At 59.2% G+C, this 230,686-nt stretch carries 195 protein-coding genes and 8 pseudogenes (2 of these 203 only partly in view); 83 read left to right on the top strand and 120 right to left on the bottom strand.

Features of this window, described 5'->3' with window-relative positions; all coding sequences use genetic code 11:
- Positions 1-2,372, top strand: the 3' portion of a protein-coding gene (locus ACK83U_RS27735) for an alpha-mannosidase (protein ID WP_112611142.1). Its footprint begins 655 nt before the window's first position; 2,372 of the gene's 3,027 nt are visible here — the last part of the coding sequence; its start codon lies off the left edge, out of view; its stop codon occupies positions 2,370-2,372.
- Positions 2,373-2,425: 53 nt separating this feature from the next.
- Here ACK83U_RS27735 and ACK83U_RS27730 read toward each other — a convergent pair whose 3' ends face one another.
- The 3 genes from ACK83U_RS27730 to ACK83U_RS27720 form a co-directional block, all read right to left on the bottom strand.
- Positions 2,426-3,448, bottom strand: a complete 1,023-nt coding sequence (locus tag ACK83U_RS27730) for an ABC transporter permease (RefSeq protein ID WP_112611144.1) — start codon at positions 3,446-3,448, stop codon at positions 2,426-2,428.
- Positions 3,432-4,958, bottom strand: coding sequence for a sugar ABC transporter ATP-binding protein (locus ACK83U_RS27725; RefSeq protein ID WP_412474950.1), 1,527 nt, complete (start codon positions 4,956-4,958; stop codon positions 3,432-3,434). The genes ACK83U_RS27730 and ACK83U_RS27725 overlap by 17 nt, the downstream gene beginning before the upstream one ends.
- A 161-nt stretch (positions 4,959-5,119) precedes the next feature.
- Positions 5,120-6,106 (bottom strand): sugar ABC transporter substrate-binding protein, encoded by a 987-nt coding sequence (locus ACK83U_RS27720; protein WP_112611146.1) that lies wholly within the window; start codon positions 6,104-6,106, stop codon positions 5,120-5,122.
- A 319-nt stretch (positions 6,107-6,425) separates the two neighbouring features.
- Here ACK83U_RS27720 and ACK83U_RS27715 point away from each other — a divergent pair, with 319 nt between their 5' ends.
- The gene (locus ACK83U_RS27715; RefSeq protein WP_112611148.1) at positions 6,426-7,433 is read left to right on the top strand and encodes a LacI family DNA-binding transcriptional regulator; all 1,008 of its coding nucleotides are present in this window, start codon (positions 6,426-6,428) and stop codon (positions 7,431-7,433) included.
- A gap of 134 nt (positions 7,434-7,567) precedes the next feature.
- Here the strand turns inward: ACK83U_RS27715 and ACK83U_RS27710 are convergent, their stop codons facing one another.
- The gene (locus tag ACK83U_RS27710) at positions 7,568-8,698 is read right to left on the bottom strand and encodes a helix-turn-helix domain-containing protein (RefSeq protein WP_112611150.1); all 1,131 of its coding nucleotides are present in this window, start codon (positions 8,696-8,698) and stop codon (positions 7,568-7,570) included.
- Positions 8,685-9,158 (bottom strand): hypothetical protein, encoded by a 474-nt coding sequence (locus ACK83U_RS27705; RefSeq protein ID WP_162708108.1) that lies wholly within the window; start codon positions 9,156-9,158, stop codon positions 8,685-8,687. Before ACK83U_RS27705 ends, ACK83U_RS27710 begins: the two co-directional genes overlap by 14 nt.
- Positions 9,159-9,187: 29 nt before the next feature.
- On the opposite strand from ACK83U_RS27705, the gene ACK83U_RS27700 reads away from it, so the two are divergent.
- Positions 9,188-9,508, top strand: coding sequence for a hypothetical protein (locus ACK83U_RS27700; RefSeq protein WP_112611152.1), 321 nt, complete (start codon positions 9,188-9,190; stop codon positions 9,506-9,508).
- Positions 9,509-9,639: 131 nt separating this feature from the next.
- On the opposite strand, the gene ACK83U_RS27695 is transcribed toward ACK83U_RS27700, so the two are convergent.
- The 12 genes from ACK83U_RS27695 to ACK83U_RS27640 form a co-directional block, all read right to left on the bottom strand.
- Positions 9,640-10,137 carry a DUF995 domain-containing protein gene (locus tag ACK83U_RS27695; RefSeq protein ID WP_112611154.1) on the bottom strand — a complete coding sequence of 166 codons (498 nt, stop codon included), beginning with the start codon at positions 10,135-10,137 and terminating at the stop codon, positions 9,640-9,642.
- 27 nt (positions 10,138-10,164) lie between these two features.
- Positions 10,165-11,112: a glycoside hydrolase family 26 protein gene (locus ACK83U_RS27690; protein WP_112611156.1), complete on the bottom strand. Its 948-nt coding sequence runs from the start codon at positions 11,110-11,112 to the stop codon at positions 10,165-10,167.
- Between the two features lie 17 nt (positions 11,113-11,129).
- Entirely contained in the window at positions 11,130-11,669 is a 540-nt protein-coding gene (locus ACK83U_RS27685) for a DUF995 domain-containing protein (RefSeq protein WP_183711925.1), read from the bottom strand.
- 242 nt (positions 11,670-11,911) lie between these two features.
- Positions 11,912-13,744: a glycosyltransferase family 2 protein gene (locus tag ACK83U_RS27680; protein ID WP_112611158.1), complete on the bottom strand. Its 1,833-nt coding sequence runs from the start codon at positions 13,742-13,744 to the stop codon at positions 11,912-11,914.
- On the bottom strand, positions 13,741-14,727 hold the full coding sequence (gene galE / locus ACK83U_RS27675; protein WP_112611160.1) for a UDP-glucose 4-epimerase GalE: 987 nt from the start codon (positions 14,725-14,727) through the stop codon (positions 13,741-13,743). Before galE ends, ACK83U_RS27680 begins: the two co-directional genes overlap by 4 nt.
- Positions 14,727-15,740 carry a UDP-glucuronic acid decarboxylase family protein gene (locus tag ACK83U_RS27670; protein ID WP_112611162.1) on the bottom strand — a complete coding sequence of 338 codons (1,014 nt, stop codon included), beginning with the start codon at positions 15,738-15,740 and terminating at the stop codon, positions 14,727-14,729. The genes galE and ACK83U_RS27670 overlap by 1 nt, the downstream gene beginning before the upstream one ends.
- A 554-nt stretch (positions 15,741-16,294) precedes the next feature.
- On the bottom strand, positions 16,295-16,633 hold the full coding sequence (locus tag ACK83U_RS27665) for a slr1659 superfamily regulator (RefSeq protein WP_112338070.1): 339 nt from the start codon (positions 16,631-16,633) through the stop codon (positions 16,295-16,297).
- An 18-nt stretch (positions 16,634-16,651) separates the two neighbouring features.
- Complete coding sequence (locus tag ACK83U_RS27660; protein ID WP_112338071.1) at positions 16,652-17,206, bottom strand: slr1658 superfamily regulator; 555 nt, start codon at positions 17,204-17,206, stop codon at positions 16,652-16,654.
- A 4-nt stretch (positions 17,207-17,210) separates the two neighbouring features.
- Positions 17,211-19,571 (bottom strand): SpoIIE family protein phosphatase, encoded by a 2,361-nt coding sequence (locus ACK83U_RS27655; RefSeq protein ID WP_112611164.1) that lies wholly within the window; start codon positions 19,569-19,571, stop codon positions 17,211-17,213.
- Positions 19,568-20,743, bottom strand: coding sequence for a class I SAM-dependent methyltransferase (locus ACK83U_RS27650; RefSeq protein ID WP_112611166.1), 1,176 nt, complete (start codon positions 20,741-20,743; stop codon positions 19,568-19,570). The genes ACK83U_RS27655 and ACK83U_RS27650 overlap by 4 nt, the downstream gene beginning before the upstream one ends.
- Positions 20,740-21,246 (bottom strand): ubiquinone biosynthesis methyltransferase UbiE, encoded by a 507-nt coding sequence (locus ACK83U_RS27645; RefSeq protein ID WP_112611168.1) that lies wholly within the window; start codon positions 21,244-21,246, stop codon positions 20,740-20,742. The genes ACK83U_RS27650 and ACK83U_RS27645 overlap by 4 nt, the downstream gene beginning before the upstream one ends.
- 44 nt (positions 21,247-21,290) lie before the next feature.
- Positions 21,291-22,988: an EAL domain-containing protein gene (locus tag ACK83U_RS27640; protein WP_112611170.1), complete on the bottom strand. Its 1,698-nt coding sequence runs from the start codon at positions 22,986-22,988 to the stop codon at positions 21,291-21,293.
- Between the two features lie 560 nt (positions 22,989-23,548).
- Between ACK83U_RS27640 and ACK83U_RS27635 the strand changes: the two genes are divergently transcribed.
- The 4 genes from ACK83U_RS27635 (at position 23,549) to ACK83U_RS27620 (ending at position 25,965) form a co-directional block, all read left to right on the top strand.
- Complete coding sequence (locus tag ACK83U_RS27635) at positions 23,549-24,223, top strand: hypothetical protein (RefSeq protein ID WP_412474949.1); 675 nt, start codon at positions 23,549-23,551, stop codon at positions 24,221-24,223.
- Between the two features lie 239 nt (positions 24,224-24,462).
- The gene (locus tag ACK83U_RS27630) at positions 24,463-25,191 is read left to right on the top strand and encodes an MgtC/SapB family protein (protein WP_112611174.1); all 729 of its coding nucleotides are present in this window, start codon (positions 24,463-24,465) and stop codon (positions 25,189-25,191) included.
- Between the two features lie 131 nt (positions 25,192-25,322).
- The gene (locus tag ACK83U_RS27625; protein WP_412474948.1) at positions 25,323-25,808 is read left to right on the top strand and encodes a BON domain-containing protein; all 486 of its coding nucleotides are present in this window, start codon (positions 25,323-25,325) and stop codon (positions 25,806-25,808) included.
- A gap of 10 nt (positions 25,809-25,818) precedes the next feature.
- Positions 25,819-25,965 carry a hypothetical protein gene (locus tag ACK83U_RS27620; protein ID WP_165915298.1) on the top strand — a complete coding sequence of 49 codons (147 nt, stop codon included), beginning with the start codon at positions 25,819-25,821 and terminating at the stop codon, positions 25,963-25,965.
- A 10-nt stretch (positions 25,966-25,975) separates the two neighbouring features.
- On the opposite strand, the gene ACK83U_RS27615 is transcribed toward ACK83U_RS27620, so the two are convergent.
- Positions 25,976-26,404, bottom strand: coding sequence for a hypothetical protein (locus ACK83U_RS27615; RefSeq protein WP_348648136.1), 429 nt, complete (start codon positions 26,402-26,404; stop codon positions 25,976-25,978).
- A 268-nt stretch (positions 26,405-26,672) separates the two neighbouring features.
- Between ACK83U_RS27615 and ACK83U_RS27610 the strand changes: the two genes are divergently transcribed.
- The gene (locus ACK83U_RS27610) at positions 26,673-27,029 is read left to right on the top strand and encodes a hypothetical protein (protein WP_112611178.1); all 357 of its coding nucleotides are present in this window, start codon (positions 26,673-26,675) and stop codon (positions 27,027-27,029) included.
- 108 nt (positions 27,030-27,137) lie between these two features.
- Here ACK83U_RS27610 and ACK83U_RS27605 read toward each other — a convergent pair whose 3' ends face one another.
- Complete coding sequence (locus tag ACK83U_RS27605) at positions 27,138-27,395, bottom strand: DUF2934 domain-containing protein (RefSeq protein WP_112611180.1); 258 nt, start codon at positions 27,393-27,395, stop codon at positions 27,138-27,140.
- Between the two features lie 138 nt (positions 27,396-27,533).
- Between ACK83U_RS27605 and ACK83U_RS27600 the strand changes: the two genes are divergently transcribed.
- Both ACK83U_RS27600 and ACK83U_RS27595 read left to right on the top strand, forming a co-directional pair.
- Complete coding sequence (locus ACK83U_RS27600; RefSeq protein WP_112611182.1) at positions 27,534-27,995, top strand: YbhB/YbcL family Raf kinase inhibitor-like protein; 462 nt, start codon at positions 27,534-27,536, stop codon at positions 27,993-27,995.
- 67 nt (positions 27,996-28,062) lie between these two features.
- A complete protein-coding gene (locus ACK83U_RS27595) occupies positions 28,063-28,251 on the top strand; it encodes a DUF3008 family protein (protein ID WP_112411051.1) in 189 nt (62 codons plus the stop codon).
- A 323-nt stretch (positions 28,252-28,574) separates the two neighbouring features.
- On the opposite strand, the gene ACK83U_RS27590 is transcribed toward ACK83U_RS27595, so the two are convergent.
- Together ACK83U_RS27590 and ACK83U_RS27585 are read right to left on the bottom strand one after the other, a co-directional pair.
- A complete protein-coding gene (locus ACK83U_RS27590; RefSeq protein WP_112611184.1) occupies positions 28,575-28,952 on the bottom strand; it encodes a hypothetical protein in 378 nt (125 codons plus the stop codon).
- Positions 28,953-29,137: 185 nt separating this feature from the next.
- On the bottom strand, positions 29,138-29,362 hold the full coding sequence (locus tag ACK83U_RS27585; protein WP_112611186.1) for a hypothetical protein: 225 nt from the start codon (positions 29,360-29,362) through the stop codon (positions 29,138-29,140).
- Positions 29,363-29,653: 291 nt separating this feature from the next.
- Between ACK83U_RS27585 and ACK83U_RS27580 the strand changes: the two genes are divergently transcribed.
- Positions 29,654-31,294, top strand: a complete 1,641-nt coding sequence (locus ACK83U_RS27580; RefSeq protein ID WP_112611188.1) for an FAD-binding dehydrogenase — start codon at positions 29,654-29,656, stop codon at positions 31,292-31,294.
- A 760-nt stretch (positions 31,295-32,054) separates the two neighbouring features.
- On the opposite strand, the gene ACK83U_RS27575 is transcribed toward ACK83U_RS27580, so the two are convergent.
- Positions 32,055-33,788, bottom strand: coding sequence for a phospholipase D-like domain-containing protein (locus ACK83U_RS27575; protein WP_112611190.1), 1,734 nt, complete (start codon positions 33,786-33,788; stop codon positions 32,055-32,057).
- A gap of 361 nt (positions 33,789-34,149) precedes the next feature.
- Here ACK83U_RS27575 and ACK83U_RS27570 point away from each other — a divergent pair, with 361 nt between their 5' ends.
- From ACK83U_RS27570 to ACK83U_RS27525, 10 genes are all read left to right on the top strand, one after another.
- The gene (locus ACK83U_RS27570) at positions 34,150-35,196 is read left to right on the top strand and encodes a LacI family DNA-binding transcriptional regulator (RefSeq protein ID WP_183711943.1); all 1,047 of its coding nucleotides are present in this window, start codon (positions 34,150-34,152) and stop codon (positions 35,194-35,196) included.
- Positions 35,197-35,292: 96 nt separating this feature from the next.
- The gene (locus ACK83U_RS27565) at positions 35,293-36,900 is read left to right on the top strand and encodes an ABC transporter substrate-binding protein (RefSeq protein WP_112611192.1); all 1,608 of its coding nucleotides are present in this window, start codon (positions 35,293-35,295) and stop codon (positions 36,898-36,900) included.
- 11 nt (positions 36,901-36,911) lie between these two features.
- Positions 36,912-37,880: an ABC transporter ATP-binding protein gene (locus ACK83U_RS27560; RefSeq protein ID WP_112611194.1), complete on the top strand. Its 969-nt coding sequence runs from the start codon at positions 36,912-36,914 to the stop codon at positions 37,878-37,880.
- Positions 37,873-38,739, top strand: coding sequence for an ABC transporter ATP-binding protein (locus tag ACK83U_RS27555; RefSeq protein ID WP_112611230.1), 867 nt, complete (start codon positions 37,873-37,875; stop codon positions 38,737-38,739). The genes ACK83U_RS27560 and ACK83U_RS27555 overlap by 8 nt, the downstream gene beginning before the upstream one ends.
- Positions 38,740-38,750: 11 nt before the next feature.
- Complete coding sequence (locus tag ACK83U_RS27550) at positions 38,751-39,677, top strand: ABC transporter permease (RefSeq protein WP_112411044.1); 927 nt, start codon at positions 38,751-38,753, stop codon at positions 39,675-39,677.
- A 24-nt stretch (positions 39,678-39,701) separates the two neighbouring features.
- Complete coding sequence (locus ACK83U_RS27545; RefSeq protein ID WP_112611196.1) at positions 39,702-40,592, top strand: ABC transporter permease; 891 nt, start codon at positions 39,702-39,704, stop codon at positions 40,590-40,592.
- Between the two features lie 37 nt (positions 40,593-40,629).
- Positions 40,630-41,427 (top strand): glycerophosphodiester phosphodiesterase family protein, encoded by a 798-nt coding sequence (locus tag ACK83U_RS27540; RefSeq protein ID WP_112611198.1) that lies wholly within the window; start codon positions 40,630-40,632, stop codon positions 41,425-41,427.
- Between the two features lie 727 nt (positions 41,428-42,154).
- Positions 42,155-43,129 carry a mannonate dehydratase gene (locus ACK83U_RS27535; protein WP_112611202.1) on the top strand — a complete coding sequence of 325 codons (975 nt, stop codon included), beginning with the start codon at positions 42,155-42,157 and terminating at the stop codon, positions 43,127-43,129.
- Positions 43,130-43,166: 37 nt separating this feature from the next.
- Positions 43,167-44,075, top strand: coding sequence for a 5-dehydro-4-deoxyglucarate dehydratase (gene kdgD / locus ACK83U_RS27530; protein ID WP_112338097.1), 909 nt, complete (start codon positions 43,167-43,169; stop codon positions 44,073-44,075).
- Positions 44,076-44,533: 458 nt separating this feature from the next.
- Positions 44,534-44,959, top strand: a complete 426-nt coding sequence (locus tag ACK83U_RS27525) for a DUF4168 domain-containing protein (RefSeq protein ID WP_112611204.1) — start codon at positions 44,534-44,536, stop codon at positions 44,957-44,959.
- A 220-nt stretch (positions 44,960-45,179) separates the two neighbouring features.
- Here ACK83U_RS27525 and ACK83U_RS27520 read toward each other — a convergent pair whose 3' ends face one another.
- Positions 45,180-46,049 (bottom strand): NmrA/HSCARG family protein, encoded by an 870-nt coding sequence (locus ACK83U_RS27520; protein ID WP_112611206.1) that lies wholly within the window; start codon positions 46,047-46,049, stop codon positions 45,180-45,182.
- Between the two features lie 106 nt (positions 46,050-46,155).
- On the opposite strand from ACK83U_RS27520, the gene ACK83U_RS27515 reads away from it, so the two are divergent.
- Positions 46,156-47,046 (top strand): LysR substrate-binding domain-containing protein, encoded by an 891-nt coding sequence (locus tag ACK83U_RS27515; RefSeq protein ID WP_112611208.1) that lies wholly within the window; start codon positions 46,156-46,158, stop codon positions 47,044-47,046.
- 233 nt (positions 47,047-47,279) lie between these two features.
- Here the strand turns inward: ACK83U_RS27515 and ACK83U_RS27510 are convergent, their stop codons facing one another.
- Positions 47,280-48,503: an MFS transporter gene (locus ACK83U_RS27510; RefSeq protein ID WP_112611210.1), complete on the bottom strand. Its 1,224-nt coding sequence runs from the start codon at positions 48,501-48,503 to the stop codon at positions 47,280-47,282.
- A 98-nt stretch (positions 48,504-48,601) separates the two neighbouring features.
- Between ACK83U_RS27510 and ACK83U_RS27505 the strand changes: the two genes are divergently transcribed.
- Positions 48,602-49,582 carry an AraC family transcriptional regulator gene (locus ACK83U_RS27505; RefSeq protein ID WP_112611212.1) on the top strand — a complete coding sequence of 327 codons (981 nt, stop codon included), beginning with the start codon at positions 48,602-48,604 and terminating at the stop codon, positions 49,580-49,582.
- A 44-nt stretch (positions 49,583-49,626) separates the two neighbouring features.
- Here the strand turns inward: ACK83U_RS27505 and ACK83U_RS27500 are convergent, their stop codons facing one another.
- The gene (locus tag ACK83U_RS27500; protein WP_112611214.1) at positions 49,627-50,241 is read right to left on the bottom strand and encodes a TetR/AcrR family transcriptional regulator; all 615 of its coding nucleotides are present in this window, start codon (positions 50,239-50,241) and stop codon (positions 49,627-49,629) included.
- A gap of 101 nt (positions 50,242-50,342) precedes the next feature.
- On the opposite strand from ACK83U_RS27500, the gene ACK83U_RS27495 reads away from it, so the two are divergent.
- Entirely contained in the window at positions 50,343-51,776 is a 1,434-nt protein-coding gene (locus tag ACK83U_RS27495) for an MFS transporter (protein ID WP_412474947.1), read from the top strand.
- A 174-nt stretch (positions 51,777-51,950) separates the two neighbouring features.
- On the opposite strand, the gene ACK83U_RS27490 is transcribed toward ACK83U_RS27495, so the two are convergent.
- Positions 51,951-52,529, bottom strand: a complete 579-nt coding sequence (locus ACK83U_RS27490) for a TetR/AcrR family transcriptional regulator (RefSeq protein ID WP_112610023.1) — start codon at positions 52,527-52,529, stop codon at positions 51,951-51,953.
- 142 nt (positions 52,530-52,671) lie between these two features.
- Between ACK83U_RS27490 and ACK83U_RS27485 the strand changes: the two genes are divergently transcribed.
- The 3 genes from ACK83U_RS27485 (at position 52,672) to ACK83U_RS27475 (ending at position 54,757) form a co-directional block, all read left to right on the top strand.
- Positions 52,672-53,031, top strand: coding sequence for a DoxX family protein (locus ACK83U_RS27485; protein ID WP_112609873.1), 360 nt, complete (start codon positions 52,672-52,674; stop codon positions 53,029-53,031).
- A 184-nt stretch (positions 53,032-53,215) separates the two neighbouring features.
- On the top strand, positions 53,216-53,794 hold the full coding sequence (locus ACK83U_RS27480; protein WP_162700971.1) for a flavodoxin family protein: 579 nt from the start codon (positions 53,216-53,218) through the stop codon (positions 53,792-53,794).
- 318 nt (positions 53,795-54,112) lie between these two features.
- Positions 54,113-54,757, top strand: a complete 645-nt coding sequence (locus ACK83U_RS27475; RefSeq protein WP_412474946.1) for a glutathione S-transferase family protein — start codon at positions 54,113-54,115, stop codon at positions 54,755-54,757.
- A gap of 125 nt (positions 54,758-54,882) precedes the next feature.
- Here ACK83U_RS27475 and ACK83U_RS27470 read toward each other — a convergent pair whose 3' ends face one another.
- Positions 54,883-55,776: a LysR family transcriptional regulator gene (locus tag ACK83U_RS27470; protein ID WP_112338115.1), complete on the bottom strand. Its 894-nt coding sequence runs from the start codon at positions 55,774-55,776 to the stop codon at positions 54,883-54,885.
- A gap of 110 nt (positions 55,777-55,886) precedes the next feature.
- On the opposite strand from ACK83U_RS27470, the gene ACK83U_RS27465 reads away from it, so the two are divergent.
- The 4 genes from ACK83U_RS27465 to ACK83U_RS27450 all read left to right on the top strand — a co-directional run bounded on the left by ACK83U_RS27465 (position 55,887) and on the right by ACK83U_RS27450 (position 59,620).
- A complete protein-coding gene (locus ACK83U_RS27465; RefSeq protein ID WP_112609875.1) occupies positions 55,887-56,969 on the top strand; it encodes a 4-oxalomesaconate tautomerase in 1,083 nt (360 codons plus the stop codon).
- 47 nt (positions 56,970-57,016) lie between these two features.
- Positions 57,017-58,018 carry an ABC transporter substrate-binding protein gene (locus ACK83U_RS27460; protein ID WP_112609877.1) on the top strand — a complete coding sequence of 334 codons (1,002 nt, stop codon included), beginning with the start codon at positions 57,017-57,019 and terminating at the stop codon, positions 58,016-58,018.
- 74 nt (positions 58,019-58,092) lie between these two features.
- Positions 58,093-58,863, top strand: coding sequence for an ABC transporter ATP-binding protein (locus ACK83U_RS27455; RefSeq protein ID WP_412475038.1), 771 nt, complete (start codon positions 58,093-58,095; stop codon positions 58,861-58,863).
- Entirely contained in the window at positions 58,847-59,620 is a 774-nt protein-coding gene (locus ACK83U_RS27450) for an ABC transporter permease (RefSeq protein ID WP_112609881.1), read from the top strand. Before ACK83U_RS27455 ends, ACK83U_RS27450 begins: the two co-directional genes overlap by 17 nt.
- A 110-nt stretch (positions 59,621-59,730) precedes the next feature.
- On the opposite strand, the pseudogene ACK83U_RS27445 reads toward ACK83U_RS27450, so the two are convergent.
- From ACK83U_RS27445 to ACK83U_RS27380, 14 genes and pseudogenes are all read right to left on the bottom strand, one after another.
- Positions 59,731-60,641, bottom strand: a pseudogene (locus ACK83U_RS27445) (ABC transporter permease).
- Positions 60,638-61,738: an ABC transporter permease gene (locus ACK83U_RS27440; protein ID WP_112609885.1), complete on the bottom strand. Its 1,101-nt coding sequence runs from the start codon at positions 61,736-61,738 to the stop codon at positions 60,638-60,640. The pseudogene ACK83U_RS27445 and the gene ACK83U_RS27440 overlap by 4 nt, the downstream one beginning before the upstream one ends.
- Positions 61,735-63,258 (bottom strand): ABC transporter ATP-binding protein, encoded by a 1,524-nt coding sequence (locus tag ACK83U_RS27435; protein WP_112609887.1) that lies wholly within the window; start codon positions 63,256-63,258, stop codon positions 61,735-61,737. Before ACK83U_RS27435 ends, ACK83U_RS27440 begins: the two co-directional genes overlap by 4 nt.
- Before the next feature lie 7 nt (positions 63,259-63,265).
- Positions 63,266-64,366: a BMP family ABC transporter substrate-binding protein gene (locus tag ACK83U_RS27430; RefSeq protein WP_112338127.1), complete on the bottom strand. Its 1,101-nt coding sequence runs from the start codon at positions 64,364-64,366 to the stop codon at positions 63,266-63,268.
- Between the two features lie 21 nt (positions 64,367-64,387).
- Positions 64,388-65,767 carry an amidohydrolase gene (locus ACK83U_RS27425; protein WP_112609889.1) on the bottom strand — a complete coding sequence of 460 codons (1,380 nt, stop codon included), beginning with the start codon at positions 65,765-65,767 and terminating at the stop codon, positions 64,388-64,390.
- Positions 65,768-65,771: 4 nt separating this feature from the next.
- The gene (locus tag ACK83U_RS27420; protein ID WP_112609891.1) at positions 65,772-66,428 is read right to left on the bottom strand and encodes a glutathione S-transferase family protein; all 657 of its coding nucleotides are present in this window, start codon (positions 66,426-66,428) and stop codon (positions 65,772-65,774) included.
- A complete protein-coding gene (locus ACK83U_RS27415; RefSeq protein ID WP_112609893.1) occupies positions 66,425-67,270 on the bottom strand; it encodes an aromatic ring-hydroxylating oxygenase subunit alpha in 846 nt (281 codons plus the stop codon). The genes ACK83U_RS27420 and ACK83U_RS27415 overlap by 4 nt, the downstream gene beginning before the upstream one ends.
- Positions 67,267-67,911, bottom strand: coding sequence for a Rieske 2Fe-2S domain-containing protein (locus ACK83U_RS27410; RefSeq protein WP_112609895.1), 645 nt, complete (start codon positions 67,909-67,911; stop codon positions 67,267-67,269). Before ACK83U_RS27410 ends, ACK83U_RS27415 begins: the two co-directional genes overlap by 4 nt.
- A gap of 138 nt (positions 67,912-68,049) precedes the next feature.
- A complete protein-coding gene (locus tag ACK83U_RS27405) occupies positions 68,050-68,334 on the bottom strand; it encodes an acylphosphatase (protein WP_112609897.1) in 285 nt (94 codons plus the stop codon).
- A 130-nt stretch (positions 68,335-68,464) separates the two neighbouring features.
- Entirely contained in the window at positions 68,465-69,979 is a 1,515-nt protein-coding gene (locus ACK83U_RS27400) for an ABC transporter substrate-binding protein (RefSeq protein WP_112609899.1), read from the bottom strand.
- 19 nt (positions 69,980-69,998) lie between these two features.
- Positions 69,999-71,702 (bottom strand): ABC transporter ATP-binding protein, encoded by a 1,704-nt coding sequence (locus tag ACK83U_RS27395; protein ID WP_112609901.1) that lies wholly within the window; start codon positions 71,700-71,702, stop codon positions 69,999-70,001.
- Complete coding sequence (locus ACK83U_RS27390) at positions 71,699-72,550, bottom strand: ABC transporter permease (protein ID WP_112609903.1); 852 nt, start codon at positions 72,548-72,550, stop codon at positions 71,699-71,701. Before ACK83U_RS27390 ends, ACK83U_RS27395 begins: the two co-directional genes overlap by 4 nt.
- The gene (locus ACK83U_RS27385; RefSeq protein ID WP_112609905.1) at positions 72,547-73,485 is read right to left on the bottom strand and encodes an ABC transporter permease; all 939 of its coding nucleotides are present in this window, start codon (positions 73,483-73,485) and stop codon (positions 72,547-72,549) included. The genes ACK83U_RS27390 and ACK83U_RS27385 overlap by 4 nt, the downstream gene beginning before the upstream one ends.
- A gap of 51 nt (positions 73,486-73,536) precedes the next feature.
- The gene (locus ACK83U_RS27380) at positions 73,537-74,427 is read right to left on the bottom strand and encodes a proline iminopeptidase-family hydrolase (RefSeq protein ID WP_112609907.1); all 891 of its coding nucleotides are present in this window, start codon (positions 74,425-74,427) and stop codon (positions 73,537-73,539) included.
- Positions 74,428-74,558: 131 nt separating this feature from the next.
- Between ACK83U_RS27380 and ACK83U_RS27375 the strand changes: the two genes are divergently transcribed.
- Positions 74,559-75,341, top strand: a complete 783-nt coding sequence (locus ACK83U_RS27375) for a LuxR family transcriptional regulator (RefSeq protein ID WP_112609909.1) — start codon at positions 74,559-74,561, stop codon at positions 75,339-75,341.
- Between the two features lie 54 nt (positions 75,342-75,395).
- Complete coding sequence (locus tag ACK83U_RS27370) at positions 75,396-76,310, top strand: proline iminopeptidase-family hydrolase (RefSeq protein WP_162708073.1); 915 nt, start codon at positions 75,396-75,398, stop codon at positions 76,308-76,310.
- A gap of 92 nt (positions 76,311-76,402) precedes the next feature.
- On the opposite strand, the gene ACK83U_RS27365 is transcribed toward ACK83U_RS27370, so the two are convergent.
- The 4 genes from ACK83U_RS27365 to ACK83U_RS27350 form a co-directional block, all read right to left on the bottom strand.
- Complete coding sequence (locus ACK83U_RS27365) at positions 76,403-77,647, bottom strand: amidohydrolase family protein (RefSeq protein ID WP_112609913.1); 1,245 nt, start codon at positions 77,645-77,647, stop codon at positions 76,403-76,405.
- Positions 77,644-79,218, bottom strand: coding sequence for a gamma-glutamyltransferase family protein (locus ACK83U_RS27360; protein ID WP_112609915.1), 1,575 nt, complete (start codon positions 79,216-79,218; stop codon positions 77,644-77,646). The genes ACK83U_RS27365 and ACK83U_RS27360 overlap by 4 nt, the downstream gene beginning before the upstream one ends.
- Before the next feature lie 440 nt (positions 79,219-79,658).
- Complete coding sequence (locus ACK83U_RS27355; protein WP_112609917.1) at positions 79,659-82,817, bottom strand: multidrug efflux RND transporter permease subunit; 3,159 nt, start codon at positions 82,815-82,817, stop codon at positions 79,659-79,661.
- A 7-nt stretch (positions 82,818-82,824) separates the two neighbouring features.
- Positions 82,825-84,009: an efflux RND transporter periplasmic adaptor subunit gene (locus tag ACK83U_RS27350; protein ID WP_112609919.1), complete on the bottom strand. Its 1,185-nt coding sequence runs from the start codon at positions 84,007-84,009 to the stop codon at positions 82,825-82,827.
- Positions 84,010-84,248: 239 nt separating this feature from the next.
- Between ACK83U_RS27350 and ACK83U_RS27345 the strand changes: the two genes are divergently transcribed.
- Together ACK83U_RS27345 and ACK83U_RS27340 are read left to right on the top strand one after the other, a co-directional pair.
- On the top strand, positions 84,249-84,941 hold the full coding sequence (locus ACK83U_RS27345; RefSeq protein ID WP_112609921.1) for a response regulator: 693 nt from the start codon (positions 84,249-84,251) through the stop codon (positions 84,939-84,941).
- Positions 84,898-85,983, top strand: coding sequence for a sensor histidine kinase (locus ACK83U_RS27340; RefSeq protein ID WP_246698954.1), 1,086 nt, complete (start codon positions 84,898-84,900; stop codon positions 85,981-85,983). Before ACK83U_RS27345 ends, ACK83U_RS27340 begins: the two co-directional genes overlap by 44 nt.
- 48 nt (positions 85,984-86,031) lie before the next feature.
- Here ACK83U_RS27340 and ACK83U_RS27335 read toward each other — a convergent pair whose 3' ends face one another.
- The 8 genes and pseudogenes from ACK83U_RS27335 to gcl form a co-directional block, all read right to left on the bottom strand.
- Positions 86,032-86,907: an NAD(P)H-binding protein gene (locus tag ACK83U_RS27335; protein ID WP_112609925.1), complete on the bottom strand. Its 876-nt coding sequence runs from the start codon at positions 86,905-86,907 to the stop codon at positions 86,032-86,034.
- Between the two features lie 99 nt (positions 86,908-87,006).
- On the bottom strand, positions 87,007-87,864 hold the full coding sequence (locus ACK83U_RS27330) for a helix-turn-helix domain-containing protein (protein WP_112609927.1): 858 nt from the start codon (positions 87,862-87,864) through the stop codon (positions 87,007-87,009).
- 217 nt (positions 87,865-88,081) lie between these two features.
- Entirely contained in the window at positions 88,082-89,137 is a 1,056-nt protein-coding gene (locus tag ACK83U_RS27325; protein ID WP_412474945.1) for a hypothetical protein, read from the bottom strand.
- Positions 89,138-89,503: 366 nt separating this feature from the next.
- A complete protein-coding gene (locus tag ACK83U_RS27320) occupies positions 89,504-91,132 on the bottom strand; it encodes an MFS transporter (RefSeq protein WP_112609931.1) in 1,629 nt (542 codons plus the stop codon).
- Between the two features lie 280 nt (positions 91,133-91,412).
- Positions 91,413-92,690: a glycerate kinase gene (locus ACK83U_RS27315; protein WP_112609933.1), complete on the bottom strand. Its 1,278-nt coding sequence runs from the start codon at positions 92,688-92,690 to the stop codon at positions 91,413-91,415.
- Positions 92,691-92,705: 15 nt separating this feature from the next.
- Positions 92,706-93,589, bottom strand: a pseudogene (gene glxR, locus ACK83U_RS27310) (2-hydroxy-3-oxopropionate reductase).
- A 5-nt stretch (positions 93,590-93,594) separates the two neighbouring features.
- Positions 93,595-94,410 carry a hydroxypyruvate isomerase gene (hyi, locus tag ACK83U_RS27305; RefSeq protein ID WP_112609937.1) on the bottom strand — a complete coding sequence of 272 codons (816 nt, stop codon included), beginning with the start codon at positions 94,408-94,410 and terminating at the stop codon, positions 93,595-93,597.
- A 13-nt stretch (positions 94,411-94,423) separates the two neighbouring features.
- Entirely contained in the window at positions 94,424-96,208 is a 1,785-nt protein-coding gene (gene gcl, locus ACK83U_RS27300; protein ID WP_112609939.1) for a glyoxylate carboligase, read from the bottom strand.
- Between the two features lie 195 nt (positions 96,209-96,403).
- Between gcl and bhcR the strand changes: the two genes are divergently transcribed.
- Positions 96,404-97,231, top strand: coding sequence for an HTH-type transcriptional regulator BhcR (gene bhcR / locus ACK83U_RS27295; RefSeq protein ID WP_112609941.1), 828 nt, complete (start codon positions 96,404-96,406; stop codon positions 97,229-97,231).
- A gap of 60 nt (positions 97,232-97,291) precedes the next feature.
- Here bhcR and guaD read toward each other — a convergent pair whose 3' ends face one another.
- Together guaD and ACK83U_RS27285 are read right to left on the bottom strand one after the other, a co-directional pair.
- Positions 97,292-98,635 carry a guanine deaminase gene (gene guaD / locus ACK83U_RS27290; RefSeq protein WP_112609943.1) on the bottom strand — a complete coding sequence of 448 codons (1,344 nt, stop codon included), beginning with the start codon at positions 98,633-98,635 and terminating at the stop codon, positions 97,292-97,294.
- Positions 98,632-99,870 (bottom strand): urate hydroxylase PuuD, encoded by a 1,239-nt coding sequence (locus ACK83U_RS27285; RefSeq protein ID WP_112609945.1) that lies wholly within the window; start codon positions 99,868-99,870, stop codon positions 98,632-98,634. The genes guaD and ACK83U_RS27285 overlap by 4 nt, the downstream gene beginning before the upstream one ends.
- Positions 99,871-100,026: 156 nt before the next feature.
- Here ACK83U_RS27285 and ACK83U_RS27280 point away from each other — a divergent pair, with 156 nt between their 5' ends.
- Positions 100,027-100,971, top strand: coding sequence for a LysR family transcriptional regulator (locus tag ACK83U_RS27280; protein ID WP_112609947.1), 945 nt, complete (start codon positions 100,027-100,029; stop codon positions 100,969-100,971).
- On the opposite strand, the gene xdhC is transcribed toward ACK83U_RS27280, so the two are convergent.
- From xdhC to uraH, 4 genes are read right to left on the bottom strand one after another with little or no spacing between them, the layout of a single operon-like run.
- The gene (gene xdhC, locus ACK83U_RS27275) at positions 100,958-101,809 is read right to left on the bottom strand and encodes a xanthine dehydrogenase accessory protein XdhC (protein WP_112609949.1); all 852 of its coding nucleotides are present in this window, start codon (positions 101,807-101,809) and stop codon (positions 100,958-100,960) included. The genes ACK83U_RS27280 and xdhC overlap by 14 nt on opposite strands.
- A 4-nt stretch (positions 101,810-101,813) precedes the next feature.
- A complete protein-coding gene (gene xdhB, locus ACK83U_RS27270) occupies positions 101,814-104,168 on the bottom strand; it encodes a xanthine dehydrogenase molybdopterin binding subunit (RefSeq protein WP_112609951.1) in 2,355 nt (784 codons plus the stop codon).
- Between the two features lie 3 nt (positions 104,169-104,171).
- A complete protein-coding gene (gene xdhA / locus ACK83U_RS27265) occupies positions 104,172-105,656 on the bottom strand; it encodes a xanthine dehydrogenase small subunit (protein ID WP_112609953.1) in 1,485 nt (494 codons plus the stop codon).
- 3 nt (positions 105,657-105,659) lie between these two features.
- On the bottom strand, positions 105,660-106,025 hold the full coding sequence (uraH, locus tag ACK83U_RS27260) for a hydroxyisourate hydrolase (RefSeq protein ID WP_112609955.1): 366 nt from the start codon (positions 106,023-106,025) through the stop codon (positions 105,660-105,662).
- Positions 106,026-106,600: 575 nt separating this feature from the next.
- Between uraH and ACK83U_RS27255 the strand changes: the two genes are divergently transcribed.
- Positions 106,601-107,086 (top strand): ureidoglycolate lyase, encoded by a 486-nt coding sequence (locus tag ACK83U_RS27255; RefSeq protein WP_112609957.1) that lies wholly within the window; start codon positions 106,601-106,603, stop codon positions 107,084-107,086.
- Positions 107,087-107,165: 79 nt separating this feature from the next.
- Here ACK83U_RS27255 and ACK83U_RS27250 read toward each other — a convergent pair whose 3' ends face one another.
- Positions 107,166-107,948 carry an SDR family oxidoreductase gene (locus ACK83U_RS27250; protein WP_112609959.1) on the bottom strand — a complete coding sequence of 261 codons (783 nt, stop codon included), beginning with the start codon at positions 107,946-107,948 and terminating at the stop codon, positions 107,166-107,168.
- The gene (locus ACK83U_RS27245; protein ID WP_112609961.1) at positions 107,945-108,271 is read right to left on the bottom strand and encodes a nuclear transport factor 2 family protein; all 327 of its coding nucleotides are present in this window, start codon (positions 108,269-108,271) and stop codon (positions 107,945-107,947) included. Before ACK83U_RS27245 ends, ACK83U_RS27250 begins: the two co-directional genes overlap by 4 nt.
- A gap of 97 nt (positions 108,272-108,368) precedes the next feature.
- Here ACK83U_RS27245 and ACK83U_RS27240 point away from each other — a divergent pair, with 97 nt between their 5' ends.
- Entirely contained in the window at positions 108,369-108,740 is a 372-nt protein-coding gene (locus tag ACK83U_RS27240; RefSeq protein WP_162708074.1) for a winged helix-turn-helix transcriptional regulator, read from the top strand.
- On the top strand, positions 108,737-110,158 hold the full coding sequence (locus ACK83U_RS27235; RefSeq protein ID WP_112609965.1) for an IS1182 family transposase: 1,422 nt from the start codon (positions 108,737-108,739) through the stop codon (positions 110,156-110,158). Before ACK83U_RS27240 ends, ACK83U_RS27235 begins: the two co-directional genes overlap by 4 nt.
- A 171-nt stretch (positions 110,159-110,329) precedes the next feature.
- Here the strand turns inward: ACK83U_RS27235 and ACK83U_RS27230 are convergent, their stop codons facing one another.
- From ACK83U_RS27230 to ACK83U_RS27200, 7 genes are all read right to left on the bottom strand, one after another.
- A complete protein-coding gene (locus tag ACK83U_RS27230; RefSeq protein WP_112609967.1) occupies positions 110,330-111,622 on the bottom strand; it encodes an NCS2 family permease in 1,293 nt (430 codons plus the stop codon).
- Between the two features lie 451 nt (positions 111,623-112,073).
- On the bottom strand, positions 112,074-113,726 hold the full coding sequence (locus ACK83U_RS27225; RefSeq protein WP_112609969.1) for a GMC family oxidoreductase: 1,653 nt from the start codon (positions 113,724-113,726) through the stop codon (positions 112,074-112,076).
- Between the two features lie 31 nt (positions 113,727-113,757).
- Entirely contained in the window at positions 113,758-114,840 is a 1,083-nt protein-coding gene (locus tag ACK83U_RS27220) for an ATP-binding cassette domain-containing protein (RefSeq protein WP_112609971.1), read from the bottom strand.
- A gap of 4 nt (positions 114,841-114,844) precedes the next feature.
- Positions 114,845-115,729, bottom strand: a complete 885-nt coding sequence (locus ACK83U_RS27215) for a carbohydrate ABC transporter permease (RefSeq protein WP_112609973.1) — start codon at positions 115,727-115,729, stop codon at positions 114,845-114,847.
- Complete coding sequence (locus ACK83U_RS27210) at positions 115,729-116,616, bottom strand: carbohydrate ABC transporter permease (RefSeq protein WP_112399907.1); 888 nt, start codon at positions 116,614-116,616, stop codon at positions 115,729-115,731. The genes ACK83U_RS27215 and ACK83U_RS27210 overlap by 1 nt, the downstream gene beginning before the upstream one ends.
- A gap of 70 nt (positions 116,617-116,686) precedes the next feature.
- Positions 116,687-117,919, bottom strand: coding sequence for an ABC transporter substrate-binding protein (locus ACK83U_RS27205; protein ID WP_112609975.1), 1,233 nt, complete (start codon positions 117,917-117,919; stop codon positions 116,687-116,689).
- Between the two features lie 59 nt (positions 117,920-117,978).
- A complete protein-coding gene (locus ACK83U_RS27200; protein ID WP_112609977.1) occupies positions 117,979-118,932 on the bottom strand; it encodes a sugar phosphate isomerase/epimerase family protein in 954 nt (317 codons plus the stop codon).
- 220 nt (positions 118,933-119,152) lie between these two features.
- Between ACK83U_RS27200 and ACK83U_RS27195 the strand changes: the two genes are divergently transcribed.
- Entirely contained in the window at positions 119,153-120,229 is a 1,077-nt protein-coding gene (locus ACK83U_RS27195; RefSeq protein ID WP_112610027.1) for a LacI family DNA-binding transcriptional regulator, read from the top strand.
- A 97-nt stretch (positions 120,230-120,326) separates the two neighbouring features.
- Here ACK83U_RS27195 and ACK83U_RS27190 read toward each other — a convergent pair whose 3' ends face one another.
- Both ACK83U_RS27190 and ACK83U_RS27185 read right to left on the bottom strand, forming a co-directional pair.
- Positions 120,327-120,869, bottom strand: coding sequence for a hypothetical protein (locus tag ACK83U_RS27190; RefSeq protein WP_246712103.1), 543 nt, complete (start codon positions 120,867-120,869; stop codon positions 120,327-120,329).
- Between the two features lie 271 nt (positions 120,870-121,140).
- The gene (locus tag ACK83U_RS27185; protein WP_112609981.1) at positions 121,141-122,085 is read right to left on the bottom strand and encodes a LysR family transcriptional regulator; all 945 of its coding nucleotides are present in this window, start codon (positions 122,083-122,085) and stop codon (positions 121,141-121,143) included.
- A gap of 129 nt (positions 122,086-122,214) precedes the next feature.
- On the opposite strand from ACK83U_RS27185, the gene ACK83U_RS27180 reads away from it, so the two are divergent.
- The 7 genes from ACK83U_RS27180 (at position 122,215) to ACK83U_RS27150 (ending at position 127,696) form a co-directional block, all read left to right on the top strand.
- A complete protein-coding gene (locus ACK83U_RS27180; RefSeq protein ID WP_112609983.1) occupies positions 122,215-122,928 on the top strand; it encodes a phosphoribosyltransferase family protein in 714 nt (237 codons plus the stop codon).
- 439 nt (positions 122,929-123,367) lie between these two features.
- A complete protein-coding gene (locus ACK83U_RS27175) occupies positions 123,368-123,940 on the top strand; it encodes an aminotriazole resistance protein (protein WP_112609985.1) in 573 nt (190 codons plus the stop codon).
- A gap of 19 nt (positions 123,941-123,959) precedes the next feature.
- Positions 123,960-125,483 (top strand): ATP-binding cassette domain-containing protein, encoded by a 1,524-nt coding sequence (locus tag ACK83U_RS27170; RefSeq protein WP_112610029.1) that lies wholly within the window; start codon positions 123,960-123,962, stop codon positions 125,481-125,483.
- Entirely contained in the window at positions 125,480-125,764 is a 285-nt protein-coding gene (locus ACK83U_RS27165) for a hypothetical protein (RefSeq protein WP_412474944.1), read from the top strand. The genes ACK83U_RS27170 and ACK83U_RS27165 overlap by 4 nt, the downstream gene beginning before the upstream one ends.
- Entirely contained in the window at positions 125,746-126,159 is a 414-nt protein-coding gene (locus ACK83U_RS27160) for an energy-coupling factor transporter transmembrane component T (RefSeq protein WP_412474943.1), read from the top strand. Before ACK83U_RS27165 ends, ACK83U_RS27160 begins: the two co-directional genes overlap by 19 nt.
- The gene (locus ACK83U_RS27155; protein WP_112609989.1) at positions 126,149-126,781 is read left to right on the top strand and encodes a phosphoribosyltransferase family protein; all 633 of its coding nucleotides are present in this window, start codon (positions 126,149-126,151) and stop codon (positions 126,779-126,781) included. The genes ACK83U_RS27160 and ACK83U_RS27155 overlap by 11 nt, the downstream gene beginning before the upstream one ends.
- A 294-nt stretch (positions 126,782-127,075) precedes the next feature.
- The gene (locus tag ACK83U_RS27150) at positions 127,076-127,696 is read left to right on the top strand and encodes a YdeI/OmpD-associated family protein (protein WP_112609991.1); all 621 of its coding nucleotides are present in this window, start codon (positions 127,076-127,078) and stop codon (positions 127,694-127,696) included.
- Between the two features lie 66 nt (positions 127,697-127,762).
- On the opposite strand, the gene ACK83U_RS27145 is transcribed toward ACK83U_RS27150, so the two are convergent.
- A complete protein-coding gene (locus tag ACK83U_RS27145) occupies positions 127,763-129,322 on the bottom strand; it encodes a glycosyltransferase family 39 protein (RefSeq protein ID WP_112609993.1) in 1,560 nt (519 codons plus the stop codon).
- Between the two features lie 1,016 nt (positions 129,323-130,338).
- Between ACK83U_RS27145 and ACK83U_RS27140 the strand changes: the two are divergent.
- A pseudogene (locus ACK83U_RS27140) lies at positions 130,339-131,556 on the top strand (MFS transporter).
- A 69-nt stretch (positions 131,557-131,625) separates the two neighbouring features.
- Here the strand turns inward: ACK83U_RS27140 and ACK83U_RS27135 are convergent.
- From ACK83U_RS27135 to ACK83U_RS27120, 4 genes are all read right to left on the bottom strand, one after another.
- Positions 131,626-132,210 (bottom strand): IMPACT family protein, encoded by a 585-nt coding sequence (locus ACK83U_RS27135; RefSeq protein ID WP_112609997.1) that lies wholly within the window; start codon positions 132,208-132,210, stop codon positions 131,626-131,628.
- 509 nt (positions 132,211-132,719) lie between these two features.
- Positions 132,720-134,816 carry a carboxy terminal-processing peptidase gene (locus tag ACK83U_RS27130; RefSeq protein WP_112609999.1) on the bottom strand — a complete coding sequence of 699 codons (2,097 nt, stop codon included), beginning with the start codon at positions 134,814-134,816 and terminating at the stop codon, positions 132,720-132,722.
- Between the two features lie 549 nt (positions 134,817-135,365).
- The gene (locus tag ACK83U_RS27125) at positions 135,366-136,415 is read right to left on the bottom strand and encodes a porin (protein ID WP_412474942.1); all 1,050 of its coding nucleotides are present in this window, start codon (positions 136,413-136,415) and stop codon (positions 135,366-135,368) included.
- 622 nt (positions 136,416-137,037) lie between these two features.
- Positions 137,038-138,522 carry a nucleobase:cation symporter-2 family protein gene (locus ACK83U_RS27120; protein ID WP_112610001.1) on the bottom strand — a complete coding sequence of 495 codons (1,485 nt, stop codon included), beginning with the start codon at positions 138,520-138,522 and terminating at the stop codon, positions 137,038-137,040.
- Between the two features lie 317 nt (positions 138,523-138,839).
- On the opposite strand from ACK83U_RS27120, the gene ACK83U_RS27115 reads away from it, so the two are divergent.
- The 3 genes from ACK83U_RS27115 (at position 138,840) to ACK83U_RS27105 (ending at position 142,121) form a co-directional block, all read left to right on the top strand.
- Positions 138,840-139,136, top strand: coding sequence for a hypothetical protein (locus tag ACK83U_RS27115; RefSeq protein ID WP_412474941.1), 297 nt, complete (start codon positions 138,840-138,842; stop codon positions 139,134-139,136).
- 387 nt (positions 139,137-139,523) lie between these two features.
- Positions 139,524-141,152 (top strand): thiamine pyrophosphate-binding protein, encoded by a 1,629-nt coding sequence (locus ACK83U_RS27110; protein WP_112610003.1) that lies wholly within the window; start codon positions 139,524-139,526, stop codon positions 141,150-141,152.
- 327 nt (positions 141,153-141,479) lie between these two features.
- The gene (locus ACK83U_RS27105) at positions 141,480-142,121 is read left to right on the top strand and encodes a Pr6Pr family membrane protein (protein ID WP_412474940.1); all 642 of its coding nucleotides are present in this window, start codon (positions 141,480-141,482) and stop codon (positions 142,119-142,121) included.
- 79 nt (positions 142,122-142,200) lie between these two features.
- On the opposite strand, the pseudogene ACK83U_RS27100 reads toward ACK83U_RS27105, so the two are convergent.
- Positions 142,201-143,424: pseudogene (locus ACK83U_RS27100) on the bottom strand (MFS transporter).
- Positions 143,425-143,557: 133 nt separating this feature from the next.
- Between ACK83U_RS27100 and ACK83U_RS27095 the strand changes: the two are divergent.
- Complete coding sequence (locus ACK83U_RS27095) at positions 143,558-144,151, top strand: TetR/AcrR family transcriptional regulator (RefSeq protein ID WP_162708075.1); 594 nt, start codon at positions 143,558-143,560, stop codon at positions 144,149-144,151.
- 68 nt (positions 144,152-144,219) lie between these two features.
- Here the strand turns inward: ACK83U_RS27095 and ACK83U_RS27090 are convergent, their stop codons facing one another.
- The 4 genes from ACK83U_RS27090 to ACK83U_RS27075 form a co-directional block, all read right to left on the bottom strand.
- Positions 144,220-145,251, bottom strand: a complete 1,032-nt coding sequence (locus ACK83U_RS27090) for an ABC transporter substrate-binding protein (protein ID WP_112610007.1) — start codon at positions 145,249-145,251, stop codon at positions 144,220-144,222.
- A gap of 34 nt (positions 145,252-145,285) precedes the next feature.
- On the bottom strand, positions 145,286-146,056 hold the full coding sequence (locus tag ACK83U_RS27085; protein WP_112338221.1) for an ABC transporter permease: 771 nt from the start codon (positions 146,054-146,056) through the stop codon (positions 145,286-145,288).
- Positions 146,053-146,871 carry an ABC transporter ATP-binding protein gene (locus ACK83U_RS27080; RefSeq protein WP_112610009.1) on the bottom strand — a complete coding sequence of 273 codons (819 nt, stop codon included), beginning with the start codon at positions 146,869-146,871 and terminating at the stop codon, positions 146,053-146,055. Before ACK83U_RS27080 ends, ACK83U_RS27085 begins: the two co-directional genes overlap by 4 nt.
- Before the next feature lie 191 nt (positions 146,872-147,062).
- Entirely contained in the window at positions 147,063-147,623 is a 561-nt protein-coding gene (locus ACK83U_RS27075) for a type 1 glutamine amidotransferase domain-containing protein (RefSeq protein WP_112610011.1), read from the bottom strand.
- A gap of 133 nt (positions 147,624-147,756) precedes the next feature.
- Here ACK83U_RS27075 and ACK83U_RS27070 point away from each other — a divergent pair, with 133 nt between their 5' ends.
- Positions 147,757-148,254: a cupin domain-containing protein gene (locus ACK83U_RS27070; RefSeq protein WP_112610013.1), complete on the top strand. Its 498-nt coding sequence runs from the start codon at positions 147,757-147,759 to the stop codon at positions 148,252-148,254.
- Between the two features lie 18 nt (positions 148,255-148,272).
- On the opposite strand, the gene ACK83U_RS27065 is transcribed toward ACK83U_RS27070, so the two are convergent.
- Complete coding sequence (locus ACK83U_RS27065; protein WP_412474939.1) at positions 148,273-148,971, bottom strand: methyltransferase family protein; 699 nt, start codon at positions 148,969-148,971, stop codon at positions 148,273-148,275.
- Between the two features lie 158 nt (positions 148,972-149,129).
- Between ACK83U_RS27065 and ACK83U_RS27060 the strand changes: the two genes are divergently transcribed.
- Positions 149,130-150,077 (top strand): bile acid:sodium symporter family protein, encoded by a 948-nt coding sequence (locus ACK83U_RS27060; RefSeq protein ID WP_112610015.1) that lies wholly within the window; start codon positions 149,130-149,132, stop codon positions 150,075-150,077.
- An 81-nt stretch (positions 150,078-150,158) separates the two neighbouring features.
- On the opposite strand, the gene ACK83U_RS27055 is transcribed toward ACK83U_RS27060, so the two are convergent.
- Together ACK83U_RS27055 and ACK83U_RS27050 are read right to left on the bottom strand one after the other, a co-directional pair.
- Positions 150,159-150,776, bottom strand: coding sequence for a 4'-phosphopantetheinyl transferase superfamily protein (locus tag ACK83U_RS27055; protein WP_112610017.1), 618 nt, complete (start codon positions 150,774-150,776; stop codon positions 150,159-150,161).
- 7 nt (positions 150,777-150,783) lie between these two features.
- Entirely contained in the window at positions 150,784-154,827 is a 4,044-nt protein-coding gene (locus ACK83U_RS27050) for a Pls/PosA family non-ribosomal peptide synthetase (protein WP_112610019.1), read from the bottom strand.
- A 259-nt stretch (positions 154,828-155,086) separates the two neighbouring features.
- Here ACK83U_RS27050 and ACK83U_RS27045 point away from each other — a divergent pair, with 259 nt between their 5' ends.
- From ACK83U_RS27045 to ACK83U_RS27035, 3 genes are read left to right on the top strand one after another with little or no spacing between them, the layout of a single operon-like run.
- Complete coding sequence (locus tag ACK83U_RS27045) at positions 155,087-155,323, top strand: PepSY domain-containing protein (RefSeq protein WP_015342374.1); 237 nt, start codon at positions 155,087-155,089, stop codon at positions 155,321-155,323.
- A 2-nt stretch (positions 155,324-155,325) separates the two neighbouring features.
- Complete coding sequence (locus ACK83U_RS27040) at positions 155,326-155,997, top strand: response regulator transcription factor (protein WP_015342375.1); 672 nt, start codon at positions 155,326-155,328, stop codon at positions 155,995-155,997.
- Positions 155,994-157,385 carry a sensor histidine kinase gene (locus tag ACK83U_RS27035; RefSeq protein ID WP_112399883.1) on the top strand — a complete coding sequence of 464 codons (1,392 nt, stop codon included), beginning with the start codon at positions 155,994-155,996 and terminating at the stop codon, positions 157,383-157,385. The genes ACK83U_RS27040 and ACK83U_RS27035 overlap by 4 nt, the downstream gene beginning before the upstream one ends.
- Before the next feature lie 27 nt (positions 157,386-157,412).
- Here the strand turns inward: ACK83U_RS27035 and ACK83U_RS27030 are convergent, their stop codons facing one another.
- Positions 157,413-158,219, bottom strand: coding sequence for an MBL fold metallo-hydrolase (locus tag ACK83U_RS27030; protein ID WP_112610021.1), 807 nt, complete (start codon positions 158,217-158,219; stop codon positions 157,413-157,415).
- A gap of 379 nt (positions 158,220-158,598) precedes the next feature.
- On the opposite strand from ACK83U_RS27030, the gene ACK83U_RS27025 reads away from it, so the two are divergent.
- Positions 158,599-160,284, top strand: a complete 1,686-nt coding sequence (locus ACK83U_RS27025; protein ID WP_412474938.1) for a Na/Pi cotransporter family protein — start codon at positions 158,599-158,601, stop codon at positions 160,282-160,284.
- Between the two features lie 63 nt (positions 160,285-160,347).
- Here ACK83U_RS27025 and ACK83U_RS27020 read toward each other — a convergent pair whose 3' ends face one another.
- The 5 genes from ACK83U_RS27020 to ACK83U_RS27000 all read right to left on the bottom strand — a co-directional run bounded on the left by ACK83U_RS27020 (position 160,348) and on the right by ACK83U_RS27000 (position 164,363).
- The gene (locus ACK83U_RS27020; RefSeq protein ID WP_112603062.1) at positions 160,348-161,265 is read right to left on the bottom strand and encodes a homocysteine S-methyltransferase family protein; all 918 of its coding nucleotides are present in this window, start codon (positions 161,263-161,265) and stop codon (positions 160,348-160,350) included.
- Positions 161,266-161,328: 63 nt separating this feature from the next.
- Complete coding sequence (locus ACK83U_RS27015; RefSeq protein WP_112603064.1) at positions 161,329-162,018, bottom strand: ABC transporter permease; 690 nt, start codon at positions 162,016-162,018, stop codon at positions 161,329-161,331.
- Between the two features lie 11 nt (positions 162,019-162,029).
- Positions 162,030-162,755 (bottom strand): ABC transporter permease, encoded by a 726-nt coding sequence (locus ACK83U_RS27010; RefSeq protein WP_112603066.1) that lies wholly within the window; start codon positions 162,753-162,755, stop codon positions 162,030-162,032.
- A gap of 12 nt (positions 162,756-162,767) precedes the next feature.
- Positions 162,768-163,541 (bottom strand): transporter substrate-binding domain-containing protein, encoded by a 774-nt coding sequence (locus ACK83U_RS27005; protein WP_112603068.1) that lies wholly within the window; start codon positions 163,539-163,541, stop codon positions 162,768-162,770.
- 42 nt (positions 163,542-163,583) lie between these two features.
- The gene (locus ACK83U_RS27000) at positions 163,584-164,363 is read right to left on the bottom strand and encodes an ATP-binding cassette domain-containing protein (protein WP_112603070.1); all 780 of its coding nucleotides are present in this window, start codon (positions 164,361-164,363) and stop codon (positions 163,584-163,586) included.
- Between the two features lie 172 nt (positions 164,364-164,535).
- Between ACK83U_RS27000 and ACK83U_RS26995 the strand changes: the two genes are divergently transcribed.
- Complete coding sequence (locus ACK83U_RS26995) at positions 164,536-165,018, top strand: Lrp/AsnC family transcriptional regulator (protein WP_112337115.1); 483 nt, start codon at positions 164,536-164,538, stop codon at positions 165,016-165,018.
- A 58-nt stretch (positions 165,019-165,076) separates the two neighbouring features.
- Here the strand turns inward: ACK83U_RS26995 and ACK83U_RS26990 are convergent, their stop codons facing one another.
- The 5 genes from ACK83U_RS26990 to ACK83U_RS26970 form a co-directional block, all read right to left on the bottom strand.
- Positions 165,077-167,218 carry a beta-galactosidase gene (locus ACK83U_RS26990; RefSeq protein ID WP_112603072.1) on the bottom strand — a complete coding sequence of 714 codons (2,142 nt, stop codon included), beginning with the start codon at positions 167,216-167,218 and terminating at the stop codon, positions 165,077-165,079.
- Between the two features lie 17 nt (positions 167,219-167,235).
- Positions 167,236-168,387: an ABC transporter ATP-binding protein gene (locus ACK83U_RS26985; protein WP_112603074.1), complete on the bottom strand. Its 1,152-nt coding sequence runs from the start codon at positions 168,385-168,387 to the stop codon at positions 167,236-167,238.
- 39 nt (positions 168,388-168,426) lie between these two features.
- The gene (locus tag ACK83U_RS26980) at positions 168,427-169,278 is read right to left on the bottom strand and encodes a carbohydrate ABC transporter permease (protein ID WP_112337112.1); all 852 of its coding nucleotides are present in this window, start codon (positions 169,276-169,278) and stop codon (positions 168,427-168,429) included.
- On the bottom strand, positions 169,278-170,153 hold the full coding sequence (locus tag ACK83U_RS26975; RefSeq protein WP_112603076.1) for a carbohydrate ABC transporter permease: 876 nt from the start codon (positions 170,151-170,153) through the stop codon (positions 169,278-169,280). Before ACK83U_RS26975 ends, ACK83U_RS26980 begins: the two co-directional genes overlap by 1 nt.
- Before the next feature lie 115 nt (positions 170,154-170,268).
- On the bottom strand, positions 170,269-171,546 hold the full coding sequence (locus tag ACK83U_RS26970; protein WP_112603078.1) for an ABC transporter substrate-binding protein: 1,278 nt from the start codon (positions 171,544-171,546) through the stop codon (positions 170,269-170,271).
- A 199-nt stretch (positions 171,547-171,745) separates the two neighbouring features.
- Between ACK83U_RS26970 and ACK83U_RS26965 the strand changes: the two genes are divergently transcribed.
- Positions 171,746-172,891 carry an ROK family transcriptional regulator gene (locus ACK83U_RS26965; protein ID WP_112603080.1) on the top strand — a complete coding sequence of 382 codons (1,146 nt, stop codon included), beginning with the start codon at positions 171,746-171,748 and terminating at the stop codon, positions 172,889-172,891.
- Positions 172,892-172,949: 58 nt separating this feature from the next.
- On the opposite strand, the gene ACK83U_RS26960 is transcribed toward ACK83U_RS26965, so the two are convergent.
- A complete protein-coding gene (locus ACK83U_RS26960; protein WP_112603082.1) occupies positions 172,950-173,633 on the bottom strand; it encodes a 5-formyltetrahydrofolate cyclo-ligase in 684 nt (227 codons plus the stop codon).
- Positions 173,634-173,740: 107 nt separating this feature from the next.
- Between ACK83U_RS26960 and ACK83U_RS26955 the strand changes: the two genes are divergently transcribed.
- Positions 173,741-174,646 carry a LysR family transcriptional regulator gene (locus ACK83U_RS26955; protein ID WP_112603084.1) on the top strand — a complete coding sequence of 302 codons (906 nt, stop codon included), beginning with the start codon at positions 173,741-173,743 and terminating at the stop codon, positions 174,644-174,646.
- Positions 174,647-174,698: 52 nt separating this feature from the next.
- Positions 174,699-175,820 (top strand): HPP family protein, encoded by a 1,122-nt coding sequence (locus tag ACK83U_RS26950; protein ID WP_412474937.1) that lies wholly within the window; start codon positions 174,699-174,701, stop codon positions 175,818-175,820.
- A 70-nt stretch (positions 175,821-175,890) separates the two neighbouring features.
- On the opposite strand, the pseudogene ACK83U_RS26945 reads toward ACK83U_RS26950, so the two are convergent.
- Positions 175,891-175,986: pseudogene (locus tag ACK83U_RS26945) on the bottom strand (DUF488 family protein); the annotation flags it as partial.
- Between the two features lie 546 nt (positions 175,987-176,532).
- Here ACK83U_RS26945 and ACK83U_RS26940 point away from each other — a divergent pair.
- From ACK83U_RS26940 to ACK83U_RS26905, 8 genes are all read left to right on the top strand, one after another.
- Entirely contained in the window at positions 176,533-176,730 is a 198-nt protein-coding gene (locus ACK83U_RS26940; RefSeq protein ID WP_112603088.1) for a hypothetical protein, read from the top strand.
- A gap of 308 nt (positions 176,731-177,038) precedes the next feature.
- Positions 177,039-177,923 (top strand): helix-turn-helix domain-containing protein, encoded by an 885-nt coding sequence (locus ACK83U_RS26935; RefSeq protein WP_112337104.1) that lies wholly within the window; start codon positions 177,039-177,041, stop codon positions 177,921-177,923.
- 341 nt (positions 177,924-178,264) lie between these two features.
- A complete protein-coding gene (locus tag ACK83U_RS26930) occupies positions 178,265-178,684 on the top strand; it encodes a hypothetical protein (protein ID WP_112603090.1) in 420 nt (139 codons plus the stop codon).
- A gap of 137 nt (positions 178,685-178,821) precedes the next feature.
- A complete protein-coding gene (locus ACK83U_RS26925) occupies positions 178,822-184,563 on the top strand; it encodes a beta strand repeat-containing protein (RefSeq protein WP_412474936.1) in 5,742 nt (1,913 codons plus the stop codon).
- Positions 184,564-184,570: 7 nt separating this feature from the next.
- Complete coding sequence (locus ACK83U_RS26920) at positions 184,571-185,146, top strand: invasion associated locus B family protein (RefSeq protein WP_112603094.1); 576 nt, start codon at positions 184,571-184,573, stop codon at positions 185,144-185,146.
- 13 nt (positions 185,147-185,159) lie between these two features.
- Positions 185,160-185,849 carry a hypothetical protein gene (locus ACK83U_RS26915; RefSeq protein WP_112603096.1) on the top strand — a complete coding sequence of 230 codons (690 nt, stop codon included), beginning with the start codon at positions 185,160-185,162 and terminating at the stop codon, positions 185,847-185,849.
- Between the two features lie 2 nt (positions 185,850-185,851).
- Positions 185,852-186,325 carry a DUF4189 domain-containing protein gene (locus ACK83U_RS26910; protein WP_112337099.1) on the top strand — a complete coding sequence of 158 codons (474 nt, stop codon included), beginning with the start codon at positions 185,852-185,854 and terminating at the stop codon, positions 186,323-186,325.
- A gap of 219 nt (positions 186,326-186,544) precedes the next feature.
- The gene (locus ACK83U_RS26905) at positions 186,545-187,024 is read left to right on the top strand and encodes an invasion associated locus B family protein (RefSeq protein WP_412474935.1); all 480 of its coding nucleotides are present in this window, start codon (positions 186,545-186,547) and stop codon (positions 187,022-187,024) included.
- Positions 187,025-187,240: 216 nt separating this feature from the next.
- On the opposite strand, the gene ACK83U_RS26900 is transcribed toward ACK83U_RS26905, so the two are convergent.
- The 11 genes and pseudogenes from ACK83U_RS26900 to ACK83U_RS26850 form a co-directional block, all read right to left on the bottom strand.
- A complete protein-coding gene (locus ACK83U_RS26900) occupies positions 187,241-188,101 on the bottom strand; it encodes a hypothetical protein (RefSeq protein WP_112603098.1) in 861 nt (286 codons plus the stop codon).
- A 69-nt stretch (positions 188,102-188,170) separates the two neighbouring features.
- Positions 188,171-189,166 (bottom strand): alginate lyase family protein, encoded by a 996-nt coding sequence (locus ACK83U_RS26895; protein WP_412474934.1) that lies wholly within the window; start codon positions 189,164-189,166, stop codon positions 188,171-188,173.
- 358 nt (positions 189,167-189,524) lie between these two features.
- Positions 189,525-190,496 carry an ROK family protein gene (locus tag ACK83U_RS26890; RefSeq protein ID WP_112603100.1) on the bottom strand — a complete coding sequence of 324 codons (972 nt, stop codon included), beginning with the start codon at positions 190,494-190,496 and terminating at the stop codon, positions 189,525-189,527.
- Positions 190,493-191,218 (bottom strand): ribulose-phosphate 3-epimerase, encoded by a 726-nt coding sequence (locus tag ACK83U_RS26885; RefSeq protein ID WP_112603102.1) that lies wholly within the window; start codon positions 191,216-191,218, stop codon positions 190,493-190,495. Before ACK83U_RS26885 ends, ACK83U_RS26890 begins: the two co-directional genes overlap by 4 nt.
- Before the next feature lie 25 nt (positions 191,219-191,243).
- Positions 191,244-192,041: pseudogene (locus tag ACK83U_RS26880) on the bottom strand (alpha/beta fold hydrolase); the annotation flags it as partial.
- Complete coding sequence (locus tag ACK83U_RS26875; RefSeq protein ID WP_112603106.1) at positions 192,041-192,859, bottom strand: sugar phosphate isomerase/epimerase family protein; 819 nt, start codon at positions 192,857-192,859, stop codon at positions 192,041-192,043. The pseudogene ACK83U_RS26880 and the gene ACK83U_RS26875, both read right to left, overlap by 1 nt.
- Positions 192,859-193,935, bottom strand: coding sequence for a Gfo/Idh/MocA family protein (locus ACK83U_RS26870; protein ID WP_112603107.1), 1,077 nt, complete (start codon positions 193,933-193,935; stop codon positions 192,859-192,861). Before ACK83U_RS26870 ends, ACK83U_RS26875 begins: the two co-directional genes overlap by 1 nt.
- 11 nt (positions 193,936-193,946) lie before the next feature.
- A complete protein-coding gene (locus tag ACK83U_RS26865; protein WP_112603109.1) occupies positions 193,947-194,765 on the bottom strand; it encodes a sugar phosphate isomerase/epimerase family protein in 819 nt (272 codons plus the stop codon).
- Between the two features lie 5 nt (positions 194,766-194,770).
- On the bottom strand, positions 194,771-195,607 hold the full coding sequence (locus ACK83U_RS26860; protein ID WP_112603111.1) for a carbohydrate ABC transporter permease: 837 nt from the start codon (positions 195,605-195,607) through the stop codon (positions 194,771-194,773).
- Entirely contained in the window at positions 195,604-196,536 is a 933-nt protein-coding gene (locus ACK83U_RS26855) for a carbohydrate ABC transporter permease (RefSeq protein ID WP_246712109.1), read from the bottom strand. Before ACK83U_RS26855 ends, ACK83U_RS26860 begins: the two co-directional genes overlap by 4 nt.
- A 1-nt stretch (position 196,537) precedes the next feature.
- On the bottom strand, positions 196,538-197,884 hold the full coding sequence (locus ACK83U_RS26850) for an ABC transporter substrate-binding protein (protein ID WP_112603115.1): 1,347 nt from the start codon (positions 197,882-197,884) through the stop codon (positions 196,538-196,540).
- Positions 197,885-198,059: 175 nt separating this feature from the next.
- On the opposite strand from ACK83U_RS26850, the gene ACK83U_RS26845 reads away from it, so the two are divergent.
- The gene (locus ACK83U_RS26845; RefSeq protein WP_112603117.1) at positions 198,060-199,208 is read left to right on the top strand and encodes a Gfo/Idh/MocA family protein; all 1,149 of its coding nucleotides are present in this window, start codon (positions 198,060-198,062) and stop codon (positions 199,206-199,208) included.
- Positions 199,209-199,231: 23 nt separating this feature from the next.
- A complete protein-coding gene (locus tag ACK83U_RS26840) occupies positions 199,232-200,185 on the top strand; it encodes an alpha/beta hydrolase (protein WP_112603119.1) in 954 nt (317 codons plus the stop codon).
- Positions 200,186-200,205: 20 nt separating this feature from the next.
- Here the strand turns inward: ACK83U_RS26840 and ACK83U_RS26835 are convergent, their stop codons facing one another.
- Entirely contained in the window at positions 200,206-201,240 is a 1,035-nt protein-coding gene (locus ACK83U_RS26835) for a LacI family DNA-binding transcriptional regulator (protein ID WP_112337088.1), read from the bottom strand.
- 256 nt (positions 201,241-201,496) lie between these two features.
- Positions 201,497-202,120 (bottom strand): TetR/AcrR family transcriptional regulator, encoded by a 624-nt coding sequence (locus ACK83U_RS26830; RefSeq protein ID WP_112603121.1) that lies wholly within the window; start codon positions 202,118-202,120, stop codon positions 201,497-201,499.
- Positions 202,121-202,226: 106 nt separating this feature from the next.
- Here ACK83U_RS26830 and ACK83U_RS26825 point away from each other — a divergent pair, with 106 nt between their 5' ends.
- The 4 genes from ACK83U_RS26825 to ACK83U_RS26810 are packed head-to-tail and all read left to right on the top strand — an operon-like array spanning position 202,227 to position 208,736.
- Complete coding sequence (locus ACK83U_RS26825; RefSeq protein WP_112603123.1) at positions 202,227-203,303, top strand: efflux RND transporter periplasmic adaptor subunit; 1,077 nt, start codon at positions 202,227-202,229, stop codon at positions 203,301-203,303.
- Complete coding sequence (locus ACK83U_RS26820; protein WP_112603125.1) at positions 203,300-204,370, top strand: efflux RND transporter periplasmic adaptor subunit; 1,071 nt, start codon at positions 203,300-203,302, stop codon at positions 204,368-204,370. Before ACK83U_RS26825 ends, ACK83U_RS26820 begins: the two co-directional genes overlap by 4 nt.
- A gap of 11 nt (positions 204,371-204,381) precedes the next feature.
- Positions 204,382-207,432, top strand: a complete 3,051-nt coding sequence (locus ACK83U_RS26815; protein WP_112603127.1) for an efflux RND transporter permease subunit — start codon at positions 204,382-204,384, stop codon at positions 207,430-207,432.
- Positions 207,433-207,443: 11 nt separating this feature from the next.
- Positions 207,444-208,736, top strand: coding sequence for an alpha/beta hydrolase (locus ACK83U_RS26810; protein ID WP_412474933.1), 1,293 nt, complete (start codon positions 207,444-207,446; stop codon positions 208,734-208,736).
- Between the two features lie 105 nt (positions 208,737-208,841).
- Here the strand turns inward: ACK83U_RS26810 and ACK83U_RS26805 are convergent.
- A pseudogene (locus tag ACK83U_RS26805) lies at positions 208,842-209,042 on the bottom strand (hypothetical protein); the annotation flags it as partial.
- 27 nt (positions 209,043-209,069) lie between these two features.
- Positions 209,070-209,501 (bottom strand): CBS domain-containing protein, encoded by a 432-nt coding sequence (locus tag ACK83U_RS26800; RefSeq protein WP_112603497.1) that lies wholly within the window; start codon positions 209,499-209,501, stop codon positions 209,070-209,072.
- A 378-nt stretch (positions 209,502-209,879) separates the two neighbouring features.
- Here ACK83U_RS26800 and ACK83U_RS26795 point away from each other — a divergent pair, with 378 nt between their 5' ends.
- Positions 209,880-211,232: an FAD/NAD(P)-binding protein gene (locus ACK83U_RS26795; protein ID WP_112603129.1), complete on the top strand. Its 1,353-nt coding sequence runs from the start codon at positions 209,880-209,882 to the stop codon at positions 211,230-211,232.
- Positions 211,233-211,499: 267 nt separating this feature from the next.
- Positions 211,500-212,657: a glycosyltransferase gene (locus tag ACK83U_RS26790; protein ID WP_112603131.1), complete on the top strand. Its 1,158-nt coding sequence runs from the start codon at positions 211,500-211,502 to the stop codon at positions 212,655-212,657.
- A 47-nt stretch (positions 212,658-212,704) separates the two neighbouring features.
- Here ACK83U_RS26790 and ACK83U_RS26785 read toward each other — a convergent pair whose 3' ends face one another.
- The 3 genes from ACK83U_RS26785 to ACK83U_RS26775 form a co-directional block, all read right to left on the bottom strand.
- Positions 212,705-213,637 (bottom strand): 1,3-beta-glucanase, encoded by a 933-nt coding sequence (locus tag ACK83U_RS26785; RefSeq protein WP_112603133.1) that lies wholly within the window; start codon positions 213,635-213,637, stop codon positions 212,705-212,707.
- A gap of 46 nt (positions 213,638-213,683) precedes the next feature.
- Positions 213,684-214,766: a glycosyltransferase family 4 protein gene (locus ACK83U_RS26780; RefSeq protein WP_112603135.1), complete on the bottom strand. Its 1,083-nt coding sequence runs from the start codon at positions 214,764-214,766 to the stop codon at positions 213,684-213,686.
- A 171-nt stretch (positions 214,767-214,937) separates the two neighbouring features.
- On the bottom strand, positions 214,938-216,275 hold the full coding sequence (locus ACK83U_RS26775; protein WP_112603137.1) for an NAD(P)/FAD-dependent oxidoreductase: 1,338 nt from the start codon (positions 216,273-216,275) through the stop codon (positions 214,938-214,940).
- A gap of 305 nt (positions 216,276-216,580) precedes the next feature.
- On the opposite strand from ACK83U_RS26775, the gene ACK83U_RS26770 reads away from it, so the two are divergent.
- Both ACK83U_RS26770 and ACK83U_RS26765 read left to right on the top strand, forming a co-directional pair.
- The gene (locus tag ACK83U_RS26770) at positions 216,581-218,548 is read left to right on the top strand and encodes a hydrolase (protein ID WP_112603139.1); all 1,968 of its coding nucleotides are present in this window, start codon (positions 216,581-216,583) and stop codon (positions 218,546-218,548) included.
- Positions 218,549-218,761: 213 nt separating this feature from the next.
- Positions 218,762-220,201, top strand: a complete 1,440-nt coding sequence (locus ACK83U_RS26765; RefSeq protein WP_112603141.1) for a lipopolysaccharide biosynthesis protein — start codon at positions 218,762-218,764, stop codon at positions 220,199-220,201.
- Positions 220,202-220,236: 35 nt separating this feature from the next.
- On the opposite strand, the gene ACK83U_RS26760 is transcribed toward ACK83U_RS26765, so the two are convergent.
- The 6 genes and pseudogenes from ACK83U_RS26760 to ACK83U_RS26735 all read right to left on the bottom strand — a co-directional run bounded on the left by ACK83U_RS26760 (position 220,237) and on the right by ACK83U_RS26735 (position 228,160).
- A complete protein-coding gene (locus ACK83U_RS26760; RefSeq protein ID WP_112603143.1) occupies positions 220,237-221,238 on the bottom strand; it encodes a glycosyltransferase family 2 protein in 1,002 nt (333 codons plus the stop codon).
- Between the two features lie 65 nt (positions 221,239-221,303).
- The gene (locus ACK83U_RS26755) at positions 221,304-223,022 is read right to left on the bottom strand and encodes a Wzz/FepE/Etk N-terminal domain-containing protein (protein WP_112603145.1); all 1,719 of its coding nucleotides are present in this window, start codon (positions 223,020-223,022) and stop codon (positions 221,304-221,306) included.
- A pseudogene (locus ACK83U_RS26750) lies at positions 223,019-225,057 on the bottom strand (glycosyltransferase). The gene ACK83U_RS26755 and the pseudogene ACK83U_RS26750 overlap by 4 nt, the downstream one beginning before the upstream one ends.
- Positions 225,054-226,457, bottom strand: a complete 1,404-nt coding sequence (locus tag ACK83U_RS26745; RefSeq protein WP_112603149.1) for a hypothetical protein — start codon at positions 226,455-226,457, stop codon at positions 225,054-225,056. Before ACK83U_RS26745 ends, ACK83U_RS26750 begins: the two are co-directional and overlap by 4 nt.
- A gap of 140 nt (positions 226,458-226,597) precedes the next feature.
- The gene (locus ACK83U_RS26740) at positions 226,598-227,290 is read right to left on the bottom strand and encodes a class I SAM-dependent methyltransferase (protein WP_112337055.1); all 693 of its coding nucleotides are present in this window, start codon (positions 227,288-227,290) and stop codon (positions 226,598-226,600) included.
- Between the two features lie 156 nt (positions 227,291-227,446).
- The gene (locus ACK83U_RS26735) at positions 227,447-228,160 is read right to left on the bottom strand and encodes a sugar transferase (RefSeq protein ID WP_112603151.1); all 714 of its coding nucleotides are present in this window, start codon (positions 228,158-228,160) and stop codon (positions 227,447-227,449) included.
- Positions 228,161-228,462: 302 nt separating this feature from the next.
- On the opposite strand from ACK83U_RS26735, the gene ACK83U_RS26730 reads away from it, so the two are divergent.
- Both ACK83U_RS26730 and ACK83U_RS26725 read left to right on the top strand, forming a co-directional pair.
- The gene (locus ACK83U_RS26730; protein ID WP_112603153.1) at positions 228,463-229,596 is read left to right on the top strand and encodes an IS630 family transposase; all 1,134 of its coding nucleotides are present in this window, start codon (positions 228,463-228,465) and stop codon (positions 229,594-229,596) included.
- Between the two features lie 52 nt (positions 229,597-229,648).
- Positions 229,649-230,686: the 5' portion of a glycosyltransferase gene (locus ACK83U_RS26725; protein ID WP_412474932.1), read on the top strand. Its footprint extends 72 nt past the window's final position; the window shows 1,038 of its 1,110 coding nt (coding positions 1-1,038); its start codon is at positions 229,649-229,651; its stop codon lies beyond the right edge, outside the window.

Here is a 230,686-nt window from a genome sequence, read left to right as displayed (position 1 = left end):
AGAGTGCTTCGGCAGCTGCTGCCTATGATGAATTGCTTGCGCAACTGAAGGCGCTTCAAAAGCGCTTCCCACAGAATGGCGAACTGCTGCTGACCGGTCATGCCCATATCGACCTGGCATGGCTTTGGCCCTATGACGAAACGCGCCGCAAGATGCGTCGCACCTTCAACACCGCGCTTTCGCTGATGGAACGCTCCGACGACTTCCGCTTCAACCAATCGACCGCCCAATACTATGCGCAGATGGAAGAGGATGATCCGGAACTGCTCGAGCGGATCAAGAAGAAGGTTGCCGAAGGAAAATGGGAAACCGTTGGCGGCATGTGGGTCGAGCCTGATACCAACATGCCCACAGGCGAGAGCCTCGTACGCCAGGTGCTTTATGGCCAGCGTTATTTCGAAAAGCATTTTGGCCTGCGTCACAGCGTCTGCTGGCTGCCCGACTGCTTCGGCTTTTCAGGTGCCTTGCCGCAGATCCTGCGGCTTGGAGGCATCGACAGCTTCTTCACGATCAAGGTGAACTGGAGCGAAACCAATCACATTCCGTCCGACCTGTTCTGGTGGAAGGGGCTCGATGGCAGCAAGGTGTTGACCCATACGTTCGATAACCCCATGCAAGGTTACAACGGCTTCGTGCAGCCGGATTGCTTCGTGCCGACCTGGAAGAATTTCCGCGGCAAGACGCAGCATGACACCTCGCTGCTGGCCGTCGGCTATGGCGATGGCGGCGGCGGCGTCACGCCGGAAATGGTCGAGCGCGAGGTACAGCTCCGCGACTTCCCGGCGATCCCGAAGGCACGCTGGGGCACGGTGAAGGGTTTTTATGAAAAGGCGCACCGTACCGCGGCAGAAAAGGAGCTTCCGGTCTGGGACGGGGAAATCTACCTCGAGCTGCATCGCGCGACGCTGACATCGCAAAGCGGGGTCAAGCGCAAGCATCGCCAGGCCGAACGCGCCCTGATCACGGCGGAGACGCTGGCCTCGCTTGCCCGTATGCTGGGCGCTGCCAAACCTCTGAGCCTGGAGGCTGATTGGCGCGTCGTTCTGAAGAACGAGTTTCACGATATCCTGCCTGGATCGAGCATTCGCGAGGTCTATGCCGATGCCGAGCGCGAGCTTGACGGCGTGATCGACAATGCCAAGGCGGAGCAGGCCAAGGCCCTGAAGACGTTGTCGGCTCATCTTCCGGCGGGTGGGGTGACCGATGCACTTGTTGTCGTCAACCCATCCCTTTCGCCGCGCCCGCTGACCGCAACCTTATCGGACGGAACGGTCCTTGCATCTGCCGATCCCATCGCACCTCTTTCCGTCGCGGTCTTCGATCGCAAAGCGCTGAAGCCTGCCGCGGGGCTCAAAGCCGATCCCCATCATCTCGAAAACCAGCATCTGTCCGTGATCATCGGCAAGGATGGCGCCGTATCGAGCCTTATTCACAAGGCGACGGGACGAGAAGCGATTGAAGGAAGTGCCAACCAGCTCTGGGTCTATCCAGTCGACAAGCCGCGCAACTGGGATGCCTGGGACGTCGACGCCGACTATACCGAGAAAGGCATCCGGCTCGATCGGCCGGAGAGCATCACTCTGGTCGAGGAGGGACCGCATCGCGCCGCGATCCGTGTCATCAATCGGTACCGCAACTCGACCGTGACCCAGCTTTATGTTCTGACGGCCAATGCCCGCAGGCTGGATATCGAGACGACGATCGATTGGCACGACCGGCGCACCCTGCTTCGGACGCTGAACCCGGTTGCCGTGCGGTCGCGCACCGCGACTTTCGAATGCGCCTTCGGCATCGTCGAGCGGCAAACGCATACCAACACCTCCTGGGAGCAGGCAATGTTCGAGGCGGCTGCACATCGCTTCGTCGATCTGAGCGAACCCGGCTTCGGCGTCGCCCTGCTCAACAATGCCAAATACGGCCACAGCGCTCGCGGCAATGTCATCGGCATGAGCCTCGTGCGCTCGCCGATCTATCCCGATCCGCTGGCCGACGAAGGCGAGCAGAGCTTTACCTATGCGCTGATGCCGCATGAAGGCGCCTGGTATGAAGGCGGCGTTCTAGCTGAGGCGATCGATCTCAACCAGCCGCTGGTCAGCATGGAGGCAAGCGGTCTTGCGACCTGCACCTTGTCGCCGCTCGCTATCGAAGGCATACCTGTCGCCTTCTCCGGCCTGAAGCCGGCCGAGGAGGGGGAGGGACTTATCCTGCGACTTTATGAACCAGCCGGCCGGCGCGGCCGCTTGTCGCTGACCCTGCCGTCAGGATGGCAGGCTTCGGGGCCGCTGAACATTCTGGAGGAGCCGATCGAACGCACCGGCCCTGCCGACATCATGCCGTTTGAAATCCGGACCTGGAAATTGCAGCGGACCTGACGGCAAAGCTCGATTTTGTCGGGCCATAGCCTTTGCTCCGGAGAGCCGCCTTGTCAGCGGCTCTCCAATATGCGCATCAACCGGCCGCGATAGCTGTCGAGAATGACGGCGAGCACGATGACGGCACCGATGACGATCGGCTTGATATTGTCGTCGGCGCCCAAGAGCTGCAGACCCGTGGACAGCACCTGCAGAATGCAGGCTCCGACAAGCGTTCCGATGATCGAGCCCTTGCCGCCTGAGAGGCTGGTGCCGCCGATGATGACGGCCGCGATCGCGTTCAATTCATAGCCGATGCCCGCAACCGGACTGCCGACATTGAGGCGCAGCAGGTAGACCATGGCGGCAATGCCGGCGGTCAGCCCGGAAATGGTGAAGACCGCGATCTTGTATTTCTTCGGCTCGTGGCCTGACAGGCGGACGGCCTCCTCATTCGTCCCGATTGCGAAGACGAAACGCCCGAACACCGTGTAGCGCAGCACGAACCAGCCGATGAGGACGACGACGATCGCGATCAGGAAGATCGATGGAAGGACGCCCCAGAAAATCAGATTACCGAAATCGACGAAGGGCTGCGGCAGGCCGGTGATGGTGGAGTTGTCACTGACGACGCGGGCAAGGCCGCTTGCGACGTTGAGCATGCCGAGGGTGACGATGAAGGATGGAAGTTTCCACTTCTCGCAGATCCATCCGTTGATGGCACCCAGGATCGCGCCGGCACCCATGGAGGCGAGCGATGCGAGAGCGATCGCCTGCCAGGGAGAAAATCTTGGATCGATCATGATCGTCGCGCCGATGACCGTACAAAGCGCCAGCAGCGATCCGACGGAAAGATCGATGCCGCCCGTGAGGATGACGAAGGTCATGCCGGCGGCAAGCACCGTATTGATGGCGATCTGCACGAAGATCTTCAGGAAGTTCTCCGGCGTCGCGAAATAGGGCGCCGTCAGCGAGAAGAAGATCAAAATCAGGACGAGGGCGATGGCGACACCGGCCTCTTTCATCGAGATCCGGATGAGCTTGTCCCAGACGTTGGCTTCTTTTGCCTCGGTCGCCTTTTCAATGTTTCCGGACACGACTGTACTCCTTGTAAGCGAGCGAGAGGATCCTGCTCTCGTCAAATTGGGCTCGGGGGATTTCCCCGGCTATCTTGCCGTCCGAGAAGACGATGATGCGATGGCAAATGCTCATGAGTTCCGGCAGATCCGAAGACACGACGAGAACGCCTTTTCCCTCGGCGGCAAATTTCCCAAGAAGCTCGTAGATTTCCGCCTTGGCACCGACATCGATGCCGCGCGTCGGCTCGTCGAAGATCAGCACCTTGGGGCCGCGAAACAGCCATTTGGCGATGACAACTTTTTGCTGGTTGCCGCCGGAGAATGTCCTGACGGCCTGATGGATGGACGGTGTCTTTATCCGCAATTCACGCACAAGGCGCTGCGAGGACTCGTCTTCGACTTTGCGGATGATCAGCCCCTTGCGGGAGACTTTGGCGAGATTGGTGATGGTGGTGTTTTGCGCACAGCTCATGTCGAGCATGAGCCCTTGTATCTTGCGATCCTCGGTCGCCAGGCACAGTCCGGCGGTTACGGCGTGCTTGGGCGAGGCAATCTCGACCGGTTCGCCATCTATGCGGATTTCGCCTGCAGCCTTGGCGTCGGCGCCGAATATGGCCCGGACCGCCTCGGTGCGGCCGCTGCCGACAAGCCCGGCAATGCCGACGATTTCTCCCTTGGCGACGGAAAATGACAGTTCGGGGCTATGGCTCGTCACTTTAAGGCCAGAGACGCCAAGCGCCTCGCCGGAGATGGTGCTGTCGCCGCGGAAGGCGTCGTGCTGCGCAAGTTCGCGCCCGACCATGAGTTCGACGATTTTCGGAATTCCGAGCCCTTCGAGCGGCCGCGTGATCACATGCTGCCCGTCGCGCAGGATGGTGACGTCATCGCCCACCTCGAAGATCTCTTCGAGCCTATGCGATATATAGAGCGTGGTAACGCCCCGCGCCTTCAGCCGCTTGAGAATCTCAAAAAGCCGATCAACTTCCTTGGAGGTCAGGGTTGCCGTCGGTTCATCGAGAACCAGAAGCTTGCTTTCGTTGGAGAGCGCCTTGGCGATCTCGAGAAGCTGAAGCTGAGCGACGCTCAAGCTGCTGGCAAGCGTCGTCGGCGCCACGTTGAGGCCGACTTCCGCCAGCAGTTCCGCCGCCCTGGCGTTCATCTGCTTATAGTTCACCAGGCCATATCGGCGCGGCAGGTGTTCAAAGAGCAGGTTTTCGGCGACGGTAAGATTGGAAAGCGGATGCAGCTCCTGGTGAATGACCCGGATGCCCGCCTTGAACGCCTCGAGCGGAGAGGACGGATGATAGGCTTTGCCGTCAAACAGGATGCGGCCATCGTCCGGCTTGAAGACGCCGCCAAGCAGATTGATCAAGGTCGATTTGCCGGCACCGTTTTCACCAAGAAGAATGTGGCCCTTGCCGCGACCGATCTCTATTGAGACATCCTTCAGCGCCACGACGCCCGGGAAGCGCTTGCCTATTCCTTCCAGCTTCAGGATGGCATCATCTACTGTCTCAGGCACGTCCACCTCCTCAGCGTTTCCATTTCGAATTGGAGATAACGATCTTCCTCGCGGCGCCTTCCACTGGGGCTAACGCCTCACGCTAAACGGCCGGTCAGAAGATCGATCGAAAAGCGGATGCGCCGGCGAATGCCGACGCATCCCTGCCCGCAAGGCGGGTTTATCGGCTATTTGAGGTCCTTGGCGGTGACGAGCGTCACGTCGGTCTTCACCCAGCCGGTGAATTTTTCGCCGGCATATTCGCGAAGGCCGTACTTGATGCCCATGGCCGCCATTTCCGCGCCATACTGCTCGACGGTGGCAAGCATCTTGCCGTCTTTGATCAACGGCTTGACCGACGGGATGTTGTCGAAGCCGACAACCTTGATCTTGCCTGCCTGGCCGGATGCATCGAGCGCCTTGACGACACCGAGGGCCATGGAATCGTTTGCAGCCATGACGCCTTGAATATCCTTATATTTCGTCAGGAAATTCGTCATGACGGTATTGGCTTCTTCGGTTTCCCAATGTGCGGTCTTACTGTCGAGAAGCTCGAGCTTGCCGTTCTTGATGGAATCCATGAAGCCAGCCTTGCGCTCCTTGGCGTTGTCGGCCTCGGGATTGCCTTCCAGGATCACGACCTTTGCGCCGGGTTCAAGATCCTTGGCCAGCGCATCACCGGCAAGCTTGGCGCCGGCAGCGTTGTCAGGGCCGAAGAAGGCGAGATCGATACCGGCTGCCTTCTTGGCGTCGGCGTCAAGCGGCACATCGATATTGATGACTTTCACGCCGGCCTTCACTGCCTTGGCAAGCGGCGTTGCCATGGCTTTGGAATCGGCCGGTGCGACGACGATGATGTCGTATTTCTGCGTCACGAAATTCTCGACGGCGTCGACCTGCGAGGCAAAGTCACGTTCGTCCTTCATGCCGACGGCCTTGAAGTCGAACTTGTCCTTGTTTTCAGCCGCATACTTGTCCGCGCCGGCCTTCATCTGCTTGAAGAACTCGTTGGACAGAGATTTCATGATCAGCCCGACCTTGGGCTTGCCGGCCGCAAAGGCAGGCGACACGCCGCAGGACAGCGCAAGCACCAGAGTGCCCGCAAGTCCGAGCTTCAGCGCCGCGCGCCGGGGTGCGTTGATCAAGACGGATTCACGCTTTGTAGAATTGGACATTTCTTTCCTCCCGAACGGTCCTGAGCTCAGCTCCAACTGAGTTGTCTGCGACAATGAACCGTTTCCACGTATATTGGGTAGCATGCCGCTAAGAATTGTCAAGGCGCTATAAACTCCGGCTGAAACCTGGCTAAAATTTCAACTTTACCAATGCTGGAAGAGAGGTATGATGAACCGTTTCCATTGTGCGGAGCGTTTATGTGGAAGCAATGGAAGATCAGCTTGACATGAAGCCTTTGACTAAGATTGCAGAGACCATTAGCTGAGAGCCCGGATCAGGGCGCGCCGGAAGGTGAGATGAAGGGATATTGGTATCCATATGCCAAAGGTCGGAATTCGTGACGTTGCCAAGCTGGCAGGAGTTTCCACCGGGACCGTTTCGCGGGTTTTGAATGATCATCCCTCCGTGACCGGCGAATTGAGAGTGCGGGTCAGAGGCATTATCGAGCAGCTCGGCTATATGCCAGACCCATCTGCCAGAAGCATGCGCGGCAAGGTCAGCCGGCTCATCGGCATCGTCATTCCCGATCTTACCAACCCCTTCTTTTCGGAACTTGTGCAATCCGCAGAGCAGGCGGCGGCAAGGCATGGCTATAACATCATCGTCATGACCTCCTTTGATCAAGCAGCCAAGGAGGCGGATCGGATCGGCCAGCTGACGAGCCGAAAGGTGGATGGCATCATCCTTGTTCCCAGCAATGATTTCCATACGCTCAAGCCGCCGAAGGGGTTGCCGATCGTCATCGTCGATCGCCTCCTTCCGGGATATTCCGGCATTGCCGCCGATCATCGAAGCGGCGTGCGCCTCGGTGTCGAGCATCTTGTGAAGCTGGGCCATCGCCGTATCGGCTTCATTTCCGGTCCAAAAGACTCAGTTCCTGCGAATGATCGTCTCAAGGGCTATATCGATGCGATGGAGCTGATCAGCGAGGGCAAGCAGAATGCGGCGCCACTGATCGCCGAAGCCGCCTTCGACTATGAAAGCGGCCGGTCTGCCGGAAACTATCTTCTAGCGCGCGCGCGCCACGAGCGCCCAACCGCGATATTCGCAAGTTCCGACCAACAGGCGATCGGCTGCATGAGGGCAGCTCATGATTTGGGAATTCCAATCCCGGCTGCCCTTTCCATCGTCGGCTTTGACGGTATTCCGCTTGCAAGCATGACAATCCCACGCCTGACCACCGTCAAGCAGCCAATTCAGGACATAGCGGCGGCAGCGGTCGCTGTTTTATTGAGCAAGCAGGGTGCCCCCGAGCTCGGCAAACCACTCTTGTTGCCCTGCGCGATTTCCGCGGGGGAAACAACCTCTTCACCGCAGCCGGATTGAAAGCGGGCGATGTCGGTGACCTAGCAGGCGCTACACCGCATATCGACTGCATATATTACTCGCCGCATTTATCTGTAGCAATATCTGAACTACTGCCGTCGGAACTGCCATACCGATATGTAGCTTTATACCGCTCAAATACCGAGCGTGTTAAGCCAGTCGCCTAAGGTGGATGTCTCCGTCATCTGCGGTAGATGATCGACCTTGCATTCGCCTGTATGCCTGCGGACTTCGCTTGGGCTATAGCCGAATTCGTGTGTGAAGGCCCGGCTGAAGTTAGCTGCTGATTCAAAGCCGAGATTACCTGCTATATCTGCAATTTTCTGACCGTTGCTCAGGTCGGCAAGTGCTGCGCGTGCAGCCAGAAGTCTTCGTCTTCTCACATAGTTCAACACACCACCCGATGTCTGGAACAGTTCATAAAGCCGGGTTCGGGAGATTGCCAATTCACGGCTCAATGCTTCAGGGGTTAGATCCGCCGATCCGAGATTGTTCTGAATAAAGCGACGAGCTTTCGTCATAAGGCCGATCTCGGAGCTGCGATCGCCGGTCGTGTGGCCGTTCACCAGCGGTGCGACACTATGAAATATCATTTCCTGCAGTTGGTTGCGTACACTGTGCAGGTCGTCTTTTGTCAAACGGTCGAGGTTTGCTTCAAGAAAAGCAATGTAGTCAGCCAGCAACTTGACGCGCTCACCCCCCAGGACGATGTTGTTGCTTGCTCTAGGCAGTCCGCCGTGATCGGCAAACAGATCGCAAGGCAGGATAAGGGAGACAGATTGCGCGCTTATGGTGCGGCCGTAGAACGGGCAGCCAAGTGCCCGGATTTCCATCATGCCAGGCTCATTTTCGACCACATGTCCGTTGACGCTGGTCCATGTTCTGCCCGTGCGCAAAAAGGTGATCTGCCAATGATCTATGGCGCTGAAGCGTACTTTTTCTGCAGGGCGCTCATAACGGAAAGCCGGCGTTTGCTGCTGAACGAGAAGTGCCCCTTCCAGATTCCATACGGTTTGGCTCGCAGCAAAGCCATCAGCGGCCTCGGCGCTTTCGGGAAGATAAGCATCGATCAAAGGCGCCATATGCTTCCGCCAAGCCGGGAATTGCCGGTTGGGAGCCTCATTGGACGTGGAAAACGGCAGCGACACGAGTACCGGCAGGTCTGTGGCGTTGCCGCAAAGGGGAGCATCGGAAATGCGGGGCCAGCGGCGCCTTTCGACAAGGGTCGGTTGTTCGGAGCTAGTCTCCGTTTTATCCCACATCATCGTAATAGCCTTTCGACGAAGCATTCCAACTCGACTGGCGGTTCTCGCGCTGTTCTGGCAACGGGCGGATGAAAGGGAGTGATGGACGGCCAAAATAGATCGCGCGGGGATAGTATAGATCTTGCATATCCAAGATCTTCCCCGGTCGTCGCAAAACAGCCCGAATTTCAGTCCATCCGAGCGTCCGCCGGTTGGCGGACTGACTGAAGGGACGTGATTGGATCACGTCTTGAGAAAATGATTCTGCCCTGCGATGCGCCTTGGCCAGCGAACCAAAGAAGTCTGTGGATGTCTGAGTCAAGGCTCTGTGCATCCATCGAATATCGCGCCAAGCTATATTCATCGCAGGCAGCATTGTTGCAGTTCCCCGCCGGAAGGCCGTAGGGAAAATTAAGCAGATTTCATTAATCTTTTCAAGATATTTATAGAAGTTGCTTAAATGTTTTCCGCTGTAATACACGAACGAAACTTGCAAAGGAGAGTAAATTTATGAGTTTTTGGAAAAACTCTTGTAATCTGACTAACGTTAATCGAAAAATTGGTGTCTTCACGCCAGCGATACTTGTGATTGCATTTTCGGCAGGTATGGCTGCAACCGCAAATGCAGCGGAGAGCCAGCACGTAAAGAGCAAGACCGTTCAGCTGTATATGAAAAAGTATCAGAAGAACGATGTCGTCTTCTATAGTGGAAGATCGCTTGCCAAGACGACTTCGGTTTCCGCCGAGGACTACTTCAAGGGCTCTCCCTATATCTGCACACCAAGCGGATTTGGAAGAACGTCGCATTGCTACAATCGCGGTGTGTTCTAAGGTGAGCCAGCGACTGTCGCGCTGTGCGTGCGGCAAAGAATAGGGGTATTCCCTGGATGGCGATTCGGCGGAACAAGTGGGGACGCGTGCCGCCTGCTATCCAAGAAAAGCCCCTATGTGAGTATTCGACTTCAACCGGGCAGATGCTTGCGAACATAGTCGCCCGGTCGCAGTTTCAGAACTTCGTCATCATGTTTGATCGGATTATGACGGAACACATACCATTTGCCGCCTGATGCTCGTTTCTGATAGATGATCCCAGCCTTCTCGCGATGCAGGAAGCAGGACACATTGGATGCTGCACTTTTCTTGCTGTGCCAGACCGCGCTCATGCAGAGTCTACCGCGATCGGTCGCATACCAGGTGCCCTTTGCATAGGATTTTCGAGCGCCCGTGTGCGACCAGGCCGTAAATCGGCGGTGATGGCGGGAGAAGAAGCCGGCCCCGTCTTTCCATATCCAGGAGCGTCCTGCGTAGAGCTTTTTGAGTTCCCTCGCACTCATCGGCATGGCTTGGTGGGCCGCATGCGCCGTCATTCGATCGATATGACGATGCGTCGCCGCGTTCGCGGTGCCGGCCAGCAGCATCGCGAACATGGTATTCAGGATGATGAAACGGAACCAGGACATATACTTATCCTCCACCTTTCATCGCGGTCAGTTCAGCAGGGGCGGTGTGGCGACCCGCCAGTCCGGCCTGCCCAGACCGTCCGGCCAGGGGTAGACTTCACGATCGTTGAAATAAACTACTGCCTGCAGGTTAGGGAATTCGGAGTGCGGCTTGTTGGCTTCCTCGGCCCATCCATGAACATAGGCCTCGTTGCCCTGATAGCCCAATTCCGCGATCACGATCGGCTTCTTGAAGCGCTTCACACGGTCATAGCCGGGCTTGGTTGCTTCCACGAAGGTCGAATCCCGCCCGAGCTTGCGTAGATCGAACGGTTGGTAACCGAACACCGACAATCCGACGACGTCGACGAATGAATCACCGGGGTAGTAGGCTTCGAGCCCATCCTTGCCCATCGGCGACCACATGTACTTTGCCGTGGGAAGGCTCTTGCGGCAGACGGTGACCGCGTGCTTATAAGCTTTCACGTAGTCGTCCGCCTTCCAATAGGCCCAGGTGAACTGTCCGTTCTTCTCGTCCATTTCCTGAGCCCAGCGAATGGTGACGGGCGTATTGAGCTTGGCGGCCGCGGAGCAGATCGCCGTCATGTTGGAATCGTAGTGACCCGCCAGAATTCCACTGAGGAGATCGGCTGGTGTGACCCGCCAGTTGCGGGCCCATGACCAGGGCTCGACCGTGATCAGCAGCGAGCGCCCGCGCTTGCGGGCATATTCGTCTGCCGTGCTCAGCGTCGACAGATCGACATCTTCCCAAGGCAGGAAGAGGTGCTCGATCTTTGGATTGGGGTCATTGGAAAAATCCCCGTTGGGATCATAGGCACCCCCCGGTAGCGATTGGGGAGTGATAATCGGCCTCTTGTCATTGAAGAGCGGCCGGGTCTCGGCCCTTGCATCCAAGCCGTTGCTGGCAGCATATACGCCCCCGCAGAGGGCGCCAGCCGCAAGCAAAGCCGTCGTTAGTTTCGATAGGGTTTTCATCGCATTGCCTCCTTCCTCTATTCGGTCTTGCGGACGGTTAAAGAGGTCTTCAAGGCCTCCAGTCGTTGTGAGACCAGATCATCGGCGATGAGGTTTGTCGCCTCATCGGTTTTCTCGGTAGTGGGATGGCGAAACACAATCCATGCTCCGCCAGTCTCGCGTTTCTGATAGATCGTTCCATCGAAGATGCGATGAACGAAGCAGGTCTTGGCCGGAAACTGGCCGCTTGCGGCATGCCAGGTTGCCTCCAAACACAGCCGGCCGGTGTCTGTTATAGCCCAGCGGCCTTCAGCCCAGGATTGTCCACCGGTTCCGTCAACCCAGGCTGAGAACCGACGGTCGGTATTCTGCATTCGGCCGGCGCCATCGGGCCAGCGCCAGCTCTTGTCGTGATAGAGCATGTAGAGTTCAGCCGCCGTCATGGGCCTTGCGCCGTCCGGCACCTTGGTGGTAGTCGCGGCTACGGCCGCATTGCTCGCCGTCGCAAGCCCGAGAACGATCGCGCATGCCAGCGATGCTGCGGCGAGGAGGGAGGTCTGTTTCCTTGATGGTTTCATATTATTTCTCCCGTGTTCGTGATTGGCGAGCCTTGGCGCTGCTGCCCTCAAGGCTCGCTGCCGGTTTCGTCGGCTGGCAATGTCTCGCAGGTTACCTTGCGTGCTTGCCGACTTACCTATGGCGCAGATGCGAGCGCCGATCCGGCGGGCATGGCTTTGTTCCGCCAGCGCGCTGAGATCCTGCTCGGTTTCCATAACAGCCATCTTCATCTGCGTTCCGCCATAGTGTCCCTGTATGAAACTCAATCGTCCGTGTCGCTCACGTGCCAGTGCGGATTGAGCACCATTCTGTGCAGTCCGCGGCCGCCAATTCCAGCACCTGCCACCGAAAAGCGCGTATCGAACAATACGTAGCCGTCGGTGTCCCAAATCAATGATTGTGCTCCGGCGCGGCCGTGCTCCATGATGCCAAAAAATGGCAGGGCAGTCAGAGCAATCAGACCGCTGGCGAGCGCCGGCCGGTAAAAGCGCCTGCTCGCGCTGAGCGTATTTTCACGCGCATGCTGAACGATGATGACCAGCAGCAGTAAAGTGTAGATGGTTGCATTCATCGTCGCGAAGATATAGAAGCCGCTGCTCTCCTCCGTAGCACTGACAAATAGAACCGGCAGGATGGAGACAAAAGAGAGCATGGCATAGGGTGCAAGAACTCTGAATGGCAGAGGATCGACGTCCGATGTACCCTTCGGAGTGACGCGGAAATCCACAAATGTTCCAGTCGTCCAATCGCGAATGGCAGCGAGAGAACCCATAAGCGCCCATGGCCAGCGAGCAAACAGGAACAACGTCATCTCCCAACTCAGAATACTCGCATCGACCGGTCTGAACGTATACGTACTGCGCCAGTGGTAGGCGAACAGGATCAGCAGAACGGACTGCGGCACGAAATGCAGCAAAAAGTCAGGATATGACACATCGACGAAGGTCTTTCCTATAGTAAGCGCGATGATCGGCATAATGAACATAAGCGCCATGAAGAGAGAAAAGAGGGAATACCAGAGCTGCGAAAACAGGAACTGTATTCTGAAGCGTAGCGGCAGCCGTTTGATCAAGCTTGGCGAATATTGCAGCAGGATCATCATCAGGCTGCGCGACCATTGAAACTCCTGGGTGATGAGATCGGCGAAAGTGCGCGGACCGTCGCCATGAGCAATGGCATCGAGCGCGTGAATGCCGCGCCAGCCATACGCATTCATCATCAATGTGGTGGAGTGATCTTCCGCCAGTTCAGGTCCCAGCCCGCCAATGCTCTTGAGGGCCTTGGTGCGGACGGCATAGTGCGAGCCGATGCAAAGTGGCGACAGCCCATGATTGAACCCCGCCTGAAGCGATCCATGCATGCTGGCTTCCGCATAGAGGCGGCCGCGAGCCGCCCAGCTCTCATGGGCATTCTGGTCGCAAATGCTCGGCGCGGACACATAGCCGACTGCCGGGTCGGCAAAGGGCCGAAGCATCTGGAAAAGATAGCCTTGTTCGGGCACATGGTCGGCATCGAGCTGCACGACGAAATCATAGCCTTCATAGCCATAGTGATCGTAAAAGAAGGCAAGATTGCCTTCCTTGCAGCGTGTGCGCCGCGGCCATGTCTGGCGGTGATAATCTTCCCGCCCTTTCCGGGTGGAAATCTGGACGCCATATTTGCGGCACCAATCCCGCGTCGAGGGCGATGGATCTTCATCTGCCAGCCAGGTGTCGTGGGTCACTGCCTGTGCCAGCATGGCATCCAACGTGCGGGCTACCACCGAAAAGGGCTCCGATGGTGCTTTGGTCACCACCATGGCGATGCGACTGCCGGCGGGAAGCCGCAATTCACCCGTCGGCTTTTCGGCCCGGAAGAAGACGATGATGAAATAGGCCGGAATGATCGTCACCCAGGCGAGCACCAGGGTCACCAATATCGACCCGAGAGCGTCGACATGGTGCGCGGGCGCGAACCACCAGCTCCAGAAATAGCCGAGTGCCGCGAGCCACAACGCGGCGCACACAACATATTCTACGCGCTTGCGACCTTGCAGCACCGGCGTCATCAACGCCCGGTCCTTCATTGCTTGAGCTCGTGTCCGGATCGATGTCATCCTCGCATCTCCAGCCCGAAGAAGGGAGCTGCAGTCCGGATGATAGTGTCGATATCCGAATGCAGAGCGCGGAAGCCGAGCTTCTCGGCAGCAAGATCCGAAGCGGCATAAAGTGTAGGCGGATCGCCCGGCCGCCGCCTGTGCATGGCGACAGGAACCTGGCGCCCGCAAACGCGCTCGATCGCGCCGACAATTTCCTTGATTGACGTGCCGCGGCCGCTTCCCAGATTGACGGCAAGATTGCTTCCGCCAGCCAGCAGATATTCGACCGCCAGGACATGCGCCTTGGCGAGATCCAGCACATGGATATAGTCGCGCACACACGTGCCGTCCGGCGTGTCGTAATCGTCGCCGTAGACTTCCAAGGTTTCGGTCGTGCCGGCCGCCGCCAGCAATGCACGGGGAATGAGATGCGTTTCGGGATCATGCCACTCGCCGAGTTCCTGTTCCGGATCGGCGCCGGAGGCGTTGAAGTAACGCAGCGCCACATAGGAAAGCCCATAGGCCGCCGAGTAGTCGGCAAGCATATGTTCGGCAATCAGCTTGGTTCTGCCGTAGGGATTTATCGGCTGAGGCGTCTCGCATTCGCGGATAGGCAGATGGGCGGGAATTCCGTAGATCGCACAGCTCGATGAAAAGATCAGTTTGTCCGCTTCCGTGCGGCGGCATGCCTCCAGAACCGACAGTGTGCCACTGACATTGTTGGCATAGTATTTTGCGGGATTTTCAACGGACTCGCCGACATAGGCGGAGGCGGCGAAATGGATGATTGCCGCAGGTCTATGCTCCTCCATTGTCGCGGCAAGATGGAATGTGTCGAGAATATCTCCTTCTACAAAAGGTCCCCAGCGCACGGAGGTCAGATGGCCCGTCGAGAGGTTGTCATAGACGACCGGCTCGAAGCCTTGTCGATGCAGGAGCTTCGCGGTGTGGCTGCCGATGAAGCCGGCGCCACCCACGACGAGTATTTTTTTCTTGCCCATCACGCAACCTCGAAAAGTTCGCTGCTCGCACGTACCAACTGACGTTCGAAATACGCGATGGTGGACTTCAATCCATCCGCCAGCGCGATGGATGGTTCCCATCCCAACTCGCGCTGCGCCACGGTGATATCGGGCCGCCGCTGGCGGGGATCGTCGATTGGCAAGGGCTTATGGACTATCTTCGACTTGGAGCCGGTAATCGCGATGACCTGTTCGGCAAGATCGCGCACGGTAAATTCCGCCGGATTGCCGAGATTGACGGGCGTATGGATGGTCGTTTGGTCGGCCATCAGGCGAATGAAGCCCTCGATCAGGTCGGCGACATAGCAGAAGGAGCGCGTCTGGGAGCCGTCGCCATAGACGGTGATATCCTCACCCTTGAGCGCCTGCACGATGAAATTGGAAACAACGCGGCCATCGTCGGGACGCATGCGCGGTCCATAGGTGTTGAAGATGCGCGCGATCCTGATGTCTACGCCGTGGCGAGCGTGAAAGTCACGGAAAAGCGTTTCAGCGGAGCGTTTGCCTTCATCGTAGCACGAGCGAGGGCCGAAGGAATTGACGTTACCCCAATAGTTTTCCGGCTGCGGATGCACTTGGGGGTCGCCGTAGATTTCCGAGGTCGAGGCCTGGAAAATGCGCGCTTGATGATATGTGGCCAGCTCCAGCAAGTTGAGCGAGCCGAAAACGCATGTTTTCATCGTACGGATCGGATCGGCCTGATAGTGCGGCGGAGATGCCGGGCAGGCCAGATTGTAGATTTCGTCGACAGGTAGATCGAGTGATGCGATGACGTCGTGGCGGATGAAACTGAACGTCTCGTAACGAAGCAGATGCCATAGATTGTCCATCCGCCCGGTTGAAAAATCATCCGCGCATATGACTTCATGACCATCCTGCAAAAGTCGATCGCAAAGATGTGAGCCAAGGAAGCCCGCACCTCCTGCAACGAGAATTGTACGTCTTTTAGTGTTGTTGAGTGTTATATTTGTAGATTTGAACGCTATGCCCATCAAACCCTCCCGATAATTTAGACACGACACAGTATTCAGGGAGAGGAGAACTTTCCTCCGTCCTGTGAAAGACTTTTTACAACAAGTAATTATTGTTGCAATTTCTGGTTATCTTTTACAAAAAATTAATAATTCTGTCGTTATCAGGGAATGCGGAAGCTTTACATTCTGTCCATTTTTATCACATGGAACAAAAATAATAGGCCCAAGTAATGTGTGGCAAGCATAACGCATATTTTACCATTTTAACTAAGGTTTGCTGTAATATATGCCCATGATGCCGGTAGGTCGGCGTTTTTAACTAGCCAAATCAAGAAATCAATAAGAGTAAGTAGTAGCTAACCGAGATTGGTCGAGACAGACGCAGACAGCAGCTTGTTTCACGACGCGGCTCGGCATCGAGCTTTCGACAGTGGCGATGGCCCACCTAAATAAGAGGGGTGGCTGTTCGATTGCCAAGGAGCGTCGCGATCTTTCAGACTGGCCTTCCGCTTGGGTCTTTGATTTAACGCATGTCGTGATCGCAAAACCGCTGCCCACTTGTGCGACCTGGTTCAGGTCAGTCGCAGATCCAGGCGCGGATGCAGCTTCTTCAGGTTTGGTAATGATTTCATCTGCCAGGGAATTTGCGAGGAGCCACATACTGTGAGGTGAATATCCGGATGCTTGCGTGCCTCTATCGTCAGTTTGGCAAGCAGGTTGATGCCCGAAGAATTCAAGAATTGCAGACCTGTCAGATCGAAAGTCGCTTTGCCCCCACTTCCATGAAGGACTGACCTGGCCAGCTCATAGACAGGTGCATAGGCATCGGGACCGGCCAGGCGCATGGTGCCGTCAAAATATAGGGTACTGCCTTCGGACCAGATGCGAAATGCTTCTTCTTTGATTTCCATAAAGGGCCTCTCACGGGTTCACGCCGATGATATCGCCATGGCGGCATAGGTTTGGAGTTTGACCCGCTTGTGCGGACCATCCTCGTCGAAATGCCAGGCCAACTGAACCTGGTAGTCGCTCATCAATGTCAAAAGTCCTAGCCCCGACGCGTTGCCGCCGGCAAGAACGCTTGTTTCAATCTGTTCTATGAGGAGATCGCCGGGATCGCCAGTGGTAACCCTCAATAATAATTGTTGGAAGCGCGCCATCGCTTCGCGGTCGATCAAGTTCATAATCCGCATCCGGAAACAATGGCCATCCCTCAATGCCTCGATAAGGATCTCGCCCGAGGCGCGGAATTTGATCGAATTTTCGATGAGTTCGTTGGTCACATAACCAATGTCGTGCCGCACCGACTTATATTGTCGCTCGGAAGAGCGGAAGCCGAGCGCTATCGTCTCCGCGATAAAGTCGGATGTCATGGCCGAATGGCGCCATGCCAGATGCAGCGGCCCGTCGAATAGTCGTATGCGAAGAGCGTTGGTGGCATCGAACGAAGCCAGGCGTTCCTCGCCGAAAATTGCTGTCGTCATTTCCTCACCTGTGCCGCATCACCACAAGGGTAATATCGTCATGGATCTTGTGGGTCCCGATATAAGCCATCAAGTCGTCGAGTATGCCTGCGACGACTTCCTGCGCAGTCCCGCCATGCAGGCGGCGGGCGTCCTCCAAAAGCCTATCGAAGCCAAACAGCTCTCCTTTCGAATTCTCCGCTTCCGTGACGCCATCGGTATGCAGCACAACCATGTCGCCCTTCTCGAAGGGCACTTGCCGCGTATCGATAAAGGGAGCGATATCAGGCTCAAGACCGACCGGAAGGCCGAGATCGCCCGTATCTATCCGCTCCACCTTGCCATCCTGGCGAATGATGATCATGTCTTCGTGCTGACCGGATATCGTCAATCTCTCGCCGTCGTAATCGAGGAACGACAAGGTAATATGCTTGTCGGTCCGGGTCCGTTCGATGTTCTTGAAGATCGTCCGATTGAGATCGGTCAGGAATTTTGCCGGGTCCATCTCACCCGCCTCCTGCAGGGCGCGGGCAATCGACTGGACCATCAGCATCAGCACCCCGCTTTCCAGCCCATGGCCGGTCACGTCACCGATGCCGATTTTCAGGTTCTTTCCGTTCTGCAGAACATCATAGTAGTCGCCGCCGACTTCATCTGCCGGGCGCATGTAGGCGGCGATCTCCAGATTGTTGATTGCCGTCAGTTCCTTGGCCCGCGGCAAGACCATGAGCTGGATCTGCCTGGCGACGTTGAGTTCCGCACCCAGCCGCAGGTTTTCGTTCTTGAGTTGGTTATTGAGGGTTGAGATCTCTTCCTTGGCCGCCTCGATCTCGCTGGTCCGATCCGAAACGAGCTTTTCGAGGTTTTCGGTGTGGAAGCTGATATCCTCCGCCATCCTGTTGAAAGCGATACCGGCATCCCCAACTTCATCCCTGGTCGAAATATCGACCCTAACCGAATAATCCTTCGCCTGTATGCGCTTTGCGGCGCTCGCCAGCGCGCTGATGCCGCTGGTGACGCGTTTCGAGGCCGCAAAGACCGCCGCCGTGACGATCATCAGAGACACGAGAACGGCCATGATCTGATAGAGCAGAATGCGGTTGGTCGCCCGCGAGATTTCATCCTTGGCGGCGATGAGCGAGGCGTAGATCTCGCGCTCGGGCACCACGATCCCGAGCGACATGACCTCGCTCTTGACCGGTCCGTCCACCCAGAGATTGGTCGGGCGCAATTGCTTGACGACCGCGAGATAAGGAACGTCCTCTCCCTGTTCGCGGAGGCTGATGTGCTGGATCACGCCGTCGGCGTCGAGCGGAAGCTTGGTAATGGCCGCTTGCGTGCTGTTGCGCAAGGATCGGTCGAGGCCGGTAACCCCCTTGGCGGCGGCATCGTTGGCGGCGCGCAAGCCGATGACCTTTTCGCCTACGGGATTGATTGCAACCACATTCCCATTCGACATGGCAAGAAAGCCGAAGCCGGTTTGAGCGACTTTCACATGTTCGACGATCTCGGCAAGCTGTGTGAGTGTAATATCTGCGCCGGCCGCACCGGCCACCTGATGCCTATCGGGCGTCCAGAGCGGATGGAAAAAGCTGACGATCAGCTTGCCGGTGATAGCGTCGGTATAGGGAGCCGTCTGGGTGATGTAATCGGCAACGGGGCGGGATGAGGGGTTGGAGGCCCATTGCTGCCAGGATTCGTATAGGCCTGGAAAGAAGAATGTCCAAAAATCGGAGCTGTTGTGACCGGGATAGAGCCGGTCAAAGGTCTGCGCTTGCGTCGTATAGGGAGCAGTCCGGAAAATCGGACGCTCCCTCGGGCCGATATAATACATCTGCAGCTTCGACGCGCCGTTGTGCAGCAAGGAAGGAGCAACCAGATCGAGCACCGCGCTCCATTCTATGTCTGCCTGAACCTGAGGCAGGGGATGGTGATCCTTATCAAGCAGGTAACCCCAGACGCTGACGACCGAGGGTGTGCCGGGCAGGTTTTGTGACCACTGGCCGGCTTGGTCGTAGGTCACAGTTACAGCGCCTGGCGACGCTCTGCTCATAGCAGCACCGACATCGAGACTCCGCGCCGGATTGTCGATCTGTCCCTGCAGCACGCCCGCCAGCGCCTTCACATCGGAATGGACCTGGTCGATCAGCAAACCGACCTCTGCGGCGGTCGAATCCGCATAGGAGCCGATATAATCCTGGCTCGCTTTCTCGAGACCTTGTCCCACTTCCATCGTGGCGTTGCGCGATAGGCGCTGGACGTTCCATAAAGCAAGGCCGCCGCTGACGAGCAGGTCGAAGAGAACGGCTCCCCCGACGACGAGGAGAAACTTGGCGCGAAATGAGCGCAATCCGAGCCGTTGCTTGGCGATTGGCGCGTCCGTCATAGCGGTTTCTGTCCCGAAGAAGCCCAGATCGGCCAGCCCGCATAGCCTCTTGGGTGGAGCGCGGCAAAAATATGATCGGCGAAGCCTTGCTTGAATCGCTCGATAAATGCGGCCGAATCCCCTCTTCTGACCGCCATTTCATCGGCATAGACATTCTGCCATGCCGTGATGATGTCAGCGAAATCCTGGGGATCGCCATCGAGATTCGTGACCATGAAGCTTTCCATGCGCACATCCTTGAAGCCGGCATCCAGTAGCATGCGGCGGCCCTTAGGCCCCATCTCGACATCCATATCGAAATACGCGAACAGTTTCGCGACCTCGTTATAGGTCCATTGAATGCTCTCGGCTCTGGGCTCACCAAGACAATGGGAGTTCTTCTCGTTGGTGATGTAGACCCTGCCGCCTGGCTTGCATATGCGATAGAGTTCGCGAAGCAGAACATCCGGGCGGTCGAAGATCTGCAACGAGTGCCTGCAGGTCACGAAATCGAACTGGTCGCTCTCGAACAGCATCTGGGATGCATCGCCATAGGTATATTCGATGTCGTGGACATTGAAATCCTCCGCCACCTTGCGGGCATATTCCAGGCTGGGGATCGAATGGTCGAGGGCAACGATCCGCGCGGGTTTGAAATCCTTCCGCAGCAGCATGGCGAAATCGCCGATGCCGCAGCAGATGTCGGCGATATGCAAACCCTCTCGAAGGCCGTGCCGCGGCAATATCTCGCGCTCGTGACGCCAGGTCATCTTCGTCTGGGTTCGCAGGATCGGGATGAAGCTCTGATTCTCCACGAATGTCTGCCCGGGATAGAAGGCGGAATCATAGATCTCGACGATAATGTTGGGTGACAGATCGCTCAAATGGCGAAACAGTCGCGATGCCCATGCAACGACACTGGAAGCTACGACCGTCAGTTTGAGATCCGGCCTCGATCGCGTGGCATCGAGTAGGACACGCGTCAGGGCACGGAACGCCGTATTGTTCATGTGGATGACGCGTTTCAGATTGACGTAGCAGACGCCGTTCACCGTTTCGATGCCGTTGCGCAACAGGGCGAGATCATCGGCAAGCTCGGCAACTGAATGTGGCCTCAGAACTCCGGATAGAGAGAATTCTTGATTGTTGGCATCGAATTGCGCTGTGAAACGGCCAGAGGAGCGGTTGTTCAATTGAGTAGCCTTTCGAGAGCGAGGTCTACCACGAAAGTCGTTGTTCCCTTATCCCGAATGGACAGCTCGATGTCGGCATCGTAATTGACGGCAAGGCCGAGGAGGATCGCCTGCTCGGCACCCGCGGTGTCGTCGGTGATGACATCGAGATAGTTTGCGAGCGCCTGGCCGCTTCTAATGCGCTGGACGATGGTTTCATACAAATTGCGCTGCTCGGCCGAGCAGGGAAAGGCCAGTTCGATCCGCTCGATCGAGCCATTCCGGTAGACGCGAAAGGTAAGGGTACCGGTGCTTTCTCTGGTGTGGAACGACATTTCGAAAAGCTCGTTCAGGGCTGCCGAAAGCAGGTTCGCATGACGGATGGGATCGTGCCGATCGTGGCTGACCATGCGAGCCACGTAAGAGGCACATTGATCGCAATTCGACCAGTCTGCCACAAGGGTCGCCATCTCCATTTCCAGTTCAAGCAATGGCTCGAAAGCCGCGTCCACCTGCACCCGCATGGTATCCTCTCGAAAAATTCCCGAATGAAATGCGCTTCAAAAACTCATGGACTTGCGTGGAATTCGTCGAATGTCGCGGCCGACTGATCGCGTGCACCCTGCCTTATGAAATCACCAAGCTTGTCGGCGCTCAGCGGAGGGCTGATGCTATAGCCTTGCAGGCGGTCGCAGCCCTCCTGCTGGAGCCAGGCCGCCTGTTGCCGCGTCTCGACACCCTCTGCCGTCACCCGCATGCCCAGGCCATGTGCAAGGCCGATGACGGAGCGCACAATGGCTTGGCTTTTGCCGTCCTGCAAAAGATCCCTGATGAAATAGCGATCGATCTTGATCGTATCGAAGGGGAAATTCTTGAGATAGCTGAGCGAGGAATATTCCGTGCCAAAATCATCGAGGGAAATCTGAATGCCGAGCACGTTTAGCGTGTTCAGCGTGTCGAGATTGTTGATGGTCCGCTCCAGAAGCACGCCTTCGGTGATTTCCAGTTCCAGGCGTTCGGCTGGAAATCCGACGATATCCAGCGTTTGAGAAACGCGATCGGTGAGGCCCGGCGTCAGGAACTCCGCCGGAGAAAGATTGACGGCAAGCGTATAGTGCTCCGGCCATGCCAAGGCCTCGCGGCAGGCTTCCTCCAGCATCCACTGGCCGATTTCACGCATGAGACCATCGGCTTCGGCCATTGGAATGAAAGCTGCCGGCGGAATGACCCCGAGGGTCGGGTGCCGCCAGCGTAGGAGCGCCTCGAAGCCGACCACGTTGGACGGAGGCTCCACCAGCGGCTGATATTCGATGAAGAACTCATCGCGCTGCAGCGCCACGCGAAGGCTGCGCCGCAGCAGCTCCCTTTGTTCGACCACGATTAGCATGGCCGGATCGAAAGTCCGCGCCCGCCGTCGCCCTTCCTTCTTAGCGGCATAAAGGGCGACATCGGCAGCCTTCATCAGCTGTTCTCCCTCGTTGCCGTCGCGCGGCGCGATTGCGATCCCCACGCTGACGCCGACGAAGAGAGAGATGCCGTTGACCGTGAACGGCTTTTTGAATTCGGCCACCAGCGCGTCTGCCAACCGTTCCGCCTCCAGGGCCCGCTGCGGACCGATCTGGATGATGGCGAATTCATCGCCAGCGAGACGGTAGGCCGTTCCGCCGCGGCCGAGTGCTTTCGTAATCCTCTCGGCGGCGAGTTTCAGTACGATATCGCCGGCTCCGTGGCCAAGTGTGTCGTTGACGGGCTTGAAATCATCGAGGTCGAGCTGCATCAGCGCCGGCCCAACCTTGCCGGTAACCGGAAGCAGTTGCGTCAGAGCCGCGCTGAATTGGCGGCGATTGGGCAGTCCGGTGAGGACATCGTGCGTTGCCTGATGGATGAGCTGTGCTTTTTCATTGTCTTCGGACGATGGGCTTTCATGTGCTCCATTGGTTTCGACGATCAGAAGCCCCACTCGAATACGGGAGGCGAGCAAGCGGCGCTTTCCCTGCGTCGGATCGTCGAACTGGATCGTGCAAGGTTCGCCTGTGTCTATGACTTTATTAATAAGCTCGGCAAGCGTCGGCTTCGCAAGCGCGGGATAGGCTTCCCACAAGGATACCTCGCTCCGGGGCGCAAGACCGATATGCTCTTTGAATCGCTTCGAGCAATCGAGTAGTTTGAAATCCAGATCCCAAAGCGAGACCGTCGCCTCTAAACCGTTGTCGGATTCGGACCCGTAGAGAGTTTGCTGCGACCGATCCACTCGGTTCTCGGGCATATGGCCTCGTCCTCCCCAAGCCGGCCGCGCAAAATCCGGGCATTGTGCAGTTTGAACTGGTCCGTTGGCATCGGAGCACGCCTATCAATGATCGCAATCTCATCGAGCGTACGCGCGCAAGTGATAACTTACCAGAAGGCGGCAGCCGCTTTAAGCGAATATATTACGAGACCTTCATATTTAGCAATGATTGCTAAGACATATGCAGTTTAAACTGACTGCCACGACCTCGTTTGTTTCATTTTGAATGCACTGAGATTGTATTGTCGCGGTAGAGGCATTGCAGTGGTTGTGGTGCGTATCGGATGGTCCGATTACAAGATCGTTGATTCGCAGACATGAGTGCCGTTAAAGCGGCCTCCCTGATGATCGTCCCGACTTATGCCATACGCCCGTGACGCAGATCAGGTCGCAATGCATTGATGCCCATTTGGGATGAGGCGGCGGCGGAGATTGCCTCATCAAGCGGTTTGGTGTAGGGCCTAGACCTTCAATATCCGCGGACGATCGCCCTGCTGCGGTGTTGCTCCCAGAGAATGCCAGCCTCTTATTCATAGTGATTGTCCATCAACTGCGCTCCATCATCGGGCACATATCGAAGCATCATGGTTAAACAGACAAAGCCCTTTATCATCGAAGTCAAAACCTCCCGCCGGATGAAAGCAAGATCGGCTGAATCATCGAGATCCATCTGGGGAGAGCTTGCCGCCGATCTCAAGCAGACCTTGGCTTTGCAGCAGGAGATACAAGCAGGTTCGCCCGTGGATGAGGCCCAGCACAAGGAGGGCGCGGAGCGCCTGGATATTGATTCCGCGGCTCTGATGGAGCGCGATGAAGCGAAAGCGCCGCAGCCCAGCTCTCAGCTTCTTGAAAAATGGCTGGCAAGGAAGGCGGAAAGGCCGAAGGCCGGCTCACAGGATGTGGTTGAAACATTCCTTGCGCGGCTTGATCAGCAAAAGATGCTGCTCGCAGAGTTTCAGTCGGACCCCGATGGTTTCAAGCGCTGGCGCTCGGCATGGTTTCGCAAGGTAGCCAACGGCTTCGGCGTCAGCATCGGCCACGATCTGATCGATGCCGGCGGTGGTCTGCGATATGTCGTCGTCGATACGCTCGAAGATATCTCTTGTTTTCTCGACGACCTCCGTCACCATGCGAGAACCGACCTCGATTTTCGACGGGCGCTGGATGCCAACCGAAGACAGCGTGCCGCTCGCCTGTCCTCAAGGGCATTGTGATATATTTCGCGATGCGGCTGGAAAAAGCAAAGGCCTGACGCGCGAGAGGCGGCTCGCGGCGCAATCCGGCAGGCGGCCCACGGGCTCAAGCGCTTTTCCGGAGGTGACAATGAAGCGGTAGAGCATCATGCTGCTTCTATTATGTTTTTCATGCGCACCTTCCATCGAAGATGGAACGAAATGTCGTTTGCGATGTTCCCCACTGAAATTTGCTGGTGACGCCCCCTTGGGAGGACATCGTGCCTGACCTGACCGACACTATGCCAATAGACGCGGACTGGCTGGATATCGCTCTCCGTCTGCTGCTGGTCGTTGCAGCCGGAGGGCTGATCGGGATTAATCGGGAAATGGGTGGTCATGCCGCCGGGTTTCGCACGACGATCCTGGTCGGGCTCGCCGCATGCCTGTCGATGATCCAGGCCAATCTGCTTCTATCCACTCTGGGCAAGACGTCGCAATCATTCGCTTCGATGGATGTGCTGCGCTTTCCGCTCGGCGTGCTGACGGGTGTCGGCTTCATCGGGGGTGGGGCCATTCTCAAGCGGGGCGACCTGATCACCGGCGTAACGACGGCGGCGACCTTGTGGATCATGACGGCAGTCGGCCTGTGCATCGGCGGCGGTCAAGTGATCGTGGGTTCCGCCGGGGCCATTATCGCCTTTATCGTGCTATCGCCTTTCAAACAGTTCGACAGGCTGATGCCACGCAAGCAGAAGGCGCGCCTCGTGATCGAATTGCCTCGCGATGCAGGCGTTGCGATCGCCGATGCGCAAGCAGCGCTGGAACCGCTCGGATATGCTTTCTCCTTCATCGGCTGCAGGACAGGACCGAGCGACGCGACAACGCATATTTCCTACGAGGTGCGATGGCGGCAGGCGGGGCCGGATGGCGGTGGTGCGCAATTGCTTGCGTCCGTTGAGGAACATTACAGGGTGGTATCCTTCGAAATGCTGACGACAGGGGCGTGACGCAAGCTCTGAGACCGGAACATTCCGGAGCGGCAAAGGTTAAGCCCTCATCGAACAGGGAGAAAACCATGGCTAGAATCAGCGATAGGACAAACGCAAGGGGTTCTCCGCATGGTGGCGATACGCGCACCGTGCAGGCACTCGACCAGGCAGCCGGTGGGTCCGGGGATATCGAGTCCGAACAGCGGGCAGAAAAAGCCTCGCCAATAGAGCTACGTCCCGAAAATGGTACCGACGATGCGCGCTGCGAAGATTCGGCTACGCGTGATCTATTGCGCAGGCAGATGGCCGAAGACATTTCCGGCAAAATCTCGGACGTGAGGGCAGCTTCCGGATCAGAAGAGATCAACGGAGGTACACGACCCGAACCCCCTTACGCATCGACGCCGGAGAGAACAGACGTTGAAATACGAACGGAAATCGAGAGCAGGCTGAAAGCCGATCAACTGCTCGACGAGACCAGTATCTTCGTGACCGTCAGTCACGGGCGCGTCGTTATTGAAGGTTCCGTTGAAAATCACGAGGCCAAGCAGCGTGCGGAAGCGCTATCCCGGCAGGCCGGCGGCATTATCGGGCACGACAGCAACCTTGCCGTCCGCAAATCGCAGCGGGCGTAAGGCATTTCAGATGCGGATGCTATTGCTCGTCATCTTCGGCCTCATGGTCGCGTCCGTTCTGGCGATTCTCGTCATCAAGCCGTTTACGTCAAGCGACGGCCGAGATAGCGGCGCCGTTAAGAACGGCCCCATCGAGCAGCCAGAACCCAAACCCTGACGGATCAGTCTCATTTGCCCGGCTGTTGATTGTCCTGCTGTTCTGTGTTGCCAGGCTTGATGACGGGAGTGTTGCCCACCTGCGGCGCGGGCTTTTCCATCTTGCTGTCGCCGACTGACGGCGGTTTCAGCACACCGCCACAGTCGGACAGTTTGCGGCTGGGATTATGCGTAGCCGGCGGCGTCTGTTCGCCTTGCGCCTGCTGGCCATCAGTCTGCCGGTTGGTTTCTCCCGCTTTGCAGCGATCATCGTTCGATTGCTGCGCGACGGCAAAATTCCAGGACATGGCAGCCGTTACCGTTGCGATCAACAGCAGGCGGCCGCTTTCAGTCAGGTCCCAACCGTTCCACTGGCGCGGTCGACCAGCCCTCAGGCGAGCGCGCGCCGACAGGGTCGACAATTTCTGCGGCGTCACCGCGTTGACGGTATTCATGGGCATTGTTCACCCTCCGTAAATGTTGGAGGGGCTGCAGATCGGATGGATAGGAAGCTCGACTGCCGTTTCGTTGGCTATGGAGAGAAAGCGGAAAAATCTCCATATTCTTCAGCACCATCGAGTCCGCTTGGCACGATCTGCAACCTTATTGGGCTAACGCTGGGCTCTCCCTGTTGTTCCGCTTCGACCCAATTCCTTGGCGCCCCTCTGGAACCATCGCCGGGTGTTTTGGTTAGGTCGATATGAAATTTGCAATAGATGGAGGCTTGCTATGACGTTCGACGAACAGAAGAAGCCCCGGGAACAGACGAAACCACTATCCGCGACGGAAGCCCGGCAGGGCGTGCGGGGAACACATCTGTTCACCGTGCTGGTGACAGCGCTGGTTCTCGCGGCCATCGTATGGGCTGGCGTGGAAATCTGGGGTCGCTATATCGAGCCAGGCACACCTCAGAATCCGTCGCCGACGATCAGCTCCTCCAGCGGGCAGCCGCAGGCTGGTACGATAGACAATACGCCACCCGCCGGCCAAACGGCCCAGCCAGCTCCTACCGATCGCACGGAAAACAATCAGCAGGGCACGAAGAGCACGCCGGCCCAGCCGAACCGTGACGGAACGCAGAATTAGGGGCGGCTTTTGAATTGCGGATGAAATCGCAGGTCAATGAGTCCGTCGGGAGGTCAGCTCCTGGCGCATCTGATTGTTGGCCTTATCCAGCAAAAAAGCGGACGTCTATTATCCGGCGCGCCGGGCGCCGGACTGCGTTTTTCCCTCGGGTTCCTGACCGTCGCCGTCGGGCTGGTGCTTCGCGGGGGCTTTTCTGAATCTTGCGAGTATTTCTTCGCCATCTGCCGATGCGCGCGTTCTCTCCATGATCTCGCGTTCCTTCGCTGCCTGCTCCCAATGATGCTGGCTGCAGCCCCAAGGGCGCCCGGCCGCTTCCCAAATCGCATAGGCCCGTCTGCTGATCCACTCGAACCGTTCATCCGCCATCTTTTCCTCCTTCGTGGATGTTCTAAACAACGGGGCGAGCGATGGTTCCATGGGGGAACAATAGTGATTCTGATGTGTTCCACCTTAGATTCAGAGGTTCACAGGCTCATGAATCTGCGATGATAAAAGGAGGATCGAATGGCTTTGACATTGATCAGCAAGGCCTTTGCCGAGGGTACGCCCATACCGCGCAAATATGTCCTGGAAGGGGAAAATATATTCCCGCCTCTTGCCTGGGGCGGCGCGCCGGAGAAAACCCAAAGCTTCGCGCTGATCGTCGAGGATCCGGATGCGCCGAGCGGAACATTCCGTCACTGTGGTATCGCCAATATCCCCGCGCAATGGACTGGCCTGGTTGAAAGTCTAGACACGATGCAGGAACAGGCGCTGCGTTTCTACAGGAACGATTTCGGCAATGCCCGCTATGATGGTCCACGACCGCCTGCGGGCGATCCGCCCCATCGGTATATTTTCCGGCCTGCCGCGCTTGATGTACCGAGGGTGACCCTTCCTGAGGCCGCTGGCGCAGAAGCCATGTGGCAGAAGGTGAAGAAACACACGCTTGCAGAAGCAAGCCTTACCGGCAACTACCAAGCGTAAGTCGCGCCTTGTAAGCGGACACGATCGGCGGCGGCAAATTTCAACCTAATCCAAAGGAGATGTTATCATGCCAGCAAAGTCGAAATCACAGCAAATGGCTGCCGGTGCGGCACTCGCCGCCAAACGCGGCGAAAGAAAGAAGAGCGAACTGAAGGGGGCGTCGAAGAGCATGGTCGACTCCATGAGCGAGAAGGAGCTTCGCGACATGGCCTCCACAAAGCAAAAGGGAAAGCCGGAACACGCGTCCAAATCGTAAGGTTTGGCCGCTGCACGGCGGTGTTCTCGGCTTGTTGTCGAAGTCAGGCCAGTTCTATCGTTTCCGCCGCCAGTCGCGAACTTCCGGCATATCCTCGCCGTGCTGCCGGACGTAATCGTGATGCGTGACGAGCTTTGCCTTCAGGCCATTCACATCGTCGGGCATGTCAGCCTCAAATGAAGAGTGTCGACCACCGTAAGTTCGCGCGCTTCAGTCCAGAGGCAACCGGGCATAGGGCCGCATGCCATCCTTATCGACATGGCTCCGCGGCGCGGTACTTCCGTAGCTGCCCGTTCGGGAGGGCTGCGCGCTTCCGCGTGGCGTCAGATCTCCATCACATCTTCGAATGCTTCGGGGAAGCTTTCGCGCGCCACTTTCTCGTTGATGACGAGCATGGCTTCATAGGAGAGCGGATCGAAATCCTTGTTTGCGGGTAGCACCTCGCGCCCGAAGAGCAGGTTGAGCCGAGCAGCGTCGAGATTGCCGCGCTCGAAAGGTTCTGCTCCGAAATAGTGCCAGAGCGCATGCAGGAATGCGGCGTCGATCCGGTGTTCCTGCGTTCCCGGCCGCGCGCGGCGTGGCAGTTTCTTGATCGGCGTCACGCCCTTGGGGTTTGCGCGGCGAATGGTGAATTGCACGCCTGTACCCGGCATGCCGGAAGGAAAGCCGCGATGTTTCGTCATGTCGGGAAGCTTGCCCATGGCTGCTGCTCCTCTCCTGTTAAGCAATCGGGTATTGCCTTTTCCGATGTCAGGCAAGCCGATGCGGTGGAGAAGGCCGTGTGGGCATCTACTCTGTCGTGATTTCCCTTTGCCAGTCAATTGCGGGGACGAGGCTTTCGTTATGCCGAAGGGGCGCCATTTGGTTCGACCTCCCAAGGAGAAGATTACCGCTCGCGAGTAACTGGAGCCACTTGTGGATAAGAGTCGTGCACCGAAAAGTTCGGTTCCACGTCAACCAAATGATACATCAGCGCGGCGAGCGCGACAAAAAAGACAGTGCCTAGAATGAAACGAAGGAATGTCGGCCACAGGTAAACCATGATGATCGGTGCCAGACGCGCCAACATGAAAAGCCAATCGATAAGCGTGGGCGTCTTCTGCTTGTACATGATGTTTCATGTTTCCCTTGAGGGGCTTCCGATGTCGTTCCTCACTCCCTCGGAGGCCCATGCCTGCTGAGGGTTCCTTTCGTGTCGACAGTGGCAACCGCATCAACAAAAACGGCGATTGATCGCTGTCAGTGTCGGAAGACAACATGAACACCGTGCAGGTTTCGTGGAGACGAAATGCAGGCTTGGTGGATCGATTCTGGATGGTCGTCAGCTCTGACATTCGTTTTACTTTTACGTAAGCTTCATTAAGCTCTCCAATTAATATGCTATTCGCGGAGGGGGAAACGAATGAGCAGTCATGCTGATGTGGTGATCGTTGGAACAGGCCTGTCAGGCCTTGTTGCGGCTTGCGAGCTGCTAGAGCGCGGGAAACGGGTGATCCTTGTCGATCAGGAGCCTCGGGCAAGTCTCGGCGGACAGGCCTTCTGGTCGCTTGGCGGGCTGTTCATGATCGATACGCCGGAACAACGGCGGATGCGCATTCGCGACAGTCTCGATCTCGCCCGTCAGGATTGGTTGGGCGCTGCGGCCTTCGACCGACCGGAGGACTTCTGGCCGCGTGCCTGGGCAGAGGCCTACCTCAATTTCGCCGCCGGCGAGATGCGCAGCTGGCTGCATGGGCTTGGCATGCGCTGGTTTCCGATTGTCGGCTGGGCAGAACGCGGCGGAGGCCTTGCCGACGGGCACGGCAATTCCGTGCCGCGCTTCCATGTCACCTGGGGTACGGGTCCTGGCGTTCTCGATCCATTCGTAAAAAGGGTTTTGGCGGCGGAGAAGGACGGCAAGATCGAGCTCTTGTTCCGGCGGCGCGTGACACGATTGGTCGGTGATGAAGACGGCATTTTCGGCGTGGAGGGCGAGATCCTCGCCGAGGACAATATCCGCCGCGGTCAGCAATCGAACCGTGATGTTGTCGGCGACTTCCGCATCGAGGGCGCCGTGATCGTGGCAAGCGGCGGCATCGGCGGCAATCCGGAACTGGTTCGCCGCGCCTGGCCCGTCGAACGCCTTGGCGCACCCCCGGAGCGGATGCTGAGCGGCGTGCCCCATCACGTGGATGGCTTGATGATCAGTCATGCCGAGGCAGCCGGCGCGCGGCCGATCAACGGCGACCGCATGTGGCACTATACCGAAGGCATTGCCAACTGGGACCCGATCTGGCCGAACCACGGCATTCGCATCCTGCCGGGGCCGTCCTCGCTCTGGTTCGACGCCAATGGCAATCGCATGCCGGCACCTTGCCTGCCGGGCTTCGACAGCCTTGCGACGCTGCAGCACATCTGCAAGCTCGGGCATAGCTACAGCTGGTTCGTGACCACGCAGAAAATCGTCAAGAAGGAATTTGCCCTTTCAGGCTCCGAGCAGAACCCGGATCTTACCGGGCGCGATATCGGGCTTCTTCTGCGCAGCCGCCTTGGGCGATCGGCGCCTCCGCCGGTGGAAGCCTTCAAGGCGATGGGCAGGGATTTCGTCGTTGCCGAAACGCTGGAAGAGCTGGTGGCCGGCATGAACCGTATCGGCGATCGTCCGCTCGATCTTGCCCATCTGCGCAGGCAGATCGAAGCCCGCGACCGCGAATTGGATAACCCCTTTGCCAAGGATGCCCAGATCGTCGCCTTGCGACAGGCGCGCGGCTATCTCGGTGATCGCTTCATGCGCACGGCCCCTCCGCATCGCATATTGGATGCGAAGGCAGGTCCATTGATCGCCGTGCGCCTCCATATTCTGACGCGGAAATCTCTTGGCGGTCTCGAAACCGATCTGAATAGCCAGGCGCTCGGGCGGAGCGGCGCACTCATCCCGGGATTGTATGTCTGCGGCGAGGCCGCAGGCTTCGGCGGCGGCGGATATCACGGCAACAATGCGTTGGAGGGCACATTCCTGGGAGGATGTATCTTTTCCGGCCGCAATGCGGGGCGGGCGGCATAAGCCGGTCGAAATGGGCGCGGTTTTAGGGGAGGGTGTCCGACGACACTGCGAGGGCATGCAGTCTCGTCGGACGCTGCGGTAGTCGGCTCGGGGGTGGCATCCAAGCCGATAGTGAATATCATATCAGCTACCAGAGGTTTATTTAACCTGCCCGAATGGATGGCTGGAGGCTTCGGTGGGCGGGGAGGGTCCGGCAACTGATGCTGCAGCGGCGGGATCATTCATGCCTCGTATTCGTTTGCGTAGCCTCATGGCCGGCCTATTTTCGCCGGTGGCGCGTCCGCAGAAGGTATAGAAGCATCCTGGCCCGTTCGAAATAGCCGGGTGGCGAAGGCGCGTTACTGTCACCACACGATGGAGCCTGACGATACTCGCCGCCGGAACCAGTCGGTACGGCATCGCCGGCAATCCTATACCCTGCAGGATCCTGTCGTTCGGACGTGAGATGACGCATGTCGGCAAACGCCACGGGATATGGCGTGGCCATCTCGTCTGGCCGGGCGGTATGGCTTTTGAGAATAGGGAAAGCCCACCCCGTGAGTGCCAAAGCGCCGATAAAAATAGGAACGGGAAAAGCATAGCGGAGCAACATCGGGGAATCCAGATTGTTGCTAAGCCACTAGAAGCCGAAGATTGCGTCGGCATTACAAATGCTCGACCGGACCGAGCTACACGGGCAAGGGGATCGCAACTTCATTCATCCCGAAGCAATAATCGGTTGCGATCCCGGATTAGCCTCTACGCGATGTCAGGCCGGGCATCAGGCGGTGTCATTCTTGCCGAACCAGAAGTCGAGTTCGCGTATGCGGCGTTTGTCATAGGGCTGCTCCGGCGATTTGATCTGCCAGCTGTCATCATTGGCAAGACCGGTCCACTTGGGCGCGCCGCCCTGTTTCTGAACGGATTGCCGCCAGCGATACTGGGCATAGATTTCCATGATCTTGCCGGCATATTGGCTGGCGAGATCGCCGTTGCCGGTGATGATCACCAGGTTCTCGTCGTTCACGCCGCTCGCCTTCGGGCCCATATTGTGGGAGCCGGTCATGACGACGGGATTGGGACCATATGGATCGACGATGACCACCTTGCTGTGGACCATGGCATGGGCCGTTGGCAGCTTCAGAACTTCCTTCTGCCAATAGGCAAACCGGCCGGGGATAGCGGCGGGCAGCACGACGTCGGCATTGGCATCGATCCTCTCGCCTCTGTTGAACAGCACGACAGGGTTCTTTGCTGTGCCGGGATTCTGGTTGACCACGCCCTGAATGTAGAGATCGGGTTTGAACGAAGGGCTCGACGGCGAGGCAAGCTCGATGATGTCGTTGAGAAGCGTGCCGCGAGGCCCGGGATTGAACATGGCGAACAGGATGCCCTGCTGGGCACCGCGGATCAGCTCGCTTGCCTGTTCGAGATCAAGCCCTTCGCGCATGGGCGTGAACCAGACCGTCGTATTCTTGGCCTTGGGCGTTGTTCTGGGCCCGGCATTGCTTTGATAGAGGGCGGGCGGCGATTCATTGCCGTCGGCGGCAAGTGTCTTCCACTGGTCGAGATAGAATTGCGCGACGGCCGGGTTATCGATCAGAAGCGCATTGTTCGCCTGCGTGCAAAGGCCGGTCATCGTCCAGTTCGTGCTGCCGGTCCATACGGCCTGCGGCGATTTGTCGGCGTCGCAGATGACCAGGAATTTATTGTGCGCCAGCGCCCGCGGCGCGCTCATGCGATCCCTGACGTCGCAGGAAGATAGGTCGGACCGGGCATCTTCGTTTTCGTCCTCTCCCTTTTTCTTGACGCTGCCATTGCCAAGCACGATATGAGCGCGTTTCTTGAAGCCCTGCAGCAGGGGAATAAGCTCCGGATCATCCAGCTCGAACAGGGCCGCATAGATATGCCCGCCGCTCGCCCGAGCATCATTGAGGAGCGATACAAGCTTGTCGCGGATCGGCCCTGCAAGGAACTGGCGGATCGGGTCCTCGGGGTTGGCAATCGCCTTCTTGAGCTTGGTGGTGGGAGCCTCTTCGGGCAATAGGCGTGCAAGCCACTGGCTGGCGACGATGCCGCGATTGAAATAGCAGCTGACATGGCCGCTCGTTTCGGCCCCGATCTGCATGGCCTCGCTCCAGTCCGATACGTGATCGGCCGATTCCTGCAACGCCGTCTCGGGTCCGATCATGGCGGAGACCCGGTAGGCGACGATATCGCCCGGATTGACGGCGAAATCGGACCAGAGATATTTCTGAATCGGCCATTCCGTCGTCGGCTTGCGCGTGCCTTCCTCTACGGCCGGCCCGTCGGCGAAGCCGACCCAGCTTGCGACGATCTCCTCATGATAGCCATCGGCGTCGACATCGGAGACCGTGTTGGGGCTTTGCGGGCTTCCAGCCGCCCGCTTGATCTTCCGCCGCAGGGCAAAGCCACGGCACTGGTCGATGAAGTCGCTGCGCCAGGCGATAAGAGCACTATCGACACCGGGATGCACGATCAGATTTATGTTCATTATCCCTCTCCCTGGATGGTTGCTTCTGTTCCTCTTACTGCGGCGTATCGGATTTGCGCCGATACCTGACCGCGAAGCCTTAATCGGGCGCGTCTGGTGGTTTGGCCGGTTGAGTGGCTCTATCCTACTTTGCGTCACGGCCGTGACGGTCTCATGAATTGCTCTGGGCATCTTAAGGACGGCGCAATGCCATCCTGATTTAGCAGTCTTTGGAGCAGCTGTGAAATTCGCGATCCATAGTCGCCTATGAAAATTCCACTCGAAGTCGAAATGTGATCTTGCGTCTCGAAGCAAGTGTGGCAAGACTTCTGGGACCCCCTTGCGCCGGCGCGGCGCGGCGCGAAAAATTTCGGCAGACTGTATGAAAGCACCCAAAAGAATCGGCATTCTGGACGTCGCCCGGTTGGCCGGCGTGTCGGCTACGACCGTATCGCGCGTCCTGAATGGTCAGGTCGACAGCCGCATCCGCCTGGAGACGCAGGATCGTGTCAGGGAGGCGGCGAGCAGCCTCGGCTACGTTGTCAACCGTCTTGCAACATCGCTGAGAACACATAGGACCGGTGTATTCGGGGCGATCGTCAACAGCCTGTCGGGTCATTATCAACCGCATCTGACAAGCCGTCTTCAGGCTGTGGCGCAGCGTCGGGGTGTGGAACTCCTGGTCGCGCAAGCCAAGACGGAGGCCGGCGAAATCGCCGGCCAGCTGCGCTTGTTTCAACAGGATTTCTTCGACGGCGTCATCATGGTGAGCGACCTTCCTGGCCAGCAGGCGCTTTGCGATCACCTTGATCTCATAGGTAAGGCGCATGTGACGCTCGGTGCGGGGCTGACGGGTCCGCTTCCTGCGGTTCTAACCGATGATCGGCTTGGCATTAGACTGCTGCTTGATCACCTTGTGAAGCTCGGCCACCGCCGCATTTCCTTCGTCTACCGCGTCAGTCGTAGCGCGCTTCGCGATCGGATGTCGATTTTCCAGGACTTTGTTGCCGCCAGCGCCGACCTGGTCGCCGGTGATATCATTTCCTTTGAGAGGGGCGAGCACGACCGCACGCTCTTTGCCGGCCTGCTGCAATCGCCGGAACGCCCGACGGCTCTGATCTGCGGCAGTGACGGCCTTGCCATCGAGGTTGTCGCCTTCCTGCGCGATCTCGGCCTGCAGATCCCCGCAGATATTTCCGTCGTCGGCTATGACAACGTGCCCGATACCGCCTATTGGGCTCCGCCGCTGACGACGGTCGCGCAGCCGACGGATGCGCTATGCGAAGCCTCGCTCGATCTTCTGGTTGAGCTTTCGAACCTTCCGATGGACGCACGCGTTGCAAAGCGTCCGATGCGGTTCGTCACCCCCGAACTTGTCATACGTGCGTCATCGAGCTCGCCTAGCTTGCGGCCACTTTCCCTTGCGTAAAAGAAAAGACGATCTTGAGCGCAAGTGGTCGTATTTCATATGCGCAAACGTTTGTGCAGCGATTTATAAATTGCTTTAACAGGAAAGTGTGTGCCGATGTCCGATTATCTGCCCAGCGGCTTCAACAGCCCGGTTACCCGCCGCACAACCCTTCTGATGGGAGCCGCGGCCGGCCTCAGCGCTTTTGTCCCGGCGTTGTCGGCCTCGGCCGATGCCGGCACCGACAAGAGGCCTGAACTGCGCATCGCCGTTCAGATGAATCCGGTGTCGCAGGAGCCCGTCGATGCCGCCAGCAACGTCGCCTTCCGCAATAACTTTTCCATCCACGAGACAGTGCTTGCGCTCGACATGCGCGGCGACTTCTCGGTGAAGCCCAATCTCGCGACGTCCTGGACCTGGATTTCGCCGACCGTACTCGAAATGAAGCTGCGCCCTGGCGTGATCTTCCATGACGGCCGCGAGATGACCGCCGAGGACGTCGCCTTCTCCTTCGGGCCTGAGCGGCTCCTGAACAAGGACGCACCGGGTTATCCGACCTATCGCACCAATTTCACCAGTCTCGACCATGTCGAAGTGGTCGATCCGCTGACGGTCCGCTTCGTCACCAAGTTCCAGGACCCGATCTTCCTGCAGCGCCTTGCATCTTACGCGGCCGTGGTCATCAGCAAGGACGCCTGGCAGAAGAATGGCGGTAACTGGACGACCTGGCGGCAGAAGCCGGTCGGCGCCGGCCCCTACAAGGTCGAAAGCTATACGGCCAATGAGAGCGTCGTTCTCGCCGCGCACGATCAGGCCTATCGCGGCAAGCCGGCCGCCAAGCGCGTGACCTTGCGCATCGTGCCCGAGGTTTCCTCGCGCATCGCCGGTCTGCTGGCCGGCGACTACGACATTGCGACGGACCTGCCGCCGGATCAGCTCTCGGTCGTCACAGCGAGCACCGATCACGAAATCGTCGGCGGGCCGGTGCCGAACAACCGCATCCTGTTCTTCGACAAGAACAATCCGGCGCTGAAGGACCCGCGCGTTCGCCAGGCACTCATCCTCGCCATCGATCGTCAGGCGATCGTGGACACGATCTGGAACGGTCGCACCAGGGTGCCGAACGGCCTGCAGTTCGAGCTCTACGGTCCGGTCTATCTCAAGGATTATCCTGCCTACAAATATGATCCGGACCAGGCCATGCAGCTCCTGAAGGATGCCGGCTATAATGGCGAGGAGATCGAGATCCGCTCGCAGAACAATTACTACACGGCGGAAAACCCGGTCACGCAGGCCGTTGTCGCCATGTGGCAGGCTGTCGGCGTCAATGCTAAGATGAAGTTCGTGGAATCAGGCAAACTGTTTGAGGCCTCGTCGACCCGCGCGACCGGCAACTGGTCGAGCACTGGCCAGGTACCGGACCCCTATATCTCCTTCTTCACGCAGTTCAGCTCGGCAGGTAATCTGAGCTCGTTCAAGATCTGGCAGAATGCCGATTTCGATGCCCTCGGCGCCAAGATGGAACAGGCCGTCGATCCGGCCGATCGCGCCAAGATATTCCGCGACATGCTGCATCTGATCGAATGGGAAGACCCGGGCGAGACGGTCCTGCATCAGAATGCCGTCTTCTTCGGCATCCGCAAGGGCATCAAGTGGCAGCCTCTGCCGGCCTTCCAGATGGATCTCGGCGCCGGCAGCCTTTCCTTCGAAGAGCAGAAGAGCTGAGCCGCTTCGCGATGGGCGTTCCCGTTCTTTCCGTCGACAATCTGAGTGTCTCGTTCAGAACGGGCATCGGGCGGTTTCATCCGGTCAACAACGTGTCTTTCGACCTTGCCGAGGGCGAAATCCTCGGCATCGTCGGCGAGAGCGGATCGGGAAAGAGCCTCACCTGCCTGACGCTTGCCGGTCTTCTCGGGCCGAGCGCCAGCGCCACGGGCTATATCTCCTTTCAGGATGCGATGTATGACGCAGCCGAGCTCGGCCCGCGGTCGCGGGTAAAGCTGCCGCCCATCGGGCTGATCTTTCAGGAGCCCGTCTCCTGCCTCGATCCGGTGCGCACGATCGGCTCACAGATAGCCGAGGCGGCGGTCAGCGCCGGCATGTCCGCAAGGGAAGCCAGGGACGAAGCGCTCCGGCTTCTGGCGGAGGTCGCGATTCCCCAGCCGGAGACGCGCTACAATGCCTATCCCGCGCAATTTTCCGGCGGCATGTGCCAACGCGTTATGATTGCCACAGCGCTTGCCATGCAGCCGCGATTGATCATTGCCGACGAGCCGACCACGGCGCTTGATGTGACCGTGCAGGCGCAGGTCATCGCTCTTCTGGTCAAGGCGGTGCGAGAGCGCGGGATTCCCATGATCTTCATCAGCCACGATCTCGATCTCGTCGCCGAAGTCTGCGACCGCATCGCAGTCATGTACGCGGGGTCGCTGGTCGAGATCAACCGCACCGACGATCTCTACGATAATCCGCGCCATCCCTATACAAGGCTGCTGCTGGAGGCCATGCCCGGACGCGGCAGGCCGCTGGAAAGGCTTGCGGACATTCCCGGCGAGCTGAAGCTGCATGACGACCCGCCGCAGGCCTGCGCCTTTGCGCCCCGTTGTCCGCGTGCAGAGACGAATTGCGCGACAATGGTCCCGCCATTGATTGCGGGTACGGCAGCGCTTGCCTGCTTCAATCCGTGGAGTTCCCATGATGCCTGAGAAGCAAATCGCCTCCGATGCAAAGGAGGCTGGCGTCGCACTCGCGGCCCGTGATCTGCAATTTTCCTATGCGCCCGGCTTTTCCCTTTGGCCAGGACGGACCAAGGGGTTTCATGCGATCAAGGATGTGAGCCTGGAATTGAGACCCGGCGAAACACTCGGTCTCGTCGGCGAGTCCGGTTGCGGCAAGTCCACGCTTGCCTCGCTGCTCTGCGGCGATCGTATGCCAACCTCAGGCGAAATCACGTTGTTCGATCAGCCCTTCAAAAGCCTGATGAAGCCGAACCGGCGCGGGCTGGCAAAACATCTGCAGGTTATTTCGCAGGATACGATGGGCGCGCTCGATCCGCGCCGGAGCGTCGGTCATCAGATGGTGGAGACGCTCACGATTCACGGCATCGGCTATCCGGCAAGCAGGCTCGATCGGGCGGCGGAAGTTTTCAAGGCTGTCAGTCTGCCGGTTTCCGCCTTGCAGAAATTTCCCCATCAGCTCTCCGGCGGCCAGCGCCAGCGCGTCGCCATCGCCCGTGCCCTCGTGGTCGAACCGCAAATTCTGCTTTGCGACGAGCCAGTCTCGGCGCTCGACGTTTCCGTGCAGGCGCAGGTACTCAACCTCCTGCTCGAATTGCAGCGGGCACGCGGTCTGTCGCTGCTCTTCATCAGCCATGACGTGCGGGTGGTTCGGCATGTCTCGCACCGCGTCGCGATCATGGAGGCGGGACAGATCGTTGAAACCGGTTCCACGGAGGACGTCTTCGCAAACCCGGCCCATCCCTATACCGCAAAACTCCTCGCCGCCGTCCCCCGCGGACGGCGGAGCCGGGTACCGCAGGCGGCGGACGTGCTCGAAACGCTCTGAAGGAACAGGCAATGCTTCAATCCATCCTGCGGGCGTTTCTAAGGGCGCTCGTGACGCTATTCCTGGCGATGACCTTCACCTTCGTCATCCTGCGCGTCAGCGGCGACCCGCTGCATTCCCTGTTGCCCATCGAGACGCCGCCGGAAGTGGTGGCGCTGATGCGGCAGCAATGGGGTCTCGATCAGCCGCTCTACATCCAGTATTTCGCCTATCTCGGCCACCTTCTGCGCGGTGACTTCGGAACGTCGCTACTGAACGGGCAGGATGCTCTGACGCTGGTTCTGTCGAAAGTCCCGGCGACGCTGGAATTGATGGGCGCCGCGCTGATATTGGCGTTCGGCGCCGGTGTGCCCTTCGGCATTCTGGCTGCACGCAACCGCGGCGGCCTGATCGACCGCTTTGTCATGGCGCTTGCGGTGCTGATGCATTCGCTGCCGAATTTTCTGATCGCCATCCTCCTCATTCAGCTTTTCGCCGTCTCCTTGCGGATCCTGCCGAGCGGCGGGGGATCGACGATGGCGCATCTCGTCATGCCCGTTCTGGTCATTGGCCTTTACAATGCCGGCATTATCGCCCGCTTCGTCCGCTCGAGCGTGCTGGAAGTGCTGGGCCAGCGCTTCATATTGGCGGCGCGCGCCAAGCGCATCGGCGAAAGTGCTCTTCTGTGGCGGCATATCATGCCGAACGCAGCCCTGCCGCTTCTGACCATGCTGGGTTTTCTCGTTGGCGGCATGATCGGCGGCGCCGCCGTGGTCGAGAGCGTCTACGCCTGGCCCGGCGTCGGCCGCTTTCTCGTCTCCTCCGTCGCCCAGCGTGATCTGAACATCGTGCAGACCATCGTGCTGCTCATCACGGCGACGATGGTGACGGCCAATCTCATGATCGATTGTCTCTACATTCTCGCCGATCCGCGTCTGCGGCATCGCGCATCGGCCTGATCGGCCGCTCGAAAGGTAAAAGCCATGGCGAATGCAGCGACGGGTGCCGATGCTATCCCTAAGAAAAGATCGGAGCGAGCATTTCTGCCCCGCCTCCGGTTCGATTTGATGACGGCCATTTGCGTCATTGTGCTCGTGACCTTCATCGTGGTCGCGATCTTTGCCAATGTGCTTGCGCCTCATGGGTTTGCACAGATCGATCTTCATGCCCGCAAGGCGCCGCCGATCCTGTTTGGAGGCTCCTTCAAGCATATTCTCGGCACCGACGAGCTTGGTCGCGATATTCTGAGCCGCATCTTCTATGGCTTGCGCACCAGCCTGCTGATCGCGCTCGGCGCTTCGGCGATCAGCCTGACGCTTGGTACCGTGCTTGGCCTGCTTGCCGCTTTCGGCCGTGGATTTGCCGATATGCTGATCCGCGTCGCCGTCGATTTTCAGGCATCGATGCCGTTCCTCATCATCGCGCTCGCCGTCCTCGCCTTCTTTGGCGACAATCTCTGGCTGTTCATGGCATTGCTCGGCCTCTACGGCTGGGAGCGTTACGCGCGATTGGTGCGGGCCATGGCCGGGCTGGAACTAGAGCGCGGCTATGTCGCGGCGCTGAGGCGAAATGGTGCAGGAACAGCGCGCATCGCCTTCCTGCACGTGCTGCCCAATATCCTCTCCGTCGTCCTCGTCAATCTGACGATCGTCCTGCCGGAAATCCTGCTGCAGGAATCGGCGCTGAGCTTTCTCGGCCTCGGCATCCAGCCGCCGCTCGTCAGCCTCGGCAGCATGGTCGGTGCAGGCCGCGACTATGTGATGACAGAATGGTGGATCGCGATCCTGCCGGGCATCGTGATCTTCATCCTGTCACTGTCGATCAGCTTGATCGGCGATTATCTGCGCGACGTTCTCGACCCCACACTTCACTAGGCTGCCCCGTAAAGAACCGACTCCAAGGAGACTTGCATTGCCTTTGCCCCTTCACGCCGCTCGTCATGGTTCGCTCCGTATTGCCGCTCATCGCGGCTTCAGCCGGCGCTTCCCGGAAAATACTATTCTCGCCTTCCAGGCGGGTGTGAACGCAGGCGCCAACGAGTGCGAAATCGATCTTATGCTGACGCGCGACGATCAGATCGTCGTGATGCACGACAGAACCCTTGATCGCACGACCAACGGCTTCGGCTTTGTTGCCGATCACGATCTCCAGCATATTCTTTCCCTTGATGCCGGCGCGAAATTCGATCCCCGTTTCGCCGGGACGCGTGTGCCGACGCTTGCCGATACGCTGCTGTGGGCAAAGCAAACGGATACCCGTCTCGCAATCGAGATGAAGGAGCCCGAACGTCCCGATCGCCTCATCGATCTCGTGATCGGTACGCTGCGGGAGCTCGATGCTTTTGAGCATGTCGCCATATCCTCCTTCGACCATCTTGACCTGTTGCGCGTGAAGGAATTCGAGCCGCGCCTGCAGACGGAAGCGATCCTCCACCATCGTCCGGTAGACATCGTCGCCTCGATGCGCGCCGGCCGCATTGACGGCGTCTCACTGGAACTGAACCGCTTTCATCGCACTGACGCCGAGGCGCTGCAGGAGGCCGGCATTGCCGTGCGTCTGAGCCTTCCATTGCCGGAAAAGCTTGCCCTGTTCTGGCAGGGCGGCCGCGACCTGCTTCCCATGATCCGCAGCTGCATTCGGGATCGGCTGGTCGATGCCCTTATCGGCGACGATGTGGATTTCCTCCGCATGCTGGGCGCGAGCGCCTGAGAAGAGAGCATCAAAGGACGGCTATCGTCGCAGGGGGGTAGTTCTCTATTGCTTCCTGATCCGGCATATCACGGTGGCATTCCCCGTTTGGGCTTTTTTGTTAGGGTCTATGCAGGTCAACGCACCCGGCTCGCAATCCTCCCGGAATTCGTAGGGTCCGTTGGAGCCCCGCGCCACAAGGTTGGGACTTTGGTTCGGGCAATCCACAGCCTCCGTGCCGCGTTGCTCGCATGCCCAAAGGGTAAGGCCGATCAAAAGAAGACCAGGAAATTTGTTCATCATCTACTTTCGATTGCAGGATCGTATGATGAATACAAACCCATGAGCCCCTTGGGTCATGGGGAAACTAGGTAACTAGGCGATATGTCAAGGAGCATTGGAGCGTAAGACCAAGTTCAACCTCCCTGATTTTCATAGCGCATATGGAGTGCGCGCTGATATCATATTATGACTTCGGAAAATCCGCGACGTTTGAAAGTCATTGGGACGACTTTGGTACGAATATAAAGACCAGACCCACGACAAAAGTCGCTAGGCGCGCTGCAGGCTGCCGATAGAGCATATTCGCCATTCAGGCGACCTTTTATGCGCTAAACAATGCATACAAGGCGGCAAGCCAGCGCGTCTGCCACACCTCCTGGCCGAACCGAGCAATAATGCTCGACACGTTACAAAATTCATATTATGTCATATGATATAGATCAATCTCGTATGGAAGAGATGCTCCGTGTATGTAGGAACGCAGGTCGAGGCGCGGGATGATGACGACTATCGCGTTTTCGCTCAATTGGGGGTGAAACATATTTGCGCGGACCCGCCGGGAAAGCCGGAAAGCTGGACCCTTTCCGATCTTGAGCGCCTGCGCGACAAGGTCGAGAGTTTTGGGCTGATTCTGGACATGATCCAGCTTCCCTTGCCGTCTCAGCCGATTGAGAAGGCGACCTATCCCGATATTCTGCTTGCCGGACCGGATCGTGATCGCCAGATCGATGCAGTCTGCAAGCTCATCGAAGATGTGGCGGCCGCGGGAATTCCTGCAGCAAAATACAACCTCAACCTCATCGGCATTCCACGCACGCCGGAAGAACCTGGCCGTGGTGGTTCGCTGAATGCGAGCTTCCGCTGGGACAAGGCGGACCACAAGGCTGCCCCGGGCCTTGCCGGCATCCTGTCGGAAGACGAAAACTGGGAGCGCATCGACTATTTCCTCGAGCGCGTCGTCCCCGTGGCGGAGAGCAGTCGCGTCCGTCTCGCCTGCCATCCGCACGATCCCTATACACCGCCGGGCTACCGCGGCGTCACCCGCGTCCTTGGCTCTGTCGAAGGTTTGAAGAAATTCGTGCTCATGCGCGAAAGCCCCTATCACGGGCTGAACTTCTGCCAGGGATCGGTCGGCGAGATGCTCGACAATCCGAGGGAGGAGATCGACGACATCATTCGCTGGTTCGGCACGCGCGGCAAACTTTTCAACGTCCATTTCCGCAACATTCGCGGCGGCAAGCTCTCCTTCATGGAGACCTTTCCGGATGAGGGTGACATGGACATGGTTCGTTCCGCGAAGGTCTACAAGGAGGTCGGCTATCAATACATGCTGATGCCTGATCATGTGCCGACCATCAGTGGCCGGGACCCGACCGGCGTCGCTTTCGCCTTCTGCTACGGCTACATCGCCGCCCTCGTCCAGTCGCTCGAAGGCGCCTAAGAACCGTTGTCATACCAATCGACGATAGGATTCCAAGATGGACCCGATTGAACTGAAAAAGGCGGTTGGCAGCGGTCTGCTGTCCTTCCCGGTCACCCATTTCGACAGCGATCTCAAATTCGACGAGGCGAAATACCGCCGCCATGTCGAATGGCTGGCAGGCTATGATGCTGCAGCCCTTTTTGCAGCCGGCGGAACAGGTGAATTCTTCTCCCTCAATCCTGCCGAAATTCCGCAGGTTGTCCGCGCCGCAAAGGCATCCGCCGGCAATACGCCGATCATCTCCGGAACAGGCTACGGCACGTCGCTCGCCGTCGAGATCGCCAAGTCGGCCGAAAAAGCCGGAGCCGATGGGGTGCTGCTTTTGCCGCCTTACCTCATGTCTTCGGAGCAGGCCGGCCTGATCGCCCATGTCAAGGCGGTCTGCCAATCCGTGGGGATCGGGGTCATCATCTACAATCGGGACAATGCGGTGCTTAGCGCCGACAGCATCGCGCGGCTTGCCGACGAGTGCCCCAACCTCGTCGGCTGCAAGGATGGGGTCGGCGATGTCGACAAGGTGATCGAGATCACCACGACCCTCAAGGACCGTCTCGTCTATGTCGGCGGCATGCCGACCCATGAAGTTTATGCTCAGGCCTATTTCGCTGCCGGTGTCACGACCTATTCCTCCGCCGTCTTCAACTTCATCCCCGCGCTGGCCCAGCGTTTTTACAGTGCGTTGCGGAGCGCAGACCAGGCAACGGTGGACGAAATCCTCACGGGCTTCTTCTTCCCCTTCGTCGCCCTGCGCAATCGGAAGAAAGGCTATGCGGTCTCGATCATCAAGGCCGGCTTGCACGTTCTCGGCAAAGATCCCGGCCCGGTGCGGCCACCATTGACCGATCTGACGCCGGAGGAGCTGTCAGCACTCGCCAAGATTATCGAGATGGCCAAGGCAGCTTGAACCGATAGCGCAATTCCAGGAAAAGTGCGCAGCGGTTTTCCGTCGGCAGTTGCGGGAAAGGAGAGAGCGGTTCAGAATTTCGGTGAGCTGCATCCCCCGGGCGAACAGCACGCTCCGGGCTGTTCGATCGTTATTCCGTCGCCCTCGCCGGCGAGATGGTCACAGAATAACTATGGCCAAGGCTCAGTCACCATCGTGAACTTCACTGGCTTTCACATCCCGTAACGATGCCTGTCACCTTGGCAAGAAACCCGCGCCGAAGCGGAACTGCTGCCATAAAGCTGCCATTCTATCGTCAACACGTCGCCGCGCTATGACCCCGTAGAAACCGTTTGAGGACCACATTGTCGCCGGATCGTTCCTGAAACCTAACCGGCGGTGATATCGAAACGATATGTCACCCCTAGCTCTACGCCGTCAAAGAGGTGTTCCCCCCGCACGACTGAAGAGGAATTGAGATGATTGTTCGTCATATCCCCGCTGCATCGCTGACCGCCGCAATCTTGAGCTTGATGGTTCTCGGCAACCAGGCCTTTGCGCAGCAAGCAACACAAGGGCAGCCACCTGCGCAAGCGCAGCAGCCCGACAGCAATGCTGCGGCTGCACCCGTCAGCGACCAGAAGATAGAGGCCTTTGCCGTCGCCTATCTCCAGGTGGACAAGATCAGGCAGGAATACTCGGCCAAGATCGGCGCAACGCAGGATCCAACCGCGAAGCAACAGCTCCAGACCGAGGCAAGCAAGCAGATGGTGCAGGCCGTCCAAACCTCGCCGGGCATGTCGGTGAACGAATACAACGCAATTCTGACGGCCGCAAAGAGTGATCCGGCGCTTGTAAAGAAAGTCCAGGACAAGATCCAGAAAGCCGAGCCCGCACAGCAATAGGCGTCGCACGATCTCCAGGTAAGTTGATCTCATGCCGCCGCCGCGCCAGGAGCTTCGATCTTGGCGCGGCGGCGGCATTTTTTACACAATCGTTTGAAAGCGGTCGTTGCGGCTTACCGGGCCGTGCTTTCAGCACGATTTCGCCGAGAAATTCACCAGCATAGCAGCAGCTGAATAATCATGAGGGATCTTCAGGCAAAGTTGAGGTGAGCAGCCAGGGCTATGCCGCGTTCGCAATCGCGGCTGCGAAATCACGGTAGCTGTGCAGCGGACGGCCGAGGATGGTGGTCAGCCGTTCGATGTCGCCGATCTCGGGGATCATGCCGTCGCTGACATAGCGTTCCGCCATCAGGCGCATCTCATAAGCGGTCCACTTCGGCATGAAGCTCGCCATGTTCTGCTCGAACCCACTGGGATCATCGCCGCCGTAAACAACCGACCGGCCGAGCAGGTCCGACCAGATCTTGGCTATTTCCGGGCCGGTCAGCGTGTCGGGGCCGACCAGATTGATCGTCTCGATCGGCAGCTTGCCGGGAGCCTGGTCGCGGCGGATCAGCTCGATGGCGGCGACCTCGGCGATATCGCGGGCGTCCACCATGGCAACACCCTTGCTGCCGATCGGCATCGGATAGACGCCGTGATTGAGGATCACGTCCTTGATCATCAGCTCATTGTCGATGAAGTAGGTCGCGCGCAGGATGGTGGCACTGAAGCCCATCTGCACGAGCATGCGCTCGGCGCCGAACTTGACGGCGAAATGCGGCACATTCACCGCGCGATCGGCTTCGAACACAGAGAGATAGACGACGCGTTCGATGCCTGCCTCGCGGGCGATGTTGAGCGTGATGATTGCCTGGGCGAATTCATCGCCGGTAACGGCATTCAGCAGGAAGAGCGTGCTGACGCCATGGAAGGCGCTGCGCAGGGCATCGATGTCGAGCAGGTCGCCTTGGGCAACTTCGACGCCGGCCGGGACATTGGCCTTCGAGGGGTCGCGGGTCAGCACGCGGACCTTTGCGCCGCGCTTGACGAGTTGATCGACGACGTGGTGGCCGACACGGCCGGTGGCGCCTGTAACGAGAATGGTCATTGTGGTTACTCCGGTTGGGGTGTTCAGTTGACAGTCATCAATTTAATGATCCACATTGATCCCAATAGACGCTCTATTTGGACTTGCTGTCTCACTGGTGAAACACATGGATCTGCTCGCTCTCGCCGATTTCAATCTAGTCGCCCGCCACGGCGGGTTCGGAAGGGCCGCTCGTGCAACCGGTCGTCCGAAGGCAACCTTGTCACGGCGCGTGGCCGAGCTGGAGGCAAGTCTCGACCTGCGCCTGTTCGAGCGCGGTGCACGGATGCTGAAGCTGACGGAGGAGGGGCGTGCGCTCTTTGAGCGAACGGGCGCGCTGCTGACCGAGCTCGACGAAACGGCGAAGGCGATCGCATCGGGCGGACATAGTCCCCGCGGTCGGTTGAGGATCAGCGCACCTTTGCTATTCTCGCAGACGGCGTTGGGAAAGCTTGCAGCAGGATTCGTCCGGAAATATCCCGAAGTTCAGCTCGAGATCACGACGGAAGACCGGGCCGTCGACATGATCGAGGAAGCTTACGATGTGGTCATTCGCGTGAATCCGGAGCCGGATGAAAGTCTTGTCGGCCGCGTCTTCCTGCATGATCGGCTTGTTGTCGTGGCAAGTCCCGACCTGCCGCGTCCAGCAGGCCGCAATGCCGTTCCCGCCGTCAGCCGTGGAGCGATGAACCAGGTTGAATCGTGGGATGTCACGACTTCAGCGGGAAAATTCCGCCTTATGGCAAGGCCGGTTCTGAGCGTCTCCTCCTTCGTCATGGTTCGCGACGCCGTCCGCGCCGGCGTGGGCGCGGCGCGTTTACCCCTATCGCTCGCTATTCCGGATCTGGCCACTGGCAGGCTGGTGAGTTGGGGTGAGGTGGAAGGATTTCAGACTGCCCTTTGGGCGCTATACCCGACGCGGCGGCTGCTCAGCGCCCGCGTGTCTGCATTTCTGGATTATCTTAAGGAAGCTTTTCCCCGGGGAGCGCCCGAGGAGCTTGCGGCCTATATGGAATGACGGTGCATTGTCGAACCATAAAGCGGGTGCATGGCCCGGTGTCTGTCTGGCTGAGCGCCGATAACGCCGGGCGAAAGGCCGTTGGTCCAGACTGGAGCTATCTCGATCGCTGCAGCGCGAACGAATGCTTCGATTGCTCTCTGCTTTGGAAACCGAGGGTGCTTCCGATCACTGCCGTATCTGCAGCTCGAAGCTATCCTCGATAATCGGAGCAAACGCTGTGATCTCGCCCGTCAGCTTTGAGCGAGCGCGGTCTGTTTGCCGCCGCGTGCTGCCATCACGATGGTTCCCGCAAGGCATGCGGCCCCAAGGAACGACATGACGCCCAGCGGCCCCTGCAGATCGATCAGTACGCCGCCCAGGACCGCTCCGCTGGAAATAGCGACCTGGAAAGCGGTCAGAAGCAATGCTCCTGCGCTTTCAGCTTCGTCGGGAGCGGCCCGCGTGATGTAGCTCTGGATGGAGACGGGAAATGCGCCGAAGGCGAAACCCCAAATAGCAACTCCGACAATCGCCGCCAGCTCGGACGCGCCTACGGTTACGAAGATAGCGCCGGCAACGGCGATCAGGCTCGACGAGAAGACGGTGCCAACAGCAGCACTGCGCTCCGCGATCATGCCACCGACAATATTGCCGAAGAAACCACTGACGCCGTAGGCGAGGAGCACCAGCGACACCATCTCGACCTTGAGGTGGGCGATACCTTCCAGATACGGGCGAATATAAGTGAAGCCGGCAAAATGGCCTGCAACGATGAGAAGTGTGGTGATCAGACCCACCCGGATCTTGGGGCGCGTCAGAACGGCGCCGAGCGTTGACAAACCGGCGTGACCGGCTGGTGGCAACGACGGCACGGTGACAGCCTGGGCAATAAATGCAAGCACGCCGACGGCTCCGGCCAGGACGAAGGAAGCTCTCCATCCAAGGGTCGATCCCACATAGGAGCCAAGCGGGGCTGCCGTGACGGTGGCGAGGGAGACGCCGGTAAAGATCATCGCCATTGCTCGGGGGAGATGTTCAATCGGGACTAGCCGCATCGCGAGCGCACCGGCCATTGCCCAGAAACCGCCGAGCCCGACACCAAGCAGAACTCGCGATACGAGGAGCGAAATCAAATTGTTGGCGGTTGCCGCCAGAACGCAGGAAAGAATCAGAAGAGCAGTCAGGCTAAAGAGCACACGGCGTCGGTCGAAGCTTCGAGTGGCTATGACGATACCGGGGCCTGCAAATGCAGCGACGACAGCCGTTGCCGTGACTGTTTGGCCAGTTTCCCCGGCAGAGAGACCTAGGTCGGAAGAGATTGGGGTTAGCAGGCTGGCAGGCAGAAATTCCGCCGTAACGAGACCGAACACGCCGAGAGCCAGGGCGACGACGGCATCCCATCTCAGTCGGTGGGATGTCTCTGCCGTCGGTTGATTGTGAGGAGATGAAATGGGCTTGAAATTGCTCTCTGCCATGGGGGCGGTCCTATATTAAGATGTCTTGGCGCGCGTTGATACCATTGAGCAAGAAGGTAGTCGTGACAGTCTGTACTTTCCATGCTAGGAAATCCGAGATGCTTGACTATTCGTCCAAAGATAATGCTGGCGAGACTCATGATGCCCTGAGCGAGATGCTGAGGGGCTTGCGGCTTGATGGCGTTGAATATGGGCGCTGTCGGCTCTCGGAGCCGTGGGCGACCTATTTTGCGCCGCAGTCGTCGGCGAGATTGCATTTCATTTCGTCCGGCTCCGCCTGGCTTCAGGCGCCGTCAGGCGATTGGCTTCCGTTGGGACCCGGTGACGCCGCGCTTCTGCCGCGTGGCAACGCGCATGTTATCGCAAGCAAGCCAGGCATTCGGCCGGTGCCTTTCGAGCAATTTGACCGCAAGGAAGTCTGCCGGGATGTCTTCGATCTCCAGTGCCAGGATGCGTGTGGGGGAACGGTGGCTTTGACCGCGGCGATGCGCTTCAATATCGACAACCTTCATCCGCTGCTGCGGTTGATGCCCGACACCATGCTCACCAGCGATCTGGCCAAGAACGAGCCGGCGATTCCGCATTTGCTCGACGCCATGACGCGTGAAGTGCAGATGGATCGGGTCGGCGCGGGAGGCATACTGGCAAGGCTTGCCGATGTCTTGACCGCAACATTGATCAGGACGTGGGTCGAACATGGCTGCGGCGATACCACCGGCTGGATTGCCGCGGTGCGCAACCCCGAAATCGGCCGGGTGCTGGCTGCAATTCACCTCGAGCCGGATCGTGACTGGAGCTTGGCGGCGCTTGCGAACCTGATGGGCATCTCACGCTCGGGCTTTGCGGAGCGATTCCTAAAGGTCGTGGGTGAAACGCCGGCGCGCTACGTGGCGAGGGTGCGCATGTATCAAGCTCTTCAATGGCTGCGCAATGGAATGCGCGTGTCCGTAGTCGCGCAGAGATTGGGCTACGACGCCGAAGCATCGTTCAGCCGTGCCTTCAAGCGCATTATCGGTGCGCCACCGAGCCAGTTCCGCAAGGGCAGCGGAGCTGAAACGAATTCGCTCCCTGTGGATTGAAGCTCTCACCATCGCGAGAATGTGCAACGCCGGCGGCAATCGGTTCAGAGATCGTCAGCCTTGGCCAATAACGCGTTCTTCAACGGCGATAGCGCGTGAGACAATGTAGACAGAAGCATGTCTCTTGGCACGCCGTCGGCCGCCTGCACTGATAGACCGTGAAGAAAAGCGGCGTAGAATTCCGCCAGCGCGCGCGGGTCGGCATCAGGTTTCAACTCGCCGGCCTCCGATGCCATTTTCAGACGCTCGTGTAGGGAGGCAGCGCGGTCCCGCCGGTATCGGCCGAGCCGCGTGCGAACGGCCTGGTTATTGATCGTATAGTTGGTGGCCGCCATCACGATCATGCAGCCGTGTGGGCGATTGGGGCGCGAATAGAGCAAAATCGCATCCCGCAGAAGTCGCTCGAAGGCATCGAGAATAGTCGATTCTTCAGCCAGTGCTCGAGTGGCAAATTCGCCCTCACCGGAGGCGTACAGCATCACCGCTTCCTGGAACAGTGCCTCTTTCGATTCGAAAGCGGCGTAGATGCGCGCCGACGCTATGCCCATGGCGTCGACGAGGTCGGCCATCGAGACACCTTCGTAGCCTCGCTCCCAGAAGAGGTCGCGGGCTTTGGCCAGCGCCTCATCACGATCAAATTCCCGCGGCCGTCCTGCCATGCTTAACCTCAATCTTTGTCATTCAACAAATAATCACCTTGACTCGGCTACGCAAGCTTCACATTATTTGTTGATCGACAAAGAATTGCCGGAGAGGATAAATGGACCACATTGCAGAAAGACCATCAGTCGGGGCAGGCGCGGCGAATTTCAACCGGCCGGCTGCGCTGGCGCTCCTCGCATTCGCACAGTTGATCATCTCGCTCGATATCAACATCGTCTTCGTCGCCCTGCCCAAAATCGGCGAGGGTCTCAACTTTTCCGGTCAGACGCTGCAATGGGTCGTCAGCGCCTACACAGTCTTCTGCGGCGGTTTTCTGCTCTTCGGCGGGCGTGCGGCGGACCTCATCGGCCAACGCCGATTGTTCATCACGGCGCTCGGGCTCTATGCGATATCCTCACTGGTGGGGGGATTGGCCTGGGAGCCCGCAGTCATCATCGCAGCACGAGCCGTCCAAGGCATCGGCGGCGCTTTTCTATTTCCGGCCACGCTTTCGCTCGTCAACCGCTTGTTTGCGGAGGGGGCAGCGCGCAACCGGGCTCTGGCAGTCTGGGGAGGGGCGGGTGCCAGCGGTCTTACGATCGGATCGCTTGCCGGCGGTTTTCTAACGAGCGCTTTTGGCTGGCCATCGGTGTTTTTCGTCAATGTCTTCCTCGCCTTGATTGCGATCATCGCAGCCTTTTTCGTCATCCCGCGAGATCCTCGTGTGTCTCATGGCCGCTCCTTCGACTTGTCGGGGGCGCTGACGGTTACGGGAGGCGCCACTCTGCTGGTGTTCGCACTCGTCCAGGGGCCGGTGTTCGGCTGGAATGCCGCACCTATTCTCTGGGCCTTCGGTCTATCGGCACTTCTGCTGCTGGCGTTCATGATCATCGAATCGCAACGTCGCGATCCATTGATGCCTCTCAGGCTGTTGGGCAACCGCATGCTTGTGACGAGCATGGCCATCACCTTTCTCTACATGGGTACGTTTGGAGCCTTGCCGTATTTTCTGACGGTGCTGTTTCAGGATATCCATCACTTCACGGCCTCGGAGACGGGTCTTGCCTTCCTCGTTCCCTCGCTTGCCATTGCTGCCGGTACTCAGATCGGCGAGCGGTACGCGTCACGCTTTTCGGCGCGATTGACATTGATCGCGGGAATGCTGGTAGGGGCGGCGGGCACCGTTATCATGGTGGCCGGGGCGTGGCCCGAAAGCAGCTATGCAGCCATCGTTCCGGGTCTGCTGGTCTCGGGGATCGGTCAGGGCGTCGTGTGGACCGCAATGTGGATCATCGCCGGTTCCGGAGTGCCGGATCGCGAACAGGGTGTTGCATCGGGAATGGCGTCGACCACGATGAACATCGGCAACGCCGTTGGCCTTGCTGTCCTTGTTGGTTTTGCCAATGCTTATGCCGGTTTCGCAGGAGGCAAGGTGTCGGCCAGCGACCTGGCGAGCGGTGTTCGTCTCGCCTTTTGGCTTTGCGCGGCGGGTGGCATCATCACCACGGCTATTGCCGTAGCAACGTTGTTCCGACCGCGGCAGTCGCAGTAACGACTAATAGATGACGGAGCTATCCATCTTCGATTTAGATATCGATACGCCCAAGGAATAAAGCCGTGGAATTTCAGTAATTCGCGCCCCTATCGGCAGTGAACAAATTCCGAAGATTGAGGCCCTTCGTCCAACTCCTGCTCCCCTGCTGCGGCATCCCATCACTCGCAACATTTATCGTTGGAGCTGGCCCGACACCATCTGCATGATGAGTGTGATCCGGTGGGACCGGAAAGCGGGCCTTATTCTGCCGTGGCGCTCAAGCTCCGCCAATCCGTGGAGCGCCGCCCAGAAAGTTTCTGTTGCGGTATCCACATCCTGGGCGAAGGGCGCGATCACCATCGCCATGGCTCCGAAGCCCTCACGGAGCTGCGTTGGTGTATCGGATCTGGCGAAGCGCAGACCGGTGGGAAGGATAAACATCGCCTCGTACATTGCCGGTCGGGCAAAGGCGAAATCGAGATAGGCGGTCGCGACGCCTTCTATTGCCTCCTCGGGCGTGGACGACGGCCGGATCGCGGCGCGGAGTATCCCGGCCAGCTCGCCGAATCCTTCGAGTGCGACTGCGCCGACGATTTCATCGCGATTTTGGAAATGCGAGTAGAGAACGGGCTGGCTGTATTCGATCTCGTCGGCGAGACGCCGGATGGTGACCGAGGCCCAGCCGTCGCGTTCCGCGATCGTCCTGGCAGCGACAACGATCCTGCGGCCTCGTTCCTCCCTTTCCCGGGCTTTGCGTTCGCTGATACCCACCTTGGCTCCCGTCTTCATTCGCACGAATTCCCTTATCCTGAAGCTATCAAAAAGAACGTCGATTGACAAACTAGCACTGCTAGAATATATGATGACGCTATAAGAGCTGGTCGCGACGCGGCGTATCGGAGAAGAGATAGCAATGGATTCAGTTCAAATTTTCACGGGCACAACGGTGTTCAATACCGTCCTCGTTTGGCTGTCTGCCGCCGCGTTTCTCGTCGGGGCCATGGTCAACATGAGCGGCCATTCAAAAGTCCGCGCGGGCTTCGTGCAGCTCGGATTTCCGTTCTGGTGGTGCTGGATCACGGGCGCACTCGAACTCCTAACCGCAGTGCTGCTGGTCACAGCCGGCAGCCGATATATCGGGGTCGCCTTGGGCACCTGCATCATGCTCGCAGCGATCACGGCCATTGTCCGTATCCGGAACTATCGCGAGCTACCGCCGCCAATGCTGTTCCTGCTGTTGCTGATGTTGGCCGGTGTCAGCGGTCATGCTTGAGCGTCTCGCGGCACATAAGTTCATCACCCTGAGAACCTCCGCATAACCGGCTGGCTAAAGCTATCCATCGCCAGACGTTGGACGTCATCCGCCCCCCATCAACCTCTTTTGAAAGAAGGCACCGTACGGAGCGAAATCGCCTCCGGACTGCGCAAAGCCACGGCCCCAAGGAGGCCAGATCATCATGTCACATCGCAAAACCAATACAGCCGTCGTCTATCATTCCGGCTACGGTCACACTCAGCGAATGGCGGAAGCCGTGGCGGAAGGGGCGGGTGGTACACTCTACGCCATTGACGCTGACGGCAACCTTTCAGACGAGGCCTGGGCCGCATTGGATGCCGCTGACGCCATCATCTTCGGATCGCCGACCTACATGGGTGGTCCGAGCTGGCAGTTTAAAAAATTTGCCGACACGTCCTCGAAGGCCTGGTTTGCCAACAAATGGCAGGACAAGGTCTTCGGAGGCTTTACCAACAGCGCCAGCCTGAACGGTGACAAGCTCAACACCCTCGAATATTTCGTTCTTCTGGCGGGACAGCATGGCGGTCTGTGGGTCAGCCTGGGTATGAAGCCAGCAAACGTGAAGGCATCGAAGCGTGACGATGCCAACAGGATGGGATCGTACATCGCGCCCATGGCTCAGTCCGACGCCGATGCAGCCCCGAGCGAAATGTCGGTCGGCGATCTGGAAACAGCCCGCGCTTACGGCGAGCGCGTCGCATGGGTTGCGCTGCGGCTCGCGTTGGCTCAGGCGGCCTGATATCGGCACCGGTTCTCAAGGCGTAAACGGCTGCTGACTCCCGTGGGCAAGCGGCCGCTTACTGCGTGACCGGCTCTTGGCGTGGCGGCGTGAAGATCGACTGTGCATGTTCAATCCGGTTGGTTTCCCCGGTCCTTTTCTACCTACGGATCGCGGATTCTCGCATTGATCGTCCGTCAGCCTCTTTCATACGGACGTGGCTCGGCTATGTCCCGGGAAGTTGTACTCCCGTCCGTGGTGGAAAAATCCTGCCAGCCATTGTCGGGCTGCCCCCGTTTCAATCGTCCCTAAGATAACACGCCATAAATGGAGAGGACGATGAGCAACAAGATATCGACCATCATTACCGTCTTTGAACGATCGCCCGACCGCGGTCGGGGACTGGCGCGGGATATGCCGGTTCGCTGGGCGCTCGAAGAAGTGGGAGAGCCTTACCAGGTCCGCCTTGTGTCGTTCGAAGCGATGAAGGAGCCCGCACATCGCGCGCGTCAGCCCTTCGGGCAAATCCCGACCTATGAGCGAGGCGATCTCATTCTCTTCGAGTCGGGGGCGATCGTGTTCCATATCGCAGAACATCACCAGGGCTTGCTGCCGGACGACGCCAACGGCCGTGCCCGCGCGATCGCCTGGATGTTCTCTGCGCTTAACACGGTGGAACCGCCGATCATCAACCGCGGTGTCCACGAGCCCTGGTACGAGCAGCGCCGTCCGCTCGTTGAAGAAGCCATCCGCGATCGACTGGGTGACCTGTCCGCTCGCCTTGGCGATGCCGACTGGCTCGAGGGCGCATTCAGCGCCGGCGACCTGATGATGGTGTCGGTGCTGCGCAGGTTGCACGCATCGGGAATTCTGAACGAATACCCGAACCTTCACGCCTATGTCAGTCGCGGTGAAGCGCGGCCTGCCTTCAAACGTGCTTTCGATGCCCAGTTGGCGGTTTTCACCGCCGCATCGGGCGACTAAGTGCGATTTGCAGAAAGGCTGGCTGTCGTCGCAGGTTCGCCCGCTCAGTTAATTGAGCGCTCCGAACGATTTTGAGCTGGCGCTGCCTGTCAGAGCGTGTTGTCGGCTGTGCCTGCCGATTAGTTTTATGTCCACGCCCCGATCAGCATGCGCATGAAATGCTCGGCAGCGGGCGACAGCGTTCCTCCCCGGCGGCGGACAACGCCGATAGTGCGCGAGATTTCGGGGTTTCGGATCGGACGTGTGATCAGGAAGGGATGCTCTCCCTGCGGGGTCGCCATTTTCGGCAGCACGGAAATCCCGAGCCCTGCCTCCACCAGACCGAGCGATGTGGACAGATGGGTCACTTCGTAAAACCAGTTGAGCTTGATGTTCGATCTGGCCAGAGCAGCGTCGAGCAACGTCCTGTTTGCGCTGGAGCGATGAACCGTGATCAGCGGGTAGGGTTCAAGATCCTGCCATCGGACCTCTTTCTTTTCCGCCAGCGGATGGTCGCGCTTGGCTGCCAGAACAAACGGATCCTCGGCCAGTCTCTCGAAGATCAGATCGCTGTCGGAGCTCCCCATGATATTGATTCCGAATTCGACCTCGCCGCGTGCCACCGCCTGCAGTGCGTCAGTCGCGGTCAGATCGAGAATCCGAAGCCGAATATTCGGATATTCCTGGTTGAACTGGCGAATGACGGACGGCAGGAAATAAAAGGCTGCCGTCGGCAGGCATGCAATTGTTACCAGGCCTCCACGCTTGGTTCCCAGTTCCCGCATCGAAAACAGCGAACCGTCGAACTCTTCGAGCATACGCTGCACCAGAGGCACGAGCTCGGTTCCGAGAGCTGTGGCCGCGACATGGCGCGTCGTTCTTTCCAGCAGAGGCGCGCCGATTGCCTGCTCCAGCTTTTGGATGCGCCGGCTGAGCGCCGGTTGCGACATGTTCAGCTGATCGGCCGCGCGATGAAAGCCCTGCAGTTCGACCACGGCAAGGAAGGCTCTAAGGTCAAGGATTTCGCAATTGATGTTCATTCTGTATCAATGCCCTCGATTTTAGCATTTCACATATCAATCATTAATTCCATAATAGCAATAACAAGGCTGATTGATACGCCAATCACATTATACGGCGAGAAAAACGCATGAATGATTTGCTCTCCATACCGTGCGTGCTGATGCGGGGCGGCACCTCGAAGGGCCCGTTCTTTCTGGCGTCGGACCTGCCTAAGGACCCGGCCGAGCGGGATCAGGTGCTTTTGTCGGTGATGGGTTCTGGGCACCCGCTTCAGATCGATGGTATCGGAGGGGGAAATCCGGTCACTAGCAAAGTTGCCATTTGCGGCCCGGGAACGGTGCCTGGCGCCGACGTGGATTATCTGTTTGCGCAGGTTCGCGTCGACAGGCAGATCGTCGATACCTCACCCAATTGTGGGAATATGCTGGCGGCTGTTGGGCCGTTCGCAATAGAGGCGGGGCTTGTGCCGGTCACCGGAGAGACCACTCTCGTCAAAATCTTCAACGTCAATACCGGCAAGATGATTGAAGCCGAGGTTCCGACACCGAACGGCGCGGTAGCCTATCTCGGCGACGCGAAGATCGATGGCGTACCCGGCCAGGCCGCTCCGATCGCGCTTACGTTCAAGGATGCGGCAGGTGCCCGAACGGGACAGCTCTTCCCAAGCGGCAAATCGATAGAGACGATCGACGGCATCGACGTGACCTGTATCGATTGCGCGATGCCGATGCTCCTGATCGAGGCCGCCTCGCTTGGCGTGACCGGATACGAGAGCGCTGCTGAACTGAACGGCAATCAGTCGCTGATCGAGCGGCTGGAAGATCTTCGTATCCTTGCTGGCGAGAAAATGGGAATGGGCGACGTTCGCAGTCAAGTCACTCCGAAACCGGTCCTCATCTCTCCCGCCAGACAAGGCGGCGCATTGAGCGTACGGTATTTCATGCCGAATGAATGCCATCCGTCACTGGCGACAACAGGCGCTGTCGGGATTGCAACGGCCTGCGTAAGCGAAAACACCGTGGCATCCCGCCTTATTGGCGTTCAAACACCGCCCATCGTGCTTTCCATTGAACATCCGAGCGGCCATCTGGACGTGAAGCTGCAGTTGCGAGATGGGAAGCTCGTCGCCGGAATTCTTCGCACGGCACGCCGGCTGTTCGAAGGCCATGTCTTTGCGAAACCCGCCAAAGCGCTGGTTTGTGCAGCATAATCAATCAACCTATGGTGCCGGGAGGGTGCCAAAATGGAGGAGATCGAATGAAAAAGCTTATTCTCGCACTCGCTGCGGCGGTCGCGCTATCCGGAACGGCTTTCGCGGAACCTGTGCGCATCAGCGTTGGTTCCTACAACCTCAACAACCTGCCTTTCCCGGTCGCGCAGGGGTTGGGTCTTTATGAGAAAGAGGGCCTGGAGGTCACCGTCGAAAACTTTGCGTCGGGCGGATCGAAGACCCTGCAGGCGCTGGTCGCCGGCTCGACGGATGTTGCTGTCGGCTTTTACGACCATACGATTCAGATGCAGTCGCAGAACAAGCATGTTGTCGCCTTCGTAGAGCTCGGACGCAATTCCGGGCTGGTGCTGGCCGGCGGCAAGGACGCGAAATTCGACCCGAAAAATCCGGAGACCATTAAGGGCGCCAAGATCGGGATCACCGCTCCGGGATCGTCCTCGGACTTCTTCATTCGCTACTATCTTCAGCGGCATAAGCTGTCGGCGAACGACGTTTCGATCATCGGCGTCGGATCGGGCGCCGCGGCAGTGGCAGCGCTTCAGCAGGGCAAGATCGATCTGCTCGTAAATTACGATCCTGCGGCGACATTCGTGGTCGAGAAGGGTGTCGGAAAGATCCTGATCGATGCTCGCAACGACGATGGCGCTAAGGAAATCTATGGTGGCATCTATCCGACATCGGTGCTCTACGCCACCCAGGACTACATTTCCAAAAATCCGGAGACCATTCAGAAGGTCACCAATGCAACGGTAAAAGCGCTTCAATGGATGAAGACGCACAGCGCCGCAGAGATTGTCGAAAAGCTCCCGCCTGAATTCATTTCGGGCGACAAGGAGACATATATCAAGGCAGTTGAAAACGCCCGGCAGATCTTTTCCACGGATGGGCTGCTGGACGAAAAAGATATCAAGACGCCTCTCGATGTCCTGACGTCGTTCAACGACAAGGTCAAGGCTGCTAAGATCGACCTTTCCAAAACCTATACCAACGAATTTGTAGCTAAGGTGCCGGCGACGGCATCGAACTGAGGGAGGTTAAGATGTCCGTGACAGCCTTAAAGCCGGCAGCACAGACACCGCATGAGGCGGCGTCACCCAAAGCGATGGTGGCAATCGAAAATGTCACCATGGCCTTTGGCTCCTTCGTCGCGGTCCAGGATGTGAATCTGGCGGTGGCCGATGGCGAATTCGTCGCTATCGTCGGGCCGACGGGCTGTGGCAAAAGTACGATCCTGAATGCGATCGCAGGTCTTTTGAAGCCGGCAAAGGGCTCGGTCTCCATCGATGGCAGCGTGGTCTCCGGCATCCAGAATAATATCGGCTATCTGTTTCAGCAGGATGCTCTGCTTCCCTGGAAAACCGCGATCGAAAATGTGGAACTTGGGCCGATGTTCCAAGGCGTCGGCGCGGGCGAGCGCCGGGAGCGAGCCCTTAAATGGCTGGCGAAGGTCGGGCTTAAGGGCTTCGAGGACCGCTATCCGCACCAGCTTTCGGGCGGCCAGCGTAAGCGTGTGCAAATGGCGCAGGCGCTGATAACCGGGCCGAAGGTTATCCTCATGGACGAACCTTTCTCCGCGCTCGACATTCATACCCGGCATTTGATGCAGAATGAGCTGCTTCGGCTATGGCAGGAAGAGCAGCGGGCAGTGGTTCTGATAACCCATGATCTTGAGGAAGCGATTGCTCTGGGGGATCGCGTTGTGGTTCTGGCCTCGGGTCCCCGGTCGCGTGTCATCGACAGTTTCCCTGTCGATCTGGAACGGCCTCGCGATGTCGCGGAGATCAAGCTCGATCCCCGCTTTACCGAACTCTATCGCAATATCTGGGCTTCCCTGCGCGGTGAAGTGGAGAAAAGCTATGAACGCCATGACTGAGAGACTTACCCAACTGGCATTGCTGCTGGTCATTGTCGGCGGTTGGGAGATCGGCGTGAACTTGGGCGTGATCGACGTCTTCTTCTTTCCCTCGCCTGTCGATATCCTGAAACAGGTATTCACGTGGGTGACCGATCCAGGCTTCTTCAAGCATGTGACCATCACCCTGACAGAAACGGTGCTCGGCTACGTCATCGGCACGGCTCTTGGCGTTGCGGCAGGCGTATGGCTCGGACTGTCCCGCTCCGCTGCCCGAATCCTCGATCCGTTCATCAAAGGCCTGAACGCCATTCCGCGTGTGGTCCTTGCCCCGATCTTTGTCCTTTGGCTCGGCTTGGGCCTGTGGTCCAAGGTGGCTCTCGCCGTCACGCTCGTGTTCTTTGTAACCTTTTTCAACGCGATGCAGGGCGTGCGGGAAGTCAACCCGGTGGTGCTGTCCAATGCGCGCATTCTCGGGGCGAAGAAATCCGAACTGCTGCGCCATGTCTATTTCCCGGCTGCGGCGAGCTGGATCCTTTCATCGCTTCGGACATCCGTCGGTTTTGCGGTTGTTGGTGCCATCATCGGTGAATATCTGGGTGCATCGGCCGGTCTCGGTTACCTCATCGCGCAGGCTGAAGGGAACTTCGATGCCGTCGGCGTTTTTGCGGGGATCTTTATCCTGGCAGTGTTCGTCCTGCTGATCGATCTCATCCTGGATTTCGTCGAGGCTCGTCTGATCAAATGGCGTCCCCGCGCGGCAGAGCGAACCACCTGATTGCGCAAAGATAGTCGGAGCGTTCACGCATTTCTTCGAATTGCTTGAACGCTCTTTGGTTCTATGCGCATCCGGCCGGAAAGCCGGTGCGCATTTTTTCTGGAATTGCTTTAACGCTCAAACGGCTCGCCGAGGGAGGCGACACCGTTGAGCTTGAGCAGGCGACGGTCGGCTGAGATAATGCCGAGGACGATGATCGTCACGAGATAAGGAAGGCACGCCAGGAGTTGGGAGGGGACGGCAAATCCGGTCGCCTGGGCGGCAAGTCCCATAAGCGATACCGCACCAAACAGGCAGGCGCCCAGGAAGATCCTCCCCGTCAGCCAGGTTCCGAATACGACGAGAGCAATGGCAATCCAGCCGCGCCCGGCGATCATGCCGTCCGCCCAGAGCGGTGTATAGATCGTGGACGCGTAAGCGCCGGCGAAGCCTGCCATCATGCCGCCGAATGCAACCGCGGCGAAACGGATCGCAATAATGGGATAGCCGATCGCATGCGCGGCTTTCGGGTTTTCACCGACCGCGCGCAGCACCAGGCCAACCTTGCCGTAGGCAAACAGCGCCCTATGGCGATCGTCGCGACAAGCGAGATCCAGACGACGATATCCTGGTTGAAGAGGCCACCGATAACCGGGATGTCCGACAGCCCGGGGATCGCGATCTTTGGCAGCGTCGTGATGGTCAGGCTCTCATAGCTCTTGCCGAACAGCGCCGAGAGGCCCTGGCCGAAAATCCCGAGAGCAAGGCCGGCCGCAACCTGGTTCGCGTTGAAACCCAGGATGATCCCGGCAAAGATCATCGAAAGGAGAGCGCTTCCGAGACCCGCGGCGAGGAAGGCGAGAAAATGGCCGCCGCCGTGATAGACGACAATGAAGGCGATGGCGGCACCAAGCGCCATCAGCCCCTCGACACCGAGGTTGAGGACACCGGCACGCTCTGCGATAAGCTCGCCCAGGGCTGCCAGCAGAAACGGTGTTGCGGCTGCCAGCATGCCCGCAAGAATGAACTCGACAGCACTCATGATGTGCTCCGTCCGGATGTGGGGTGCCATACGATACGGTAGCGCACGAAGGCCATGGCGATCAGATAGATGAGGAGCAGGCTGCCCTGGAATACGCGGACGGCGGCAATCGGCAGATTAGCGGAAACCATGGCGTTGTCGCCGCCGATATAGAGCGCTGCCATGACGATCGAGGAAATGACGATGCCGATGGGATTGAGACCGCCGAGGTAAGCGACGATGATTGCGGCGTAGCCATATCCGGTCGAGATCGAACGCTGCAGCTGGCCAAGCGGGCCGGCAACCTCGGCAGCACCGGCAAGACCGGCCGCCGCTCCGCCAATGATCAGCGAGAGCCAGATTGCCCAACTCTCCTTGAAGCCGGCATAGCTCGCCGCGCGGGGCGCCAGTCCGCCGACCTGCAATTTATAGCCGGCGAAGCTCTTCTGCATGAAGATCCATGCGGCAATCGACAGAGCAAGGGCAAACACGAACGAAACATTGACCCGCGTTCCCTCAAATAGGATTGGCACCATGGCATCGTATTGGAACATGACCGACTGCGGGAAGTTGAAGCCGTTCGGATCTTTCCATGGCCCGAGAAGCAGATAATTGAGCAATTGCGCGGCGACGAAGCTCAGCATCAGCGAGACGAGGATCTCGTTGGCATTGAGCCTGACACGCCAGAAGGCGGTGAGAGACGCCCAGAGCGCGCCGCCGAGGGTGCCGAGCAACAGCATCGCCGGCCAGATCCATTGGCCCGTTGCCTGCGGCATCCAGATGGGTATGGCGGAGGCGAAGATTGCCCCGAGAATGAACTGGCCCTCGGCACCGATGTTGAAAATCTTCGTTCGAAAGCCGATCGCCAGACCCTGTGCGATCAGAAGCAGCGGACCGGTCTTCAGCAATACCTCTGAGAATGATGCCCACGAGACGAACGGCTCGATCAGCATGGCGTAGATCACCGCTGCCGGGTCGCGACCCATCGCAATGTAGAGGCCAAGATTGAGGGCGATTGTCACGATGAGGGCAATCGGTGGCGCGAGCAATTTCGCAGTCAGCGAGGCTCGTTCCCGTCGAACCAGGGTGGGCAGGACGGCGGAGAAGGAACTGCTCATGCGGGCGCTTTCTCGCGTTGGGGCTGTACGCCGATCATGTATCGACCGATCTCTTCCGGGTGGGTATCGCGCGTGACGAGCGGCGGGCTCAGCCTGCCGTGATAAAGGACCTGGATAAAATCGCTGAGTTCGAACAGCTCCTCGAGTTCTTCCGATATGACGAGAATGGCCATGCCCTGATTGCGCAGCTCAATCAGCCGCTTGCGAATGGCGGAGGCCGCGCCCACATCGACGCCCCAGGTTGGTTGCGCGAGAAACAGCAGTTTCGGCGCCAGCATGATTTCGCGCCCGACAATGAACTTCTGCAGGTTTCCGCCGGAAAGCGAGCCTGCTTCCGCATCCGGGCCGGGCGTGCGCACGTCGTAGTTCCGGATACATTCGGTTGCGAAGGCGGTCGCCTTGCCGCTGTCGAGGAGGCCATGTCTCACGAGCCTCAAGGGATGAGCCGTTAGCAGACCATTGAGCGTCAGCGAGATTTCGGGGACGGCGCCATGGCCCAGCCGGTCTTCCGGGACAAAAGCAAAGCCGAGCTTCCGGCGGCTCGCTGCGTCGAGGCTACCCACGTCGTGCCCCATCATGAAGATCTGGTCGCGCTTGTCCCGCGGCAGGGTCGTTTCCCCCGAAATCAGGGCTGCCAGTTCCTTTTGTCCATTGCCGGAAATGCCGGCAATGCCCAGAATCTCGCCGCTGCGCACCGTCAGGCTGATGGTGGAGAGCGGCATGCCAAAAGGATCGTCGGGTCGGTAATCGAGGCCAATGAGTTCCAGGCGCTTTTCGCCTTCGGCCATAGGCAATGCAGGGATTGCTTCCGGCATGTCGCGGCCGATCATCATGCGGGCGAGATCATGGGCGTCATGCTCGCGGGGATCCACATGCCCGGTCACATGTCCAGCGCGCAGGATGGTGGCGCGGTCACACAGGGACTGGATCTCCTCCAGTTTGTGCGAGATGAAGAGGATCGAGACGCCGCCATCTCGCAGCCGGCGCAGCGTCTCGAACAGCTTCCCGACGGCCTGCGGCGGCAGCACCGATGTCGGCTCGTCGAGGATCAGCAGCTTCGGATCGGTCATCAGGCATCGGATGATTTCCACCCGCTGCCGCTCGCCAACAGACAGTTCGTGCACATGGGCGAGCGGATCGACTTCGAGACCGAATTCATCCCCCAATGTGCGGATGCGCCGCGCAAGTTCGGCCCTGCGGCCAGCCACGATCAAGCGAATGTTCTCGACGACCGTCAGGTTCTCGAACAGCGAGAAATGCTGAAAGACCATCCCGATGCCGGTACGCCTCGCCTCCGCAGGGGAGGCAAGGCTGAGAGGCTGCCCATGCCAGGCGATAGTCCCTTCGTCCGGTTGTTCGACGCCGTAGATTAGCTTCATCAGGGTCGATTTGCCGGCGCCGTTTTCTCCGAGGATGGCATGGATCGAGCCCTTGGCCACGTCCAGGTCGATATGCTTGTTAGCATGGACCTGGCCGTAGCTTTTGGAGATGCCGCGCAGCGACAGCAGCGGAATGGTCATGACGTGATTACTTCGGCAAAGGCGTCTTCACACCTTTGACATGCCAGTCCATCGCGACGATCTGGGCATCCGTCAATGTCGCGCCCGAAGCCGCTCCCTCGCTGCCGTCGGCCTTGGTGATCGGGCCGGTAAACGGCGAGAAGCTGCCGCTTGCGATCTTGCCTTCGGTTTCTTTGATCTTTGCCATGGTATCGGCGGGGATTGCCGTGCTCCAGTCAACGACCTGGACGACCTTCTCCGCGACGCCGAGAAACGCGTTGGCGCCTTTGAACGTGCCGGCGAGATGGGCATCGACCGATGCCTTGAAGAACGGCGACCAATCTGTGGACACGCAGCCGAGATAGGTTTTCGGCGCATATTTCTTCATCGAGGAGTTCAGGTTGAAGGCGTAGACACCGGCTTCCTCGCAGGCCGATATGACCGAGGGCGTATCCTGCGCGTTCGAGAAGATCACGTCGCAGCCTTGCGAGATCAAGGCCTTGGCCGCTTCCTGCTCTTTGGCGGGATCGAACCACGAATTGACCCAGACGACCGATACTTCGATGTCTGGCTTCACCGCTTGTGCGCCGAGCGTGAAGGCGTTTACCGACGTGATCAGTTCGGGAATCGCGAAGGCGGAGACCGAACCGAGCTTGCCCGTCTTGGAGACGGCGGCAGCCGCCATGCCAAGCAGGTAAGTTCCTTGAAAATACTTGGCGGCGAAGGGGGAGAAATTCGGCGCGACCTGGAAGCCGGAGGCATGCAGGACGCTGACCTTCGGATTGCGACGGGCAACCTGAAGCGCGCCGTTCTGATAGCCGAACGAGCCGGCGATCAGGAAATGGTTTCCATCGGCGACCGTCTTGTTCATGATGCGGTCCGCATCCGGACCTTCGGCAATGTTCTCGATCACCGTCACCTTGACCTTGTCGCCATAGGCGGCCTTGATCGGATCAAGGCCCGCGGCTAGCGCATGGCCCCAGCCGACATCGCCGATCGGCGAGGGCACGACGAGCGTGATGCCGAGCGGTTCGTTTGCGGCAAAGGCAGAGCGGCCGGTAAAGGCCGTTGCGAGGCCTGCAACAGCCGCGCTCTTCATCAATGTTCTGCGGGTCAGATTCTTCTGCATCCCAGTTCCCCTTTTGGTTTTTCAGAATTCTACTGTTGCAAGTGCTGCCTCGGCCGCGGCAAACAGCGCAGCCTCGTCCAGTCCGGTAAATTCACCGCCCTGCCAGACGATGCGTCCGTTGATCATGGTCAGATCGGTGGGCATGCCGATCCCGACCTTGGCAATCAGGCTCAGCGGGTCATGCCGAGTCCCGACATAGTCCATCCGTCGCGTATCGATCGCGAAGAGGTCGGCTGCCATGCCCGGGGCGAGACGGCCGATATCGGTGCGCCCGAGCAGGCTTGCGCCTCCGCTTGTCGCATAGCGCAGAAAATCGAGCGGGGCAGGGACCGAGTGCTGACGCGTCGAGGCCGTCAGGCACTGCAGCATGTAGGCGGAATGGATGCAGTGCATGAGGTTCGAGTTGTCGTTCGATGCGGCTCCATCGCAGCCGAGGCCGATGCGCAGGCCGAAAGCCTGCATCGCCGGGATATCGGTCACTTCGGCGCCGACGAGGTAGACCGGCTCCGGACAATGGGAGACGCCAGTGCCGCTGGCCGCCATCTTGCGCAACTCGTCATGCGTCAGTTCCCAGCAATGGGCGTAGAATGCATCAGGGCCGGCAAAGCCCAATTCGGTGCAGTAGTCGACCGTGCGCATGCCATGCCGCGCCTCGATGACCGGGCTTTCGCCTTCGCCGACATGTGTGTGCATCTGCACGCCGCGATCGCGCGCCAGCGCAACCGACTCGACGAAGGTTTCGCGATAGCAATTGACCGGCTGGCAAGGTGCGACCACCACCTGGCGCATGCTGAAGGGGCCGGCATCGTGATAGCTGTCGATCAGCCGCGCGCAATCAGCGATGAACTCATCCGTGGTTTCGAGCATGGCATCCGGGATCGTCGACCCCTCGGACTTCGGCAGGGTGTTGCCGCCGCGGCCTGCGTGAAAGCGCATTCCGAGCAATTTCGCCGCTTCGAACTGGCGATCGATCAGGCGCTTTCCGGCATGGCGGGGAAAGCAATATTGATGATCGAAGGCGGTGGTGCAGCCATGCTTGATCATCTCGGCCATGGCGGTGACCGAGGAATGATAGAAGCAATCCTCTGTCAGTCGCGAGAAGATCGGATAGATGCGGTCGAGCCATTCGATGACGGAAAGTTTCGTCCAGTCGAGATCCGCCCGGTTGCGCACGAAGCATTGAAAGAAGTGGTGATGGGTGTTGACGAGCCCCGGATAGACGAACCAGCCGGTAGCATCCTGAATGATCGTGCCCTCAGGCAGGACATTCAGCGACAGGTTTTCGCCGATCGCCTGGATCGCCGGACCCTTGGTAAGCAGGTCGACGTTTCGGCGTACGCTCGGTCCCTTGCCCTCATCGACGATCACAGCGGCGCAATTTTTCAGGAGGTAGCCGGTCATTTCATCACGCCTCCCCCGCCGGGTGCGGATCGGGTTTCAGCTCGTGCAGGCGGTGAATGCCGGGCATTTCGATGAAACCGGGCAGGCTGCGGATGGCGCGCATCCAGAGCCGGATCAATGGGTAGGGGTCAAGCGAGATGCCGCCGTCAGGCGCAAGCGCGACATAGGGAAAGCAGGCGATATCGGCGATCGTCGCCCGGCTTCCTGCGAGGAATTGCATGCCGCGCTCGCCCTGCTCGAAGAGGCCAGCTTCGAGCTCGCGCAGGGCAGCAATCCCCTGAGCCTGTAGAACCTTAATGTCACCCGGTCGCAGGAGCATTTCGTGGAGCCGCGCGCCACCAAGATTGGCTGTCAGGCGATGGGAGAAGGAGAGCCATTGCTCCACGCGCGCCGTCCCCTGCGGCGAAGCCTGCCCCAGCCATTCCGGCGCAGAATTGGCAGCGAGATAGGCAAGCATGGCGGAGGATTCGGTGAGCACAAGATCGCCATCTTCGAGGATCGGGATGGAGCCTGCCGGATTGAGCGCCAGAAGCTCCGGCCCGCGATGCTCCGCGCCGGGATGGAAGTCGACGGGCCGGATGTCGAGCTTGATGCCGAGGATCGCGGCCATCAGCCGGATCTTGTAGCAACTCGGCGATAAGATGTAGTCATAGAGTTTCATTGTGCGACCAACTGTGCGCCGTAGGTATAGTTATGGCGCTTGAGCCATCGCCGGTAGGCGACCGAGGTGAGGTCGGCCCTTGTCGGAATTTCCATGCCGGGATCGAGCGGAAGAAGCGCGGGTATCTGGTTTTCGAGGATCGAGCGGTCCTGCAGGAAGATCGTCTGCTGAAAGTGGATGAGGTCCGTCATCGGCGTTTCATCATCGAAGAGCGCCATCCACGGCCATACGTCGCATAGGTCTTCAGCGAGCGGCTGGACGAACAAGGTTATGACGTCCCATTCGCTAGGGCGCGGAGGGCATGTCTTGTAGAGGACGGAACAGGTCGGGGCTGGCACGCGATACATGTATTCAGTGGTAATGCCGCCGGTCGCGGATTTTGCAGCCTGCGGCTGGTAGAATTTTACTTGCGTTGCCCAGACTTCATCGACACCCTCGCGGATCTCGACCTTATAGTTTTCGACTTCCGTATGCGGTTCCGCACCGAGGATGTCGGTGTGGACAAAGGGAAAATGCGCGATGTCGAGAAAGTTCTCTACGGCGCGAAGCGGCGAGCAGCGCACACGGACCACGCCGACATCGACGAAGCGCCGGCCCGGCTGATCAGCCTCCGGAATGGCGAAAAGCTCCTTCTCCGGGTTCCCGAGGGAAGACCAGACATGGCCATACCGCACCCGGACGGGGAGGGCCCTTCCCTCGGCAGTAATCACCTGCGCATTGCCATGCCGATCGCGCGCGACCTCGATCGCCTCGCCCATTAGCCAGGTCTTGCTTCCCTTCTCGCTGAGTTGGCTGAAGAGGCCGACAGGATACCATTCATCCATCATGGCGCCGACTTTCATTCCGCGATCTCCCTATGGCGCTCTTCCGCCGTACGGCGAATGGATTCGACAATCCGAGACGCCGCAATGCGGTCTGCCGGGCTGCGATCCCTGTCGATCATGAGAAGTAGGAGCGCATGCTTTTCCTGTGGCGCCAGAAGCAACCCAATCCAGGGAAATTCCGGCAAGCGGATCAGTTCCCTAGCATCGATCTTCGCCCCTGCCGCGGCCTCGATTGCCGCGACATCCGCTTTCACGCCTAGAGTGCGTAAAGGGACCAGCTCGTCAAGCTGTGGAGGCTGCGTCGCCGGCTGTCCGACGGCTGCCCATAAGATGCCGCCCGCTTCTTCGATTTGCTGGACGGCGACACGAATGGTTTCCGGGGGAACCAGATCCGGATGGGCGGGAATGCGAATACATCCGCCTGACACCGCATAGCTCCAACCGTGATAGATGCAGGACAGCGCTTCGCCGCGGACGAAACCATGCGACAATCTCATTCCGCGATGCGGACAGCGATCGGAAGATGCAGTTGCGCGGCCCGACTGACTGCGCCACAGGGCAATCGGGCCAACCGATGTCCAGGCCGGTATGACGGTTCCTGGCGGCAGATCAGAGGAAAGGGCGACTGGCGCCCAGGATCCGGCCCCATCAAATGGCATGGTCTCAACTCTCTAATTTCACCAATGGCTTAGCGCCGCTGGTCGTAGGCAGGCACTGATGCCTGCATCCCCGTAGCGTTCAAAGATTTTGCATAAATAATTCGCATTGGCAACAATGATTAAATAAAAGGCAATAGATCAGGAATTTCTAAGATGCGATGGCTGCGGGTCATTCATGACCCTGCGCTGAATCTCGTCTACCCAGACGTCGATCGGACCGAGTGAGCAGCCCATTTCCAGCATGTCGATCAGTTCCACAGGCCCGGTGACCTCAAGTTCGATTCGGTCTGCATCGGAATGGAAGAATGTCTGCGAAAGCCCGAGCTTGTTGGCGTGACGCTGGATCCAGGGGACGAACGAGGCTGCGTTAAGGTCGCCCAGTATCGTCATGCGCTCCCGAAATTCACCATGCGGTGTCAGCATCCGTCAACGACCCTCGTTTCATATCAGGATGGCAGAATAGCCGCTTCGTGAGTTTGCGAAAGGGGCTGCCTCACACAGCAATGCTCCGCTGTCTTTGCGACAGCGGAGTTTTAGCCTGCATGAAGCGACATCAATTCTTGGCCGTATCTTCCAGGAAGAAGCGGCCGAGCGGGTTTTGATGGAAGTTATCGATATTCTTGCGCGCGACGTTGATATAGGGGCTGTAATAGAGGTCGATCCAGTTGACGTCGTCCTTCGCCATCTTCTGCAGATCGACATACATCTCTTCGCGCTTCTTGGGATCGAGCTCCAGGCGGGCCTTGGCAACGAGCTCCTTCACGGCCTCATTCTTGTAGTTGGTTGAATAGTTGTTGTTGGAATCGTGACCGAGCACGAAGGTCGTCTTCTGGTCCGGATCAAGGATATCGTTGGTCCAGTAGTTGACTGAGATGTCGTAATCACCGGCAACGGTCATGTCCCATTCCTGGCTCGGATCGACCTTCTGCAGGTTGGCGGTAATGCCGGCCTTGGCAAGCTGTTGCTGCACCAGGACGGCCGTCTGCTCATCCACTTCATCGCCGGCGCGAATGAGGTACTTTACAGTGAGATTGGAGACGCCTGCTGCCGAAAGCATCTGCTTGGCCTTCTCCGGATCGTAGGGGCGTTGCGGATTATCCGCATAGTAATACAAGGCGCCTTTGGGGATATAGGAGTTTGCAACCGTGCCCTGATGGAAGGTAACGGCGTCGACGATCGCCTTCTTGTCGATCGCCATGTCGAGGGCCTGGCGGACTTCCTTCTTGCCGAGGTCGCCATGGGCATGGTTGATCAGCAGGTGATCCTCACGCGTGGACGGATCGATCAGCACGTTGAGGTTCGGGTCCTTTTTCAGTTCTTCCACGCGCGAGAACGGAACGAAAATGGCGGTATCGAGCTGGCCGGCCTGCACGTTCAGCATCCGGGTGTTGTCGTCCGGTACCGAAATCCATTCGACGCCATCGAGCTTCACGCGGTCGGCCTGCCAGAAGTTCGGGTTCTTCTTCAGGATGATGCGATCGCCGCGGCGCCATTCCTCGACGGAAAAGGCGCCGGAGGCGATCGGCTTTTCCGCATAGGCATCAGCGCCTAAGGATTGCATGCCGGCCTTCGAGATGACCGAGGCATTCGGAAGCGCAAGCGTCGACAGGAAGGGTGCCGATGCGTGCTTGAGCTTGATCGTCAGCGTGTGCGGATCAGTCGCGACGGCGGTATCGATGACCTTGTAGGAATCGCTCCAGAGCGACGCCGGATCGTCGCGGATGCGCAGAAGGCTGAAGGCTGCATCATCAGCCGTCAGCGGCGAGCCATCGGAAAATTTTGCATCGCGAATCTTGAAGACATAGGTCAAACCGTCATCCGAGGTCGTCCAGCTTTCCGCTAGACCCGGTTCCAGCTTCGTGCCCGTCTTGTCGACGCGCACCAGCACGTCGTAGACGTTGGAGAACACCCAGTTGTCGATATTCTGCGCCGTCTTGATCGGATCGAACGTCGTCGAATCCTCACGGCGGCCGATGGTCAGTACGCCGGCGGCTTCCGCATAGCTCGCGCTCAGCGTCAAGCCGGCGAGAATGGCGGCAAGCCCGATTGTTTTCCACTTGTTGGTCATGAATTTGTTCCCTTCGTTGTTATCGCATGCGTTTGGCTGATTGGGTCTGCCCTGCCTGTGCCGCGTCGCGTTCGCCATGCAAGGGCCTGTCCGGATCGATATCGGGGATGGCTGCAATAAGCGCTGCGGTATAGGCATGTTTCGGGTGGGAGAAGATCTCCTGCGAGCGGCCTTCCTCGACGATCTCGCCGCGATACATCACGACGGTCCGCTCACAGAGATTGCGCACGATGGCGAGGTCGTGGGCAATGAAGATCAAGGTCAGGTTCATCCTGCGCGTCAATTCGCGGAAGAGGTCGATGATCTGCGCCTGGATGGTGACATCGAGGGCGGCTACGCATTCGTCGGCGATGATGAGCTTCGGGTCGACCGCAAGCGCCCTTGCAATGCCGGCGCGCTGGCATTGGCCGCCGCTCATGCTGCGCGGCTTGCGATCGGCGAACTCGCGCTCCAGTCCGACGAGATCGAGCAATTCGCTTATGCGTGCGGGGATCTCAGCCTTTGCGACCTTGCCCTGGACTTTCAGCACCTCGGCAAGCGTCTGGCCGATCGTCAGGCGCGGGTTGAGTGCGTTGAACGGGTCTTGGAAGACCATGGCCGTTTCGCGCCGGAGCCTTGCCAGGCCGGCGCTCTTCTGCTGGGTCAGATCGATACCGTCGAAAGTCACATGACCGGAGGAGATCGGGGTAAGGCCGAGGACGGCGCGCGCAAGCGTGCTCTTGCCGCTGCCGGATTCGCCGACGATGCCGATGGTTTCGCCCAGCATGACCTGCAGGCTGACGCCGGAAACGGCGCTGACCGTCTTTGCCCCGCTGCCCTTTAAGAAACCGCCGCCGACCCTGAAGTCGACACGCAGGTCATCGATTTCGAGAAGCGGCTTGGCTGACCTCTCCGGCCTTGTGGGTTCCGGCTGCGTCATCACCGCTTCGTCGGGCAGGGAAGGGTGGCTGTTGATCAGATCGATCGTATAGGGATTTTCAGGCCGGCTGAGGATCGTCCTTTTGGGACCCTGTTCAAGCAGCCGGCCGCTGCGCATGACGGCGATCCTGTCGCAGGTCTGGGCGACGATGCCGAGATCGTGGGTGATGAGGATGATCGAAAGCCCGCGCTTGTCGCGAATGTCGATCAGCAGCCGCAGGATCTGCGCCTGGATGGTGACGTCGAGCGCCGTCGTCGGCTCGTCAGCGATGAGAATCTTCGGATTACAGGAGAGCGCGACGCCGATCATGGCACGCTGCCGCATTCCGCCGGAAAACTCGTGCGGATAGCTGTCATACTGCCTTTTGGGATCAGGAAAGCCGACCTGCTCAAGGATCTCGGTTGCGGCTGCGCGCGCCTCGCGCGTTTTGAGCCCCTGATGGTAGCGGATGCCTTCGGCGATCTGGTCGCCGATGCGCATGACAGGATCGAGATGGCTCGTCGGATTCTGGAAGATCATGCCGATCTCGCCGCCACGCACCTTAAGCATCTCGGCATCACTGATTTCTGTGAGCTCTCGCCATTCGAGGCGAATGGAGCCGCTTTCGATCTTCAGAAGCGACGAGGGTAGCAGCCGCACCAGCGAGCGGCACAAGAGGCTCTTGCCCGAGCCGCTCTCGCCGACAAGACCGAGAATTTCGCCCTTGCCGAGATCGAGCGAAACGCTGTCGATCAGCGTGCGGGTGCCACCATCGAGTCTTGCCTTGACCACGAGGTCTCGAACGGAGAGCAGGGAGTCGCTCATTCATGCACCCCCAGCAGCTCGCCGAGTGCATCGCCCAGCATGCTGAAGCCGAAGGCGAGGCAGACGATGGACAGGCCGGGAAACAGCGTGATCCACCAGGCCGTGGTGATGAAGCTCTGGCCTTCCGCCACCATGACACCCCATTCGGCAAGTGGCGGCTGAACGCCGAGGCCGAGATAGCTGACGGCTGCACCGCTCAGGAGCACCAGAACGGCATCCGACATGGAAAAGACGATCGAGCCGGCAATGGCGTTCGGCAGCAGGTGGCGGAACATGATCCTAGGCCGGCTGAAGCCGAGACTGACGGCAGCAACGGCATAATCGCTGCCCTTCAGCACCAGCATCTGCGCGCGGATGAGGCGGGCATAGGAGACCCAGCCGACCAGGGCCATGGCAATATAGAAGCTGCTCAGCCCCGGTCCCAGAATGGCGATGATCGACAGCATCAGCACCAGGAAGGGGAAGGCCAAGATAATATCGACGATGCGCATGAAGATCGCGTCAATAAGGCCGCCGAAAAAGCCGGCGATGGTGCCGACCGTGGTGCCGATCAGAAACGGGAAGAGCACGCCAATGACGGCGATCTGCAGATCGATGCGCGCACCCCAGATAACGCGGGAAAGAATGTCGCGTCCGAAATTGTCCGTGCCGAACGGATGCAGGAACGACGGCGCCTGCAGGCGCATATCGGCATTCTGAAAGATCGGGTCATAGGGCGCCACCATTGGCGCTGAAATCGCCAGAAGGAGGAAGAACAGAAGGATGCCGCCGCCGAGCGTCAGCGTCAGGTGTTTCCCAAAAAACCTGTTCCAGCCGGGGGAAGTGGTCGCCGTCGTGTCGATGCTCATAGCTTCACCCGCGGATCGGCGGCGACCGTGACGATATCGGCGAGGAAGTTGACCAGCACCGTGGCGCAGGCAAACACCATCGCAACACCTTGAACGACCATGTAGTCGCGCGAGAAGATGGCGCGCACCAGCAGCTGTCCCATGCCGGGCAGGGCAAAGACGCTTTCGACGACGACCGTGCCGCCGATCAGCCAGCCGATGTTGACGGCGAGCAGGTTGATTGATGGCACCAGCGAGTTCGGCACGACATGCCGCCAGAAGACGATACCCTCCGGCATGCCGCGGGCGCGGGCCGCAGTCGCAACATCCGATTTAAGAGATTCGATCATCGCGGCCCGCAGGCTGCGGGTCAACACCGTCGAAAGCGATAGCGCAACCGTCAGAGCCGGCAGGATGAGATGAGCGATCTTCTCGCCGATCGTCGAGCCGTAGCCCGAGACCGGCAGGACGCCGAGCTGGACGCTGAAGAGGATGATCATCATCAGCCCCAGCCAAAAGGGCGGAAAGCCGATGCCGAAGGTCGAGACGACGCGCACGATATGATCCGATGCGCGACCGACATTGCGGGCGGCAATCGCCGACATCGGCACGGCAATCAGGATCGACAGGATGACGCTCGAGACGACCAGTGCGATCGTCGGCTCGATCCGGGTCGAAATCAGCGGCAGCACGTCGATCTTGTAGAGGATCGATTTGCCCATCTCGCCATTGCCGAGGTTTTTGATGAAATAGAAATATTGCAGCCACATCGGCTGATCGAGGCCATATTGCGCCCGAATGCTGGCAAGCGCTGTCGGGGTGGCACGCGTACCGAGGATATTGCGCGCGGGATCGCCGGGAATGAGGCGGACCAGAACGAAGGTGATGACGCTGATGCCGAAGAGGACGGGCAGGAATTGCAGCGGCCGTGTCAGTACGAATTTATAGCGATGCATGGCGGCGATCGCCCCCTTGTCGTCGGTGGGATTGGATCACCTTAACTTGCATCAGCTTGCCCTATGCCGTGACAGGAAATCGAGGAGCGCCGGATAGTAATCCCACGGGTTCTCATAGAAGGGCATGTGGCTGGCATTGGCGAAGACCTTGAGTTCGGCATCCTTCAAGGCAAGCTTCATCCTGAGTGCGCAGGCCGGCGTCAACTCGTCATGTTCGCCCGCCGTGATCAGCACCGGCATGGCAAGTTTCGGAAGGTCCGGAATGCGGTTCCAGTCCTTGAGATTGCCGATATAGAGAAATTCGTTCGGTCCCTGCATCGTCTCGTAGGGACCCATGTTCCAATCGTCGAGCGAGCGGCGGACAGGTGCCGGCCATTCCGGCAGGCGGCAGACATGGCGATAGTTGAGTATGGTGACGGCGGCGAGATATTCGGGGTGGTTATAGGTGCCTTGCGCCTCGTGCTTCTGCATCATCTCGACCGTTTCCGGGCCGAGCGCCGCGCGCAGCCGCTCCAGCTCGGAAATCAGATGCGGCATGTCGGCGACGGTATCTTCGAGGATCAGCGTCTTGAGGTTCTCGGGATAGGTCAGCGCATAGTCGATTGCCAGCCAGCCGCCCCAGGAGTGGCCGAGCATATGGACCTTGCTGAGACCGAGCGCCTTGCGGACGGTCTCGGTCTCCTCCACGTAACGGCCAATGCTCCATAGACCCTTGTCGGTCGGGCGGTCTGAGGCGCCGGTGCCGAGCTGGTCGAAGGCAACGACCCTGTACCCCTTGTCGATCAGGCAGGAATGAGCCTCGCGCAGATAGTCGCAGGGCAGGCCGGGGCCGCCGTTCAGGCAGAAGACCGTCTCAGGGCCGCTGCCAAAGCTGTAGGCGACCACCTTGTAGCCATCGACCTCGACAACATGCCGCGCCTCCGGCTCAATTTCACGCCACATTGACAACTCCGGCGAAAGATTCTGCTTGCTCAATATTTGAGCATGGCTAAATTTTTACCTTAAACCGCGCTCGGCACCAGCTATAAGAAGTGATAGGTTGGGAGGTCGCAGGCACAGATTGGAACCGCTGCATGTTCGATCAAATCGGAACCATCAGACGCCAGTTCACGGCGCATCAGACGCTGGACGGCCGCATCGACCATATCTTCGAGCGTATGAAGGCAATCGGCTTCGAGGCTTTGATCTACGATTATTCGCCGGTTCCCTACGACCTCGACGGCAAGATCATGATCCCATCGCTTTTAAAGCTCAGGAACATCTCCGACGACATGTATGAATACTGGTTCGATCGCGGCTATTTCCGCATCGATCCGGTGCAGCAGGTGGCGCTACGAACCTCGGCGCCCTTCTTCTGGAATTATGATCCCGACGCCGATACGCTGATCAAGCGCTTCATGAGCGAGGCCACGGTTCCCGTTGCGCGCTACCTGAGCGAGCGCGACATGTCGACGGGTGTCACGGTGCCGGTGCACATGCCGCGCGGCGATTACGCGACGGTCACGGGAATTCGCTTTGGTGCCAACAAGGAGTTCGAGCGCGACGCCCTGCGTTATATCGCCGATTTCAACCTGCTTGCGCATGTCTTCCACGAGACGGCCTATTCGCTCTTCGACACCGCAGCGCTGAGTGTCGGCAAGATCCGGCTGACGGAGCGCGAAAGGGAATGCCTGCGCTATTCCGCCGAGGGCTATTCCGCCAAGGAGATTTCCCGCATCATCGATCGCTCGGTGCCGACGGTCGTCATGCATTTGAATGCCGCGGCAAAGAAGCTTGGCGCAAAGAACCGCACGCAGGCGGTCGTCCGCGCCACGCATTATCGGCTGCTGGACGCACAGCCATCCTATAACTTCTGATAGCTGCCGCAGCCGTTTCGGTCGCGTTATGGTCTGGTCCATCGAAGCCTGGAGATGGAGAGACACGTGGCCGCAATCCCGACGCAGGAAGCCTTTCTGCCCTTTCGCGAATACCGGACATGGTACCGCATCACCGGTTCGCTCGATTCCGGCAGGCTGCCGCTCGTCGTCGCCCATGGCGGGCCTGGCTGCACCCATGATTATGTCGATAGCTTCAAGGGCATTGCCGAAATCGATGGCCGCGCCGTCATTCACTACGATCAACTCGGCAACGGCAAGTCCACGCGCCTGCCAGAGAAAGGCCCTGATTTCTGGACACCGGCGCTTTTCCTGGATGAGCTGGACACGCTGCTGAGGCACCTCGGCATTCAGGATCGCTATGCCTTTCTCGGACAGTCCTGGGGCGGCATGCTGGGTGCCGAACATGCGGTGCGTCGACCGAAGGGGCTGAAGGCATTGGTGATCGCCAATTCGCCGGCCAACATGCATACCTGGGTCGCAGAAGCGAATCGCCTTCGCGAGGAGCTGCCGCAAGAGGTGCAGGACACATTATTGAAGCACGAACGCGCCGGCACGATCACCGATCCGGAATATATCGCCGCCTCCCGCGTCTTCTATGATCGCCATGTCTGCCGCGTCGTGCCCTGGCCGGAGGAGGTTGCCCGCACCTTCGCCACCATGGACGAGGACAATACCGTCTACCGCAACATGAATGGCCCGACCGAGTTTCACGTCATCGGCACGATGAAGGACTGGACGATCGAAGACAGACTTCCGCTCATCGAGGCGCCTACCTTGCTGATCTCAGGCAAATATGACGAGGCGACGCCTCTGGTAGTCAAGCCTTATGTCGATCGTGTGAGGGGCTGCGAGTGGGTGCTCTTTGAAAATTCGAGCCATATGCCGCATGTCGAAGAGAAGGATATTTGCCTGAAGACGGTCTCGGAGTTCCTGGGGCGGTATGACTGATCTTTCGGCCTTAGCGGGGTATCCAATTGCGCTGCCCGCCTCGCTTCTTACTTCGTGGACCACTTCGGTCCCCGATGGATGGCGCGGTCGTTCTAGATCGGTTTGTGGAGCATAGGGCGACCGTTGTCGAAGCTCTTGCGCCCCTTTTTCCAGCCGGCAATCACGCGGGCAATCTCGCGCACGGCCGCATTAGGGCCGGCGCTGTCGAGGAGCACGATCGTCGCTTCGTCGCCCGCCTGCAGACGCGTGCTGCCGTCGAGTTGGCCCGCTGCCATTCCGCTCACCATGTCGAAAACCAAGGCCATCTCGTCGTCACGCGAAAGCTGGGCCACATTGGCGTAAAGATTAGCCATGCGAATGAGCGAAGCGTCGCCATAGGGCGTGAAGGGATTAAGAATATTGTTGGTCGCAATCGACGTGGCGACCCCTCTTCCGGCGAGCAGATGGGCCGGCGCTACGCCACGCGGGACCAGGCGGTCGTGTCCGCGGCCCATCAGAAACAGATCGGTTGCCGGCAGCACCGACAGAGCGATCCCGGCTTTTGCCAGGTCATCTGCGATGGCAAGCAGCTGTGCCTGTGGCATAGCCGACAGATTGGTGACGTGGCCGATCGATACGCGGCCCTGCCAGCCATGACGGAGCGTCGCGTCGATCACCTTGGGCAGATCGGTTCGATCCGGATCGAGACTGAAATCGAGATGAAAGTCGACCGCAACATTGTGCTTTGATGCCAATGCGAAAATCATGTCCACATGCCGGCCGGGAGAGGGATCCGTATAAGGACAGCCTCCCACCAGATCTGCACCATCGGCAAGTGCTGCGTCGAGCATATCGTATGTTTGCGGATCGTTCGTCAGCCCGTCCTGGGCAAAGGCGCAGATTTCGATGTCGATCGCGAAAGCATAATCCCCACGGACACGCTTGATCGCCTCAAAGGAGCGGAAGCCTGCGCGCGGATCGATCTCGACGAAGGTTCGCATCCTCGTCGTGCCGTGCGAAATCGCTCTCTCCACGATGCGTGCAGCGCGCGAATAAACATCGGCTTCTTCAAAACCTACCTTGGCTTTGGCGACTTCCTGCACGGCCTCGCTCAACGTACCCTCGCAAATTGCGCAGCGGTCGAGAATGCAGGCCTTGTCGAGATGGATATGGGTATCGACAAATCCGCCGAAGGCGAAGCTTCCCTCGCCGTCGACGTCCGATACCGCGTCGCACCGAATGCGGGGTTCTATGGCTGCGATCCGGTCGCCCCGAACTGCGATGTCGACGAAATCGCCGTCCTCCGCGATGCGAACGTTACGGATGATGAGATCGAATTGTTGATCGCTGGCGCTCAAAGTAGAATCGCGCCTCCATCGCTGCGCGGATCATGCGCGCCTTCGATCGATCCGTCGTTTCCGATGCGGACGACACCGGCTTGGCCGCCAAGCGGACTGAGAGCGTCGATTGTCGAGATCTCATGTCCCATGGCGGCAAGGGCCGACACCAATTCGGCGCCAATATTTTCCTCGATCTTCAGGCTGTCGCGGCTGTCCGAGAATGTGCGGCCGAGCAAAAAGCGCGGGCGTGCAAGGGCGGCAGCGGGATCAAGGCCGTGATCGATCAGCAGGCTGAGCAGCAGCGACAGCGTCTGTGGCTGGCCATCCGCCCCTTGCGTTCCATAGACCAGATGCGGGCGCCCGTTCTTCAGCGCAAGACCTGGATTGAGCGTATAGAAAGGACGCTTTCCAGGCCGGATATGATTGGGGCTTGCCGGATCGGTGCTGAAGGCGGCTCCCCTGTTTTGCCAGAGGAGGCCGGTGTCGCCGATTACCACCCCGCTGCCCCAGTCGAAGTAGAGGCTTTGCAGCAGCGACGCGCATCGTCCATTGGCATCCACGGCTGCAAGCAGCGCCGTGTCACCATGTCGATAGTCTTGCGGCCAAGGCAAGGCCCATGCCGGATCGATCGCAGCAGCCTTGGCCACAAGGCGATCCGGATCGAGAAGGTGTTTCGAGACATCTGCGGCGCAGCGAGGATCAGCGATGGCGTGCCGATCGAGGAATGCCTGTTTCACGGCCTCGACCAGTGCGTGATAATAGGCCGGGCTGTCGGGCTGGAAATCTGCCATCGGCAGGTGGCCGAGCACACCCATGATGCCGAGGGTGGTTATGCCTTGGGTCGGCGGTGGCGGAGCAAGAAGTATCGTGTCGCGATATGCCTGCCGGAGGGGAGCGACAATATCGGTCCGCGTGGCGGCGAGATCGGCGGCGGAAAGCGGAGAACCGACCTCGGCAAGCCCGCTCGCAATTCGCCGGGCCAGCGCACCCTCGTAGAATTCGCGGGTGCCGTGACGAGCTATGGCCTCGAGCGTCCGGGCCAAGGCGGGCTGGTGCTGGACGCCGCCAGATCGGAAGAGCCCGGTGAAGCCCGGCCAGTCGTTCAGTTCATCGCGCCGGAATTCGTACCAGAAAGCCTGCGACTGACTGACCTGAAATCCGCCGTCGGCGAGCGCAATGGCGTCGTCGAGAAGGGCCGGCAATTGTTCGGTGCCTGCCCATTCGGCAGCGGAGTAGGCCAGCGCCTTCTCCCAGCTGTCGACGAGGCATGCTGTCGTGAGCGTAGAGGCCGGCCCCCGCAGAGGTATCTCTCCCCGCGGCATGGCTGCCGCGGCCTGTCCGATGCCGAGGAAAGTCCGCGCACTGCCTTTCTCGTCTGCCACCAGCCAGACGGCATCGCCGCCGAGACCGCAGAAATGAGGATAGGTAACCGACAAGGCAGCGCCGGCTGCCACAAGCGCTTCGATTGCATTGCCGCCCCGCTTGAGCACTTTCGCGCCAGCTTGGCTGGCCAGCCAATGCGGTGTCGCGATCATTGCGCTGGAAGACGGCGAATTCGTTTGCGGGGTTTCTTTAGCAGAAGGGCTCATGAGTAGATTTCAGCGATGCTTCCGGTGGCGATGCGGTTTGGCGTGGAGCGACGGCGGCGGCTTTCGACCGATACTCGGCCATTGGAGTCACGAAATCGTCCTTCAGGCTAACGGTAATGACATGCGTTTGGCATGGGCACAATCCTGACGGCATGATCTGCACAACCGTGCATGCAATACCGATGCCATAAGGAATCCTGGTTAGCCGTGCTCAGCATTTCGCCTGCTAAGCTTTTGTGTTTTATTTGGAATAAGTCTGCGGCCAACCAATCCCGGAAGAAAGCGGCCTTTGCCGGTTCTCCGAGATTGCCGCAGCCGATGCCTAACAATTCATTTCGTCATGAATAGGTGACGGAAAAAATGGCAGTCAGTTAAAGGCCTTCGAATTAACCGGCATGATGCGGTCGGCATAAGGCGGTCTTGGAAGGTCATTCTCCTTCTCATCGAGATCGGGGATCGGCGGTGGGTGCGGGCGGGACGTCGGCGCCCGCACCCTTCTCTTCGGCCGGTCTCTTGGTCCGGAGGAGGGACAGCACAAAGACGAAAAAGACCGGGACGAAGAAGACGGCAAGGACCGTTGCGGAGATCATGCCGCCAAGGACGCCCGTACCGATCGCATTCTGGCTGGCGGCACTGGGGCCCGTTGCGATCGCCAGCGGCACGACGCCAAGCGTGAAGGCAAGCGACGTCATCACGATCGGGCGGAAGCGGACGCGAGCAGCCTCGGTCGCTGAATCCAGCAGGGACTTGCCTTGTGCGTAATAATCCCTGGCGAACTCGACGATCAGGATGGCGTTCTTCGCCGACAGGCCGATGATCGCAATGAGCCCGACCTTGAAATAAAGGTCGTTCGGCATGTCGCGGAGGATCGCCGCCAATGCGCAGCCGATAATGCCGAGTGGTACGACAAGCATGACCGACAGCGGGATCGACCAGCTCTCATAGAGGCCCGCCAGCAGCAGGAAGACGAAGAGGATGCTGAAGGCGAAAAGGATCGGCGCCTGGCTGCCGGAGGCGATTTCCTCGCGCGATTGACCGGACCACTCGTAGCCGAAACCGTCGGGAAGTTCGGATGCGAGGCGTTCCATCTCGGCAATGGCGGCACCCGAAGACTTGCCTGTTGCTGCCTCGCCGGTGATACGGACGGTCGGATAGCCGTTGTAGCCGACGATCTGCGGATCGCCCTTGCGCCAATCAGCGGTCGCGAAGGATGCCAGCGGCACCATCCCGCCGCTTGCGTTGCGGACGTTCAGCTTCATCATATCTTCCACCTGCATGCGGCTGCGGCCATCCGCCTGCACGATGACCTGCTGCATGCGGCCGGCATTCGGATGGTCGTTGATATAGGAGGAGCCGAGGTTCGCGGTGATCGCATCGTTGATGTCGGTGAAGCCGACGCCGAAGGTGTTCGCCTTCTCGCGGTCGATCGCAAGCATGATCTGGGCGGCTTCCTGCATGCCCTCGATGCGGACGTTCGTCGCCACGCTGCTCTTGGCCGCCTTTGCCATCAATTCTTCCGCAGCTTGCTTGAGCGCCTTCTGTCCGCGCCCGGCGCGATCCTGGAGCCGGAAGGAGAAGCCGCTCGTCGTCCCGAAACCTTCGATTGGCGGCGGCGAAAGGGCATAGGAGGTGGCGTCCTTCAATCCGGCGAGCTGTGCGTTGACGCGCGCAGCGATTTCCGGCACCGAACTGCCCGCAGGCCGCACGGTCCAGTCCTTGAGCGTGACGAAGGCGATGGCCGAGTTCGGCCCGTTTCCGGAGAAGCTGAAACCCTGGACGGCAAAGACGTTTTCGACGGCCGGTTCGGCCTTGAAAATCGCCTCGATCTGCTTCAGCGACGCGATCGTGCGGTTGGCGCTCGCCTCCGGCGGTCCCTGGACGTCGACAATCAAGATGCCCTGGTCTTCCTCCGGCACGAAGGAACCGGGCAAGTTGACGAAAAGATAGCCGAGGCCGATGACGAGCGCGAGATAGACGCCCATCACGCGTCCCGACCGGCGCGCAAGGCCGGCAGCCGTCTTGGTATAGCCCGCCGTCATTCCGTCGAACTTGCGATTGAACCACCCGCCGAGCCCTTTCTTCTCATGATGATTTCCGTCGATCGGCTTCAGGAAGGTGGCGCAGAGCGCCGGCGTCAGCGATAGCGCCAGGAAAGCCGAGAACATGATCGAGACGACCATGGTCAGCGAAAATTGGCGGTATATGATGCCGGAAGCTCCGGGGAAGAATGCCATCGGAATGAAGACGCAGGACAGCACCAGCGTGATGCCGAGGATGGCGCCGGTGATCTGCTTCATTGCCTTCTGCGTCGCGGCTTTCGGCGGCAAACCCTCTTCGGCCATGATGCGCTCGACATTCTCGACCACGACGATGGCGTCATCGACGAGGATGCCGATCGCAAGCACCATGGCAAACATGGTCAGCACGTTGATGGAGAAGCCTGTCGCATACATGATGGCGCAGGTTCCGAGCAGGGCAACGGGCACGACGAGCGTCGGGATGACCGTGTAGCGGAAGTTCTGCAGGAAGACGAACATCACGATGAAGACGAGCACGATCGCCTCGATGAGCGTGTGCACGACCTTCTCGATCGAGGCATTGACGAAGGGGCTGGTGTCATAGGGGATCGAGTACTCGACACCTTTCGGGAAGAACTTCGACAGCTCGTCCATCTTCGCCTTAACGGCCCCCGAGACGGCAACGGCGTTGCCTGTCGAGGAAAGCTGAATGGCAAGGCCGGCGCTCGGATTGCCGTTGAGCCGGCTTGCAGTCGAATAGGTTTCCGCGCCATCCTCGACGCGGGCGACGTCGCGCAGGCGCACGGTCGAACCGTCGGGATTGGCGCGAAGGATGATGTCACCGAATTGCTTCGCGCTGTTGAGCTGGCCCTCGACGATCACGGTCGCGGTCAGATCCTGGCTGACCGGATTGGGCGTCGCGCCGATCTGACCGGCTGCGACCTGCGCGTTCTGGGCGGCGATTGCCGCGCTGATGTCGGCCGCCGTCAGATGAAGACCGACCATTTTGTCCGGGTCGATCCAGACGCGCAATGCCCGCTGAGAGGCGAAGACCTGCGCACGGCCGACGCCGGGAAGGCGGCGTAGCTCTCCGAGGATATTGCGGTTGATGTAGTCGCCGAGCGCGATCTCATCCGTCTTGCCGTCGGTCGAGGTCAGGGCCGCGATCAACAGGAAGCCGGCACTGGCTTCTTCGACCTGAATGCCTTGCGTGCGAACCGCCTGCGGCAGTCGCGCCTCGATGCGCCGCACCGCATTTTGCACGTCGACGGTCGCCTTGCCGATATCGGTTCCGGAGACGAAGGTGGCGTTGATGCTCACCGAGCCGGAATTGTCGGAGGTCGACTCGAAATAGGCGATGCCGTGGACGCCGTTCAGCTCCTGCTCGATCAGCCGGGTCACGCCCTGATAGATTTCCTGCGGCGAGGCGCCGGGGTAGGAGGCGGAAATGGAAAGCTGCGGAGGAGCGACGGCGGGATATTGCGCGACCGGCAATATCGGGATGGTAATGATCCCCGCAATCATGATGAAGAAAGCAAAGACCCATGCGAGGACGGGTCGCCTGATAAAGAACTGTGCCATGATTTGATTACTTTGCGGCCTGGTCTGAGGTGTTCGGCTCGGCGCTTGACGGCGTCCACGGTTCGGCGACGACCTTGCCACCGGGCGTGACCTTCGGGACTCCGTCCGCTATGATGGTTTCGCCATCCTTCAGCCCGGAAAGCACGATCCATTCGGCGCCGAGAGACGTGCCGAGGGCGATGTTGCGCACCTGTGCTGTTTGGTCGGCGGAGATCACGAAAATTTGCGGATTGCCCTCGGCGTCCCTCATCACCGCCCTTTGCGGAATGGTGATGCCGCTCTTCTGGACCGCCTGTTGGATGCGCACGCGGACATACATGCCCGGCAGGAGATCGCCATCGGGATTGGGAAATTCCGCACGCAATGTGACCTGTCCCGTGCTCGGGTCCACATTCGCGTTCGAAAACAGCAGCTTGCCCGGCTTGGAATAGCTCTTTCCACCGTCGAACACGAGCTCGACGGATGCCTGTCCGGGTGCCGGGCTCTGCAGCTTGCCTTCGCTGACGGCCCGCTTCAGCGCCAGGAGGTCCTGCGCGGACTGCGTGAAATCGGCATAGACCGGATCGATCTGCTGGATGAGCGCGAGATTGGACGCGCCTTCCGCCGTCACAAGCGTTCCCTCGGTCACGAGAGCGCCACCGATGATGCCGGTGATGGGCGCTTTTACCTCGGTGTAGTCCAGATTGATCTCAGCTTCGTCGAGGGCGGCTTGCTGAGCCGCGACATCGGCGTCGGCCTGTGCGAGATTGACGGCGGCTGTATCATAGTCGACGGCGGTCGAGACATTGCGCTCTCGCAGCGAGCGCTGGCGTTCCAGCTGTTGCCTCGCATTGGCCTGGACGGCCTTCGCCTTCTGCAAGGCCGCCCTGGCGCTCGCCACCCGCACCTGAAACAGCTTCGGATCGATCCGGTAAAGAACGTCGCCCTTATGGACGAGGCTGCCCTGCTCGAAGACGCGCTCCTGGAGAATGCCCGAGACGCGAGCACGTACCTCGGAGACCCGGGTCGCGGCGATGCGCCCTGGAAGCTCGCTCATGACAGGCACCGGATGCGCCCTGATTTGCAGGATACCGACGGCGGGGGCGGGCATTTCGCTGCTCTCCTGCGCGTAAGCGTGGCTGGAAATCAGCATAAGCATCGCCATTGCCGCCAATATCGCCTTCCCGCAAGGCAGTTCGATTGCAGATCGCATAGATGTATTCCCAATTGACCGTGGCGCGGGGAGATCGTCGCTCCGCGTCTCGACGGCATGAACCCATTCGAAAGGAGCCGCTTCAACGCCGGGCGCGAATGGCACTTTCGTCCGAGGTTAAGCAAACATCGGGATTGTTGGCCTTCGGTCGACGTTTTGTGGAGGTTTTATGGAGGAGGGCAGAGGAATGTTGACGCGCAGGCCCTGTCTGACGTTTCTATCCGGTAAAGGAGCCTTGGATGGAAAATGCATTGATATTGATCGTCGAGGACGAGCCGGAAATCTCCGATATTCTTGAACGCTATTTTGAGCGCGAGGGGTTTCGTGTGCTGACGGCCTCGGACGGCGAGATCGGGCTTTCCCATCACCAGCGGCTGCGGCCCGATCTCGTCGTCCTCGACGTCAAACTGCCGAAGCTCGACGGTCACACCGTGCTTGCCACCATCCGCCAAAGAGGCGATACGCCTGTTATCATGGTCACGGCACTTGCCGACGATCTCGACAAGCTGCATGGGCTGCGCTCCGGCGCCGACGACTATGTGGTCAAGCCGTTCAACCCGGTCGAGGTGGTCGCCCGGGCGCGGGCGGTTCTGAGACGGGCGACGGGAAGTGCTGCGAACAAGGTGCTGCGGGTCGGCAGGCTCGCAATCGATCCGATCGCCCACATGGCCGTCGTCGAGGACGGCGAAAGCCGCACGCCGTTGAACCTGACGCGCACCGAATTCCGCATCCTCGAATATATGGCTGGGTTCCCGAACAGGGCCTTCGAACGCGGCGAGATCGTCGATGCCTGCCTTCCCGAAGGCGATGCGCTTGACCGCACTGTCGACAGTCACATGAGCAAACTTCGCCGCAAGCTCGATGCCGCCGGTGTCGGCGAGCTTCTCAATGGCGTCAGGGGAGTGGGTTACCGCCTTGGCGATTTCGGTTAGCAACAGCCTTAACAGGCAAATCATCTGGTCGACGACCATCGTCGCCTTCGTCGCTCTGTCGGTGATGTTTTTCGGCTTCCTGATCTACGGCTATGTCTACGAATGGCTGTTCAAGGACTCCGCTCCGCCGGACGACTGGGCCGTCAGCGATTTCGTCGTGCTCGGCATCAACGTGGCGATCGGCCAGGCCGTCGGCGCTTATGTCGGATGGCGGCTTGCCCGGCGCCTCGTCAAGCCCCTGACGGCCGTGACGGAGGCTGCCCGCCTCATTGCGGATGGAGATTTTGCCGGCCGGGCAACCGGCGAAGGCAATTTCGGCGAAGCTGACCGTCTGATCAACGATTTCAATCGGATGGCAGAGGAGCTGCAAAGAGCGGAAAAGGAGCTCCAATATTCGAATTCAGCCATCGCGCACGAGTTGCGCACGCCGCTGACGATCCTGCGCGGGCGCATGCAGGGGCTGGCGGATGGGGTGTTCGAGCCGAGCCAGGAGGTATTCCGCGGATTGATCGGCCATATCGATGCTCTGACGCGCATCGTCGACGACCTCAAGACGCTTTCGCTGATGAATGCCGGGCGCATGGAGCTGCAGCAATCGCGTTTCGACGTTGGAGAAGAAATCGCAGACATCATCGATTCCGTTGGGCCGGCGCTTGCCAGCCTCAGCATCAGGATTGAAACCGACTTGCAGAAGATGCCGGTGATTGCCGATCGGGCGCGCATCCGGCAGGCAATGCTTGCGCTCATCGACAATGTCGCACGCTACGCTCCGGGCTCGAGGTTGAGTGTAGCCTCTCAGGAGGCCGGCAACCTGTGCGTCATCATGGTTTCGGATGACGGCCCCGGCATGACGGCTGCGGAAAGCGAACGGGCCTTTGAGCGGTTCTGGAGGGCCGACGATGCGAGAACGCGAAGAGGCGGCGGGTCAGGCCTCGGCCTCGCCGTCGTCAAGGCGATCGCCGAGGCGCACGGCGGCCACGCGACGATCGACAGCCGCAAGGGTGGCGGCACGACCATCGTGCTGACAATCCCGCGCTGCTGAGATCGTGCGCAGGGCAGCAAATAGCCTGTTCCAGGCGTTCGAGAATCCTCATGCGCTGAGAATCCGCCGCAACGCCTCCACCAATTCGATTGTACCTCGACGGATCTCGCCCACATCTTTTTCGACATCTATTCGGTCCGCATTGTGGGCGGTATAAAGTTCGACCAGTAGTCGCGCATAGTCTTCGGAAAGACCCGCCCGCATGAGTGCGGCTTGCCATTCGGTCTCGGGAAGCGGTTTGGCAACGACCTCGCGCCCGGCCAGCAAGCCGATGGCCGCCGCAACGTCATTCGGCGTATAACGCCGAGGACCTTCGGCATGAACAATCCTTAGCGCGGTGTCCTGCTTTTCCAAAAGCAATTCGGCCGCGATCGAACCCACGTCATAGGCGGAGATGGTCGGAAGAAGCTTGGTCAGCGGATGATAGAAGCTCGGCAATCGGCCGCTATCCGCCGCTACTTTTGCCAGACGCGCCCAGTTCTCCATGTGCTCGGCCGATCGCAGCAGGATAAGCCTCTCGGTCTCCAGCTGACGTAGCCGCGCTTCAAGGGCGTGGAAAATCAAGGTGACGCCGGTGCCAGAGCTATGCTGCGCGCCATAGTCGGAAATGGCAAGAATGGTTCGCGGCTTGGCGGCTGACAGCGCGTCGCCAATACGGTCCACCAGTCGTCTCATGCAGGAATAGGCCTCAGTGGCACGAATATCGACCGGGCAGATGATCTGGACGGCGCTCGCCCCTTCGAATGCGGCCGTCAGCGCCCGATGATCATGTATATCGGCAATGGCGATCTCGCAGCCAAGATCCAAAAGGGCCTGTGCTTTCGAGCCGTCGCGCAGAACTGCGCGAACGGGAACGCCAGCCTTGCGCAGGGCGGCGATGGTCGTGCGGCCAACCTTGCCGGTCGCGCCCAGAATTGCGTGCATTGTATCTTCTCCTGTCGATTTTCCTGCAGTCTAGCCATGTATGCTCGCGGGATCGCACAGATCCGGATGGTCAATTGCAGGTTTGGACGACAATCGAAGTCATGAATGCATCCGGCTCAGCATGCCGGGGGTGAGGCCGAGGATGCGCCGCATCCAGTGCGTCATGTGGCTCTGATGGGCAAACCCTGTCGCCAAAGCGATTTCGGCGAGCGGCATGTCGGTGGAGAGGATGAGCAATTTGGCGCGCTCGATCCGGCGCGTCAGCACATAGTGATGAACCGGAACGCCGAAAGTGGCGCGAAAGAGTGGCTTCAAATGCGATACGCTGAGACCGACCGTCGCGGCGAGATCGCCAAGAGACAGCGACTGATCGATATGGGCTTCGATGAAATCCAACAGGCGTCGTTGATGGCGGTTTGTCAAAGTGGCGCCTGTCGCGGCTGTACCGACCGAAGTCTGTTCGCCGCCTTCTATCAGGCGGATCGACAGCGCCAATCCCAGCGCTTCCGCATAGGTTTTGTCCGACGGGACCGGCGACTCGATTTCGGCCTTGATCGCCCAGGCGATCGATTCAATGCGCGAATCCCGAAGCTGGAATTTTGGTGCCAGAGAAACCGTATCCGAATTTCTGCCGAGCGCTTCTGCAGCGGATTGAAGGAGTTCGTGCTGGATATTCAGGCGTAGAATGGTGCAGTCCCCGTCATCTTCCCACCAGCCATCGAGTCCGGCAGGAACGATATCGATATCGCCATGCGCTTGCCGACGGCGGTATTGACGGCCGTCGCACTCACAAAAAGCATTTACGGTCCGCCCGAAATGAATGCCGAGCCGATGCGTCTGCGACCCCGGCACATGGGTTCGGCCAGCCTGAATACGAAGGAAATTCGCTTCCAGGCCCTTCCAGCCGCGATCCTTGCTGGAGAGGAGTGTCGCGGCGGTGCTGTTGAGCTGGTCCATGATTATGCGCTTCCGCGGATTCTATCGTCCCGAACTGAGGCGATCTCGATCAGGAGAATATAGGTAGAACGGCGTATCCGGTCGAGCTGTCCTCGGAACGATGTACCCGTCACGAACGATGACGTTCTTGCGTCGGAGATCAGGGAATGAAAGGGGAGAATGTCCGGATGAACGCGACCTCGCTGGAGGGATCGCGTCCATCTCGGCTGGTCGAATATTACTTCCAGCTCGTATAGTCCGAGGCGGTGCATCCGAAGGGCGCGCGCTGATCGCCGAAACGCTTCTTCAACTGATCGCAGCCCCAGCGGTTGAGGGGTGCCGGCATCATATTGTTGATATCCATGGCGGGGGAAGTGAATTGCGAGCCGGCGCTGGTCACATACCAGACCCAGTAGCCGAAAATGCCGACAATGAAGAGAAGGATAACTAGGAACCCCCTGGCAAGCCGTGCCATGACGGACGGCCCTCTCTTCCCTTGAACAATGAGTTCCGGCGGATGAGCGCCAAGTTCCGCTGTGAGCGGAGCGAGAATGCCCGCGCGTTCGTCCGCCGAGATGTCGATGCGTTCCAGCCGGCTGTCCAAAAGCACTGGGAGAGCCGTATTCCCATGCCAGACGGCCAGTGCCACGGCCTTGTCGCCCTTTGCGCCGACGACCAGTGGCTCCTCTCCAGGCCCGAAATTCGTATGGGCCGCCCGTCCGGTTTTTCTGCCGCCGATCTTGTCGGCATAGGCCACCATCAGCCGCTTGCCGCGTCGCTGGAAAGCGGTGATTTCCACGGGGACCGGCTCAAGCTGGGCAGGCCGGCGCAGTTGTCCGCGGGCGCGCCAGACGCGCAGGATCTGGAAGATCGCGGCAATGCAGGCGCCGCCAAGAAGAGCGACGAAGACGGCAAGCGTTATGATCCGGTTCCAGAGCATATCCAGTCCGAGGCTGAGGGTCGCCAAGTCTGGATGATCTCTGGAGATGACGAGGTCAGTGTCATAGTCGCCGGCATGGATATCGACGAACATGATTTCGACATCCTTGTCGAAGGTCTGCCCATTGTAGGCATATTTGAGGTGCGCCTCACAGGTGGTGAAGAAGCCTCTTCGGGTCGAGCATTTTCCGTCGCGGATATCACCATCGACGAGATTGATGGGGTTTTGGCTGATCGTCCAATCCCTCAATATGCCTGGCGCTTCATAAACTGTTATGAAAACCGTAAGCGCGATCACGATCGCCAGGGCGAAATAGGCGGCCTTCGGCATCGTAATCACGCCCTGAGCGAGCATGATGGCTCTCTGGGGAAGCTTAATCGTCGGAAATATCATTGTCTGCCCTGAAACTCCGAATGGTTGCGTAGGCAGCCGCAAGGCGAGGAGCGAAGCATATGCTTCGCAAAATCCTGGGAGTGATTTGGCGCCCACATTAGCAGCGCGGGAAGATAGGCATTTTGATTGATAGCTCAATATAAGGTTGTGGATCCTTCCCCGACTTTACGATGATGTGATATCAAATGCCTGCAGGGTGTGACCTTTTTGCCTCGCAGGATCAATCGACGGATCGAGCCCGCTGGTTTTCACTTTGAACCGATAGTTCGAGGCCAAAAAGAAATGCAACATGATCATGTCGCCTGGAGCAGGTCTGCGACCGCTCCGTCACGTCGCATCCAGATAGGGTTTCAGGGGCATGTCGTCGTGCCGGGGCACCGTCTGCCGTTCGATCATGTGGTGAATGACCGGCGGCCCGTCGCCACGATGCAGTCTATCTAGCTGTTCGGCGACCTCGACATCGGCATGCGTCTGGCGCTGGCCGTGGCGGACATAGTCGATCCATGTCGGCAGATGGTAGCTTTCCGTCCAGGTGTTTGGCTTTTCGAGATCGCGCAATAGCGACCATTGCTTCGCGCCATCGCGGATTCTCATCCGGCGGCGCTTCGCCATGACGGCCAGGAATTCCTCGACGTCCTCCTGCTCGATGTCGTAGTCCACCATGACGAGGATAGGGCCGCTTCTGGGGCGCAGGTCGAGCTGCAATTGCGGCTCGCTGAAGGTGTTCGTCGGATCCAGATTGAGGGATTCGAAGTCCGGCTGCTGCAACAGGAGGCCAAGCAGACCGCCAATACCGAGAGCGGCGCTTGCGATGAGGAGGGCGCCGGTCACGCCATGGGCATCGGCCAGTTCGCCCCAGAGCCAGCTCCCCACAGCCATGCCACCGAAGGTGGCGGTCTGATAGAGAGACAAAGCGCGGCCGACGACCCAGCGCGGCGTGGAAAGCTGAACCGTGACGTTGAAGAGAGAAAAGGCCTGCACCCATGCGACGCCGGCCGGCATGAGCAGAAGGCAGCTTAGCCATACCTGGTCGCTAAGCGCCAGGAAGAAGCAGCTGACGGCCAGCGTGAAGAAGGCACCACGGATCACCCATTCATTGCTCAGCGCATCGCGGATACGGCCGATCAGCATCGCGCCGCAGATGGCGCCGAAGCCGAAGAAGCCGAGCATGATGCCATACGTTATTGCGGTGCCATGCACATGATCGCGTGCAACGAGAGGCAGTAAAGCCAGAATGACGATCGCCGTCAGGCCGAAGACGAAGCTGCGGCACATCACCTTGAGCAGGTTCGGCGACATCTGGACGTAGCGAAATCCGGCAGACATTGCGCTGCCGAAAGACTCGCGCGGCAGCGTGTTGCGCACAGGAGCCTTCTTCCAGCGCCATAGGGTGAAGATGAGTGCAAAATAACAGAAGACGTTGAAGAGAAACGCGAAGGCCGCGCCTGCAGCCGCCACGATGACGCCGCCGATCGCGGGCCCGATGCTGCGCATGAGGTTATAGCTCATGCTGTTGAGCGCCACCGCACCCGGCAGATGCTCGCGCGGCACGACATCGCCCATGGATGCCTGCCATGACGGGTTATGCAGCGCGCCGCCGCAGCCGATCATGAAGGTGAAGCAAAGCAGCAGCCAGGGCGTCAAGGCATTGCTGTAGGACAGGATCGCCAGCGTTGCCGATACGCTGAGCATCAGCGTCTGCGCGATCAGCATGATCCGTCTTCGGTCGTAATTGTCGGCAAGCGCGCCGGCAGCGAGCGAAAAGATCATGACAGGCAGCGTCGTGGAGGATTGAACCAGGGCGACCATGCCATGGGAGGTGGCGAGGCTGGTCATCAGCCAGGCAGCCCCCACACCTTCGACCAATCCGCCGAGATTGGAGATGAGTGTTGCCGACCAGAGAGAACGGAATGTCTTGGACTGAAACGCGACGAGCGGGGAGGTTCTCTTGGGCATGTCGGCTTTTCTTCGCAGGATTGTCTTGCTCGGCGGCAAAGCGGACTCGCTCAAAGCGTACGCACCGCCGAGTCGGTATCAACCCTATAGTGATTTGCTAACTTCCGAAACGATCTTGGAATAATATTCTCGTCAATGAAGGCGGAATTGAGCTCTGGCCGAGGCCCTCGTTAATTCAGAGCAGCTCTATGAGCCTCGGCGCCATAAGCTTTACCCGGCATTTCGTTGACCAGGTGACATCTGGCGTCTTGATGATTCCGATCGCCTGGGTCGCCTGGCCTCAATCCAGCGGGTCTAGAAGAATGGCACGGAAGTCGTTGACGTTCGTGCCGGTCGGTCCGGTGACGAACAGGTCGTCGATCGCGGCGAAGGCCGACCAGCTGTCGTTGCGCTCCAGGAATTCGGCTGCATCCTTCTCTCGAGCGGCAAGCCGTGAAACGGTGGTGCCGTCGGCAAAGGCACCGGCATTGTCCTCTGAACCGTCGATACCGTCCGTGTCGGCGGCAAGCGCCGAAATGCCCTTTTGGCCGGAAATGGCGCAGGCGAAGGATAGGAGGAACTCGCTGTTGCGGCCGCCTTTGCCCTTGCCCTTGATCGTTACCGTGGTTTCCCCGCCAGACAGAAGAAGCAAGCGCTCTTGCGATGCCAGCCCCCGCTGCAGGATCTTGGCTACGATCGCCGCATGTTGACGACCGACTTCCGATGCTTCGCCCTCGATGGCATCGGAAAGCACGATCGTCTCGACGCCGGCCTTGCGGGCGACATCGGCAGCCGCATCCAGAGCGATGGCCGCCGAAGCAACGAGCTTTATCTCGTTGCCGGCGAAACGAGGGTCCGAGGGCAGGGGCGGCTCATCCGTGCCATCCTCGAGATGACGCATAACCGCGTCAGGTAAATCGAGACCATAATGTTCTATGATCGCAAGTGCATTGGCGCGGGTCGTCTGGTCGGGAATAGTCGGGCCGGAGGCAACCAGGGCGGGGTTGTCGCCGGGAATATCGGAAACGACCAGAGAGACGACGCGGGCCGGATGGGCAAGGGCCGCCAGCCGCCCTCCTTTGATACGCGAGACCTGCTTGCGCACGGCATTCATGGCGCCGATCGGTGCGCCGGAGGCAAGCAAGGCCCGATTGACGGCGATCTCATCGGCAAGCGTGAGATCGCCGGCCGGCGCCGGCAACAATGCCGAGCCGCCGCCGCAAATAAGGGCGACGACCAGATCGTCTTCGTTAAGACCGCTGACCGCTGCCATTAACCGATCTGATGCGCGCAGGCCACTTTCGTCCGGCACCGGATGCGCGGCTTCGAGAACCTCGATACGCTCACACGGCACGGCGTAGCCGTAACGCGTCACAACAACGCCGGAGAGCGGTGCATCCCAGAGACGCTCGAAGGCCCGAGCCATCTGCGCCGCTCCCTTGCCGGCACCGACCACCACCGTCCGGCCCCTCGGTTTTTCCGGCAGATGGGCGGCGAGCGCCTTGTCCAGATCGGCAGCCGCAACCGCTGCATAGAAGAGCCTTTCCAGAAAGGCGCGGGGATCGGCGATATCAGGCATCGAGTCTCTCACATGTTACGCGACGGGATGGTTCGCCATGCGCTCCAGCGCCTTGACGAGACCGGAATGATCGAGCCCGCTATCGCCATTGGCGGCGCATTGGTTGAAAAGCTCCTGCGTTGCCGCAGTGTTCGGCAGCGAGACGCCGAGAGCCTTGGCGCCTTGCAGGGCAAGGTTCAAATCCTTCTGATGCAGGGAGATGCGGAATCCCGGTTCGAAGGTGCGCTTGATCATCCGTTCGCCATGCACTTCCAGATGCGCGAGGAGGCAAAGCCGCCCATCAGGGCCGAGCGCACGCGGGCCGGATCGGCACCGGCCTTCGAGGCAAAGACGAGTGCCTCGGACACGGCCTCGATCGTCAATGCGACAATGATCTGGTTGGCGACCTTTGTGACCTGGCCATCGCCGCAATCGCCAACGAGCGTGATGTTCTTGCCCATCAGCTGGAAGAGCGGCAGCGCCCGCTCGAAGCTTGCCTCGGAGCCGCCGGCCATGATGGATAGCGAGGCGTTCTTGGCACCGACTTCGCCACCGGAGACGGGCGCGTCGACATATTCGGCGCCCGTTTCCCGAACCTTCCTGGCGAATTCCTTGGTCTCGATCGGCGAGATCGAGCTCATGTCGATGACGAGCTTGCCCTTGGACAAGCCGTAGGCAACCCCGTTCTCGCCGAAGAGCACGTCTTTGACCTCGGGCGTATCCGGCAGCATCAGGATGATGGTATCGACGGTTTCGGCGAGCGCCTTCGGCGTTTCGACAAATTGCAGGCCGTTGTCGAGCAGCTCCCGGCGCGGCGGAATCGAAAACTTCGATGTGACGACGATGTGGCCGGCATTTTGCAGGTGGCGCGCCATGGGGGTTCCCATGATGCCGAGGCCGATAAATCCGATATGTGCCATGGTTGTTAGCTCCTGATATTGAGAATGGCGGCGCCTTCGGCGTGGCGTCCGGCTGCGGCAAACCAGCCGAGCCCCGCCGCGGTCGTCGTGCGCGGCTTGTATTCGCAGCCGATCCAGCCGTCGTAGCCGAGCGCATCGAGCGTTTCGAAGACAAAGGGGTAGGCGATCTCGCCGGTGCCTGGTTCGTTGCGACCCGGATTGTCGGCAAGCTGCACATGGGCGATCTGCGCCTGGTGCTTCTTGAAGGTGCCGATCAGCTCGCCCTCCGTACGCTGCTGGTGATAGAGGTCGTACTGAATGAACAGGTTGTCGCTGCCGACTTCGGCGATGATCGAAGCGGCCTGATCCGGCGTGTTGAGATAAAACCCCGGAATGTCGAACCTGTTGATCGGCTCGATCAGCAGCCGTATCCCATGCTTGCCGAGCTCTTCCGCCGCATATTTGAGGTTGACGACGAAGGTGGTCCGCAGCACCTCATCGGGCACGCCGGCCGGAATAATGCCTGAGAGGCAATTGACCTGGCTGCAGCCGAGCGTCGTCGCATAGTCGATCGCGGAGGCTACGCCGCGGCGGAATTCGTCGATACGGTCGGGCAGGATCGCGATGCCGCGCTCGCCGCCGGCCCAATTGCCGGCGGGCAGATTGTGCAGCACCTGGGTCAGGCCATGACGATCGAGTTCGGCGCGCAGCGCTTCCTTCGCAAAATCATAGGGAAAGAGATATTCGACGCCCTCGAAACCGGCCTTGGCGGCCAGCGCGAAGCGATCCAGAAACGGCGCTTCAGTGAAGAGCATGGTCAGATTGGCCGCAAATTTCGGCATGGTTATTCCTCCTTCAGTCCAGCAGAGCGAGGATTGCGGTTGGGGCATCCTCGCCACGTTCGGCAAGTTCCTCGAACTCGACGACCGCATTGATGTCGGCGCCCATGGCGATGTTGGTGACGCGCTCCAGAATGAACTCGATGACGACGGGAACCTGATGCTCTGCCATCAGCTGCTTTGCTGTCGTGAACGCCTCTTGGAATTCGTTCGGGCTGCGCACCCGGATAGCCTTGCAGCCAAGCCCTTCGGCAACTGCGACATGATCGACGCCATAGCCGGGTTCGGCGTTGTCAGTGGCATTGATGTTATCGAAGGCGAGGCTGACCTCGAAATCCATGTTGAAGCCGCGCTGGGCCTGGCGAATAAGACCGAGATAGGAGTTGTTCACAACCACATGCAGGTAGGGAAGCTTGTGTTGCGCCCCGACGGCCAACTCCTCGATGAGGAACTGGAAGTCGTAGTCGCCGGATAGGGCGACGATCGGACGGTCCGGATCTGCGGCGCGCACGCCGAGCGCTGCCGGCAGGGTCCAGCCGAGCGGGCCGGCCTGGCCGCAATTGATCCAGTTGCGCGGCTTGTAGACATGCAGGAATTGGGCGCCCGCGATCTGGCTGAGCCCGATGGTCGAGACGTAGCAGGTGTCGCGGTCGAAAGCCTTGTTCATCTCCTCGTAGACGCGCTGTGGCTTCAGCGGCGTCTGGTCGAAATGCGTCTTGCGCAGCATGGTGCGCTTGCGCTCGCGGCATTCCTCCGCCCAGGCCGACCAATCGCGCAGCTTGCCTTCTGTCTGCCATTCCGTCGCAACGTCGAGGAAGAGCTTTAGCGCGGCGCCGGCATCGGAGACGATGCCGAAATCCGGAGCGAAGACACGGCCGATCTGGGTCGGTTCGATATCGACATGCACGAAGGTCCGGCCCTCGGTGTAGGTCGAGATATTGCCGGTGTGGCGATTGGCCCAGCGATTGCCGATCCCGAAGACGAAATCGGAGGCAAGCAGCGTCGCATTGCCGTAGCGATGCGAGGTCTGCAGCCCGCACATGCCGGCCATCAATGGATGATCGTCCGGGATCGTGCCCCAACCCATCAGCGTCGGGATGACTGGAACGCCTGTGATCTCGGCGAATTCGACGAGCAGGTCGGAAGCATCGGCGTTGATGATGCCGCCGCCTGCGACGATCAGCGGCCGCTCGGCCGCGTTCAGCATGGCAAGCGCCTTTTCCGCCTGCGCCCGCGTCGCCGACGGCCTGTAGGGCTCAAGCGGGGCATAGGTTTCGATATCGAACTCGATTTCGGCGAGCTGGACGTCCACAGGCAGATCGATGAGGACCGGGCCGGGGCGACCCGAGCGCATCGTATGGAATGCCTTCTGGAAGACGTAAGGAACGAGAGCCGGCTCCATGACGGTCACGGTCCATTTGGTAACGGGGGCTGCGATCTTGGCGATATCGACCGCCTGGAAATCCTCCTTGTCGAGACGGGCGCGCGGCGCCTGGCCTGTGATACAGAGAATCGGAATCGAATCGGCAGAGGCGGAATAGAGGCCGGTGATCATGTCGGTGCCGGCAGGCCCAGACGTTCCGATGCACACACCGATATTGCCCGCGCGGGCGCGGGTGTAGCCCTCGGCCATATGGCTTGCACCTTCGACATGACGGGCCAGCACATGGCGGATAGAGCCGCGCGCTTTCATCGCCGAGTAGAAGGGGTTGATCGCAGCGCCGGGAACGCCGAAGGCGCAATTGACGCCTTCCTTTTCCAGAACCAGCACTGCGGCATCGACTGCGCGCATCTTCGCCATGGGAATTTCCTCCGTTTCTGGACCGAAGGTACCGCATGGGTGAACGAGCGCAATCTAAAAATGGAAATCAATCCCATCATATGGAAATAAACATTTTCAACAAATCTGGAACAATCGAAGCGAAGCGGATATGTCATGAAGCCAAAACGAGCGGCGCCAAACTGCGGGGCGCGCCTTTAGTCAAAAGTGAGCGTCATGGCGGAAAATCCGGAAAAGACGAGGGGCAGGCCGGGCCGGAAGCCGGCAGAGAATGCGGCGGCTTCATCCGTCCAGGTGCTCGATCGAAGTCTGAAACTCTTGGAGTTGGTGGCCGAAGCCGATGGCGCGGTTTTGACCGATCTCGCCGACAGATCGGCCATGGCGCCCTCCACCGTCCATCGGCTACTGACTTCTCTCGCCCAGCACGGCATGGTCGCGCATGACGATGAAAGCGGCGCCTGGACGATCGGGGTGAAAGCCTTCGAGATCGGAACGGCCTATTTGCGCTTCCGCAAGCTCGGTACCATCAGCCGGCCTTTCCTCAAGCAGTTGATGGAGGCGTCTGGCGAGACCGCCAATATTGCCATCGAGGAAGATGGCGACGTTGTCTTCATCTCCCAGGCGGAAAGCCATGCGCCGATGCGCGCCTTTTTCCGCCCGGGCCGGCGCGGACCGATCCATGCTTCGGGTATCGGCAAGGCGATCCTTTCCACCTGGGCGGACAGCCAGATAGAGGCTTTGCTCAAAGGGCGGTCGTTGCAGCATTTCACCGATAAGACCCGCGATACGCTGCCCGTGCTGCTTACGGATATGGCCGAGATCCGCTCGCGGGGCTGGTCGATCGATGATGAGGAACATACGCTCGGCATGCGATGTGTTGCGGCGCCAATCTTCGATGAGTATGGCGAGGCTATTGCCGGCATCTCGATTTCAGGCCCGGCTGTGCGGCTGCCGGATGAAAGGGTTGCCGCGCTCGGCCCGGTCGTGCGGGCGGCGGCGGAAGAATTGACGAAGGCGATGGGCGGAAAATCGAAGCGAACCTAGAGGCCTTCGCCGCCGTCTCTCCCGCGACGACGGCGTTGCCGGTCCGCCACATTTATTTGGTCAGGCGATCTGCAGTTGCTCGCGTACGATCGTGTCTGCTTTCTTGCCCTTGGTCTTCATCGCCTTGCCGGCGACATAGACTTGGGCAACGCACCGGTCGTCACCCATGGTTTGGAGAATGAAGAGCTCCTCGGCCAGCGACGTGGCGGTGCGCATGCGAAATTCCATGGCCGACTTAGCGCCGGAATCAAGCACGACGATATCGGCGTCCGCGCCCGCCTGCAGCGAGCCGATCTGCTTTTCGAGCCCGAGTGCGAGAGCGTTGCCGCGTGTCATGCGATAGAAGGAGTTGAATGGCGTCAGCCGTTGCCCCTGCAGGTGCAGCACCTTGTAGGCTTCATCCATCGTTTCCAGCATGGAAAAGCTGGTTCCGGCGCCGACATCGGTTGCAACCGACCAGCGTGCACCGACCTTGTCGAACTGAGCGGCATTGAAGAGCCCGGAGCCGAGGAAGAGGTTCGAGGTCGGGCAGAAGACACCCACCGCGCCGGTCTCCGCGAGCACCGCGACTTCCCGTTCGCTCATGTGGATGCAATGGCCGAGCAGCATGCGGTCGTTGAGCAGACCGTAGCGGCCATAGATATCCGTATAGTCCTTGGCCTTTGGATAAAGAGAGGTGGCAAAGGCGATCTCGTCCCGATTTTCCGAGAGATGCGTCTGGACATAGCAATCCGGGTGTTCGGCAACGAGAGCCTTGCTCATTTCCATCTGCTCGGGCGTCGAGGTAATCGCAAAGCGTGGGCTGATGGCATAATGCACGCGGCCGCGGCCGTGCCATTTTGCAATCAGCCGCTTGGTCTCCTCGTAGCCGCGCTGCGGCGTATCGCGCAGCGCCTCCGGCGCGTTGCGGTCCATCATCACCTTGCCGCCGATCATGCACATGCCGCGCGCTTCGGCGGCCGCGAAATAGGCATCGACGCTTTCCGGGTGCACCGAACAATAGGCGACGGCCGTCGTCGTACCGTTCGACAAGAGTTCGTCCATGAAGCGGTCCGCGACTTCGGCCGCATGCGCGGCGCGGGCGAATTTCTGCTCCTCGACGAAGATATAGGTGTTCAGCCATTCGAGCAGCTGCGCGCCATAGGAGGCGATCGCCTGCGTCTGCGGGAAATGAAGATGTGTGTCGATAAAGCCCGGCAGGATAAGGTTCGGGCGATGGTCCGCGATCCGGATACCGGCGTCTGCCAGCTTGCGAATGTCGCCATGGGCACCGATTTCCATGATCTTGCCATCGCGAACATAAACCGCGCCATCCTCGATGTAACGATAGGAGGTGGTATCATCGATGCCTTGCGGCTCGGCAAGGAAGGTCAGCACACGGCCACGGATCAGGACTTCATTCATTGGGTTTTCTCCCCATTGACGGCATTTTCGTACCAGGAGACAAGCAGCCGGCGCTCCTCGTCGGTTATGTGTGAGGCGTTGGCGGGCGGCATGGCATGGCTGCGGCCAGCCTGCAGGTAGATCTCGCGCGCATGGGCAGCGATGTCGCGGTCGGTCTCGAACATCACGCCCTTCGGCGGAGCGACGATCCCCTCCCAGCTCGGCTCCTTCGCATGGCACATGGAGCAGCGCCCCATCACGGTGTCGCGGACCTTCGGGAAATCCTGCGCCGTGATGAAGGGCTGCTGGATGGCAGAGACCTTCGTTGTTGGTTCGCCGGCCAGGATCTTCGGCACCGTGGAGAGCCACATGATGATAATGAACAGGATGACGGTGATCAGCCAGGTCCAGGTCGGGTTACCGGCATTGGCGTGCCGGGTATTGAACCAGTGGCGGATCGTGACGCCCATCAGGAAGACGAGCGAGGCGATGATCCAGTTGAACTGCGTGCCGAAAGCCAGCGGATAGTGGTTCGACAGCATCAGAAACAGCACCGGCAGCGTCAGGTAGTTGTTGTGCGTCGACCGCTGCTTGGCGATCCTGCCGTATTTCGCATCCGGCGTGCGCCCGGCAAGCAGGTCGGCGACGACGATCTTCTGGTTCGGGATGATGATGAAGAATACGTTCGCCGACATGATCGTCGCCGTGAAGGCGCCGAGATGCAGGAAGGCGGCGCGGCCGGTAAACAGATGCGTATAGCCCCAGGCCACCGCGACCAGAATGAAATAGAGCGCCACCATCAGCCGCGTATTGTCATTGCCGAAGGGCGACTTGCAGATCAGGTCGTATAGGAGCCAGCCGCCGGCGATCGAGCAGAGCGAAATGGCGATCGCCACTGGCTTGGAGACATCGAGCACAGCCGGATCGATCATGTAGAGGTCGGCGCCGGCATAATAGACGAGACAGAGCATGCCGAAGCCCGACAACCAGGTGACGTAGCTCTCCCATTTGAACCAGACGAGATGATCAGGCATGTTGGCCGGCGCTACCAGATATTTCTGGATATGGTAGAAGCCGCCGCCGTGGACCTGCCACTCCTCGCCGTAGGCTCCCGGCGGCAGCGCCGGATGTTTTTTCAGGCCGAGGTCAAGTGCTACGAAATAGAACGACGAGCCAATCCAGGCGATGGCGGTGATGACGTGCAGCCAGCGGACGGCAAATGTCAGCCAGTCCCAGGCGATGGCATATTCATACATGGGAACTCCTCCCGGCCTTCATGGGCCCGATCTTTACGGGACTGTTTGCCATCGCGTGATTTTCTCGAAAATCCCAGTGAATCCGCCAACACTTTCAAAAAAATCTATAAGATGAACCCTGGTTTGTTCCGCGTGCCGATGTGGTAGAAAGGTGCCATGTCCTATCTCGATAATGTCCGTGTCTTCGTTCGCGTGGTCGAACTCGGTACTCTCTCGGCAGCGGGACGCGACCAGCGCGTCACGCCTGCGGTCGCGAGCAATCGCATCAAGGAGCTCGAGCGCCATCTTGGCGTGCGCCTCTTCAACCGCACCACGCGTAAGCTCTCGCCGACCGAGCATGGCCGCGTTTTCTACGAAAAGGCGGTGAAGATCATCGAAGCTGTCAATGAGGCGGAAGCGGCGATCGCCGATCTCTCACGCAATCCGAAGGGTTCGCTGAGGATCACCGCGCCGCTCGGCATAGGGCGGCGGTTGATTGCCTCGGGCATTCCGGAATTTCACGACAAATATCCGGATATCGAAGTACGCCTGCGCCTGTCGGATCACAATGTCGATATCCTTGCGGAGGGTGTCGACGTCGCCTTCAAGCTCGGCGTCTTGGAAGATTCAAACCTGCGCATGCGCGGCATCCTCAACTGCGAGCGCGTGCTGTGTGCTTCGCCGACCTATCTCGCGCGCCGCGGCGTACCGGCGAGCGCGGATGCTCTAATTGCCGACAAACACGACTGTCTTCTGCTGCGCTATCCTGGCTCGAAGGAATATTACTGGACGCTAATGACCGCAGAAGGCCCCCGCAAATTCGAAGTCGCGGGCCCCTATGACAGCGACGACGGCGACGTGCTCACCCAATGGGCACTGGAAGACCGCGGCATCATCAACAAACCGCTGTTTGAGGTGAAGGCCTATCTGATAGAAGGGCGATTGGTCGAGATCCTGAAGGAGAGCCCTCCGGCGCCGGTTCAACTTGCGGCCATCTATCCGCACAAACGTTTCCAGGATCCGAAGGTCCGCCTGATGATCGATTTCATGGCGGAGCGCTGTCAGCGGCTGATCGGCAAGCTGCTTGAGGACGAGCCGGTAGCTGCGGCTACGGGCGGTTAACGCTGCCCGCAAACCTTGCGTGATCAGCCGTCCAGCTCAGCGCTGCCGTCATGATCTCGGCGGCCGCCAGTGTAGCGATGACGGTCGGACGTTTGTCTTTCACAGCCGTTCCGCCGATCGGGCAGATGAGGCGATCGAAAAGCTCCGTCTCGCCGCTTTCGCGCGACAGCCAGTTGCGGAAGGTGGCGCGCTTCGTCTTGGAGCCGATCATGCCGACATAGGCGGCATCCGAGCGCTTGAGCGCTTCTGCGGCAATCAGGAAATCGAGCGCGTGGTCATGAGTGAGGATGACGAAGCTGCTGCCGGCGGGCGCATCGCGCACCACGGCTTCCGGCATGGCTGTGAGACAGGTCTCGATGCGCGGCACGTTGGAGGCAATCAGCTCCTCTTCCCGCGTATCGATAAGCACCACGCGTAACGGTGCCAGCGAAAGCGCCATGGCGAGGGCATCGCCGACATGGCCGGCGCCGAAAACATAGACATGTGGGCGTGCGGCCATCTCGCGGTCGCTCCGAGCTATGAGGTCATTCGCAAGCCTCGGGTTAAGGGTGGTGAAGGCGAGGCCCACCCGGCCGCCGCAGCACTGGCCGATCTCCGGACCGAGCGGTACGTTCATCGGCTCCGCCGCAAGGCCGGAGCGCAGTGCCCGTCGTGCCTGGTCGATCGCCATATACTCCAGTGCGCCGCCGCCGATCGTCGCAAAGATTGCCCGTTCCGATACCAGCATCCAGGCATCCGCATCGCGCGGCGCGGAACCTGCGACCCCCGTCACCTCGACGAGCATCGATGCCGGTTCGCGGCGCAGGAAATCCCGGATATCTTCACGGGCGGCAGGCATGATCTTACTCCTTCTTCGCCGCCTTGAGGCGCTCGATCGCCATCAGCACCCGTTCGGGCGTTGCCGGCGCGTCGAGACGCGGGCAGATCTTATGGTCGGCGACGCTCGCCACGGCATCCGAAAGCGCATGCAAGACGGAAAGCCCGAGCGGCAGCGGCGGTTCGCCCACGGCCTTGGAACGATGGATCGTCGGTTCATGGGCCTCCGACCAATCGGTCAGGGCTACATTGAAAATCTTCGGGCGGTCGGATGCAAGCGGGATCTTGTAAGTCGAGGGCGCGTGCGTTCGAAGACGCCCCTCGCCATCCCACCAAAGCTCCTCCGTCGTCAGCCATCCCATGCCCTGGATGAAGCCGCCCTCGACCTGACCGATATCGATGGCCATGTTCAGGGAGCGTCCGGTATCGTGGAGGATATCGGTGCGTTCGACCACATATTCCCCCGTTAGCGTATCGATCGATACTTCCGAGCACGCCGCGCCATAGGCATAGTAGTAGAAGGCGTGGCCACGGCCCGCCTTGCGGTCCCAATGGATCTTCGGTGTCTTGTAGAAGCCGGCGGCCGAAAGCTGGACGCGGGCCATATAGGCCTTCTTGATGAGATCAGGGAAGGACATTTCGACATCGCCAATGCGCACGCGGTTGGGCAGGAACGTCACCTGCTCGCGGAGCACCTGATAGCTTTCGGCGGCGAAGGCGATCAGCCGGTCCTTAATCTGGCGTGCAGCGTTTTGCGCCGCCATGCCGTTCAAATCCGCGCCTGAAGACGCCGCGGTCGGCGAGGTGTTGGGCACCTTGGCTGTCGTCGTTGCGGTGATCTTTACCCGGTCGAGATCGATCTGGAACTCTTCTGCCACGACCTGCGCCACCTTCAGATGCAGGCCTTGCCCCATTTCGGTGCCGCCATGATTCATGTGCACGGAACCATCACTATAGACGTGCACCAGCGCGCCGGCCTGGTTCGATTCCGTCTTGGTGAAGGAAATGCCGAATTTCACCGGGGTTAGCGCGATGCCGCGCTTGACGATACGGCTCTTCGCATTGAACTCGGCGATTGCCTTGCGGCGGCCTGCATAATCGGCGCTTTCCTCCAGCTCCGTAACGATGCGCTGGATGATGCAGTCCTCGACCTTCTGGTGATAGGGGGTGAGGTTGCGTTCGCCTTGAACGCCCATTGCGTCGTAGAAATTCAGCTTGCGGATGTCGAGCGGGTCCTTGCCGACGGCGAAGGCCACCTCGTCTATGACGCGCTCGGCGCCCACCATTCCCTGCGGGCCGCCGAAGCCGCGGAAGGCCGTGTTGGAGACGGTGTTGGTGTAGAGCGGCGCCGATTTCGCATGAACATGCGGGAAGAAATAGGCATTATCGCAATGAAACAGCGCACGATCGCCAACCGGGCCGGAAAGATCGGCCGAGAAGCCGGCGCGAAGCGCGAAGGTATAGTCGATCCCGAGGATACGGCCTTCATCGTCGAAGCCGACATCGTAGTCGATGGCAAAATCGTGCCGCTTGCCCGTAGCGACCATGTCCTCGTCGCGGTCGAGCCGGACCTTGACGGCGCGCTTCAGCTTCTTGGCGGCGATGGCCGCGATCGCAGCACACTGGTTTGCCTGGGTTTCCTTGCCGCCGAAGCCGCCACCCATACGGCGAACCTCGATCGTAACAGCATTGCTCGGGACGCCCAGCGCGTGGGCGACCATATGCTGCGTCTCGCTTGGGCCTTGGGTGGAGCAATAGACGACGACCTCGTCATCCTCGCCGGGTACGGCAAGCGAGACTTGGCCTTCGAGATAGAAATGATCCTGGCCGCCAAGCCGCATGCGGCCCTTCACGCGGCGCGGAGCGCTGTTGAGGGCAGCATCCGCGTCGCCGCGCCTCAGCGTCAGCGGTGTGACCACTTGCCGATGGGTCGAAACGTCGAGATCCCAGATGTCGATATCGGCCGGCAATTCCTCGTATTCGATCTTTGCCAGCTTTGCGGCGCGGCGGGCCTGCTCACGTGTTTCGGCGATCACGCAGAAGATCGGTTGGCCGTGAAACTCGACCTTGCCGGCGGCAAGCACCGGATCGTCGTGCATATAGGATGGCGAGATATCATTGGCGCCGGGCACATCCTCATGGGTGAGCACGGCGACGACGCCGGGCGCGGCGCGCACTTCTGTCAGATTGACGGATTTCAGGGTGCCGTGCGCAACGGTGGATAGGCCAAGCCCTGCATGCAGCGTTCCGGTCGGTTCGGTAATGTCGTCGATATAAACGGCGGCACCGGAAACATGTTTGTGCGCGGAGTCATGACGGGGGCTGGTATGAACCCCGCCAACGATGGTTTCGGCCTTGATGTCTGACGCGTGTTTGTTCATGGCCTATGCCGCCTCATATCTGGACACCTGAACCGGTGCCTCATTGGACGTCGTTTCCAGGTAGAAACGGAGCAGAAGGTTCTTGGCTGCCAGCGCACGGTATTCCGCCGTAGCCCGCATGTCGGTCAGCGGCGAATAATCCTTGGCGTATTTCTCCATCGCCAGATTTACAGTTTGTTCGTTCCAGGGTTGGCCGAGCAATGCCTTTTCGACGGCGAAAGCCCGCTTTGGCGTTGCGGCCATGCCGCCATAGGCGATCCAGATTTCGGCAACCGTGCCATCTTCGCCAAGTGTCAGCCGGAAGGCGCCGAGCGTGGCGGTAATGTCCTCGTCCCGGCGCTTCGTCACCTTGTAGATGGCGAATTTCTCCGAAGCTGCAGGAACCGGAATATGCACGGCTTCGACGAATTCGCCGGGCTGGCGGTCCTGTTTGCCATAAGCGATGAAGAAGTCTTCAAGCGCGATGGTGCGCCGGACGGCGCCCTTGCGCAAGGTCAGTAACGCGTTGAGCGCAATCAACGCCGGCGGCGTGTCGCCGATCGGCGAACCGTTGGCGATGTTGCCGCCGATCGTGCCCATGTTGCGCACTTGCTGGCCGCCGATGCGGGTAATCAGCGGCCCGAGCGCCGGAATATGCTCAGACAGCGTCGCGATCGCCTCCGAATAGGTGACGCCGGCGCCGATGGTGATGAGGCCGTCTTTCACCGTGATCGATTTCAACTCCTGCAGCCCGGCGATGAACACGACCGGTGTGATGTCGCGCATGTGCTTGGTGACCCAGAGGCCGACATCGGTCGAGCCGGCCACCACGGTTGCCGTCGACGATGCCTCCAGAACCGATGCGAAATCATCAAGGTTCGCCGGCACGATCAGGCGATTGTGACCCTCGCCGATTTCGACGCGGGCGCCGTCGCGAAGGACCTGCAGGCGCGCGATCATGGTTTCGCGCTCTATCAGCAGCGGGTCGTCTTGTGTCCCGCCATAGCTGGAGATGGAGCGCGCAGCGCGCAGGATCGGCTCATAGCCGGTGCAGCGACAGAGATTGCCCTGGAGCGCCGTTTCGATCTGCTCGTCCGTCGGGTTCGGCGTCTGCATCCAAAGTCCGTAGAGCGACATGACGAAACCTGGCGTGCAGAAGCCGCATTGCGAACCGTGAAAGTCGATCATGGCTTGCTGCACCGGATGCAGGTGCTCGTCGCTCGGGGCGAGATGCTCGACGGTGACCACGTGACAGCCGTCCAGTGAGCCAAGGAAGCGAATGCAGGCGTTGACGCCCTCGTAAACGAGGCCGCCCGCTGGCGTCAGCCGCCCCACAAGCACGGTGCAGGCGCCGCAGTCGCCCTCGGCGCAACCTTCCTTGGTGCCCTTCAGCGTGCGGGAGAGGCGCAGCCAGTCAAGCAGCGTCTGGTCTGGTGCCACGTCGGTAAGAACGACGTCCCGGCCGTTGAGAATGAAACGAAGTTCGGAGCGGATTGTCGTCGATGTCATCACTCAGCTCCCGCGGTAGGTGGAATAGCTGTAGGGCGAGAGGAGGAGCGGCACATGGTAATGCGCGCCTTCGTCGGCAAGACCGAAACGGATTGGGATGATGTCTAGGAACATTGGGCCATCCGATGCGCGACCGAGATAGTCGCCGGCATGAAAGCGCAACTCATAGATGCCGGCCTGCATGGTTTCGCCCGACAGCAGCGGCGCATCGCAGCGACCGTCGTCGTTGGTCTCCGTAGACTTCAGGAGGTTCGGTGCATCGCCCTCGATCCGGTAGAGTTCGATGCGCAGGCCCCGGGCGGGCTTGCCAAGCGCAGTATCCAATACATGGGTCGTGAGCCGTCCGGCTCCTGGCGAGTGAGACTGCATGCTTTTCTCCCGAACGTAGCGCTCCTGTCTCTACTATCGGCCAGGCCCATTCCCATGAAAAGCAGCTGTAACCTTCGAGACTTTCAAAATTTCCAAGGGGAATGGCGCGCGCGATTTGCGGTTAGACATTGGGTATCGAAAACGTTTGGAGGAACGTTTCATACGATGTCGCGGCGGGACGGATGGGCTCGACTTGCGCATTTCGCATGCACTGAGGCGTCGAAATACGTGCCGATGTCGCGATATGCATTTCATGAAAAGGCAGGTTTCAGCCGGTCTCGCTGCATGGCGGAAGTAATGAGTGCGCCGATTTTCGGCTGGCCCTGATGGGCGTCAGTTCGAGACGCTTGGCGGCAAAAAACCTTGCCGCAGCTAGTGGGAAACCGATGTCGCTTTGCGATCAGCGTCGGCAGTGATCGACCATGGAAATAGCCGGGGCACGGCGGCTGCCGGAGTGCCAGCCGTGCTCCGGTCGACTTCTGCTGCCTGCACCGCGGGTCAGGCATCGTACCCAAGCGAACATATCGTCGATCGAGGAAGAGGTGATTTCGGAGAATGGAAACGGGAGACCATGAATGAAAGTGATCGAAATTCAGCCGCTGACGAGAGCCGCATTCGCGCCTTTCGGCGATGTGATCGAAATGGAGGGTGCGCACAGCTATCCCATCAATGCCGGCAAATGCGTTCGCTACCATGACCTCGCAAAGGTCGAAGCGATCGGCGAGGAGGCACGTACGATGATCAGCTGGCTGCGCGGCGAACCCTATGCGCTGCCATTGGAGCTGAAGATGGTCGAGCGGCATCCCCTCGGCAGCCAGGCCTTTGTGCCGCTGACCTGCAATCCATTCCTCGTCGTTGCAGCGCCGCAGACGGACAATGGTCCGGGCGAGCCGGTGGCGTTCCGCACTAGGCCCGGCCAGGGCGTCAATATCTGGCGCAATGTCTGGCACGGTATTCTGACGCCCCTCGATGATGTCTCCGACTTCATCGTCATCGATCGCGGCGGCAAGGGCGTCAATCTCGAGGAGCATTTCTATGAAGAGACGTTTTTGATCCGCTGAAAGGAGCTGGATCGGTTCAGATATTGGAAGGGGCGCTGCCATCCAGGCTGTGCTAAAACTCGCGGAGGGTGCCCCCACCTTAAGCGGTGGGAACGGTCCCGCCGTCGATGACATATTCGGTGCCGGTTATGGCTGCAGCGCGCGGGGATGCCAGGAATGTTATCAGATCGGCGATCTCGGCGGGTTTCGCCGGTCGGCCCAGAGGAATTCCGCCTAGAGAATTCATGATGATCCTCTTGCCGCCCTCATAATCGGTCCCGGCCTCCCTCGCGAGTCGTTCCGCGAGCGCCACGGCGGCGTCGGTCTCGATCCAGCCCGGCGACACGCGAACCACCCTGACGCCCTTGGGGGTCACTTCCTTCGACAGGCTCTTGCTGTAGGTCGACAGCGCCGCCTTCGCCGCTGCATAGGCGGTCGTCGATTCCGGCAGGGGTAGTTCGTGCTGGATCGACGTCACATGGACGATGACACCTGCTCCCTGCGCGATCATCGACGGAAGCAGCGCGCGGTCGAGCCGAACCGCAGGCATGAGATTGTGATCAATCTCCTTTTGCCATTCCTCGTCGGTCAAGGCCGCAAAGCCGCCCGCTGGCGCGCTTGATCCTCCAAGCACATTGACGAGGATGTCGATGCCGCCGAACGCGTGGACCACCTCCTCGGCGACCTTGGCGCAGCCCTGCGCGGTTAACAGGTCTGCGGCGATGTAATGGATTTTGTCGGTTCCATTCTCGGGCACGGTTCGGGCCGTTGCCGCGACGCGCGCACCTGCGTCCGCCAATGCCTGAACCACTGCAGCGCCCGCTCCCTTGGTGCCGCCCGTCACCAGGGCGCGTTTTCCGTCAAGGCCAAGATCGAAGCTCACAGGACGATCTCCAGCCGGGCGATCGCATCACCGGAGAGTTTGAAACCATAGCGAAGATCCACCGGGCTTCCCGGAAAGTTTCCGGTCAGATGCGCGGTCACGACGACCCTGTCGCCCTGATCGTCGATAGCTACGGGGTCGGCGACATATTCATACTTTGAGGATGCCTCGGACTTCCAGGCCGCGATCGCGTCGCGACCCGTATATGTCTTCTTCTCGTCGACGACCACGGCGTCGGCCGTGAAACATCTGGCGACCGCCGCGCCATCCGTCGCATCCGCGGCAAAGTAGTCGGCTATGGGCTTGGGTAATGCGAGGGCCATGATCGATCTCCGGGTTGACCTTGTTTGGCTATCGAAAATGGCCTAACTTTCCAAAATTGCAAGAACACACAAAAAAGTAAGGTACTTACCGAAAAGTATGTCATACCAATATACGAGAGAAACAGCAGCCGAGGGCGTCGAGAACGCGCTCAAACTTCTTGAAGGGCGCTGGAAGCTGGTGATCCTGTTTCACCTCTTTGGTGGGCATGTTTTGCGCTTCTCCGATCTCGAACGCGCGATCCCAGGAATCTCCCAGAAAATGCTCATCCAGCAACTCCGTCAGATGGAAAAGGACGGGATCGTGCGCCGCATCGTCCATCATCAGGTGCCTCCGAAGGTCGAATACTGCCTCACGGACTGGGGGCAGGCTCTGTGCCCGGCTCTTGATGCGCTGCTCACGTGGGCTGCGCAGCGCGAAGGCATCGATAGAGGAAATCCGGACGTTGCGAGCCAGGACTCAACGATATGAGCTTTATTGAAGGTATGGACAGAGGGCAGGCCGCCTTATTGCCACCCTGCATCGATGATTACATTGCCCCGGATGCTCTGGTTCGTGTCGTCGATGAATTTGTTGGCGGCCTTGATCTTGTCGGGCTCGGCTTCGAGCGCGCGATTAGCGCGGCCACCGGCAGACCCGGTTATCATCCGGCCGACATGCTCCGCCTCTATATCTGGGGCTACCTCAATCAGGTCCGCTCCTCCCGCCTGCTGGAACGCGCCTGCCACCGTGATCTTGAAGCGCTTTGGCTGATGAAGCAGCTCGCACCGGACTACCGGACAATCGCCGCCTTCCGGCACGACAACCCCCAGGCGATCGTCGCCGTAGGCGCCGAGTTCGTCCAGTTTTGCCGGAGCCACGGCTTGATCGGCGGCCAGATGGTCGCCCTTGACGGCACGAAGATGCGAGCCGTCGCCAGTCCGAAAAACATCGCAGGCGCGGAGCGCTTGGCGCGAGACCTTGCACATACCGAACGCGAGATCAGCTACTATCTGGATCGACTGGACACGCTCGACGAACAGGTCGAGCAAGGGTTCAGCGATAAACCCGCCCACCGTGAAGCGTTCGGGAGTGCTATCTCTGCGCTCCAGCGACGACGGGAACGTTTGGCTAGGCGTCAGCTTGAACTGGAGAAGCGTGAAGAAAAGGTGCTGGTCTTCGGTGAGCCGGACGCCAAGCCGATGGGTTATGCGCGGGCACCGAAGATGCCTTCCTACAATCTTCAGAGCGTCGTTGATGTCGAGAGTGGTCTCATCATTCATCACGATGTCTTCAATGATGCGAACGACAGCCATCTGCTTCATCCAATGTCGACGGACGCCCTGCGGGTTCTCGATACCGGGGAACTCCATGTCCTAACTGACGGCGGCTATTCCAACGCCGAAGAGGTCGCCCGATGCGAGCGGGACGCCATCACGGTGTCAGCACCGATCAAGCGTGGCGCCATGAACAGCGAACACTTCCGCCCCACTCAGTTCATCTATGACGAGGCGAGCGACACCATCCGTTGCCCTGCAGGTGAGACCCTCCGGCCATCGGGAAAGCACACGCGCAATCGGGTGATCCGCTACAGGACAGGCGCTTGCAAGACTTGCGTTATAAAACCGCAATGCACTCCGGGAGCCCAGCGCACGATCCATCGGCTATTCGATCAGGCGGCGCTCGATCGGATGGAGGCCCGGATATATGATGATCCAGATCTGATGAAGATCAGACGCTGCACCGTCGAACATCCGTTCGGCACGATCAAACGAATGTCAGGCGGCGGTAGGTTTCTAACACGGGGGCTAAAGGCGGTGAAAGCGGAAGCGGCCCTGTCGATCCTGGCATTCAACGTCCTCCATGCCGTGAATGCCTTCGGTCACCGGAAAATGATCGGGGTCGCCTGACCCGTTCGGCCCTTCGGGCCAATTCTCCCGCCATGCCGTCGAGAGTTTTAGCACAGCCTGCATCGCAACGCCCCTATTTGCTAGAGCAAGTTCCCGCTTCCAACGGCTCTCGAATGCCAAAAGACCGGGTCGTTCCAGCGAATGATCCGGTCTTGCATTTAATATCCACCGTTAATCCGCAAAGAAGGCGAAGCGCACGACGAACAGAGCAGCGACGATCTGCGTTGCCGGATGCAGCATCGACCAGCGGCCGGTGAAGACCTTCACGGCCACATAGGTGATGAAGCCGAAGGCAAGGCCGTTGGCGATCGAGTAGGTGAAGGGCATTGCGAGAGCCGTGATTGCCGCCGGTGCAGCCTCGGTCAGGTCATCCCATTCGATCTCGGTCAGTTCGCGCATCATCAGGCCGGCGACATAGAGCAGCGCCGGAGCCGTCGCATAGGCCGGAACCGAAGCCGCGAGCGGCGAGAAGAAGAGAGCTGCGATGAAGAGCACGGCGATGGTAATTGCCGTCAGGCCCGTCCGGCCGCCAGCCTGGACGCCCGAAGCGCTTTCGACGAAGGCCGTCGTGCTGCTGGTGCCCATCAACGAGCCGGCGACGATCGCGGCACTGTCGGCAAGCAGAGCTCTGCTCAAGCGGTTCGGCTTTCCGTCCTGGATCAGGTTCGCACGCTTGGCGATGCCGATCAGCGTCCCGGTGGCGTCGAAGACTTCGACCAGCACGAAGACGAGGATGATATGAACCAGACCGCCATGGAGAGCGCCGACGATGTCGAGCTGCAGGAAGGTCGGCATGATCGACGGCGGCGCCGAAACGATGCCGTGAAACTGGCTGACGCCAAGGATCCAGGAGAGAATGGTGACGGCGAGAATGCCGATGAGGATCGAACCTCTTATTTTCAGCGCATCGAGAACGGCGATGACGAAGAAGCCGAAGATTGCGAGAAGGGGGCCGGTCTGCTTCAGGTCGCCGAGGCCGATGAGGGTCGCCTTGTTTGCAACGACGATGTCTGCGCTCTTCAGCGCAATGATCGCCAGAAAGAGACCGATACCCGCGGCAATCGCACTCCTCAGCGAATGCGGGATACCGGCGATCAGCCAGCTGCGCACGCCGGTCACCGTCAGCAGAACGAAGATGCAACCGGAAATGAAAACCGCTCCGAGCGCCTGCTGCCAGGTAAAGCCGAGTGCGGCAACGACGGTGAAGGCGAAGAAGGCATTGAGTCCCATGCCCGGCGCCATGCCGATCGGCCAATTGGCAACAAGGCCCATGACGATCGAACCCAGCGCGGCTGCGAGACAGGTGGCGACAAAGACCGCGTTGCGGTCCATGCCAGTCGTCGACAAAATGTCGGGATTGACGAAGATGATATAGGACATCGTCAGGAACGTCGTAACGCCTGCGATGAGTTCGGTGCGCACGGACGTGCCGTGCTCACTCAATTTGAAAAGTCGTTCAAGCATTGTTCCTCCCTAAGCGTTCCCGACGCTCGTGAAATCATGGGGCTTGCCCGCATCTCCTCCAGATGCGGGCCGCGAGAAGCGTCTTTGAACGCTTCGTGGCGAGGGGGGATTGTGCGCTCTTAATGGCTTTGCGCGCTAGAGCCGGATTTCCCTGCAATTCGCGAAAGACATTCTAAATTTTCGAGCTATTTCCGCGCGAATTTCTTCCGGTTTCGGAGCCGTTACTTGATGGTCGAAGCCATCCCTCCGTCCTGCACCAGCGCTTCGTGTGGCGCAGGCAAGAAGATATGTATGTATCTATAGCCGCAAGGTGACAAAGCCAAACTATTTCCATCGCCTGGCGAGAACGTGGAGGCCACACAGACAGCGGCCATGGAGGATTGCGGCGAGCCCGGTAACTAAAATGGAAGGCTACCGAAGGCGGAGCGCACTCAATCCGGCTGGACGCCGATCATATCTGACCGGCGCGATATTGATCGGCGATGTTTCTGCAGGCGCGGATGGTCAGGGCCATCACGGTCAGCGTGGTGCCGGCAATGCCGCTGCCCGGAAAGGCGGAAGCATCCGTCACGAGCAAGTTGGGTATGTCCCAGCTCTGGTTATGGGCGTTGAGGACGGATTCCTGGCTCGATGTCCCCATGCGCGCACCGCCGGTTTCGTGGATGGCGGCGCCCATGCACATGGTCTTGCGGAACCATGTGCGGAACATGAAACGGCTGAACGCATCGGCATCGGGGAAGGCGCCGCGACCCATTTCCCTGAGGCCGGTAGGCGAGCCGATGAATTCCAGCTCGCCGCCGACGCCACGCACCATGTCGATCAGCACCTCTTCCTGCCGGTGCAGCAGGGCATGTTCCTCCTCGCCCATAATGCATCGGATGTGGGGCACCGGAATCCCCCAGGCATCCTTCCGTCGTGCATCGAGCGTGATGCGATTGTCGGCATAGGGCAGCATGCGGCCGAAGCCGAAGACGGCCAGCCGCGAAGGCTCGTCATCCGGCGTCGGGGCTCGACCGATGCTTCCCTGATAGTCGAAATCATCACGACCGGCATCGCCCTCTCCAAAGCGCGGGACGAAGATGCCGCCGGAGGGATTGTAGAAGGGATCGACAGGCGTGGAATCATCGGCCGCCCATCCCTTCGCCTTGGAGAAGGAGCCGAAGGCAAGACATGGAAGCTGATCCATGAAATAGCGCCCGAGTGCGCCCGAGCTGTTGCCAAGCCCATGGGGATGGCGAGCGCTGGACGAATTGAGAAGTAGCCGCACGCTTTCGATCGGCGATGCCGAGAGCACGACGATGGCTGCTCGGGCGGCCTCGACCTTGCCGGTCACTCGATCGATGAACTCGGCACCCGTCGCCCGGCCGCCGGCATCGTCGGTGGTGATACGGCGCACGATGGCGTCATGGCGGATCGTCAGCCGTCCGGTCGCCAACGCCTCTCGTAGCGGCTTCGGCGTACGCTCGGCGTCGGGCGCGATATACCGCCAGGAAACGACATGCCGCTTCGGCCAGCGCCCTTCGACTTCCGTCTTGAAGATTTCTTCGGCAGGCGTCAGCTTTGCCGGATGGGCGTAGACGCCGTCGGGCAATGTGTCCACGCCATCCTCATTGCCATAAAGGCCAAGGCTGGTTTCGACCTCCGCATAGTAGGGAGCGAGCTCGTCATAGGAAACCGGCCAGTCGACGCCCTTGCCGGTCTTCGAGCGAATCTTGAAATCATCGTCGGTCCAGCGCAGCAATACGCGGCCGAAACTATGGAGGCGGCCACCGCTCTGACGGCCGCGTATCCACAGGAACGGTGCATCCTTCGGCGTCGTATAGGGGTTCTTGCGATCGTTCACGAAGAAATGGCTGAAGCGCTCGGTAAAGAAGGCGGCGCGCGCCTGGATGGGCTGCCCCTTTAGCGTGGCGCGTGCGCGCTCCCAGATATTGATACTGCTTGCCGGCGCCTTCTTGCGGTTCGGATCGAAATCCTTCTGGGTCACGGCTGGGCCGGCTTCGAGCAGCAATACCGACAGCCCTTGGGCAGTCAATTCCTTGGCGGCGAAGGAGCCGGCGGCGCCGGAGCCGATTACCAGCGCGTCGTAGACAGTCTGAGACATGGATAATTTCCGTATGCTTTGGAAGTGGTCTTTAGAGGCGGATGCCGTCAGCGCCGAAGAGTGAGGCCTTGGCGATATCGAGGCCAGGTACGATCGCCGTACCCGGCTGCAGGATGGCATCTCCCATGATGCGGTAGGAGAGGCTTTGGCCCGCCCAGTCGAACCACAGCACAGTATCGGCGCCCATCGGTTCGACGACCGAGACGGTGCCGGGAATGGTGGGCCAACTCGCGTCCGCGCCATTCGGGGCGATATGTTCCGGCCGGATGCCGAGCGTCGCGGGACCTGCCTTGGCGGCGCTGAGGAAAGGATAGCCCGCTAGATCGATGGCAAGCCCGTTGCTTTCGAAGACCGGCGCGCCCCCTTTCAAGACGATCTCGCCCTCGATGAAATTCATCGCCGGCGCGCCGATGAAGCCGGCGACGAAGAGATTGGTGGGGCGATGGTAGATTTCGGACGGGCTGGCGAGCTGCTGGATCACGCCGTCCTTCATGATGGCGATACGATCGGCAAGTGTCAGTGCCTCGACCTGATCATGCGTGACATAGATCATCGTATTTCCGAGGCTCTGGTGCAGCTTCTTGATCTCGACGCGCAGCTCGTTGCGAAGCTTGGCGTCGAGATTGGACAGCGGTTCGTCGAACAGGAAGACGTTGACCTCGCGCACAAGGGCGCGGCCGATCGCTACGCGCTGGCGCTGGCCGCCCGACAATTCAGAGGGACGGCGATCGAGCAGCTTGTCGAGGTGCAGAAGCGAAGCCGTGCGGGCGATGCGCGCCTCGATCTCGGCTTTGGGAAGACCCGCCACGCGCAGGCCGAAGGAGAGATTCTTGCGCACCGACATGCGGGGATAGAGCGCATAGGACTGGAAGACCATGCCGATGCCGCGGTCCTTCGGTTCTGCCCAGGTGACGTTCTTGTCCGATATCCAGATTTCGCCGTCAGTAATGTCCTGCAGGCCGGCAATGGAGTTGAGCAGGGTCGACTTTCCGCAGCCGGAAGGTCCGAGCAGCACTAGAAATTCGCGCTGAGCGACGTCGATCGACATCTTGTCGATGACGGTGTGATCGCCATAGGCGATCTTGAGATCCTTGACCGAGACGGCAGGCTGCATGGCGTTACCCCTTGACGGCCCCGGCGGCGACACCACGCAGGAACCAGCGGCCGGAGAAAAAATAGATGGCGAGCGGAACGACGGCGGTCAGGATGGTGGCCGCCATGTTCACATTGTAGGCGCGCTCGCCCATGGTGGTGTTGACGATGTTGTTGAGCTGCACGGTCATCGGCAGATTGTCGCGCCCGGCAAAGACCAGGCCGATCAGAAAATCGTTCCAGATGCCGGTAAACTGGAAGATCGAGGCGACAACGATCATGGGCACAGCCATGGGCAGCATGATCTCGATGAAGATCCGCCAGAAGCCGGCGCCATCGACGCGAGCCGCCTTACAGAGCTCTTCGGGAATGGCGACGAAATAGTTCCGGAACAGCAGTGTCACCAGCGGCAGGCCGAAGATCACGTGAACGAGGACCACACCCGCTATCGAATTATAAAGGCTGAGATTGGCGAGTAGCCGCACCAGCGGATAAAGGAAGATCTGGTAGGGGATGAGGCCGCCGGCCATCAGGAGCCCGAACAGCAGGTTCGAGCCTCTCGGCCGCCAAAAGGAGAGGGCGTAGCCGTTGATCGCGCCGATGAAGACGGAAATCGCCACGGCCGGCACGGTGATCCTGACCGAATTCCAGAAGCCGATGCGCACGCCCAGACATTGCGTGCCCATGCAGGCGCCCGACCAGGCGGTCTTCCAGGCGCCGAAGTCGATGCTATCTGGCAAGGCAAAGATGCGGCCCTGGCGGATCTCTTCCATTGTCTTCAGCGAGGTGACGAGCATCGTGTAGAGCGGCAGCAGGAAGAAGAGTGCAGACAGGATAAGAAAGGTATAGAGCCCAATTTGGCCGGCCGTCAGCCGTGATGGCTTGGGACCGCGAGGATGAAGAGCCGCCATCAATGTGCTCCTCTTCGTCTGGCGCGCATGGCGAGCGCATAGCGAAATGGTGCGACGGCCATGACGACCGAAAGCACGAGCACGGTGGCGCCGGCACTCGCGAGGCCGAGGTTCTGGCGCTCGAACAGATTGTCCATGATGAATTTTGCCGGCACTTCGGTCGAGTAGCCGGGGCCGCCACCGGTCTGCGCGACGATGAGGTCATAGGTCTTGATCACGCCCATGGAGAGCAGCATGCCCGACGCGGCAAGTGCTGGCCCAAGCTGCGGCAGGATGATCGAGGTATAGATGCGCCAGACCGGAATGCCGTCGATCTGAGCCGCTTTCCATTGTTCCTCGCCGATCCCGCGCATGCCTGACAGTGCGATGACCATGACAAGGCCAGCACCCTGCCAGACGCCGGCAAAGACCACCGTGTAGATCGCCATGTCGCGATTGACGATCCAGTCGAAGACGAAGCCCTGCCAGCCGAGCGCCCTGACGGTCGCCTGAATGCCGAAGGTCGGGTTCAGCATCCACTGCCAAATGAGGCCGGTAACCACGAAGGACATGGCATAGGGATAAAGAAAGATCGTGCGAAACACGCTTTCGAAGCGAACCTTGCGATCCAGCGCCGCGGCGAGCACGAAGCCCAATGCTAGGCAGCCGGCAACATAGAGTACGCCGAAGATCAGCACATTTTCCAGGGACGCGAGCCATCGCGATGTCCGGAACAGCTTGGCATATTGGGCAAAGCCGACATAGTTGGACGACGGGAAGATGGTCGAATCCGTGAATGACAGGCGCACCGACCAGACCATGGTGCCGATATAGATGAAAATGGCGGCAATCCATGTCGGCAGCAGGGCGAAGGTCGCAGCAAGGGGACGTCTGCGCTTGGCTTGCATCAGCAAACTTTCTCGAAAGGATGGGCAGAGCCGATCGACAGGGAACTCGGACGACCGGCTCGCTGAAGGTCTATTCGAAGATCGCGAAGAACTTCTCCGCCTCCGAGACGCTATCCTCGGACGGATTGGTCCAGAACTCGTCGACGAAGTCGTTGAGGGCGCCGGCTTGTTGCGGCGAGAGGATCAGAGCCTGATCGGGCACGATCTTGCCGGCGCTCATCAGCTCAAGGCCTTTCTGCGCGCAGATGTCGAGCTTGGACTTGTCGACGTCGGTCCGCATGGGCACCGAGCCCTTCTTCAGCGAAAACTCCACCTGCACGGCCGGATCCATGGCGACCTCGGCAAGCAGGGTCTGGCCCTTCTGCGCGGTCGCATCGGCGATCTTCGGGAAGGAGAAGGAATCGGCGACATAGACCATGCCCGGCGATTGCGGCGCGAGCATGCAGCCATAGTCCTTGCCCAGTTCCTTGCCGGCGGCCACGAATTCGCCCTTGGCCCAATCGCCCATGAATTGCACGCCGGCTTTTCCGGTGATGACCATGGCGGTCGCGTCGTTCCAGTTGCGGCCCGCGGCACCCTCGTCAACATAGGCGCGTAGCTTGCCGAGAATATCCAGCGTCTTCTTCACGCCTGCCGTCGAGGCGTCGCCCTTGTCCTTGTCGACATAGATCTTGAGGAAGCCGTCAATGCCGACCTGGGTCAGCAGGATCATGTTGAAGACCTTGGACTCTTGCCAAGATTGGCCACCCCAGGCGACGGGCTGAATGCCGGCTGCTTTCAGCTTGTCGAGTGCGGAGAAGAATTCGTCCCAGCTCTTCGGCTCGTCAGTGAGGCCAGCCTTGGCGAAGGCATCCTTGGAATAGAACACCCAGCTCTCGCCATGGGCGCCGGTCGGAGAGAGGTAGACCTTGCCATTATAGGAGATGAGGTCGTAAATCGACTTGGGCAGGACATCGGCCCATTTGCCGGCTTTCGCCACATCGTCGATCGGGCTCATAAGTCCCTGATTGACGAAATCGGTGTTGGCAAGGCCGAGCACGGCCTGCTTGGCGGTCGGCGGGTCGCCCGCGACCAAACGGTTCTGGAAAGCCGCATCGGCCGCGCCGAAGCCGGCGATGGAAGAATCCTTCCAGGTGCCGCCGCGCTTCTCGAACTCCTGTTTGACGACGCCGAGGGCCGCGGCCTCGCTGCCTGAGGTCCATGAGGTCATAACCTCAGCCTGCGGCTTGTCTTCTGCATGGGCAGTCATCGAGGCCGTGACGAGTGCGGCTCCCATCAATAGCAATTTCACTGTATTTTTCATCGTTCCACCTCTTCAAAAAGGCCCTCTTGGCGGGGCCATTCGTTTTTGGATCTTTGGTATCAGCGGTAGATCGGCAAGAGCGCCTGCCTGACGAGCGTCAGCCCGCTGGCGATATCGCCGACCGGATCGGGTGCGGCGTCGAGCTCGAGGATGGCCCAGCCTTCATAGCCCCGGTCGCGCAGCAGCCTGGCCCAGCCCGGCCAATCGACCCGGCCGAGGCCGAAGCCGCAGAAATAGGGGCGATGGCGGTCATGGATATGCTTGTCGATGACCGTATCGGCCGGCATCGGGCCAAGCGCATCCTTCCAGTGGGCGATGATAACGCGCTCATGGTGACGGTCGACAAGCTGCAGCGGATCGGAGCCGGCAACGATGATATGCGCCGTATCCGGGCACATATGCACATAGGCGGGATCGGTCAGCAGCATCAGCAGATCCACATCGCGCGCTGCCGCGAAGATCGAATGCGCCTCGGTGTGGAGAGCGAGCCGCACACCCTTGGCGTAGAGGGCGGCACCGAGGCGATTGAGGAAATCGGCAATTTTTCGCGCCTGCTCGAAATCAAAGAACCGCACCGGCTGAGCGCCGAGCGTCTGGCGAAGTGGCGCACCGATGACCATGATATCGCTGCCGCACGCCTTGAGGAATCCGGCATATTTTTCGGCCTTGTCGATGATAGCGGTCTGCGCTGATGCCTCGGTAAAATCACCGGCGGCTTCGAGCTCGGCAAAGAAGCCGCTCGCAAGCGTCAGCCCACGCCTGGAAAGCTCGGCGGCAAACTTCTCGACCGAACCATAGGTCTTCGTTGCGTCCTGCCAGTTGAAGGGTGAGAAGGTCAACTCCACGCCGGTAACGCCGGAGGCTTGCACGGCATCCAGTATCTTGTCCCAGAAGGCGCGCGGCTCATCGCGCGAAAGCGCGATGATGCCGTCATAATCCTCTACGCCCCAAAATCCAGGGTGGAAAAAGGTGACGAGATCGACACCAAAGCGCAGCCGTTCCGTAGAGGTCATGAGACTATCCGTTGTTAAGGCATGGAAGATCGCTCGTGGAACCATGGCCCACGGCAAATAATCCATAATGATTTCAATGCACTGCAATTGGCAAACGTTTGCCGTGCCTGAATAGTAGACAAGTCGTTTTTTTATGCAAGCGATTTTTGGCAAACGTTTGCTAAACGGCTGGGATTGCCGTAGCATCCCGCGCGACGGGCATTGGGAAGGACGCCAAAAAGTGAAGAATAACAAGGATCTGCCGGCAGAAGAGCATTCCGGTCCTCTGATGGCGGATGTCGCTCGGCTGGCAGGCGTTGCGATCTCCACGGTGAGCCGGGCGCTCGCCAATCCCGGTCGCGTCAACGAAAAGACGCGCGCCAAGATCGACGCTGCCGCCAAGCAGCTCGGCTATACGCCCAATGCCATGGCGAGGGGGCTCCGTGTCGGCAAGTCCAATGTCGTCATGATCATTCTGCCGGGCTCGCTCTATTACGGTGTTTCGCAGGTCATCCCTCTGGTCCTACAGGGAATAAACAGATCGTTGAGGCAGAATGGTTATCATCTGATGATTGCCAACCTCGATCGTGACGAGGCTTCGGAGCGCCATATCCTCGATCTGGCTTTCGGAGGCACGGTGCGTGGTGCCATCATTCTCTCCTCGGATCTGCCGGTTCATGGCGGTCGGTCACTGAAGGATTCCGCTCTGCCGATTGTCTCTCTTTTGTTCGACATGAGCCACGCAGCCCTGCCGAGTGTCGTAACCAATGATCGGCAGGCCGTTTGCGATGCCACGACCGAATTGATTGCTCTCGGCCACCGGCGTTTCCTTTATCTTGCCGGTCCCGAGGGCAATTACCATGACCGAGAACGCTATCTGGGTGCCGTTGAAGCGCTTGCCGCCGCGGGTCTGCCGGAGGCGGCGATCGTCAGGTCCGGCGGCAGCCTTGATTATCAGCATGGTTTCCAGATCGGCGTCGCTGCGGCGGCGGAATTTGCCGATCTCATCTTGAAGCCCACGGCCGTCATTGCCACCAGCGACGACATGGCGATTTCTTTCATGAGCTGCGTTCAACGCATGGGTTGGAAGATTCCAACCGATCTTTCCATTGTGTCCTTCGACGGCGCCCCGGTCTGTGAGTATTCGCTGCCGCCATTGTCGACCATCGAACAGCCTGTCGAGGAAATGGGGCAGATGGCCGTGAGCTTGCTGATGGAACGGATCGACGCGCCGGATAAGGCGACGGCCTTGCGTCATGTCATCGAAAGCAAGCTCATTCGGCGCGAAAGCTTTGGTCCGGCGCCGTCAAATGTTTAGGGACAGCTCTGCATTTTTCATCCGGGCGTAAAAGAGCCGCAGCTATAGGGACATCATTATAGTGAATTATAGCGAGAGCACCGACGTTCTCTCCCGCTCACCGTATGACATTCGGTATGGAGCGTTCGATCCGGACATCCAGGCGGATGACACGGGTGCTGAGTGTTTGAGATTCGCGCAAGATCTCGAAAACAGGCAGGAAAACCGGACGGATGATGGTAAACCACGAAGCGACATCATCGATACCGGCGCTGACACTTGCGGCCGCGCCGCTTTCATCCCTGCCAACGATCAAAAGATTACCGGCCAGCGGGGAGGAGTGCCCCTTCAAATCCGTAACGCTCGAAAGGCCGTCGATAAGGCCATTCTTATCGGTATAGAGAAAATGCGCATCCTCGATTCTGATAACATCGACTTTGCTGGCCCTCACCAACTTGCGGATGTATTCGGTACGGTTGCTGGCGGGAAGCATCACCGTGCGAATGGTTCCATCAGCCGGATTTAAAAGATACGCCTTGGCTTCGGGCGGGGAAGTTTCTTCAGTTTGCTCTTCGACAGGGCGTGGTTCCAGCGCAGGGAGGAGTCGCAGCTTTGTTCGCGCTCTCCCCTGGGATCCAGATCGGCCATAGCTATCCGTCATTCACCGTTCCCTTGCCACATCGAGAATTAGCATCGGAAGAGACAGGGCCTTATAGGCGCGAGATTATGCAACTTTTGCAAGCATCAAAATTCGCTCGGTGTGTTGCCTTTTCTTCAACGGGAGAGTGGCTCCCAATCTCCTGCGTTCGAATAATTTCACGGAGATAATCATAAGACTCGCGGCCTCGCCGTATGCCGCTTAAGGAAGAGGATGATCAGGGGAAGTCAGGTGGCAGCGTAGATAAGCAGTGACTTGCCTCGATAGGGAACGGCTATTCAAACGTATTGGTCGATGTTTTTCCATTTTGAAGAGAAATCTCATCAAAATACTTCTCAAAGTATCTGCGCGCAATGATTGAAGTCATCGAGAGACTGCGCTTGGGATCGACGATCAGAGAAAGCACCATGGGCGGTAAGTCGTTGTCCGCTATGCGGGCGTAGTGCAATCCAACCTCATGGGCAAGGGGCCCGCCGGCAGGCATGGCCGTCACGCCGAAACCGCAGCCCTCGCGGACCATGGAACGCATGAGCGACAGGCTATTGGTGGTCAAAATTGGCTGAAAGCGGATGTCAATACGGGCAGCGGCGATATCGACGATATCCCGTAGGTGGCTGCTGGTGTCGGGTACAATTATCGGCTTCTTGAAGAATTCGTCTATGGATATGCTGTCGGGCCGTTCAAGGTGGGGATCTCCCGGCAGCATGGCAATGAGATGAAAGTCGGCGGAACGCGTGACGACGACTCCCGGCAAGGGCAGGGGGCTGAAGGTTAGGCCGAAGTCTGCGCCCCCATCCCTAACCAGCTGCCGCACACGGTCGGAATCCTCCACTGCGATCGCATTGCGGATACGAGGATGATCCTTCGTGAACCGCGCAATCACTGCGGGCAGGAAATCGGGCACCGCTTCTTGCGACGAGGCTATTTTCACCTCGCCGCGGCGAAGTCCTTTCAGTTCCTCGATTTCGGATTTGATGCGGGAAAGGTCCTTATTCCATTCCCTATAGCCATTGACGAGCAATTCGCCCGCCGATGTCAGCCGCATGCCGCGCGGCAGGCGCTCGAAGAGAGTAACGCCAAACTCCTCCTCGGCGCTGATGAGCTGTTTGTTGATCGCTGAAGCCGATACGTTCAGCTTCTCGGCGGCCTTTCTGATCGAGCCGTGATTGGCGATCTCGTCGAGGTAATGCGCGAAGCGGGAAAACAGGAGCCTGCTCATTCGGAGCTATACCTCGTTGAAGAAAAGGAAACATACCAGACGAATTTTGTTGGTTGTAAAAATCGTGTGATCTGGTGTCTATTAAGACGAGAATTTGAATGCAAACAATGTGCTAAAAAGGCCGCAGTGATGTATCTTGAGACTTCTCAAACCTATCAGGTACAGGTTGCGGGCGAAAATTTCAGCCTGCCGATCGTCCGGCTGAGCGAGCGGCGTGCGATCGCATTGCTGATGGTAATCGATATGGGGATCCGGTTCGGAGATCTCGTCGGCGAGGCCCTTGCCCGTCATTTCGCGCAGTCGAAACCCGATATTGTCGTCGGCAGCGCCACTTTGGGCGTGCCGGTCGCCATAGAGGTTTCGCGGCGCCTTGGTATCGATCAATATGTCATCTTGCAGAAGTCGCCCAAGTTTCATCTTGCGGATGCCTTGGTCGAGGATGTCCGTTCCATCACGACCGCAGTGCCGCAGCGTCTCCTGCTCGATCGACGTTCGATAAAGCTGCTTCAAGGCAGACGCGTCCTTGTTGTCGACGATGTTATCGCAACCGGTTCCAGCATGGCGGCTGCACTCAGGCTGGTGCGCCGTGCTGGCGCAAACGTCATTGGCGCCGGCGCCATTCTGACCGAGGGTCATGCCTGGCGGAATTTGCTGGGTGATGACGCCCGTCTCGTGACCAGCCTGGGACATATTCCACAGTTCGATATTGTCGATGGGGTGGCGACGCCCGATGTCGTCACCGAAAAGGACGCTTGGACGGATGATCGGGCTTCGCCTGGCAAGAATTTGACGCAGTTCCAGCGAAGACGCGCAGCAATCCAAAAGAGCGCAGCAGGGATGTAGGCAAGTCGCCGATCCCTAGCATGGCTATCTTGATGCAGCCGGTCCATGATGCGCACGAATGGATTGGCCGATCGATGTCCCCTATGCTAGGTGATGTTTTATATGCAATCTGAAATGGTTTTTACGAACGGAAACACGCATAGTCATTCAATTCTTGGAAAAGGTTTTTCTGTGAGCCGGCAATCGATCCCTATCTCAATTCGATTGCTTCGCGATCTTCGTTTCAAAAACTCATCCAAGCCTCTGAAGTTCGAGACGTACTGTAACTGAGGTTGACAGGTGGCGTGTTCACACTGCCTTTCATGATCGGATGGGCGATTATCCGAGCAAGTGCATGCATTATAGATAAAGCGCGTCCCTGCGCTTGAATGGTCGTGGAGAGCCTTTCAGCCGGTTCTCCGGCAATTTTTGGAAATTACTTTTTAAAGGAACCAAAATCATGCAGCCAGCGAGCATGTCCCAAACTGACGGCAATACTCTCTTTCCCATCGTCCTCTCGATCGTGGCGGCAGCCGCGACCGGTGTGCTTTGGGCCTATGCCAATCCGATCCAACTCGTGCCGGGGATCATTCAGTGGCGCATTTTCGCCTTCCTGCCGCCAGTGATCGGCATTCTGCTCGGCTGGCGCAGCGGCTTCATCTGCGGCTATCTCGGCACCATTGTCTGGTCGCTTCTTGCCGGCACGTTCATACCCGCGCATTCGCTTATTGTTGATGGCATCATGGTCGGTCTGACCGGTCTCGTGCCGGGGCTCTTCTTCGATCCTGCCAAGACGGTCTTCGATCGCGCCGCGCTGATCAAAATCGCGATAGTCTGCCTTGTCATCGGGCTGATCATGGTGGCGGCGGTGTCAGCAAGCCTTGCCTATCTCGGCATTTTCCCGTTCTGGTGGGGCTTCGGCTATATCGGCCTGTCCGACATCGTCCCGATGGTCGTCGGCACGCCGCTGCTGATCATCCCGGCCCTGAAAATTCTGAAGAGTGCTCATCCCGCCGGTTTCAAGCGCTTCTGAACCCAATCTGGATCGACAAGTGCTCAATATTGCCGATCTGACGATTGGTTTCGGCGGCGCCGCACCGGTGTTTGCCGATACCAATTGCATGCTTGACGAGGGGCAGCGGCTTCTCGTCTGTGGTGAAGCCGGCAGCGGCAAGTCGACGCTGCTCGGCGTTGCCGCGGGTTTGATTCCGCGCCTCATTCCCGTTGCCGAATTCTCCGGGCAGGTGGAACTTGCCGGCCGTTCGCTGCCTTCCCTCACAAAGAAGGAACTCTTCGACACGATCAGCTTCGTGTCGCAAAATAGCGAAGACCAGCTTTGGGATATCTGCGTCGAGGACGTCATCGCCTTTCCGCTGGAAAACAAGAGCGTCGAGCGGAGCGCGATCCGGGACCGGCTCACCGAACTGATGACCGAGTTCGGGCTGGAAGCACTGAGCGGCCGTCGGGTTCTGACCCTTTCGGGGGGCGAACGGCGAATGGTCACCATTGCTGCGGCGATCGTCTCCAGCCCATCGATTCTGGTGCTGGACGAACCGACGACCGGGCTCGATCCGGCTGCGCGCGTGCGGTTGTCCAATATCCTGCGCAAAGTGCTGGACAGCACCCCGACATTGCTGATTTCCGAGCAGGACCCTTTGCCGCTTCGCTCCGTAATAAACAGCATTGCCTTGTTGCGTCGCGGCGGCATCTCTCCAAGCATGCCGCCGGAGACGGTGCTCAGGCAGGATTCCGCCTGGATCGATGCCGGCATTTTGCCGCCGATGCGCGCCCGGCCCGCGCGGCAGACGGTCGAGCGAGGGCGTCCGCTATTGACCGTATCCGGGCTGGCGAGCCAGCTTTCGCGCTCGCGCGGAAACCCGGTGCTGAAGGACGTGAGCTTCGATGTCCGGGCAGGAGAAGTGCTGGCGCTTATCGGCCGTAACGGCGCCGGGAAGACGACACTGTTCAAATCGATCCTCGGGCTGACGAAAACCACCTCGGGTTCCATCCTCCTCGACGGGATGAAGGCCGATAATTGGTCGGTCGCCGCGCGAGCCCGCAAGATCGCCTATATCCCCCAAAACATGCGCCATATCTTGTTCAACATGACCGTGCTCGGTGAGGTGATCTTTGCCATCACCGCGTCGAGCGCATCGTCGAGCGACCCGGCCGTCATCGCGCGCGCCAAGGCGGCGCTGGAGCGCTACGCACTCTCCGACCTGGCGGAAGCCAATCCGTTTGCTTTATCGGCCCGCCAGCAGGCGCTGCTGGGGCTTGCCTGCGCCGATGCCACCGGCGCACTCGTTGCCATCATCGATGAACCGCTTCTAAGCAGAGACATCAAAGGCCGGCAGATGCTGGAGCTTTTCATCTCTTCGATGCAGTCCTCGGGCCGAGCCGTGATGCTGATTTCGCACGATCTGGAACTCGTCGACGATCTGGCCACTCGCCTGATGATCCTCGACAATGGCACGATCGCGTTTGAGGGAGCGCCGGAAGAGGGCTGGAAAAGCGATGCCTTCCGTTCTCTCGGCTGGCAGACGCCCTATGATATGACGGCCTGGAGCATGGCATGACGCGGCTTCATGAGCTCAATTTCTTTATCAAGCTGGGCGTTGCCTTCATCATCATGCTGGCTGCCTGGTTTGCTCCGGATTGGCGGTTCGGTGTAACTCTTGCGCTTGTCTGCCTGGTCCTTCTGTGGGGCCTGAGGGTTCCCGGTCTTCGCGGCTACATCAAGGGTGCTGCTTTGCTGACGGGCATGGTCATGGTGAGCTGGATGATAAATCTCTGGCTCAAGGTCTTTCAACGCCGCAGGCCCTGCCTGTCGCGGCGGCGATGGCCGCCAGGCTGGTGACGACAACGGCCGCCTTCTATTTCGTCATGGAAACAAGCTCGCCGGGCGAAATATTGGCGGCGGCAAGCGCCGCGCGCCTACCCTCCATTGCCACTCTCGTTCTATCGCTCACCTTCGGCGTCATTCCGATGCTGCGCGACGATTTCGAGCGCATTGCGGATGCCCAGCGTTCTCGCGGCATGGAGATTGACGATGTCGGCCTGCCGACGAAATTGCGCTTTGCATTGGCACGCGGCATCCCGCTGCTCGTTCAGGCGATCCGCATGGCGCATGCCATCTCGTTTTCGCTTACCCTTTCCGGGTACGATCTGAAACACAAGCGAACAACCTGGCGCGAGGTTGGCCTGATGGTCGAGCAGCGCCTTAGCATGAAGGATAAGACCTATGAGCCCTGAGACCGCCGACCCGAGAACCGGGCAGAACTGGAAGGTCGACGTTGCCGGCTATACCGTTGATCTGCCTATCGTGGCGATCAAGCCGGATTTTGCCATTTCGCTGATGATGGTCATCGATCTCGGTGTGAAGTTCGGTGAACATGTCGGCGCCAAGCTTGCCGCCAAATTCGCATCGCTCAAGCCCGATATCGTGATCGGTACCGCGACGCTCGGCATTCCCGTCGCCATTGAGGTCACGCGTGCACTCGGCCTCAATAACTATGTCGTCCTGCAGAAGTCGCCGAAAATCCATTTGGCGAATGCACTGGAACAACGCATCTCTTCTATCACCTCTAAAGGCGAGCAGCGCTTGCTGCTGGACCGCGCCGCAATTCCCCTTCTCAACGGCAAGCGCGTGCTTGTCGTCGACGACGTGGTCGCCTCCGGATCGAGCCTCAAGGGCTCGCTGGAACTGGTGCGCAAGGCTGGAGCCGAGGTCGTCGGCATTGGCGTCATTCTGACGGAAGCCCGCGATTGGCGCGAGGCGCTGGGATCCGATTGCGATCTCATTCAGAGCCTCGCCCATATCCCGCAATTCTCCAGGACCGGCAATTCGACGTGGAAGCCGATCCCCGGCACTTGAACTTTCCGCAGCGACTGGAGCGGTATCTTGGATCGAGGGGTGCTCGTCATCGACCCGAGCAGTCGACTGTCCTACAAATGGAATTTCGCACATGATGATCCGGCTTCGGGCCGGATCAGAAACAGCCCTATGGAGATGCCAAGGCGGGGATGGCGTAAGCTGAGGCTATTGCTGGCAAACCCGGGATGCATTCATGCGAGCATGGCCCGGCCACTTGCTTTCATCAAGCCTTTGTCTTGTTCTGGCTGATGGCGTGGATACTTCAGATAGCCGAACTATAAAGTGGATGAGGATATGATCACCGATATCGAGGACTTCTTTGCCAAGGGATGCGGACGCTGCGAACGCTTTGCGACGCCGGACTGTTCGACGAGGTTGTGGATTGACGGTCTGAACGAACTGCGCCGAATCTGTCTGGAGGCGGGGCTCGTCGAGACGGTGAAGTGGGCCCATCCATGCTACATGCACGCGGGTCGCAACATCGTCATCATCGGCGCCTTCCGCGGCGATTTTCGCCTCACTTTCTTCAACGCGGCGCTGATGAAGGACCCTGAGGGCGTGCTCGAAAAGCAAGGGCAGAATACCCAGCATCCCGATATGATCCGCTTCGTGAGTAACGCCGCCGTGGCGAAGATGGAGCCCGTCATCCGAGCCTATCTGAAGGAGGCGATGGGATATGCGGAGGCCGGCATCAAGCCTGCAAAAGAGGTGGGCGAAATTGAATTGCCGGACGAGCTGATCGAGGCGCTGGATTCCGATCCCGAGCTGGCGGAAGCTTTTCACGATCTGACGCCAGGGCGAAAGAAAAGCTATGTGATCAACCTCGGCTCCGTGAAGAAATCCGAAACGCGGGCCGCGCGGATCGCCAAGTTTCGCAATCATATTCTTGCCGGAAAGGGCGCGCTGGAGCGCTAGCCGGCAATTGATGTCTTCTGCTTCTTGATCATCATCGATGAGTTCGAGCCGCTGCGCAATCTCAAGTCAGTTCGGTTTGGGATAATACCAAGCATAACCAAAGTGATAACGATCCGGCTCCTTGCCGTAGTAATAGGGAAGGGCAATGTCCTGCTGCGGCGGCAGTTCTGCCGCCGTTCCGTATTTCGACGTGAGCCATAGCTGCAGTGCGTTCGGCATGGTTGATTGATGCCCGTCCCGTTCGTTCCAGACCAACAGGACCGGTCCATCGCCTATGACCTGCCGGCTGAGATCCGACGCAGGGTATTCCGTCGATACGACCGATGTATGCGGCATGTTCACACGCAGATTGCCTGCCTTGAGCCAGGTCGTCGTGACGACCGCAGAGGGTTGTTTTCCTTCCGGGGTGACGACTTTGTCCACGAAGGTGGCATAGGGCGCGTTCAGATGCTCGTAAGAATGGAAAAACCGCGCAAAAAGGACACCTCCGGCTATGATCAGAGGTAGCGCGATCATCATGACGATGGGTACGTAAAGGAATTTCTTTATATCGGCCTGGCTCTGCTGTCCCGCTGCATCGAGCTTCAGACAGAAGTAGGCTGGCAGCAGAAACAGGAAGGGTAGCAGCCAGCGGTCGCGAAATTCCGTAAGCGTGATCACCAGTATCAAGAGTACCAAGATAGCGGCGGTGCTTAAGAGTATCCTGCCGACGAAATCGCTCCATTCACTTCTGGCTCGCAGGGCTCGCAGAAATGATTGACGGAAGAACAGCAGAAAGATCACGCTCGTGGGAGCTATGATGGCGACGCTCGTCTTTATCAGCTCCAGAAGTCCGAAACCGATATCGGAAAGCTTTCCGCCGGCGCCTTGCTCCGACATGGTTTGGACAGTCGTTGTCAGGACCCGATCCATGTTGGACACCATCCATATCGCGTGCGGCAGGAACACGAGAACGGCGATTGCGAGCGTCAGCAGGAGGCGCCAGTCCAGAAGCCTTTTTCGCCCGACCGGATGAAAGAAGGTCGCGATGAGGACACTGCCAATCACCAGAGCGAAATTGTACTTCGTCAGCATGCCAAGCCCGGCCCAAAGCCCGATCAGCGCGTAGGAGAGGACTGTCGGACGACGGATGGTGACGATGACGACATAGATCAACATGAGCACCGCAAGCAGGGTGCCGACGGTATGTGTCAGGTCTCTCTGCGCCTGCCAGAACATCTGTGGCATCGTCAGGAGCGATAGCGTTCCGACCGCCGCCAGCCTTTTGTCGGCCAAGAGCGATCGCAGAAGCTTGTAATAGGCGAGATAGACCAGGAAAAGCAGAAGATTCTTCACGATGACGAGCGATGCGACACTCGTGCCGAAAATTTCGAAGATGCCGTACTGAATCCAGTTGTAGAGCGGCGGCTGGGCGTCGTAACCCCAGGCGAGCCATTGGCCGACGAGAAACTGCTGCGCTTCGTCGATCCGCAGCGAGCTCGATATGGCGATGCGGATGGCTGCCTGCACGATGAAATATATCGCCAGGCTCCCGGGTACCCACCAGTATTCGGAGGATGACCTGCTGTCGATTGATGCAGTCTGCTGTCCGACACCGGCAAGACTGTCTTTTCCCAGGGGATTCATCCGGTTCTCCGTGCGATTGCCAAGATCGTTGCACGGCCATCTCATAGATGTCGCGACGGCACAATCGTTTTCAGCGGGATTTCTAGGGTTGGCATGTCGAGGATGGATCTAATTCCTCAGATATCGTTCCTGAGCAGCCGGGTCATTCCGGGTCACTAAAGTATCCTCGTCATTCATCGCATTCAGCTTTCCGACATCACGCCGGTCGAATTCGCATGGTCAATAATTGACTAGGGCTGCGGGAGTATGAAGGCCACACCCGGCGCCAACAATAAATTTTCTCTGAATGTTGCCATAATCTCCTTGAGATCAGTTGTCAAACATACCGAATGTATGTATATAGAATCCAAGCTTGGACGAGGGGCGCTTTTCAAACTCCGAGTCCGACCGCCATCCGACACTCTGTGTCGGTAGCTGCAGCCCATCGTTCCAATCCGATGCGGCTGCCCACCCCGATCGGTTGACCTCCGATCAAGACGAGAAGGATTCGGCTTTCCCTCCGAATCCTTCTCTTTTTAATTTTTAAGCTGTTTGGACTTTTGCCTTCCGTGGATGCGGAAATAGTCGCGCTCCGTCTGGTAACACTCGATCTTGTCGAATTCGACCTGAGCGAACATGTCCCTCGACTTTATAGAGGTTTACCGCGTGCTGTTCATGCCGCCGGCTGCAGCAATTCCTCGATCTGCCCGCGGAGCCAGCGATGCGCCACACTCGATCGCGGCGATGCCAGGTCCGGACCAATGGAAAGCTCGGCAGGACGAAGAGCACCTTAAGACATAGACGCATGGCAATAAGCTCGAATTGTCCTTCGGCCAGGACATCGCGTTCGCGACGGAGCAGTTGAGAGTACTGGCCAGGCCCGTCTGCATCCATCTAAATGTTGCGGAACCTTTTGCCGTCCAGCGCTTTTCATTGGACGATTTCAGAAACCATGTGGTTGTCACTTGTCGCGCTCATACCCCAACGACCACCACCAAGCCCGAGCTCTCGTCCCCCTTGGATTTCTGAATTTCTTCATGGCCGATGTTCAGGCGGGCATCGGACCCTTCCTCGGGGTTTTCCTCGTCGCCCATGGCTGGCAAAGCGGATCGATCGGCTCCGTCATGACGATCGGTGGGATTGCGGGGATGGTGATGATGGCCCCCGCCGGAGCGTTCATCGATGAGACCACGCATAAGCGCACATGCGTGATCGTGCTTGGCATCTGCACGGTCCTTGCCTCGATGATCATATTGGTGTCCCAGTTCTTCTGGGTCGTGGCGCTGTCCCAGGTTGCGACCGCTATTGCCGGCGCCGCGATCGGGCCAGCGCTTAATGGCATTACTCTCGGCATTGTCCGGCAGGCGGGCTTCAATCGGCAGAATGGCTACAATCAGGCATTCAATCATGCCGGCAACCTAGTCGGCGCCGGACTGTCGGGATGGCTCGGCTGGATGTTCGGGCTTACGGCCGTGTTCTGGTTGTCCGCCGTCTTCGGCGTGCTGACTATCATTTCCGTGTTGATGATCCCAGCCGATGCGATCGACGATGACGAAGCGCGCGGCGCGACCCTTGCCACCGTTGGTCCGCCGGGAGAGGGGGAGCCTGCCAGGCACCGAAAACCGAGCGGCTTCAAGGTGCTTGCCGAATCGAAGCCGCTGCTCATCCTGGCCGGTGCGCTTGCATTATTTCATCTTGGCAACGGCGCGATGTTGCCATTGTTCGGGCTGGCTGTCGTCTCCGCCGGTCAGGCCGATCCCGCGGGCTTCGTTGCGCTGACGGTGGTGGTGGCGCAGGGCACGATGATCATCACTTCTCTAATCGCGATGCATATGGCGGAAAGGAGAGGACAATGGCTCGTGCTGCTGGTCTCGTTCGCCTCCTTGCCGATCCGCGGCTTCGTGGCGGCGCATCTGATTACGCCCTGGGGGGTCTATCCCGTTCAGGTTCTCGATGGTATCGGCGCGGGCTTGCAAAGCGTTGCCGTGCCGACGCTCGTCGCCCGCATCCTGAACGGAACCGGCCGTATCAATGTCGGCTAGGGCGTCGTCATGACCATGCAAGGGGTCGGCGCATCCCTGAGCCCGGCGATCGGCGGCTGGCTGGCGCAGGAGATCGGTTACAGCACGATGTTCATGATCCTCGGCAGCTTCGCGCTCGGGTCGATTGCGCTTTGGGTCGGGTTTCATGGAGTGGTGCGGGTTGCCGCTTCCGCACCGGGGCGACCTCAGGGCGTTGTGTTCTCAGGTGATTGATTGCCTATCTCCGCCCTATTGCGGGGCCAGGAAAGCATCATCCTTTGGGCATATCCCTGAGCGCTCCGATCAATCGAGTTTTACCGTGGCGCGGCCGCTCGTGAGATCCCGAATAGTGTCAAAAACCTGCTCGGCGAGCGACGCGGCTATGGTCACGCTGAGCAGGGCTCCGGATTCGGTGAAACGCTCTTCCAGAACCTGCACGCCGGCCTCGGTATGAAGTTTCGCTTTTACGAGAGCGAGGTGCGAAAACTGCACATCGATCGTTGCCGCAATGGTCGGCAGTATTTCTCTTTTTTCCGCGCGTTGCAGACATTGCGCGGCAGTGCCGCCATAGGCGCGGATCAGTCCGCCTGCACCCAAAAGAGTGCCGCCGAACCAGCGTGTTACGACGACGGCGACCATATCCAATTCGAAGCCGTCGATAGCCTGGAGGATCGGCTTGCCGGCCGTGCCGCTCGGCTCGCCATCATCGCTGAAGCGATAGTTCTGTCCGATACGCCAGGCCCAGCAATTGTGATTGGCATCTGTGACAGAGTGCTGCGCGACAAACGCCTTTGCCGCCTCGGTATCGGCGATCGGAGCTGCCGTCGCAACGAACCGGCTTCGCTTGATTTCCTGATTGGCGGTGGCGATCGAAACAAGCTCAAACATATGGCCTCTTAGCCAATTTCGTGCACGCTGCGAAGAGGCAGCTGCCGCCGCCCGAAAAGACATGCGGTGGCGCGCGGTGAGATAAAATGAATTGGATGAGCATAGCCGTGGAAAGTATCCAAGGCCTTCGATGGCGTAGCCGAAGCTCGTCGAGCATGATCCAGGCAGAGAAAGCTCTGCCTCATTTGCATGAGGCAGAGCAGAGAGCCTTATCGGCGCCTCGTGCGAAACTTTGTTGGGGGCGCAAGTATTCGCACGCACGCAGTGTACAACGGCTAGCTGAAACGTAGCTGAGGCTCTGAAGCTCCATGATCTTATGGTCTTCGACCTGAAATCCGAATTCGCCTTGAAATCAAGGTGATAGAACGGGAGGTCGCCCGAAGGCCATCCACACTTTTTGGCATTTTGCTTTAGCCGCGAGTCTCATGCACCCGCAGCCGGCGAGGCGGTCGACGTCACGTCGGCGACGTCGATTCCTCGGCCGTGAGAGGCAGGATGGAACTCTGCGACTACTTTGCCGCGGCCCTGGACATGCCGGCCTGGAGGTCAGCCTCATCGGCAACGATGGAGGCCGCCTCGTTCTGCAGGATATCCTTTGCGTTCTTGCGGGCCTTCTCGATGGCGATATCGGCGCTCAAGCTGCGCTCATTGGCCTGCAGGCCATCATCCTCGCCGGTATCGATGCCATCATTCGCCTGCCCGCGCGCCTTGATGCGGTTTGCCTGGGCGGTCAGCTCGTTGCGACGTTCGGCTTCGTTGAGAGAGATGACCTTCTTGTCGCGCTGCTCCTTCAGCGTGGTGAGGTCTTCCACGAAGCGCTTATATTCCGGATCGTCCTTCACTCGCGCGTCATGGCGGCTTTGCAGCTGCGGCAGCAGCGCCTGGAGGTCACCCCAGGGCTTGTAGTTCGCGGGCTTCACCTGCGTCCAAGGCAGCGCGTTGTCGTAGCTGGATTCGCCGAAGGCCTTGAGGTCCGAAATTCCGGGCAGGCTGATATCCGGCGTCACGCCGCGCAACTGCGTCGTACCGCCGTTGATGCGGAAGAATTGAGCGACGGTCAGTTTCAGCTCGCCGAATTTCGGTTTCTGATTGTGGGCCACCTGATCGAGATTAACAACGGTTTGCACCGTGCCCTTGCCGAAGCTCGGTTCGCCGATGATCACGCCGCGCCCGTAATCCTGGATCGCTGCGGCGAAGATCTCGGAGGCCGATGCCGAGCCGCGATTGATCAGCACGCCGACCGGGCCGGTCCAGGCCGGGGCGGCAAGATCATCTCTTTCGACCTCCACTTCGCCGCCTGCATCGCGCTGCTGGACGACAGGACCCTTGCCGACGAAGAGCCCCGTCAGGTCGATCGCTTCCGACAGCGAGCCGCCGCCATTATTACGCAGGTCGATCAGGACGCCGTCGACCTTCTCCTGCTTCAATTCGCCGAGAAGCTTGGCGACATCGCGGCTGGCGCTGCGGTAATCCTTATCGCCCTTGCGCCGGGCTTCGAAATCCTCATAGAAAGCCGGCAGAGTGATCACGCCGATCCTGCGCGTCGTATTGCCGTCCTTCACGGATAGGATCGTCTGCTTGGCGGCCTGTTTGTCGAGGCTGATCTTGTCACGGACGAGACTGATGACGTGATGCTTGCCGTCCGGCCCGGCATCAGAAGGCAAAATGTCGAGGCGCACGACCGAGCCCTTGGCGCCGCGTATCATCTGCACGATTTCATCGAGCCGCGTGCCGACGACTTCCTTGATCGGGCCGTTCTCGCCTTGACCGACACCGATGATGCGGTCACCGACCGCAAGCTTGCCGGACAATTGCGCCGGGCCGCCGGCAACCAGTTCGCGGATCGTCGTATAGTCGTCCCTTTCCTGCAGGACCGCGCCGATACCGACCAGGGAAAGTTTCATCGAAATATCGAATTCCGCCGAGGCGGTCGCGCCGAAATAGTCGGTATGCGGATCGACTGACGTCGTATAGGCGTCCATGAACGTCTGGAAGACATCGTCGTTTTTGTATTTATAGGCGCGCTCCAGCGAGTTTTCGTAGCGTTTGTCGAGCGTATCGCGAATGGCGGCATCATCCTTGCCCGCCAGCTTTAGGCGCAGCCAGTCGTTCTTGACGCGTTTGCGCCAGAGATCATCGCTTTCAGCTTCGGTTTGTGGCCAAGGCTCCTTGTCACGCGCAAGCGCGTAGTCTTCCTTGGCGGTGAAATCCAGCTTCTGATTGAGGAGGCTGCGCGCATAGGTCATGCGATCGACGACGCGCTGCTCATAGACGTTGAAGATGGAAAACGGGATGTTCAAGTCTTCCTGATTGATGGCGTCATCGATCTTGGTGCTGCCCGCCATGAACTTGTCGATATCGCTCTGCAGGAAGATGACACGATCCGGATCGAGGGACTTGATGAAGCGATTCATGATCCGGGCGGAGAGAACGTCGTCGAGCGGAACGGGCTTGTAGTGGAAGCGCTGCAGAAATTGCGCCGTCAAATGAGCGGCCTGCGCCTGCTGCGGCAGCGGTGTCAAAACTGGCGGTGAACCGGCTTCCAGAGCATATGCCGATGACGCAAATGCCAGGAACAGGCAGAAGAAACCATATTTCGTACGCATCAAGTCTTGGCCCGATTCTCAACGTTAAATGTTCAATCTATAATCTAGGTGGAACAATTATGGTTTTTTGGCAACCGGACAGATGCTTTCCTTCGGGAAAGATTCTCGAAACATTTGTGTTACGCGAGTGCGAAGACGGTCTACACAGCCGCGAATACGAAGCTGGACCTACCGGATTCGACCTTGGAATGCCGTAGAAGATGCTGCGCGAAACGTTTCTTGGCCATGCCGAGGTGCATCGGGGATATCGTCCTCGGATTTTGAGGGGCAGAGGAGCTTTCTTGGGTCTCGCGACGGGCAATGTGCGACAACGGAGAGGCGAGCGAAAGCAATGTTAGCTCCCGGCGCGCCTTCATCGCAGTAGGCGCAGGCCACCAGGCCGAAAAGTTTCGCGTCGGTAACGCGTGCGCTTCCTCTCGCATAGCAGGGAGGCGCGTGTCATGCGGATTGGATATGGTAGCCGGTACGGCTTTAACGAATTGTGGAAGAAGACCCGGAGGGAAACCAGGTCTTCTTCCGTCTCTGATCGGAGGTCTAGTTCAGATCAGATTAGAAGCTGCGCTCGAAGCGAAGGATGCCAGCCCACTGGTCCTTGTTGATGGAGTCCCAGTTGGTGTAGGTGACTTCCGGCTCGATGAGCAGGTTCTTGACCGGCTTCCACTTGACGTTCGTGGTTGCCGAGAAGGTCTTGTTGTCGGTGTAGGCGAGCTGCAGGTTCCACTTCAGCTTTTCGTTGACCGGTACGCCAACGCCGCCCCAGACAGCCCAGTCGCCCCAGCTCTGGCCAATCGAATCGCCAGGCGCATACTTGTTGAGCTTCTTGCCGTCGGTGTTCCAGCCGCCCATCAAGAAGGCGTCGAATACGCCGAAGTCGGCATCGACACGGGCCTTGATGGCGCCTTCTTCGACGATCGAGTCGTAGCCGCCAACGACCTTGAAGGACCATGCACCAGCCTTGTAACCAGCACCGGCAACAACGTCAGGCAGGTAGTGGTTGGTGCTGTCTTCGCCGTTTGCGCCAGTTGCGCCCTTACCGGAGTTCGAGTCTTCAACCGAGATCACAGCCGTGAAGCCGTTGCCGGCGTCGTAGTTGTAGGTGATCTGGTTCAATTCGTACGGGCCATCAGCGATCACGTCGTCGTTGATGACGTCGCCGGCGTAGCCGGTGAAGACGTTGAACTGCGAGTCTTCCTTACCAACGGTGAAACCGCCGAGGCTGATGCTGGCGTGCAGCAGGTTGGTAGCCGTAGCGCCGCCGTCATTCCAGTCCCAACGCAGCTCGGTGTTGGTCTTCAGCGCACCGTATTCGGTGTCGGTTGCCGTCTGCAGCTGCAGCTCAGCACGCGTGTGCCATAGAGTGCCAAAGTGAGTGTCTGGGCTGTAGGCGTCGTACCACTTGCCTTCGGTACGAACCTTGCCGCCGATCTTGAGGCAGGTTTCCGTGCCCGGGATGAAGAAGTAGCCAGCACCGTATGCGTCGCAGATGCGAACGTATTCCAGCGGCTCGGGCTCAGCAGCGACGATTGCGTCAGCCGCGTGGGCGCCGGATACTGCTGCGAGCGCAGCAGCGGAGCCGAGAAGAAGGCTCTTGATATTCATTTTTTCTCCAATCGATTTGCCGGATCGGAACGTAGCCGGAGGTTTTCCACCACGTTCATCAATTAGGCGTTCCCTCTAACCGAAAGCCCGAAAGACTTTCGTATCGGCACGCTAGCGGTGCTTTTGACGCATCGGAATAGAATAATTCGGAGTTATAAAGTAATTATCGTCATAAATTCGTCAAAGATGCAAAAATACACCATAAAATCACACGATCTTAGTATGTATATGAAGTATATTAGAAATCTATACGTAATAAACGTACAAGATGTATGTTATTAATCGAAATTTTGTAAAAGTAATAAGTAAAGAATACAAACTATACAATAATTGCCGAGGTGTGCTTGCAGGGCGAATCCTGATGCGATCTCACCCAAGTCGGTTAGAGGGATTGCAGAAGGATCGGAGATCTGCGGGGGAGAGGCAAAGTGCCGCTCGGCAGTGCGCCTGAAGCCGAACTTGGCCGCAGGCCACTTGCGAACTCGGGCAATGCTTCAGCAGCCCATGTCCCCCGGCCAAATGGCTGGATTGCGAGATCGGCGCGATTGTGGGACCGCCCGGCCTACAAGGTTCTCAGCCGTGCAGAATGCTTTGAAGCCGCCGAAGCAGGTCCCTCTGTGGTTTAATGGGCTTCCGCGGGGACCAATGGAACTTCCGTGCCATTGGCGTCGTAAAGCTTACCGTTCAGGAAATAATCGCCGTCATGCAGGCCGGCAATATCCTGATAGCGGATCAGACGTTCCGTTCCCGCAACGAAGACCGATTGCTGATCCGAATTTCCGGTCGTCAGATGGTTGAACAGGAGGTTCAGCATGATCGCCATCAATGCCGCCGAGCTGATACCGGAGTGGAAGATGGTGATGATCCATGCGGGAAAATGCTCGTAGAAGCCAGGCGACGCGATCGGGATCATGCCGAAGCCAATCGAGGTCGCCACGATGATGAGATTCATGTTGTTCTCATAGTCGACCTTGGCGAGTGTGCGGATACCGCTTGCCGCGACAGTCCCGAAGAGGACGAGCCCCGCCCCGCCGAGTACGGAGCTCGGAACGGCGGCGACGATGCGGCCGACGATCGGCAGCAAGCCGAGAGCGACGAGAAAAAGGCCACCGGTCGCCACGACAAATCGGCTCTTGATGCCGGTCACGGCCACAAGGCCGACATTCTGGGCAAAGGCGCTCTGCGTGAAGGAGCCGACGACCGGGGCGAGGATGCTGGACAGCATATCGGCGCGCAAGCCGTCGCCGAGCCGGCGCGCATCGACCTTGGTGCCGACGATCTCGCCGACAGCGAGAATATCCGCCGAGGTTTCGACCAGTGTCACCATGATGACGATGCACATCGAGATGATCGCGGCAATATCAAACAAGGGATAGCCAAAATGGAAGATCTGCGGCAAAGCGACAAATGGCCCGTTCATTACTCGGGAGAAGTCGGCAATGCCGGCTACATAGGCGATCCCCGTGCCGATGATGATGGCGAGCAGGATCGAGAGCCTTGATATGGCAGCACTCCCCAGCTTGCTGAGCAGCAGCACGATCATGAGTGTCGCGGCGGCGAGCAGGACATTGGCCTGGCTGCCGAAATCCGGTGCATTCCTATTGCCGCCCATGGCCCAGCCCGCTGCGACCGGCATCAGCGTCAACCCAATGGTCGTGATGACGATGCCGGTGACGATCGGCGGAAAGAAGCGGGTGATGCGTGAAAAGACCGGCGTGATGAGAAGCCCGATGAAAGACGCTGCAATGACCGCGCCGAGAACGGCCTGTATGCCTCCATGCCCGGTAATGGCAATCATCGTCGCGACGCCGGAAAAGGATACGCCCTGCACGAGGGGAAGGCGGCTGCCGAAAAACGGTATCCCGATTGTCTGCAGGATGGTCGCAAGACCGCCGGCAAACAGCGATGCGGTCACGAGCAGGCCGACGTCGGCCGGCGTCAGGCCCGATGCCTGGCCGATGATCAACGGAACGGCGACAATGCCGCCATACATGGTCAAGACATGTTGAAGCCCGTAGGCCAGGTTGGCGCCGATGCTGAGTTTTTCATCTTCGGGGGGTAGGCGCGCGGTATTTTCCTCTGCTGCTGCCAAGGTAATCTCCTCCATACCTTTGCGTTTCTCGTTTCCTCCAAACGAGGGCTGCACGTTACGGCGTGCGCCGTCACAAGACTTTATAGAAAAATGCGAAACACCTTATCGGCAGGCCGCGCCCGGTTTCGTAGGCAGATACCGCTCTCCGCCGGCGGCCGTTTAAAAATGCCCGGTCTTGGTCCAACTGAGATAGGGCGAAAACTGATGTCGGCACGCATTGTCGCAGGACTTATGCATCTGCCGAACCAATACAGTCTCGGGAAAGACTGTATGTGCAGAGCCTATAGCAGAGTTACGATTCGAATATCATTCAGAAGATTTGGATGGATTGTATGAGCGAATACCAAAATAAGGCAGTCAAGCTGCTGGCTTCGACTGTGAGCGATGGGTCTCTAATGGATTTGAATGATCGCAGGGATGCATTTCTGCACAGAGCTCTGGAGCTTTATTTTGCGGCCGGTGGCACCGAAGATGCTATCCAGCCGATGGTTGAGAAAGTCTATTCGACGAGTAAGCCGCGCGTGGATATAGCCGTCGGCGATGTGCTCTATAAATTGGCCGGCATCGGTCACGCATGCGATATTGATATCATACAGGCAGGTTACAACAAGCTCGACGACGCCAGGTAGACATTTGCGGGCGAGCATTATCATCCCTGATAGAGGGCAGATGCCTTCCCAGGCCAATGATGAATGTTGCCAACGAGCCCGTTCCGTTGTGTGGATGCCTCGGGCTCTTAGCCAGCCCCCGCGGGTTTGCCTGCACCTCAACAGTGCCATCTCGGTGCCCGCTTCCCTTTAAAAAGGTTGAGATGAAACCGCACCATCAGCCTGAAAAGGGGCATGTTGAAACATCATATCCATATCCGCATATATCGTGCACATTATTTGATGAAGGGGTGATTATCGTGCGCAGAAAGAAGATTTTAATCTCCAAATCGCGCACCTCTTGCATGGCCTTGCTGATATTCTGAGCATCAATGATCTGCCGGGCTGCGGAAGGGGAAAATACAAAAAATGACCGACAATGCGATCTATGTGTACCAGTCGATTGCGCGTGCGGTTCGCGATCACGATGTCGGCACGATGTTCGGTCTCATGGGAGATGCCAACCTCTTTATTATCGACCATTATGTGCGCGGATGCGGCGGCCGCTTCGTGCCGGCAGCGCATGAGGGTAGTTCGGTCCTGATGGCGCTTGCCTATGCTCACGTCGCGGGCAGGGTGGGCGTGGCGAGCGTGACTCACGGTCCGGCTTTGACCAATTGCGTCACCGCGCTCACTGAAGGCGCCCGCGGTTCCATCCCCATGGTGCTCCTGGCGGGCGACACGCCGGTCGTCAACCCGCACCATCTGCAAAGCATCGACCAGCGCGAGGTCGTCAAGGCCACCGGCGCCGGCTTCGAACAGATGCGCTCACCGGAAACTGCAACCCGGGACGTTGCCCGCGCTTTCTACCGTGCCCGGGTCGAGCGGCGTCCGATCGTCTTGAACATGCCGGCCGATTTCATGTGGTGCGAACAGCCTCACGAGCGGGCTGTCTTCGAAGTCTTCGATGCTCCCGCATATGTGCCCGAGGGTGACGCGCTGGACAGGGCCATCGGCATGATCGCTTCGGCAAAGCGTCCGCTCATCCTCGCGGGTGGCGGGGCTTGTGGTGCGCGCGATCAGCTGATCCGGCTGGCGGATCGGCTGGAGGCTCCGCTTGCGACGACCTTGAAAGCAAAGGGGCTCTTCGGCGGTCATCCCTATAATATGGACATTTTCGGCACGCTCAGCACGCCTGCAGCCTATGACCTGATTGCCAGGACGGATTGCCTGATCTGTTTCGGAGCGGGATTGCATGATTTCACCAGCGACCGGGGCAAGCTCCTGAAGGGCAAGCGCATCGTCCAGATCGATATGGATGCGCGCGCCATCGGCAAGAACATTCATCCGGATGCAGCCCTGGTAGCCGATGCAGGATTGACGGCAGACAATTTCGTTCATTGGCTGGACGAGGCGGAAATTCCGCCGAGCGGCTTCACGCACGAACTGGATGTCCCCTCGCTCACCACCCACCCATCCGATCAGCGCGGCACGACGAATACGGGATATGTGAATTACATCTGGGCGCTCGAAGAGCTGGAAAAAGCTCTGCCGAAGAACAGGGTGCTTGTCACAGACGGCGGGCGTTTCATGACCGAGGTCTGGTGCCGGATTTCGGTCAGCGATCCCGGCAGTTTCGTCGTGACGGCAAATTTCGGCTCGATCGGCCTTGGGTTGCAGGAAGCAATCGGCGCAAGCGTTGCTGCGCCGGATCGACCGGTGGTGCTTTTCACCGGGGATGGCGGTTTCATGATGAGCGGCGTCAACGAGTTCAATACGGCCGTGCGTCTTGGGCAGGACCTGATCGTCATCGTCTGCAATGATTCCGCCTATGGTGCCGAACATATCCAGTTTCGCGATCGGAAGATGGACCCCGGCCTCACTCTGTTCAACTGGCCCTCATTTGCCGAGGTCGCGACCGCGCTCGGCGGTTACGGTATTGCGGTCAGCTCGGCCGACGAGCTTGAAAGCGCCCTGGGCGCCATCCGGAATCGCAATCGCCCGGTGCTGATCGAGCTGCGCCTCGATCCCAATGACGTGCCGCGCATGCGCATCTGACGATCTCCTGCGAGGGCACGAGAGGCAAAGCCGCTTTCAGGGCTCAACATGTCGACATCGACTTGGCCAAGAGCTGTCGTGACCTCATGGCCGAAGGATTTCGTCGGCCGTTCGATGCTTGCTTTTGATTTGCCGCAATCGAATGGTCTTCTGCGAGACGGTATATGCCTCCAATACCGTCGATCTTGCCGCGGTGGGCGGCGGATTGGCGGAAGTTTCAAGGCGCGCCTTGTCCTCAATGAGCTATAGAATTTCGATGAAATCGAGCGAGTCGATGTTGAATTCCCTCAGCCTCCGCTCTGGCGTCAATTCAGCGGGCGGGGGATCATGGCAGGCTTGATTCGCCTCTATCGCTATCTGCTTGCCCTGCTTGCTTTGTCGGGTATCGCGATCTCATATATCGCCATCATACCCGGCGCGCATGTTTCGCGGCTGACGATGACGGTGAATTTCTTCAGCTATTTCACCATTCAGTCCAATCTTCTCCTCGCCGCGATACTGCTTTGCGCGCAAATCGCGTCGCGCTCGTCGATTGGCCGATGGGCGAGCACGCCGTCGATCCGAAGCGCTGTTCTCATTTACGTCGGGATTGCGGGTATTGTTTATGTTTTGATGCTAAGGGACGTTTGGCACCCTCGCGGCTGGCAGCTGCTCGGAGACCAGATACTCCATTATTGTGTTCCGGTGCTGTATGCCCTGGATTGGATTTTTCTGAGTGAACGCGGCAGGCTTTCCTGGCGCGATGTGCTCTGGTGGCTGGCTTTTCCCGCAGCCTATTCCGCTTATACGCTTGCGCATGGATATATCTCTCACTTCTACCCATACCCGTTCCTGGACGTTGGCGATATCGGCCTTGAAGCCGTCCTGGTGAACATGGGGCTGCTGGCAGCAGCCTTTCTGGTTCTGGGAGGGGTGCTGACTTTTCTCGACTGGGTCAGCGCCCGGCAACGGGTCTTTCGGCGCGCATAGGTTGCGGGAATAGGCAAAGTTGTCCCCGGGCACATTTGTCGCGGAGCAATATGCCGCTGCAGGCGGCTCTCCTGTCTCCTTATTCGGCCAGCTGTGTAGCGGTGGCGGAGCTGGGCGCCCCGGTGCCGGAAAGGCTTGCCTGGCCGAGCGCTATGACGAGGACGGCTGCGATAGTTGCCGCGACTGAAACCCAGAAGCCGTTCGCGGGGCCGAAACTATCCACCACCCAGCCGGAGACGAAGGCGCCGAGTGCCATGCCGATACCGATGCCGGTCATGACTCAGGTCACTCCTTCCGTCAGCATGGCCTCCGGTACGCGGCGTTCGATCAATCCGAAGGCAGTGATGAAGGTCGGTGAAATGGCGACGCCGCTGAGGAAAACGGTAAAGGCGAGCATTGCGACCGAGGTGTTGGCTACAAGAAGCGGCAGGGAGGTGATGGCAAGGACGGTGGCGGCTACCAGCAGCTGACGTTGCAGAGGCATTTTGAGGTTCAGTGCTCCAATGATGAGGCCGACGATGAAGGAGCCGAGGGCATAGACACCGATGACGATACTCGCGGCACTCGGTTCGCCGAGCTGCTTGGTGATGGCCACAGCACTGACTTCCGCCGTAGCGAAGGTGGCTCCGACGAAGATCAGCGCGAGCGTGATGATCTGGACCGGCCGCTGCCAGATCGCCGAGTGCTGCGGCGCTTCGGCATCGATTGCACGAACCTTGGGCTCCGTCGATCGCTGCATCAGGAAGGCTGCTGATCCGATCGCGAGGAAGATGGTGCTGGCGATCATCCCGGCTTCCGGGAACAGTGAGACGGCAAGTCCAACGGAAAAGGATGCGCCGGTGATGTAGACGAGCTCATCGGCTGCCGATTCGAATGCGAAGGCCGTGTTCAACTCGGGCCGGTCTCGAAAGATTTCCGTCCAGCGCGCGCGTACCAGGGCAGGTATGCTTGGCATGACAGCCGCGAAAAAGGCCGATGCGAACAGTGTCCAGGCGGGCCAGCCCTGATTTGCCGCGACGACCAGAATGATGAAGGCGACGACCGAAACGATGGTGGTCGGCACGACAACGGCACTTTGACCGAGCCGGTCGACGAGGCGCGATATCTGCGGCGAGACGAAAGCATTTGTCAGAGCGAAGGTGGCCGAAACCGCGCCGGCCAGCCAATATTCGCCACGCGTCTGCGACAGCATGGCAACGATGCCGATCGGCGCCATGGCAAGCGGAAGACGTGCGAAGAAGGCGGCGGCTGAAAAGCCCTTGGCCCCGGGCGCTCGGAAAATCTCTCTATATGGATTGGACATCGGAACATTCCCCGAATTGAACGAGATTGCGTACGCATACGCGGCGTATGTCAATGGATAATTGCATACGTCGCGTATGTCAACTAATATACGCAGCGTATGCAAGTGAATGCAGAGAGCCGACGGAGACGCAATGCGCAAACCTCGCAGTGAAATGATTGCCGAAACGCGAGCCAAGCTGCTGACCGCCGCCCGTAAAGCATTCGGCAGCGTCGGCTATGCCGAGGCATCGATGGATGATTTTACAGCGACGGCGGGGCTGACGCGAGGGGCCCTTTACCACCACTTTGGCGATAAGAAGGGCCTGTTGCAGGCCGTGATCAACGAGATCGATGCCGAAATGACCGCAAGGCTCTGTCAGATCTCATCTCAAGCACCGTCGCGCTGGCAGGCGTTCGTTGACGAGAATGTCGGTTACGTCGAGATGGCGCTGGAGCCGGAAATTCAGCGCATCATGTTTCGTGACGGTCCGGCCGTGCTCGGCGAACCCTCAGGGTGGCCGAGCGCCAACGGTTGTATCGCCACGATTACAGAAAGCCTTCGCTGTCTTCACGAAGACGGTATCATCGTCGATATTGACCCGGAAGCGGGCGCTCGCCTGATCAATGCGGCAAGCAGCTGCGCGGCGCAATGGATCGCCAATTCGGACGATCCAGAGACGACCTCGAAACGGGCGGTCGGCGCATTTCGCACCTTTCTCGAAGGATTGCGGGTCGAGAAGGGCTGATTTGCGTAGCGACGTGACGCCGTGGACGACGGCGGCACTCGGGTTATCGCTTGTCGTCCATTGCGCGATCAGGTCTTTGCGGCCTTGGCAAAGGTCGGATCGAATGTCTTCTCAAAGGGCACGTCGGCATTGGCGAGTTCGGGATCGAGCGTTTTCAGGACGCCCATCATGGAATTATAGCCTTCCATCGTGACCATGCCGTCCGGGGAATACATTTCCTTGGAATTCTTGAAGGCCTGCATATAGAGGTCGCGATTGCCGAGCAGATATTCCTCCGGAACGACGCCCGCGACATCTTCGGGGCTTGCTGCCGCGATCCATTTCAGGGCCTTCATGAAGGCATTGACCGTCTTTTGCGCGGTGATCGGATTCTCTTTGGCAAATTCGCGCTTGATGTAGACGGTCGCGGCCGGGTTCGGACCACCGAAAAGCGCACGCGTACCGGCCTCGGTGCGCGTATCCAGAAGCACCGTGATGTCGCCGTCATACTGCAATTGCGCGATAACCGGATCGAGATGAGAAAGGCCGTCGATCTGACCGCTCTTGACCGCGGCAACCGCGCCGGCCCCGCCGCCGACGCCGATCAGCGATGCATCATCGGTCTTCAGCCCGTTCTTCAGCATGGCATATTGGAACATCAGCGCCGTCGAGGAGCCTGGCGCGGTCACGCCGATCTTACGGCCCTTCATGTCCGCCATCGACTTGATCTCGCCGGCGAGATCCTTGCGCACGGCGATGACGATGCCCGGGAAGCGCCCGAGATTGCAGATCGCGACGATATCCTGCCCCTTGTTCTGCATGCGGATCGTATGTTCATAGGCACCGGCGACGACATCGAGGGAGCCGCCGATCAGGCCTTCGAGCGATTTCGAACCGCCGGCGAAATCATTGATGGTGACATTGAGACCTTCTTCCTTGAAGAAGCCTTTTCGCTCGGCGATCGTCAGCGGCAGGTAATAGAGCAGCGGCTTGCCGCCGACGCCGATCAACAGATCCTGCTTTTCCGGTTTCGCATCCTGTGCCGCGGCGGGCAGGATGCCGGCAAGCGATGCGCCGATACCGAAGCTTGCCGTCCCGATCAGAAATGTCCTGCGTTCCATATCCTTGTTCCTCCACTTCGCTATTCTCGATGCGCTATTGGCCGCGCCAGGAGAGCAGGCGCCGTTCGACCATCGTCATGACCCAATCCACCAGCAGGACGAATGCGGTCAGAACCACCATGCCCGCAAAGACGCCCGTCACATCAAAGACACCCTCAGCCTGCTGGATGAGATAGCCGAGGCCGGCGGCCGAGCCCAGATATTCGCCGACAACGGCGCCGACGACGGCAAAGCCGACTGAGGTATGCAGGCTGGAAAACACCCAGGAAAGCGCGGATGGCAAATAGACATGGCGCAACAGCTGTCGCTCGTTCATACCGAGCATCCGGGCGTTGGACAGCACCGGCTGGCTGACCTCCTTGACGCCCTGATAGACGTTGAAAAAGACGATGAAGAAGACGAGGGTGATGCCGAGCGCGACCTTCGACCAGATACCGAGGCCGAACCACAGCGCGAAGATCGGGGCGAGCACGACGCGGGGCAGTGCATTGGCCGCCTTCACATAAGGGTCGAAGACGGCGGCAATCAGCGGTCGGCGCGCGAACCAGAAGCCGAAGACGATGCCGCCGAAGGCGCCGAGCAGAAAGGCCAGGATCGATTCCGATAGCGTGATCCAGAGGTGATACCAGATCGATCCGGTCGCAAACCATTGAATGACGCGCTGCGCCACCTTGAGCGGATCGGCAAAGAAGAAGGATATGGTTTTCGGGTTGCCGAAAAGGCCGGTATTCGTTGCGAGATGCCAGATAGTCAGAAGGGCCACAGCCACCAGGATTTGCAGCAGGAGAAGGAGAGAACGGTTCATGCGATCTCTCCGCTGCTCTGGCGATAGGCAGTCATCACCTCATCGCGCAGCGCCTGCCAGATATCACGATGCAGTCGGTTGAATACGGGATCGTGGCGTATCTCGCCGATATCGCGCGGTCGCTCCAGAGGGACCTTGAAATCGCCGATGATGCGGGATTTCGGACCGGCCGACATGATGACGACCCGGTCGGCAAGGGCGATTGCCTCATCGAGATCGTGGGTGACGAACATCACCGCCTTGCGGTCCTCGGACCACAGTTTCAGCAGCAGGTCGCCCATGATCAGGCGGGTCTGCGCATCGAGCGGCCCGAAGGGTTCGTCCATCAGCAGCAGTTTGGGATTGCGGATGAGCACCTGGGCGAGGCCGACACGCTTGCGCTGGCCGCCTGAGAGCATACGCGGGAAACGATCGGCGAATGTGGCAAGACCGACGCGCCCCAGCCAATCCCGCGCAATTCGTCTCGCCTCGGCCGTATTCGTTCCCGCGATCTCTAATCCGATCGCAACATTCTCGAGAACCGTTTTCCACGGCATCAGCGAATCCTGCTGGAAGAGATAGCCTGCCTGCTTATTGATGGATTTCAGCGGCTGGCCGAAGACTTCGACCGTCCCTGACGCCGGCGTCAAAAGGCCCGCCGTCGCATTGAGAAGGGTGGATTTGCCGCAGCCTGTCGGCCCGACGATGGCCACGAACTCATGCGCTCCCACGTCCAGATTGGTCGCTGCTACAGCATCGAACCGTGTCCTGCCGGCTATTTCAAAGGAAATCGCCACCTGCTTCAGGCTGACCGCCCTCACAGCCTCCATCGTCATGCCCTGCTTTCCTCCCCGATATCCGTCTACCTCCGGCGGACATCAGGCATTGTCATGTCCGGCCAACAGATCAAAGCATGCCCGGCCAGTCAATATGCGGATTGGCTCTGCTCCCGCTCTGCTGCCGGGAAAAGATGCGAAGCCCCGACAGTTGCTGCCGGGGCTTCGCAAGTTTCATTGGAATCGGGCGGTCAGGCTGCACGACGCCGGTGCCGGCCCTCCTGAACTTCCTCGACGATCTTGTCGACGAAGGCCGGAAGATCGTCGGGCGACCTGGACGTGATGATGCCTTCATCGGTCACGACCTTTTCGTCCTTCCAGGTCGCACCAGCATTTTTGACATCCGTCTTGATGGACCAATAGGAGGTTGCCTGGCGTCCTCGCAATGCGTCGGCCTCGACGAGCAGCCAGGGTGCGTGGCATATGGCGGCGACCACCTTGCCGGAATTCAGGAACTCGCGGACGACACGCATGGCGTCTCCTTCGAGGCGCAGCTTGTCGGGATTGATCTGGCCGCCCGGCAGCACCAGCGCATCGAACTGGTTCACGTCGACATCCTTGGCCAGGAGATCGACGTCGACGCTGTCGCCCCAATTGGTCTTGTCCCAGCTCTTGATGCTGTCCTTCTTCACGGAGGCAATCTTGACGTCGGCGCCACGCTTGCTGAGTTCGTCGAGCGGAACGCGGAGCTCTGAACGTTCGTAGCCGTCCGTTGCCAGAATGAGAATATGTGCGGAATTGATGGAAGGCATGATCTATCCTTTCGCTGTATCGTTGATCGGATGCCCGTTTCCAAACCCCAGCGGCAGGCAATCGTTCCCGAATTTCCGCGGGAACCGCAGCGAGGTCCGGCGGTTATGATGGCAATCGACAGGGAGAGAACGGATGGAGCAGGCAATCCAATTCGAGCAGTCCGGCTGGGTTCCCAACAACAGGCGATTTCCGGTTATCGTCTATCGGCAGGTGCTTGACGGCCCCGACAGGGCAGGGGCTTTCGAACGGCTATTTCAGACCAATGGGTGGGGTGGCCTCTGGCGAAACGGCGTCTATTCCTTTCACCATTTTCATTCGACGGCCCATGAAATATTGGGCATCGCCGCGGGTCAGGCCCGGCTGATGATCGGTGGACCCGCCGGTAAGGAAATCGCGGTCCAAGCCAGCGATGCCCTGCTGCTGCCGGCCGGAACCGGCCATTGTCGGCTGGAGGCGAGCAACGACCTGCTCGTGATCGGCGGTTATCCGCCAGGTCAGGAGGCCGATCTCTGCCGGGAAATGCCAACGGCCGAGCAGCAGGCGATGATCGACGAACTTGGCATACCGGCAAGGGATCCGCTGAAAGGAGAGGCTGGTGGCCTCCGCTCCCTTTGGCATGGCAACACCTAGCGCCGGTGAAACAGAGCGTCACCAGATACCCGGCAGCAATCGGAATCGAACGCGCTTGGAATAGTCGGCATAGCCTTCCAACTCGCTATGAAGCAGCGCATCTTCCCAACTCGTGCGCAGGATCAGCACGGCGCTTGCCCAGGCGGCAGGGATCAAGGCCCACCAGGAACCCAGTGCCAATGCCAGTCCCGCAAATACCAAGATCGCGCTGACATAGCCGGGATGACGCACGTAGGCGTAGGGACCGTCGCTGATGACGTGCTGGCCGCGTTCGCGCTGGAGGCGCACGCCGGGCTCAAAGAAGCGATTGACCGCCTGAGCCCATGTCGCGAGCGCGATGCCTGCCGCGAGCAGGAGATAACCGAGGATCACGATGAAGGTTGGCATTACCGACCATTCCATCCTGCCGGCATCCAGGGCTCCAAGCGGTATTTCGGCGATCATGCCCAGGAAGATCAGCGAGACCAGGATGAGATCCCAGCCTTTGGTTCCGGCCTGGAAGCGGCTGCGCGCTTGGAAGATGACCGGATTCACGCGCCGCATGATCAGAAACGCTATTCCATAGCTCACCACCAGGAACGCGATGAAGACCCATCCAGGCCGCCAGTCGAGACGACCGGCGGGCAGAAAGATAAGTACGAGCAGCGCCAGCGGCAGTCCGATCGCGTAGGATAAGGCCTTCGTGCGGGACATCGGCTCGGGCTCGGTAACGGTCATGTATTGGCTCCTCGCAGGACAAACCTGCTGTGCTCGTCGACAGATTCATACCGTATCGATGATGGAAGTGGACGGATCGAGCGGTTCGAAGCCTTGACACCCGATGCGCCGGGTTTAGACCGGCCGAATGTCATTGTGCTCCCTCCCCCGGAGATTCCATGAAATTCCTGGCATCCTTTTCCGCCTTCGTCGGCAAGACCTTTTCCATATGGGTCATCCTGTTTGCCGTCCTCGGTTTTTTCCTGCCCGACGTCTTCAAGCAGCTTGCCCCTTGGATCGTCGTGCTTCTCGGCATCATCATGTTCGGCATGGGACTGACCATATCCGTTGACGACTTTCGCGAGCTGGCGCGTCGTCCCCATGAGGTCGCGATCGGCGTCATTGCACATTTCGGCATCATGCCGGCGCTGGCACTGCTTCTGACGCGGATCATTCCGATGCCGCCGGAAGTCGCCGCCGGCGTCATTCTGGTCGGCTGCTGCCCGGGCGGCACCTCGAGCAATGTCATGACCTATCTTGCGCGCGGCGACGTAGCGCTGTCGGTCGCATGCACGAGTGTGACGACGCTGGCTGCGCCGATCGTCACGCCGTTCCTCGTGTGGATGTTCGCAAGCCAGTATCTGCCCGTCAATGCCTGGTCGATGTTCATTAGCATCGTGCAGGTCATCATCCTGCCGCTTCTGCTCGGTTTTGTCGCGCAGAAAGCCGTGCCGGGTCTGGTTCGTGCGGCAATACCGGTTCTGCCTCTTGTCAGCGTCATCGGCATCGTACTGATCGTTGCGGCTGTCGTCGGTGCGTCGAAGGCGGCCATCGTGCAGTCCGGCCTGCTGATTTTTGCCGTCGTTATCCTGCACAACGGCCTTGGCTATCTCTTCGGCTACTATGCATCGAAAGTGCTCGGACTCAATTTCTACAAGCGCAAGGCGCTGGCTATCGAAGTGGGCATGCAGAATTCCGGCCTGGGTGCCGCGTTGGCGACGGCCTATTTCTCGCCGATCGCCGCGGTTCCCAGCGCCATCTTTTCCGTCTGGCACAATATTTCCGGCGCGACGCTGGCAAACTGGTTTGCCTCGCGCGAAGACGCCGACGCACCGCCGCGTCCCTGAAATATCTACGCTTGCGGGAAGGCGCGGGTCCTTCTGCCACCGCCTTTCTAGCCGGGCTGCTCGCAGCCGAGGGATCGTCGCTCAGCGCATATCCCTAGCAAGGGCACAATAGACGGATTGATCCGCAGCGTTGGAAAATCGAGTCACTGCGAGCGCAATCGGCGGCAGCCGCGACCCGGCGCCAAGATGGATCGTTGCGCCATCGGTGCGGAGGAGGTTCAGCTGCGCCGCCAGATCAGGTTCGTCCAGCCCGTCGAAAATACCGCGGCCGCTTATCTTCAAGGCCGCCTCCTTGGCGACCCAGAGTCGGTAACAGACCTCCAGCGCCGCTGCGCTATCGAGTGTGGCCACGGCGGCCGCTTCCCGTGGCGAGAAGTGGTCGGCGGCAAAGGCCACCGGTTCGAAACCATTGATATCTTCGACCTCTATATCCACACCGACAGCGCTACCAGCCGCAAAACCTGCCAGCAGCAGATCGGTGCGATGCGAAAGCGAAACGCCTAGCTCGTGATACGGAGGCCTTAACGCCGGCCGCTCGCTGGGACGGCGATAGATGGAAAGATCGTCCCGTTGTGTGGCTTCTCTCAAGGCTATTTGCGCGATCTGATCACGCTCTGCTCGTCCGCCGGGCATCGGGCGGACGAGGATGGCGATCGCATCAGCGACCGCCAGGACGACCTCGAATCGAGGGGTCGTCATACCGCGCTCACGCAGCGGCGGAGGGCAGGGTCTCTTTGTGAGCGACCGGAGCCGGCTCCTGCTCGGCTTGAACTGCCTGGGCGGGTGCGCCAACCCACGACGTGCCCTGCGGAATGGCCTCACCCTTCATGACCAGGGTCAGCAATCCGATTTCGGCGAAATCACCGACATTGGCCTCGTAAAGCACGGTGCTGCCTGAGCCGATGGAGACGCCTTCGCCGATCGTGATGCGGCCGACCTTCATGATGCGGTCTTCATAGAGATGGGTCTGCGGGCAGGATCCCATATTGAGAACCGCATGGTCGCCGATATGGGTGCAATCGAATTCGCAGATATCGGTGCTGTTGATCCACGCACCCTGGCCGATCTTGGCGCCGAAGGGACGGAGCAGCCAGGGCAGGAAAGGCGTGCCGCGCAGATAGTCGAGCAGCATCTTGCTGGCGAGACCGCCGTAAAACACCGCAACGGCCTCGGTACGCATCGCCCACCACGACCACATCGGCCGGTTCATCGGCTTGTAGGTGCCAATCAGCGTCCATTTGAATGCGACGGCGACGAGATAGAGGATGCCAGAGGTCGCCAGGCCCGCGGCCATCAGTGTCCAGAATAGGCTGCCCCAGGCACCATTGTCGATTTCGCTGGCCAGCATGTCGGACATTGCGAGTGCCATGACGATCAGGATGGCTGTCGGCAGCGATGTGTGCATGGCCTCGAACAGGATGCGCACAAGGCGCATGCGGAGCGGCGGTGCATAGGTGGTGTTCGCAGCCGCCTCCAGCCTCTCGCGCGTCGGGAATTGGAAGGCGGGGCTGCCGCACCAGGTTTCACCCGATTTGACGTGTAGGGAGTCGGGCAGGCGCGTCTTGATGCCGATGAGCGAATCGCTCTCGATCACCGCACCCTGCGAGATGACGGAGGAGTTGCCGAAGAAGCAGCGATCGCCGGTCTTCAGGCGCTTGAGTATCATCCAGCCGTTCTGGATTTCCTCGTCGCCGAAGATGGTCTCGTCACCAATGAAGTTATCGCGGCCCATTTCGATCAGATCGTAGCGACCGGCGAAGTTTGCCGAGATCTCCGTGCCCTTGCCGATCTTGGCCCCCATCAGGCGGTACCAATTACGCATGAAGACGGTCGCGTAGAGCGAATTCAGGGTTTCGAGCATGGCCTCGGTGGTCAGGCCGACGACCCATTTGCGGAAATAAAGATTGCCGAAGATGGAGTAGCGGCCCGGCACGACGCGAGGCAACAGCACCCATCTGAGCGCCACGACGACAGCCATGGACACGACGATCAGCAGGAAGGCGGCCGGCCAGGAGAGCGCGGCGATCATCCCCCACGACAAGGCCTCGTCGGAGCCGGGCGCATAGATCTGCTGCACGGCAGAGAACAGATAGAAGGCCGGGAAGATCGGCAGCAGGCCGACGACAAGGCTGAGATTGTAGGCAACGAAATAGGCTGCGAACTGGAAGACGCGTCCGACGGTTCCAAGCTCCGGATGGGCGGGCATATCTTCGTGCTCGGCATGCCCGGTCTGGCGGGCGGGCGAGCCGTCCCAGCGCGTATGGGCTTCGACATGCGTGCCAGCGGCAATCGCCGTCAGATCGCCGATGACGGCACCATCGTCAATCTTGACGTTGTGACCGATGACGGAGCCATTGCCGATCTGCACGCCTTCGCCGATATCGATCGTGCCGACATGGATCTCGTTGCCGATGACTTCGACATTGGCGAGCTTGATCTTGACGCCGAGGCTGGATCTTGCACCGATGCGCACAAGGTCGATCGCACCCTCTTCGAACTCGTCGATCATCGCGTCCTTGCCGACCTTGGCGCCGAGTGCGCGCATATAGACGCGGATAAGTGGCGAACCTTTGAGGAATTTCGGAGCGGTGAGCTGTACGATGCGCTGCATCAGCCAGAGGCGGAAATAATAGGTGCCCCAGAGCGGATAAACGCCTGGCCGTGTGCGGCCGATCACAAGCCACTTCAACGCCACGACGATCAGCTTCTCGCCGAGATTGAGACCGAGGTAGACGCCGCCGAGAATGAGGATTTCATTCCAGAGCGATGCACCGTCATCGATCAGCAGGATCGAGGCAAGCAGCAGGCCGATCCATTGCAGCGTTGCGATCGCGACGATGAAGGGCAATACCACGGCTTGAGCGAGACCGCAGAAAAAACGCCGGCGCCACGGCACCGGTTCGAAACTCCTGCGCTCCTGTCCCGAGGTGCTCTCGGCGCGCTGCTCCAGGATCGCGGCAATGCCACGCAGCGTGCGGCCGGCATAGACGTCGCGCAGGGCGATGCTGGCGAGCAGCGGGATCTTGCGCACTTCGGAAACAAACCGGGCCGCCAGCATGGAATGGCCGCCGAGTTCGGTGAAGAAATCCGCTTCGAAGCCGATGGAACGCAGCCGAAGCGCCTCGGTCGCGGCCTTCAGCAGCTGTGCTTCCGTCCATGTGCGCGGCGGCTCTTGTGCCTGGGTCGGCTGGTCGGCTACGAGCGGGATCGCGGCCAGCGTCTTGCGGTCTATCTTGCCGGAAGGAAGCCGCGGCAGAGAGACATGACTATGCCAGGCGGCCGGTACCATGTAGGGCGGCAGCTTGGTTGCAAGCACGGCGCGGGCCTTGTCGCGATCGAAGCTGCTACCCGTGGTAACGATGTGGGCGACCAGCATGTCCTCGCCATCCGGCGGGCGGTGCACGACGACGGATGCGGCCTTCACGTCGGGAAGTTCGCCCACGACGGTTTCGATCTCGCCGAGCTCGATGCGATAGCCGCGAATCTTGACCTGATCGTCGATGCGCCCGAGGAAATGGAGCTGCCCTTCCTCGTCCATCAGCACGGCGTCGCCGCTGCGGTAAAGCACCGGATCGTCATGGCCTGCGAAGGGGTTGGCGACGAATTTTGCGGCGGTCAGCTGCGGCAGGTTTCTGTAGCCGGCAGCAACGCCCGGTCCGCCGATCAGCAATTCGCCGGTATCGCCGCGAGCAACGAGCAGCAGGTTTTCGTCGACGACGTAGGCGGTCGTGTTGGCGATCGGGCAGCCGATCGTGATCGGTCGGGAAGGATCGAGTTCGGCGTAGGTTGCAACCACCGTCGTCTCGGTCGGGCCGTAGGTATTGATCAGGCGCCGGCCGGCTTTGGAAAAGCGGCTGACGATCGCCGGAGGGCAGGCTTCGCCGCCGACGATGATGACGCGCAGGCTTTCGACGTCACGTTCCAGCATAGTGAGCAGGGTCGGTACGGTGTCGATGACCGTGATCTTTTCCGCTTCGAGCACATCCGCGAGCCTGTCCAGCTCCGCCATGACGGCGGACGTCGCAACCTTCAGCGTCGCGCCGACCAGATAGGGAACGAAGATTTCTTCGAGCGAAAGGTCGAAGGCGACCGAAGCTTGCTGCAGAACGACGTCCGATTCGACCATGCCGAGGACGTCGTTACCGGCGCGCAGATAATGGCAGATATTCCGGTGCGTGATGACGATGCCCTTCGGCTTGCCAGTGGAGCCGGACGTATAGATGGCATAGGCCGGATCATCGTGAGCGGCGGCGCGGGGCGCGACGCCATCATCGTCTTCTGCGAGCAGTGCCTTGAGGATCAGGGTTTGGCCGTCGAATTCGGGCGCGAGGGCCGCCTTTTCATCATGCGTCAGCAGCCATTTCGCGCCGCAATCGGCGAGGCTGACGGCCACGCGGTCGGCAGGGGCAGCGGCATCGAAGGGAATATAGGCAGCGCCGGCCTTGAGAATCGCCAGAAGTGCGACATGTAGCTCGAGGGAGCGCTGGAACCAAAGGCCGATGAAATCGCCGGGGCCGATGCCGCGACGGCTGAGCGCACGCGCTGCCTCATCGGAAAGCCGGTCCAGTTCGGCATAGGTCATCGCCTGGTTGGTTCCGATCAGGGTCAGTGCCGTCTTGTCGGGGCTGCGGGCAACCGTGGCCTTGAAGATGTCCACCAGGGTTTCATTGCGGACGAACTCAGGCCGAATGCCGCCTGAGGAGACCGAGAGGCTGGCATTTGGGGTAATCGAAGAAATCTGGATAGTCATGGTATCTTCTGCGGAACGAAACTCGGCACAATCAGCGTGCCATCTGCCCGTGCTTATACACCCTTCAATTTGCAGCTCTCTTACGGGCGTTGTCAGTGAATTGTAATGTTGGGAAAGCTATGCTTGGTTCGCTGCAGGGCGAGCCCTGTGTGCCATCTCGAAAGAAGGATTGATATCGTTGCGCATATTCGGGCGAAGAGCCGGCTGGCCCCGCTGGCTGTCCGTTCTCTTGGTAGCGGTTCTGCTAAGCTTGCCAGGCATGGAAGCATTGGCTCGTATACATAGCAATGTTCTGGTCGAAGATGCCGGCAGCTTGCGGCCGCTACGCGACATCTATGCGGTCGTTGCGCGCGAAATGCCGGGAAAGGTGCTGCGAATCAAGCGGGTTCGCCGGGCTGGGCGCCAGGCCTATGCCGTGCGTGTGTTGAAGCCGGATGGCAAACGTGGTGATATAGTGCTCGACGGCGCAACACTTGCCGTGATCGAGAGACGCTGAGAATGCGCATTTTGATTGCTGAGGATGAGCCCAGTATTGTGGCGGATATGCGCCGCTGCCTGGAGGATCAGCATTATGTCGTCTCGACCGTGAGCAACGGCGAGGAAGCTTGGTATCGCGGAGATATCGAGCATTTTGATCTTGTCATCCTCGATCTTGGACTTCCGAAGCTTGATGGACTGACGGTGCTGCGACGCTGGCGCGCAGAACGCCGCGGCATGCCTGTCATCATATTGACGGCGCGAGACGGATGGCGCGATAAGGTCGACGGCATGGATGCGGGTGCCGACGATTATTTGACCAAACCCTTCCGCATGGAAGAGCTTCTGGCGCGCGTGCGCGCCCTGATGCGCCGCGCCGCCGGACAATCCTCTCCGATCCTTTCCAATGGCGTGCTGGAGCTCGACACACGCCAGCGCACGGTTTCGTTTCGCGGGCAGCCGGTTCAGGTGACGGCACTCGAATATAGGCTTCTTGCCTATCTGATGCATAATGCCGGCACCGTGCTTTCCCGAACGCAGATCGCCGACAGCATCTATGATGAAGAGACGGAGCTGCTGTCGAACGCGCTAGAAGTGGTTGTAGCGCGTCTCAGGCGCAAGTTCGACGGCACCGTCATCGAAACCCGGCGCGGCCAGGGCTACATCATTCCGCGCGAGGCGCCGCCGTCATGACACCGTTCTCGCTGCGAGGGCGGTTGCTGCTGGGTTCCGTGGTGGCGATCATCGTTGCAACCTTTCTTGCCGGGGTCGGCATCAACGCCATTTCCGGGCTGGCCGTCAGGGCGCTTGCCCTCTCGGAGATAGATGAGGAGTTGCGCGTTCTGCTGGCGGCGGTCGATATAAATTCCTCCAATCAGCTCTTCCTCGACGACACGCCAACGGATCCCCGCTTCGGCATTCCGAATGGTGGCTTCTATTGGCAGGTCGGCCGCAACGGCACCGTCGAGCTGCGCTCCCAATCGCTCTGGGAGCAGAACCTGCCCTGGCTGCGTGCCCGCCCTCGCGATGCCGGGCGAGCGACGGATATGAAAGGGCCGAACGGCAGCCGTCTTCTTGCCGTCGAGCGGTCGATTTCGATCCCCTCGGCCACGGGCGACCAGATCGTCGATATCGTCATGGCGCTTGACAACAGCGAGCTTGCGCCGGCGCGCTGGCGCTTCTTCTACGCCATGGCGCCATCTCTTGGCGTGCTTTCAGCCGCTCTTATCGTGGCTGTCATCGCTTTTCTGCGATACGGGCTACGACCTCTCAATGATCTGCGCGCAGCCCTGATGGCGGTGCAGGAGCGTTCGGCACGCAAGATCACCGGTCAGTTTCCGCGGGAAGTCCAGCCTCTCGTGGACGATCTCAACGGGCTGCTTGCATCGCGTGAAACGCAGTTGACACAGGCACGCGCGCGCGCCGGCGATCTGGCGCATGGCCTGAAGACGCCGCTCGCGGCCTTGGAGGCGACGGCGCGCCTTCTGTCGGAAGAGGGCATGTCGGAGCGGGCCGCAGCCATCCAAACGGAGGTCAGCCGGATGGAGGCGCAGATCAAGCGAACGCTTGCGCAAACCCGTGCCAGCCTGGCGGCCGCCCATACCGTCGGCGTGATGGATGCCAGCGCCGATCTTCAGAAGATCATCTCCGTCATGCGGCGGCTGTCGAGCGAGCGCAAGATCGACTTCGAGCTTGTGGCGCCGCCCGAGATGTGGCTGGCGATCGACGAGGCGGATTTTGCCGACATTACCGGCAATCTGATCGACAATGCCAGAAAGTGGACGGCTGGCAAGGTGAAGGTTCGCCTGTCGCAGTTGCCCGAGCTCGAGGGCGTGGAACTGTGCATCGAGGACGACGGTCCGGGCCTGCCGGAGGATGCCGAGATGGCTTTCATTCGCCGCGGCAGGCGGCTGGATGAAAGCATCGCCGGAACCGGTTTCGGCCTGGCGATCGCCAAGGATCTGGTCGAGGCCTATGACGGCAAGCTGGCGCTCGCCCGCTCTAGCCTTGGCGGTTTGTCTGTCACCGTCAATCTGCCGGCGCGACTGGTAAAGGACAGGCAGGCGGCGCTGGAAAATTAGGTCTGCGGCATTTCCGGCGCAAGATTCTCAGTTTGCGATCGCCTTCAGGTACCTTTCCGCCGAACGCTCCACCACCTGGTTGCCGTCGCTCTCGACCGTTCGGCCGGGAAATGCGCCGTAAATCGCTTCGAAACGATAGGGCCGAACCGCTTCCAATATCCTCGTTACTGCCTTGGCGTCGAGCGGAACGAGGTTCGGGTAGCTGCGCATGAAGCTCACGAATTTGCGGTCCATGGTCACCTGCATCGTGTCGCCGACGAAGAGGGCGCCGCGCCCGCCTTCGAGCCAGGGGCAATGGAGCACGCAACTGCCGTCGAAATGGCCGCCGCATCGGATCATGGTCGCCGAGCCGATCGAAAGCGTCGCGCCTCTCCATGGATGCAAGGCGGCATCCGGCCTTTGCACCCATTCGCTGTCGTCGGCATGGATATGGATCGGTGCGCCGCCGCAAGCGGCACTCCACTCGACCATCGACGTATAGAAATGCGGATGGGAGATCGCGATCGCGCTCAGGCTGCCCATCGCAGCAATCCGCGTCTTTGTGGCCTTGTCAATGAGGCTGAGGCAATCCCACAGAATGTTGCCATCCGGCCCTTCGATCAGAAATGCGCGCTGGCCGATACCGAAATCGGGCTTGATCTGCAGGCCATGAACGCCTTCCGCTTGCTTGGTCCAGATCACGCTATGCGTCTGGCCGATGCTTGCCATATCGGTCCATTCCTGACCTGATTGGGGTACGAATTGACGCTCATCCTCGCAGATCGGGCAGGCTCGCGGCGGTGCGTCGCTCTCGCTGAACTGCGTACCGCATGTGATGCAGACAAAATGCGCCATCTCGAATTCCTCGCCAAGCTATCGCCTCAGCCGGCGGACGGGATCTGGCGCAGGCTGAGATGGCTGTATAGATACATTGGTCAGATATACCCTGGATTACAGGGAAAAGGCGAGGTTGTGTTGCCGTGGATAGAAACCGTCGTTTTTGGACCGATCTTTTCCGGTAAGGCGCTTATTCGTCATAGCGAGGCAATCGTATCTGTGTCGGTTTATCTCGCTGATTTTAAATGAAAAAATATTACATAACAGTTTTATGACAATCCGCCCTTGCAAAAGGTGCAAAGACAAAGAACATAGTCGGCTAATGAAAGTTTACAATCTGCAATCTTGATTCCCAGCGCTTGTCTCGGGAGAGATCGCAGGCTTATGGAGGACCATTATGGCGCTTATCCTCGGCCTCGTTGCTCTGGCCGGCCACATCGCCCTTCTGCTCTGGGGCACGCGTATGGTCCAGACCGGCATTCAGCGCGCCTTCGGACCTGATCTGCGGTCTTTTCTGGGCCGCGCGCTTAGCAATCGCACCAAGGCGTTTTTTGCCGGGATCGGCGTCACTGCCATCCTGCAGAGCAGCACGGCAACCGGCCTGATGGCTTCCGGCTTCGCGGCCGGTGGCCTGGTGGATCTTGTGCCGGCGCTTGCCGTCATGCTGGGAGCCAATGTTGGCACGACCCTGATCGTCCAGGTGTTGTCTTTCAATGTCGCGGCGGCTTCCCCGGCGCTGATCCTGATCGGCGTGCTGATGTTCCGCCGAACCGGGAATTCACGCGTGCACGATCTTGGCCGGGTTATGGTCGGGCTTGGCTTCATGCTTCTGGCGCTGCATCAACTTCTCGACCTGATGACTCAGTATGAGGGATCGACGGCGCTTGCATACGTCCTCGATGCGATTGCCGCGACGCCGGTGCTGAGCATGCTCCTTGCCGCTATTCTGACATGGGCCGCCCATTCCAGCGTGGCCGTCGTGTTGCTCATCATGTCTCTCGCGAGCAAGGGCCTTGTCGATGTCGACCAGGCTTTTGCGCTCGTTCTGGGCGCCAATCTCGGAACCGCGATCAATCCGCTCATCGAAGGGCAATCGGGGACCGATCTATCGGTGAAACGCCTACCCATCGGCAATATGATGACACGCATTGTCGGCGTCGCCGCGCTGATTGGCTTTCTCGAACCGGTCACGCGCCTGTCGGCGCTGGTGGATAGCGATAGCGCCCGCGCCGTCGCCAATTTTCATACCGCCTTCAACGTCGTTTTGGCCATGGTGTTCATGCCGCTATTGCGGCCCTATGCCGATCTCCTGACCAAATTGCTGCCGCGGAAGATTGACGAGGCCGATCCGACGCGTCCCCGATATCTCGACCCGGCTGCCAAGGAGACGCCTGTCGTCGCGCTTGGCGCGGCAGCACGGGAGGCATTGAGATTGGTCGATGTCCTCTCCGAAATGCTCGCCGGCGCCAAGACTGCCCTGTCGGATACGGATCGAAAGGCGCTGACGCGATTGCGGTCGCTGGACAATATCCTCGACAGTCTGAATGCGGCCGTAAAGACCTATCTCACCTCGATCGATCCCGATGAACTCGGCGAGGCCGACAGACGACGCTTGAACGAGATCCTGCTGTTCTCGATGAATATGGAACACGCCGGCGACGTTCTCGATCAGAACCTCTTGCCGCATCTGGCCAAACGTCTGCGCCGGGGTCTGAACTTCTCGAAGGAGGGCCAACTTGAATTGGCGCGGCTGTTCGATCGATTGCAGACGAACCTGCGCACGACGGCGGCCTTGCTCATGACCCAAAACGAGAGCACCGCTCGCATGCTGGCGGAGGAGAAGGTTATCTTTCGCAAAGCGGAGCGTGAGGGTACGGAGGCTCATTTCCAACGCCTGCGGCAAGGCGGGATCGAGACCGTCGAGACCAGTTCTCTTCACCTCGACCTGCTACGTGATCTCAAACAGATCAATTCCCATCTGGTCGCCGCTGCCGCCTATCCCGTTCTGGAGGAGCGCGGCGAACTCCTGCAAAGCCGGACTCCAGGCCCGGCTCCGCAGGCCGCAGCAACGGTGCATGACTAAAAGATCTATCTCGGTCCTATGGCCAGCGATCGCCTTGCGGATCAATGTTCGTGGCGGCTCTTGCTATACGCTTTGAGTAAGGAGAGCCTTCTTCAGCCGATGAATATGCCCGGCGCCAATCCCGCAGCAACCGCCTACCATCGTTGCGCCGGCATCGACCCATGAACAGGCAAAGCGCGAATAGGCGTCGTCATTCAGATCTTGCCGGGTCGCGTGAAGGCCTTCATTGGCGGCCAACTCGCCTTGTTCACCTTCGAAGGCATTGGCATAGACGCCGATCTGCAGATTGTGGCCGCTCTGCTTGAAAACCTCCGCTGCGACATCGACGGCCTCTCGCATGACCTCCGGTTTGCTGCAGTTGAAAAGAAGCGCGTCGGCACCGGATGATGCGGCCCAGCGAGCCGCATCCTCGACGGCTTCGCCGGATCGGAGCTTGGGCGAGGCGCCATTTCTTTGCGCGGCATCGTCGGCCAGTGTGAAGGAGATCCAATACGGCTTGCCGGTTTCGGCGACCGCGGCCCGAACCGCCTCTCCCTCTGCGATCAGGCTGAGGGTTTCCCCGAGCCAGACATCGACATAAGGATCGAGGTTTTCTACCAGAACCTTGAGATAGTCCTGAACGCGTGACGGATCGAAATTCTGCGGCTCATAAGAGCCGAAGATGGGCGGCAGCGAGCCGGCGACCAGGATTTTTCGATCCTTGCAGGCATCGGCGGCGTCGCGAGCCAGCTGTCCGGAAAGCGCGATGAGATCGGCGCCTTCCTTCCAGAACCGCTCCTCGCCAATGTGGAAGGGGACGAGCGCGTAGCTGTTGGTGGTCACAACGTCCGAGCCGGCGGCGATGAATTCGTCATGCACCTGCCGGACAATCTCCGGCGAATCGACGAGCGCGAGCGCCGACCATTCCGGCTGCTTCAGTCCCGCGCCGAGACGCAGCAGTTCGCGGCTCATGCCGCCGTCGAGGATCAAGGGTTTGCTCATGAATGGGATCTCCAGAATGGTTCGGATCAGCGGAGAGGTTTGATCTCTCCTTCGTGCCGTGGGTTAGCGCCGCACCGGCACCTGCGCTTCCAGGAAACGGAAGCTTCGCGCGATGATGGCTGTGATGATGAGATAGAAGACGGTGACGACAACAAGCGGTTCGTAGACCAGCAGGGTGTCCTGGCGAACTTTTGTGGCAACGGCGTAGAGATCCATCACGGTGACGGTGAAGGCGAGCGGAGTGGCCTTTAGCTGCATGACGATTTCGCCGCCGATCGTCGGCAGTGCGATGCGAATGGCCCGCGGCAGCCAGATGCGCCGCGTCAGCGTGAAGGGTCGCATGCCGAATGCGCGTCCGGCTTCCAGTTCGCCTTTCGGAACGGCAAGCAATGCGCCGCGCAAAACCTCCGCCTCATAGGCCGCATAGTTGAGCGTGAAACTGACGGCCGCGAAGAAGAAACCTTCGCGCAGGATCGGCCAGAACAGACTCTGACGTATACCCGGAATCATCGGCAGAAGAGAGCCGACCCCATAGTAAAGCAGCCAGAGCTGTATCAGCAGCGGCGTGCCCCGGAAGAAGGTGCAATAACCACGGGCAAGGCTTCGCAGGATGGGGCCGCCGCTGATCTGGGCGAAGGCGAGGCCGATGGCGATCACAAAGCCGAAGACGACGGAGATCGCAAGCAGCGACAGCGTCTGCACGGCTCCCGTCAACAGAAGCGGCCAATAGACGGATATCCATGAAAAGGTCATGCCGGCACTCCTCACGCGAGCTTCGGCTGGCCGCGCCGCACTCGCCGCTCGACCAGATTGAATATGGCATTCGAGACGAGTGTGAGGGCGAGATAGATGAGGGCGGATGCCAGGAAAAAGATGAAGTAATGCTTGGTGCTAGCGCCGGCGAGACGCGTGGCGAGAGCTAGTTCCTGGTAGCCGACCACCGCGACGAGAGCGCTATCCTTGGTGACGGACATCCAGAGATTGGCAAGGCCGGGCAGGGCATTGGGCAGCAAGGCGGGCAGAATGATGCGGCGGAAGCGCAGGCGTGCACCCATGCCGAATGCCTTTGCTGCCTCGATCTGGCCGACGGGGATCGCCAGGATCGCGCCACGCAGCACTTCCGTCATATAGGCGCCTTGCACGAAACCGAGTACGGCGACCGCGACCGCAAAGCCGTTCAACTCGAAGGCCGGCAGATTGAGCGCGGCGAGGAGCCGATTGAGGCCATCCATGCCCGCGTAATAGAGGCCGACGATCAGGATCAGCTCCGGAACGGCGCGGACGGCGGTCGTATAGAGTTCGAGCAGTAGCCGGAGCGGCCTGATGCCCGAGAGCTTGCCCAATGCTCCGCCTGTGCCGAGCAAGAGGCCTATCAGAAAAGCGCCGGCGGAGATGGCGACCGTGGAGGCAGCCCCGGTCAAGAGCACTCCACCCCATCCGGGAGGATAGGGGGAGAGCAGGTCCAGAATGCCTTGTGAGGAAGTCGCCATCGTCGCGATCGTTTATTTGGCGCCGTAGATATCGAAGCTGAAATACTTTTTGGTGATTTCGTCGTATTTTCCGCTGGCGCGCACCGCGGCGATTGCCGCGTTGAGCTTTGCCTTCAGCTCGGTGTCTTCCTTGCGAAGGCCGCCGGAAACGCCGGCTCCGAGGACTTCCTTGTCGTCGGCGACGTCACCCATCTTGGCGCAGCAATCCTTGCCGCTTTCGCTTTTCAGGAAGGCGTCAAGCGCAAGGGAATCGCCGAAGACATAGTCGATGCGCCCTGCAGCGAGATCCTGAAACGCCTCGTCGAGCGTCTGGTAGGTCTTCTCATCCGCGACCTTGGCGAAGTACTTCTTGTAATATTCCGACTGGATGGTCGACACCTGGATGCCGATGGTCTTGCCCTTGACGTCGTCTGCCGTGGCGCCAGTCTTTTGGTCCTTGGGGCCGATCAGCGTGCTGGGTGTATTATAATATTTGTCGGTGAAGTCGATGATCTTCGAGCGCTCCGCCGTGTTCGACATCGATGACCAGATCACATCGAATTTCTTGCTCTGAAGCGCCGGGATGAGACCATCCCAGGAAAGCTCGACGATCGAGCATTTCTCTTTCATCTGCTTGCAGACGGCGTCCATCATGTCGATTTCCCAGCCCTGCCATTTGCCGGAGGCGTCCTTGGCGAAGAAGGGCGGATAGGATTCGTTCATGATGCCGAAGCGAACCTCGGCCTGCGCTGTCATCGAGGAAAGCGCGAAGGCCAGTCCGGCGAATAATGTGGAAACCAGTCTCATATATGGGATTCTCCTAATGTGTTGTCTGCGAATTGGAGTGGATCAGGTCGTCAGCATGCCGGTAAATTCTCGGCAGCGGGTGCTGATCGGGGCGTCGAAGATCTGCCGGGGCGGACCTTCCTCCTCGATCCGTCCCTGATGCAGGAAGAGAACATGGTTCGAGACGTCTCGGGCAAAACGCATCTCGTGGGTGACCAGCAGCATGGTTCGGCCCTCCTCGGCGAGATCGCGGATGACCTTGAGGACTTCGCCGACCAGTTCGGGATCGAGCGCCGATGTCGGCTCGTCGAAGAGCATCACGGCCGGATCGATGCAAAGCGCGCGGGCAATCGCGGCTCTTTGCTGCTGTCCCCCGGAGAGAAAGGCGGGATAGGCGTCGCGCTTGTCGTAAAGCCCGACTTTATTGAGAAGAGCCTCTGCCTTCTCAATCGCCTCGCGGCGAGGAACGCTAAGGACATGCACCGGCGCCTCGATGATATTTTCGAGGACGGTCATGTGAGCCCAGAGATTGAAGCTCTGGAACACCATGCCCAATCCGCTGCGCATGCGTTCGATCTGGCGCCAGCTTTTCGGCTGCATCTGTCCATGGCGCCCCTGCTTCAGAGCGACTTCCTCGCCGTTGACGACGATGCGGCCGCGATCGGGCATCTCAAGCAGGTTTATGCACCGCAGGAACGTGCTTTTCCCGGAGCCGGACGAGCCGATGATGGAAATCACGTCCCCTTGTTTGGCGGTGGTTGAAACGCCCTTGAGAACCTGATGTGACCCAAAGCTCTTGTGGAGATCTTCCACACAAAGAGCCTGGGAGGGCAGCTCTGTCATATATAATTCCGATGAAAAACAATTTGCGGAGAATATCGCGAAGACCAGCCGAATTTGCGCGCAATTTCCGATCAATTTGCATAAAAAAAGCAAAAATGTATTTCTTGTGCATCTTTTATGATGGAATAGAGATGTCGTCGCCTGGTTTCATCGCGCATAAAGGGGTAGGGAAATGGAAAGTCCGGATCGTTTTGATCGCGATATTCTCGATATCGTCCAGCGCAATTGCCAGCTCACGGCCGAAGCGATCGCCGAGGAGGTCGGGCTTTCGACGTCAGCGGTGCAACGGCGCCTGAAACGGCTGCGTGAGGACGGTATCATCAAGGCGGAAATCGCAGTTGTCGATCGCAAGGCGACCGGGACGCCGATGGTGTTCATCGTCGGCATGGAGATCGAGCGGGACAATTACGATGCGCTTGCGAAATTCCGCCTTTGGGCGGAAAAGCAGGACCATATCCAGCAGGTCTATTATGTCACGGGCGCTGTCGATCTCATCGCGATCGTCACTGCGCGGGATGTCGAGCATTATGATGATATCGCCGCCGTAATCATGGCGGAGAATCCGCAGATCCGGCGCATGCATACGAATGTGGTGCTGCGCGACGTCAAGCTCGGATTGTTCGTGCCGCTGGCAAACGGTGACGATGAGGGTTGATCGAGGTAGGGCCGCGGTGCCGAGGCTTCACCCCCGGCGCCGCGCTTTGCGGATCGTGTCAGACGGATTGCTCGATCACAAGCACGCCGTAGCCTTGAAGCTCGCTCCGTCCCGATATCGTCCTGCCGGTCAGCAGGTCAATCCCTTCAGGCAGATCGACGGTTTTCGTTTCATGCTCCGTATTGAGCACGAACAGTAGCTTCCTGTCATTGCTCTCGCGCAGCGACACTTCGACACCGGCAGGCAGGTTCTCTACCAGCGGTGCGGCAACGCCGTTGCTGACGAGAATCTCCCCGATGACCTCTGCAAGCGGCGCGGTGAGGTAGGTGCCGAGATAATAGACCTGCCCGTTGCCATGCCGGCGGCGCGTCAGCATCGGCGTGCCTTCCAGGAAGCGGTCGGACCAGCGGCCGACGATCTCGGTATCTGCGGTCGTTTCCAGCTTCTCGTAAAGGTGCCCGGCCTCAAGCTGACGATTGCCGATCATATAGGCATATTTGCGTGAGGCCGAGGATGCCGGCGGACGCGGGGATGGCTGATGGCTGCCGATGCCGCCCTCGCGGAAACCGCTGAACAACCCATCCGCCCCCGGAGCGGAGACTGGTCCGAATTCGTAGACGCTGACGCCGGAAAGCTTGGAAAGTGCGGTGCCTGGCGCCTGGGTGCGGATGATGTGGTTGTTGTCATCGCGGGTGCCTGTCATTGCCGACAGGATGAGCGTGCCGCCGTTGGCGACGAACTTTTCCACCGCTGCCGACCACTCTTCCTTCCACATGACCCAATGGGGAACATAGAGCGCCTTGATGCGTGAGAGATCATCTTCCGGATGGATGAAGCCGCAGGCAATACCGGCCTGATAGCATGCGCGGTGCAGATGGGCTGCATCCTGCATCGGGCTTGGCAGGCCGATCGCATAGGTCTTGTAGGCTTCCTGATTGTCGAAATCCGCGCCGGCGATGGCAATATCCATGCGGACGGTCGTGCCAAGCAGCTTGCCCTCGATCTTGCGGATGTCGGATGCGAATTGCTTGGCTTCCTCGTAGCGACGGCGCGGTACGTCATCGTGGTCGATAATGCCGTTCCAGTAGATCTCGGCGCCAAAATGCGCCGGGCGCCAGCGGAAGAACATAAGGCCGTCCGCGCCGCGCGACACCGAAGTCATCGCCATGCGGCGCATCTCGCCGGGCTCCGGCACGGAGGAGGAGAAGCCCGGCTGACTGCCGAGGCCGGACGCCTGTTCCGGAACGATGAAATTGCCGGAATAGGCGCGGCATTGGTCTAGATGGAAGGCCTGCGTGACCGCATGACCGCCGCCGCGGCGCATCTCGTCATAGAGGAACGGGTAGATGTCGAAGCCGATGAAATCGAGATCCTGGCCGAACTGGCCGCGGAAATCGATGTCCACAAGGCCGCCCAGATTATGGAAGATGAACCATGCCGGATTGGTCGCCCGCAGGATTTCCACCTGATCGTGCTGGAAGAGAGCTGTCGCGAAGGCGAGGAAGCGATGATAGTCCTGCACGTGACCGGGGCTGGAGAAGGACGGATTCATCGGCTGCGGGAAGACGATCTGGTCGAAGGTCTGGTAAGCCGTTGCCCAGAAGTCGCCGCCCCAGGCAAAGTTCAGGGCTTCGATCGTTCCATATTTTGCGCGGCAGAACTTCTGGAACTCGATGAGCGCGGACGGCGAGTAGCTTTCGGAGGTCGTCGTATTGAGCTCGTTGTCCGTCTGCCAGCCGATGACATCAGGATTGTCGCGGTAATGCTCGGCCATCGCACGGGTAATACGCTGGCTGTGCCGCCGCAGCACCGGGCTCGTCGTATCGCAATGCTGCCGCGATCCATGGCTCGCTTGTCTCCCGTTGGCATCCACGCGCAGGACTTCAGGGTACTTCGCGGTCAGCCAGCGCGGCGGCGTTGCCGTTGGCGTGCAGAGAATGGTCTTGACGCCGTGCTTGGCGAGGCCGGCAATCGCCTTGTCGAAGAGAGAGAAGTCGAAATGGTCCTCATGCGGCTCCATGATATGCCAGGCGAATTCCGCCATGCGCACCGTGTTGAACCCGGCAGCGGCCATGCGTTCGGCATCGCGGTCCCAATAGCTCTCGTCGACGTGTTCGGGATAATGCGGAACGCCGACCATGAAGCCGTCAAGGTTGAGCGTCCGCCAGACAGAGAGCGGCTTTCTTTCCAAAACTTTCATGAGGTCACAAGCTTTCTTTACAGAGAGGCAATGATGGACTTCGGTCGGCTGAGGGTTCTGCCATCGGGACCGAAGAGGTAGAGGGAGGATGTGGCGGCGGACAGTTTGATCTGCTCGCCAGCCGAAAAGCCGGTCGCGTTGCCGAGCTGAACGGTGAAATTGCGTGTCCCGCTTTCAGAGCCGACCGTTGCGAGCGGACCCGCGTCTACGTAGAGAATAGTTTCGCGTCCGAGCTGCTCGACGAGGCGGACCTTGCCATCGAAGGCAATTGCGGTGTCCTCGCTGGAGGCGCCGATCTTCAGCGATTCTGGCCGAACGCCGAGGGTGAGGCTCGCCTGTGCTTTAAGATCGCCGACATCGGTTACAGGAACGAGAACCGTCGTGTTACCGCCTTCAAGTGCGACTTCAGCTACACCGTCACGAAGGGAAACGAGCTTCGCATTGATGAAATTGATCCGCGGCGCGCCGAGGAAGCCGGCGACGAATTGGTTCGCCGGATTGTGATAGAGATTGAGCGGCGCGCCTTCCTGCTCGATGATACCCTTGTTGAACACGACGATGCGGCTCGCCATGGTCATCGCCTCGACCTGATCATGCGTCACATAGATCATCGTCGAGCCAAGCTGCTGGTGCAGCGTCGAAAGCTCGACGCGCATTTGCGTGCGCAGCGCGGCATCGAGATTGGAGAGCGGTTCGTCGAAGAGGAAGACTTCCGGCGCGCGGGTGATGGCACGGCCGATGGCGACGCGCTGGCGCTGGCCGCCCGAAAGCTGCTTCGGGCGCTTGTCGAGCTGGTCGGATATTCGGAGGATATCAGCGGCCCGCTTGACGGCAGCGTCGATTTCGACCTGCGGCCGCTTCGCCATTTTCAGGCCGAAGCCCATGTTCTCGGCGACCGTCATGTGCGGATAAAGCGCGTAGGATTGGAAGACCATGGCAATGCCGCGATCGCCTGGCTCCTCGCGCGTGACGTTGCGGCCGTTGATCCAGATCTCGCCTGAGCTGATGGTCTCGAGCCCCGCAATCGTCTTCAGCGTGGTCGATTTGCCGCAGCCAGATGGGCCGACCATGACGATGAATTCACCTTTGTCGACGGAAAGATTGACCGAACGCAGGGCGTGGTAGCCGCCGTAATGTTTGTCGATGTCGATCAGCTGTACATGGCTCATGAATGATACTCCAAATCTGTTCGCGCGGTGCGGGACATGTCAGCCCTTGACGGCGCCCATGGTCAGGCCCGCGATGAAATGCTTTTGCATCAGGAAGAACATCAGGACCGGCGGGACGGCGACGAACAGGGTTGCTGCCGCCACGATGTTCCAAGCGGATGTCCATTCGCCCCTGAGGTTGTTGAGGCCCGCCGTCACCGGTTTGACGACATCGCTTTGCGTCAGCACGATTGCCCAGAAATAATCGTTCCAGACGAAGGTGAAGATCAGGATCGCAAGCGCGGCAAGGGCAGGCCGCATCAGTGGTATGACGACATGGCGCATCGTCTGCCAGGGGGAGGCGCCTTCCGCACGCGCCGCCTGGAACAATTCGTCCGGCAAAGCTGCAATGAAGTTGCGCATGAACAGGGTCGCAAAACCGGTTTGGAAGGCGACATGGAAGATGATCAGCGCGAAATAGGTATCGTATAGGCCGACCGAAACCATGAGATCGCGCACCGGGATCATCATGATCTGCGCAGGCAGGAAGTTGCCGCCGACAAAGAGTGAGAAGAGCAGGGCGTTGCCCCGGAAATTATAGCGGGCGAGCACATAGCCCGTCAGGGTCGAGAATACGAGAACCAGCAGCACCGAGGGCAGGGTGATGATGAGGCTGTTGATGAAATAGCCCCACATGTTGGTCTGCTGGAAAACCGCCTGGAAATTCTCGACGAGATTGAAATGCTCGGGCCACGTCCAGTATTTGCCGGCCATGATTTCATCAGCCGTCTTGGCCGCCGTCAGCATGACGGCAACGAGCGGCAGCAGCCAAAGTATGAGGATCAGGCCGACGAAGCCGGCATAAAGGCCGCGAAGCGCGGGCTTTTCTTCAGGGATTGGGCGAGGATACATCAGCGTGTCTCCCGTTCCATGCGCACCATGACGCGCAGATACCAGGTGATGAAAACGATCATGATTGCAAAGAGGACGGTGGCGATGGCTGCGCCGTAGCCGAAGCGATAGGAGAAGATCGACTGCTCGTACATCTGATAGGCCAGCACTTCCGATGAGCCGAAGGGGCCGCCCGATGTCATCACCGCGATCATGTCGAAGGATCGCAATGCGCCGACGACCGTTACGGCGAGGGCAATGAAACCCACCTGGCGCAATTGCGGCAGGACGACGTGCCAGAGCATGTTCCAGCCGCGGGCTCCGTCGACGCGCCCGGCGCCGATGATGTCGGAGCTTAGATTGTTAAGACCGGCGAGAAAAAGCACCATGCAGAAGGCGATCTGCGGCCAGAGCGCGGCGATAACCACGGCGAAGGTCACGAAATGCTCATCGGCAAGCAGGGCAGGCGCCGTTGCTCCAAAGAGACTGAATATGAGGGCAAGAAGTCCGTAATTCGGATCATAGACCCAACCGAACACGACGCCGACCGTGACTGTGGCGAGTACGAGCGGAATGAAGAAAAGCGACTTCAAGATTCGCATGCCAGCGATCTGCTGGTTGACGAGCAGCGCCAGCGCCAACCCGAGCGGCGGTGCCGCCATGAACATGACGAGCCAGATGATGTTGTTCTTCAGCGAGACGTAGAATTGCTGATCGGCAAAGAGTTCGGAATAGTTTGCCAATCCCACCCAGTTCTTCTGCCCGACGCCATCCCAATCGAAAAACGAAATCCAGATCGATTCCACGGAAGAAGCGATGATGATCGTTCCGAACAGGATGCATCCAGGCACAATGAAGAGGACGGGCGTCAGCCAGTTCCTGTGTTTTTTCCACATGGCTCAGACTTCTTGGTTCGATAATTCAGGACATTTCTGGAAGCGCGATTCTTCAAGAGAGGCGCGACGGGACGTCGTGTAAGCCGACGCCCCGCCGCGCCCTGGTCCGGGAGGACTATTTGAAAATGCGCGCGCGGGTCTTTTCGAGCCGTGCCAGGATCTGGTCACGCCGCTCCGGCTTGACCATGAATTCCTGGAAGCCCTTTATTCCGTCCTGCGCCATGTCCGGATCGGTGTCGCGGTCGTAATATTGCGACGTTCCCTTCACGCTCTTGAGCGACTCCACGGCGATATTGACCAGGGGGTCCTTGCTTGGCGGGCAATCGTTGCGTGGCGGAATGGTGCCTTCGGCTTCGAGGAATGCGCCGAGATTGTCAGGCTGATAGAGGTAGGCGAGAAAATCGCGCGCACCTTGCCGGTTCTTCGCTTTGGCCGGAATATGCACGGAGTTGACCGAGAAATCCTCATAGCGTTGAACGCCGGGGACGATTTCCGGGAAGGGAGCGAAGGCGATCTGACCTTCGTCGCTTGCCGGGAAGGCGGATTTGATGAAGCCTCCGAGGTCCATCATTGCAGCCTTCTTCTGCGCCAATGCCGCCCCGGCCTGTTCCCAGCCGAACGACGGTGCGCTTGCGGAGAAGAAATTGGCCTTGATGAGCTCTTCCCATTTGTCGAAGACCGGCTTCAGCACCGGGTCGGTATAGGGAATCTTGCCCTCCATCAGGGCGAGGTGCTTGTCCAGACCGTTGATGCGCAGGTTCATGTGGTCGAACCAGCCGCCGGTCGGCCAGAGTTCCTTCGTGCCCATGCTGATCGGTGTCATGCCGGCGGATTTCGCCGCTTCGCCGAATTTCAGGAAATCGTCCCAGTTCTTCGGCGCTGTCCAGCCCTTCTCGGCAAAGACATCCTTGCGATAGAAAAGACCCCAGAGAATGCCGCCGAGCGGCAGACCGTACTGCTTGCCGTTGACGGTAACTGCTGTCATCGTGGCACCGAGCTTGTCGCTATAGCCTTCCTTGGCAAACAGGTCGGAAATGTCGTCGAACAGTCCGCGATCGACAAAAGCCTTCATTCGATTGCCGGAGAACCAGAAGCAGACATCGGGAGCGCCGACAACGAGATAGCTACGGATGGCCGTCTTGTGGGCTTCGTGATCCATATTGTTGATGGTGACTTTCGTCCCGGTCTTCTTGGTAAAATCAGCCGCGATGCGGTCAAGGACGGCCCGCTGTCCAGCATTGCCGATATCCGAAATGATCGTCACCTCGCCGCCATTGGCAATTGCCGGGCGATAAAGCGCCGTGGTCGCCAAGGCGACCCCCGTGCCCATGATGAACTGGCGCCGAGACGCCTTAATTGCATTGACGAGTGAAAGTTCGTTCTTCGATGCCATCTATTTCCTCCCTAGGCACATCAAATCCAGGCCCGCCCACAGATATGGGCAGCCGCTAACCTTCAGAAATTACGCAATAAACCGGCAATTCCGCTTGTGCTGATACAAGCAGACATTCCTCCATTGCCATGTGCTATTGCATACCGTATCTTCCGAGAAGCGACAATAGTTAATTTACAAAATTAATTTAAGGATCACCGTGCGCGGCAACCCTGGTACTTCCCGAGCCCTTAATCGGCGGCTCATCCTCAACCTGCTCAGAAACCGGGGGCCGATGCCGCGTGCCGAAATCGCCACCGTGACGGGCCTGAGCCCCGCGGCAGTGACTTTTGTAGTCACGGAATTGATCGACGAGAGGCTCGTCATCGAGGGAAAGGCACAGACGGGTGCGACGGGACGGCGGCCCGTGCCGGTCGATATCAATTACGACGGCCACCTGGCTGTCGGTTTCAAGCTTCGCCACGACAGCATCGACTGCGTCCTTACCGATCTCGCCACGATGCCGATCGCCTCCTTCGATATGCCTGTGCCGGACACGCGGCCGGAAACGATGGTCGAGGCGATTGTGGCAGCGATCCCGAAACTTCTTGCCGATGCCGGCCGCACCGGATCACCCGTTATGGGCGTCGGCGTTTCCATCCCCGGCGAGGTGGATGCGGTCAACGGCATCTGCGTCCAGAGCCCGCGCTTTGGCTGGCGCAATCTTGCCTTTCCCGAATTGCTGCGTGAACGGGTCCGTGTCCCGGTCTGGATCGACGACGACATCAGCGCCTTCACTGTCGCGCAGCGGCTCTTCGGTGCGGGCCGCAACTACAGCAATTTCGCGACGATCGCCGTCGGTACCGGTGTCGGGTCTTCGCTGGTCATGGGAGGAGAGATCTATCACGGAAGCCATGGCTTGGCCGGAAAGCTCGGTCACGTCATTACGGTACCCGGCGGCCGACTTTGCGAATGCGGGAGACGGGGTTGCCTCCAGGCTCACACAGCCGAGGCTGCGATGATCGAGGACTGGGGCCGACAGAGAGGCGCAAAGGCCAATCGCGACGAATTCGCAGCCGCGATCGATGGCGGCGATCCGGCGGCTCTCCAAGTCATGGCGGAAGCCGGCGAGCTGATCGGTCGCCATCTGGCCGATCTGGTGAACCTGTTCGATCCCGAGGTTCTCATTGCCGGCGGCGAAGCCATGCAGTTCGGCGAAGCGATTCTCGAGCCGATACGGCGTTCGATGGCGAAATATGTCTTCTTGAATACGCCGGAATTACTTCCTGACTGGGTGCCAGGTTCGTGGGCGCGGGGGGCTGCCGCCCTTGCGACCCAGCACTTCTTTGATCTGGATGTTGAATGATGCTGCTGCGCGTATCGGTCTGACATATGCCGAGCGAACCGGTTATTGCGCAGGGAGATCATCGATGGCGCGGTCCCGTTTGCGTGATGATCACATCCATCGGAATGTCGTGAGCGAGCGGACGGATGGTGTCGATCGCCTGCGATTCGAAGCCGACGCCGATGACCAAAGGCTTGCGCTCGAGAGCGGCGAGGGTTCTATCGAAAAAACCACCCCCATAGCCAAGACGGTAGCAATAGGGATCGAAGCCGACCAATGGCGCGATGACGATATCAGGAATGGCTTCCTTGCCTTCCGCGGGTACAGGAATGTTCCATACCCCGCGTTCAAGCCTCTCTCCCATTTTCCAGGATCGGAATACTAGCGGGGTTGCCTTCGCCACGACCACGGGCAACAGGCAATCTGCGCCGCGCGCCGTTGCGGCTGCCATCCATTCTCTAAGGTCCGATTCTCCCAGGAATGGCCAAAACAGGCTGATACATTTGCCGCTGACGTCACCAACGATCTGATCGAGATGATCAGCAATCGAGCGCGTATAGGCTTTCCGCTGTGCCGATGGCAACGCCTTTCGGTCATCGATCAAGCGCTGCCGCTGCATCTTTCGCCACGCGAAAATATCCGAGATCCGGCTCTCGTGGGGTGAGATGCTGCTATAAGCCGGGTCGACTTCGTGCAGCATGCAGGCGGGCGACGCATATTCTCGGATGTCTTCGTCGGTTTCGTGTCGATCCGATTTTGCCATGCGTTCCAATGCTCCCGGTCCGGGCAGGCCAACATGCTTGAGCTGCGGGAATGATTTTTATATAGGGAATGATAAGGCAGCTTAATTCCTGAATCGAGATCTTTTCGTTGGACCTTTCATCGATCGAAATATTTCTGGCGGTCGCGAGCGATCGCAGTGTGACCAAGGCTGCGAAGGCCGTCGGACGCGTGCCGTCGAACGTGACGACGCGCATCCAGCAGTTGGAGGACGACCTCGGCGTCCTGCTCTTCAGCCGTGACGGCAAGAAGATGACGCTGACAAAAGAGGGCGAGACGTTCCACGTCTATGCCAATCGTCTTTCGGCGCTTGCTCTTGAGGCACGCCAGGCGGTCAGGCCTCGGCGCCCAACAGGCACCTTGCGCTTGGGAACGATGGAAAGCACGGCGGCAAGCCGGCTGCCCGCGGCGCTCAGCCGGTTCAATCATATGTGGCCGGATGTGGCGCTCCAGCTGACGCTTGGCGCTTCCCGCGACCTTGCCCGAGATGTTCTGCGCGATGTGTTGGATTGCGCGCTGATCGCCCGGCCGCCGAAAGCGATGCTGGATGAGGATCCAGATTTCGCGGACGAACTCAGGCAGCTCGAAGCCGAACCGGTATTTGTCGAGGATCTGCTGCTGTTGTTGCCCTCCGGCCATCCTGCGATCCGATCCGCCGCCGATTTGCGGGTCGGATCGATTGCCGCTTTGGAGCCCGGATGCACTTATCGCAGGATTGCAGAGGGCTGGGCACGCAGGTCGAGCGCTTTGCCGACGACCGAACTTGGTTCCTATCATGCCATCCTGGCCAGTGTAGCGACCGGCAATGCGGCAGGCGTCATGCCAAGGTCGGTTCTCGATCTCATGCACTGGCCGGCGCCGGCGGCGACGCATCAGCTCGCCGTCGTCGATACGGTTCTGATCTCTCGCAAAACCGATCGCCCGAGTTCCTTCGATGCGTTTCATGAAGTCCTCGGCGCCACTAAGGGAAAGAGCGTGCCGTCGTTGCCGAACTAGCCGGCGTCCTGCCGTTCATCCTCGAGAGATTCTCCCTTAAACTGGTTCCATCATGCAGCATTCAGAGCCCCACAAGGCCGGCTCCAGCCGGTTCCGCCTGTTTTCCCCGATCCTCGCCGGAGCCACCTTGCGCGAACGGCTGATCGCCTGCCTTGGCGCCTTGATCGGCATTGGCCTTACGGGGGTCATCAGCGGTTATCTCTTCGGGCAGGGGCCGCATCTTCCGCTGATCGTTGCGCCGATGGGAGCGTCCGCAGTGCTGCTTTTCGCGGTTCCGGCAAGTCCGCTCGCCCAGCCGTGGTCGATCATCGGCGGCAATACTATTTCGGCCATGATGGGTATTATCGCGGCCTATCTGATCCACGACCCGATCATCGCGATCGGGGTCGGCGTCTCGCTTGCGATAGGAGCCATGTCATTTACGCGATGCCTGCATCCGCCGGGCGGCGCGGCCGCGCTGACCGCCGTTCTCGGCGGCCCGGTCGTTGCGGGCTGGGGCTTTCTGTTTCCCTTCGTACCGGTTGCCTTGAATTCCTGCATACTCGTCGGCCTCGGCCTGGTGTTTCACAAGCTCTCGAGGCGCAACTATCCGCATGTCGTCGCCAAGTCAGCCGAAAACACCCATCAGACGCGCGATCTGCCGCCGCCTTTGCGGGTAGGCTTTCGTGAGGAGGACGTCGATGCCGCCCTGGGCGTGCTTGACGAGACCTTCGATATTGATCGCGCCGACCTCAGCCGCCTTCTGCGGCAGGTCGAATTGCAGGCAGCGATACGATCGCATGGAGATATAAGCTGCGCCGACATCATGTCGCGCGATGTCATTGCTATTGACGAGCACGCAGGGCCGCAGCACGCACGGCAACTTCTGCTGAAACACAATATTCGCACCTTGCCGGTGAAGGACCGGGAGGGTCGCCTCATCGGTACGGTCGGGTTGCGCGAGCTCTCGGCAGGCCTCGACACTATCGTGCACGCCGTATCGAAGCCGGCGGTTGCCGATGCTGCCGATCCCGCTTTGTCGTTGTTGCCCGTTCTGACGGACGGACGAACGCATGCGGTCATCGTCGTCGATGCCGACCGGCGCGTCCTCGGTCTGATATCGCAGACGGATCTTTTGAGCGCCATGGCACGGCTCCTGCCGAAGAAGGACATTCCGGCGCGGGTGGTCATCTGAATACGGTGGAGACAGTTATCGCTACCATCGAACGCTGCACCTGACGCGGCGTAACGCCGCCGGCCTAGCTCTTGCTGATGCCGCGAGGCCATAAACGGTCGACCAGGATACGCTTGCCGCCGCCGCCGTCCGCGGGTTCGTAAATTCGCTTGATCCGTAGAGACATATTCACCGCCTTTCCGCGGCGGACGACGGCAGCCGATGATAACATCAGTCTGCAGGGCTTGGCCAATGATCCGGAGACCCGCGGCTTTGCATCTTACCTGTCGCGGCGCGGCATGATTGCCAGCGATTCGCAGTTCACCTTAATCCATCGGACGCATAGCGTTGGGCGCGCGCTTGATCTCGACGACAGATGTTCGCGGATTGGTTGACGTGGCTGCATCCGATCATGGCGGCCTGGATCAATCGTCATCACCGCAATGCTGCGGCTTTATTTATGGCTGTCGATGAGCACTAGAGATTTGCCGGGGGGCTTTGAAGTCCCTTGTCTGGGCCTCAGAATAACTTCCGCTTTTCTTGTATCTATTATGCTTCGGTCGGGGAGTCGCCCAATGATATAGAGTTAATGACTGTAATGAAGTTTGCCTTGCTTGCAGCATAACGATAGTGTGATTTGATGCTGGCTCTTGAAAATCCCCGAGCTTCCTTTCAGATTTATTTTGCGTTGGGAATGTGATAGCTGACATATATTACGACTGCGAGAGTGAGAATGGTAGAATTCAAATTTAGCGAGCCACCTCAAGGAAGTGCGGAGGACCTCTCAAGCGAGTGCCAACGCCAATTGCAGCCTATTGTCAGTGAAATTGTTCAAGCTGCAACAGCGGCGGGATGGAACCAAAAAGACGTGCTTCTGGCGATGGTGGACGTTGCATGGGATCTATATGAAAAAGGCCGGGGCAAAACCTAAGGTCGAACAGATCGCAGTATTTTTCCTACTTTTAAGGGAATATGGCTTAAAATTTGAATACACGTTTAACTGGTTTGAAATAGATTTAATTTCAACTATAAGATGAAATGGTCTGATGGCATACCCTTTCTTAGCTATATGGCTATCTCCCCTTCCAAACTTGGCGATTTATACTATTTAATCTTCCGCAATAAGCTGCTTGCGGCGGCAAGCGGCGGGCAGAGTTGGGAAATGAGATCTCAAATGAAAGTGGGATCTGATCTGCCTGTTAGTATTTGCAGGACTTCGTTCGGGCGGGGCGATGAAGAATGGGCTATGCGGGTGAGGTCCGGGAACGGGCCGAACGATATGTGTTCGATATAATCCCTGAACATGCAGGGCCGAGAAAGACGACCGCCCGCGGGAGCGTTATCAATTCCGTACGCAATCCCGGATCGCAGACATTTCTCGCCAAAGAGCATGCGATGGGGATTGTACTGGCTCCCATGCGCGGCTTGCGAGCCTCTCTCGGCAGCGACCGAATCACCCAATATGATGCGCCTGTCGGTTGCCTCATCATCAATCCCGCCGGTGTGGATAGCAGCCTTGCCTGGTCCGAAACCAGGAAAAATCTTGTCGTCGCCATTCCTCCGGACACTCTGTCGGAGCTGGCGCTTCAGGAGTTCGATCTCGCGAACGTAGAACTCCGGCCACCTGCCTTCGGAACCGTCGATCCGATCGCGCTCGATATTGCGCAGAGGATTTCTGTCGAATTAACCGGGAAGGCAACTCCGAATGAACTCTTTCTGGATTCATTGGTTACGCTCTTTAGTACCCATCTCATCCGCAACTATGCAAGCAATATGAAACAGCTTCCGTCGCCAAGGGGAGGGCTCTCCGCCAAAAGCGCCCGTCGCGTTGAAGAGTATCTCCGTGAACATTTTACGGAAAAGGTTCATGTCGCGGAACTGGCGGCTGTCGCCGGCATTTCACCCAATCATTTCATCGTAAGATTCGCCAAGACATTCGGCATGCCGCCTCACCGCTACCTCATAAATCTGCGGTTAGACCTCGCCGAAAAATTGCTGGCCGAAGGTGAAATCGCGATCGCGGAAATTGCCTATATGGCGGGGTTTTCGGATCAAAGCCATTTGGCGACCACGATGAAGAGATACCGGGGACGCACGCCTACAGAGCTCCGATATATGCGATAACCGCATGGGCTTGAACGCAAGCCGCTTCTGTCCCCAATCCAATTCGAGTATTCCCAAATTCGCTATTTCCCGCGTCCATGCGAGAGATGTATGGCGGGGATGGGCGTCTTCCGCTCATGCGGCAGAAGAGATTTTTCGGAATGGAAAGAACCGCTTGGTGCTTATCGTCCGGCGGTTCGCCTCTTCGTGCAGAACAGCTTCAGGTTAAGTGTGGCAAAGTGGCTACACCCGCAGCCGGCTAGGCAAAAAACCGTAATTTTCTAAAAAAAATCCGGAATTTTATAAAATACGCTTGCGCTGAAATAAGGCCATCTTCCCGGACGGTAACTATCCGGTGCGGTATGGACATTCAATTCCCTGAATTTGAAATCTTTGCTCCGAAGATCGAGGTAGCCTGGACTGCCTTGCAAGACCGATATGCCAGCCGATTGAGCGGCGCGGAAGTCGATTATCTATTTGCCTGCCTGGTCTTCGGTTTGACCTCTCCGGCTTACGGAGAAGGGGAGCCGCTATTCCATTTCGATGTCTGCCGCGCTTTGGTGACGATGAAGCTTCCCCCCGATCGGGCGGATGCCGCCTTGTATTCCGTTCCGGAGTTGACGCAGCCGTGGGTCGATACCGTCCGCGAGCAGCTCGAAAGCCAAGCCGCCAAAATGGGTCGCGCGCTTCTGCAAGCGCATAATTTCAAAGACGACGCAGCCGCAGATGCGGATTCACGCGTGCTCGCTCGTCCAGATAGCAGCGAGGAGAAGGCAGCATGAGGGAATGCGTTGGGGAACATCTGCAGACTAAATCTCGTATAGGATTGGCTGGAAACTTTGTTTCAGCCGATCGTACCGATCGGTCGCTCCGGCGGCGCCTGATGGCTGTACTGCGGATGGCGCATCGGGTGTTGGGTATGAAGCGCCTTCGCTTGGGCATAGGGACACCTGTAGTAGGCGGCGCTGTCGGAGTGCTGCTTGCCGTCATTGGTGGCATGACACCGCAGGCGGCCTTCGCACAGGTCGCCATCGGCAATGGGGTTGTCAGCAACCCCGCTAACTGCACTAATCCCACCGCTGCAACCGCCGGCAGTACGGCTCTTGGTTGCGGCGCTCACGCCGCCGGTGCGAGCGCGACTGCCATTGGCGCTGGCACCAATGCGAATGGTTCGAATTCGCTGGCGATTGGAAATGCAAACAGCGCAACCGGCGATGGTTCGATCATCGTAGGCTACTCCAACTCTGTGAATGGCCTCAATGCAATCGGCATGGGCGTCTTCGCGAACGCCACCGGCGTAAACGCTCTTGCTGTGGGCGGGAACGCACGCGCACTGGTGGCTGGAGCGTCGGCCTTTGGTGTCAACACCACAGCAAACGGGGCGAACGCACTTGCCCTCGGCTCTACGGCTACCGCTTCCGGTGGCGCTTCGGTCGCGATTGGATTATCCTCCAATGCCTCATCTTCAAACGGTTCCGCCATTGCCATGGGCGTAGGCTCCACGGCCAACGCCGGAACGGGCGGCGGCTCTCCGATTGCCATCGGTACGAATGCCAATGCAAGCGGCACCGCTCCTTCCGGCTTCACGTTCGAGTCTGTTGCGCTTGGCTCCGCCGCGACGGCCACGGGGGCATGGGCGAATGCCGTTGGTTCGAGTTCGTCTGCGACGGGGACAGGATCTAGCGCTTTCGGCACGTCGGCCGCCGCAACGGCAAACCAAACTACGGCGATCGGCAATGGGGCAGCGGCTTCCGCCCTAAGAGGTTCCGCCATGGGGTATCTGGCCAAGGCCTCCAACACGGACACCATCGCTCTCGGCACGAATGCCGCCGCATCAGGAACCAACTCGCTCGCAATTGGCCCAACCACCGTTGCGTCGGGGGCTTTCGGCGTTGCCTTGGGTAACCAGGCGCAAGCGCTCGCCGCTGGTGGTGGCGTTGCGATCGGCTCGGGCTCAATCGTTGCCAGCACCGCGACTTCCGGCGTCGCGCTCGGCAACAATGCAAATTCTGGTGGTGTTTTATCGACTGCCGTGGGCGCCGGTAGCAACGCCAGCGGCGACAATTCCACCGCTACAGGACGCCAGGCGGTCGCCAGCGGCACGAACGCCTCCTCATATGGATCTGGAGCGCAGGCGACGGGGAACAACTCTCTGGCAGCCGGCGTCAGCGCCAACTCCAGCGGTGCCGGCAGTACCGCACTCGGCATCGGCACGGTAGCCAGTGCAAGTCAATCGCTCGCTGCAGGCTACCAGGCCGCTGCCAGCGGTACCGGCGCCACGGCCATTGGCCAGAGCGCCATCGCATCCGCCGCATCGGCGATCGCCGTAGGCCCGAATGCCAAGGCGGATGCGGCCGAAGCGGTCGCCATGGGTAACAACGCGGTTGCGACCGGCGGCAAGGCCGTCTCCATCGGCTCCGGCAACACCGCTTATGGCAACGGCGCGGTCGCGATCGGTGATCCGAGCTATGCGAGCGGCACGGGCGCCTTCACCGGCGGTGCCAACAACATCGCCAACAGCGATGGCACGGCAAGCGCCACCGCCGCCAACCAGGCACCCGGCGCGGTTGCGATCGGTAATAACAACAAGGCGATCGGCCAGGGTTCGGTTGCGCTCGGCAACGGTTCTACCGCAGGCGCTTCCGGTTTCGTCGGCAATGTTGCACTGGGTAACGGCGCGACGGCGGCGGCAAGCTCCGGCGACGTGGCCCTCGGCTCGGGCTCGGTGACCGCTGTCGCCGTCGGCACGGCCAGCGGGGTGGTCAACGGCACGACCTATGCCTATCAAGGCACCAACCCGTCTTCGACCGTGAGTGTCGGCGCTGTTGGTGCCGAGCGCACCATCACCAACGTCGCGGCCGGCCGGGTCAGCGGGTCGTCCACGGACGCCGTCAACGGCTCGCAGCTCTTTGCGACCAACCAGGCGGTCGACGCCATCGGCACGACGGTCAACAACATCACCACCGGCGGCGGCATCAAGTATTTCCATGCCAATTCGACGGCGGCGGATTCATCGGCGACCGGGGCGGACTCGGTTGCGATCGGACCTCTCTCGGTCGCGTCAGGGGCGAATGCCATCTCGGCGGGCAACGCTTCGGGTGCCTCCGGCCTTGACTCGGCCGCGTTTGGATACATAGCCAAGGCCACGGGTGACTTCAGCACTGCCATGGGCCCCAATGCCAATGCGACAGCCACGTCCAGCACCGCGATCGGCCAGAATGCCTTTGCCACCGCCGTTCAGGCAACCGCTCTCGGCAAACAGGCAAATGCTAGTGCCGCGGATGCGCTCGCACTGGGCGCCAACGCCACGGCCGGCAATGCAGGCGCCGTGGCGCTCGGCTCGGGCTCGGTGACCGCCGCGGCGGTCGGCACCGCCAGTGGGGTGGTCAACGGCACAACCTACGCCTACCAGGGCACCAACCCGTCTTCGACGGTGAGTGTCGGCGCTGTTGGTGCCGAGCGCACCATCACCAACGTCGCGGCGGGCCGGATCAGCGGCTCATCCACCGACGCCATCAATGGTTCGCAGCTCTTTGCCACCAATCAGGCGGTCGATGCCATCGGTACGACGGTCAACAACATCAATACGGGCGGCGGCATCAAGTATTTCCATGCCAATTCGACGGCGGCGGATTCGTCGGCGACGGGCGCGGAATCGGTTGCGATCGGACCTCTCTCGACGGCGGCGGGCGCAAACGCCATAGCGGCCGGCAACAGCGCGACTGCTTCCGGCCTCGACGCAGCGGCGTTGGGATACATCTCGAAGGCGACGGGCGACTACAGCACCGCCATTGGCCCCAATGCCAATGCGACGGCGACATCTAGCACCGCAATCGGCCAGAATGCGTTTGCGACCGGTGTTCAAGCGAGCGCTCTCGGCGCAGGAGCGAGCGCCGGCGCTCAGAACGCCCTCGCGTTGGGCGCCCTTTCCGTCGCCAACAACGCAGGCGACGTGGCCCTCGGCTCGGGCTCGGTGACCGCTGTCGCGGTCGGCACCCCCAGCACCACGATCGGCGGCAACACCTATAACTTCGCCGGCACAACACCGGCCTCGACGGTCAGCGTCGGCGCGGTGGGTGCCGAGCGCACCATCACCAATGTCGCGGCGGGCCGGCTCAACAACGGTTCGACGGACGCCGTCAATGGCTCGCAGCTCTTTGCGACCAATCAGCAGGTTGACCTGAACACGACAGGCATCACCAATCTCAGCAATATCGTCAACAACATCAACACCGGTGGCGGCATCAAATATTTCCATGCCAATTCCACCTTGCCGGATTCCCAAGCCCTCGGGACGGATTCGGTTGCCGTCGGTCCGAATGCGGTCGCCAACAATGCCGGTGATGTGGCCATAGGTCTGAATTCGGCATCGGGTGCGACGACGGCGGTCTCGGGCGCAACAATCGGCGGTACCGCCTACACCTTTGCCGGCACCACTCCGGCGGGCGCCTTCTCGGTCGGTTCGGCGGGCGCCGAGCGCCAGATCCAGAATGTCGCCGCCGGCCAGCTCAACGGCGGCTCGACAGACGCGGTCAACGGCTCGCAGCTCTTTGCCACCAACCAGGCGGTCGACAGTCTCAACACGACGGTCACCACCATCAACGGCAACCTGACCAATCTCGGCAATACGATCAACAACATCGCCGGCGACACATCGACGACCTATACCGATGCCAACGGTAAGGGCATCCGGTATGTGCGCACCAATGACAGCACGCTTGCCGTCAGCGATTCCTCGGCTCAGGGTGTCGGTTCCACAGCCGTCGGCTATAACGCGACCGCTGCGGCAGGCGATGCCCTGGCACTTGGAAGACAAAGCCAGGCCACCATCCAAGGCGGGGTCGCCCTCGGTTCCGACTCGGTTTCCGATCGTCCCCTGGCACCCACCAGCGGCCAGATCGCGGCCGGCCCGACGAACTTCATCCAATACAACACGACGGATAAAACGCTGCTGGGCGCGGTTTCGGTCGGTTCGAGCACGGCCTATCGACAGATCATCAATGTTGCCGACGGCACCAACGCGCAGGACGCCGTCACCGTTCGCCAGCTTCAGGGCGCCATCGCTTCGGTAGCGACGACCCCAAGCAAGTACTTCCATGCCAACTCGGCGGCAGGCGACTCCCTTGCGGTCGGTGCGGAATCGGTGGCGGTCGGCCCGACCACCGTGGTCAACGGCGACAACGGCATCGGCATCGGCAACGGCGCGGTCGTCGACCAGGTCGCGCCTGGCGGCACGGCCATCGGCCAGAATGCCCATGTCATGCTGGCCGACGGCGTAGCCCTCGGCACAAACTCGCTGGCGGCGGGCGTGCAGTCGGTCGCATTGGGCGCCGGCGCGCAGGCAAACAATATCAACAGTGTCGCGCTCGGCGCGCAATCGGTAACGACCGTGGGTGCTCAGGCGGGCTATACCGGCTTTGCCCTGACGGGCCCGCAAACCTCCGTCGGCGAAGTGTCGATCGGCTCGGCCGGATCGGAGCGCAAGCTCACCAATCTGGCCGCCGGTTCGGCAAACACCGACGCCGTCAACGTCAGCCAGCTCAAGGGTCTCGGCACCAACATCACCAACCTGATCGGCGGCGGCACGACGGTCAATCCGGATGGCTCGATCACCGGCCCGACCTATAATGTCCAGGGCAACAACTACACCACGGTCTACGATGCCTTCGGCGCGGTCAACAACACGCTGACCAACATCACGAGTGGCGGCGGCATCAAGTATTTCCACGCCAACTCGACGCTGGCGGATTCCACCGCCAGCGGCACCGATAGCGTTGCGATCGGTCCGCAGAGTGTCGCCAGCGGCGTGAGCAGCCTGGCGGCAGGACTTGGATCTGCGGCGACGGGGCAGGGTGCGGTTGCCCTCGGCCAGGGTGCGCAGGCTAACAATGCCAATGATGTAGCCTTGGGCTCCGGTTCCACAACACAGGCTGCTGTCGGCACATCCGGCACGACCCTTCAAGGCACGCACTACGACTTTGCCGGCACCGCGCCTGTCGGAACGGTGAGTGTGGGTTCTCAAGGGGCTGAAAGAACCATCACGAACGTCGCTGCCGGCCGTATTTCTTCCGACAGCACCGACGCCATCAACGGATCGCAGCTTTATGCGACCAATCAGGCGATCGACAGCCTGCAGACCGGTGTCGGAACGATCACCAAGAACGCCGTTACCTATGACCTCAATCCCGATGGCAGCAAGAAGAACAGCATCACGCTGCAGGGCGGTGACGTGAATGCGCCGGTGGTCATTTCCAACGTCGGCAAGGGTGTCGCTCCCACGGATGCGGTGAACGTTGCCCAGTTGGGTGACAGCATCACTCAGGTCAAATCCTATACGGATACGGCTGCCGCCACCACGCTGGCCTCCGCCAACAACTATACGGACCAGAAATTCGGCCAGCTGAACCAGGAACTTGGGGACGTCCGTTCCGAGGCAAGGCAGGCGGCCGCAATCGGACTTGCAGCGGCATCGCTTCGTTATGATGACCGTCCGGGCAAGGCAAGCGTGGCTCTCGGTGGCGGTGTCTGGCGAGGCGAGGGCGCGGTGGCCTTCGGCGCCGGTTACACCAGCGAGAACGGCCGCGTCCGGGCGAATTTGTCCGGTACGGCCGCCGGCGGACACGTGGGTGTCGGCGCTGGCGTCAGCTTCACTCTGAATTGAGGCTGTCATGATCAAAGGAGCGCTTTACGGCGTCCCGACTTTCCTAATGTGCATGCTCCTGTTCGGCTCGATTGCAGCCGGACAGGATGCTGCCTCTCCCGCGTTTCGTATAAAACCTTCCGAGGTCGTTGTTCCCGGGGAGGTGAAGCTTGGCGACTATCAGCGGACCATTCGTCCCTTCGAGAACTGGACGCTGATTTGCGACGAAAATCTCAAAATTCGCCAGCGGGTCTGCAACGTCACCCAGATCATCGAGAACGAGGCCGGGCAGGTCGCATTCAGCTGGTCGCTCGCAGCGACGAAAAAGGGCGATCCCTATATGATCTTGCGCGCTGCCCCGGTTGCCAAAAGCGACGGCGGTATCCTGTTGCAATTCGAGGGCCGCAAGGAGCCGATACAGGTCCGGTTCAACGGCTGCAACAACACGGTGTGCGTCGGCATGCTGCCGGTCGGACCCCTACTGCGCGAGCAGATTTCCAAAAGTGCGGCGCCAACGGTTTCCTATCCGACAGCGGATGGGAGGACGATCAGCGTGACCGCAAATCTCAAAGGCCTTTCCACAGCCGTGAAGGCGATAAAGTGACGGATGGATTTCAATGACCCAGCAATCAATTCACGATCGCATCATGTCGCGAAACACCAAGGATGCCGCAATTCAGAACCTGGCGGTCGAGCAAGCCGAGCCAAAGCGAAGCTGGCGAAAGACCGCCGCCCTTTCGGTGCTGGCGATCGCAATCGTCTCTGCTGGCGGCTATGCCGCCGTCCGATATGATGTCTTGGGTAATCTTCTCTCCCAGCCGGCGGTCGCTGCAGCGAACGACGCCAATCAGGCGCTGCCCGATACGCCGTTCCTGCAGCACGCCAAGCAGGCCGGACTGCATTCCTGTTCGACGATTTTCCCGGTTCTAGGGCAGCTGCTGACCAACGGCACGCAGTACAATGTCCAATCGGTGTGGAACAAGGAGGCAGCCGACAAGCATGCCGTGCAGGCACTTGTGGGCATGAACTATGCCACGCAGGGCTATAGCGGTCCGGCCGCCGGCATCGTATTTGCAGCACCGGTCGCATCCGGCTGCGAAGGAGCAATGGTTCGGGTCGCACCGTTCACAATGTCTTGCCCGGAAGTTTCGGCCAAGTTCCCGAACGGAAGCAAGCTCGTCAACAATCTCGACCAAATCGGTGTCTACCAGCTCGGCAACGATGGCGGCGATGCCATGCTTTTGCCGACAGGAAGCGGATGCGTCGTCATTTCCGTGGCTTCGGCAGCAGGAAAGCAAGGGAGCTAAACATGAGATTGAAATCCGCGATTTCAGCGATAGGCATGCTTCTTGTCTCCGCCGCCCATCCGTGGGCTGCCGATCTCTTCACGACTGAGCAGCCGCCGGCTCCCCCGCCTGACGAGCGCGGCATATGGGCAGCCATCGCCTATTCCGCACCTGATGAAAAATACGGCTTCTTCTGGGGAGCCGACAAGCGCCAGGAAGCCATGGATATCGCCCTCAAGCATTGCGAGCGGGATAAGGGTAAAAGCTGCGTCGTCGTCAGTGTCTTCCGCAATCATCGTCACTGGGATGACGACGATAAGACCGGCTTTCCATACAATCATTGCGGCGCGCTTGCCACCGGCAAGGAAGGCGGCAAGCGCGTCACTCCGTGGGGCGCGAATTCGGCGCCGACACGCCGCGAAGCTGAAGATCTCGCGCTCAAGGCATGCGAGGGCTCCGGCTCCCGCTGCAGCGTGCGGGAATGGGTATGCACGTAAGCGCTTCCGCGCGAGATCGCCCTTGGGCGCGTCGGTTCGCGTCGAAGGGTAGCTGCCGACGCTAGCTCTTCATCCTGGCCTTTGCGGAAACGATTGCACAAGGCCATATTACAAGTTGAGAGATATTATCCTTTGTCAAATTCCGCATTCATTTCACTTCGGACAATCGGCCGCATTTCTTATGCGGTGCTCGCCTTCATCTCCGCGAGCTTTGCTCTGATGCTTGCACCTGCGGCCTTTGCCCAATCGGCCCTGCCGAACGGTGCATCCAGCCTGCAGGAGACGTATCAGGACTGGCATGTTGCGTGCAATCAGCGCGATAAGGCGCCTTCTTGCGCGCTCTCGCAAGACCAAACTCAGCAGAACGGTCAAAGATTGCTCGCCGTCGAGATGCAGATGCGTCCCGACGGCAGTGCGCTTGCGACGCTGCTGTTGCCGTTCGGAATTGTCCTCGACTCGGGCGTCACACCGAATATCGACGATCAGCCGCCCTTGAAGCCGGTGCGCTTTCGTACCTGCCTGCCGAACGGCTGCATAGCCTTGCTTCCGATCGACGCTCCGACACTTGCCAAATTGCGAACCGGCTCCCGCTTGAACCTCAAGGTTGTTGCCGATGGCGGCAATGCTTTGGGCTTCCAAGTGTCTCTGCAAGGCTTCTCAGCGGCTGCGGATCGCGTTGTTGCATTGGCCAGCCGGTAAAGTAAATCTCCTGGCAGCGACTTGTTTACTGGAGCTTACTGCGGAAGAAATCGATCAATTGCGCATTCATCAGGCGATGGAATTCCACGCGATCGAAACCGTTCGGGTCGGTACATATGATCGGGGCGAGTTTGGCAAGCGCGGCGCTGCAGGGTGCAAGAAAGTCATAATGCTCTGCACCCGCCACGACGTGCAGTTCAGGCGGAAGAGGTAATGCTATGCCAACATTTTAATTTGAAAGCCATTCGCCTTCATGAGTTCCAAAAGACCGTTGTTCCCGAGTAAGACGGCCAATGGGAGAAGAAGGAAATTCTGCGTCGCCTCAATCTTCAAGACCTGCTTCAGTAGCAGCGCTTTGAATTGTGGTCCCGCAAGAGAGCCGAGCGGATTGACCACGCCCTCCTTGAGGATTTCTTCTCGCAATTGGGTGATTTCGGATACACGCCGCTGCTCGTAAAGTGTTTCCATGTATCCCCCAATAGGTCCCAGTTGGCGACGTTTCTCGAGAAGATAACTGATTTGATGGGCGCCGACCGCTTCCAGCGTGAAGCTATCAGGTGGCGACCATATGGACATCAAGTCCGTATCGCTTATTAACGGCGATATCTGTTTTCCACTGGAACGCACGTGATCCATGATCACACCCTCGACACTTGGCGTCCATGGGTGTTGCCCTTCCCCCATCAACAGAAGGCTTACCACGTATCCAGGAAGTCGATCGACCGGAGCGCCCGCGGCAGCCGACACAATGCGGCGCAGATATTCAGCGTCAGCCGGTGGCAAATATGGAAGAACCGGTGGTATTTGTTTTATGTTCGTCGAATACTTAAGATGTGGAGCATTCGGCCCGATGTCGGTATAAACAGAAATCGCCTGTTCTGATATCCGCTCCCCATCCCGAACGATGTCCGACACGAGTGCGGCATTGACGCGTTCATAACCGAAAATATTGATCGATCGATCGGCCAGGTTCGCTTGCCAAAATACGGCCTTCTCTTCACTTGCCGCAGCACTTTGACCTGCCCGGAGCGTCAAAGCGCAAGCCATAATGGCAAACTGCCTGCGTGTTAGATGCATTATGGTTCTCCATTGAACCGTCTCAGGCAAATCCGAGGCGCGGGTTAATCGGGGCTGTTCCGGATAGTGTCATTGAGAACGCCCTGTTGCCGGACGTCCGCTCCAGGCAACAGTCACGTTGCCGCCAAGCCTTGGGTTGATGAAAGGCCGACGCTGAGCGATCAGGGCCATCAGTTGTGGATCATGAAAGCGAGCCTGATATGGCTCCATCCAGGCGAGGTCGCCGGCAAACGTCCAGGGGAAAAAATGTTGCGGCGTCGAACTGTAGGCTGAGAAACTGCTTGGATCGAGCACCGCCTCGATCACCAGATTGGCCAGACGCCGAATGGCGCCGTTATTTTCGGCATAAAGATCAACATGGCGTGCTTGCGCCAGCTCCGCGGTGAAGACCAGCGGGATGAGCGCAAAATTGTGATAATGAAGTGCTCGATCGCCACGGTTCAGCTCGCGCTCCAACGTGCCGTTCGGCTGAATATCGTTGATGCCTTCGCGTGCACGGGCAATGCCCGCATCAACCAGGTCGGGCTGCTTCGTCAGCGTTCCTATGGCCGTGAGGTCGAGGCTCGCCCAGTAAACCAGATTGTTGTGCAGATGGTTGATGGCATCCGCATCCCGCGTAGACGTTGCAATCTCGATAAGCCATTTCGAGATTGCCGGTGAAACAGCAGGCGCGGCACTCTTCGATTGGGGAAATAACCTGAGCAGAGCCAAAGCGAAATCTGTGCCTGCCCATGAACGCTCAAAATATCCCTGATAACCGTTGATCGGCCCCATCAAGGCATTTGCACGAGCCCAAGTGTCCAGAAGTGCGACCACGCATGCTTTGTCGCCAATGTCGGCCGCCTTATTCACCTGTTCGATGAAGGCATGCAAAGGCTTTATCGCCCTGCCATAGCCATCCGGATCATCGTAGAATCCGGGTGGATCGAAAGCGGACATTGGCGGCGGGACCTTGCAGGCTTCTGCGCGTGCGGTGATTGGCAGCATACAGGCAATGAACATGGCGAGGAGCATCGCTGAATATACACGCTTCCGGCCCACCGGCATTTTGACTGATGCAACCATTTTCGCTCTCCGTCATCGAGCCACAGTCTGCCTCGATCTCAAGCAGCCTTCAGGGCTCTCGCCAGATCTTGCGCTGTTTGAACGGACAAGTGAGCTGAACCCGTCGCTCGACTTCTGAGAATTCTTCGCTGCCCAAGGATGAGCCTGGCTCGATCATGCCGGCGCATTCCCGGCGACGTCGTGATTTGAAGCCCGCTTTGGAGGAAGGCGGGTCGTTATTTCCGGGAAAACGCTTATCGCCACGACCTCATAAGCGTTGACTGGAGGCGACGATCCGGAACTTGCACGAATAATCGGTGTTCAGCGAGATGGCGATGCCCCGATGAAACTTAATGCCAACGATAAGGCCGCCCGATCGTCAATTCAGTTTGGCAAGCGAGTTTCCCTCGTCGTCGAAGATGAGGCTGGCCGCGCCGATCAAGCCGGCATGGCGTCCGAGTTGTGCGGCAACGATCGGCACGTCGCGATAGGCAGGCATGGCGCGCTCGCGAACTGTCATCACCATTTGATCGTGCAGAAGATCGAAGCCATGCGAAATTCCTCCGCCCATGACAAGCACGTCGGGCGAATAGAGGTGAAGCAGGTTCGTAAAGCCGATCCCCAGCAAGCGCGCCTCGTCAGTCAGCAGCGCCAATGCATCAGCGTCGCCCTCTCGCGCGGCTTCAACGACGTGTCGTCCGGTTACATCGGCGTTGGCGGCGAGCTTGCGCAGCATCGATCCGTCTGACGGCCTGGTGCGGCCCGTTGCCCGCCTGCCGAGTGCCGTGCCGGAGGCGACGGCTTCGAAGCAGCCGATTGCGCCACAAAAGCAACGCTCGCCCTCGTTCGTGATCGTCATGTGGCCGATCTCGGCAGCCAGACCGCGCCTGCCATGCAGGATACGGCCATCGGCAATCACGCCGCCGCCGATACCGGTCGATACCGTGACGAACACCATAGACGCCGCCCCGCGGCCGGCGCCATATCGCCATTCGCCGAGCGCTGCCGCGTTTGCATCGTTTTCAAGCCGCACAGGCAGCCGGAAGTGGCCGTGGAGAATGTCCGCCAACGGAACCTCATGCCATCCGACGAGCGTCGGCGCGGCAATGACGACACCGGCGTCCGGATCGAGCGGGCCGGGCGCACCGATCCCAATCCCGATCGGCGAAAGACCAGGCGTTTGCGCCAGCACCGTTTCGGCCAGCTGTTCGATCTGGCGGATGACGGCGGCGGGGCCGCCGGCCGCATCCGTCGACAGCGACGAGAACGACAGAAGGCGTCCCGCATCATCGATAAGCGCGGCGCGAAGCTCCGTTCCACCGAGATCGAATGCAAGAGCGACCTTTTTCACGAAACCCGGCTCTCCAGTCCATGCAGCCAGGCGATCCGGTCGGCAAGATTCTTGTCGCCGAATGCCAGCGATCCGAGAACGACCGTCTGCGCGCCTGCTTGGCGCAGAAGCGGCACCGTTTGTTCGCGAATGCCGCCATCGGCGGCGAGTATGATCCGATCTTCGCGGCCTGCCTTCCTCAGCAGAGAGCGCGCTTCGATCAGCCGGTCGCAGGCTTTTTCGGAAAGGCTTTGTCCCTTGACGCCGATCGAGGTTCCGAGCAGCGTCACGAAGGCGACATGATCGATGAAGGGGTCGATCGCCGATACGGGCGTTTCCAGCCGCAGCACCACGCCGGCTTCGGCACCCAGATCCCTGGCAAGTGCAATTGCGCGCAAGCCGGCGTCGCCGTTTTCAGCATGGACGCTGATCAAATCCGCCCCTGCTTCTATGAACTGGCGCGTCTGCTCCTCGACGATTTCAGCCTCGACCATGAGATGGACGTGGATCGGCTTGGCGGTCGACTTGGCGATGCGCGCGACAAAATCCGGAAAGAACAGGAAGCCCGGCGTAAAGCGCGCATCGGCGACATCGATGTGATGCAGGTCGACATAAGGCTCTATGCGCTTGAGATCGGTTTCCATATTGGCAAGATCGGCCGACCAGAGCGAGAATTCGCCGAGAAGCCTGTTGCGGGGAAGCGCTGCGATGGCCGCCGGGCCGGAAAAGGGTCTGGACGTCATGATGAATGAAACTCCGGGGTGTTTGGGCTGCTAGAAAATGCGCGATGGCGTCTTGGACCTCGGCAAAATGCCTGTCTTTGTCGATGGCCTTGGCGGTAACTTCGACAAAGCTTGCGCCGGGAATGACGTTGGCGAGCGTCTGCGCGCAGGAGAGCGGATGGATCGCGTCGTGCCGGCTGCCGATGACGAGGGTGGGCACGGCGAGGGCGGCTGCCGCTGCCTGTGGCACATCCGGTCCGTCTGCGGCGATGTCAGCCAGAACGGAGGCAAAGGCGAGAGCATCCGGTCGGTCGAAATAGCCAAGCAGGGAGGAGAAGTTGTCCGGTGCCTCCGAGGCGATCCGTCGTCCGGTCTCAGAGGCGACAAAACGGTTTTTGGCTTCCTCGATCGGGTGCGAACGGATCAGGGCGGCAACGGCCCGGATCGGCGCGAGATTGTCGGGCGATGCCTCGAAGGTCCAGGCGGGACGCACGAGAACGAGGCCGGCGACCCGATTGGCGTGATGATGGGCAAGATGCAGCGCAATGGCCGCGCCCATCGAAATGCCGCCGACGATGAAGCGGTCGAACCCGTATTCGGTGGTTGCGGCCAGAACATCCTTGGCAAACATATGAATCGAAAAGGGTCGCGCATTGCCCAGCGAGGATGCACCATGTCCGCGGCATTCCAGCGTTAGTCGGTGAATGCCTGCCGAAGCGGGGACATTCTGCGCGACCTGCGCCTCATCGCCGCCAAGTCCGTGTTGGAAGATGACCGGAAGCCCCTGTCCATCCTCATAGATGGCCAGTTCCGCATCGCCGCGCTTGAACGATTTCTGTCCCATCAGATCAGCGCCTTGAGAAAGCCGGCGACGCCGGCCGCTTCGGAAGCCGAAAGGCCATGTGTCACGAGCGGTCCGTCGAAATTCACCGAACGCAGCCGCGCGATGAAATCGGCAAAATCCACCACGCCTTGTCCGGCAGTTGCAAAGCGGCCGTCGCTATAACGATCCTTGGCGTGCGCCAGGACGATATGACCGGCGGAGATTTCGACCGCCTCTGCGACGATCGCCCGCGCTTGCGCCCGCGTCGCTTGCTCGAAAAGATTGGCCGGATCAAGCACGATGCGCAGCCGCGGCGATCCCATCTCGTCGATCAGCCGTCGGGCGTCGCGTGCCGAGGTGACGATATTGGCCTGCTCCGGCTCGATACCGAGATCGACGCCATGCCGCTCCGCCAGCTCCAGGGCTTTCGACATTTCAGCGGCCATGTCGGCCCAGGCGGAAGCGTCGCCATTGTCGGGATGATGTGCCCATTGGTCGTTCGGGTCGCGCGTTCCGGTGCAAAGCGTCACCAGCGGAATCGAGAGTGCGGCCGCCGTTTCGATGATGACGGCGAGCTGGGCGAGGCCCGATCGGCGAACGGCAATATCGGGGTGAGCCATGTTGTAGGTGCCCGATAGAGCAGCGAGCGAGATACCCGTCGCCTCGACGGCTGTCCGGATCGCAGCGATCGTTTCTTTCGAAACGGTATCGGGCATAGACGGGAGACCGCAGCAGGCGAGATTGAACTGCGCGCATGTGTAACCGCTATCCCGCACGGCCGAGAGAACGCCGAGCGGCTCCGTTCCGGGAAAGGTCTTGGCGAATATGCCGATTTGCATCAGACCGCTCCCGAAACCGATGCGAGTTCGACGCGCTCGCCTCGTTCCACCGATCGGGCGATCGCCACCATCGCGCGGATGGAGGCGAGGCCGTCCTCGACATTCGCGCCGCGCATCGGCGCGCCGTTCAGCGCAGTGTCGGCGAGCCCCTCCAACTGCCGGCGGAAGAAATGGCCGTCGGCGCCCAGCGGCTTCCGGCTTGTCGCATCCTTCTCGTGAAAGATTTCCACTTCGCTCGAGCGGAAATACCAGGGATTGAAGGTCTTTGCGAGAACAGAGCCGTTTTCGCCGTAAAGCTGGAAACCTTCATGCCAGTCCATGCGCACCGCAACCGTCAGGTCCAGATGGCCGAGGGCGCCGTTGGCAAACTCGGTCTCCACGAACCAGCAATAGGCGCCGGCGCGTTCCAGAAGCCGGGCGCGAACGGCGACGATCTCGCCGCAGAAAAAGCGCGCGGTGTCGACCAGATGCGAGCCATGCGCCAGCATGAAATATTGCCGGAGATCGGCCTTGGGATTGCCTGAGGGCTTGCGCGCAAGCTTGCTGGTGACGGGCAGGGGCTGTACAGCATCGGTATTGGTATAGCGGTGGGTGGAATCGCAATACCAGGCCTTCATCGCAAAGATCTGGCCTATGTCATCGCGCACGAAATCGCGCGCCGCCTCGAGCGCCGGATCGAAGCGTTTCATGTGCCCGACTTGCAGGATCTTTCCGCATCGGCGCACGGCCTCGGCAAGCTGCTGCCCTTCCTCGACCGACACGCCGATCGGCTTTTCGCAGAGCACATGCTTTCCGGCTTCCAGCGCCTTGATCGACATCGGCACGTGATAGGCGTCGGACGTTGCGACGATTACGGCCTCCAGCTCGGGATCGGCCAGCATGGCGTCATAGTCGCCGTACATCTTCCGCGGTTCATAGGTCGCGCCCATGCGGGCCAGAAGATCGGGGGCCGCGTCGCAGATCGCATAAAGATCGGCATTCCTCGCCTTGACGCAGGATTCCAGATGCGCGAACTGCGCGATCGGCCCGCAGCCGAGGACTCCCACACGAAGACGGCGACTTTCCTTTTCGATCATGGTCTTCTTCCTTACGCCCCGTAGCCGCGCATGGTTTGGCGATTGGCTTTGACCGCTGCGGCAGGATCGGCGCCGGCCGTCTCCGATTCCTCTTCCAACACCAGCCAGCCATTGAAATGGGGAGCGACGGAGACGAGGTCGATCACGGCCGGCGTATCGAGAACGCCCTCACCGAGCATCGCCCATCGGCCCTGTGCATCGACATCCTTCAGATGCAGGTAGCGGATACGGTCCTGATAGGTGCGCATCGTATCAAGCATGTCGGGATGCCCCCGCAGAATATGGCCGGTATCCGGCACCCAGCCGACCAGGCTCGGGTCGAGGAGTGTGAAGATGCGGTCGTAATCGGCACGGTCGAACAGCAGCGTGTTGTGATGCGAGCTCGGATGTACGGCGACCTCGACGCCGGCGGCCTTGCCCAGCTCTCCGGCGCGATTGTAGAACTCGCCGGCAATGGTGAACTTGTCGTCTCGCGGACCGTCGGAAACGACGGTCGCCGAGCCGATGGAAACGAGTGCGCCGGGAAAATGCGCTGCATAGTCGATCCAGCGCTTGGCCGTCGCCAGATCATCCTTCATCGCGTCGGCCACCGTAAAGCCGCTCTTCGAGCCGAAGGCGAAGGAGACGAGCGTCAAGCCGCAATCTCGCAACGCATTTGCGAAAGCATGCGGGTCCGCGCCATAGCGGCCGATCATCGTGTCGGTAATTTCGATACCGGAGTAACCGCCTGCGGAAATCGCCGACAGCAGGTCGTCAGCCGTTCCTGTCCAGGCATTGTCGAGCATCTCCCATGTAAACGTCTGGCAGCCGACTTTTATGTCCTTGCGCATTCCCGCTATTCCTTGATTCCGCCTTGGGTCAGGCCTTCGATGATGTGTCGTTGGAAGAAGAGCACCAAAATGATGAGCGGTATGGTGACGACGGCCGATGCGGCTGCGATGTCTCCCCAAGGCACATAATATTGGTTGGTGAAATTGGCGATGCCGACCGGAATCGTCTGGCTGTCGCTGTCCGAGGTGAAGGCCAGCGCGAACAGGAACTCGTTCCAAGCGGTGATGAAGGCAAGCAGGCCGGTCGTGACAAGGCTCGGCAACGACATCGGTAGGATGATATGCCAGAGCAGGCCGAGAGGGCCGACGCCGTCTATGCGGGCTGCCTCGTCGATTTCGCGCGGAAGCGTTTCGAAATAACCGAACAGTACCCAGGTCACCAGCGGCAATCCGAGCGCAAGATAGGTGATGATTAGCGCGGTATAGGTGTCGAGCAGCCCGAGATCGGAGGCGATGAGATAAAGCGGCCCGACCAGCGCGATCTGCGGAAACATCGATACCGAAAGGATGACCGTCAGGATGCCGAAGCGTCCCTTCACATCGAGGCGCGATAGCGAAAAGGCAGCCAGCGAACCGACGATCAGACAAAGGGCGGTGGTCGCCAGCGAAACGACGAGCGAATTCAGCACATAGTGATGCAGGCCTTTTTCGACGAAGGCGTTGTAGTAGTGCTCCAGAGTGAACGGGTTCGGTATGAGCGAGGGCGTCCCCTCGGTCAGTGCCTTGTCGAGCTGGAGCGATGTCGAAAATTGCCAGATGAACGGGCCTGCGGACCAGATGAGGATGAACAGGGCGCCGAGATAGATGAGGATGTTCTGGAAGACTGAGCGCTCTCCGTTCATGTCGTCCTCCTGATCTGGCGCACGAGGAAGACGCAGAAGCCGATAGCGATCAGCCCCTCGGTGATGAACATGGCGGTCGACACCGCCGAGCCATAGCCGAACTGAAGCGTCGAAAAGAGCACTTTATAGGACAGCGTCGAAAGGGTCTCGGTGGAATCAGCCGGACCGCCGCCCGTCAGCACGTAGACGAGATCGAAGACGCGGAAGGCATCGAGCGCGCGGAAAAGGCCGGCGATCAGCAGCGTCGGCATCAGGAGCGGTAGGCGGATATGCCAGAAGATCGTCCAGGCTCCGGCACCATCGATGCGTGCCGCCTCGATCAGCGATTTCGGAACCGTTTGCAGCCCGGTCAGCAACAGGAGCGCCATGAATGGCGTGGTCTTCCAAACATCGGCAAGAATGATCGTCGTCAGCGCCGTGTCGGGCGAGCCGTACCAATTGACGTTCTGGTTGATGAGTCCGGCATGCAGGAGGATGAAATTGATGATGCCGTGCTGACCGTCGAAGAGCCAGCCGAACATTTTCGACGTCACCACGGTCGGCATGGCCCAGGGCACGAGCATGGCGGCGCGAACCATGCCCCGGCCGGCGAAGGTCTCGCAAAGGATCAGCGCCATCGCCAGGCCGATGAAGGTCTCGAGCAAGGTCGAGACCAGCGTAAACCAGATCGTGTGCCACCAGGCATTCCAGAATGGCGGATCGGCCAGCAGCTGCACATAATTGGCGATACCGACGAAATCATCGTCCTGGGTAATCAGCGAGCGGTTGGTGAAGGATAGATAGACGCCATTGACGATCGGATAGAAGGATACCGATGCGAGCGAGAGAAATGCCGGCAGCAGCAACAGCCAGGGCCAGAGGGCGCTTGAGAGCGCCCCCGACTTGCCCGATGTTTGCCCGGAAACGGCAGCCGTCATCGTTACTGCCATGTCAGCTGACGATCTTAGTGATCTGGGCTGCGGCTGCCTGCAGTTCCGCCTTGACGTTGCCGCTGACCAGTGCCTTGGAGATGCTGGACTGCAGTGCCAGCGTCACCTTGGCATATTGCGGCGTGATCGGCCGCGGCGTGGCTCCGGTGAAGACGTTCTGAAGGCTCGCCATGAACGGCTGCTCTGCCTTCAGCTTCGCATCCTGGAAGATGGCAGGCCGGGACGGCGCAAGACCGAAATTAAGGGCAAGTCGGGTCTGGGTTTCGGGTGAAGACATCCAGGTCAGGAATTCGATCGCCGCTTCCCGCTTCTTTGAGTTGGCATTGACGCCGAGCTGGTAGCCGCCGAGGCATGCCGAGCTCTTGCCGCCGGCAAAATGCGGCAACGGCGCGACGGCGACCTTGTCGACCACATGCGAGGCTTTCGGGTCCTGCGCAATCGGATAGACATAGGACCAGTTGCGCATGAACATCGCCTCACCCGAGGTGAACGGCTGGCGAGATGGCTCCTCGTCCCAGGAGAGCACGTTCTGAGGGCTGATCTTCGTCTTGTTGATGGTGTCATACAGGAACTGGATCGCGGCAACGGCGTCATCGTCGCCGATGACGGAGGATTTTCCGTCGGCGGAAAGGATGGAGCCGCCATTGGATGCAATGATTTCCACCGCATCGCAGACCAGAACCTCGGCCTGCTTGCCCTGCCAGAGATAACCGAATTTGGCATCGCCGGCCTTTTGCGCCTCTGCCGCCATCGTCGCCATGTCGGCCCAGGTTTCCGGCACCTTGCCGCCGTGCTTTTCCACCAGGTCCTTGCGATAGTAGAACATGCCGGAATCGACGAACCATGGCAGTGCGGTCAGCTTGCCGCCGTAGGTGCAGGCAGCCACCGTGCCGGGGAAATAATCGGCGCGCTTGTCCTTCGGGAAATATTCGTCAAGCGGCAGCGCCCAGCCGGCAGACGCAAAACCGGCGATCCAGATGACGTCCTTGCTGAAGACGTCGGGCGTTCCGTTGCGGCGGGCGAGTTGCTGAACGAGGCCCTGATAGACTTCCGTCGACGAACTCGGCGGCGGCAGTTCGATGAACTTGACGGTGATGCGGCTTTGCGACTCGTTGAAAGCCTTGACGAGATCGCCAAGACCTTCCTTGCCGAAGAAGCTGGCGCTGGCAAAGCTGATTTCCGTCCGATCGGCCGCGCGTGCCGGGCGGATGCCCAGGCCTGAGGCAACACCAAGCATTGCCGTACCGATGGCGGTGCCGGCGGCACCCAGCACTAGCTGACGACGATCAAGCATTATCGACTGTCCGGCACTCTTGGCGTGAGCCGGCGTCTTCTTGATATCTGTCATGTTTCCCTCCCAGGAAGACCGGCGACCTCCAAATCTCCGCGCCAGTATTCGCATATGTTTTATAAAAATTTGTCGCGCGTCAAGAAATAAGATGCTTTAAATCGATCCGGGAGTCATCGTCGGATGCGTCGAAACGCAGCGAATAGATGTGGTAGATCAGGGAGGATTGGGTAATATGGCTGGCAATTCAAAAGCTAAACTCGGCATCGGCGTTATCGGCTGCGGTAACATCTCGATGACGTATCTGCGCAATGCGGCGCTGTTTGCCGGCGTCGAATTGCGGGCTTGTGCCGACATATCCGCCGACGCCGCGGCCTTGCGTGCCCGCGAATATGGCACTCGTGCCTCGAGCGTCGACCAATTGCTGGCCGATCCCGAAGTCGATCTCGTGCTGAACCTTACTGTTCCAGCCGTCCATTTCGACGTGACAATGTCGGCCCTGTCGGCTGACAAGCACGTCTTCACCGAAAAGCCGCTTGCGACGTCGGCGGCCGACGGCCGCATTCTTGTGGCGGAAGCGAAGCGGCGCGGACTGCGGCTGGGATCTGCACCCGATACGTTCCTCGGCGCGGCAGGCCGCCGGGCGCGGCGCCTGATGGATGAGGGCGCGATCGGTCGTCCGGTCAGCGGCACCGCCTTCATGATGGGACGCGGCATGGAGCACTGGCACCCCAATCCGCAATTCTACTACCAGCCGGGCGGCGGTCCGGTCTTCGATATGGGGCCTTATTATCTGACGATGATGGTGAACCTGCTTGGTCCGGTCGTGCGGGTCATGGCAATGGCGACGAAAAGCCAGGAAGAGCGCCTGATCACCGCCGACGGCCCATTCAAGAACACGCGCTTCAAGGTCGGCACGCCTACAAACATTCTATCACTTCTGGAATTCCAATCTGGCGCGACGGTGAATTTCGGTGCCTCCTGGGACGTCTTTCGTCACTCCAATCATCCAATCGAGCTGCACGGCAGCGAAGGTTCACTGCGTTTGCCCGACCCGGACACATTCGGCGGAACGGTGTCACTGTCCGAGCATGGCGCGAACTGGCGCGATTTCGAAAGCGACGGCGAACTTTACGGCGCGAAAAACTGGCCTTTTGACTCTCCGGACCGGGCAAATTACCGCATGCTCGGCGTCGCAGACCTCGCGCGAGGACTTCAGGAGGGCCGGCCATCGCGCGCATCCGGAGAGCTGGCCCTTCATGTCCTTGAGATCATGGAGGCTATCCTACGGTCGGGTGAAAGCCGACAGTCGGTCAGGATCGATACGCAATTCACGCCGCCCCCGCGTCTTGACGAAGACGAAGCACGCAGTTTTCTCGCCTGATCGCTGCAGAGGAGGGATAATCAATGGAGAAGCTGGATGAAAGCGCCCGGCGCGTGCTCGCCATGACCAGCGGATCGAACGATCGGCCGTTTGAAACGGGTACACCTCAAGAGGCTCGTATCGACTACGATGTCGCTTGCCCGATGCTCCAAGGTGCAAAGGAGGCCGTCGCTTCGGTCGAGGATCGCCAGATCACCGGTCCCAATGGTCCGATCGCCTTACGCATCTATCGCGGTATCGGCGCAGCTTTGAAGGATGGTCCGGGCCTCATCTATTTTCACGGCGGCGGCTGGGTAATCGGTAATCTCGAATCGCACGACGAAATTTGCCGATGGTTCGCCAATATTGGCAAGTGTACCGTGATCTGCCCCGACTACCGGCTGGCGCCGGAACACAAATTCCCCGTCGGCGTGAAGGATTGCGCCGCGGCATTGGCATTCGCAGCTCAATTTGCTGCAGATCTCGGTATCGATCCCAAGCGGATCGCCGTCGCCGGCGATAGCGCCGGCGGCAATCTGGCCGCCGTTCTGGCATTGATGTCGCGCCGCGGCGAAGCCGCGCCGATAGCGGCCCAGCTGCTCATCTATCCCAACACCGACGCCACCCAGGTGGCTGATAGCTACTATCGCTATGCCGAGGGCTTCGGCTTGACTGCCGCTACGATGAGATGGTTTCGCGATCACTATGTCCGCACCACAGCCGATATCACCAATTGGAGGGTATCGCCGCTACGGGCTGAAACCCTCCTCGCCGGGGTGGCGCCGGCCTTCGTCGCAACAGCCGGGCACGACATTCTGGTTGACGAAGGCATGGCCTATGCCAAGCGGCTGCGGGAAGAAGGCGTGCCTATGGTGCATCGTCATTGGCCGGGACAGATCCATGGCTTCGTGTCGATGGGAAGGTACGTGGCGGAGGCTCGGCGGGCCGTGGAGGCGGCCGTAGCAGCCTGGCACAGCTTCGAGGCTAGCTCTCGGTAGGATGAACAGCAGGCGCGGCTTCAGGCCGACTGCCGCATGACAAGCGTTCCATTCAGGCTGAGCTTGTGCGGGATCGTCTGAACCGGCGCACTCGCGTCTCCGAGCAATGTCAGCAGCGTATTGACGCCGCTTGCCGTCATCGCGGCGAAGTCCTGCGCCATCGTCGTCAGCGGCGGGCAGGTGTATCGGCTCAAGGGATGGTCATCATGCGCTGCTATGCGCAGATGATCACCCTTTTTACGCCCTACTTTGAGCCCATGCGCGAATGCGGCTGACATCACGCCGAAGGCGAGGCGATCATTCGCGCAGAGGATGGTTTTGCGGGGAAGAGACTTTGCCCGGAGCAGGCTATCCATCTGTTCGTAACCGATTCGCTCGAACTCCCAAGTGTAGTCGGCATTGGTGCTGATCACCAGCGGCTCGCCGCCTGCGGCTTCCATGGTGGCGATATAGCTTGCCAGCCTTTCGGGTGAATTGTGATTGACGTGCGGTATATCGAGATAGGCCGGCGCTTCCCCGGACCGGCAGAGATATTCGACGATCGTTGCGACGCTCTGGTAGTTGTCATTGCCGATGAACGGCGTGCTCCCTTCGATATAGGTGTCGAAGTAGACGATCGGCAGGTTCTGCGCGAGTTTTTCAAAGGTGCGCGGGTCGGATTTCTGTCCCAATGGTGCGACAAGCGCACCGGCCACCTTCAACGACAACATCGTATTGACGGCTTCTGCTTCCAGTTCGGGTAATCCGTGCGATGAGAACACGATCGGCCAATAACCCTCGTTGCGTAGCCGCAATTCCAGGCGATTGACCATTTCGGCATAAAAGGGGTCAGTAAGGGCTGGAACCAGGATGCCGATATTGCGGGTTCTTTTGCGATTGAGGTTTCGCGCATACAGATTGGGTTGGTAATCCGACGAACGAAGTGCCGCCTCGATCAGCGCTCGGGTCGCCGGTTTCACGCTGGTCGGATCGTCAAAATACTTGGAAAGGGTAGGGCGGGAGACGCCGCAGGACTTCGCGAAGTCCTCCATCGTCTTGTGCGTCAGTTTTTCCATCGAACCTCGGCCATTCTCCCTGTTACCCATGTCAGACGCCTTATGCGTCTGCAGGGAGGAGAGCGCAACCGGAAACGTAAGATCCAGGCAAGTTCTTTTGCGTTTCGCGCCGTCATAAAAGGTAACGCGCGTAAATTTTATTATTTGGTGTGCTAAATTTAGGCCGAAGACGAAGAAACGAAACTGCAGCGAGCTGCCGGGCGTCTGTGGATTTTACGGCACTATGTCCGGCAAAAGGAAAAAGAGCGTTGCGTGTTCAACGCCGCTCAAGCAGCCCATGCAGGACGAGATCGATATGTGCCTTCACATAGCTTGCCTTGTCCAGGGTTCGCCGCTCGTCGAAAAGCAGCTTGAAGAATAGAAAGGCAATGGCCGGTGCCACGACCGCGTCGCAGAACGCCGCCGGTGCCTGGCGGAACTCGCCAAGCTTTACCCCTTCGTCGATAAGGGACTGCATCTGCCGTTCGAGCGGATCGATAAATATGTCGTGGTGCCTGTCGACGATCTGCGGAAACCGCGAACCTTCGGCGATGACGAACCTCATCAGCTCCCGCAATTTGCGATCCCTGATGATAAGATCGTAGATGAGGTCGATATTTTGCTGAAGCCGCTCCGTGGCGGTCCCTTTCAGTTCATTCGCGCTTGACAAGAGGTTTTCGAGAGGCCCGGAAATGTGCCGGATCATCGCCTCGAAAAGCTGTTCCTTGTTTTCGAAGTAGACATAGACGGTCCCCTTCGTAACGCCGACCCTACTGGCGATATCTTCAACGCGTGTTGCGACATAGCCGCGTTCCACGAACTCCTCAAACGCGGCATCCAGGATTTGTACGGGGCGACGGGCCTTCTGCTCCGCGCGCGTCAGCTTCTTTAGATCGGTCATGGCCGCACCTTGAGCGTGATTGACGGTTTGGCGTCAAGATAAATTCTATTGACTAATGGGTCAGTCAATAATATTCCTCCGGCCGACGGATGCAAGAGGTCAGATCATGAAAACTATCCTTGTCATCGCATGGCTGGGTGCGAGCGCGGTAGCGCTCTCCTCATGCGAAAAGCAGGCTGAAAGTGAAACAAAGCCAAAGAACGTGGAAACCGTCGTCGCCAAGCTCACGCCGGTCGTGGAAAACAGCGCCATCACCGGCGAAATCAGCGCACGAGTGGAAAGCGACCTTTCCTTCAGGGTCAGCGGGCGCATTGTCGAGCGCTTCGTCGATGTCGGCTCGTCAGTGAAGGCCGGACAGGTGCTTGCACGGATGGACGCCGAGGAGCAGAAGGCCGATCTGGATGTTGCCACCGCCAACCTGCAATCGGCGCTAGCCCAGCAAACGCAGGCTCAGCTTGCCTTCGACCGGCAGCAAAACCTCTTCAGGACGCAGGTTACGACCCGTGCCGCACTTGATCAGGCTCAGGAAACGCTGCTGACCGCCCAGGGAAGCGTGAAATCGGCACAGGCGCAGCTCGACACGGCTCAGGATGCGCTTTCCTATACGGAATTGCGTGCGGATGCCGATGGCGTCATCACCGCCAGGAATGCCGAAGTCGGGCAGGTGGCGCAAGCCGCACAGTTGATCTTTACGCTCGCTCATGACGGTCCCCGCGACGCGGTCTTCAACGTTTTCGAGTCCCTTTATCTGGGCCACAATCTGGAGAACAAGGTCGCGGTCAGTCTCCTTTCGGCGCCATCGCATAAGGTTGAGGCTTCCGTACGTGAAATCTCGCCCACGATCGATGCGTCGACCGGAACGATCAGGGTCAAGGTGGGGCTCGAAGGCGCGCCCGAAATGCAGCTTGGCGCTCCGGTAATCGGCTTGTTCCGGTCAACCGCTCGGGACGCAATCGAATTGCCATGGTCGGCGATGGCCTCCAAAAGCGGAAAACCGGCCGTCTGGGTCGTCGATCCCTCTTCGTCAAGCGTGTCGCTGCGGCAGATCGATGTTTCCAGCTACGAGACCGGCCGTTTCGCAGTACGGACAGGCGTGTCGCCGGGCGAGATCGTCGTTGCTGACGGCGCGAAATTCCTGCGACCGGGCCAGACCGTTGCGTATGACAAGGGAGCCGCAAAATGAACATCCGAGCCACAAGCGGCCTTGCGATCCTCGCGTTGCTGCTCCTGACGTCCTGCCAGAAGCAGGATGAAGCCCATTACGAGCCGCCGCGCCCCGTACTTTCCGTCGTCGCCCAGTCCACCGCTGCCTCCGCCCTGACCCTTCCGGGGACGGTCGAGGCCAGGATCGAGACCCAGCTTGCATTTCGGGTCCTGGGACGGGTCATCGCACGCAAGGTCAGCGTCGGCGATATCGTCAAGAAGGGCGACATCGTTGCCGCCATCGATCCGCTTTCGCTGGAACTTGCCGTCAAGAGTTCGCAGTCCGAGCTTTCTAATGCTCAGGCGCAGTTGGTCAATGCCGCATCCACCGAGGAGCGCCAGCGATCCCTGCTCGAGAGCAGATCGGGAAGTGAAGCGGCGTTTGAAGAAGCGCAGCTTGGGCGCAAGAGTGCGAGTGCTTCCGTTGCCAAGGCGCAGGCCAATCTGGACAAGGCGGAGGAACAGCTGGGCTATGCGCAGCTTCGTGCGGAATTCGATGGCGTCGTGACCGCGACTTCGGCTGAAGTCGGGCAGGTCGTCTCCGCAGGTCAAAGCATCGTCACCGTCGCCCGTCCCGACCAGCGCGATGTCATCATCGACATACCGGTGGCAAGCTTCGATGGCCTCAAGGTGGGATCACCCTTTGAGATCGCCCTCCAGCTCGATCCGACCATTCGCACAAGCGGCACCGTGAGAGAGATCGCCCCGGAAGCCGAGGCGACCACCCGCACGCGGCGCACGAAAATCACGCTCATCGATCCGCCGGCAACGTTTCGCCTCGGCTCCGTCGTCACTGCAACCGCGACTGTCGTTGCAGATCCAATGATCCTGCTGCCGTCGTCCTCCGTCCTGATGAAGGATGGAAAGCCGAACGTCTGGGTGGTCGATACCGCAGCTCGCAAGGTCTCCATTCGGCCGATCAAGATCGACGGCGATCTCGTCGAGGGCGGCTCCGTGAAGATCACCGAAGGCATCAACCCCGGCGAACGCATCGTTACTGCCGGCGTTCACAAGCTTGCCGACGGCCAGGCCGTCAGGGTAGATTAAGGAAAATCCCCGTGAAGAAATTCAACCTGTCCGACTGGGCGCTCGAACATCGTTCGCTCGTCTGGTATTTCATGATTGTCTTCATTCTGGCCGGCGCGTTTTCCTATGTCGGTCTTGGCCGCGAAGAAGACCCCGACTTTACCATCAAGACCATGATCATTCAGGCGCAATGGCCTGGTGCGTCAGCCGAGGAGGTGACCAAACAAGTCACCGACCGTATCGAAAAGAAGCTCGAGGAGCTGGATTCGCTCGATTATACCAAGAGCGAGACGGTTGCCGGCAAGACGACCATTTTCGTCGAGCTCCTGCCAACGACCAAAGCCAGGGATGTCAATGCCATCTGGACGCGGGTCCGCAACATGATCGGCGACATCAAGGGAGATTTTCCGAGCGGTGTCGTTGGACCGTTTTTCAACGACACCTTCGGTGACGTCTATGGCAATATCTACGCTTTTACCAGCGATGGACTGACACAGCGACAGCTTCGTGATCTCGTCGAGACTGCGCGCGCAAAGGTGCTGACGGTCGCAAATGTCGGCAAGGTCGACATCATCGGTGCGCAGGACGAGGCCATCTATCTAGAATTTTCTACACGAAAAATCGCAGCCCTCGGACTTAACCAGCAATCCGTCATCGACACGCTGCAGGCGCAGAATGCCGTCACCCAGTCAGGCTTCGTCGATGCCGGTCCCGAGCGCATCGCCTTGCGGGTCAGCGGCCAGTTCACGTCGGAGGAAAGCCTTAGATCGATCAATCTTCGCGTCAACGACCGCTTCTTCCCGTTGACCGACGTCGCGACGATCAAACGCGGCTATGTCGATCCCCCCTCGGCGCTGTTCAGATATAACGGCCAGCCGGCGATCGGGCTTGCCATCGGCATGAAGACTGGGGCGAATCTCCTTGAATTCGGCAAGGCGCTCGACAAGGAGATCGAGCAGGTCACGGCCGATCTTCCCATCGGCGTGGACGTCCAGCGCGTTTCCGATCAGCCCGCCGTCGTCGACGAGGCCGTGTCGGGCTTCACGCGCGCGCTGTTCGAGGCGATCGTCATCGTGCTTGCGATCAGCTTCATCAGCCTCGGCGTCCGGGCAGGGCTTGTGGTGGCCATCTCCATTCCGCTCGTGCTTGCGATCACCTTCCTCGTGATGGCATATACCGGCATTTCCATGCAGCGTATTTCGCTCGGCGCGCTGATCATCGCCCTTGGCCTTCTCGTCGATGACGCCATGATCGCGGTGGAAATGATGGTTGCCCGACTGGAAGTGGGCGACGACCTGAGAAAAGCGGCGACATACGTCTATACCTCGACCGCCTTCCCGATGCTGACCGGTACGCTCGTGACCGTCGCAGGGTTCATCCCGGTCGGCCTCAATACCAGCGCCGCCGGTGAATTCACGTTCACCCTCTTCGTGGTCATTGCCGTTTCGCTCCTGGTTTCATGGATCGTTGCAGTCCTGTTCACGCCGTTGCTCGGCGTTTCGATCCTTCCGAAAACCATGAAATCCCATCATGAGCAGAAAGGCCGTTTTACCCGTGCCTTTGCATGGCTTTTGCGTGCCGCCCTGCGTTGGCGCTGGGTTACGATCGCCGCAACGGTTGCAGCCTTCGCTCTTTCCATCGGCGGGATGAGCCTTGTGCAGCAGCAGTTTTTCCCGTCCTCCGACAGACCGGAACTGATCGTCGACTGGAACCTGCCGCAGAACAGCTCGATTTCGGAGACGAACAAGCAGATGGCCAGGTTCGAACGCGAGATGCTGGCCAACAACAAGGATATCGATCACTGGACGAGTTATGTCGGCCAAGGCGCTCCTCGTTTCATCCTGTCCTTTGACGTGCAGACTCCCGATGTCTCGTTCGGTCAGACCGTGATCGTCACCAAGGGGCTCGACGTTCGTGACAAGGTCAAAGCCGAACTGCAGGATTATCTGACGAAGACCTTCCCCGGAACCGATGCATTCGTGAAGCTGCTCGACATCGGCCCCCCAGTCGGCAAGCCGGTGCAGTACCGGGTGAGCGGGCCGGATATCCAGAAGGTCAGAGACATTTCCCAGAAATTCGCCGGTATCGTCGGTCAGCATCCTTTGCTATCCAACATGACCTTCGACTGGAACGAACCGTCACGCGTGGTCAAGGTCGATGTCCTTCAGGACAAGGCACGGCAACTGGGAGTCTCCTCGCAGGACATTGCAACAGCACTGAACAGCATCGTCGAGGGATCGTCGGCCACGCAGATCCGGGATGATATCTATCTCATCGACGTGATCGGCCGCGCCCAGACCTCCGAGCGAGGTTCGATCGAGACGCTGCAGAACCTCCAGCTTGGCGGTTCCAATGGCAAATCCGTACCGTTGTCCGCGGTTGCGAATTTCCACTACGAGCTGGAGCAGCCGACGATTTGGCGGCGCACCCGCATACCGACCATCACCATCAAGGCTGCCGTGGTCGGACCGACGCAGCCGGCGACGATCGTCAAAGAATTGCAGCCGAAGGTTGACGAGTTCCGCAAGACACTCCCAAGCGGCTACCACATCGTCGATGGCGGCTCGGTAGAGGAGAGCGCCAAAGCGCAGGGGCCGATCGTGGCGGTAGCGCCGCTGATGCTGTTCATCATGGCGACGATCCTGATGATCCAGCTGCAAAGCTTCAGCAGGCTGTTTCTGGTGTTTGCTGTTGCTCCCACAGCGCTTATCGGTGTCGTTACAGCACTTCTCTTCAGCAACGCGCCCATGGGATTCGTCGCAATCCTTGGCGTACTTGCTCTCATAGGTATCTTGATCCGCAACTCGGTGATCCTTGTCGTGCAGATCGAGCACCTCCGAAGCGAGGGTGTGCCGGCCTGGCAAGCGGTCATCGAAGCGACCGAGCATCGAATGCGGCCCATCATGCTGACGGCGGCTGCCGCAACGCTTGCGCTGATCCCGATCTCCAGGGAGATATTCTGGGGCCCCATGGCCTATGCGATGATGGGCGGCATCGTCGTCGGTACGGTTCTGACGCTGCTCTTCCTCCCGGCACTCTATGTTGCCTGGTTCCGAATTCCTCGCGATGACGCGCAACATTGAAGGGGCGTCCGATGCAAAAGGTTGGACGAAGGGACCTCGCCGGCAGCACCCGTTATGCTGCCTGCGCACAGCGCAGCTTGACCTCATTTGCTCTCAAGCGGTCTGGTCTTTCCGTTCTGATCTCCCTGTCGGTGCTGGCAGGCTGCGCGGGCCGACTGGAGAATGTTCTCCAGCCGGTCGCAACCGCGGGACCAGGCACCAGCACCGTGGACATGATGGTGGCGACGACACGCCAGCCGACCGACAAACCAGGCGAGCTTTATTCCGGCGAACGTGGAACGGCGATTTCTCTCAACGATATCGTCGTTTCCATTCCTCCCGATCGAAATCGCAAGATCGGCGAAGTGCAATGGCCATCGCATGTGCCGGCCAATCCCGAAAAGGAGTTCGCTGTCCTCAAGGTCGGAAGGGTGGCGTCCGAGCGCAACATTTTCGAATGGTTCGGCAAGAACCGCAATGCCAAGCGGCAGGTCGTCATCTTCGTGCACGGCTTCAACAATACCTATGCCGACGCCGTCTTCCGCTTCGCGCAGATCATGCATGATTCCGGAACGGATGCCGCGCCGATCCTCTTCACCTGGCCCTCGCGCGGCAACGTTTTCGACTATCTCTACGACAAGGAAAGCACGAATTTCTCGCGACGGGCGCTCGAAGATATGATCCTGCAGGCTGCCAAAAGTCCCGATGTCGGTGAGGTGACGATCCTTGCCCACTCCATGGGATCATGCTTGACGGCGGAAGCGTTGCGCGGCGTTGCCATGCGCAACAAGACAATTCCGTCAAAGGTGAAGAATGTCATCCTCGCATCGCCCGACATCGATATCGACGTCTTCCGCCGCCAGATGATCGAGATGGGCGTGCAACGACCGCATTTCACGATTTTTTCCTCCACCAAGGACAAGGCGCTGCAGGTTTCGCGGTGGCTCTCCGGTGGCGTCAACCGGGTCGGCGGCTTCGATTCGACACCCTATGCGGCAGACTTGGCCAAGCTCGGGATCACGGTCGTCGATACGAGCGCCGTAAAGCCCGACGACGCGCTGGGCCACAATACCTTTGCGGACAATCGCGACATGGTCCAACTGCTCGGACGGCGGCTGGCAGGGCAGTCATTGGACGCTGGCCAGGTCTCGCTTGCGGATAGGGTAGGCATTGCGGCCGTGCGAACCGCGGATCTGGCGGGCTCGGCGGCAAAGGTCGCAGTCGCAGCTCCGATGTCGATCATCAGCGACGATGCGAGGCAGGTGTTGAGACAACAGCTTTCCTCGGGATCGTCGACAATCGTCGATGGACGAATTTCCTACTGAACGGGCAAGGCCTTTAAACGCCAGGCAACGACGTGAATCGCACTGCGTTGGCGAGAGGTTCGGCCCGGCTGGGCAAGCGAGCTTTTTCCGTCTTTTACTGATGGAGAATACCAGCTTGTTCTCGTCGAAGATCCGGAAGAATTCGTCCCAAGCGATTTCCTCCAGGTTTTTCTCCGGCTCTTCGAAATCGATCCGCAAAAGGCCGCCAGCGCCCCCGGCGTTCTTCATGCGGGATGGGTGTCCGCCTCTTGATTCCACCCATTGGCGGATCAGCTTGTGATCCGTCGTTGTTTTTGATGCAGACATCGCGTCACTCCTTCGATAGTCGCCGGTTCAGCTCTGCGAATGGGCTCCTCCGGGCCTCGATATTTCGGCGAGTGCAGCGCCGGCGGATCCGTCCTCGATGGAAACGGCAATATCGCCGAGCGAGAGTATGCCGATCAGCCGCTTGTCGCGATGGAGAACGGGTAGCCGCCGCAGCTGAATATCGCCCAGGTTCGTCATCACATCGTCGACCTCATCGTCCTCGAAGCAATATTTGACATCTGCCGACATCACGTCGCCGATCCTGGTCTCCGGTCCTTTTCCTTGCGCGACTGCACGTACCGCAATGTCGCGGTCCGTGATCACGCCCACGAGCCTGTCATGCTCGCCGACTGGGATAATGCCGGCATCGAGATCGGCCATCATGGTCGCAGCTTCGCGAATGGAATGGTTGGGATTTGCGACGCGCACGTCGCGTGTCATTGTCGCGTTCACTTGCATGTCTCTATCCTCTTTGAAAGAAAGACCCCAACTCATGTCGGCACCCAGAGTTCCTTCATTGGAACAATAAGCGGCTGAGAAAATGCGCTGCTGGCCGCTGGGGAGAGCGACCTGCAGGACAAAGAAATTCATTTGCCCATTCAAGGGAAGGCGGCGGAAACCTATTCTTTTAATCTACGAAATTTATAGATAATATCTTAGTCGTCGGGAAAGCGTGCCAAGCGCACGGCCGTGTCATGAGCGGAAGAAGGTAGGGCGACATTGGATATCTCCCGGCAAGAGGTCGCCGCATGTTGGATCGAAATCCATCCGCCCTAAATCAGACGAAAGGAATTTATTGGCAATTCCCGCAGCGCCCGAAAGTGAAGAAGGCAAGCCATGATCTATGATGCCGTTGTCGTGGGTTCCGGCTTTTCGGCCATCTCCACCGTCTGCAACCTCGTGGAACTGCTTTCCGAAACTGCGTCTATCGCCATTGTCGGAGACGATCCCGGATTTGGCCGCGGAACCGCCTATCGCACTGAACTCTACCTCCATCGCTTGAACGTGCCGGCCGGCCGCATGAGCCTTTTTCCGGACCGTCCGAATGCTTTTGTCGAATGGCTGCGGGAGCATAAGCGACCGTTGGATGCGGGGGATTTCGCCTCTAGGCAGGACTATGGCCTGTATATTCGAGACAGTTTGGCTGCTCTGCTGCGCAACAGGAAACGGCGTTGCCGGGTTGATTTCATCAAGGCCAAGGCGACCGGATGCGTCGAGCGATACGGTTCCGCGCTCGGTTTTATTTTGGACAACGGCAATGAGATCGCCGGGCGAAGCGTCGTGCTTTGCCTCGGAGTGGGGAATGCTCAACTGCCCTTCGATTTGACCGGATTGCCTGCCGGCCTGCGCTCCCACATCATCGAAAATCCATGGCGACTGTCATGGCTGAGGCGCGTCAGTAAGACTGATACGGTCTGTATCCTGGGTTCGGGATTGACGATGATCGATCAGGTTTTGGCACTGTCTGCCCACGGTTTCACCGGCAAGATAATCGTGTTGTCGCGGCGCGGTCTGGTTTCGCACGATCACGTCAGTCATCCGAAGCCGGCGGTCGAGATCGACGTCGGAGCTTTGCCCACGAGAATGAGTGAACTCCTGCATATTCTCCGTCGCGAAAGCAAAGATGCGGGGAACTGGCGCAGAGTCATGGATGGCCTGCGCCCGAAAACGCAAGCTCTCTGGTCGAGATTGCCGGAGGCCGAGCGCCGCCGCTTTTTGCGCCATGCGTTACCCTGGTGGAACATCCATCGTCATCGGGTTGCCCCGGATGTGTTCCGGAGGTTTGAGAGGATGCTGCAGAACGGCCAGGTTTCGGTCCGTGCCGGCTATCTGCGGAATGTCGAGAGATCGAAGGCTTTGACCGTTCATTACCGGCCTCGCGGCGAGCGCTTTACCGCATCGATTGAGGCGGATTGGATCGTGAATTGCACCGGCATGGAGCGGGCAGGCATCGCCCATTCTCCATTGCTGCAGGAGATGCAGCGCCAAGGCCTGATCGAAGCAGACCCGCTTCGTCTCGGACTGGTGGTTGATGAGCGCTCACGCATCCCTGGTTCGGGCGGAAGCGAAGCGGTCATCTATGCCGTCGGCGCGCTGACTGCGGGCCAATTCTGGGAAATTACCGCCGTGCCGGATATTCGCGTGCAGGCAAGAAAGGTCGCCGAGGCCATTGCGGAGAGATTGCGGTGAAGGGCCGATATCCGCCGACTGACGGCTGGCGGTCAGCTCTGTGCGACACGCACGACCAGTTTACCGCTCCTGGAACTGGCCGATGCAGCAAGATCGAATGCTCGAATAGGCGTAAGGCGAGGTTTATAGTCGCGAACGAGAACTTATTCGATCGCCGGCATTATTCGTGTAGATTTCTCCCGAATTTGAGGCAATATTCCCTCATATAGCTTTAGCATTGATAGTATAGTTAGAGACGAACGGACAGGTCGAAGAGGGCGCGTGCAGATGAAGGCCGCATTATCGACTGAGACGGATCAGGCTTCGCCTGCGTCCCCCAAGAGAATCCTATATATCCAGCCGGGAACGAGTTCGTTTGCCGGTATCGAGAGAGTTGTCGATACGATATGCTCAGCCCTCTCCGATAAATATCCCGCCGATTTCGATATCGATGTTCTCTACACGTCCGAGCATAAAAATCGGCCGCACGGAACACAGAGCTACAACATAATCGACAGGATCGTACACAACAGACGCGAGCTCATGTCGGTCTTGCGCGATGTCATCGGCGCAAAAGACTATGACTTGGTCGTTGTTCCGCAGATCGAGCCGACAGTGATCTGCATGATTGCCTGTATCGGCATCCGGCGGAATTTTGCCATGCACCTGCATGGCAACCCGCGGCTGGAGCCAAGCCATCTGAAAGCGAAGATCCTGTTCTTCCTGATGAGGATCTATTTCATCAAGCGGCTGACCTATGTGTTCGGCACGTCGCCAAGGCAGCTTGAATCGTTCAAAGCGATGTTCAGAAGCAACGTCCGGCAATATTGGCTGCCCAATCCTGTCAGACGCTTCGATGCCCTTCAAAAGCCCGAGGGAGAAGAGGGGTGCGTCACGTTTGTAAATGTTGGTCGCTTCTCCTTCCAGAAGGGGCAGGACATTCTCCTCACGGCATTTGCCGAAGCCTACAAGCTTCGTCCTAATATCAGGCTGAAGGTCGTGGGTTATGGAGACGGCGAGGCTGAACTGCGTAACCAGATACGGGATTTGGGGCTCGCAGCCGTAGTAAGCGTCGAACACCATCCCGACAATCCCTCACCGGCACTGGCGGCGAGTGATGTCTATGTGTCGACATCACGCTGGGAAGGGTGGTCGTTGGCAATATGTGAGGCGTTGCGATTTGGGCTGCCGGTCATCTCGACCGATTGTGAATTTGGCCCGAGCGACATATTGGTCGATAGACGCCTCGGCCTTCTCGTGCCGGTTTCCGGAGGCGAGGAGCTTGTCAGGGCGATGCTTTACTATTGCGACCATATCGAGGAAGAGCGTGCGCATGCCGAATTTCGGCAAAACTTCATTGATATTTACGACACAGAACGCGTCGTGGATGTTCATGCAGATGCCTTGCGGATAGCCGCCATGGGACCTGCACCGCTCATTGCCTGAAAGATGACGGCATCATGAAACCCGGCGCTCGCCGGGTCTTAGGGATATCATGCATAGACCCGCATGTAGTCGACACGCATGTGGGTTTGGCGATCCTGCGGCTGCAAGGGATCGGGGAAGGGGACATCTGAGCGCAGAGCAAGCGTCAGGAGCGGCCAAAAGACATCGTTCTGCGCGTCCATCTCTGCCGCGCGTCCGAGCGTCCACTCGATGAGCCCGCCGGTCTTCGGATCGGCGATTTGCTTGCGTTCGAAATAGAAGCGGCAGCGTGCACCTTCGATGAGCAGGCCATAGCGGAAATAGCCGGTTGTAATATCGACGTCGGTGGGAACGCCCACTCCTTCGTGATGCTCGCCAGGCTTGCCCCATTCATGCAGATAGGCGCCGTATAAATTGCGCTCCCAGCCCTTCTGCTCGACTATGTCGAGTTCGTTGCTCGTTGCTGGGAACAGAATGCTTCTGCCATTCATCAGCCAGAAAGCCGGAAAGCTCAAGGGATGGGCAGGAAACCACATCCGCGCCTCGAAATAGCCTTGTCGCCAACCCCTCAGGATCGTGCCGTCAGGCCTCGCCGTCTGGATATTGCCCGATATCCATTGATATTCGGGAAGATTGTTGCCGTAATAGTTCGGCACCTGCATGGGGCGCCCAATATATTGAGCCGAGATCTGCAGTGCCTTGCCGTTGCTGGCGGATGGATCGTCGACGATCGCATAAGGATCGAACCCTTCCTCACCACCGAAGCGGCTGAAGGCCGATCTGCCATAAAAGCCGCTGTCAAAGGTGGTCGCCTTGGCCCCGGCATGCCAGGTCGTCTGATCAAGCGCTGTAAAGTTTTCATCGAAGATGACGGTACGGCCTGCGGTCGGATCCTGCTGTACCTGCGCCGCCGGATGACGGTTTGCAAGCAGTAGGCCGCCGGCCGCTGCCAACGATGCCGTGCCTATCAGCACGTTGCGCCGGGATGTCAGGCTTGGCATTGCTGCTTCTCCTCGATCGATTGCATCGTCCCTGACGGTTCAAGTCCTACGCGGCGACGGCTGCGTTCTTCGAGCCGGCTGCAAGGGCGCTGCCATAGATATCAAGCGTCTCATGGGCGACGCGACTGATCGTCAGGCGGTCGAGATGAACTTGGCTCTTATCCTTCCACTCCTGCATTCGGGCAGGTTCTCCAAGGAGTTCGCTGAGCACGGCGGCCAAAGCGGGCGGATCGTGCGGCGGCACCAGTATTCCCGCCGCCCCATATTCCAGGAGCTGCGGGATCCCGTCCACATTGCTGCCGATAACCGCGCACCCTGCCTCGCGGGCTTCGGAGAGAACCAGCGGTGCCGGATCGGCATGTGACGGCAGCACAAAAATATCCGCCGCCGCCATCCAGGGGAATGGATCCTCTTTCGCTCCCAGAAAAGCGACAGCCGAAGCGCACTCCATCTTTGCCACCATTTCCATGTAGTTGGTCTGGAAGGGCCCTTCTCCGACGATAACAAGTCTGGCCTCGGGATGCTGTTCGTGCGCCAGGCGAAAGGCCTCAAAGAGATCGGGCAGGCCTTTCCTCGGATGTAGGCCGCCGACGAAAAGGATGCTCGGAGATGGCAGATCGACCGGCGTTCTGCTGCGGCCTTCGGAGCGGACCGAGCCGATCGTCCCGTTAAGGACCACACAAAGCTTCGATGACGGTATCCCCCGCCTGAGCATGGAAGCGCGCACGGCCTCGCTGACTGCGATGACGCGGTTTCCAAGGCCCATCAAGATCGCGCTCTTTTCGAATTCATTGTGAACGGTGGTGACGAGCGGAGTGCCCGACAACCTGCAAATCGGCCACGCCAGAACTGCACTTGTCATCATATGGGCATGGACAATATCGGGCTGCCATGCATGGACGTGCTTGCGCAAGGCGAAGGATGATTTCAAAAGATTGACCGGCTTTCGTTGGTGGTCAACCATTACCGTTGCGACATTATTCTTGTGTAGCAGCGGGTCGAAATCACCGCCGCCGCTTGCAATACATACGTCATGTCCCAATTGGGCCTGTGCACATGCCAGATCGACTGCTGCATGGACATGTCCATTCAGCCTGTTCGTGTGATTCAGTATATGCAAGATCCGCATGAATGCACCTTATATAAGTGTGATAAATATAAACACGATATATCGAGGATGCTGACGTAGTATGCTTTAGCTGTCCTGGCATGGCAATGATAAAGCATCGCGTTTATATTAAAGAATTCGCTGCTATCTCGAATGGTATTTCCAATTATACAGGAGTGCTGTTGTCAATGCCTATGGTATTGGCCTTTGCAGTGCTGCTTCTGCTTCCACTGTTGAAGCCCGTGCTGTTGGCTGATAGTTGAAACCACCCTGGCGGCCTAAGGATTCGAGACCGAACGCAAGGAGTTGTTGCATTGCTTGGGCAGCATGGCCAGCAGCACCCTTGCTATAGATGGGATATGCTTCTGCGAGCATGTCGCTGCCTTCCAATTTGAGATCACCCTCAAAAAGGGCGTTGGCGTGAACATGATCCCTGAAGTCGCTCTCGGCGCGTTCTATCGAGCAGCCAATCTGGTTGCCGATGACCTCGACTGTGAAATATTCGCGATCATCGACCCGACCGTAGAAATCGGAGTACATCGTCAGGCGCTTCCACGCGCCTTGATGCGAGAAATTATAGATGATCGGTTGCGAAAAGCCGCGATTGCCGGAAAAGCTGAAATAGAGCGAGATGAGGGTGATCGTCTCAAGCTTCCGGCCGGAATCGAGGCCACACAGTTTTTCGGCCATATGAATGGGTATGGTCGAGATAACGCGATGTGAAGCCACGACCCTGTCTTGCAGTTGCAGGTGGAGCTGATCGTGAACCTTGCGGATCGTCTGCATGTCCGCTGCCAAATCAAATTCCGCGCCACGCTGCTCCAACCGTTCGACTGCAGCCCGGTAGAGGAATTGAAAACCTTCCTTCGGGCGAGCCATCTGCCGGTTTTTCGGTCCTTTGTGACTGCGTCTGAATGCCCGCGCGATCTGATTTTTCAAGGAGGCATGCTCGCTGATCCAGAGCATCCGCTTGCGAGCGAGATCGATGTCTATGCTTTCGACGGCAGCTCCATAGAAACGCTTCATGTAGGATTCCAGGCCGGAGCGATGCAGCAGGCGGCTCCCGATCCAATAGCGGGCAAATTCTTTCGCGTTGCGCATCTTTCGCTGAAAGAGCCGCGCGAAAATGACCGAGGAGAAAATTCGGACTACTTCAGCGACGCCGGCGCTGAAAATGTCATCGCGTACCGAAATCGGATAGGCAGTGATCATTCCCTGAGGGTTCAAGCGCGCCCATGTCGGTTCGATCGGAACATAGAGCGGCAGCAATTCCGGAAAATGGGCAAGCAACGGGGAGTCGTCCTGAAAGATCAGGCTGCCGATATCGAATGTATATCCTCCATGCGACCAGTCGATGTGATTGCCCCCGACATGGCCGTAGGTGTCGACGATCAGGATGCGCTGATAGCCCTGCTTTTGGAGGACCGAGGCGGAGACCAGCCCAGAGATGCCTGCCCCTAGTACTATGGCATCAAATCTCTCTACTTCGGCGATAACATCGTTGGCGGCATAATGACCCGCATCGTTCATGGAAGCGTCCCCTGCTGCGGCTTTTCATGCACTAGATTAAATTTTGCTTATTGAAAGTTTAAGTCGAAAAGTGCTCGGAACTCACTTCATTAATGGTGTATCACAAATCTGTGTAAGTTCTATATGGAACAAAAATTCGAGTGAATACTCAATATATATTGCAATTTTACTTGATATATCCGTATTTGTGTAGTTAGATCATCGGCGGATCGGCTCGTCTTCTGATGAGCCGCCAGATTTGATTGCGAATAAATTACGACTGTGTCGATTATTACTATTCCGGTGAACGCCGAGGGAGTTATCTCGTGCTGCGGCCAAGCCTCGACGATGTCTACAAGAATCTTGGCGAAATCGACCTGATTTCCACCGATGTATTCGACACACTGATGTTGCGCCGCGGAACGTCGCAGCGTTCGCGCATTGCCGCCGGCGAAACCCGGTTTGCCCGCCTCCTGAAAGAAAAGGGACTGTTTGTCGAGAAGGCTGAACTGGTCAGGTGTCGTCTTCTCGCGCAGAAGTTCGCCTATCGCGCGCTCAACATGGGCGGAGGGGTTGGCGAAGTGCAACTGAGCGACATTATCCGCAGGCAGCTCCAATTGCTTGGCTTGCCGGACGATCTTGTCGGAGAGCGCATCGCCATAGAGCTTTCGGTCGAGAAGACGGCTCTTCGCGCAAACGCCTGGCTTGCTGCCCTGCTGCGGCAGTTTCGCCAGGCGGGAACCCGTATCGTCGCCGTCAGCGATACAGCGCTTTCTGCTGCAGAGCTTACGGTGCTGATCAATCATTTTCATGGCCCAGGCCTGATCGATCGCGTCTATTCGAGCGCTGACGCCCAGGCAAGCAAGCGCTATGGCGCATTGTTCTCCGTCATGCTCGAGAACGAGTCCGTTGCTCCATCTCGCGTCTTGCACATAGGCGATGACGATATCGCCGATTTTCGAATGCCGGACTCGATGGGATTGCGTACACTTCACCTGCCCAAGAGCCGATTGGAACGCTACGCCTCGCGCGTGGACGGAGCAAAAACCGAGGCGATCAGTCGATTGGGGAAGCAGCCTTGGCGGCACGTCCCTGCGCCACCCACGCTAAGCGACAAAGTCTTGTTTGGCCGAGATGTCTTCGGGCCGATCGTTGCAGAATTTTGTCTCTATATCTGGCTCTATGCTGCGCAGGCCAGACTTGGGCATGACACCGCGCTGCTCTTCTGCGCGCGTGGCGGCATCGGCATCCGCGAGGCGTTCGAACGCCTCGTGCAGAAGCTGGGGCTTCCACTCGATCTCAAGCGTGACAATATCCAGATTTCAAGGCTCGTGGCCGCGCGCTCGGCGGTCGTGCTTCGAAGCCCCGCGGTCCTGGATGAGCTTGGACGCGAATTCCAGGGTGGAAGCTTTGCAGATGTCGCTCGCGCCCTGGGCGGGCGTGCCTATGAATTGCCTGATACCTGGCGCCATATATTCGATCCCGCGCGGTTCTTTGCCCTTCTGGATACGGATGCTGGGCGAGACGTTCTTGATGACATTCGCAAACAGAACGCTCTCTTTGCTCGCCACCTGGAACAGATCTCTGCCGGAGCGCAGCGCATCATACTTTGCGATACCGGCTTTTACGGCAGCACGCAGCGCCTGCTGTCTGCGGGGTTTCCTCAACGGCGCTTCGAGACGATCCAGTTTGCCCGGTGCAACTACAAGGGTCTGAGTGAGGATCATTTTCCCAGGGTCGCCGGCCTTGTCGTCGAGCAGAATCTTTATAACCCTTTCAAGCCGGAAACCGTCATTCTACGGTACTGGCAGATCATCGAAAGCCTGTTCGAGCCGGCACTCTCTTCCGTTCGTCATTTCAGTGAGACAGCTGAGGGTGCCGTCGTCTCCAATGCCGGGGATATCCGGTTCGGCGCGGTGGATCCGTCGGCCGGAAATCCGCTTCTGACTGGCGCGCTGCAATATATCGAACAGGTCGAGACGGGAGGTCAGGTCCTGCGGGATGCCGGGAGTGCATGGCTTCGTCTGAAGCAGGCGATCATCAATCCAAGTCCGAGTGATGTGATCGCGCTCGACGTCGGCGCCCGCTCCGTGGATTTCGGCCGGTCCGATCATGTTCAAGTGCTCAATCATTCGCAGAAAGTCGCCCTGGCCGCGAAGCTGATGTCGGTGAAATCCCATCTTTGGCGTGAGGGCGCCATCGCTCGAGATTTCCCCCGCTTCAAGCCGCCGCTGCTTGCAGCGCTGGAAATGGCGCATGTGCTGCGAGGGGTCTCGGCCCGGCTGTATCGCTGAACAACGGAGGCTGCCAAGGATATGTACATGAGTGATATGGCGCATAACGGTTTCTCTAGGAGAGCGACGGATCCCGGATGGGGCACGGGGATCGTTCCGACTCGCAAAGCCTTGGAGCGGTCGTCAGCGATGAGCTGCTTTCGACATCAGGTCTTTGCGTTGCGCCGTCGCAGCCGCGGGCCGGGTCCCAGACAGACGGAGCGCTAGGGTCGCATGCTTGCGTTCAAAGCCTTCAAGGGAGCCGGTTGGCTCGTCGTTTCACGCTTTATCGGCCGCCTCGTCGATTTCTGCACGCTTCTGCTCTTCGCTCGTATCCTGACACCCGCCGATTTCGGTTTGGCGGCGCTGGCGATGTCGCTTGTCGTGGTGGTCGATACGGTGTTGGAAGTGCCCGTCACGCAGGCGATGGTTCGGCTCGATATGGTCGACAAGAGCCACCTCGATACGGGCTTTACGCTGAGTGTGGTAAGAAGCGGCCTGATTGCGCTCATCGTCCTGGCCGCCGCGTGGCCCTTCTCGTGGATCAATCACAATCCGCAACTCACTCCGCTGATTGCCGTTCTGGCGATCGGGCCGATTGCCAGGGGTTTCTGCAGTCCAGCGATGGTACATTTCGTCCGGGAGCTCGGCTTTCGTCAAACCTTTCTTCTGGAGTTCAGCGGGAAACTATGTGCCTTTGTCATTGCGATGATCACGGTCTTTTCGGGAGGCAGCTATTGGGCAATCGCCGCGAATTTCGTCACCAATTCAGTGGCGGCTGTGGTGGTTTCCTATCTTCTTGCACCATATCGGCCGGCGTTTTCGCTGCGGCGTCTCTCGGATTTCGCCGGATTCGTTGGATGGTTTAGTTCCGCACAATTGATTTCAGCGCTCAACTGGCAGTTCGATCGCTTTCTTATCGGCGCGACGACCGATAGCACGACGCTTGGACGCTATGCAATTGCCAGCGATGTCTCGGTCGTTCCAACACAGTCTCTCATCGGTCCCGCATTGCAGCCGGTCATGGCTGCATTCTCGCTCATAACTTCTGATCGGCAGCGAATGCGTCTGGCCTTTCTAAAGGCGGCTCGGTTTGCGATGCTTATTTCGATCCCCGCTTGCATCGGAATATTTCTGACGGCAGACCTCGTCACGGATCTGCTTCTAGGTGAGAAATGGAAAGACGCCGCTCCTTTGCTTAGCCTTCTATCCCTGTCCGTGATCCCAATACCTTATTTTCAGACGCTGTATTCGGTCAGCCTTGCGCTTGATCGCCCGCATGTGCTTTTCAGGTTGAATAGCATCGATTTGTGCCTGCGGGTCATACTGATATCGATCGGCTTCTATCTTTTCTCGATCACGGGCGTCAGTGCTGCAAGGGTGCTTCTTTCGACCATCATGTTCGCGTTCTATCTGGATGAGGTGCGGCGGCAACTGGGGCTTGGAATATGGGCACAGTTGAAGAATCTCTGGAAAATCGGATTTGCTGCCATTGTCATGGTCTTATGGGTCGTAATACTGCGCGACGAATTGTCAGGTCGTGCCTTGAACCATGTTCTCGAGCTTGTCTTCGTGGCTGGAACCGGTGCAGCGGCCTATGTCGGCACGCTGCTGGCGCTTGGCATGCGCTTGATCGCCGGCCAAGGACGGTTTGAATTGGCCGATCGTCGGTGATGCTTCGATTGTGCCACGCGTGAAGGATGCCTTTGTTACATCAACGCCTGTAGGAGTCCGACGGTCGAACGGTTGCCGCCGTTCAGCCGGTAGGCGAGGCCGCGGCGGGCGTTCCGGTTCGGCAATATCATCGTGAGCAGGCAAAATGCCGCAATCGTCCCCTTGGTCTTCAACGGGTATTGCTGGTGTTGGAGTTTTCGCAGCAGAGAAAGGAAGCACTTGATCGGGGGGCGCCTGCCTTCCGCGATCGCCAGATAGAAATTGCGCTCGATATAATAATAGGCCTCTTCCGGTCGAACGAGCGCGTCTGCGCGTCCGGTTCTCTCCAGAATTCGGCGCAAGTGCTCCATCCTCATAACAAATCGGCGCAGCTCTTGGCGCAACGGGGCTGGATCGACTGCGCGTCCTAGTCCGGAAAAATTTTTGCCGTGGATGCGGTAGCGCCCAAGCCTTTGGGGCAGGCTGACGATATCGCCCATGAAAGGGGCGACGAAGAGCGGCAATCCATCGATCGCTGGATCGTAATCCATTTCTCTCAAATATTCGCAGACGTCGCGTCTGAAGACGTTTCCCGATGTCGGAGGGGTAGTATAAACACCCGTATGCAGCACGCTGTCTGCAATCACGTGGCGATCTCGAAATCCTTCGAGGGTCGTGCCGGCGCCGAGAGTGTCTCCGCGATGATCGATCCGTGTCAGAGAGAATTGAAGTTTGGCAACGTCGTCGTCCAATTCCGAGAGGATCGTCGCAAGGGAGCCCGGCGCCAGCTCGTCATCCGCATCCAGAAACAGCACGAAGGGCGCCTGCGTGCGCTCCAGGCCATAAAGGCCGGCCGCCCTCTGACCGCTGTTTTCAATGCGATAGGCTGTAACGCCTTCGCGTTGGATGACATCCCATGATGTATCGGTGGAACCGTCGTCGATGACGATAAGTTCACATTCATCGCAATCCTGCGATACGACGCTGCGGATCGCATTCGCCACATAGGCTTCATAATTCCAGCAGGTAATGATGACGGCAATTCTTGGCGGTTTCATGGGAATTTATCTTATTGAATGGCAGGTGCCTTGAAGCAAGTACTACCGATTTGATTTGACGTGCATCATGCCTTTGCCAGATCGATGACCGTGCCTATGACATTGGCGCCGGCGCGTCGCAGTTGTAGCAAGGTATCGTTGACCTGGTCGGTCGTTGTCCTGCCGGCGCTGGCAATCACCACCACGGCATCGGCGTGGACTGACAATGCGACCGCATCCGACGAGCTGCCGACGGGAGGTAACGCCAGGAGGACGTCGCCTCTGGCCCTTGCGGTCTCCACGATCCGTCCTGCCCTTCTGTCGCGGAAATCGACATAGAGATTTGTCAGTGCATTGGTGGAATGGATCGGAAAACGGGCGATGCCTTGTCCGTCATTGCGTCCGTTGGAGAGCAGTATCTGCTCGGGCCGCATATCGTCGACGAGGGCATCTGCCAGCGATGTCATCAGCAGATCATCCGACTCGCGATTGCTGTGATTGTGCTGGCCCGCCTCATCATAAAAGAGGGTGACATGCCGGCCGCTTCGACTGAGGAATTGCGCCAGACTGACGCCCATCTTCGAGATGCCTTGACCCGGCTCCCATCCGGTAATCGCGATGATCAGTCCTCGCTCGTTTCGAATGGTCGAGCATGCGATCTCGATGGATGTCCTGAGATTGTGAATGGCCATGGCGTACGCGCTGCCTGGCTGATTGATGGCAACCGAGGACTTTCTGCTGTAGGTCCCACGCAAGGTGCTCGCCCGGCCAGCCGGATCCGGAAGGCTTCCGAGACATGGTACCCCCGTATCCCGCGCCAGATCTTTCGCATTGCGAACCTTGCGATCGAAGGCGAGATTGAGAACGATGATCGAGAAGCCGAAGAGCACGCCGAGAATACCTCCCAAAACGGTAATCAAGGTGGCGCGTGGCCCCGATGGACTGAGCGGTACGAGTGCCGCGCCGATAATTCGTGCATCGCCGTCGGGCGTCGGTACGGCAGGCAAGGCTCCCAGCTTCATGGCATCGGTCGCGGCAGCAACCTGGGCTGCCAGCGCGTCGAGGCGCCACTGAAGAACCTCGGTTCCCGCCCGGGCCATTTCGTCCTTGAAGCTCACGGCCTGCAGGATGTAGGCGGAAACGGTAGCGTTCGCGATGCGTGCCGCAAGCGTCGGATTGGACGAGGAATAGCTGATCTCGATAACATAGGATTGACCGACACGGCGCGCGTCCAGATGCTGTGTGAAATTCGAGAAGGCTGCTTGGTACGCATCGCCAGCCGAGCTATTTGCCGGTGTGCCCGACGTGGTATCGGAACGAGGGGCTTTCCCCGTGTTGGGGCTGCTTATGGCAGACCACACGTAGTTTATTGCACCCGTTATGTTGCCGATGACAAACGCACTTATGCTTGGCGGCTGCGGGCCAAGCTCCGGGTTGTTGCCAAGATTAAGGCTGCTGAATACGGCCGAGAGCAGACGCTCGGAACGGATGATTTGAAGCTCGCCGTCCGCCCTGTTGAGGTCGAAATTCTGGGCGTCCTGGCTTGAAGTCAGAGAGAGGTGGCGAGGTTCGAGCAGGACAGTGGCCGTCGCCGTGTAGGTGCGCGGCAATGAATGGGCATAGGCTGCTGCCAGGCCGACGCCAACTGCCGTGCAAAGAATAAGCTTCGTCTTGTGTCGCAGGGCGAGCATGCACAACGATCGCAGGAGCGCGACCGGCCCTTCGCTGGTCTTGTCCGCGGGCAGTTCGTCCAACCGCCAAAGCCGTGACGACCGTTCCAGTAGAGACGGGGCGTTTTGCGTCATCTAGTCCTCACCTCTGACTTGAGTTGTTCTGACTTGCTTCGCGTCGGCAATTTTGCCGCCCGTTCGGGTTCAAGGCGCCCATAAAGGAGATCCTTGATTGCAATGAGATTGCCTTTCGCGCGCCCCCATCTGTCGACGAAAGGTTCCGGCCAGACGGCGCGCGAGAAGTTCATGGCCATGTTGCAGAAGATGTGATTGGCGACCATCGGGCCCGTCATTGTCCCCTTGCGCAGCATATAGATGGGGTTGATCACCTGCGAATAGCCAAAGCGGTCCCCGCTGACGCGGCCGCTTTTGACACCCATATGCACTCCGAACGCTTCCGCGCATTTAACGAAGCGCCCCCCTTGCTTGCCGAGAGCTGCGGCAAAGTCGCGATCCTCCAGCCAGCCATAAAGGACCAGACGTTCGTCGAAGCGTGTTTCACCGATAGCCTCCGCCCGGAAGGCCATGTTGCATCCGTACGGGCTGTAGGGCTCTACCCAGGTCCCGTCGCTCGCCGGCGCGGTCTCGACAAGGCGCAATGCTTCCTCAAGGCCGATTCCCGGACCGCCGACGCCATCGGCCAGCACACGGCCGGTGAAGCCCACGATCTGATTATCATCGCGAAACGCCCTTGCCGCCGCCGCAAGCCAGTTCCCGTCTGCCAGGAAATCATCGTCAAAAAAGGCGACGATCTCGCATTCCTCGGGGATGTTCAACAGCGCGGTATTTCGTTGCCTCGTCAACCCACCGGGGCCTGTTACGACTGTCACGTCGGGATGACCGATGAGATTACCGGCATCGGCGGCATCGATACAGGAGACGATGACCGTTTTGGGTTTTAGCGTCTGTGTGGCCAGCAGGTGGCGCACGGTCGCGTTTACGGTCGCCGGCCGTCCTCGCGTCGCGACGATCACCGCGATATGGGGAGTTCCGATTCCGGAGGGCTTATAGGTTTTTGGCCGCGCGATGGGCTCGCCAGCAGCTCCATATAGCCGGCAGCCGTTTGCGACCAGGAGAAGTTCTTGATCTGGTCGTATCCTCGTCCCATCAGATCGATGCGCAATCCCGGAGATTCCTTCAGCGTTCTGATTTGTCGAACCCATGCCGCCGGGTCGGTCGGCGAGGCAAGCAGAGCAGCGTCGCCGCAGACTTCCGGTATGCTTGCACAGTAAGAGGCAACGACAGGGCAGCCACGCGCCATCGCCTCCACGATCGGCAGACCGAAGCCTTCCGTTAGGGATGGAAAGGCAAGGCAAAGCGCTCTTTCGAGCAGGTAAGCCAAGTCGTGATCCGAAACACGTCCTATCATATGGACGTTCGGCCGTTCCTTGAGTGCGCCCGGGACGAAAATTCCTGCATCGCCACCGGCAATGACGATATCGATACCCATCTCGTCGAGCCCCGGTGCGGCGTCGACGAGTAGTGCAAGGTTCTTGTGTCGCGCCTTGGATCCGAGTGCCAGGATGAACTGACGATCGCATCGCTCGAAGGTTTCGGCGACGAAGCTCGGCGCAATCTGCGCAAGCGCCGGATCCCAGCCAAAGGCATGTTCGTGACCGTTGGGAAGAACGGCGATGTCTTCGATCCGGATCGGCAGATGTCTTGTGATCTGGCGCGCCGCGGCATGCGACACGGTCACGATGCGAGCCGAGCGCTTTACGAGAAGCGGTTGAAGCGTCTGATAGACGATCCGGAAAGCCCGGCTATAACTATCCGGCGTGGTGAAGACATTGGCGTCATGGATGCATACGATCTGATCCGCCTTGGTCGCCGGCGCCGTGTTACAGAGATTGAGAAGGCGGCCATGCCATTGTGCCGGCAAGGTGATCTGTTCCCACGGATGGCCGGAAAGCGCTCCGGATTGCATTAGCGGCATATGACTGAACCCCGGATCCGTTGTCCCGGAAGGGGCAATGATCGCCGCCCGTTCATCGGCGGCGGCAAGCGCCGTGTTGATCGCGCGCACCACATTCGATGCGTAACGCTGCACGCCCGTTGGATTCTGACCGAGGAAGCGGCCGTTGACCGCAAAAAGGGCGCCAGCGCTCATATGGTGACTACTCCTATAGGGCGACCGGTGCGTGTATGTTGTCTGCTGCGTTCCGGCAGGGCCGACGCCAGTCCGGCAAGCATGCAGAAGAATAGGCCCTGATCGATGACGGGGCTGACAAGCATATCGCCGACGAGGAGGCCGAAGCAGCCGTTGCAGGCCGCCAGCCGCGCATCCGCGGTAAGGCTGCCCGGGGTTCCGCGCTTCTTGATCAATGCTCCGAAGGCGAAAAGGAGATAGAAAATCGTGCCGGCGATGCCGACATTTGCAAGAAGGGCAAGGGCAAAGCTGGAGGTGCGAGCAGTGCCGAGACCGACGCCTACGCCCATGGTGTCGACGACATTCTGGATTGCGGCCATGTTCCAGGAGCCCCGCTCAACGGCGGAGTCGGAGGTGGATTTGCCGAGTGCGATGATGTCGATGTAATTATATACGGTCTTCGACACCTCAGGATCTATCGCGATCAGTAGCGCCGCTGCGGTCGCAATCGTCGGTATGAATACGATCGCCAGCGTACTGAAGCGGCGGGCATTCTTATGCCCTCCGACGGCAATTGCCGTCAGGTAAAGGATCAAACCCATCACGGGTGCGCCGACGAGGCCGGTTGAAGATGTCGACATCACAACCAGGATAAGCGACGTTACGGCGACAAAACCAGTGAGATAGGGACGGCGGCCACAGAGCCAGAGCGTGCCGGTGAAGGCAAAGACACCGAGGGTTGAACGTGCAAAGGACGAGGCTTCGGTGAATGATCCAACGATGCGTTTGACGCCTGCAATCTGATCGTCGGTATGGAGAACATACTGGGCATTTCGTATGAAGGCGAGCATGCCTTGTGTGCCCGTGGAATAGGTGGCGACGTCAAGAAATGCAAAGGCAGTGTTGGCAACGGCATAGGCAAGAAGCCCGGTCAAGACCGCATTAAAGCCGCGCCAATTGGAGGCAATCGCAACCGTCAACGCGTAGCAAAGAAGATTGCCAACCATGTAGACGCTTTGCGTAAGATTGCTCGAAACAGGAACAAGCGGAACTGTCGATCGGCTATCGTCAAATATTGTCGTGCCGAGGGGTACGATCTGCGTGACGCCCGACAGAATCCGCGGCGAAAAGTATGCGCTCAGCACGCCATAAAAGACAAGCAGGGCAAACCAGAAGCCAGGTTCGCCGAATTTCAACGCGTGGAGAAATTCGCGTGTTGCACGTTCCCGCGTCATGACACCCAATAGCAGGAAGCCGAGCATAACATGGCCGGGCTGAATATTGGCGGCTCCGACGAACATTGCCGCTGCCGATCCGAATACAGCCGCCACCCCCAGGGCTATGACGGTTGCACTATCGCCGAGTAAGAGGCAGAAGAGCCCACATAGAATGGCAGCGATACCGATCGGCTCGATACTCATGTCAGAGCCTCGCGGCGACGAGATCGACGCTCGACAGCGTTGCGGTTCGGGGCGCCCCCCGAGGCGGAGACGTCGGGGCGAAGCTGCAAATCTGCCCCATCGCAGGCGCCGGCATGGGTTTGCGCTGATGCCATGGATGACTACTCTGCAAGAACGAGGAGAGAGTAGCCGCCAAGGATTCGCACTGCCAAATCCGGATGAATCGAATAAAGCAGCCTGCGCGGCAGCCGCATCAATGTACTGCTGAAAGCCTGATTGGGTAATTCCAGGCGGCTTGCAGTATACGCATAGTCGATAACGGAGTAGCCACAGCCCCGCAGGGTAGCAAGCGCCGTATCCTTGAAGAAATAATGTAGATGCCCGACATTATCGCGCAAATTCGCGATCGGCCAAGCACGCAGGACCGACTGCACGGAAAGGTCGAGCGGGATATGGAAAATCTTGTAGCGACCGCAAGAGCGCAGCCCCTTGATGAAGGAAATATAGTCTTCGACATGCTCGATCACGTCGGCAATGACGACGACGTCAAAAGTACTATCCTTCTCCTCAAGTATATCGCTCAGTTGAAAGGAAACGCGGCTGGTTTCCTTCGTCTTTGCTCTTTGATAGGCGTGGGGGGAAATCTCATAGCCGGTAAAATGTGCCTTTGGAAAGGAGCGCGACAGATTTAGGAGGATTTCACCCGTACCGCAGCCGACTTCGCAAAGTGTATCGAAGTTCAGCCGATTTTTGCGAATAATCGCTTCGATCTGATGTGCTTTCCACGGGGAATCCTCCTCGTGCCACGTTGGGTTCAGTTCGGCATATTGGTCGGTGAGATAAATATCGTGCAAAGCTAACCCTTCCCTGCCAGGAGTTTATACCTCCTGTCGACTGCGGCGGAGGTTCTGGAAATCTATACTGGGTCGTTTGGTAGCTGCAGCTTACGAAAATGGAAGCTTACGCAGCTCGTATGCAATCGCATGTAATATGCATCCGAGGCAGCCGGATCAGTAGCTGCCCCGAGACGACAAGACGGCCGGAATGGTCTTGACCATGATCACGACGTCGCCCCATAGGCTCTGTTCAGCAATATAGCGCACATCAAGTGCGATGCGCGTATCATAGCTGGTGTCGCTACGGCCGCTGACCTGCCAAAGGCCTGTCAGGCCGGGCCTGACACGGATATAGTCGGCAAAATGCGCCCCATACAACTCGGCTTCACTTGCGACGATCGGCCGTGGCCCGACAAGGCTCATTTCTCCCCGTATCACGTTGAAAAGCTGGGGAATTTCATCGATGCTGTTTTTGCGCAGCAGCCTGCCGAATTGCGTGACGCGCGGGTCGTCCTTGAGCTTGCGCGTCGCGTTCCACTCGGCCCTGAGGGCAGGATTGGCATCAAGATGCTGGGCTAAAACTTCCTCGCCATTTTTGACCATCGTTCTGAATTTGAGGCAGGGAAACAGGACCCCATTTTTGCCAACGCGTCGATGCGAATGGAAGATCGGTCGCCCCTGCGTTACCAAAAGAATAGCCACGACCATGACAATCATTGGCGCCAATACAACCAATGCTATCCCGGCCAGGGTGGCATCAACGCAACGCTTGGTCGTGCTGGAGGTTGGAGTTCTGTTGTTTGCCCGACGAATGGACGTGCCGCTGCTGCGACGCGTTCCCAGATCGCCCAGTGTATCGAGCTCACGTCTAACGTTAATTTCCCTCATCAGCTTGCCCCGCATTCGGAAGAAACAAAGAAATGTCGTCAGCAATGTTTAGAAAGGCGCTGTCCCGCGCCGAGATCGAATGTAGTTTGAGATTAACAAATAATAAATAATTTGACAATGTCTTTGTTGCTCTGCAATATATGTGCGTTATTTCCGATAAATTCGAGTTATTACACAACTTATTTTTGTATATCTTAATATATACGGCGGTTATCGTCTCTATATATATTTGGTTGTGTGAATAGTGACCGGAACATAAGTTCGAGTTATTTAATGAGTACTTGTTGGCAGGGAGCTTAGCGATGGCAAATGCGACCGGACGGCCCACAGAGCCCTTGGTTTTGAGTAAGGAAGAGCGAGATTATCTGGAGCTGCAAGTGCATCGGCGTCGGGCGGCAGCGCGCTCTATGGCCGAACGATGCCAGATCATCCTTTACTGCGCAGATGGCATGACCAGCAAGGCCGTGGCGGCGAAGCTTGGAATCCATGAAAACACCGTCGGCAAGTGGCGGCGGCGCTTCTTGAAAAATCGTACAGACGGGCTTCTCGATCAGGAGCGGCCGGGTCGGCCGCGCACGATCGATGACGAACAGATTGCGGCCATTATTGAGCGCACTCTTCAATCCATGCCCGACGCTACCCATTGGTCGATCCGTTCGATGGCGGCGGCGACCGGATTTTCGCATACGACAATTCGGCGCATATGGGCGGCTTTCGGTCTTCAGCCGCATCGCATGCAGACATTCAAGCTCTCAACTGATCCGCTTTTCATCGATAAGGTCATTGATATTCTTGGACTTTACATGTCTCCGCCCAATCGCGCGCTGGTGTTGGGTGTCAACGAGCGCGGCCTTCTTCAGAAGCTTGACGACGAGCGATCCGTGGGGTCGTCAAACCGCTCGGGGGGCGAAGGTCAGGCCCATCCCGCACCTTGGCAAGGGACGGTCTCGCTGGTCGGCGCCCTCGATATTGTTTGCGGTTTTGTAATCGATAGATATCACAAGCAGCATGGCGCCGGCGAGTTTCTGGAATTTCTCAAACAGATTGATGCGGGCGCCCGGCCCGAGATCGATATTCACATCATTTTGGACAATAGCGAGGTGCATAAAAACTCATTGGTTCAGTCCTGGCTGATGCATCGCCCCCGCTATCACCTGCATTTCACACCTACACCGGTTTTCTGGTTGCGTCAGGTCGAGAGCTGGTTCGGGGAAATGAGCCGCAGGCGGTCACCGCCTGGCGCTCAGACATCAGCGAGCCAGTTGGAAGCTGATATGCGGGCTTTCATCGAGCGTCATAGTGAAAGCATAAGCCCGTATAAATGGCTGAATTCCGATACGGCTCAGCCTTCCCGGCACACGCTACGGCAGAAAAGTGCAACGGATGTCAAAGCGCGAAGCCTGAATATGTCGGAGCGGCTGAATAAATCAGTATAACTCCAGACTATACATTGAATATAGTTTAACTGTTCGGTTCATGGGGTACTTCATGCGTGTCGCAATCATACATTACTGGTTGGTTGGAATGCGTGGGGGGGAAAAGGTTCTGGAGGCCCTCTGCCGGATGTACCCCGGTGCCGATATCTTTACGCATGTCTACGATCCCTCGGTCATCTCTGACGTCATCAAGAAACATCGTGTCTATACGACTTTCATAGATCGGCTTCCCTATGCGAAGCGGATGTACAAGAGATATCTCCCGTTGATGCCCATGGCGCTCGAGCAGATGAATCTGAATGAATATGATCTTGTTATCAGCAGCGAATCCGGGCCGGCCAAGGGAATAATACCCAATTCGACGGCTCTGCATGTGTGTTATTGCCATTCACCGATGAGGTATATCTGGAACATGTATAATAGCTATTATGATAGTTCCGGCCTCATGACCCGCCTGATGATGCCGCCGCTCGCGCATTATCTAAGAACATGGGACGTGGCGACCGCCAATCGCGTCGATGATTTTGCTGCAAATTCGCTCACCGTTGCGCGGCGTATCAAGAGCTACTACCGGCGAGATGCCGAAATCATTCACCCGCCGGTCGATACCTCTGCATTTCATCCTGTGCCCCGGTCGGAAGTCGGCGATCATTATCTAATGGTCGGCGAACTCGTCAGCTATAAGCGACCCGACCTTGCCGTAGAGGCATTCAACAGAATGAAGGCGAAGCTTGTCGTCATCGGCGGCGGCGAAATGCTGGAACGATTGCAGAAAATGGCGGGGCCCACGGTAACGATGATGGGGCCGCAGCCGTTTCGGGTTCTGCAAGAGCAATATGCGCGCTGCAGGGCGTTGGTTTTCCCGGGTGAAGAGGATTTTGGGATCGTGCCGGTCGAAGCAATGGCGAGCGGTCGGCCGGTTATTGCGTTCAATCGCGGAGGGGCAACCGAAACGGTCGTTGCCGGAAAGACGGGGATCTTTTTCGAGACCCAGACCGTCGATGCATTGATCGAGGCAGTCGAGCATCTCGAGCGTATGGATCTTCGTCCGGGTGACGCCGTCGCGCGTGCCGCGGAATTCAGAACGGAA

The sequence above is a fragment of the Rhizobium sp. WW22 genome (assembly GCF_047041135.1).
GTDB lineage: Bacteria > Pseudomonadota > Alphaproteobacteria > Rhizobiales > Rhizobiaceae > Rhizobium.
Note: the sequence above shows the minus strand (reverse complement) of the source record. Positions and strands in the feature narration are given on the sequence as shown.

What these genes read in the sequence shown, in the direction of transcription:
- ACK83U_RS27720 (WP_112611146.1), bottom strand. Translation starts at nt 6,106, where the DNA reads ATGTCCAATTCTACAAAGCGTGAATCCGTCTTGATCAACGCACCCCGG.
- ACK83U_RS27715 (WP_112611148.1), top strand. Translation starts at nt 6,426, where the DNA reads ATGCCAAAGGTCGGAATTCGTGACGTTGCCAAGCTGGCAGGAGTTTCC.
- ACK83U_RS27710 (WP_112611150.1), bottom strand. Translation starts at nt 8,698, where the DNA reads ATGATGTGGGATAAAACGGAGACTAGCTCCGAACAACCGACCCTTGTC.
- ACK83U_RS27700 (WP_112611152.1), top strand. Translation starts at nt 9,188, where the DNA reads ATGAGTTTTTGGAAAAACTCTTGTAATCTGACTAACGTTAATCGAAAA.
- ACK83U_RS27695 (WP_112611154.1), bottom strand. Translation starts at nt 10,137, where the DNA reads ATGTCCTGGTTCCGTTTCATCATCCTGAATACCATGTTCGCGATGCTG.
- ACK83U_RS27690 (WP_112611156.1), bottom strand. Translation starts at nt 11,112, where the DNA reads ATGAAAACCCTATCGAAACTAACGACGGCTTTGCTTGCGGCTGGCGCC.
- ACK83U_RS27685 (WP_183711925.1), bottom strand. Translation starts at nt 11,669, where the DNA reads ATGAAACCATCAAGGAAACAGACCTCCCTCCTCGCCGCAGCATCGCTG.
- ACK83U_RS27680 (WP_112611158.1), bottom strand. Translation starts at nt 13,744, where the DNA reads ATGACATCGATCCGGACACGAGCTCAAGCAATGAAGGACCGGGCGTTG.
- galE (WP_112611160.1), bottom strand. Translation starts at nt 14,727, where the DNA reads ATGGGCAAGAAAAAAATACTCGTCGTGGGTGGCGCCGGCTTCATCGGC.
- ACK83U_RS27670 (WP_112611162.1), bottom strand. Translation starts at nt 15,740, where the DNA reads ATGGGCATAGCGTTCAAATCTACAAATATAACACTCAACAACACTAAA.
- ACK83U_RS27665 (WP_112338070.1), bottom strand. Translation starts at nt 16,633, where the DNA reads ATGGAAATCAAAGAAGAAGCATTTCGCATCTGGTCCGAAGGCAGTACC.
- ACK83U_RS27660 (WP_112338071.1), bottom strand. Translation starts at nt 17,206, where the DNA reads ATGACGACAGCAATTTTCGGCGAGGAACGCCTGGCTTCGTTCGATGCC.
- ACK83U_RS27655 (WP_112611164.1), bottom strand. Translation starts at nt 19,571, where the DNA reads ATGACGGACGCGCCAATCGCCAAGCAACGGCTCGGATTGCGCTCATTT.
- ACK83U_RS27645 (WP_112611168.1), bottom strand. Translation starts at nt 21,246, where the DNA reads ATGCGGGTGCAGGTGGACGCGGCTTTCGAGCCATTGCTTGAACTGGAA.
- ACK83U_RS27640 (WP_112611170.1), bottom strand. Translation starts at nt 22,988, where the DNA reads ATGCCCGAGAACCGAGTGGATCGGTCGCAGCAAACTCTCTACGGGTCC.
- ACK83U_RS27620 (WP_165915298.1), top strand. Translation starts at nt 25,819, where the DNA reads ATGCGGATGCTATTGCTCGTCATCTTCGGCCTCATGGTCGCGTCCGTT.
- ACK83U_RS27615 (WP_348648136.1), bottom strand. Translation starts at nt 26,404, where the DNA reads ATGCCCATGAATACCGTCAACGCGGTGACGCCGCAGAAATTGTCGACC.
- ACK83U_RS27610 (WP_112611178.1), top strand. Translation starts at nt 26,673, where the DNA reads ATGACGTTCGACGAACAGAAGAAGCCCCGGGAACAGACGAAACCACTA.
- ACK83U_RS27605 (WP_112611180.1), bottom strand. Translation starts at nt 27,395, where the DNA reads ATGGCGGATGAACGGTTCGAGTGGATCAGCAGACGGGCCTATGCGATT.
- ACK83U_RS27600 (WP_112611182.1), top strand. Translation starts at nt 27,534, where the DNA reads ATGGCTTTGACATTGATCAGCAAGGCCTTTGCCGAGGGTACGCCCATA.
- ACK83U_RS27595 (WP_112411051.1), top strand. Translation starts at nt 28,063, where the DNA reads ATGCCAGCAAAGTCGAAATCACAGCAAATGGCTGCCGGTGCGGCACTC.
- ACK83U_RS27590 (WP_112611184.1), bottom strand. Translation starts at nt 28,952, where the DNA reads ATGGGCAAGCTTCCCGACATGACGAAACATCGCGGCTTTCCTTCCGGC.
- ACK83U_RS27585 (WP_112611186.1), bottom strand. Translation starts at nt 29,362, where the DNA reads ATGTACAAGCAGAAGACGCCCACGCTTATCGATTGGCTTTTCATGTTG.
- ACK83U_RS27580 (WP_112611188.1), top strand. Translation starts at nt 29,654, where the DNA reads ATGAGCAGTCATGCTGATGTGGTGATCGTTGGAACAGGCCTGTCAGGC.
- ACK83U_RS27575 (WP_112611190.1), bottom strand. Translation starts at nt 33,788, where the DNA reads ATGAACATAAATCTGATCGTGCATCCCGGTGTCGATAGTGCTCTTATC.
- ACK83U_RS27570 (WP_183711943.1), top strand. Translation starts at nt 34,150, where the DNA reads ATGAAAGCACCCAAAAGAATCGGCATTCTGGACGTCGCCCGGTTGGCC.
- ACK83U_RS27565 (WP_112611192.1), top strand. Translation starts at nt 35,293, where the DNA reads ATGTCCGATTATCTGCCCAGCGGCTTCAACAGCCCGGTTACCCGCCGC.
- ACK83U_RS27560 (WP_112611194.1), top strand. Translation starts at nt 36,912, where the DNA reads ATGGGCGTTCCCGTTCTTTCCGTCGACAATCTGAGTGTCTCGTTCAGA.
- ACK83U_RS27555 (WP_112611230.1), top strand. Translation starts at nt 37,873, where the DNA reads ATGCCTGAGAAGCAAATCGCCTCCGATGCAAAGGAGGCTGGCGTCGCA.
- ACK83U_RS27550 (WP_112411044.1), top strand. Translation starts at nt 38,751, where the DNA reads ATGCTTCAATCCATCCTGCGGGCGTTTCTAAGGGCGCTCGTGACGCTA.
- ACK83U_RS27545 (WP_112611196.1), top strand. Translation starts at nt 39,702, where the DNA reads ATGGCGAATGCAGCGACGGGTGCCGATGCTATCCCTAAGAAAAGATCG.
- kdgD (WP_112338097.1), top strand. Translation starts at nt 43,167, where the DNA reads ATGGACCCGATTGAACTGAAAAAGGCGGTTGGCAGCGGTCTGCTGTCC.
- ACK83U_RS27525 (WP_112611204.1), top strand. Translation starts at nt 44,534, where the DNA reads ATGATTGTTCGTCATATCCCCGCTGCATCGCTGACCGCCGCAATCTTG.
- ACK83U_RS27520 (WP_112611206.1), bottom strand. Translation starts at nt 46,049, where the DNA reads ATGACCATTCTCGTTACAGGCGCCACCGGCCGTGTCGGCCACCACGTC.
- ACK83U_RS27515 (WP_112611208.1), top strand. Translation starts at nt 46,156, where the DNA reads ATGGATCTGCTCGCTCTCGCCGATTTCAATCTAGTCGCCCGCCACGGC.
- ACK83U_RS27510 (WP_112611210.1), bottom strand. Translation starts at nt 48,503, where the DNA reads ATGGCAGAGAGCAATTTCAAGCCCATTTCATCTCCTCACAATCAACCG.
- ACK83U_RS27505 (WP_112611212.1), top strand. Translation starts at nt 48,602, where the DNA reads ATGCTTGACTATTCGTCCAAAGATAATGCTGGCGAGACTCATGATGCC.
- ACK83U_RS27500 (WP_112611214.1), bottom strand. Translation starts at nt 50,241, where the DNA reads ATGGCAGGACGGCCGCGGGAATTTGATCGTGATGAGGCGCTGGCCAAA.
- ACK83U_RS27495 (WP_412474947.1), top strand. Translation starts at nt 50,343, where the DNA reads ATGGACCACATTGCAGAAAGACCATCAGTCGGGGCAGGCGCGGCGAAT.
- ACK83U_RS27485 (WP_112609873.1), top strand. Translation starts at nt 52,672, where the DNA reads ATGGATTCAGTTCAAATTTTCACGGGCACAACGGTGTTCAATACCGTC.
- ACK83U_RS27480 (WP_162700971.1), top strand. Translation starts at nt 53,216, where the DNA reads ATGTCACATCGCAAAACCAATACAGCCGTCGTCTATCATTCCGGCTAC.
- ACK83U_RS27475 (WP_412474946.1), top strand. Translation starts at nt 54,113, where the DNA reads ATGAGCAACAAGATATCGACCATCATTACCGTCTTTGAACGATCGCCC.
- ACK83U_RS27470 (WP_112338115.1), bottom strand. Translation starts at nt 55,776, where the DNA reads ATGAACATCAATTGCGAAATCCTTGACCTTAGAGCCTTCCTTGCCGTG.
- ACK83U_RS27465 (WP_112609875.1), top strand. Translation starts at nt 55,887, where the DNA reads ATGAATGATTTGCTCTCCATACCGTGCGTGCTGATGCGGGGCGGCACC.
- ACK83U_RS27460 (WP_112609877.1), top strand. Translation starts at nt 57,017, where the DNA reads ATGAAAAAGCTTATTCTCGCACTCGCTGCGGCGGTCGCGCTATCCGGA.
- ACK83U_RS27455 (WP_412475038.1), top strand. Translation starts at nt 58,093, where the DNA reads ATGGTGGCAATCGAAAATGTCACCATGGCCTTTGGCTCCTTCGTCGCG.
- ACK83U_RS27450 (WP_112609881.1), top strand. Translation starts at nt 58,847, where the DNA reads ATGAACGCCATGACTGAGAGACTTACCCAACTGGCATTGCTGCTGGTC.
- ACK83U_RS27440 (WP_112609885.1), bottom strand. Translation starts at nt 61,738, where the DNA reads ATGAGCAGTTCCTTCTCCGCCGTCCTGCCCACCCTGGTTCGACGGGAA.
- ACK83U_RS27435 (WP_112609887.1), bottom strand. Translation starts at nt 63,258, where the DNA reads ATGACCATTCCGCTGCTGTCGCTGCGCGGCATCTCCAAAAGCTACGGC.
- ACK83U_RS27430 (WP_112338127.1), bottom strand. Translation starts at nt 64,366, where the DNA reads ATGCAGAAGAATCTGACCCGCAGAACATTGATGAAGAGCGCGGCTGTT.
- ACK83U_RS27425 (WP_112609889.1), bottom strand. Translation starts at nt 65,767, where the DNA reads ATGACCGGCTACCTCCTGAAAAATTGCGCCGCTGTGATCGTCGATGAG.
- ACK83U_RS27420 (WP_112609891.1), bottom strand. Translation starts at nt 66,428, where the DNA reads ATGAAACTCTATGACTACATCTTATCGCCGAGTTGCTACAAGATCCGG.
- ACK83U_RS27415 (WP_112609893.1), bottom strand. Translation starts at nt 67,270, where the DNA reads ATGAAAGTCGGCGCCATGATGGATGAATGGTATCCTGTCGGCCTCTTC.
- ACK83U_RS27410 (WP_112609895.1), bottom strand. Translation starts at nt 67,911, where the DNA reads ATGCCATTTGATGGGGCCGGATCCTGGGCGCCAGTCGCCCTTTCCTCT.
- ACK83U_RS27405 (WP_112609897.1), bottom strand. Translation starts at nt 68,334, where the DNA reads ATGCTGACACCGCATGGTGAATTTCGGGAGCGCATGACGATACTGGGC.
- ACK83U_RS27400 (WP_112609899.1), bottom strand. Translation starts at nt 69,979, where the DNA reads ATGACCAACAAGTGGAAAACAATCGGGCTTGCCGCCATTCTCGCCGGC.
- ACK83U_RS27395 (WP_112609901.1), bottom strand. Translation starts at nt 71,702, where the DNA reads ATGAGCGACTCCCTGCTCTCCGTTCGAGACCTCGTGGTCAAGGCAAGA.
- ACK83U_RS27390 (WP_112609903.1), bottom strand. Translation starts at nt 72,550, where the DNA reads ATGAGCATCGACACGACGGCGACCACTTCCCCCGGCTGGAACAGGTTT.
- ACK83U_RS27385 (WP_112609905.1), bottom strand. Translation starts at nt 73,485, where the DNA reads ATGCATCGCTATAAATTCGTACTGACACGGCCGCTGCAATTCCTGCCC.
- ACK83U_RS27380 (WP_112609907.1), bottom strand. Translation starts at nt 74,427, where the DNA reads ATGTGGCGTGAAATTGAGCCGGAGGCGCGGCATGTTGTCGAGGTCGAT.
- ACK83U_RS27375 (WP_112609909.1), top strand. Translation starts at nt 74,559, where the DNA reads ATGTTCGATCAAATCGGAACCATCAGACGCCAGTTCACGGCGCATCAG.
- ACK83U_RS27370 (WP_162708073.1), top strand. Translation starts at nt 75,396, where the DNA reads ATGGAGAGACACGTGGCCGCAATCCCGACGCAGGAAGCCTTTCTGCCC.
- ACK83U_RS27360 (WP_112609915.1), bottom strand. Translation starts at nt 79,218, where the DNA reads ATGAGCCCTTCTGCTAAAGAAACCCCGCAAACGAATTCGCCGTCTTCC.
- ACK83U_RS27355 (WP_112609917.1), bottom strand. Translation starts at nt 82,817, where the DNA reads ATGGCACAGTTCTTTATCAGGCGACCCGTCCTCGCATGGGTCTTTGCT.
- ACK83U_RS27350 (WP_112609919.1), bottom strand. Translation starts at nt 84,009, where the DNA reads ATGCGATCTGCAATCGAACTGCCTTGCGGGAAGGCGATATTGGCGGCA.
- ACK83U_RS27345 (WP_112609921.1), top strand. Translation starts at nt 84,249, where the DNA reads ATGGAAAATGCATTGATATTGATCGTCGAGGACGAGCCGGAAATCTCC.
- ACK83U_RS27340 (WP_246698954.1), top strand. Translation starts at nt 84,898, where the DNA reads ATGGCGTCAGGGGAGTGGGTTACCGCCTTGGCGATTTCGGTTAGCAAC.
- ACK83U_RS27335 (WP_112609925.1), bottom strand. Translation starts at nt 86,907, where the DNA reads ATGCACGCAATTCTGGGCGCGACCGGCAAGGTTGGCCGCACGACCATC.
- ACK83U_RS27330 (WP_112609927.1), bottom strand. Translation starts at nt 87,864, where the DNA reads ATGGACCAGCTCAACAGCACCGCCGCGACACTCCTCTCCAGCAAGGAT.
- ACK83U_RS27325 (WP_412474945.1), bottom strand. Translation starts at nt 89,137, where the DNA reads ATGCTCGCTCAGGGCGTGATTACGATGCCGAAGGCCGCCTATTTCGCC.
- ACK83U_RS27320 (WP_112609931.1), bottom strand. Translation starts at nt 91,132, where the DNA reads ATGCCCAAGAGAACCTCCCCGCTCGTCGCGTTTCAGTCCAAGACATTC.
- ACK83U_RS27315 (WP_112609933.1), bottom strand. Translation starts at nt 92,690, where the DNA reads ATGCCTGATATCGCCGATCCCCGCGCCTTTCTGGAAAGGCTCTTCTAT.
- hyi (WP_112609937.1), bottom strand. Translation starts at nt 94,410, where the DNA reads ATGCCGAAATTTGCGGCCAATCTGACCATGCTCTTCACTGAAGCGCCG.
- gcl (WP_112609939.1), bottom strand. Translation starts at nt 96,208, where the DNA reads ATGGCGAAGATGCGCGCAGTCGATGCCGCAGTGCTGGTTCTGGAAAAG.
- bhcR (WP_112609941.1), top strand. Translation starts at nt 96,404, where the DNA reads ATGGCGGAAAATCCGGAAAAGACGAGGGGCAGGCCGGGCCGGAAGCCG.
- guaD (WP_112609943.1), bottom strand. Translation starts at nt 98,635, where the DNA reads ATGAATGAAGTCCTGATCCGTGGCCGTGTGCTGACCTTCCTTGCCGAG.
- ACK83U_RS27285 (WP_112609945.1), bottom strand. Translation starts at nt 99,870, where the DNA reads ATGTATGAATATGCCATCGCCTGGGACTGGCTGACATTTGCCGTCCGC.
- ACK83U_RS27280 (WP_112609947.1), top strand. Translation starts at nt 100,027, where the DNA reads ATGTCCTATCTCGATAATGTCCGTGTCTTCGTTCGCGTGGTCGAACTC.
- xdhC (WP_112609949.1), bottom strand. Translation starts at nt 101,809, where the DNA reads ATGCCTGCCGCCCGTGAAGATATCCGGGATTTCCTGCGCCGCGAACCG.
- xdhB (WP_112609951.1), bottom strand. Translation starts at nt 104,168, where the DNA reads ATGAACAAACACGCGTCAGACATCAAGGCCGAAACCATCGTTGGCGGG.
- xdhA (WP_112609953.1), bottom strand. Translation starts at nt 105,656, where the DNA reads ATGACATCGACGACAATCCGCTCCGAACTTCGTTTCATTCTCAACGGC.
- uraH (WP_112609955.1), bottom strand. Translation starts at nt 106,025, where the DNA reads ATGCAGTCTCACTCGCCAGGAGCCGGACGGCTCACGACCCATGTATTG.
- ACK83U_RS27255 (WP_112609957.1), top strand. Translation starts at nt 106,601, where the DNA reads ATGAAAGTGATCGAAATTCAGCCGCTGACGAGAGCCGCATTCGCGCCT.
- ACK83U_RS27245 (WP_112609961.1), bottom strand. Translation starts at nt 108,271, where the DNA reads ATGGCCCTCGCATTACCCAAGCCCATAGCCGACTACTTTGCCGCGGAT.
- ACK83U_RS27240 (WP_162708074.1), top strand. Translation starts at nt 108,369, where the DNA reads ATGTCATACCAATATACGAGAGAAACAGCAGCCGAGGGCGTCGAGAAC.
- ACK83U_RS27235 (WP_112609965.1), top strand. Translation starts at nt 108,737, where the DNA reads ATGAGCTTTATTGAAGGTATGGACAGAGGGCAGGCCGCCTTATTGCCA.
- ACK83U_RS27230 (WP_112609967.1), bottom strand. Translation starts at nt 111,622, where the DNA reads ATGCTTGAACGACTTTTCAAATTGAGTGAGCACGGCACGTCCGTGCGC.
- ACK83U_RS27225 (WP_112609969.1), bottom strand. Translation starts at nt 113,726, where the DNA reads ATGTCTCAGACTGTCTACGACGCGCTGGTAATCGGCTCCGGCGCCGCC.
- ACK83U_RS27220 (WP_112609971.1), bottom strand. Translation starts at nt 114,840, where the DNA reads ATGCAGCCTGCCGTCTCGGTCAAGGATCTCAAGATCGCCTATGGCGAT.
- ACK83U_RS27215 (WP_112609973.1), bottom strand. Translation starts at nt 115,729, where the DNA reads ATGGCGGCTCTTCATCCTCGCGGTCCCAAGCCATCACGGCTGACGGCC.
- ACK83U_RS27210 (WP_112399907.1), bottom strand. Translation starts at nt 116,616, where the DNA reads ATGCAAGCCAAGCGCAGACGTCCCCTTGCTGCGACCTTCGCCCTGCTG.
- ACK83U_RS27205 (WP_112609975.1), bottom strand. Translation starts at nt 117,919, where the DNA reads ATGAAAAATACAGTGAAATTGCTATTGATGGGAGCCGCACTCGTCACG.
- ACK83U_RS27200 (WP_112609977.1), bottom strand. Translation starts at nt 118,932, where the DNA reads ATGACCTCTACGGAACGGCTGCGCTTTGGTGTCGATCTCGTCACCTTT.
- ACK83U_RS27190 (WP_246712103.1), bottom strand. Translation starts at nt 120,869, where the DNA reads ATGACGGATAGCTATGGCCGATCTGGATCCCAGGGGAGAGCGCGAACA.
- ACK83U_RS27185 (WP_112609981.1), bottom strand. Translation starts at nt 122,085, where the DNA reads ATGAGCAGGCTCCTGTTTTCCCGCTTCGCGCATTACCTCGACGAGATC.
- ACK83U_RS27180 (WP_112609983.1), top strand. Translation starts at nt 122,215, where the DNA reads ATGTATCTTGAGACTTCTCAAACCTATCAGGTACAGGTTGCGGGCGAA.
- ACK83U_RS27175 (WP_112609985.1), top strand. Translation starts at nt 123,368, where the DNA reads ATGCAGCCAGCGAGCATGTCCCAAACTGACGGCAATACTCTCTTTCCC.
- ACK83U_RS27165 (WP_412474944.1), top strand. Translation starts at nt 125,480, where the DNA reads ATGACGCGGCTTCATGAGCTCAATTTCTTTATCAAGCTGGGCGTTGCC.
- ACK83U_RS27160 (WP_412474943.1), top strand. Translation starts at nt 125,746, where the DNA reads ATGGCCGCCAGGCTGGTGACGACAACGGCCGCCTTCTATTTCGTCATG.
- ACK83U_RS27155 (WP_112609989.1), top strand. Translation starts at nt 126,149, where the DNA reads ATGAGCCCTGAGACCGCCGACCCGAGAACCGGGCAGAACTGGAAGGTC.
- ACK83U_RS27150 (WP_112609991.1), top strand. Translation starts at nt 127,076, where the DNA reads ATGATCACCGATATCGAGGACTTCTTTGCCAAGGGATGCGGACGCTGC.
- ACK83U_RS27145 (WP_112609993.1), bottom strand. Translation starts at nt 129,322, where the DNA reads ATGAATCCCCTGGGAAAAGACAGTCTTGCCGGTGTCGGACAGCAGACT.
- ACK83U_RS27135 (WP_112609997.1), bottom strand. Translation starts at nt 132,210, where the DNA reads ATGTTTGAGCTTGTTTCGATCGCCACCGCCAATCAGGAAATCAAGCGA.
- ACK83U_RS27130 (WP_112609999.1), bottom strand. Translation starts at nt 134,816, where the DNA reads ATGCGTACGAAATATGGTTTCTTCTGCCTGTTCCTGGCATTTGCGTCA.
- ACK83U_RS27125 (WP_412474942.1), bottom strand. Translation starts at nt 136,415, where the DNA reads ATGAATATCAAGAGCCTTCTTCTCGGCTCCGCTGCTGCGCTCGCAGCA.
- ACK83U_RS27120 (WP_112610001.1), bottom strand. Translation starts at nt 138,522, where the DNA reads ATGGAGGAGATTACCTTGGCAGCAGCAGAGGAAAATACCGCGCGCCTA.
- ACK83U_RS27115 (WP_412474941.1), top strand. Translation starts at nt 138,840, where the DNA reads ATGAGCGAATACCAAAATAAGGCAGTCAAGCTGCTGGCTTCGACTGTG.
- ACK83U_RS27110 (WP_112610003.1), top strand. Translation starts at nt 139,524, where the DNA reads ATGACCGACAATGCGATCTATGTGTACCAGTCGATTGCGCGTGCGGTT.
- ACK83U_RS27105 (WP_412474940.1), top strand. Translation starts at nt 141,480, where the DNA reads ATGGCAGGCTTGATTCGCCTCTATCGCTATCTGCTTGCCCTGCTTGCT.
- ACK83U_RS27095 (WP_162708075.1), top strand. Translation starts at nt 143,558, where the DNA reads ATGCGCAAACCTCGCAGTGAAATGATTGCCGAAACGCGAGCCAAGCTG.
- ACK83U_RS27090 (WP_112610007.1), bottom strand. Translation starts at nt 145,251, where the DNA reads ATGGAACGCAGGACATTTCTGATCGGGACGGCAAGCTTCGGTATCGGC.
- ACK83U_RS27085 (WP_112338221.1), bottom strand. Translation starts at nt 146,056, where the DNA reads ATGAACCGTTCTCTCCTTCTCCTGCTGCAAATCCTGGTGGCTGTGGCC.
- ACK83U_RS27080 (WP_112610009.1), bottom strand. Translation starts at nt 146,871, where the DNA reads ATGACGATGGAGGCTGTGAGGGCGGTCAGCCTGAAGCAGGTGGCGATT.
- ACK83U_RS27075 (WP_112610011.1), bottom strand. Translation starts at nt 147,623, where the DNA reads ATGCCTTCCATCAATTCCGCACATATTCTCATTCTGGCAACGGACGGC.
- ACK83U_RS27070 (WP_112610013.1), top strand. Translation starts at nt 147,757, where the DNA reads ATGGAGCAGGCAATCCAATTCGAGCAGTCCGGCTGGGTTCCCAACAAC.
- ACK83U_RS27065 (WP_412474939.1), bottom strand. Translation starts at nt 148,971, where the DNA reads ATGACCGTTACCGAGCCCGAGCCGATGTCCCGCACGAAGGCCTTATCC.
- ACK83U_RS27060 (WP_112610015.1), top strand. Translation starts at nt 149,130, where the DNA reads ATGAAATTCCTGGCATCCTTTTCCGCCTTCGTCGGCAAGACCTTTTCC.
- ACK83U_RS27055 (WP_112610017.1), bottom strand. Translation starts at nt 150,776, where the DNA reads ATGACGACCCCTCGATTCGAGGTCGTCCTGGCGGTCGCTGATGCGATC.
- ACK83U_RS27050 (WP_112610019.1), bottom strand. Translation starts at nt 154,827, where the DNA reads ATGACTATCCAGATTTCTTCGATTACCCCAAATGCCAGCCTCTCGGTC.
- ACK83U_RS27045 (WP_015342374.1), top strand. Translation starts at nt 155,087, where the DNA reads ATGGAAGCATTGGCTCGTATACATAGCAATGTTCTGGTCGAAGATGCC.
- ACK83U_RS27040 (WP_015342375.1), top strand. Translation starts at nt 155,326, where the DNA reads ATGCGCATTTTGATTGCTGAGGATGAGCCCAGTATTGTGGCGGATATG.
- ACK83U_RS27035 (WP_112399883.1), top strand. Translation starts at nt 155,994, where the DNA reads ATGACACCGTTCTCGCTGCGAGGGCGGTTGCTGCTGGGTTCCGTGGTG.
- ACK83U_RS27030 (WP_112610021.1), bottom strand. Translation starts at nt 158,219, where the DNA reads ATGGCGCATTTTGTCTGCATCACATGCGGTACGCAGTTCAGCGAGAGC.
- ACK83U_RS27025 (WP_412474938.1), top strand. Translation starts at nt 158,599, where the DNA reads ATGGCGCTTATCCTCGGCCTCGTTGCTCTGGCCGGCCACATCGCCCTT.
- ACK83U_RS27020 (WP_112603062.1), bottom strand. Translation starts at nt 161,265, where the DNA reads ATGAGCAAACCCTTGATCCTCGACGGCGGCATGAGCCGCGAACTGCTG.
- ACK83U_RS27015 (WP_112603064.1), bottom strand. Translation starts at nt 162,018, where the DNA reads ATGACCTTTTCATGGATATCCGTCTATTGGCCGCTTCTGTTGACGGGA.
- ACK83U_RS27010 (WP_112603066.1), bottom strand. Translation starts at nt 162,755, where the DNA reads ATGGCGACTTCCTCACAAGGCATTCTGGACCTGCTCTCCCCCTATCCT.
- ACK83U_RS27005 (WP_112603068.1), bottom strand. Translation starts at nt 163,541, where the DNA reads ATGAGACTGGTTTCCACATTATTCGCCGGACTGGCCTTCGCGCTTTCC.
- ACK83U_RS27000 (WP_112603070.1), bottom strand. Translation starts at nt 164,363, where the DNA reads ATGACAGAGCTGCCCTCCCAGGCTCTTTGTGTGGAAGATCTCCACAAG.
- ACK83U_RS26995 (WP_112337115.1), top strand. Translation starts at nt 164,536, where the DNA reads ATGGAAAGTCCGGATCGTTTTGATCGCGATATTCTCGATATCGTCCAG.
- ACK83U_RS26990 (WP_112603072.1), bottom strand. Translation starts at nt 167,218, where the DNA reads ATGAAAGTTTTGGAAAGAAAGCCGCTCTCTGTCTGGCGGACGCTCAAC.
- ACK83U_RS26985 (WP_112603074.1), bottom strand. Translation starts at nt 168,387, where the DNA reads ATGAGCCATGTACAGCTGATCGACATCGACAAACATTACGGCGGCTAC.
- ACK83U_RS26980 (WP_112337112.1), bottom strand. Translation starts at nt 169,278, where the DNA reads ATGTATCCTCGCCCAATCCCTGAAGAAAAGCCCGCGCTTCGCGGCCTT.
- ACK83U_RS26975 (WP_112603076.1), bottom strand. Translation starts at nt 170,153, where the DNA reads ATGTGGAAAAAACACAGGAACTGGCTGACGCCCGTCCTCTTCATTGTG.
- ACK83U_RS26970 (WP_112603078.1), bottom strand. Translation starts at nt 171,546, where the DNA reads ATGGCATCGAAGAACGAACTTTCACTCGTCAATGCAATTAAGGCGTCT.
- ACK83U_RS26960 (WP_112603082.1), bottom strand. Translation starts at nt 173,633, where the DNA reads ATGGCAAAATCGGATCGACACGAAACCGACGAAGACATCCGAGAATAT.
- ACK83U_RS26950 (WP_412474937.1), top strand. Translation starts at nt 174,699, where the DNA reads ATGCAGCATTCAGAGCCCCACAAGGCCGGCTCCAGCCGGTTCCGCCTG.
- ACK83U_RS26940 (WP_112603088.1), top strand. Translation starts at nt 176,533, where the DNA reads ATGGTAGAATTCAAATTTAGCGAGCCACCTCAAGGAAGTGCGGAGGAC.
- ACK83U_RS26935 (WP_112337104.1), top strand. Translation starts at nt 177,039, where the DNA reads ATGGGCTATGCGGGTGAGGTCCGGGAACGGGCCGAACGATATGTGTTC.
- ACK83U_RS26930 (WP_112603090.1), top strand. Translation starts at nt 178,265, where the DNA reads ATGGACATTCAATTCCCTGAATTTGAAATCTTTGCTCCGAAGATCGAG.
- ACK83U_RS26925 (WP_412474936.1), top strand. Translation starts at nt 178,822, where the DNA reads ATGAAGCGCCTTCGCTTGGGCATAGGGACACCTGTAGTAGGCGGCGCT.
- ACK83U_RS26920 (WP_112603094.1), top strand. Translation starts at nt 184,571, where the DNA reads ATGATCAAAGGAGCGCTTTACGGCGTCCCGACTTTCCTAATGTGCATG.
- ACK83U_RS26915 (WP_112603096.1), top strand. Translation starts at nt 185,160, where the DNA reads ATGACCCAGCAATCAATTCACGATCGCATCATGTCGCGAAACACCAAG.
- ACK83U_RS26910 (WP_112337099.1), top strand. Translation starts at nt 185,852, where the DNA reads ATGAGATTGAAATCCGCGATTTCAGCGATAGGCATGCTTCTTGTCTCC.
- ACK83U_RS26905 (WP_412474935.1), top strand. Translation starts at nt 186,545, where the DNA reads ATGCTTGCACCTGCGGCCTTTGCCCAATCGGCCCTGCCGAACGGTGCA.
- ACK83U_RS26900 (WP_112603098.1), bottom strand. Translation starts at nt 188,101, where the DNA reads ATGCATCTAACACGCAGGCAGTTTGCCATTATGGCTTGCGCTTTGACG.
- ACK83U_RS26895 (WP_412474934.1), bottom strand. Translation starts at nt 189,166, where the DNA reads ATGGTTGCATCAGTCAAAATGCCGGTGGGCCGGAAGCGTGTATATTCA.
- ACK83U_RS26885 (WP_112603102.1), bottom strand. Translation starts at nt 191,218, where the DNA reads ATGACGTCCAGACCCTTTTCCGGCCCGGCGGCCATCGCAGCGCTTCCC.
- ACK83U_RS26875 (WP_112603106.1), bottom strand. Translation starts at nt 192,859, where the DNA reads ATGCAAATCGGCATATTCGCCAAGACCTTTCCCGGAACGGAGCCGCTC.
- ACK83U_RS26870 (WP_112603107.1), bottom strand. Translation starts at nt 193,935, where the DNA reads ATGATCGAAAAGGAAAGTCGCCGTCTTCGTGTGGGAGTCCTCGGCTGC.
- ACK83U_RS26865 (WP_112603109.1), bottom strand. Translation starts at nt 194,765, where the DNA reads ATGCGCAAGGACATAAAAGTCGGCTGCCAGACGTTTACATGGGAGATG.
- ACK83U_RS26860 (WP_112603111.1), bottom strand. Translation starts at nt 195,607, where the DNA reads ATGAACGGAGAGCGCTCAGTCTTCCAGAACATCCTCATCTATCTCGGC.
- ACK83U_RS26855 (WP_246712109.1), bottom strand. Translation starts at nt 196,536, where the DNA reads ATGGCAGTAACGATGACGGCTGCCGTTTCCGGGCAAACATCGGGCAAG.
- ACK83U_RS26850 (WP_112603115.1), bottom strand. Translation starts at nt 197,884, where the DNA reads ATGACAGATATCAAGAAGACGCCGGCTCACGCCAAGAGTGCCGGACAG.
- ACK83U_RS26845 (WP_112603117.1), top strand. Translation starts at nt 198,060, where the DNA reads ATGGCTGGCAATTCAAAAGCTAAACTCGGCATCGGCGTTATCGGCTGC.
- ACK83U_RS26840 (WP_112603119.1), top strand. Translation starts at nt 199,232, where the DNA reads ATGGAGAAGCTGGATGAAAGCGCCCGGCGCGTGCTCGCCATGACCAGC.
- ACK83U_RS26835 (WP_112337088.1), bottom strand. Translation starts at nt 201,240, where the DNA reads ATGGAAAAACTGACGCACAAGACGATGGAGGACTTCGCGAAGTCCTGC.
- ACK83U_RS26830 (WP_112603121.1), bottom strand. Translation starts at nt 202,120, where the DNA reads ATGACCGATCTAAAGAAGCTGACGCGCGCGGAGCAGAAGGCCCGTCGC.
- ACK83U_RS26825 (WP_112603123.1), top strand. Translation starts at nt 202,227, where the DNA reads ATGAAAACTATCCTTGTCATCGCATGGCTGGGTGCGAGCGCGGTAGCG.
- ACK83U_RS26820 (WP_112603125.1), top strand. Translation starts at nt 203,300, where the DNA reads ATGAACATCCGAGCCACAAGCGGCCTTGCGATCCTCGCGTTGCTGCTC.
- ACK83U_RS26810 (WP_412474933.1), top strand. Translation starts at nt 207,444, where the DNA reads ATGCAAAAGGTTGGACGAAGGGACCTCGCCGGCAGCACCCGTTATGCT.
- ACK83U_RS26800 (WP_112603497.1), bottom strand. Translation starts at nt 209,501, where the DNA reads ATGCAAGTGAACGCGACAATGACACGCGACGTGCGCGTCGCAAATCCC.
- ACK83U_RS26795 (WP_112603129.1), top strand. Translation starts at nt 209,880, where the DNA reads ATGATCTATGATGCCGTTGTCGTGGGTTCCGGCTTTTCGGCCATCTCC.
- ACK83U_RS26790 (WP_112603131.1), top strand. Translation starts at nt 211,500, where the DNA reads ATGAAGGCCGCATTATCGACTGAGACGGATCAGGCTTCGCCTGCGTCC.
- ACK83U_RS26785 (WP_112603133.1), bottom strand. Translation starts at nt 213,637, where the DNA reads ATGCCAAGCCTGACATCCCGGCGCAACGTGCTGATAGGCACGGCATCG.
- ACK83U_RS26780 (WP_112603135.1), bottom strand. Translation starts at nt 214,766, where the DNA reads ATGCGGATCTTGCATATACTGAATCACACGAACAGGCTGAATGGACAT.
- ACK83U_RS26775 (WP_112603137.1), bottom strand. Translation starts at nt 216,275, where the DNA reads ATGAACGATGCGGGTCATTATGCCGCCAACGATGTTATCGCCGAAGTA.
- ACK83U_RS26765 (WP_112603141.1), top strand. Translation starts at nt 218,762, where the DNA reads ATGCTTGCGTTCAAAGCCTTCAAGGGAGCCGGTTGGCTCGTCGTTTCA.
- ACK83U_RS26760 (WP_112603143.1), bottom strand. Translation starts at nt 221,238, where the DNA reads ATGAAACCGCCAAGAATTGCCGTCATCATTACCTGCTGGAATTATGAA.
- ACK83U_RS26755 (WP_112603145.1), bottom strand. Translation starts at nt 223,022, where the DNA reads ATGACGCAAAACGCCCCGTCTCTACTGGAACGGTCGTCACGGCTTTGG.
- ACK83U_RS26745 (WP_112603149.1), bottom strand. Translation starts at nt 226,457, where the DNA reads ATGAGTATCGAGCCGATCGGTATCGCTGCCATTCTATGTGGGCTCTTC.
- ACK83U_RS26735 (WP_112603151.1), bottom strand. Translation starts at nt 228,160, where the DNA reads ATGAGGGAAATTAACGTTAGACGTGAGCTCGATACACTGGGCGATCTG.
- ACK83U_RS26730 (WP_112603153.1), top strand. Translation starts at nt 228,463, where the DNA reads ATGGCAAATGCGACCGGACGGCCCACAGAGCCCTTGGTTTTGAGTAAG.